Origin of the sequence: Endozoicomonas arenosclerae (genome assembly GCF_001562015.1) — a bacterium.
GTDB lineage: Bacteria > Pseudomonadota > Gammaproteobacteria > Pseudomonadales > Endozoicomonadaceae > Endozoicomonas_A > Endozoicomonas_A arenosclerae.
Genome location: NZ_LASA01000051.1, coordinates 57,672 through 259,222 on the forward strand (window position 1 = coordinate 57,672; position 201,551 = coordinate 259,222).

The 201,551-nt window shown below is 48.1% G+C and carries 150 protein-coding genes, 4 tRNA genes, 4 pseudogenes and 1 riboswitch (1 of these 159 only partly in view); of the genes and pseudogenes, 88 read left to right on the top strand and 70 right to left on the bottom strand.

Annotation, left to right across the window (positions count from 1 at the left end; genetic code table 11):
* Positions 1–228, top strand: the final stretch of a protein-coding gene (locus tag WG89_RS03465; RefSeq protein WP_062261297.1) for a hypothetical protein. It extends 1,179 nt beyond the left edge of the window; only the last 228 of its 1,407 coding nucleotides appear in the window; the start codon falls outside the window, past its left edge; its stop codon occupies positions 226–228.
* A 124-nt stretch (positions 229–352) separates the two neighbouring features.
* Entirely contained in the window at positions 353–1,282 is a 930-nt protein-coding gene (locus WG89_RS03470; protein WP_062261300.1) for an SdiA-regulated domain-containing protein, read from the top strand.
* On the opposite strand, the gene WG89_RS03475 is transcribed toward WG89_RS03470, so the two are convergent.
* From WG89_RS03475 to WG89_RS03485, 3 genes are read right to left on the bottom strand one after another with little or no spacing between them, the layout of a single operon-like run.
* A complete protein-coding gene (locus WG89_RS03475) occupies positions 1,274–2,110 on the bottom strand; it encodes a VOC family protein (protein ID WP_153301410.1) in 837 nt (278 codons plus the stop codon). The two genes, WG89_RS03470 and WG89_RS03475, sit on opposite strands and share 9 nt — an antisense overlap.
* A gap of 29 nt (positions 2,111–2,139) precedes the next feature.
* A complete protein-coding gene (locus WG89_RS03480) occupies positions 2,140–2,949 on the bottom strand; it encodes an aldo/keto reductase (protein ID WP_062261305.1) in 810 nt (269 codons plus the stop codon).
* Positions 2,942–4,159 carry an NAD(P)/FAD-dependent oxidoreductase gene (locus WG89_RS03485; RefSeq protein WP_062261308.1) on the bottom strand — a complete coding sequence of 406 codons (1,218 nt, stop codon included), beginning with the start codon at positions 4,157–4,159 and terminating at the stop codon, positions 2,942–2,944. Before WG89_RS03485 ends, WG89_RS03480 begins: the two co-directional genes overlap by 8 nt.
* Before the next feature lie 159 nt (positions 4,160–4,318).
* On the opposite strand from WG89_RS03485, the gene WG89_RS03490 reads away from it, so the two are divergent.
* The 7 genes from WG89_RS03490 (at position 4,319) to rsuA (ending at position 12,992) form a co-directional block, all read left to right on the top strand.
* Complete coding sequence (locus tag WG89_RS03490) at positions 4,319–8,182, top strand: SidE phosphodiesterase domain-containing protein (protein WP_062261312.1); 3,864 nt, start codon at positions 4,319–4,321, stop codon at positions 8,180–8,182.
* 107 nt (positions 8,183–8,289) lie between these two features.
* On the top strand, positions 8,290–8,991 hold the full coding sequence (pxpB, locus tag WG89_RS03495) for a 5-oxoprolinase subunit PxpB (protein WP_062261314.1): 702 nt from the start codon (positions 8,290–8,292) through the stop codon (positions 8,989–8,991).
* Positions 8,988–9,977 (top strand): 5-oxoprolinase subunit C family protein, encoded by a 990-nt coding sequence (locus WG89_RS03500; protein WP_062261317.1) that lies wholly within the window; start codon positions 8,988–8,990, stop codon positions 9,975–9,977. Before pxpB ends, WG89_RS03500 begins: the two co-directional genes overlap by 4 nt.
* Entirely contained in the window at positions 9,964–10,743 is a 780-nt protein-coding gene (locus tag WG89_RS03505) for a LamB/YcsF family protein (RefSeq protein ID WP_062261320.1), read from the top strand. The genes WG89_RS03500 and WG89_RS03505 overlap by 14 nt, the downstream gene beginning before the upstream one ends.
* A complete protein-coding gene (locus WG89_RS03510; protein WP_062261323.1) occupies positions 10,743–11,435 on the top strand; it encodes a Dph6-related ATP pyrophosphatase in 693 nt (230 codons plus the stop codon). The genes WG89_RS03505 and WG89_RS03510 overlap by 1 nt, the downstream gene beginning before the upstream one ends.
* A 112-nt stretch (positions 11,436–11,547) precedes the next feature.
* Positions 11,548–12,294: a YccT family protein gene (locus WG89_RS03515; RefSeq protein WP_062261326.1), complete on the top strand. Its 747-nt coding sequence runs from the start codon at positions 11,548–11,550 to the stop codon at positions 12,292–12,294.
* Complete coding sequence (gene rsuA / locus WG89_RS03520; RefSeq protein WP_062261329.1) at positions 12,291–12,992, top strand: 16S rRNA pseudouridine(516) synthase RsuA; 702 nt, start codon at positions 12,291–12,293, stop codon at positions 12,990–12,992. The genes WG89_RS03515 and rsuA overlap by 4 nt, the downstream gene beginning before the upstream one ends.
* Here the strand turns inward: rsuA and WG89_RS03525 are convergent.
* The 14 genes from WG89_RS03525 to WG89_RS03590 all read right to left on the bottom strand — a co-directional run bounded on the left by WG89_RS03525 (position 12,989) and on the right by WG89_RS03590 (position 26,489).
* Positions 12,989–13,522 (bottom strand): DinB family protein, encoded by a 534-nt coding sequence (locus tag WG89_RS03525; protein ID WP_062261332.1) that lies wholly within the window; start codon positions 13,520–13,522, stop codon positions 12,989–12,991. The genes rsuA and WG89_RS03525 overlap by 4 nt on opposite strands.
* Positions 13,512–14,750 (bottom strand): hypothetical protein, encoded by a 1,239-nt coding sequence (locus WG89_RS03530; RefSeq protein WP_062261335.1) that lies wholly within the window; start codon positions 14,748–14,750, stop codon positions 13,512–13,514. Before WG89_RS03530 ends, WG89_RS03525 begins: the two co-directional genes overlap by 11 nt.
* A 16-nt stretch (positions 14,751–14,766) precedes the next feature.
* Entirely contained in the window at positions 14,767–15,675 is a 909-nt protein-coding gene (locus WG89_RS03535; protein ID WP_062261338.1) for a cyanophycin synthetase, read from the bottom strand.
* The gene (locus tag WG89_RS03540; RefSeq protein ID WP_079253633.1) at positions 15,672–16,526 is read right to left on the bottom strand and encodes a D-alanine--D-alanine ligase family protein; all 855 of its coding nucleotides are present in this window, start codon (positions 16,524–16,526) and stop codon (positions 15,672–15,674) included. Before WG89_RS03540 ends, WG89_RS03535 begins: the two co-directional genes overlap by 4 nt.
* Before the next feature lie 34 nt (positions 16,527–16,560).
* Positions 16,561–17,079 carry a hypothetical protein gene (locus tag WG89_RS03545; RefSeq protein WP_062261341.1) on the bottom strand — a complete coding sequence of 173 codons (519 nt, stop codon included), beginning with the start codon at positions 17,077–17,079 and terminating at the stop codon, positions 16,561–16,563.
* Positions 17,080–17,256: 177 nt separating this feature from the next.
* On the bottom strand, positions 17,257–17,727 hold the full coding sequence (locus WG89_RS03550) for a YHS domain-containing (seleno)protein (protein WP_062261344.1): 471 nt from the start codon (positions 17,725–17,727) through the stop codon (positions 17,257–17,259).
* Positions 17,728–17,899: 172 nt separating this feature from the next.
* Positions 17,900–18,844: a CNNM domain-containing protein gene (locus WG89_RS03555; protein WP_062261346.1), complete on the bottom strand. Its 945-nt coding sequence runs from the start codon at positions 18,842–18,844 to the stop codon at positions 17,900–17,902.
* A gap of 100 nt (positions 18,845–18,944) precedes the next feature.
* Positions 18,945–19,433 carry a hypothetical protein gene (locus tag WG89_RS03560; protein WP_172806697.1) on the bottom strand — a complete coding sequence of 163 codons (489 nt, stop codon included), beginning with the start codon at positions 19,431–19,433 and terminating at the stop codon, positions 18,945–18,947.
* A gap of 153 nt (positions 19,434–19,586) precedes the next feature.
* Positions 19,587–20,156, bottom strand: a complete 570-nt coding sequence (locus WG89_RS03565) for a cobalamin adenosyltransferase (protein WP_062261352.1) — start codon at positions 20,154–20,156, stop codon at positions 19,587–19,589.
* Between the two features lie 81 nt (positions 20,157–20,237).
* A complete protein-coding gene (locus tag WG89_RS03570) occupies positions 20,238–22,091 on the bottom strand; it encodes a TonB-dependent receptor domain-containing protein (protein ID WP_062261355.1) in 1,854 nt (617 codons plus the stop codon).
* Between the two features lie 4 nt (positions 22,092–22,095).
* On the bottom strand, positions 22,096–23,115 hold the full coding sequence (locus WG89_RS03575; RefSeq protein WP_172806698.1) for a cobalamin-binding protein: 1,020 nt from the start codon (positions 23,113–23,115) through the stop codon (positions 22,096–22,098).
* Between the two features lie 213 nt (positions 23,116–23,328).
* A riboswitch (cobalamin riboswitch) is annotated at positions 23,329–23,539 on the bottom strand.
* Between the two features lie 111 nt (positions 23,540–23,650).
* Positions 23,651–24,244, bottom strand: coding sequence for a cob(I)yrinic acid a,c-diamide adenosyltransferase (locus WG89_RS03580; RefSeq protein ID WP_062261361.1), 594 nt, complete (start codon positions 24,242–24,244; stop codon positions 23,651–23,653).
* On the bottom strand, positions 24,241–25,719 hold the full coding sequence (locus WG89_RS03585; protein WP_172806699.1) for a cobyric acid synthase: 1,479 nt from the start codon (positions 25,717–25,719) through the stop codon (positions 24,241–24,243). The genes WG89_RS03580 and WG89_RS03585 overlap by 4 nt, the downstream gene beginning before the upstream one ends.
* A 50-nt stretch (positions 25,720–25,769) precedes the next feature.
* Positions 25,770–26,489, bottom strand: a complete 720-nt coding sequence (locus tag WG89_RS03590; RefSeq protein ID WP_062261364.1) for a hypothetical protein — start codon at positions 26,487–26,489, stop codon at positions 25,770–25,772.
* 87 nt (positions 26,490–26,576) lie between these two features.
* On the opposite strand from WG89_RS03590, the gene waaA reads away from it, so the two are divergent.
* Positions 26,577–27,866: a lipid IV(A) 3-deoxy-D-manno-octulosonic acid transferase gene (waaA, locus tag WG89_RS03595; protein WP_062261367.1), complete on the top strand. Its 1,290-nt coding sequence runs from the start codon at positions 26,577–26,579 to the stop codon at positions 27,864–27,866.
* A gap of 81 nt (positions 27,867–27,947) precedes the next feature.
* On the opposite strand, the gene WG89_RS03600 is transcribed toward waaA, so the two are convergent.
* Complete coding sequence (locus WG89_RS03600) at positions 27,948–29,360, bottom strand: TolC family outer membrane protein (RefSeq protein ID WP_062261370.1); 1,413 nt, start codon at positions 29,358–29,360, stop codon at positions 27,948–27,950.
* Positions 29,361–29,601: 241 nt separating this feature from the next.
* Here WG89_RS03600 and WG89_RS03605 point away from each other — a divergent pair, with 241 nt between their 5' ends.
* The 4 genes from WG89_RS03605 to WG89_RS03620 all read left to right on the top strand — a co-directional run bounded on the left by WG89_RS03605 (position 29,602) and on the right by WG89_RS03620 (position 32,000).
* A complete protein-coding gene (locus WG89_RS03605) occupies positions 29,602–30,258 on the top strand; it encodes a cupin domain-containing protein (protein WP_062261372.1) in 657 nt (218 codons plus the stop codon).
* 55 nt (positions 30,259–30,313) lie between these two features.
* A complete protein-coding gene (locus tag WG89_RS03610) occupies positions 30,314–30,775 on the top strand; it encodes a DUF1249 domain-containing protein (RefSeq protein WP_062261374.1) in 462 nt (153 codons plus the stop codon).
* Between the two features lie 85 nt (positions 30,776–30,860).
* Positions 30,861–31,655, top strand: a complete 795-nt coding sequence (gene cpdA / locus WG89_RS03615; RefSeq protein WP_062261377.1) for a 3',5'-cyclic-AMP phosphodiesterase — start codon at positions 30,861–30,863, stop codon at positions 31,653–31,655.
* Between the two features lie 108 nt (positions 31,656–31,763).
* Positions 31,764–32,000: a hypothetical protein gene (locus WG89_RS03620; protein ID WP_062261380.1), complete on the top strand. Its 237-nt coding sequence runs from the start codon at positions 31,764–31,766 to the stop codon at positions 31,998–32,000.
* Between the two features lie 118 nt (positions 32,001–32,118).
* Here WG89_RS03620 and WG89_RS03625 read toward each other — a convergent pair whose 3' ends face one another.
* A complete protein-coding gene (locus tag WG89_RS03625) occupies positions 32,119–32,886 on the bottom strand; it encodes an alpha/beta fold hydrolase (protein WP_062261383.1) in 768 nt (255 codons plus the stop codon).
* A 253-nt stretch (positions 32,887–33,139) separates the two neighbouring features.
* Here WG89_RS03625 and WG89_RS03630 point away from each other — a divergent pair, with 253 nt between their 5' ends.
* From WG89_RS03630 to WG89_RS03650, 5 genes are all read left to right on the top strand, one after another.
* Positions 33,140–34,282 (top strand): M20 family metallopeptidase, encoded by a 1,143-nt coding sequence (locus WG89_RS03630; protein WP_062261717.1) that lies wholly within the window; start codon positions 33,140–33,142, stop codon positions 34,280–34,282.
* A 114-nt stretch (positions 34,283–34,396) separates the two neighbouring features.
* Complete coding sequence (locus WG89_RS03635) at positions 34,397–35,287, top strand: hypothetical protein (RefSeq protein ID WP_062261385.1); 891 nt, start codon at positions 34,397–34,399, stop codon at positions 35,285–35,287.
* A 696-nt stretch (positions 35,288–35,983) separates the two neighbouring features.
* The gene (locus WG89_RS03640) at positions 35,984–37,906 is read left to right on the top strand and encodes a PrkA family serine protein kinase (protein ID WP_062261388.1); all 1,923 of its coding nucleotides are present in this window, start codon (positions 35,984–35,986) and stop codon (positions 37,904–37,906) included.
* Between the two features lie 295 nt (positions 37,907–38,201).
* Complete coding sequence (locus WG89_RS03645; protein ID WP_062261391.1) at positions 38,202–39,485, top strand: YeaH/YhbH family protein; 1,284 nt, start codon at positions 38,202–38,204, stop codon at positions 39,483–39,485.
* Positions 39,486–39,510: 25 nt separating this feature from the next.
* On the top strand, positions 39,511–41,085 hold the full coding sequence (locus WG89_RS03650) for a SpoVR family protein (RefSeq protein ID WP_062261719.1): 1,575 nt from the start codon (positions 39,511–39,513) through the stop codon (positions 41,083–41,085).
* A gap of 7 nt (positions 41,086–41,092) precedes the next feature.
* Here WG89_RS03650 and WG89_RS03655 read toward each other — a convergent pair whose 3' ends face one another.
* Complete coding sequence (locus WG89_RS03655; protein WP_153301416.1) at positions 41,093–42,421, bottom strand: amino acid permease; 1,329 nt, start codon at positions 42,419–42,421, stop codon at positions 41,093–41,095.
* 529 nt (positions 42,422–42,950) lie between these two features.
* On the opposite strand from WG89_RS03655, the gene WG89_RS03660 reads away from it, so the two are divergent.
* From WG89_RS03660 to WG89_RS03670, 3 genes are all read left to right on the top strand, one after another.
* Entirely contained in the window at positions 42,951–44,102 is a 1,152-nt protein-coding gene (locus WG89_RS03660; RefSeq protein ID WP_153301417.1) for an FAD-dependent oxidoreductase, read from the top strand.
* A 68-nt stretch (positions 44,103–44,170) separates the two neighbouring features.
* A complete protein-coding gene (locus WG89_RS03665; protein WP_062261401.1) occupies positions 44,171–45,043 on the top strand; it encodes a sulfurtransferase in 873 nt (290 codons plus the stop codon).
* A gap of 283 nt (positions 45,044–45,326) precedes the next feature.
* Complete coding sequence (locus WG89_RS03670; protein ID WP_281177675.1) at positions 45,327–45,623, top strand: cold shock domain-containing protein; 297 nt, start codon at positions 45,327–45,329, stop codon at positions 45,621–45,623.
* A gap of 426 nt (positions 45,624–46,049) precedes the next feature.
* Here the strand turns inward: WG89_RS03670 and WG89_RS03675 are convergent, their stop codons facing one another.
* On the bottom strand, positions 46,050–47,702 hold the full coding sequence (locus tag WG89_RS03675) for a GMC family oxidoreductase (protein WP_062261403.1): 1,653 nt from the start codon (positions 47,700–47,702) through the stop codon (positions 46,050–46,052).
* Between the two features lie 210 nt (positions 47,703–47,912).
* Between WG89_RS03675 and WG89_RS03685 the strand changes: the two are divergent.
* A pseudogene (locus WG89_RS03685) lies at positions 47,913–49,295 on the top strand (APC family permease).
* A gap of 173 nt (positions 49,296–49,468) precedes the next feature.
* Positions 49,469–50,107: a DUF2726 domain-containing protein gene (locus WG89_RS03690; protein WP_062261412.1), complete on the top strand. Its 639-nt coding sequence runs from the start codon at positions 49,469–49,471 to the stop codon at positions 50,105–50,107.
* Between the two features lie 123 nt (positions 50,108–50,230).
* Here the strand turns inward: WG89_RS03690 and glgB (WG89_RS03695) are convergent, their stop codons facing one another.
* The 3 genes from glgB (WG89_RS03695) to WG89_RS03705 form a co-directional block, all read right to left on the bottom strand.
* The gene (glgB, locus tag WG89_RS03695; RefSeq protein WP_079253636.1) at positions 50,231–52,450 is read right to left on the bottom strand and encodes a 1,4-alpha-glucan branching protein GlgB; all 2,220 of its coding nucleotides are present in this window, start codon (positions 52,448–52,450) and stop codon (positions 50,231–50,233) included.
* Positions 52,451–52,540: 90 nt separating this feature from the next.
* Positions 52,541–54,178 carry a phosphoglucomutase (alpha-D-glucose-1,6-bisphosphate-dependent) gene (gene pgm / locus WG89_RS03700; RefSeq protein WP_062261418.1) on the bottom strand — a complete coding sequence of 546 codons (1,638 nt, stop codon included), beginning with the start codon at positions 54,176–54,178 and terminating at the stop codon, positions 52,541–52,543.
* A gap of 198 nt (positions 54,179–54,376) precedes the next feature.
* Positions 54,377–55,795 carry a hypothetical protein gene (locus WG89_RS03705; RefSeq protein WP_062261422.1) on the bottom strand — a complete coding sequence of 473 codons (1,419 nt, stop codon included), beginning with the start codon at positions 55,793–55,795 and terminating at the stop codon, positions 54,377–54,379.
* Positions 55,796–55,928: 133 nt separating this feature from the next.
* Between WG89_RS03705 and WG89_RS03710 the strand changes: the two genes are divergently transcribed.
* Positions 55,929–57,218: an MFS transporter gene (locus WG89_RS03710; RefSeq protein ID WP_172806701.1), complete on the top strand. Its 1,290-nt coding sequence runs from the start codon at positions 55,929–55,931 to the stop codon at positions 57,216–57,218.
* Between the two features lie 55 nt (positions 57,219–57,273).
* Positions 57,274–58,755, top strand: a complete 1,482-nt coding sequence (locus tag WG89_RS03715; protein ID WP_062261426.1) for a hypothetical protein — start codon at positions 57,274–57,276, stop codon at positions 58,753–58,755.
* Positions 58,756–58,782: 27 nt separating this feature from the next.
* Here WG89_RS03715 and WG89_RS03720 read toward each other — a convergent pair whose 3' ends face one another.
* From WG89_RS03720 to WG89_RS03740, 5 genes are all read right to left on the bottom strand, one after another.
* Complete coding sequence (locus WG89_RS03720; protein ID WP_062261429.1) at positions 58,783–60,084, bottom strand: DUF4785 domain-containing protein; 1,302 nt, start codon at positions 60,082–60,084, stop codon at positions 58,783–58,785.
* A 4-nt stretch (positions 60,085–60,088) separates the two neighbouring features.
* Positions 60,089–60,955: a lipase family protein gene (locus WG89_RS03725; RefSeq protein ID WP_062261432.1), complete on the bottom strand. Its 867-nt coding sequence runs from the start codon at positions 60,953–60,955 to the stop codon at positions 60,089–60,091.
* A 242-nt stretch (positions 60,956–61,197) separates the two neighbouring features.
* Positions 61,198–63,390, bottom strand: a complete 2,193-nt coding sequence (gene glgX / locus WG89_RS03730) for a glycogen debranching protein GlgX (RefSeq protein ID WP_062261435.1) — start codon at positions 63,388–63,390, stop codon at positions 61,198–61,200.
* Between the two features lie 62 nt (positions 63,391–63,452).
* A complete protein-coding gene (glgB, locus tag WG89_RS03735; protein WP_062261438.1) occupies positions 63,453–65,639 on the bottom strand; it encodes a 1,4-alpha-glucan branching protein GlgB in 2,187 nt (728 codons plus the stop codon).
* A gap of 126 nt (positions 65,640–65,765) precedes the next feature.
* A complete protein-coding gene (locus WG89_RS03740; protein WP_062261441.1) occupies positions 65,766–68,228 on the bottom strand; it encodes a glycogen/starch/alpha-glucan phosphorylase in 2,463 nt (820 codons plus the stop codon).
* A gap of 569 nt (positions 68,229–68,797) precedes the next feature.
* Here WG89_RS03740 and WG89_RS03745 point away from each other — a divergent pair.
* The 3 genes from WG89_RS03745 (at position 68,798) to WG89_RS03755 (ending at position 71,613) form a co-directional block, all read left to right on the top strand.
* Complete coding sequence (locus WG89_RS03745) at positions 68,798–69,724, top strand: hypothetical protein (protein WP_062261445.1); 927 nt, start codon at positions 68,798–68,800, stop codon at positions 69,722–69,724.
* A 157-nt stretch (positions 69,725–69,881) separates the two neighbouring features.
* A complete protein-coding gene (locus WG89_RS03750; protein ID WP_079253637.1) occupies positions 69,882–70,841 on the top strand; it encodes an ROK family protein in 960 nt (319 codons plus the stop codon).
* Between the two features lie 79 nt (positions 70,842–70,920).
* Positions 70,921–71,613, top strand: coding sequence for a hypothetical protein (locus WG89_RS03755; RefSeq protein WP_062261448.1), 693 nt, complete (start codon positions 70,921–70,923; stop codon positions 71,611–71,613).
* A 58-nt stretch (positions 71,614–71,671) separates the two neighbouring features.
* On the opposite strand, the gene WG89_RS03760 is transcribed toward WG89_RS03755, so the two are convergent.
* Both WG89_RS03760 and WG89_RS03765 read right to left on the bottom strand, forming a co-directional pair.
* Positions 71,672–73,840, bottom strand: a complete 2,169-nt coding sequence (locus WG89_RS03760; protein WP_062261451.1) for a glycoside hydrolase family 31 protein — start codon at positions 73,838–73,840, stop codon at positions 71,672–71,674.
* Positions 73,841–73,988: 148 nt separating this feature from the next.
* Positions 73,989–75,395 carry a carbohydrate porin gene (locus tag WG89_RS03765; protein WP_062261454.1) on the bottom strand — a complete coding sequence of 469 codons (1,407 nt, stop codon included), beginning with the start codon at positions 75,393–75,395 and terminating at the stop codon, positions 73,989–73,991.
* 308 nt (positions 75,396–75,703) lie between these two features.
* On the opposite strand from WG89_RS03765, the gene WG89_RS03770 reads away from it, so the two are divergent.
* The 8 genes from WG89_RS03770 to WG89_RS03805 all read left to right on the top strand — a co-directional run bounded on the left by WG89_RS03770 (position 75,704) and on the right by WG89_RS03805 (position 86,463).
* Entirely contained in the window at positions 75,704–76,714 is a 1,011-nt protein-coding gene (locus WG89_RS03770) for a LacI family DNA-binding transcriptional regulator (RefSeq protein WP_062261458.1), read from the top strand.
* Positions 76,715–76,820: 106 nt separating this feature from the next.
* Positions 76,821–78,005: a maltose/maltodextrin ABC transporter substrate-binding protein MalE gene (gene malE / locus WG89_RS03775; RefSeq protein WP_062261461.1), complete on the top strand. Its 1,185-nt coding sequence runs from the start codon at positions 76,821–76,823 to the stop codon at positions 78,003–78,005.
* Between the two features lie 592 nt (positions 78,006–78,597).
* Positions 78,598–79,782, top strand: a complete 1,185-nt coding sequence (malE, locus tag WG89_RS03780) for a maltose/maltodextrin ABC transporter substrate-binding protein MalE (RefSeq protein WP_062261464.1) — start codon at positions 78,598–78,600, stop codon at positions 79,780–79,782.
* A 74-nt stretch (positions 79,783–79,856) separates the two neighbouring features.
* Complete coding sequence (gene malF, locus WG89_RS03785) at positions 79,857–81,392, top strand: maltose ABC transporter permease MalF (protein ID WP_062261467.1); 1,536 nt, start codon at positions 79,857–79,859, stop codon at positions 81,390–81,392.
* A 3-nt stretch (positions 81,393–81,395) separates the two neighbouring features.
* Positions 81,396–82,286 (top strand): maltose ABC transporter permease MalG, encoded by an 891-nt coding sequence (malG, locus tag WG89_RS03790; protein WP_062261470.1) that lies wholly within the window; start codon positions 81,396–81,398, stop codon positions 82,284–82,286.
* Positions 82,287–82,327: 41 nt separating this feature from the next.
* Positions 82,328–83,458 carry an ABC transporter ATP-binding protein gene (locus tag WG89_RS03795; protein WP_062261473.1) on the top strand — a complete coding sequence of 377 codons (1,131 nt, stop codon included), beginning with the start codon at positions 82,328–82,330 and terminating at the stop codon, positions 83,456–83,458.
* Positions 83,459–83,615: 157 nt separating this feature from the next.
* On the top strand, positions 83,616–85,799 hold the full coding sequence (gene malQ, locus WG89_RS03800) for a 4-alpha-glucanotransferase (RefSeq protein WP_062261475.1): 2,184 nt from the start codon (positions 83,616–83,618) through the stop codon (positions 85,797–85,799).
* A 175-nt stretch (positions 85,800–85,974) separates the two neighbouring features.
* Positions 85,975–86,463, top strand: coding sequence for a hypothetical protein (locus WG89_RS03805; RefSeq protein WP_062261478.1), 489 nt, complete (start codon positions 85,975–85,977; stop codon positions 86,461–86,463).
* A 35-nt stretch (positions 86,464–86,498) separates the two neighbouring features.
* On the opposite strand, the gene WG89_RS03810 is transcribed toward WG89_RS03805, so the two are convergent.
* Positions 86,499–86,798, bottom strand: a complete 300-nt coding sequence (locus WG89_RS03810; RefSeq protein ID WP_062261732.1) for an ArsR/SmtB family transcription factor — start codon at positions 86,796–86,798, stop codon at positions 86,499–86,501.
* Between the two features lie 109 nt (positions 86,799–86,907).
* On the opposite strand from WG89_RS03810, the gene WG89_RS03815 reads away from it, so the two are divergent.
* Positions 86,908–87,828 (top strand): permease, encoded by a 921-nt coding sequence (locus tag WG89_RS03815; protein ID WP_062261481.1) that lies wholly within the window; start codon positions 86,908–86,910, stop codon positions 87,826–87,828.
* A 5-nt stretch (positions 87,829–87,833) separates the two neighbouring features.
* Here the strand turns inward: WG89_RS03815 and cfa are convergent, their stop codons facing one another.
* Positions 87,834–89,024 (bottom strand): cyclopropane fatty acyl phospholipid synthase, encoded by a 1,191-nt coding sequence (gene cfa / locus WG89_RS03820; RefSeq protein ID WP_079253638.1) that lies wholly within the window; start codon positions 89,022–89,024, stop codon positions 87,834–87,836.
* Between the two features lie 248 nt (positions 89,025–89,272).
* Between cfa and WG89_RS03825 the strand changes: the two genes are divergently transcribed.
* The 6 genes from WG89_RS03825 to malQ (WG89_RS03850) all read left to right on the top strand — a co-directional run bounded on the left by WG89_RS03825 (position 89,273) and on the right by malQ (WG89_RS03850) (position 98,226).
* Entirely contained in the window at positions 89,273–90,331 is a 1,059-nt protein-coding gene (locus tag WG89_RS03825) for a MalM family protein (RefSeq protein ID WP_062261484.1), read from the top strand.
* Positions 90,332–90,837: 506 nt separating this feature from the next.
* Positions 90,838–92,064 carry a maltose/maltodextrin ABC transporter substrate-binding protein MalE gene (gene malE / locus WG89_RS03830; RefSeq protein WP_062261487.1) on the top strand — a complete coding sequence of 409 codons (1,227 nt, stop codon included), beginning with the start codon at positions 90,838–90,840 and terminating at the stop codon, positions 92,062–92,064.
* A 239-nt stretch (positions 92,065–92,303) separates the two neighbouring features.
* On the top strand, positions 92,304–93,884 hold the full coding sequence (gene malF, locus WG89_RS03835) for a maltose ABC transporter permease MalF (RefSeq protein ID WP_245662866.1): 1,581 nt from the start codon (positions 92,304–92,306) through the stop codon (positions 93,882–93,884).
* Between the two features lie 6 nt (positions 93,885–93,890).
* Positions 93,891–94,778, top strand: a complete 888-nt coding sequence (gene malG, locus WG89_RS03840) for a maltose ABC transporter permease MalG (RefSeq protein WP_062261493.1) — start codon at positions 93,891–93,893, stop codon at positions 94,776–94,778.
* Between the two features lie 107 nt (positions 94,779–94,885).
* A complete protein-coding gene (locus tag WG89_RS03845) occupies positions 94,886–96,022 on the top strand; it encodes an ABC transporter ATP-binding protein (protein WP_062261496.1) in 1,137 nt (378 codons plus the stop codon).
* Between the two features lie 11 nt (positions 96,023–96,033).
* Positions 96,034–98,226, top strand: coding sequence for a 4-alpha-glucanotransferase (gene malQ / locus WG89_RS03850; protein WP_062261499.1), 2,193 nt, complete (start codon positions 96,034–96,036; stop codon positions 98,224–98,226).
* Positions 98,227–98,297: 71 nt separating this feature from the next.
* Here the strand turns inward: malQ (WG89_RS03850) and WG89_RS03855 are convergent, their stop codons facing one another.
* Complete coding sequence (locus WG89_RS03855) at positions 98,298–99,308, bottom strand: MalM family protein (RefSeq protein WP_172806702.1); 1,011 nt, start codon at positions 99,306–99,308, stop codon at positions 98,298–98,300.
* A gap of 492 nt (positions 99,309–99,800) precedes the next feature.
* Between WG89_RS03855 and lamB the strand changes: the two genes are divergently transcribed.
* On the top strand, positions 99,801–101,255 hold the full coding sequence (gene lamB / locus WG89_RS03860; protein WP_062261506.1) for a maltoporin LamB: 1,455 nt from the start codon (positions 99,801–99,803) through the stop codon (positions 101,253–101,255).
* A 179-nt stretch (positions 101,256–101,434) separates the two neighbouring features.
* Here the strand turns inward: lamB and glk are convergent, their stop codons facing one another.
* Positions 101,435–102,406 (bottom strand): glucokinase, encoded by a 972-nt coding sequence (glk, locus tag WG89_RS03865; RefSeq protein WP_172806703.1) that lies wholly within the window; start codon positions 102,404–102,406, stop codon positions 101,435–101,437.
* Between the two features lie 155 nt (positions 102,407–102,561).
* Here glk and tcdA point away from each other — a divergent pair, with 155 nt between their 5' ends.
* Both tcdA and WG89_RS03875 read left to right on the top strand, forming a co-directional pair.
* On the top strand, positions 102,562–103,371 hold the full coding sequence (gene tcdA / locus WG89_RS03870) for a tRNA cyclic N6-threonylcarbamoyladenosine(37) synthase TcdA (protein ID WP_062261512.1): 810 nt from the start codon (positions 102,562–102,564) through the stop codon (positions 103,369–103,371).
* 115 nt (positions 103,372–103,486) lie between these two features.
* Positions 103,487–104,422, top strand: coding sequence for a bile acid:sodium symporter family protein (locus WG89_RS03875; RefSeq protein ID WP_216638431.1), 936 nt, complete (start codon positions 103,487–103,489; stop codon positions 104,420–104,422).
* Here WG89_RS03875 and WG89_RS03880 read toward each other — a convergent pair.
* A complete protein-coding gene (locus tag WG89_RS03880; RefSeq protein ID WP_062261515.1) occupies positions 104,394–106,082 on the bottom strand; it encodes a SufS family cysteine desulfurase in 1,689 nt (562 codons plus the stop codon). The genes WG89_RS03875 and WG89_RS03880 overlap by 29 nt on opposite strands.
* Before the next feature lie 197 nt (positions 106,083–106,279).
* Between WG89_RS03880 and WG89_RS03885 the strand changes: the two genes are divergently transcribed.
* The 4 genes from WG89_RS03885 to ilvM all read left to right on the top strand — a co-directional run bounded on the left by WG89_RS03885 (position 106,280) and on the right by ilvM (position 110,083).
* Complete coding sequence (locus tag WG89_RS03885; protein WP_062261518.1) at positions 106,280–107,620, top strand: BamA/TamA family outer membrane protein; 1,341 nt, start codon at positions 106,280–106,282, stop codon at positions 107,618–107,620.
* Between the two features lie 336 nt (positions 107,621–107,956).
* Positions 107,957–108,169 (top strand): hypothetical protein, encoded by a 213-nt coding sequence (locus tag WG89_RS03890; protein WP_062261521.1) that lies wholly within the window; start codon positions 107,957–107,959, stop codon positions 108,167–108,169.
* Entirely contained in the window at positions 108,156–109,802 is a 1,647-nt protein-coding gene (gene ilvG, locus WG89_RS03895) for an acetolactate synthase 2 catalytic subunit (protein ID WP_062261524.1), read from the top strand. The genes WG89_RS03890 and ilvG overlap by 14 nt, the downstream gene beginning before the upstream one ends.
* Positions 109,799–110,083 carry an acetolactate synthase 2 small subunit gene (gene ilvM, locus WG89_RS03900; protein WP_062261527.1) on the top strand — a complete coding sequence of 95 codons (285 nt, stop codon included), beginning with the start codon at positions 109,799–109,801 and terminating at the stop codon, positions 110,081–110,083. Before ilvG ends, ilvM begins: the two co-directional genes overlap by 4 nt.
* A gap of 12 nt (positions 110,084–110,095) precedes the next feature.
* Here the strand turns inward: ilvM and WG89_RS03905 are convergent, their stop codons facing one another.
* Complete coding sequence (locus tag WG89_RS03905) at positions 110,096–111,061, bottom strand: LysR family transcriptional regulator (protein ID WP_062261530.1); 966 nt, start codon at positions 111,059–111,061, stop codon at positions 110,096–110,098.
* A 465-nt stretch (positions 111,062–111,526) separates the two neighbouring features.
* On the opposite strand from WG89_RS03905, the gene WG89_RS03910 reads away from it, so the two are divergent.
* Positions 111,527–111,985, top strand: a complete 459-nt coding sequence (locus tag WG89_RS03910; RefSeq protein WP_062261535.1) for a hypothetical protein — start codon at positions 111,527–111,529, stop codon at positions 111,983–111,985.
* 126 nt (positions 111,986–112,111) lie between these two features.
* On the opposite strand, the gene WG89_RS03915 is transcribed toward WG89_RS03910, so the two are convergent.
* From WG89_RS03915 to WG89_RS03930, 4 genes are all read right to left on the bottom strand, one after another.
* Positions 112,112–112,924 (bottom strand): PTS sugar transporter subunit IIA, encoded by an 813-nt coding sequence (locus WG89_RS03915; protein ID WP_062261541.1) that lies wholly within the window; start codon positions 112,922–112,924, stop codon positions 112,112–112,114.
* Between the two features lie 210 nt (positions 112,925–113,134).
* Positions 113,135–116,281 carry a hypothetical protein gene (locus tag WG89_RS03920; RefSeq protein ID WP_062261543.1) on the bottom strand — a complete coding sequence of 1,049 codons (3,147 nt, stop codon included), beginning with the start codon at positions 116,279–116,281 and terminating at the stop codon, positions 113,135–113,137.
* Positions 116,282–116,302: 21 nt separating this feature from the next.
* Entirely contained in the window at positions 116,303–119,416 is a 3,114-nt protein-coding gene (locus WG89_RS03925; protein ID WP_062261546.1) for a hypothetical protein, read from the bottom strand.
* 72 nt (positions 119,417–119,488) lie between these two features.
* The gene (locus WG89_RS03930; RefSeq protein ID WP_062261548.1) at positions 119,489–122,614 is read right to left on the bottom strand and encodes a hypothetical protein; all 3,126 of its coding nucleotides are present in this window, start codon (positions 122,612–122,614) and stop codon (positions 119,489–119,491) included.
* A gap of 166 nt (positions 122,615–122,780) precedes the next feature.
* Between WG89_RS03930 and WG89_RS03935 the strand changes: the two genes are divergently transcribed.
* From WG89_RS03935 to WG89_RS03950, 4 genes are all read left to right on the top strand, one after another.
* A complete protein-coding gene (locus WG89_RS03935; RefSeq protein WP_062261551.1) occupies positions 122,781–123,899 on the top strand; it encodes a helix-turn-helix domain-containing protein in 1,119 nt (372 codons plus the stop codon).
* Between the two features lie 128 nt (positions 123,900–124,027).
* Entirely contained in the window at positions 124,028–125,251 is a 1,224-nt protein-coding gene (locus WG89_RS03940) for a parallel beta-helix domain-containing protein (RefSeq protein ID WP_062261741.1), read from the top strand.
* A 271-nt stretch (positions 125,252–125,522) separates the two neighbouring features.
* Positions 125,523–126,662, top strand: coding sequence for an SO2930 family diheme c-type cytochrome (locus WG89_RS03945; protein WP_062261554.1), 1,140 nt, complete (start codon positions 125,523–125,525; stop codon positions 126,660–126,662).
* A 129-nt stretch (positions 126,663–126,791) separates the two neighbouring features.
* A complete protein-coding gene (locus WG89_RS03950; protein WP_062261557.1) occupies positions 126,792–128,807 on the top strand; it encodes a DUF1302 domain-containing protein in 2,016 nt (671 codons plus the stop codon).
* Positions 128,808–128,933: 126 nt separating this feature from the next.
* On the opposite strand, the gene WG89_RS03955 is transcribed toward WG89_RS03950, so the two are convergent.
* Both WG89_RS03955 and WG89_RS03960 read right to left on the bottom strand, forming a co-directional pair.
* Entirely contained in the window at positions 128,934–129,173 is a 240-nt protein-coding gene (locus tag WG89_RS03955) for a hypothetical protein (protein WP_062261560.1), read from the bottom strand.
* A 106-nt stretch (positions 129,174–129,279) separates the two neighbouring features.
* Positions 129,280–129,831: a hypothetical protein gene (locus tag WG89_RS03960; RefSeq protein ID WP_062261565.1), complete on the bottom strand. Its 552-nt coding sequence runs from the start codon at positions 129,829–129,831 to the stop codon at positions 129,280–129,282.
* Between the two features lie 301 nt (positions 129,832–130,132).
* On the opposite strand from WG89_RS03960, the gene WG89_RS03965 reads away from it, so the two are divergent.
* The 4 genes from WG89_RS03965 to WG89_RS03980 all read left to right on the top strand — a co-directional run bounded on the left by WG89_RS03965 (position 130,133) and on the right by WG89_RS03980 (position 135,424).
* Positions 130,133–130,690, top strand: a complete 558-nt coding sequence (locus tag WG89_RS03965) for a hypothetical protein (RefSeq protein WP_062261568.1) — start codon at positions 130,133–130,135, stop codon at positions 130,688–130,690.
* The gene (locus tag WG89_RS03970) at positions 130,690–131,655 is read left to right on the top strand and encodes a Csu type fimbrial protein (RefSeq protein WP_062261572.1); all 966 of its coding nucleotides are present in this window, start codon (positions 130,690–130,692) and stop codon (positions 131,653–131,655) included. The genes WG89_RS03965 and WG89_RS03970 overlap by 1 nt, the downstream gene beginning before the upstream one ends.
* Positions 131,656–131,808: 153 nt before the next feature.
* Positions 131,809–134,160 carry a TcfC E-set like domain-containing protein gene (locus WG89_RS03975; protein WP_172806704.1) on the top strand — a complete coding sequence of 784 codons (2,352 nt, stop codon included), beginning with the start codon at positions 131,809–131,811 and terminating at the stop codon, positions 134,158–134,160.
* A 295-nt stretch (positions 134,161–134,455) separates the two neighbouring features.
* The gene (locus tag WG89_RS03980; RefSeq protein ID WP_062261579.1) at positions 134,456–135,424 is read left to right on the top strand and encodes an IS110 family RNA-guided transposase; all 969 of its coding nucleotides are present in this window, start codon (positions 134,456–134,458) and stop codon (positions 135,422–135,424) included.
* A 131-nt stretch (positions 135,425–135,555) separates the two neighbouring features.
* Here the strand turns inward: WG89_RS03980 and WG89_RS03985 are convergent, their stop codons facing one another.
* The 3 genes from WG89_RS03985 to WG89_RS03995 form a co-directional block, all read right to left on the bottom strand.
* Positions 135,556–135,993 (bottom strand): hypothetical protein, encoded by a 438-nt coding sequence (locus WG89_RS03985; RefSeq protein ID WP_062261582.1) that lies wholly within the window; start codon positions 135,991–135,993, stop codon positions 135,556–135,558.
* Positions 135,994–136,234: 241 nt separating this feature from the next.
* The gene (locus WG89_RS03990) at positions 136,235–137,047 is read right to left on the bottom strand and encodes an NRDE family protein (RefSeq protein ID WP_062261587.1); all 813 of its coding nucleotides are present in this window, start codon (positions 137,045–137,047) and stop codon (positions 136,235–136,237) included.
* 154 nt (positions 137,048–137,201) lie between these two features.
* Complete coding sequence (locus WG89_RS03995) at positions 137,202–137,948, bottom strand: class I SAM-dependent methyltransferase (protein ID WP_062261590.1); 747 nt, start codon at positions 137,946–137,948, stop codon at positions 137,202–137,204.
* A 57-nt stretch (positions 137,949–138,005) separates the two neighbouring features.
* On the opposite strand from WG89_RS03995, the gene WG89_RS04000 reads away from it, so the two are divergent.
* Together WG89_RS04000 and WG89_RS04005 are read left to right on the top strand one after the other, a co-directional pair.
* Positions 138,006–138,806: a carbon-nitrogen hydrolase family protein gene (locus WG89_RS04000; RefSeq protein WP_062261593.1), complete on the top strand. Its 801-nt coding sequence runs from the start codon at positions 138,006–138,008 to the stop codon at positions 138,804–138,806.
* A gap of 52 nt (positions 138,807–138,858) precedes the next feature.
* A complete protein-coding gene (locus WG89_RS04005) occupies positions 138,859–140,499 on the top strand; it encodes a hypothetical protein (protein WP_062261596.1) in 1,641 nt (546 codons plus the stop codon).
* Positions 140,500–140,513: 14 nt separating this feature from the next.
* On the opposite strand, the gene ppk1 is transcribed toward WG89_RS04005, so the two are convergent.
* On the bottom strand, positions 140,514–142,688 hold the full coding sequence (gene ppk1, locus WG89_RS04010) for a polyphosphate kinase 1 (RefSeq protein ID WP_062261599.1): 2,175 nt from the start codon (positions 142,686–142,688) through the stop codon (positions 140,514–140,516).
* Positions 142,689–143,002: 314 nt separating this feature from the next.
* Positions 143,003–144,001, bottom strand: coding sequence for a porphobilinogen synthase (gene hemB / locus WG89_RS04015; protein ID WP_062261744.1), 999 nt, complete (start codon positions 143,999–144,001; stop codon positions 143,003–143,005).
* 236 nt (positions 144,002–144,237) lie between these two features.
* On the opposite strand from hemB, the gene WG89_RS32775 reads away from it, so the two are divergent.
* The 4 genes from WG89_RS32775 (at position 144,238) to WG89_RS04030 (ending at position 148,430) form a co-directional block, all read left to right on the top strand.
* Positions 144,238–144,906 (top strand): TVP38/TMEM64 family protein, encoded by a 669-nt coding sequence (locus WG89_RS32775; protein ID WP_342669244.1) that lies wholly within the window; start codon positions 144,238–144,240, stop codon positions 144,904–144,906.
* A gap of 6 nt (positions 144,907–144,912) precedes the next feature.
* Positions 144,913–146,391: a dihydrolipoyl dehydrogenase family protein gene (locus WG89_RS04020; protein ID WP_342669245.1), complete on the top strand. Its 1,479-nt coding sequence runs from the start codon at positions 144,913–144,915 to the stop codon at positions 146,389–146,391.
* 81 nt (positions 146,392–146,472) lie between these two features.
* Positions 146,473–148,062, top strand: a complete 1,590-nt coding sequence (locus WG89_RS04025) for a hypothetical protein (RefSeq protein WP_062261602.1) — start codon at positions 146,473–146,475, stop codon at positions 148,060–148,062.
* A gap of 8 nt (positions 148,063–148,070) precedes the next feature.
* Positions 148,071–148,430, top strand: coding sequence for a hypothetical protein (locus tag WG89_RS04030; RefSeq protein WP_062261605.1), 360 nt, complete (start codon positions 148,071–148,073; stop codon positions 148,428–148,430).
* On the opposite strand, the gene WG89_RS04035 is transcribed toward WG89_RS04030, so the two are convergent.
* The 9 genes and pseudogenes from WG89_RS04035 to dksA form a co-directional block, all read right to left on the bottom strand.
* Positions 148,427–149,005, bottom strand: a complete 579-nt coding sequence (locus WG89_RS04035; RefSeq protein WP_062261608.1) for a hypothetical protein — start codon at positions 149,003–149,005, stop codon at positions 148,427–148,429. The two genes, WG89_RS04030 and WG89_RS04035, sit on opposite strands and share 4 nt — an antisense overlap.
* Before the next feature lie 214 nt (positions 149,006–149,219).
* Positions 149,220–150,458, bottom strand: coding sequence for a sterol desaturase family protein (locus tag WG89_RS04040; protein WP_062261611.1), 1,239 nt, complete (start codon positions 150,456–150,458; stop codon positions 149,220–149,222).
* Positions 150,459–150,664: 206 nt separating this feature from the next.
* Positions 150,665–151,630 (bottom strand): annotated as a pseudogene (locus WG89_RS04045) (sigma-54 interaction domain-containing protein); the annotation flags it as partial.
* 144 nt (positions 151,631–151,774) lie between these two features.
* Positions 151,775–152,071, bottom strand: a pseudogene (locus WG89_RS32855) (response regulator); the annotation flags it as partial.
* On the bottom strand, positions 152,044–155,055 hold the full coding sequence (locus WG89_RS04050) for an ATP-binding protein (RefSeq protein WP_079253642.1): 3,012 nt from the start codon (positions 155,053–155,055) through the stop codon (positions 152,044–152,046). The gene WG89_RS04050 and the pseudogene WG89_RS32855, both read right to left, overlap by 28 nt.
* Entirely contained in the window at positions 155,045–155,221 is a 177-nt protein-coding gene (locus WG89_RS31070; protein WP_172806705.1) for a hypothetical protein, read from the bottom strand. The genes WG89_RS04050 and WG89_RS31070 overlap by 11 nt, the downstream gene beginning before the upstream one ends.
* 85 nt (positions 155,222–155,306) lie before the next feature.
* Entirely contained in the window at positions 155,307–156,068 is a 762-nt protein-coding gene (locus WG89_RS04055) for a hypothetical protein (protein ID WP_062261617.1), read from the bottom strand.
* Positions 156,069–156,152: 84 nt separating this feature from the next.
* Complete coding sequence (gene gluQRS, locus WG89_RS04060; RefSeq protein ID WP_062261747.1) at positions 156,153–157,070, bottom strand: tRNA glutamyl-Q(34) synthetase GluQRS; 918 nt, start codon at positions 157,068–157,070, stop codon at positions 156,153–156,155.
* 133 nt (positions 157,071–157,203) lie between these two features.
* On the bottom strand, positions 157,204–157,647 hold the full coding sequence (dksA, locus tag WG89_RS04065; protein ID WP_062261620.1) for an RNA polymerase-binding protein DksA: 444 nt from the start codon (positions 157,645–157,647) through the stop codon (positions 157,204–157,206).
* A gap of 413 nt (positions 157,648–158,060) precedes the next feature.
* On the opposite strand from dksA, the gene sfsA reads away from it, so the two are divergent.
* The 4 genes from sfsA (at position 158,061) to WG89_RS04085 (ending at position 163,265) form a co-directional block, all read left to right on the top strand.
* Positions 158,061–158,792 (top strand): DNA/RNA nuclease SfsA, encoded by a 732-nt coding sequence (sfsA, locus tag WG89_RS04070; protein ID WP_062261623.1) that lies wholly within the window; start codon positions 158,061–158,063, stop codon positions 158,790–158,792.
* A gap of 49 nt (positions 158,793–158,841) precedes the next feature.
* A complete protein-coding gene (locus WG89_RS04075; protein ID WP_062261626.1) occupies positions 158,842–161,022 on the top strand; it encodes a hypothetical protein in 2,181 nt (726 codons plus the stop codon).
* Between the two features lie 159 nt (positions 161,023–161,181).
* Positions 161,182–162,123: a Gfo/Idh/MocA family protein gene (locus tag WG89_RS04080; RefSeq protein ID WP_062261629.1), complete on the top strand. Its 942-nt coding sequence runs from the start codon at positions 161,182–161,184 to the stop codon at positions 162,121–162,123.
* A complete protein-coding gene (locus tag WG89_RS04085; protein ID WP_245662868.1) occupies positions 162,120–163,265 on the top strand; it encodes a DegT/DnrJ/EryC1/StrS family aminotransferase in 1,146 nt (381 codons plus the stop codon). Before WG89_RS04080 ends, WG89_RS04085 begins: the two co-directional genes overlap by 4 nt.
* Here WG89_RS04085 and WG89_RS04090 read toward each other — a convergent pair.
* Positions 163,238–164,272, bottom strand: coding sequence for a ChaN family lipoprotein (locus WG89_RS04090; protein WP_172806706.1), 1,035 nt, complete (start codon positions 164,270–164,272; stop codon positions 163,238–163,240). The genes WG89_RS04085 and WG89_RS04090 overlap by 28 nt on opposite strands.
* A 41-nt stretch (positions 164,273–164,313) precedes the next feature.
* On the opposite strand from WG89_RS04090, the gene WG89_RS04095 reads away from it, so the two are divergent.
* A complete protein-coding gene (locus WG89_RS04095; protein ID WP_062261635.1) occupies positions 164,314–165,525 on the top strand; it encodes an FAD-dependent oxidoreductase in 1,212 nt (403 codons plus the stop codon).
* 53 nt (positions 165,526–165,578) lie between these two features.
* Here the strand turns inward: WG89_RS04095 and WG89_RS04100 are convergent, their stop codons facing one another.
* The 4 genes from WG89_RS04100 to folD all read right to left on the bottom strand — a co-directional run bounded on the left by WG89_RS04100 (position 165,579) and on the right by folD (position 169,129).
* Positions 165,579–167,039: a hypothetical protein gene (locus tag WG89_RS04100; protein ID WP_062261639.1), complete on the bottom strand. Its 1,461-nt coding sequence runs from the start codon at positions 167,037–167,039 to the stop codon at positions 165,579–165,581.
* 50 nt (positions 167,040–167,089) lie between these two features.
* Positions 167,090–167,518, bottom strand: a complete 429-nt coding sequence (locus WG89_RS31640; protein WP_245662869.1) for an IS1595 family transposase — start codon at positions 167,516–167,518, stop codon at positions 167,090–167,092.
* Between the two features lie 23 nt (positions 167,519–167,541).
* The gene (locus WG89_RS31645) at positions 167,542–168,015 is read right to left on the bottom strand and encodes a transposase (protein ID WP_216638432.1); all 474 of its coding nucleotides are present in this window, start codon (positions 168,013–168,015) and stop codon (positions 167,542–167,544) included.
* 259 nt (positions 168,016–168,274) lie between these two features.
* Complete coding sequence (gene folD / locus WG89_RS04115) at positions 168,275–169,129, bottom strand: bifunctional methylenetetrahydrofolate dehydrogenase/methenyltetrahydrofolate cyclohydrolase FolD (RefSeq protein ID WP_062261642.1); 855 nt, start codon at positions 169,127–169,129, stop codon at positions 168,275–168,277.
* Between the two features lie 423 nt (positions 169,130–169,552).
* Between folD and WG89_RS04120 the strand changes: the two genes are divergently transcribed.
* The 10 genes and pseudogenes from WG89_RS04120 (at position 169,553) to WG89_RS04165 (ending at position 180,459) form a co-directional block, all read left to right on the top strand.
* Positions 169,553–169,629 (top strand) — tRNA-Pro (locus tag WG89_RS04120).
* A gap of 53 nt (positions 169,630–169,682) precedes the next feature.
* Positions 169,683–169,759: transfer RNA gene (locus WG89_RS04125), tRNA-Arg, on the top strand.
* Positions 169,760–169,794: 35 nt separating this feature from the next.
* A tRNA-His gene (locus WG89_RS04130) sits at positions 169,795–169,870 on the top strand.
* A 57-nt stretch (positions 169,871–169,927) separates the two neighbouring features.
* Positions 169,928–170,012, top strand: a tRNA-Leu gene (locus WG89_RS04135).
* A gap of 230 nt (positions 170,013–170,242) precedes the next feature.
* Entirely contained in the window at positions 170,243–171,583 is a 1,341-nt protein-coding gene (gene tig / locus WG89_RS04140) for a trigger factor (RefSeq protein ID WP_062261645.1), read from the top strand.
* 173 nt (positions 171,584–171,756) lie between these two features.
* Positions 171,757–172,395, top strand: a complete 639-nt coding sequence (clpP, locus tag WG89_RS04145) for an ATP-dependent Clp endopeptidase proteolytic subunit ClpP (protein ID WP_062261648.1) — start codon at positions 171,757–171,759, stop codon at positions 172,393–172,395.
* 284 nt (positions 172,396–172,679) lie between these two features.
* Positions 172,680–173,969: an ATP-dependent Clp protease ATP-binding subunit ClpX gene (gene clpX, locus WG89_RS04150; protein ID WP_062261651.1), complete on the top strand. Its 1,290-nt coding sequence runs from the start codon at positions 172,680–172,682 to the stop codon at positions 173,967–173,969.
* A gap of 905 nt (positions 173,970–174,874) precedes the next feature.
* Positions 174,875–177,286: an endopeptidase La gene (lon, locus tag WG89_RS04155; protein ID WP_062261654.1), complete on the top strand. Its 2,412-nt coding sequence runs from the start codon at positions 174,875–174,877 to the stop codon at positions 177,284–177,286.
* 670 nt (positions 177,287–177,956) lie between these two features.
* Positions 177,957–178,232 (top strand): annotated as a pseudogene (locus WG89_RS04160) (HU family DNA-binding protein); the annotation flags it as partial.
* Between the two features lie 319 nt (positions 178,233–178,551).
* Positions 178,552–180,459: a SurA N-terminal domain-containing protein gene (locus WG89_RS04165; RefSeq protein WP_079253643.1), complete on the top strand. Its 1,908-nt coding sequence runs from the start codon at positions 178,552–178,554 to the stop codon at positions 180,457–180,459.
* A gap of 172 nt (positions 180,460–180,631) precedes the next feature.
* Here the strand turns inward: WG89_RS04165 and WG89_RS04170 are convergent, their stop codons facing one another.
* The 5 genes from WG89_RS04170 to WG89_RS04190 form a co-directional block, all read right to left on the bottom strand.
* Entirely contained in the window at positions 180,632–183,745 is a 3,114-nt protein-coding gene (locus WG89_RS04170) for an ExeM/NucH family extracellular endonuclease (RefSeq protein WP_062261660.1), read from the bottom strand.
* A 226-nt stretch (positions 183,746–183,971) separates the two neighbouring features.
* Positions 183,972–185,543 (bottom strand): bifunctional UDP-sugar hydrolase/5'-nucleotidase UshA, encoded by a 1,572-nt coding sequence (gene ushA, locus WG89_RS04175; RefSeq protein WP_281177676.1) that lies wholly within the window; start codon positions 185,541–185,543, stop codon positions 183,972–183,974.
* 161 nt (positions 185,544–185,704) lie between these two features.
* Positions 185,705–186,985 carry an OprD family outer membrane porin gene (locus WG89_RS04180; protein ID WP_062261667.1) on the bottom strand — a complete coding sequence of 427 codons (1,281 nt, stop codon included), beginning with the start codon at positions 186,983–186,985 and terminating at the stop codon, positions 185,705–185,707.
* 397 nt (positions 186,986–187,382) lie between these two features.
* The gene (locus tag WG89_RS04185; protein WP_062261670.1) at positions 187,383–189,572 is read right to left on the bottom strand and encodes a hypothetical protein; all 2,190 of its coding nucleotides are present in this window, start codon (positions 189,570–189,572) and stop codon (positions 187,383–187,385) included.
* 175 nt (positions 189,573–189,747) lie between these two features.
* Positions 189,748–190,305, bottom strand: a complete 558-nt coding sequence (locus tag WG89_RS04190; RefSeq protein WP_062261673.1) for a hypothetical protein — start codon at positions 190,303–190,305, stop codon at positions 189,748–189,750.
* Between the two features lie 302 nt (positions 190,306–190,607).
* Here WG89_RS04190 and WG89_RS04195 point away from each other — a divergent pair, with 302 nt between their 5' ends.
* Positions 190,608–191,990 (top strand): mannose-1-phosphate guanylyltransferase/mannose-6-phosphate isomerase, encoded by a 1,383-nt coding sequence (locus WG89_RS04195; protein ID WP_062261676.1) that lies wholly within the window; start codon positions 190,608–190,610, stop codon positions 191,988–191,990.
* 89 nt (positions 191,991–192,079) lie between these two features.
* Here WG89_RS04195 and WG89_RS04200 read toward each other — a convergent pair whose 3' ends face one another.
* Positions 192,080–192,547 carry an Lrp/AsnC family transcriptional regulator gene (locus WG89_RS04200; RefSeq protein WP_062261679.1) on the bottom strand — a complete coding sequence of 156 codons (468 nt, stop codon included), beginning with the start codon at positions 192,545–192,547 and terminating at the stop codon, positions 192,080–192,082.
* Positions 192,548–193,009: 462 nt separating this feature from the next.
* On the opposite strand from WG89_RS04200, the gene hppD reads away from it, so the two are divergent.
* From hppD to WG89_RS04230, 6 genes are all read left to right on the top strand, one after another.
* Positions 193,010–194,098 carry a 4-hydroxyphenylpyruvate dioxygenase gene (gene hppD, locus WG89_RS04205; RefSeq protein WP_062261682.1) on the top strand — a complete coding sequence of 363 codons (1,089 nt, stop codon included), beginning with the start codon at positions 193,010–193,012 and terminating at the stop codon, positions 194,096–194,098.
* Between the two features lie 215 nt (positions 194,099–194,313).
* The gene (gene phhA / locus WG89_RS04210; protein ID WP_062261756.1) at positions 194,314–195,105 is read left to right on the top strand and encodes a phenylalanine 4-monooxygenase; all 792 of its coding nucleotides are present in this window, start codon (positions 194,314–194,316) and stop codon (positions 195,103–195,105) included.
* A gap of 108 nt (positions 195,106–195,213) precedes the next feature.
* Complete coding sequence (locus WG89_RS04215) at positions 195,214–196,578, top strand: YfiM family lipoprotein (RefSeq protein WP_062261686.1); 1,365 nt, start codon at positions 195,214–195,216, stop codon at positions 196,576–196,578.
* Between the two features lie 265 nt (positions 196,579–196,843).
* A complete protein-coding gene (locus tag WG89_RS04220; RefSeq protein ID WP_079253645.1) occupies positions 196,844–197,650 on the top strand; it encodes an alpha/beta fold hydrolase in 807 nt (268 codons plus the stop codon).
* Positions 197,640–198,488, top strand: coding sequence for an alpha/beta hydrolase (locus tag WG89_RS04225; protein WP_062261692.1), 849 nt, complete (start codon positions 197,640–197,642; stop codon positions 198,486–198,488). Before WG89_RS04220 ends, WG89_RS04225 begins: the two co-directional genes overlap by 11 nt.
* A gap of 183 nt (positions 198,489–198,671) precedes the next feature.
* Positions 198,672–199,520: a DUF4892 domain-containing protein gene (locus WG89_RS04230; RefSeq protein WP_062261694.1), complete on the top strand. Its 849-nt coding sequence runs from the start codon at positions 198,672–198,674 to the stop codon at positions 199,518–199,520.
* A 198-nt stretch (positions 199,521–199,718) separates the two neighbouring features.
* On the opposite strand, the gene WG89_RS04235 is transcribed toward WG89_RS04230, so the two are convergent.
* Together WG89_RS04235 and WG89_RS31650 are read right to left on the bottom strand one after the other, a co-directional pair.
* Complete coding sequence (locus WG89_RS04235; protein ID WP_245662870.1) at positions 199,719–201,050, bottom strand: MATE family efflux transporter; 1,332 nt, start codon at positions 201,048–201,050, stop codon at positions 199,719–199,721.
* Between the two features lie 312 nt (positions 201,051–201,362).
* The coding region (locus WG89_RS31650) for a hypothetical protein (protein ID WP_216638433.1) at positions 201,363–201,551 on the bottom strand (189 nt) is incomplete at its 5' end.

Sequence of the window (201,551 nt, forward strand, 5' to 3'; positions counted from 1 at the left end):
GACTCATTGCAAGGCTACTTGAATGACCTTCTGACTTATAGCAAGTCATCAGACTTAGTAAACCTTTTAGGTAAAGAGTTCTCTGCCCATAAAGACACAGGGTGGAGCTTTGGAGACTACGCATCCATGTGTCAGCATGCAGCTGAAGCCATTGTAAGTAACCCATCACTGACTCCTTCCGAGGCAATAGATGTGGCATATGGCAAGATGGGAACCTCTCATTCATAACCTCTTCCAAAGCCCATCTCTGATGGGCTGACATCCCTCTTTCACGAATCCTTCAACTTCCTTTCACCTTTCTTTCACAACCACCGCCTGATAATGGAAGTTCATACTTCCCGGAACAAACATCATGGTTGCTGCAAGCCTTCGGTCAGGATGGAAACAGACCAAGAACCATCCCCGATTTAAATGGGGAGCTATCGATTTCTCTGCAATAGCCGCCCTTGGCTCTGCTGGCTTGCTTTACTCCGGACAGCTGTTTTCCAGCCTGAAAGAGATACCAGAAAGCTCTCTCAAGCTGAATGATTACCAAACCGATATTGATGCTCTTGAAGTGTCCGGCGTCACTCACAATCTTTCAGGCATTACCTGGAATAGCCTCAGTCGAACTCTGTTTGCCGTTATTAACGGTCTGAACGAGATCGTTGAATTGACTCCAGAAGGAAAACTGATCAGAACCATTACACTGACGGGTTTCAAAGATGTGGAAGCCATTACCTGGACGGGTGGCAACCAGTTTCTGATCGTAGATGAGCGCAGACAGAGTGTTCACCAGATAAAGATTGATGAAAACACTCAGGACATTTTGTTTGAACAAACGCCTCAAATAACAGTCGGTATTCAGTCAGGAAAGAATAAGGGCTTTGAAGGCATTGCCTGGAACCCTGCTGAAAACCAGGCTTTTGTGGTCAAGGAGCGCGACCCGATGATGCTGTATGAAGTCAGAGGTTTCAGTCAGGAGGGTCTGGGGAATAACATCTCTATCCATACGACAGAAACAATTAATCGTGCACTGAGCCGTTCCAAGGATGACCTTTCAGGTTTGCACTATCACCAGCAAAGCGGCCACCTGCTGGTTTTAAGTGACGAAACACAACGCCTGACAGAGTTAACAAGTGAGGGTCAGGCGGTCAGCGAAATGGAACTCAGGGCTGACTTCCATAATCTTAAAGAGCCTATTCCTCAACCTGAAGGTATTACCATGGACGATGAGGGCAATATTTACATCGTCAGTGAACCCAACCTGTTCTATCGCTTTAGCAAAAGCCACTCAGGATAAATTCGAAGATCGAACCCGGAGAATGTAACCATCCGGGTCCTTCAGAGTAGATTCCTGTCCTTGAACTTCTGCTGCTTCACTTTGCAGTGTTAAACCCATAAATCCACTTTCAACGCGGGTGTGGTACCGGAAGCCTTCCTGTTGTTCCGTCCCATGGATATGCTGCAGCTCTAACAACGTATAGGGCCTCTGCCACAACCACTCTCTGATCTCTATGGCACCCACATCATCGGATACAGGCTGCTCTTCCATTCCGGAGAGAAAATAAAGCGTCATCTTTCGATCAGGAACTGCCTGCCTTGAAACAAGACGCAGACCCAGCTCTTCATAAAAAGCCAGACTCTGATCAATGTCCCGAGCCCTTAGTGTGGAGAGATTCAGACAAGCGGCATGCCAGACATCAGTCTTTAAAGACTCAGACAGTTTTGGCGTATTTTTCTTAAAAGTATGCTGAATGAGCTCAATACAATAACCATCAGGATCCTGAAGATGGCATAGAAAAGCGACATCGGGCACTTCAAAACAATCACCAATAGACGACACACCTACATCGATAAGATGCTTTCTGGTGTGTTGCAAATCAACCACAGAGATTGAAAACTTCCAATACCCTTCGGTGCGGCTGGGTTGTGGTGCTACCTTTGGTTTTTTACCCGGACAATAAACCAGCTCAAGAAAGGCACCCTGAGTTTCAGGGTAAGCCAGATAGCAGTGCTCAGTATCTCCAATCTGTTTACGAGACTGGAGACTCATGCCCAGCTTCTGACAATAGAAAGACAGAGATTGCTCAAGATTTGAGACCATCAAACAATGATGAGTGATTAGCACCCTGCCCTCCTTAAATCGCTCTGCCAGAGTCAAACACCCAACGTCTTGATGACCTTTGCACAGGTCTCAGCATTACTTTTCAGATGCTTGGGATTAATCGTACCAATTACTGCTGCAGAAGTTGCAGGGTGAGAAAAAACCAATTCCATACTCTTCTCAACCGGATCTTCCCCTTCAAGACAAGCATGGCCACTGGCCAAAGCTTTCTTGATCAGAATGCCCTTGCTGTTCTCAAGCGCAAAATCCAGAACCGGCTTTTCAGCCTGCTCTTTCAGGTTATACGTCACCATGGCAATATCAGACCGCTCAAGAGCCATAATGCCACCTTCTACGGTTTTGGTAGACATGCCGGAAGCCAGAATCTTGCCTTCTTTCTTGAGATCTTCCAGCACCTCCAGGCAGCCATACTGCTGAATAATATTGACGTCATCGCCACTGGAATGAACCAGAACCATTTCGATCCGATCAGTATTCAAACGTTTCAGGCTTCGTTCAATGCTAAAGCGAATATGCTCCGGGGTGAAATCAAAATGAGATTCGCCGTTTTCAAATTCTTCACCTACTTTACTGCAGATCACCCAGTCATCTCTCTGGCCTTTCAGCAGGGGACCCAGACGCACTTCACTGGTGCCATAGGCAGGCGCAGTATCCAGTAAATTAATGCCCAGAGACTTTGCCAGCTGCAAGAGTTCAAGCGCTTCACGATCATCCGGAATGGTGAATCCAGACGGGTATTTTACGCCCTGATCCCTGCCCAGTTTGACGGTACCAAAACCAATGGGTGAAACCCGGATGTCTGTTCCGGCAATTGTCCTTGTTTCCAGCCTGTAATCAGTCATGACAGTCGGTAAAAGCCTCGCTCCAGAAAGGTTGGCAGATCTCGGGGTGTTGAACATTTTCTGGCAAACCAAAACCTTTATTGCCAGAAGGCGACAGCTGTTCTTTATCCAGCACTTTCATCACTTCATCAGAAAGATTGGGTGCAAGTGCCAGCTTGGTTGGCCAGCTCACAATACCGTTCTCTGTTTCGTGAATAAAAGCCGCATCCGGCCTCAAGAGTTTGGTTTGCTTGGGCTCAGCCCTGTTTACAAACAATGTCGCCCATTGCGCATCATCAAGATTTACCCACGGCAGTAATGCCACCAGTTCTCTTCGGGCAACCCGAATCTGTTCTTCCGGCGTGCGCTCCATACCGTCCTCGGCAATCTCTCCACCCAGATACCAGACCCAATTCCCTTCACCATCAGGATGACTGGTGACCGTCATTCTCGGTACCGGCTTAGTACCGAGACAATGAGCAAACAGAGGCTCAGAATGGCGATGCCGAACCATAATCATATGCAATGGCCTTCTCTGCATAGCGGGCTCGGAAATTCCCCAGAGCTTCATCAAATCTTCAGTACCTTCGCCTGCCGTTGTGACAAACTTTTTGGCCCTGATCTGCAGGGTTTCTCCACCTACCTGATGCTCGATATAATCAATCTTCTTGCCGTCGGTCACAATGCGGGTGTTCTCTGCCCAGTCGACCTTGAGAATACGGCTCTCCAGTCCTTTCACCAGGGCCTTGATAACAGTACGGATATCCAGCACCACCTCATTCAACTGATAGACCTTGCCCCGAAAGCCTTCATGGCGAAAAATACCGGGAAAATCATCAGCTTTCTTCAGCTGCTCGACACGACCACGCAGTGCCTTACTGGCAAAAAAGGTAGTGAGCCGGGAACCTACATCTCCGGGAGACCAGAGATACTGGGACTGAGATAGAATATCCGCATCCGAAAGATCAACCTCATCCTCGCCCTTCAGGGCCTTGCGCCAGCGGTCGGGCATACCGGCAATGCATTCTGCGGCTTTGGTGAGGGTGCCTGTCAGAGTGTATTTAGTACCACCGTGAACAATCCCTTGGGACTTGATGGTCTGACCACCGCCAAGGGTAGCGTTTTCCAGAAGAAGGGCCTTATAGCCTTGCTGATTGAGGGTATTGAACAGCCAGAGACCGGCAATGCCTCCGCCAATCACGACAACATCTGTTTCTATGGTCTGGGTCATATAGAGTGGATCAGAGAGTAAGACAGGGAAAAGAATCCCTGCAGTATACGCCTCCTACCCGCCAGACACCAATACCGCCTGTGGCCCTTGAACTTTCGTACCTTTTGACTGTCCAAATCCTATGACCTGACAGCTGATTTTTGCTTGGGAATCAAGGATATGGATTCGGTAGGAAGAAGGGACACAAGCTCACCAGACTTATCTTCTGCAAAAAATACACATCCACCGGATGTGCCAGTGGACAGTTGTGTCCAGACTGAACCAAAAACCCCACTGCATCATTTCTCAGTTTCACCCGTTGAACCCGCAGCGAAGCTGTTAACGCCAACTCCCAAGCTCCTGAATGCAGACTTTTATGACGACTGTCAGGCTCTGGTTGATCGCTATCTGCACACGCCTCAAATAGAAAACCCAGTCAGTTGTGGAGAGATCCCCAGACCTATTCATGGGGCCCAGCACCTCTCCCGTTCAGCCTGCTGGATTCCGGTACTACTGGCCTGGAGGCAGAAAGCCGGTGATCCCGAGGCTCTCAAGTTGCCAAGAGAGGCTGTTCCCTGGTTGATGAAAGCCGCATTGCTCCATGATTCAGGCCGGGAAGGAGAGAACAAGGATTTACCCGTTTGGGAAGAAAAGAGTGCCATGAATCTGGAAAACCATCTTTTGGCTTCAGGATGCCCGCCAGAATTTGCCGCGCAGCTGAGTAATGCCATCGTCAACAAAAACCGCACAGAGGAAACGGGTAAAGCACGAGACAACCTCTTCGAAAAGCTACTCCATGATGCAGACTGTCTGGAAATAATCCGTTGCCGGTCAGAGTTCGACATTGGCTATCTGGATATTTATCAGGAATTCAAAAGTGATTTCGGAACATTAGACAACATTGTTCAGTTAGCTGATCAGGTTCGTTCACTCATCAGGCATCAGCATGATCTGGGTTTCAACTCAAGCATTATTCTCGCCCGTTCCAGCGATTCAAAAAGAGTACTCAAAACAGAGGTCTCCCAGTGTAAGGACACATTAGGAAAGTACCCCTTTGAATACGCAGAGAATGCCTTACTCTGTCAGGTTTTATGTCTGAAAAAACTGTGTCCTGACCTCTATCAAATGCTGGTCGAAGGTCTTGGTGAAACACCTGAAATAGCGCCCGGTGACTTGAAAGTTCGATACTACTCTAAAGCAATAAAAACACCGCTTCCCAATCAGATACACGACCCTCAGAGTAAGAAGGTATTCTCTGTTACTGACAACCTCTCTCCAGAAGCAGGCGCACACAGACTCTTGATGAATCAAATGGCCAGATCAATGGGCTTTGAAACTCCGGACTGCAAGCTCTATGTGCACAGCCCTTTTGAATGCAGCGTTTTAGAAGAATCTATAGATACGCTTGAGAACCCTAACTTTGATTGTATGCCTGAAGACATAAAAGCCCGTCTGTTTCTGATGGCTTCAATACTGGGTATATGGAACATCACTGAAGCGTGCAAAGTATTGAATGGAAAACTGTTCATTTATGATTTTTCAACAGCAGGTCTTTACGCCAATGGCGAGGCAAAGGTTGATAGCCAGTTCACATCCACTCCTTTCGAGCTGGAATGGTTTCGCCACCCTACTTTAGTGATTGACACTTTTCCTCAGTGCACTCCTGATATGCTGGCTCACTTCAGGAAAAACAAAGAGTTATTTCAAAGCCTCTCGGACAAATTCATTGCAGAACAGGCAGATCTATTGTCCAACCTCATCATCGGGGAACTGGAACAATGGATAGAACGGCTCGGGCCATTAAAATCCATCGATAGGAGACGACTCTACAGGACAATCAGTGAGCGTATTGCTTTTATTCAGCGTCGCTTTCCACCCTGCATTGCAGCCAAACCCAACCCCGAAACTGCTCGACTGAGAGTCACCTCTGCTTCACAGAGAGCCATTGAAGCCTCGGGAATCAGTGGCCACTGTCTGCCAGCAGCACCTGGAGACATACGTAATGGTGAACTTCGCCTTTACACCCTGCTGAATCAACATAACCAGCCTGTCACTGAAGCCTGGGTAAAACTCAGTCCAACAGCTTGCCGTCGTCTATCAGACCATCTTGGCCTCGCCACACCTTGGCATAGGCGAATTGAGATTCTGGATTTTTACATCAACCTGGCTTTCCAGAAAGACCACCAGACAGGCGTGCTTAGATCAATGGTGATGGATGACTACTGGCAACAGACTATTGATCAGTTACTAAGCCAGTGCGAGGAATGGCTGGAAGAAATTAATCATGAACACACTCGTTACCCTGATGATAACGTCACACAGCAGACTGAAGCGGCCATTGTTAACGCCAAAAAGTTGCTTCTGGAACTGAAAAGCAGGAAGGAAGGTGAAGACCTGTTTCTTGATCAAACCGTTCAATTTCCGGAATGGAAGCCTGAAGCAGGTTTCCCATCCCGAGTGTCTACTGTTGATGAAACTGGTCTTCAAAGAGATGAATTATATAGGCTTAAATACCACAACTCTGGAAGAGCCTGGGAAACCGGGAGAACGAAAAGCATAAATCCGCCTGAAAGCATGGATCAGGGTAAAAAACCGGTTCACTATGTTCAGCTGCCAAGATACGAATGGTTACCTGAAGAAGAAAAATGTATTGAGGCCAGACTGTTTGCTGACAACCTGCCAGACGATCGAAGTTTTACCGGCACCTTGCACTTGAGAGTTGAGGGGACGGGTAAGGATGTCAGCCAGACACTGGTGAATCACCTTCAAACTTTGGGCCTCAACATTCGACAGTGCAGTCTGGAAGATGCTCAGAAACAGTATGAAATGTCACTTAAAAGCTGCTTATCTCCAAATTCGTTAAAGTCACCTGCACCGCAATGGTTTCATTACTGCCATCTTTTAAATGGAAGACCTGTTTACTATCGGCCCAGAATGCCAATCGATCAAAAAATAGCGGACCGGGGTCACATTACCCTCCATGTATTCAATAACACTTTTGCCCGAGGCTATAAGTGTCAAACGGATGAAGATCGTCAAAAACTGATCACTGAAACCCGCGGGGTTTTGACTAATATCTTGCACAGTGGTCAGTCTATTGACTCCTATGTAGAACGAATCCGAAAAGGTTTATCAACCGATTCATCTTTCTGGCGTGCAAAAGAAATAAAAAGTGGAGGGGCAGCCCGCTCTTTTTCCGTATCAACAGACACTCGTGAAAAATTTAAGAAAAGCGTATATACCCAACTAAAGCCACTAAATCGTCGAAGGCTGGATGCAGTGACCTATAGCACATGCCGATTGGGACGAAGTAAACCCGAGTTCGTTCAGTTGTTTAAAGTGCTACCGGAACAGTTTACAGACGGTACAACCCTATATCTGGACAATGAAACATTTTTTGATGATATCTGCCTTGAAGAAACTCAGCCAGCTCATATCCCTGAGGAGATCAGTGTATCTGCAAAAAGAACTCTTAATGAAGATACTCTAAGATGGCCTGATGGACAGGACTTCAGAATAGGTCCACCTGAAGAGACCAACGAACAGGAATTCCTGCGAATAACCAACTCACTTCAATCTGACCTCCCCTTTCCTGAGTCAGTTATATCTGTGATCCTTGCTGCGGGTCCTCATCAATATGAAAAGCTTTGCCTGCAAAACCCGGACTTAAAAAAAGGTGTTGTGCAAAACCTGAATGGCATTATTTTTACTCCCGGTTCAACAATCAGGGGCTTCAGCTTTCAGAATGCTTCATTACAGAAAACCGTATTCAAGGGCGTCCAGTTCTCCAGCTGCAAGTTTGACAGCATAGATCTCAGAGATTGTGACCTTACTGATGCCGAGTTTGACGGTTGCCATGCAGCGGGGACACTCGTTTATCCTTACCAGCTTCTGGCAAGTAGACATTACATGGACAGGAAATCAGATTGTCAGGAATGGGTCAACCTGATGGAGGTATGGAAGCTGAGCACTGAGATATCACCAGAACAATTTAAAGAAATTAATGAAAACGATGGCCTGAAAGATCTTATCAGTTTCTCATAGCCTGCAAGCAGTCGGGCTATGAACCTTCACTTCCAACCCCATACTCTCGATTTCAATACCATTGCATGTGTTAGAATCCAACGAGACTTCAGGAATACGACAAGAATATGAATCATCCCTGCCAGTGCAGTCCCCTGGGTGACTCAGCCCTGCTGCTAAGTTTTGGAAATCAGATCAGTCCACAGATCAACCAGAAGGTTCATGCTGCCGCTGAACGTTTAAGACAAGCCAGATTAGATTCCGTCATAGAGCTGGTGCCCGCCTATACAACATTGACCGTTTATTATGATCCTTGTCGGATAACGTCTGGCCAGCCTTACGAAATGATAAAAGAACAAGTCCTGAACCGTTTGCAAAATCTCGAATCAAAGAAAGTGGGCACAGGCAAACTGATTGAAATCCCTACCTGCTACGACAAAGAATTCGCTCCCGATCTTGAACAGGTTGCAAAACATTGTCAGTTAAGCCCTGAAGAAGTGATTGGGCTTCACACCTCTGCAACCTACGACGTTTACTTCCTGGGTTTTGCTCCCGGATTCCCCTTTCTTGGGGGGATGAATAAAAAGCTGGCCACTCCCAGGCTGGAAAATCCTCGTCAGAAAATACCTGCTGGATCTGTCGGAATCGCCGGAGAACAGACTGGCGTCTACCCCCTGGCAACACCCGGCGGCTGGCAACTGATTGGCCATACACCTATCTCACTGGTGGATTTTGAGAAAGAGTCCCCCACACTGCTTAAGCCCGGAGACAAAATCCGGTTCAAAGCTATTTCCCGCTCAGAACATCAGGAAATGGAGACTTTGAGATGAGCCTGACCCTTTTAGAACCAGGCATGTTGACCAGTGTCCAGGACTTAGGGCGATTCGGATTTAGAAACCTTGGTTTTTCAACCAATGGCGCCATGGACACACTGGCCGCTAAAACAGCCAACCTGATATTGGATAATCCAGAGAGTGCCCCGGTACTTGAATACACTCTGACGGGGCCAACGTTGAAGTTCCATGAGCCTGCAGCTATCTGCCTGACAGGAGGTAATCCCGTTGCCACTCTCGATAATCAGCCTGTCGATTCTCACACTGTTATTTCCATTCAGTCGGGACAGATACTGAAAATTGGAAGTCTTCGCTCAGGATGCCGTGGTTATCTGGCCATTAAGGGCGGATTTCAGCTTCGTGAAACTCTGGGAAGCTGCAGCACTTACCTGAGAGCAGGAATTGGTGGCTTGGAAGGTCGTGCTCTAAAGGAAAATGATCAGCTCAAGTTCACACCCATGTCATCACAAGAAAGTCTAAAACATGAAGTGTCTTTAGGGCTTGAGTTCACACATTATCTGGAAGAACCCAAGTCCACTCTGCCAGTTCGCTTTGTCCGTGGTCCACAGTTTTCCTGGTTCTCCAAACAGGGACTGGAAACGTTTCTCAACCAGCCTTATTCCGTTCGCCCTGACTCTGATCGAATGGGCTATCGATTGTCGGGTGAGAAAATAGTCAGCCAGCACTCTGAAAGTCTGATCACTGAGGGTGCAACGTCCGGAGCCATTCAAATCCCTCCCGACGGGCAACCCATCATCCTGATGAGTGACTGTCAGCCAACAGGTGGTTACCCGAAGATGGGTAATATTATTTCCGTTGACCTGCCCAGAGTCGCCCAGTTAAAGCCTTCAGATACGCTGATTTTTCAGGAAGTGAGTATTGAAGAAGCACAGCAGGAACTGATAGAACAGAGATTCAGCCTTAATCGTCTGTCCATTGCCGCAAAACATTACTGGAAGCGCATCCAAGATGAATACCAATAAAGCTCTGACACTGGATCTTAACTGCGATATGGGTGAAAGCTTTGGCCAGTATGCCATGGGAAACGATGCCGGGATCATGCCCCATATCAGCTCTGCCAATATTGCCTGCGGATTTCATGCCGGTGATCCCGATACAATGGCCAAGACTGTAAAACTGGCACTTGAACATGATGTTGCAGTCGGCGCACACCCAGGCCTCCCTGATCTGACAGGTTTTGGCCGAAGAAATATGAGCATTACTCCGGCAGAAGCCTACAACATGACCCTGTATCAAACAGGTTCGCTTAATGCTTTTGTAAAGGCAGAAGGCGGTAAGCTTCATCATGTAAAACCTCATGGTGCCCTGTACAATATGGCCGCCCGTGATTCTGATCTCGCCAAAGCCATCGCTGAAGCCGTTTATCAATTTAATCCCGAATTGATCCTCTACGGATTAGCTGGCAGTTGCCTTATATCTGAGGCGAAGGCTATTGGCTTGCAAACCGCCAGTGAAGTATTTGCTGATAGAAGTTATCAGAACAGCGGCCAGTTAACGCCCAGGAATCAACCTGGAGCTATGATCGAAGACAAACAGAAGTCTCTGAATCAAATCAGCGATATGGTGCTTCATAGTCAGGTCGTATCTCTGGATGGCCAGACCATACCTATTCAGGCAGATACCTTGTGTATTCATGGCGACGGCCCATGGGCTCTGGACTTTGTCAGAGGCTGCGAGCGGTTTCTTCAGGCACAGGGCATCACCATTCAAACTATTCAGGCGCAGTAATGAATATTTCCCCCCAGGCATCATTGCCTTCAGCAGGGTCTCTATTTGCTTCTTCATGGAGTGGCGGCAAGGACGGCTGCTTTGCTCGTTGGGTTTCCAGTCAGAGCGGCGCAAAACCGGCCTGTCTGCTCACCATGCTCAAAGAGGGTGAACAACGAACCAGCGCTCATGGACTCCATCAGGATGTTTTGCAGGCTCAGACAGATTGTCTGGGAACCCCCATTATTTTCGGATCAGCCGGTTTTGGAGGCTACGAGCAGGGATTAAAGAAAGCACTGGCCACCGCAATAGAACAGTATTCCGTCAGCCACCTGGCATTTGGCGATATTGATCTGGATGCCCACAAAGACTGGTACGATCGGATTCTGGCAGAGACCGACATTCAAACCTGCTATCCACTCTGGCATTACGACCGTAAACAGCTTCTGAAAGATATGTTCTCCGTCGGACAGGAAACCATGATCGTCAGCGTCAAGAATGAATCCCTCGATGAAGGTTTTCTGGGCCAAATCCTGACACCGTCTTTAGCGGATGAAATTGAAGCCAAAGGCATTTGTCCTACCGGTGAAGAAGGTGATTTCCACACTCTCGTCATCAACGGTCCGGACTTCAAACAGCCTTTATCTGTTAAGAAAGCCGATATCTGGCAGGATGACTGGGGTCACTCTGTCCTTGACCTATCTCTCGCTTGAGTTGACCTGCAAGTTAGGACGGCATGGAAGCCCCTTGCTTTTACCCCCTGAGTCCGGCATGTTGTGCGTCTTCTCTTACCCTCATTTATATAAGTTGTAAAAGGGAACCTCTATGCGCTTTTCCATGAAGAACCATCGCTCATGGCTGAATAGACTCCTGGTGGCTACCCTCAGCCTGTTCATGGTTATGTCTGCTTCTGCAACAGAGACCAAGACCAAAGAAGCCACTTTGAAACTGCCTGTGAAATCCCAGCTGCTGGTTCTGGATGGTGTCAATGCCAAGGAGCTCGACATCAAGCCTGAGGCGAACAAGCCTTTTCCTCTCTCTGATGAGCGTCACCAGATTGTCTTCCAACTGTCTGATGTTGTCAGTGATGGAGGAGATCGGAATCGTTTCACTTCCAAACCTTTTATCCTGACGTTTCACCCTGTCACAGGTGAGCGCTACACCATCGACGCACCCAAGTTGAAGACCATGCGTCAGGCTGAGTCCATCAACAACAACCCCACCAGCAAAATCACGCTGATGAATGCCAAGGGCGAAGCCGTTCCCTTTGAATTTGCCATTCTGCCTACCAAGGGGATTCAGTTTGGCCGAAACTATGCGGCGGACGTCCAAAAGTTTAACCGTACAGACAGCCCGGCAGCTGCCAGCGAATTTTCCGGCATGGGTGTTTTTGCAGAAATGAACAACGGTTTTGCCAATGCCAAACAGGATGAAGGCATCTATGGTTCAGCAGCCAATAAAAGCTCTGACGCCAATATGAGTGCCAGCATGCTGCGCTACTGGTTTGAAAAAGCCGACCCAGAAACCCGAAAGGCCTTCGCAACCTGGGCCCAGGAACAAGTTGGCCTGTGAGACTCGATAAATTTATTTGTGAAAGTACCGAGCTGACCCGTTCAGAAGCCAAAAGACTTCTGAAAACCGGGTCGGTGAGTGTCGACGGCAGCATCGTTAAAAGCCCAGCCCAAAAGATCTCTGTTGACTCAGAAGTTCTAGTGGATGGAGAGCCCCTCTCCCTGGTTGGGTTTCGTTACATTATGCTCAACAAACCAGCGGATACGATTTGCACAACACTCTTGGGAACAAGAGCTGAAATGTATCCATCGGTCATTGAGCTGCTGGACGTAATCAAATCAGACCGCTTGAGGATTGCCGGTCGACTGGATGTTGATACCACTGGGCTGGTATTGATCACCGATGACGGTCAGTGGTCCCACAGAATCACTTCGCCTGGAAAAGAGTGCAGTAAACGCTACCGAGTTGAACTGGCTTCCCCACTGGATCAGTCTGCAGCAGAACAGTTTGCGCAAGGCATTCAGCTTCAAGGGGAGAAAAAGCTGACTCGCCCTGCCCAACTTGAGTTTGTTTCTGAACAGGAAGTACTGCTGACCATTCATGAAGGCAAGTACCACCAGGTAAAGCGAATGTTTGCCGCCCTGGGCAACCATGTGACAGCCCTTCATCGGGAACAGATTGGCGATATCAAACTCGACCCGGAGCTGGAAGCCGGTGAATGGCGTTACCTCACGGATGAAGAGATGAAATCTGTTTAGGAAGCCACCACCTGCCCTCTAGTAAAACTGGAAGTGGCAGGAGCCATACCCACGGAAGGGTCAATCTTGTTACCCGCAACTTTTGCAATGGTTGCCATCAGAGCCAGGTGATGGGTCAGATGGCTACTGGCAAAAATCAATTCTCTGGCAAGGCAGGAAGTCAGTCTTACACTGCTGCTTTGTGACAGTAAAACCTCAGTTTTCAACTCGGTTTCAGTGGCCAGACCTTCTGCCTTTAATCCACTTAACCATTGCTGCAACTCTTTCAGCTCTGCCAGCCCGGCATTCTTCTCATGCTCCAGCAACAAACCTCTGCGTCTCAGGTCATAATCCACCACACCTGCTTCTGCTGGAGAACGAATGGCCTGATAAAGATCCAGAACATGACGCAAGTGCTGACCTATCGTGCTTTGAAAAAGTTCTGAATCCCTGAAGCGGTAATCATCCGCACTCAAACCGGAAACAAAACCAATCATCTGTTCAACAGCTTCCTGATTGCCCTGGAGTATCAACTGAAAATCAGTATGCATGGTAAGAATCCCCTTTTCTTTCAATCTCTATAACGTTTTTATTAGAAAAATATTTTTCTTCGGTCTGCCAGCAATAACGGAAATAGGCTAAAGCCAGAATGGATGAAACTAAATAAACCGCTTGAAGCGACTCTAAAGGTGGTTGTCCTTCACTCACAAAATGAGTCATCAGCAAGGCCAGCGCACCAAAGAAAACAGCAACCCCCAGCTGTGAGCAGTAGCTCTTCAACAAAAGGTAAGCATGAGTAGTCGTTTTATCGGCACGATCGAAAAACACTTTGTTGAATGACAACCGGAATAAGCTGGTCAGGAAAGCGACAACCAGAATGAGCGCATATTGAAGCTGGGTTGATAGCGTGTCATCCACCAGCCCTCTCAATAACCAGCTGAAGGCATACAGAACAATGGCGACCCGTAGAAGCTTGATAGCCGCCATACGATCAATAAAAGTCTGAACCAGCTTGAACAGTGCGGCTACAGCAATGGCAAGCACCACCATTGTGCCCCCCAGCTTCAGCAAACTTTCCTGATTGATAAAATACAGTGACAGAGTCCAGAAATAACTCTCAAGAAACAAAAACAGACCGTCTACAAAAAAGATCCTGCGAGAACCAAAACCATCACGAAACTCAAGAGTTTTTGAAAAGCTGACCGCAGGAGCCTTAAAGGCAAGGTTGATCTCATCAGCCACCTTCTTTCGAAAAGTTTGAGCAATACCTGCCAGAGAAATCAGGGAGCTGAGAACGAGCAGTGTTGTGTAACTGGACTGCTCCAGTAAAAAAGCACCAGAGACAATACCCAGCTTCAGGAACACTGCCACCAGTATCTGAAAGTTGCCGAAATGTTGACCCGAATTACGATCATGACTGATCGATTTGAATAACAGCCGCTGAGCCATCCAGTAACAGCAGCCATAGACACCGTTCAGAATGGCTAATAGAACCAGACTGGTTGTGCCGCCACTGGTTTCCTGCTGGAAGAAAAACATGCCTGCCACCAGCACAACTTCTGTCATAAAAGAAGCCCTGACCATCCAGAGACTTCCCTTTCCAGATCTCAAATACTCCCAGGCCCACAGGGACATGAAGTAGGCAACACCTGACAGGGCAATAAATACTGCAATATCTTCCAGTGAGTAGCCTTGCTGCCATAGCAATGTCGGCAGGAAAAACGGCAGCAACCCGACCAGAAAAGCATGGAGTCCTGAGAAATGGAAAAAGTAACGCACAACGGACCTCCCAGTCTCAGAACACATCAGCCTGGGCGACCTGGAGCTTATCCAGATCTTCAAACACCCCGGAGATGTCTTCCTTCTGCCCATATCTTGGGAAGTCATGCATCTTCACAAAAGGTCGTGAATTCACTTCCAGAAGAATGCTTTTCTGATCCTTGAAACTGTGCTCAATACCTTTTTCCATAATGACATCAATGCCGAGAATGTTGGCATCAAAGGTATCCAGTACCTTTTCCATCAAGCGGATATTGTCACTGGCGACTTTGTTAACCGGAATGGTTTCAATCACCCCGCCTGGAGCCAGAGCAATCCGGTGGAAGAGTTTGACCTGTTCCTGATCTTTTGGAATCGAGTTCAGATCATAGCCCTGTTTGGCCAGAAACTTTCGGGTCTGCTCTCCCTTCTGCAGTGGATACATGCATTCCAGCAAGCCCATCTCTTCACGGATGGCATTCTCTCGACCAATCAGAGTACTGATCGAATCCTTGCCATTACCCTGAACAAACGGGGCGTATCTTTGAATGACCGATACTACTTTGCCATTGGCTACCAGCACTCGATAGTTCTTACCCTCCAGGTATTGCTCCACGACACTGGATGGCCACCAGATCTTGGCCAGTAACGCCGCTTTCCAGAGTTCCCGATAATTTCTGATAGGGAAATAGCTGCCTCTGGAGAAGCCACCGACATTCGGTTTTACCACCAGAGGAAAACCATGCTGCCTGGCAAAACGAATAGCATTCATAGGGTTGATGAAGATCTCGCCCTGGGCATGGGGAATATCGTTTTCGCTGAAAGCAGTCCTGGCCTGTGCCTTTGAACGACAGCTCTTGCGAACTTCCAGTGAGTTGTACTGGGTGCAGCCATTCATGAACTTCTGGCTGATGTAGCTGTAAACCGCTTTTTTAATGAATTTCACAGCACCATCTCCTCTTCTGCCTTGGCTGACAGCTTTTTAAAATTCAGTCGGTTCAGGAAAAACAGTTTCCTGAAAAAAATAGATTTCTGCTCCTGGGCTTTCGGAATTTCGTCCGTCACTTCAGCCAGCTGACGAGTCAGTTGCCCCATCAGCTTGAACTTTTTGAATGCGCCCAGATTCCGGCTTAACAGTGCCAGTGGCATCGGCAAAAACAGATTAACCTCGAAGATTTTGAAATCCCCCCGGGCGATAGCTTCAATGCTGTCAGCCCGAATGCCATACCGCGCCATTCGGAACTGTCCTGCCTGGCTCAAATGCAGACCAAGGTTCTCAGTCTGCTCCTTACTCAGTTCAGAAGTTTTATCCAGATAAAAGGTTTCGCTGTTGTAAATGCCATTCACAGGATGCGAGTCGTTACTGGTGTTTAACACTTGTGTTACGGATAAGGTTTTGAAACTCTTCGTGGATTCAAGAGAACGAATAACAAACACTTCAAATTCTCTTTTACCCTGCGCCCCCTCCTGAATCAGGTAAGGCACACTGTCTTGACTGCGACTCGCTCGTGCTGCCTCCAGCTGAATATCATTGTCAATTCGAATGACTCCAGCCGAGTTCTGCCCCCACTCAGGTTTCAGAAAAACCGGATAGTGCTCTGGCTTTATGCCATCGGTATCGAGACTCTGTTTTAAGCGCCAGCGTCTTGGAAGACTCTGATCCATATCCAGCTTTGAATAGAGACCTTTTGATTCATTGAAGTACTTGGCATTGAGTTGAAAGAACAGCCAGGGCTTCACTCTCAGTCTCACCGCATGCCAGATAAACCCCAGGACCAGCAACGAACGAATAATCATAATGACCACTTCCTGATGTAGTTGTCCTGAGGCGTTAAGCCGTGGCTCTCGCCAGCTTTTCTTCACGCAAAAGAGTGAAGTTTGCAAAAGCCATCATCAGACCCAGCACCAGAATCGAAGCCGCTGCGTAAAACAGTGAACCTCCATCACTTTGTCCCTGATGCAGTACTTCGATACCCAATGGCGTGGCCAGGTGAAAGAAAACAGCGCCGACCATGATGCCTGACGCAGCCAGTCCCCCGAGGGTGTGAATCAAGCTCTGACTCACTTTACTTTCACCGGTACCCAGCTTGTTTTTAATGAACAAAATGATGGGGAAGAACAGCAACAGACTAACGGTCAGCTCAGCCATTCCTACAGCAATGGCTCCGTAACTGCTGAACCATTCACCGATGGATACGCCTATTACGCCCTGCATCCACTGACCAATGGTGCCAAAAATATGTTGGGTATCCGGATGCCCGGTAAATTTGTAAGGCAGAGAGAAGAGAAAAACCTTGGCAATCCAGAGAATCGTTAACCAGCTGAAGATTTGTATAATTCGCTTTTTCATGAGACCGATCCATTTCAAAAAGACAAAAGAGTCCTGTGGTCAGTCACAAAGGAAGCTGACCTTGTTCTACCAGCTCAGGGCTGTATTGGGGTAAGTGAGCAAAGTGTCAGCTGACTGTTTTTATATCCTTGTTGACGCCTTTGCTCAGGGCTTGATAAAGGACAAGGCTTTCAGAGATTAATTAATCACTTTGGGCCAGTTCTGATCACCTTTCTCTATGAGATTGGTTTTGTCTTTAAGCCACTTGTTTTGAATGGATTCGTTGTAATTCAGGTAAAGCTTGCCATCTTCAATGGTCCATTGATGTGGATCTGCGCTGGCAGTATCACCCTGGGCAACGGCCCATGCGCAATAACCACCGTATTGAGGGGCATACTTTTCAGGGTTATCCAGAAACAGTTTTTTATGCTCGGCACTTTTGAAGTACCAGGTAGCGTCTTTGTATTCGGTAGTGAATTTGTCAGACCCTTTTACTGGTTTACCCTCTGTGAAGTAAGCCACCGGATCATAGCCACTGACGGCTTTATCGCTGAAGAAGCTGGTATAAACATCATCTTCAGCCATTGCCTGAAATGAGAAGAGAAGAGTCAGTGCCATTATCAGCCTGGCCCATACCGCAGTGATTGTTGATTTTCTTGGCGTGGTCATTTTTTGCCCCTCTGACATTCGAAAATGATTGTCCTTTGAATGGATATACGACAAGGAAAATTAAATGGTTTCAGAGAGGAGTAATAAAAATTAAATACAGGCGGACTGTCACTTAGTTTACATATCAGGATAAATGAGCGGCAATGGGTTGAATTGAGTGCAATGGCAGGCTTCAGGAAGCCTGCAAGATAGCCTGATAGACCTGCTTGGCTGTCACCATTCGAGTCTGTTCCGGGTTCTGGCCAGCCAGAAGTGCCACTGAAGCACGTGCTTTACCAAAAGCTTTAACCGCATCAAGAAGAGTATTACCCTCATCAAGAAAGATAACCTGACGAGCCAGATCTCCCACAGTCTTGTGAGAGTGTCCATTCACCAGACAACTGGTGATATGGCGGTACAAGACTATACCCACCACCTTTTCATCTTGCACCACCAGATAACGCTTGTAACTGTGTCTGCAGATAAATTCCTGAACGTCATCCACTTTTGAATCAGAAGACAACCAGACCATGGGGCCATCTTCCGTCGTCAGTGCCGCCAGGGTTTTCTGATTCATTTTCAGAGCCAGTTCAGCCATCTTACGCTCTTCTCGTTCAATCACCCCGGATTTGTTGAAGTGACGGATGATACCTTTCAGCTCGTCACGACTGGGCTCCTGAGCTTTCTCAATCCTGAATATTCTGGCCCAGATCAGAGTCATCTTAAGCAAGGGTCTTAATACAAAGCAGATAATTCGAACGAAACGGGCTGAATGATTGAGCACTGCCTCAGCCATCTGGACCGCAAAAAGCTTGGGGAGAATTTTGGCAAACACCAGCATGCAGTAGGTCAAAAGAGCTGTAAACACCGCCAGACCCGTATCATTGAAATGTCTGGCTGCAATAGCGCCGATCAAAGAACTGCCGGCGATACTGATCAGGGTGATCAACATCACCATGGAGGAAAGATGAGCCTCCTTGTTCTTGATGACATACTTAATGTCTGCCCGGTTGACAGGCTTGTTTCTAAGAATGGTGGCCAGCCTGAGATCATCGACATAAATAATGGCAGATTCAATAATCGAGAGAATAGCTGTAACAACAACAATCAGGCAGGCAACAGCAACAACCAGAAGCATCCTTGCTCCTCCATTTTTTCATTCGTGGGAATAATCCTTTATCGGTCACCTCATTAATAAGTTTATATGAAGATTTGATGACGAGAGACTGATTTCGCTGCTAGTAAAAGCCTTTTTTAACGAAGGCTACGTTCGAAATATACTTTTTCTTTTGCTCTGCACGTGACAAGGTCACTGTACCTATAAAGTGATCATTGTCGGGAGAAAAAGCCAACTCAATACGACCTGTTATCCCTTCAGGAATAGACTGACTACCCTGCCATTGATAGGTAAGGTAGCCATACTCTCCGCTTTTCTTGCAATTAGACAATTGTTTTTCCTGATCAAACTCAGGCTTAATCAGCACCAGATAAGTTTCGTTATTGATTTTATCGGTGATGGTCAGCATCGCAATGGTCGAGTCATCCTTATCGGTAATATCTAGAGAAAGATCCAGATAATCAGTCACTGCATTATCAAAACGACCTTCTTTATTCAAAGTACACTCAAAAGCTGCAAAACTGTTAGAGCTCAACATCAGAAAAACTAAAGCAAAAATCTTTGAAAAAAGGCGGGCAAAGGATAGAGAAAAAAGTCCCTTTCTCATCATGGTCTCCATTTTTTATTATTTTTTTAGAACCACTTTCCTATCCTAAAGCGAAATTTCCTACTTACACAACCTTTTTCGCAGGCAGACTGTTTTTAAAAATCTTCCATCACTCCCCTTTTAGCACTGCATAGTGACGAAAGATTTTTCGACCGCTCAAGACTGTCGTCTTAATTTCGAGGCAGGTTTAGACTTATAACTCTTGCTGACGTACTCCGGCTCCTTGATCCCCAGTCGTCCATTTATGACCACTGTTAACCTGAAAAACAGATTACAAAGCATGTTGGCAAAACGATGTAAAACATCAGGGACTTCTATTCCCTGAGCATCAACCAACACCATTGCCCGGATGGCTTTTTTACTGAGTGAACGGCAAGTATGAAGCAACTGAACCGGACGAGGACCTCGCGGCAGCACAAACCCTTTAATGCGTCCGGCAATCTCTTCCTGATAGCGATCAAAATGGCCTGCCAGCCACTCAATCTGTTCTTCAAAAATGGCCTGCTTGCCCCGAATAGATGCATTCAGATGAAAAATCTTGGGCTGAAGCTCACAGAGAAAATCGTAGATATCCTGAAATCGATCATCCCCTTCAAGCTCATAAATTGCACCACCCAGTGTCGTACAAAGTTCATCAGTAATAATCTCGTGATCACACAGGGGAGAATGTTCATAGATAAAGGGATAGCAAAGCTCCCGGATGTCTTTGGATTTCTTGAGTGTCATACTAACCACCTTATTAAAAAGGCTCTCACTCCAAAGGAGAGAGAGCCTGAGAACACACTACAAACATTAAGAGCTGAGAATTTACAGTTCAGGAGTCCAGGTCACGGTTACAAAAGCGCCCAACGGCTCACCTCGATAACCATTCACGGACTGATAATCTTTTTCCAGTAAATTCACAACTTTCAGGCCGGTCTTCAGCTCTGGAGTAAATTGATAACTCAAGCGTAAATCAACGGTTCCAAAACCTGATACCTCTGTATCGTTAGATGCATCAGCATAGGACTTACCTTGAGCTCGGAAGGTAGCACCCAGACCAATTTTACCGAACTTCTTATCAAAATCCGTTGTGAAGAGCTGTTTGGCTCGATAGATCAGAACCTTACCCTTATTCACACCTGAACGATTTTCAGGATCAAGCAAAGACAAGCTGGAATTGATATCCCAGCCAATGGCTTGTGTCTGCAGAGTAAACTCAACACCACGAATTCTGGCATCTTCAATATTTACAGGCATGCTTACTTTACTATCGTAAGCAATCATATCGTCCATTGTGTTTTGATAAATTGTGGCGGACCAATCGACAATATCGACTGAACCCTTTAAGCCCGCTTCAATATTCTCGGACGTCTCAGGCTTAAGGTTTGGATTGCTACTACCTGGATAATAGAGATCCCCCAGTGTAGGTGCTCTGAAAGCAGTACCGTAGGAAGTTATAAAACGCAGATTATCAGTCAGATCCATACCAAAAGAGGCACTGCCTGTCGTTTTATATCCATATGCTTCGTTTTTGTCTTTTCTCAATGACAATTGAAGATCTTTTCCATCAAAAGAGGAAGAGTTTTGAACAAACACCCCAGCGTTATATCTAGAGTCCTCATTGTACTCTCTGTTGCCATCATAGGTTTCGTTGGAGTAATCAATACCCGCTGTTAGCAACTGAGACTCATGCCATGCGATATCATTCTTCCAGCTGCTGGAATAGCGTTTGGTTTCGCTCCAGTAGCTATCCGTTGTCTCACCTGTTGACTGATTTTCGCTCTTTCCCTGAGTAAGCTCTTCTGCATAACCCACTTCAAGACGCGAGCTCCAGATATCATTGACAGCCAGATCTGCGAACGTACTGACATTGGTAATACGGAACAGATTAAAAGGCTGCGTAGCATCGGATGGGAATGAAGGGCTGTTGTCGTATTCGGACTTACCCTCAGAGTGAGAAAAAGCCAACCCTATTTCGAGGTCATCAGAGAACCGATTAGAAAGGCTGCCAAAAACTGACTTATTTCTATAGGCGTCATTATCATCACCATTTTCCTTTGGAATAGTGAAGTTATAACCACCCGTCTCATAAACGTTAGCACCGAGGTTGTAACGCAAACCATCTGACCGTCCGTTAAGAGTAAGCCCATACTCGCCTGTATTTCGACTACCACCACCTACTTTTACTTTCAGGTGTGGCTTCCCTTCACCTCTACGCGAGAAAATCTGAATAACACCACCAACAGCATCGGCACCATATAAGCTGGAACGTGGGCCTCGAACAATCTCAATACGCTCAATATCTTCCGGGTCCAGATACTGGAGCGGAGGAACACCTGAGCTGGCAGAGTTTATCTTCATACCATCCAGCAAGACTAAGGTCTGAGCTGTTTTCGTACCTCTGAGATAGATACCCGGAAGACTTCCTGCACCACCACTGGCTGCAACCTGCATACCTGGAGTCTTACTCAGAAGCTCAGTCACACTCGTAGCCTGACTGCGCTCAATATCTTCACGGGTAATCACAGTAACTGCAGCCAGGGCTTCATCAACGGACTGCGCTGTTCTGGAAGCCGTGACAACCACTTTGTCCAGCTTGGTGACTTCTTCACTGGCCTGAAGTGTTCCAGCCAGACCTGCTGTTGCCAAGGCAACAGCAACGCGTAGTGTACGAGACATGGGATTATTCCTTATGTGTGATATCCGGAGCATTTTTTGCACTTTTGGCATTCGAAGCCTTGGCTAAGCTTTCTTTTCTGACGCTCTCAAGTTGTTGGCAAAGGGTTTCAGCGGCATCCAGAGCTCGGGGGGTCGGCCTCGATATCTGGTTACCGGAGACGGTAAAAAGATGGTGGTTCTTGACTGCCTGAAGATTGCTCCATTTGGCCCAGCGCTCTTCGATGGTTTTGCCGTCTTTGAGATTATTGGAACTGACAATGACCTGGGGATTTCTGCCCAGCAGAGACTCCATGCTGACTTTAGGCACCCGTATTGTGGAATCAGCATAAATATTCTGACCACCACACAACTCGATCACCTGTCCTATAATCTGGTTTCTGCTGATACTCATCAGCGGCTTGTTCCAGATTTCATAAAAGACAGTGACTGGCTTTTTCGCATGGTATTGCTTTTTTAGGGTCTCATAGCGAGCCAGCATTTCTTCAGCCTGCTGATTGGCGTGAGAAGCTGTGCCGAACAGCTTGCCAAGACGCCTGATTGCAGATGCGATATCAGGAAAGGTCAAAGGGTCAATATAGAACAGCTTGATACCCAACGACTCCAGTCGTGAAGTCACTTTAGGGCTGTTCCCTCCCCCCCATGCCACGATCATATCGGGCTTCATCGCTGCAATAGCTTCAACACTGATATTGGGAAAGCCACCTATTCGGGGAACACTGGAAACAGCAGGCGGGTAATCGCTGTGTTCATCAACAGCAATAACATGCTTACCAGCACCTGCAGCATAGACAAGCTCAGTAGCCCCTGGGGCAAGACTGATAATTTTTTTGACAGGCTCAGAAACACAAACATCTCTGCTGCGATCGTCTTTGACACAGATTTCTGATGCCTGAAGAAAAGAGGCATGAGCAAACAATAGAAAAACAACTACCCATAAAACAGGCAGAAAATAACGCAGTAGTTTTCCTTCAGATTCGAGCTTTTTCAGGCAACAGAGAAAACTCCTCACCTTTGGTGAAGACACGCCATGCGCTTGAATTGTTTGCTGTAGATGCCTCATGAAATCCCTGAGATCTGTTTTCTCAAGGCGGCAGACGGCAGACCGGAGACCATGCTCCAGCCGATGGATAGCTTGATGTCTTCTCACTTTAAGAAGCCATCTGTATCCAGGGAAGATATGAATTTTCCCAACCGCCAGGTGACCCGCCTGGTTTCGGAGTCTGCTTTGTCAGACTCCCTGGTTGCTTTACTTAAGGCAGGTCTCCTGGCTCCGGGATCTACACGCTTTTCCACCTTCCCGGATTATGGGAGTGTTAACTCCTGATCCAGTGGTACCGGGCGTCTGGGGTGCAGACGCCTCGAAAAAGCATTACTCCGTCACAGTTGCGGGCACAGCCGGGTTTAAAACCCTGTTCCCTATCGCTTGCACATTAAAAGTAGTGACTGTTGCAAGCGATCCACAACCTCTGACTATTGTCAGTAAACTGTGGAACCTTCGTAAAGGTCGGGCATGTTACCCGAACTCTCGTATTAATTCATCCCTGTTACGAAAAACGAAATTACTCGTCCAGCTTTGTTTTGGGAGAAGCCTGCCATAGTACTTCACCCTCATTTTGTCTGGCGCAGTGTCTGGACAATACATACATCACATCAGAAAGCCTGTTCAAAAAAGTCATCAATGGTGCATTGATCTCGACACCTGTCTCGCGTAATCGAATTACAGCTCTTTCTGCCCGGCGAGAAACTGTTCTGACCATATGGCAATGACAGGCTGTGGTTCCTCCTCCCGGGAGAGTGAAGTTTTTTAAAGGAGGAAGATCTTCATTCAACTCATCTATCAGTTGCTCTAAAACCGTCGTATGCTCTTTCTGTATGAGCTGATACCCAGGCATTGCCAGTTCACCGCCCACATCGAAAAGCCTGTGCTGGATGTCACTGACCCGACGCAACTGATCTTCTGTCAAATCATCAGAGTGATTCAACACATTCAGCAGCATGCCCATCCAGGTATTGAGCTCATCCACGGAACCAATGGCTTCAATCCGCTCGTCGCATTTAGACAACACTTCACCACTGCCAATGCGAGTGGTTCCCTTGTCGCCGGTGCGGGTATAAATTTTGGTCAGGCGATAGCCTTTGCGTTCTTCTGTCATAGTGAACCCATTAATTTTTCCAGATCTATATTCTGCTCAACCGCATCAGCCATTCTATTGATGCCCTCTTCCCTGAGGCTTTCATAGTCCACTGCGGCCAGTTGCTTTAGTCCTGCCCAGGTCAAAATGGCATTACAGGCTTCCGTTGTTTCAAAAATGCCATGAAGGTAGGTACCAAAAATCTGACTGTCTTCTGATAAAACCCCATCCACATCCTGATCCAGATGAATCAAAGGGTTTTCCAGAGCTTTCCCCCGGGTGATCCCCGCATGGATCTCGTATCCTGTTACTTGAACCGTTTCCAACTCAGGTAGAGCCAGTGTTCCTGACACCTGCTTCAACTGTTTCTGTGGACCCATTGTGGTTTCCAGATCAAGCAACCCCAAACCTTCTGAACTGCCAGCCTCTCCTTCAATTCCCTGAGGATCATGCACTGCATGCCCAAGCATTTGGTAGCCACCGCAAATACCCATCAGCTTGCCGCCATAACGCAAGTGTTTCAGGATATCCTTGTCCCAATGATTTTCCCGAAGGAAGGCCAGATCTGTCCTGGTATTTTTTGTACCGGGAATAATGATCAAATCCACAGAAGGAATCGACTCACCTTTGCCGACAAAGTGGATCTTCACATCAGGTCTTAATCTAAGAGGGTCAAAATCAGTGTGATTGCTGGTCCGGGTCAGAATGGGAACCGCTATCTCCAAAACATCTGAAGCGTCCTCGTTCACCTGCTGTGACTCAATGGCGTCTTCAGCTTCAAGATGCAGTCCGTGGAGATAAGGTAAAACACCCAGAACCGGCTTGCCGGTTTTCTTCTCCAACCACTCCAGTCCAGACTCAAGTAACTTAATATCGCCTCTGAAACGGTTGATTACAAAGCCTGCCACCCGCTTTTGTTCCGACTCGGACAATAGCGCCAAAGTGCCATAAAGATGGGCAAAAACACCGCCCTTATCAATGTCAGCAACAATGATCACGGGGCAGTCAGCAGCTTCCGCAAACCCCATATTGGCAATGTCACGATCACGGAGGTTAATCTCGGCAGGACTGCCCGCACCTTCGACAAGAACATACTGATATTGTTCAGCCAATCTTTGCCATGACTGGAGAACGGACTCCAGCAGCTCTGGCTTGTAGTCATGATAGGTCTGGGCGTTCATCTCTCCAATGGAGCGACCATTCACTATAACTTGTGCACCGATATCCGAGTTCGGCTTCAACAAAACCGGATTCATATCGGTATGAGGCTTAAGACCAGCAGCCAGTGCCTGCAATGCCTGGGCACGGCCAATTTCCCCTCCATCCTCGGTTACAGCACTGTTTAACGCCATATTCTGGGGTTTGAAGGGTGCAACAGACATACCTCTTCTGCTTAAAGCACGACAAAGTCCCGTAACCAGGGCACTTTTACCGGCATCGCTGGTTGTTCCCTGCACCATCAGCGTTCTCAGCCCCGGAGCGGTTGGAGGATTCATGAAATAGTCTCTGGTTGTTCTCAGTAAAGGTGGCAGGAGTTTGATAGTGTTCAGTGGATGGATGCAAGCGCTTTATTGATTTCAGCCATCGTTTCAGGAGCTGACTGCCGTGGCATCTGGCACCACTGCTCAAAAGCAATCTGGTCATCAAACCCCTGATAGGCCATTTCAGACATGACGGCACGGGCTGATGTGAGCATCATCATTTGATTAGGATTGATATCTCTTTGCTCCATCATGGCTTCAAAACAATCCCTGAGCGAGGCATCCAGTTTGTTCAGGCTGCTTCCAGGCTTTCGTAGCGCTTTCTGGAAATAAACCAAAAACTGAGGCTCCTTAGGCGCTTCCCGAATATAATGTCCGACCTGATTGGCAAAGTCTTCCAATGAATTGACTTTACCCTGTAAAGCCAACCGTTTCCCCACCTGCTTCCTCAAGCGATAAATAGCCTGTATGAACTCATCAGGTTTATCTTTCAGGCTCGCAGTCACTGCCAACTGCAAGTAATGCTGACAGCGGCGATCCATAGTACGCTTCTTTCTTTCCAAAAGACCAAAAGTCTTATAGAACCCGGGTTTGGCTCGATTGATTTTACTGGTTATCCGGCGCAAAACCCGGCTTTGTTTCAATCTCTGCGAAAGCGATCTTCTTCGGGTTCGAACCACCTGTGCCTTCTCAAGCTTCCGTCCACGAAACCAGGCCAGTGACGCAGACCGGCCGATAGTGACAAGTTTTTGATAGATTTGGCCAGGCCTGATTTTTAATGCCATGCAGATTCAATCCATAAATCTCTTTCGGGTCAGGTTCTATCTGTTAACATAGCTGATACTGCAACTCGCAACGAATCCAGCCCTAGCATGAGTCGAACCCTATATTCATTGTTACTTTATCTGGCGATACCTGCTGTACTGATCAAGCTGGTTCTGCGAGCAAGAAAATCCCCTGCTTACGGTCACCGCTGGGGTGAACGCTTTGGCTTTATTAAAGAGTTACCCACAGACAAACCTGTCATCTGGATCCACTCTGTCTCCGTAGGTGAGACCATTGCCAGCGCCCCCATGGTCAAGCAGCTGATGGAGCAATATCCGGATCACCGCTTCGTGATCACTACCATGACGCCTACCGGCTCAGAACGTGTCCAGAAAATTTATGGTGATCAGGTATTCCATGTTTATTGCCCATACGACTTACCCGATGTACAGAACCGCTTTTTAAAGAGGATTCATCCAAAGCTTGCCCTAATGATGGAAACTGAGCTCTGGCCCAACACTATTGCCGCTTGCAAAGCCAAAAATATTCCTGTTGTTATCGTCAACGCCAGACTGTCTGAGAAGTCTGCCCGTGGTTATGCAAAGCTGGGATCCCTGACCCGAAACATGATGAAAAACATTCATCGGGTCGCCTGTCAGAATGACACTGATGGTGAGAGATTCAAAGAACTGGGCCTTCCCGCTGAAAACCTGGATGTAACAGGCAGCGTGAAGTTCGACCTGGATGTGGATGACGAAATCACCAAAAGTGCAGCCCTGCTCAGGGATTCATGGGAATCCGGGTTGGGTCGTAAAGCCAGAATCCTGATTGCAGCCAGCACTCACGACGGTGAAGACCAGCCCGTACTGGATGCCTTTAAGCAAGTTCGGAAGCAGTTCTCTGACGCCCTGTTACTTCTGGTGCCTAGACACCCGGAACGTTTTAACAGCACATTTGAATTGGCTCAAGGTCAGGGGTTCAACACAATCAGACACAGTCAGGCGACAGAAACCTCTCCTGAAACCCAGGTGATCATAGGCGACACCATGGGCGAGCTGATGAAGCTCTATGCCGCTTCAGACATCGCCTTTGTCGGAGGTAGCCTGATTGAGAATGGTGGTCATAACATGCTGGAGCCAGCCGCACTGGGCATACCCGTGTTATCAGGCCCCAGTGTTTATAACTTCACGGATATCAGCCAGCAACTGGAAGACGCCGGTGGAATGAAGACTATTCATAACTCAGAAGAACTGGTTGAAATCGTTGCAGAACTCATGGCAAGTGACACTGCTCGTAAGAAAATGGGCAGCCAGGCCCAGGCCTTTGTAGAAGGCAATAAAGGTGCTTTGCAGAAACTGGTAAAACTGGTGACAGGGACGATTGACAGTCTGAAATAAATAGTTTTCTCAGCCTAATCAAAGAAAGTGATGGATAAAAAAATAGCGCTGAAGTCAGCGCTATTTTTTGGAGGCTATCGATCAGTCTGCACGACACTGAGCAGGAATCGACATCTCTTCAGAAGAAACAATCCAGCCGTTCAGCTCTGACAGATCTTCAGGGCTCAGAGTACCGGCAGTTTGCTTCAGCTTCAGAGTGTTCACAATGAAGTCGTAACGAGCATTCAGGTAGTCACGCTGGGCAGCGAAGAGTGTCTTCTGGGCATCCAGAACATCAGTAATGTTCCGTGTACCAACTTCATAACCACTCTGGGTAGCTTTCAGAGCACTTTCAGAAGAAACGATCCCCTGACAGCGAGCTTCTACACGAGAGACGTCAGAATTAACCGTACGGAACAGGTTACGGGTTCCGGAGTTAATTTCACGCAGCGCCTTGTCGTAGTTCTGTTGGACAGACTCCATCTGGTAAGTGGCCTGACGAACCTGAGAACTGGTTCCTCCACCTGCAAACAGTGGCAGAGTGAACTTCACACCGACTACAGTCTGATCACCATCACCGGTCATGCTCACTGGCAACCCTGTTTCAGGATTTGTAGTTGGCGTTCTTGCAGAGTCTGCATTACTTGAGCTGTAGTTATAACTGGCAAAAGCGTCAACCGTTGGCGCGTGACCCGACTTTTTGACCTTGATGTTACTTTCAGCTGCTTTCAGGCTTTCTCTGGCAGCTTCAAGCTGAAGGTTGCTCTTGAGCGCATTGTTTACCCACTGGTCAGAATTAGCAGGCGTTGGGGCGCTGACAGGCATGGTTTTCTTCAGTTTGCCAATGTCCTGAATATCCATGTCGGTAATGGTTCTGAGTGCTTCATAAGACACAGACAGATTATTCTCACCTTCAATACGGGTAACCCGGGCAGAGTCGTATCGAGCCCTGGCTTCCAGCACATCAGTTTCAGCTATTAGGCCTACATTGTAACGTTCACGAGCCTGATCCAGCTGCTGCTTAACGGCTTTCTCTTCCGCAATGGAAGTAATCAGGCTGTCTTCTGCTCTCAGAACATTGAAGTACGCTTCAGACACTCTGAGAATCAGGTTTTGCTGCTCAAAACCAAAAGTGGCTTCCGCCTGGGAGCTCTGGAATTTAGCAGAGTCATAACCAAACCAGCTCGCCATATTGAACAGAGGCTGATTAAGAGACGCTCCCCAGGTATTGGAGTTGTAGCTGTCCTTAAGATCACCACCCGTAGTTTCAGACTTGGTCTTGTTGTACTGGGTACCCCCGGTCAGGGACAGGTTGGGCAACAACAGGGCACGAGCCTGAGAACTGCCTTCCTGAGTGACCATCATATCTGCACGGGCAGCGGCCAGCTGGGCATCATTCTTCAGCGCCAGATTATAAACATCCAGCAGATTGTATTCAGTTTCTGCTGCATGGGCAGACAGTATTGAGCCGGCCAGGGCTGCCAGCAAAAAGCCTTTACGATAAGTTCGTGGCATATCTCCAGTTCCTTGAAAAATGGGCCCGAAAGCCGAACAATGATGTGGGTTAACCTGCTGTAACTCAAGCGCAACCGGGTGAATTTACACTAGTTTACCTGTCGTCAAAAGCAATAAACCGCCATCGCTACAATTTTATTTTGCTTCTTAAGCATCGGTTCCATTGCCTCTGTGGCAGAATGCACAAGCTATTGCCACTCAATAGAGAACCAGAGACTTTTAATAAGACGGGTACTTTTTCATGTTGAACATGAATCTTCAAGAGTCGATTATTATTCAGACCTCTAAACAGACATGGCAACCCAGCCCTGCCAGCCAGGTGTTGCGAAAGCCTCTGGCCCGGGAAGAAAAAGAATCGGGACATGCCACCAGTATCGTTCAGTATGCTGTGGGAGCAAAATTCCCTGAACATCCGCACCCGGCCGGCGAAGAAATTCTGGTACTCTCAGGCACTTTCTCCGATGAAACCGGCGACTTCCATCAGGGCAGTTATATCAGAAACCCTCCTGGTACTCGTCACTCCCCCTTCAGCAAAGAAGGCTGCATCATTTTTGTGAAGCTTTGCCAGTTTGACCCAGCGGATACAAAAACAGTCCGAGTCGATACTCTGGAAGTACTGGCCAACGAGCCTGATGATCAAATAAAAGAAATACCTCTCCATCAGTTTCAGGATGAGAAGACTTCTATCGTAAGGATCCCGGCTGGCCAGACGTTAACTCTTAATGAAAGACCGGGTGGACTGGAGCTGCTGGTCATCTCAGGTCGGCTGGACACAGCCTCTGAGGAATGGTCAGAGGGCACATGGATACGAACACCCGAATGGCAATTTGAGCTCACTGCAGTGGCAGAAGAGACCTGTATTCTGGTTAAATCGGGGCACTTGCATCAGAGCCTTTAGATACTCCCTGAGCAGGCCGGAATTGTTTAAGTTCTAACCAGGGAGGTCATACACTATGATTGAAGTTATGGACACTTATTCTGATAAAGCACGCTACAAAGCTGACCTGATCAAGCAACAAAGCCTGTGTGAGAGAAATTTCCACAAACTCATGCACCTGCTTCCGGATCTGGATAACAGCGACCACTTTGTGCTCTCTTTTCATTTTGCTGGCCGGGAAGGTCGGGCACTGTTTCAGGTGCTGGAAAGGGCTCCTTTTACAACGGTGCTCCAGGTAGATCTGGATGCAGCCTGGGGGGAGTGGCTGAAGCTGCCCGAGTTCAGAATCCGCATTTATCTGGATGTCAGAATGGCCGAGATTATCAGCGTGAATAAAGATCGTCACTTCAAGGCTATCTATCCCTACCCTAATGAGAAAATGCTGCTGCCTGATGAAAAAGAGCAGCTCAATCAACTGTTCAGCGAGTGGTTAAACTTTTGTTTAAGCCACGGGGTCAGTCAAAACGTCGTTGTTTGAGCGATAAAACGTGCGAAGTTTCACTGTTTTATTCCTATCTCCCTGATAAAATTATCCAAAGCCTTCGCTGCATCAGTAACGAATTATGAGCCAGCTTATGAACGGAACACGCATCATTCAGCTAACAGATACTCATCTGTTCGGCTCTCATGATGGCAGACTGATGGGAGCAGATACCAATCAAAGCTTTCAGGCCGTCTGGGAAAGGATTCAGTCTTCTACTTTTAATCCTGAAGCCATATTGGTGACAGGCGATCTGACCCAGGATGACAGCCTGGAGTCTTATCAGTGGCTGAAGAGCCTTCTGGATACCAGCAACGCACCTTATCTGTGGACCTGTGGTAATCACGATGACGCCAGGCTGATGCGTCAGGTTAACCCTGAGGCTATGGTTCATCACATGGATCTGGGAAACTGGCAAGTTGTTATGCTGAATTCCCAGATTCCAGGTCAGATTCCTGGCTTTTTATCCAGCAAAGAGCTGGCGCTATTGGAACACAGCCTGACCAGTAATCCAGAAAAGTATACCCTGGTGGCATTCCACCACCCGGCCTACTCCATCGAGAGTCAGTGGCTGGACAATATCAGCCTGAAGAATGCTGCCCAGTTTATGGAGCTGATTCAGTCCTATCCGAACGTGCGGGTAGTCCTTAATGGCCATATTCATCAGGAAAGAGATCAGCTCGTCGAGGATGTACGGTTTCTCTCTACCCCTTCTACCTGTGTGCAGTTCAAGCCCAAATGCGATGATTTCATGCTGGATGACCGCTGGCCTGGCTATAGAGAGCTTGAGCTGATGCCTGATGGCACTGTGAATACTCGAGTTATCAGGCTGGAAGGTTACTCTCTGGAGCTTGATCTCGCAGCAAACGGCTATTGATACCCCGCTTCATATCAGCATTTTTTATTAAAACCCTGGCCACTTTTTTCTAGATTGAAAGATAGGAGCAGTAAAAAAGGAAGTAAGGATATGTCCAGGGTAAGGTCAATGCAGTACGATGACCAGGATGAAATCTTCTGGGATTCTGGCCAGGAATACAGGAAGAAACAAACCGCCAAGGAACGCTGCAAGCAACGAAGAAACAAGTCAATTCGCCAGGGAATCAATGATTATTGGGACAAAAAATCATTACGTCAAAATCTCGCCGATTCCTATGATGACTTCGATGATGATAAGGACTCCAGTCAATGGGATGACATCGAAGGTCAGCAGCCTCGACATTGAAATTGACTCACAAAAAAAGCCGCTAATCACAGCGGCTTTTTTATTTACACGGATGTAATGTATCCCAGAAATGCAGGAGCAATTTCTGGGATTTCTATAAGATGAACTCAGACTGTATTCAAACCTCGAGAAACCTCATAAGCGTTCGAGCCACCAGCTCCGGCTTTTCCGCATGGAGCCAATGACCCGTGTCAGCAATTTCTCTTAGAGTTGCTTTGGGAAAATGCTTGAGCACTTCTTCCCGGTGCTCGGACAGAATGTAATCGGAGTTACCGCCTTTCAGAAACAGGACATCCCCATCAAAAGACCCATCTACAGAATGCCCGGCAAGGATATTCAGATAATGATGGTGAATGGCATCCAGATTCATTCTCCAGCTGTAGCTGCCCTCATCATTGCGGTAGAGGTTCTTCAACAAAAAGGATCGAACAGCCAGCTCATCAACATGTTGACGCAGGGCATGGTCTGCATCTGCCCGCTTCTGCATATTGCCCAGGTCAACGGCAAACAGGCCAGCAAAAACATCGTCATGGCGTCTGACCTTGTAATGAACCGGGGCAATATCCATGACCACTAGCTTTTCCACACGCTCGGGATAAGCCAGAGCCGCTTCCATCACCACCTTGCCACCCATAGAATGTCCCAGCAGGTGTGCCTTCTCAATCTGTTGATCGTCAAGATACTCAATAATGTCTGCAGCCATAACGGCATAGTCCATTGCATCGTCATGAGGAGATCGGCCATGGTTTCTTACATCCAGACCATGCACCCGGAACTTCTCGGCCAACTGCCGATTAATGGCGCCCAGGTTTTCCTGCGATCCGAACAGACCATGCACACTGATCAGGTGCTCGCCTTCCCCCTGCTGTCTGGCATACAACTTCATGAGTTTCTCTATCTCTCCCGTCACCTGTAACCGGTTCTGATAACCGCCGGTTCATATTGTTAACATCTGAGTAATTTTACTGACTCGACCTGTAATTATCAGGATATTTTTGCCCGGCTTCAAAACCTATTATTAAGAAGTTAACGAAACAGAATACCTATGCAGGCTGTCATTTTTATCCCGCCAGTCTGCTGACATCAGGACACTCAACGCCTGGTGCTTAAACACGTTTCTGCCTATGAGGCCACAAGCCATGTCTACACAAACTTTCAGCCTTGATGCTTACCTGGAAGAACTGAAACCACTGATCAATATTGACTGTGGAACCAATACTCCCGCTGGCGTAGCCGCCATTGCTGACATCATGACCGGCAAATACGAATCACTGGGCTGGCATGTTACAAGACACGCCTTCGGGGAAGAAGTCGGTCCTGGCCTTCAGGTGACCAACAAACCCGATGCGCAAGAGTATGACATCATGCTGGTGGGTCACATGGATACTGTGTTTCCAGAAGGAACTGTATCAGAATGGTCTTTCACACGGGATACGGAAAAAGCCTATGGCCCCGGTGTAGCGGATATGAAATCCGGTCTGCTGAACATTTTCCTGACCCTGAAAAACATGCCTGCTGACGCTCTGGATCGCCTGAGCATCTGTGTCTGTATGAATCCGGATGAAGAAACAGGCTCCACTTACTCTTCCGATTGGATCAAGAGCGTAGCCCTTAAGAGCCGTTGCGTTCTGGTGGCTGAAGCTGCCCGAGTTGATGGTTCTCTGGTTAAAGCCAGGAAAGGTCTGGGTGTGTACGAAATTGAATTCCACGGCAAAGCCGCTCACGCAGGTAATGAACCTCAAAAAGGTATTTCTGCCATAACCGAGTTTGCCCAATGGGTGACCCGCCTGAATCAGGAAACCAACTTCGAAACCGGCACAACCCTTAACTTCGGTACTATTCAAGGCGGAACCACCAGCAACGTAGTGCCTGATTTTGCCAAAGCAGTCCTCGACATCCGTTTCTGGAATAACGACGACTATGACGGCATTGAAAAGCTGGTCAATGAAATGGCCGAAGCACCTTTCCTGGAAGGTATGCAGATCAAACTGAACCGCATTGCTCACAAGCCGGCTTTCACCCCCACCGAAAAAAGTGAAAAGCTAATGGCCCTGATCGAGGAAAGCGGTCAGCAAATGGATCTGCCCATTACCTGGACAGCAGCAGGTGGTGGCTCTGATGCAAACTACACAGGCGCACTGGGTGTCCCAACTGTTGATGGCCTGGGTCCTATTGGTGCAGGCATGCACAGCCGTAATGAATTCCTTGTACTGGATTCAATCGAACCTCGTCTGCAACTGCTGCGCAACGTGATCATCAACCTGGCTGAAAAGCCACTCTGATGATGACAGGTCAGGAAAGTGCCCTGCTTTCCTGACCCTACCTTATCTGGCCTTTTCGTCCTTCCAACTGCTAATCTGAATCGTATAACTTTTTTCTCTGGTAAGGACGCCAATATGAAAGGGCCTCAATGGATCTTCGGCCTGTTGATCTCTGCTTTCTCCATAACCGCCTGGTCTGCCCCTGTTCCTCCATTAAAACCTGAACTGCCTTCTGAGCAGGTTATACCCGACGAAGAGGGATGGTGGGGTACCGGTTTTCTGGTAGGCACCCTTTCATCAAAGGGCTGGGAAAGTGGCTTTATCTGGGAATCCGGTGAACTTGAGATACAGGCAGGTGATGGCGCTTATACAAAGAAGCTCTACCCTGCTGAGACTTACGACGTTTCCATACAGCCTGAATATCGATACCTGTGGGATCAGTTAAAAGTCTCCAGTAAACCGGTAGTGATCAAATACAAATACCCCTTCTGGTACAACTCCATGGCCACTAACAGTCGTTACCGGGCCATCGAAGTCAGACCTGTTGAGAGCAGTTTTTCGAAAACCCCCTCTTTCACGCAATTTCCAAACGGAATTGAATCAAAGCCGGTCATCGAGAACTCAAGAGTATTCGGCCAATGGCAAACCTTTGGCCTGATTCTCCATGTGGCACGCTGGGGACAAGTTGTCATGGATCACAAATGCACTGTTTATCTGCACCTGGGCGGCACAACCCGAATTTCAAAAACAGAACAAGTCTACAGACCCGCTCTGGAATACAATGTTTTTCAGAACGACTACGAAGTCAGGACTGTACTCACCTACGAAACTTACGAGATTGAAGTTCCGAACATAGTGCAACTGTTCACATACAACGAAGCCATCTGTCGCTATGCAGAAGATGCAGCCATAGCCCAGTCAGAAGTTTATGTTGAGTACACCGGCTTGAGAACTCAGGCCGATACAGAAACGTATTCAATTTTGCATGGCATCCAGGTTGAAGATCCCTATGACGAGGATGATTGAGAGGCTACTAATTCCACATTGCTTCTTAAAAATGGATGCCCGAATAAAAAAATAAGAATTGTCGTATATTGGATTTACCACCTAAAGTGCTATCAGGGATAATTTGAAACTATTCACTCTTTCAAAGTCCCATCAGTAAAGAAGTCAGTATTCTGAAATTTATTAACAAAGACATAGAAAATCAAAAATTAAAAATTCTCGAAGTGAAAATGGTCGTTCTGAAATTCTTAAGTTTTATCGAAACTTTAATAATGACCAAAAATGAAATTACACCGCTCTATTAAATTGGCCTCAAATTTTAATATCACCACATCCCCGCTGTGTTTTAGCCTGAATTGTTATTCATGGGATATGAGTGATTACAGAACAACATCACCTCAACGTTCAAAAATTTTCACTGGTGACTAACAGCAATCCCCTTTAAGATGGGTAGATTAACCCTTCCGAAAATTTCTTTTTTTCCTTTTATATCAACAAGTTAAGCACATCTCGTCGTATACGAAAAAGTCCCAAAAGCAGTAGACATTTATACGGATAATCTCTATAACGTTAATTGTGATCAACACAAACAGAGCACCTGAACCTGGCAAGTATTAATTCGGTGTCGTGTGATTCGCAGTAACAATACAGTGCCCAGATAAACAAAAATATTAGTACGCCTATGATCATGGAGGTCATGGCGAGGGGGAGCCTGATATGTCTATATTTTCTCATTACCAGGAAAGGTACGAATCTACTCAACAAGAGGAGATGAGCCTTCAGGAGTACCTGGATCTTTGCAAGACCGACCCTGGTGCCTATGCCAATGCGGCAGAGAGAATGCTGTCGGCCATTGGCGAACCAGAAATCGTTGATACATCACGAGATCCGCGACTGAGTCGCATCTTTTCCAATAAGCTGATCAAGCGTTATCCTGCGTTTGAAGAATTCTATGGCATGGAAGAAGCGATCGAACAGATTGTTTCTTATTTCAAACATGCCGCCCAGGGTCTGGAAGAAAAGAAACAGATTCTGTATTTGCTGGGTCCGGTAGGGGGTGGTAAATCCTCTCTGGCTGAGCGTCTTAAAGCCCTGATGGAACATATGCCTTTCTATGCCATCAAGGGATCACCGGTTTTTGAATCGCCACTGGGACTTTTCAACCCGGAAGAAGACGGCAAGATTCTGACCGAAGAATATAAAATTCCAGGTCGTTACCTGAAATACATCATGTCTCCCTGGGCAGTTAAACGACTGCACGAGTTTGGTGGCGACATTTCCAAATTCCGCGTAGTTAAAGTTTACCCAAGCCGCCTGAATCAGGTAGCTATTGCCAAAACCGAGCCAGGTGATGAAAACAACCAGGACATCTCCAGTCTGGTAGGTAAGGTAGACATTCGTCAGCTGGAAGAATTCTCCCAGGACGATCCGGATGCCTACAGCTTCTCTGGTGCACTCTGCCGTGCCAACCAGGGTGTGATGGAATTTGTAGAGATGTTCAAAGCGCCAGTGAAGGTACTGCACCCACTGCTGACCGCTACCCAGGAAGGTAACTACAACTCTACCGAAGGTATGGGCGCGATTCCTTTTGAAGGTATCCTGCTGGCTCACTCCAACGAATCCGAGTGGCAGACCTTCCGTAACAACAAAACCAACGAAGCCTTCATTGACCGTGTCAACATCGTTAAGGTGCCTTACTGCACACGTATCAATGAAGAAGTGGGCATTTACGAAAAACTGCTGGAGCACAGCTCTCTGAAAAATGCGCCATGCGCACCTGATACTCTGAAAATGCTGGCCCAGTTCTCCGTTCTGTCCCGTATCAAGGAGCCAGATAATTCTTCTATATTCTCCAAGATGCGTGTTTACAACGGTGAGAACCTGAAAGACACCGATCCAAACGCCAAGCCTCTGCAGGAATACAAAGATGCAGCCGGAGTTGACGAAGGTATGGACGGCCTTTCTACCCGTTTCGCGTTCAAGATTCTGTCCAAGGTCTTCAACTTCGACTCCACGGAAGTAGCGGCCAACCCGGTACACCTGATGTACGTTCTGGAACAGCAGATTGAACAGCAGCAGTTCCCTGACGAAGTGACCGATCGTTACATGCGCTTCATCAAGGAATACCTGACGCCTAAGTATGTTGAGTTCCTGGGCAAGGAAATTCAGACCGCGTATCTGGAGTCTTACTCCGATTACGGTCAGAACATCTTTGACCGTTACATCACTTACGCTGACTTCTGGATTCAGGATCAGGAATTCCGTGATCCGGATACCGGCCACATTCTGGACCGTGGTGCCCTGAATGATGAGCTGGAGAAAATCGAGAAGCCAGCAGGCATCGCTAACCCGAAAGACTTCCGTAACGAAGTGGTTAACTTTGTACTGCGTGCCCGTGCCAACCACGAAGGTAAAAACCCAAGCTGGTTGAGCTACGAGAAAATGCGTGCAGTGATCGAGAAGAAGATGTTCTCCAACACTGAAGATCTGCTGCCTGTGATTTCCTTCAATGCCAAGGGATCCAACGAAGATCAGCGCAAACACGCAGACTTTGTGAAGCGTATGGTGGAATACGGCTACACCGAGAAACAGGTTCGCCTGCTCTCTGAGTGGTACATCCGGGTTCGCAAGTCACAATAATCTCTGAACCGGTCTGTCTGCTGCTGAAACAGTGGCAGACAGAACTCCAGACAGAGACCTCATATCAGCCGCGCCTTCGGGCGCTTCTGCGTCTTGCAAACCTGACATCAACCATAGAAGTCATCGCCACTGTCTGGAAATACTTCCAACCTGGCAACTCTATGGCATAGCACAGCCCTGAGCTGACAATGAAAATACAGCCTTGAGCCAAAATTGCAGCTCCTCCTTAAAAAGGTGTTGTAAAGAAAATGGAGAGCTGTATTTCTTAGCTAACAGTACCTAAGGAGAGCGTCCTATGAGCATAATAATTGACCGACGCCTCAATGCGAAAAAGAAAAGCACGGTCAACCGGCAGCGTTTCCTGAGGCGCTATAAAGGTCTGGTAAAAGAAGCAGTCCAAGATGCTGTTGATCAACGTTCCATTACCGACGTTGATAGCGGCAGTGATATCAGTATTCCCAAGAAAGACCTGTCTGAGCCGGTTTTTCATCACGGTCAGGGTGGCCGTGTGGAGCAGGTTCATCCAGGCAATAAAGAATTCACGACAGGTGACAGATTCCAGCGCCCCGAAGGCGGTGGTGGTCAAGGCAGCGGTGAAGGCGAAGCCAGCAACAGCGGCTCCGGCGAAGATGATTTTATCTTCTCTATTAACCGTGAAGAGTTTCTCGAGTATCTGTTCGAAGATCTTGAGCTGCCCAACCTGCTTCGCAAAGAGTTGAAAGACTCCACCGACTTTAAACTTAAGCGCGCCGGTTACACTTCTGCCGGTGCTCCGGATCGACTGAACGTTGTGCGCTCACTGAAAGCAGCACACGCCCGTCGTATTGCTCTTTCCGGTAAAGATCGAAAAGAAATCCGTGCCCTGAAGCGTCAGCTGCGGGAAATGGAAGTAAGTCCTGAAACTAACGACGAAGCACTGAAAAAAGAAATTCAGGATCAAATCTCAACCCTGAACAAAAAGCTCAAGCGCTTGCCGTTCATTGATGACTTTGATCTGAAATTCAACAACCTGGTGAAAGTACCACAGCCTTCCAGCAAGGCCGTGATGTTCTGTGTCATGGATGTTTCCGGTTCCATGACCCGTGAAATCAAGGATATTGCCAAGCGCTTCTTCCTGTTGCTTTACCTGTTCCTGGAACGCAACTACGAGAAGATCGAAGTGGTATTCATCCGTCACCACAGTGAAGCTCGCGAATGTAATGAGCATGATTTCTTCTATGCCCGCGAGACCGGTGGCACCGTAGTGTCTTCAGCACTAACCCTGACAGACGACATCATCACAGAACGCTACTCACCGAATGAGTGGAACATTTATGTAGCCCAGGCTTCAGACGGTGATAACTGGGAAGCAGACTCTGCCAAGTGCCGCAACATTATTGTCGATAAGTTGCTGCCACTGACTCAGTACTACTCCTATGTAGAAATCACAGATCGACACCATCAGAACCTGTGGCATGAATACAAAATGATTGAAAAGGCTCACGCCGGTCATTTTGCCATGCAACAGATTCGCAATGCGGGTGAGATCTATCCGGTTTTCCGCAAACTCTTCGAAAAGAAGGAGGGTCAAAATGCCTGATATGGAACGCCATGAGCAGGAATCAATGCCTTCTCCGGAGTCGCAGTTCAAACCGGCAGCTGACGCAGAAAAGCCAGCTCGCCGTGCAGAGCCAATCTCCAAAGGTTCTGAGTGGACCTTTGAACTGCTGGAAGAATACGACAGAGAGCTGGCAAAGCTGGCCGAACGCTTCAAGCTGGATACTTACCCTAACCAGATCGAAGTGATCAGCTCCGAACAAATGCTGGATGCCTACGCTTCTGTAGGTATGCCACTGATGTACAACCACTGGAGCTTTGGTAAGCAGTTTTTAAGCAACCAGCAAAGCTATCAGCGTGGTCAAATGGGTCTGGCTTATGAGATTGTGATCAACTCCAATCCCTGCATCGCTTACCTGATGGAAGAAAACACCATGCCCATGCAGGCGCTGGTTATTGCCCACGCCTGCTACGGTCACAACTCTTTCTTCAAGGGCAACTATCTGTTCCAGCAGTGGACGGATGCAGACTCCATTATTGACTATCTTCTGTTTGCCAAGAACTACATTGCCCAATGCGAAGAAAAGTACGGTGTGGATGCGGTAGAAGAATTACTGGATGCCTGCCACGCACTGATGAATCAGGGTGTGAACCGTTATGAACGTCCACGACCCATCTCTGCAGAAGAAGAGAAAGCGCGGGCCAAGGAACGTGAAGAGTATATTCAGCGTAACCTGAACGATCTCTGGCGCACCATTCCTCTGCGTGAAGAAAATGAGGTTCAACAAGCCGAGCGTTACCCAAGAGACCCGGAAGAAAACGTTCTCTACTTTATTGAAAAGAACGCACCTCTGCTGGACACCTGGCAGCGTGAACTGATCCGGATTGTGCGTAAGATTGCCCAGTACTTCTATCCTCAGCGTCAGACACAGGTCATGAACGAAGGTTGGGCGACCTTCTGGCACTACCACCTGATGCAGGAGATGTACAACGAAGGTCACATTACGGAAGGCTTCATCATGGAGTTCCTGCATTCGCACTCCAATGTCGTATTCCAGCCTGACTTTGATGATCCTCGTTATAGCGGCATCAATCCATACGCTCTGGGCTTTGCCATGTTCCAGGATATTCGCCGTATCTGCGAAAACCCGACGGAAGAAGATCGTCGCTGGTTCCCGGATCTGGCTGGATCAGACTGGCTGGAAGCCGTGCACTTTGCCATGAAGAACTTCAAGGACGAGAGTTTCATTATGCAGTACCTCTCACCCAAGGTGATGAGAGACCTGAAACTGTTCTGCATTGACGACGACGAAGGCAACCCTTTCCTGGAAGTGAGTGCTATTCATGACGACTCAGGGTACCGGAAGGTCAGGGAATCCCTGTCTGCTCAATACAATCTGGGCAACCGTGAGCCGAACATTCAGGTATACAGCGTGAACACTCGCGGTGACCGTTCACTGACTCTGCGTCATTTTATGCACCAGGGTCGCCCCATGGAGTCAGAAAGCACCCGCGAAATCATCAAACATATCCACAGACTGTGGGGCTTTGATGTTCACATGGAATCCGTAGATGAGTGGGGTGGAGTGAAAACCATTTACGGACTGCCCAAGCAGGAAGTGGAAGACACCGAAGCGGCCTGACCCTCTTTTATTTGTAATAACCATGAGCCGGATCCTCCAGGGGATCCGGCTTTTTATTGCCCCGATGCTGGAACCAGTAGACGGCGCCACCAAGAATGATCAGTGCTGTCCCATAAAACAGTACGGAGTATCCTGCCCCGTTAATGCCCAGAAGACAGTAACAGGCTGATAGCAGAATGATCACTAACCAGGTTGGCGAGATTCCCTGAGACTTTCGCCTTTGAATTTGAAAGCAGGACAAACAGGCACATAAATAAGCCAGCAGCATGATATAAACCGCTATCAGAACAATAAACTCAAAATGCTTCTGTACCGTAGGCTCCACCGTTAACAGAACCAGAGCTGACATCAGAATGGCTGTTATGAGAAGCCCCTGCCAGGGAGAACCATACCGGTTAAGGATGCCAAAACGTTGAGGTAACAGACCATCTGCAGAAGCAGCCCTGGCCACCTGCGAATGCATAAGAATCCAGCCATTAAGACTGCCAAAACAAGCTATGACCGCCATAGCACTGACCATTTCACCTGCCCAGTCCCCCAGCAGATATCGGGCTGTAACAGAAAAGGGGGCAGCACTGCTTTGTAGCACCTCGTTGGGCACAATACCCATCATGGCAGTGGTACTGAGTATGTAAAACAAGGCGGCCAGCAATGTGCCCAACAGTGTTGCAAACGGTACATCTCTTCGGGGATTTTTAGCATGACTGGAAAGATTGCAAGCTGACTCCAGACCTATGAATGACCATAGAGTCAGCGTTACCGATTCAGACAATACCTGACGATTCGGCTGGTCTGTGACATTAAATGATTGCGTGATGTTTTCAAGATCAAACAGGGACCAACCTAGAAAGCTGACAAGTAGAACAGGCACCAGCATGCAGGACGCCGTCACTACCTGAAACTGCCCGATAATACGGATATCGGTCATATTCAGCAGGCTCAGACCCCAGACCACAGAGATAGCAGCCAGTGAGGCCATCCACTGATCAGTCAAAACAGGAAAAAAATAACTCAGGTAACCCACACCACTGAGGGCAACGGCTATGTTTCCAATCCAGATGGCCACCCAGTACCCATACACCACCTGTGAGCCCACGTATCGACCCAGACCAGCACGGGTGAAAGCATAAAGTCCTGAACCTGGCTTACAGTCGGCACCCAGACGGACAAAAACCAGAGAAAGCATAACGGAACCAATAACCGTAACAATCCAGCCCAGTAAAGTGATCGATCCATAACTGGCCAGAGATGACGGCAGCAGAAAGATGCCCGCTCCCATCATATTGCCTGTTACCAGCATGGTCAGAGGTAACAGGGACAGTTTTCCAGATACCAAAGGCAAATCCTCTGTCAAACAACACGGCCAACATGAAAATAAATTTATTTTTATTTCTGGGCAGCTTTTTTATGCCTTCCGTTAGCTGGATATCTATTCCTGAAAACTGCAAGTTTAATCGAGCTATAAAGTCATCACAGTTTAGACTATGAGGCGTTCTAAAATGATTCATGTGTTAGCATGATGCCTCCTTACTCTTTTCAGACCATTGTGTAGCAAGGATTAGCAAATAATAAAAAATTGATCACCCTTCATATAAAGTTCACAGAAAAATAGTTCAAACGTTTGTGTTTTTATTAAAGGGAATAAGTTTTTCTTGAAGAAACAAAACACTACTGTGGTTAGAAATTAAGATAAAATCTTCTATAGACTTACCTCATTAATAGAGAGTGTTTTTTATGGAGAAAGAGTCCTCAGGCAGTGAAGAAGCTCCAGAAAAATCAATAGAAAGTACCAGTCAACATTATCAGGCTGACCAGAAAGCGGCTTCCCCCGTTAATGAGATACAGCCTTGAGCGGTAAAAAAGCAATGAGCAATCATAAACAGCCCACAGTCATTCTGGCAGGTGGCGGCCATACTCACGCTTTGTTTCTGAAAAAGCTACAGAAGGAACCCTCGCCTTCCGCTCACTTCATACTGGTTTCAGCAAGTCGCTATACGCCCTACTCAGGTATGCTACCTCGCGTGATCTCTGGTCACTACACTGCTGAGCAGTCCCATATTGATCTTGAATCTCTGGCAATGGCCTCAAACTGCACTTTTCTCAAGGCCACTATTGCAGGACTGGATCCAGATGCAAATGAACTGATTCTTGAAAATGGCGACCGTCTTCAGTACGACATCCTTTCCATCAATACAGGGTCCACCCAAAGCCGGGTCATTGACGCCCTGGATTGCATCAGCATAAAACCCATCAGACCTTTTCTTACCTGGTTGTCTCATCCACTTCCCAAACAAATCCAGCAAAGCGAGGCATTCAATCTGGTCATTATCGGAGCCGGGGCAGCCGGTGTAGAAGTCGCTCTGGCACTCCATAAGCGTTTCAAAAACCTGGATCAACTCAACATTCACATTGTCACGGCCAGAGGCGTGCTTGCTGGCCATCCCCTTGAAGTCCAGCAAATGATGTCAGAGGAAATTCAGAAGAAAAACATCCAGATACACAATCATTTTCGGGTGGCCGGTGTTAAAGGCAAGGTTCTGACCAGTGACCAGAATGAGACCCTGCACTACGATGCCCTGATTCTTGCTACTCCTGCCGCCCCGGCGGGATGGCCAGCAGAGAGTCAGATAGCGACCAACCCACAGGGCTTTATCCAGATCAACCCACAACTGCAATCCATTAGCCACCAAAATATTTTTGCTTGCGGAGACATTGCAGAACTTGCCCACTCCAAACTTGCCAAGTCCGGTGTCTATGCCGTCAGACAAGCACCCGCGCTCCATAAAAACATATGCCAGATGCTGGCAGAAAAACCTCTGGAGCCCTTCCGCCCCCAGAGTCATTTCCTCTCTCTGCTAAGCTGTGCTGACGGTTGCGCAATTGCATCTAGAGGCTGGTTCAGAGCCAGAGGGCGTTTAGTATGGCTGTGGAAAGACTGGATCGATCGACGTTTTATGGCGCAATTCCCTTTGCCAGAACCTGGTTCAATGAAAATCAACGACCCGGATCAAAATTAAAAACAGTCAGACTTCCTTTTATTAGAAGGATTATTCTGGCTTCTCTATTATTACTGTTGTCTGTTGTGATGTCAGATTCAGCTTATTCCGATTCGCTGGTCAGCAGTGAGTCGCTGGACAAGAAGCTCAAACAGCCTGAAAACCTTCTGATACTGGATGTTCGTCCCAGATTCAGCTATTTGCTCGGTCACATACCGGGTGCTCACAATGTCTGGCGTCCTGCCTTTCAGGCCGACGAAAGCGATTACCCTTTTTCAAGCATGAGAGCCAGTAAGGAAAAAATGGTTGCGCTATTAAGTCGACTGGGTGCCACTTCAGACACTGAAATCATTCTCTACGACGATCAACAGGGTATGGACGCTGCCCGGCTCTGGTGGCTTCTCAAACTTTATGGTCATGACCAGGTTTCTATTCTGAACGGAGGCCTGACAGTCTGGGAAGATCAGAAAAGGGCCACCAGCCTGAAGCCTCCGAAAATGCCTGAACGATCCAAATACATCTTTCGTGGTACGGAGCACCCTCAATGGCTTGCAGAGCTGAGTCAGGTTAAGTCAATAAAGGATGAGAAAAACGCCATTCTCATTGATGTCAGAAGCTTTGATGAATACACCGGAAAAACCAGAAAATCAGGAGCCCACCGTCGCGGAAGAATTCCGGAGAGCCTCTGGTTTGAATATAACCAGACTGTCAATAAAAACGGTTTTCTCGATAAAGAGCAATTAAGACAAATGTTTCTCAAAGAGGGAATCACACCTGAAAAAGCGATAACCGTTTATTGTCAGTCAGGCGTACGTTCAGCACATACTTTTTTCGTACTATCTGAAATCCTTGGATACAAAAATATAAAAAACTACGACGGTTCATGGATTGAATGGTCCTGGAGAAAAGAGTTACCAACAGTTAAAGGCAGTCCGAAAAAAACGGATAAATCTCTCAATTAATGAGCAGAAAATTTAATTCCTGAAAAAAGTCCCCAGTTAACTAATCCCTATTACCAAAATAGGCTGTTATCTCGCGCCAAGATGGTCTTATAATAGGTTTAGCTCTATATGGAAATGTAGGCTGTACTATTGTCTTGAGAATTTTCAAGCCGAGAAGACATCACCAAGAAAGAGCTCTGTGACATGGACGACACAGAATAAAAAATGTGACTAAAAATAAAACAACAAGGGTTGCAGTTTCCCGGCAGTTCCTTCAATGTAAATAATGTAGGAATCGCGCTGTATGGAAGCGACCAAGAAGGAAATGGAAGCTATGCTGGAAGGTACAGTGAAGTGGTTTAACAATCCCAAGGGATATGGGTTCATCCAAGCCCAGGAAGCCACTGAAAATCAAGACGTACTCATACATTACTCCGTCATTGAAATGGAAGGCTTTAAAACCCTAAAAGCCGGACAGCTTGTGCAATTTGAAATTGGCCAGGGACCCAAGGGGCTTATAGCCACCCGTGTCATTCCTGGTGGTGGAGAAGGCGCAGGCCAGAGCTCACAGGCCAGTAAGGAAGAAATTCTTCCAGCCTGATTGTTGCAATCAGTATCGCGTTTGTCTGGATCGAAGAATGCCGCCTCAATCTGTGTTTACAGTAAGCGGCATATCTTCGGAAGGCTTTACGAGACTGATTTGAGAGCCGCTTTTCGCTATGGGAATAAGCCCCTTTAAAGGGACACGCTGGTTTTCACAGTCTTTTTTGAGGCTGTATAAAACATGCACACCTTGTTAAAAGTGTTTTCTCACTTCTCTCAATCAGAGCCCGGCTTAAACTGTGGCTTTCGTAAATGACGTGTATTGGCTGAATACCGCTATCTCAATGGCCAGTCTGGCGGATTAAATCATTGGGGCAGGAAATGCTGCATTTTGATAAGTGCCACCCGTGTCACTCATCAAAATGCATTGTTTCTTCCTGTATGCAACATGCTCGCTGCATACAGGAATAATGATTTGAATCTGTCAGACTGCCATCTCCTCCTGTTGATGGCTACTCACTGAACTTCTTTCACTGATTAGATCATCCAGAATCATATCCGCAGCTTTCTCTCCAATCATAATGGCGGGCGCATTGGTATTGCCGCTGATCACAGTAGGCATCACTGAAGCATCGACCACTCTCAAACCTTCAACCCCTCTCACCCTTAATCTTGAGTCGACTACAGCACTGTCATCATTGCCCATCTTGCAGGTACCGACAGGATGATAAATATGATTGGCATTCTCCCGGGAATACGACTCCAGCTCCTCATCTGTCAGAACTTCAGCACCGGGAAGATATTCCTCTCCGGCAAACCGGGAAAGTTCCGGCGAACGAATAATCTCCCTGACTCGTCTAATGCCTCGTACAAGACAGTCCATATCTGATTGCTTTTCAAGCAAATTGAGCTCTATAGCTGGGGAATCTGCAGGAGAAGAGCTATTCAAAGATACACGCCCACGGCTTTCTGGTCTTAGTACACAGACATGGATGCTGAATCCATACTGAAAGTTGCGCGACAATTTACGACCATGATCTTCCATGGCAGCCGGGATGAAATGAAGTTGAAGATCTGGCGTTTTCATTTCAGGACTGGACTTTATGAAGCCACCGGACTCAGCGAGACTACTGGCCAGGAAACCTTCCCGTTTGTGAATGTATCGGGCCACATCCCGAACGCATCGGGCCAGCCCCAACGGTCGACCCAAAGCAACAGATGACGATGTTTTATCTTCTACCACCACCAGGACATCAGGATGTTCCTGAAGGTTCTCACCCACACCGGACAATGAATGCAGACACTCAATGCCATGGGGTTCCAGCTTCTCGCGGCTACCAATGCCCGAGAGCATTAAAATCTGGGGAGAACCAAATGTGCCCGCCGACAAAACCACTTCTTTTCGGGCAAAGAGTTTTCTTCGGGTTACTCCCCGAACCACTTCAACCCCTACTGCCTTCTTTCCATCCAGAATCACCCTGGCTGTTTGACTGTTCGTCATAACCATCAAATTGGGTCTTGTCATCACAGGGTGGAGATAAGCGGCTGCGCTACTGCAACGTCGTCCTTCTTTCTGGGTAACCTGGTACCAACCGACCCCTTCCTGGTCGGGGCCATTGAAATCGTTATTGTTTTTTTCGCCGGCTTCAACAGCTCCCTGAATAAAAGCAGCACTCAGTTTTTGCCGGCTCCGTGGATCAGCAACATTCAGGGGACCGTTCACGCCATGGAAATCACAGGCTCCTCGTTCCTGATGTTGTGCCTTTTTGAAATAGGGAAGCACCTCGTCAAAAGACCAGCCTTCATTTCCCATCTCAGCCCAACGATCATAATCCTGCTTCTGCCCCCTCACATAGAGCATGGCATTGATGGAACTGCTGCCACCTAAGGTTTTTCCCCTGGGACAATAAATATCACGATCGTTCATGGTGGACTGCGACCGGGCGTCCAGTTTCCAGTTATAGCTACCGTGCTGCATGGTGACGACTGCTCCAGCTGGCGTATAAACAAAGGCGGACTTGTCACTCCCTCCAGCCTCTAACAGACAGACTTGATGATCCGGATTCTCAGACAGGCGGTTGGCCAGAACACAGCCTGCAGAGCCACCTCCCACTATGATGTAGTCGAACTCTGTCATATAAAACTCTTTTTATTATTTTAATTTTTGCAGCTCATGACTGCTTATGTCAGGTACGGATAAACTCTCTTAAGGGATCAGGCAATGACCCATCCAAGTGTTCTCCAACTCTTCTGATACCAGAGTATGATCCATTTGGGTAGTCTGATTGGCACACCTTTTTATCCTTTCCTATCCTTATCCGAGCCTGATCTGAGTGGAGCTTTACATTTGCAGCAACGCCTCGGCCCCCTGCACCTTACCCTGTTTACAGTCTGTGCCATTACCACTTTGGATACCCTGACAGCAGTGGCTGCCATTGGCCCCTCGGCCCTTTTCTGGTGGCCAGTGATTCTGGTTGGGTTTGTGCTGCCCTATGGTCTGGTGACCTCTGAGCTGGCCACGGCCTGGCCGGAAGACGGCGGTATCTCTTACTGGATAAGGAGAGCATTTGGCCAAAGCTGGGGCGTCAGAGCCTGTTAAATCTATTGGCTGTCCAACAGCCCCTTATGGATGTCTTCTCTTTACATTCTTTCTGCCGGGGTACTGGTTTCTCTGGTATTTCCGGGAAGTGGCCACTGGCTGGTTGCTCTGATCAGCATAATAATGATCTGGCTAACGGTATTGACCACCAACCGCAGGCTTCACATCTGTAAATGGGTACCCAGTCTGGGATCGGTCATCAAGGTCTTCATTGTCATCACTATGGCTCTTCTTTCCTGGCAGATTTATCAGAAAAGTGGTTCTGCCAATGAACTCTCGTTCCAAAGCATTGTCCCGTTTCCAGAGACATTGAACAGCAGTGTTAAATTCCTGCCCGCCATGGTGTTTAACCTGCTGGGATTTGAATTGATGTCCGGACTGTCACGGGATACGGCCAACCCACAACGGGACTTGCCCATCGCTATTTTCTGGTCAGCCATCATCATTTCCGTGTTCTATCTACTGGGCTCACTGGCCATGCTGGTGGCTATTCCCGCTTCGGATGTGAAACTGACGGGAGGCATGGTTGAACTCTTCCAGATACTGCTTGGAGACAATCAGCTGGCCACTGCTCTGCTGTATATCATTATGTCTCTGGTCATTCTGACTTTACTGGCAGACGGTGTGTCCTGGAGTCTTGGAGCCTGCCGTATGGCAAGAGCTGCAGCCGAGAAAGGAGAGTTTCCGGCACTATTAGCCCATAGTAATGGCAACAATGCGCCCGCAGGGGCCACCGTTCTCTCCGGTTGTCTGGCAACCATTATCGTTGTCACTTACGCGCTGATGACCACGTCCAGTGACGAACTCTTCTGGGAAGTCTTTTCCTTCAGTGTGCTGTTTATGCTGATGCCCTACATTCTCTTGTTTTTGGCTTTTCTGAAGTTGAGATCTTCTGCCGCCATTCACCCGAGACCATTCAAGGTGGCAGGTCCCCATTGGCTCCTGTATCTCATCTGCGGACTGGGTATTACCTTTGTTCTCTGGGCGATGAGTATTCTTTTGATGCCCAATGGCAATCTGAGTGATCTGCTTAGACCTACAGGACTGATCACGCTGACAGGCTCAACAGTGATGATACTGGTTATTGAAAGTCTGCTGAGAAGCCAGCTTCAGCCGAGAACAATGCCATGACAATAATTTTCACTGGCAGACTGTTACAACTGTGTCACAATACGCGCCCAGTGAAGCTAAAAGTAAAAGCCCGGCTCGGGTCTAAACTTAAAAAAACAATGTCTGACACTCGTCAGACCATTGGAAAGATTGAAAAGAGCTGGCTTTTCGAAGAACAAGTATAAGGTGGAGCAGTGAGTCTGGATCATCCTCTGATAATTCCCATAGCAGCGGCAATACTGACAGTGGTTCTGGCCCTGGCTATCTGGTTCCGGTTGAGAAGCCAGAGTATTGAGTGCCGTGACCCGCTGTTTTCACCTGAGTACCGGGCTTTTCTGGGTCAGCTTGATATGGCCGTGCGGAGCCACCTCAGTGTTTTTCCAAGAATGCCTGTGACTGAAGTACTTCAGGGTTCCGGCCATCTCAGTAAATTCAAAAACCACTGTTTTGATTTTGTGATCTGCCACCGCCGGGAAATGGATGTTCTCTGTGTGATTCAACTGGATCTGCCCGGCAGAAAAGGTCCCGGTAATGATCAGCTCAGGGAGCTGTGCCATAAAGCCGGTGTTTCTATCCTGGAATACGATAGAAAACCTTATCGCGATGTACCCAGCTTGAAAAAAGAGGTCTTCGCAGCTTGCGGTATTAATGAATTAGAGCCACCCGCTCAACTTCAGGACAACACCCAGAGCAAAGCAGAAAATTCAGACTCTGAATGCCCAAAATGCCATTCAACCATGAAACTGACCCATATAAAAAAGGGTCAGCATGCTGGCAGAGATTGCTGGATCTGTAACAGCTACCCTGACTGCAAAGGAGCCCGGCTGGTTTGAATCAACACCCGCTCGGGCTGAGCCTGTCGAAGCCCAATACCACCACCCTTCGACAAGCTCAGGATGAACGGTATCCGCGTGTAAATTGGGCAGTTATTTCGAGACAAATCCATAGGAGCTGTCTTACTCTTCAGGCTTAAGAATAACGGCCGCAAGAGGAGGCAGGTCAACCTTAATACTCTGGGCAAAGCCATGATGAGCTTCATTTAATGAGCTAATGCCCCTGCCCGGAGATACACCACTGCCACCCAACTCTTTGGCATCCGTGTTCAGCAGGACTTTATATTTCCCTTTAACAGGTACACCCAACAGGTATTCATGTCGAACTGCCGGTGTCATGTTTAACACGGTGATAACAGGTCTTTGCTCCTTATCAAATCGAGCATAGGCCAGAACACTCTGATCCTGATCGTCTGAAACCAACCACTGGAAACCCGCTTCTGAACAATCCAGCTCGTACAATTCAGTCTGGGTCTGATACAGCTTGTTCAGCTTTCGAGTCAACTTCTGAATGCCTGCGTTCAACGAATCAGAGTCATCAATCAACGGCCAATCCAGTGACTTGTGATGATTCCATTCATTCCAGGTACCAAACTCTCCGCCCATAAACAGCAGTTTTTTACCGGGGTGGGTGAACATGAAGGTGAGATAAGTACGCAGGTTGGCAAACTTTTGCCATTCATCACCCGGCATGCGAGTCAGCAGGGTTCCTTTGCCGTAAACCACTTCATCATGGGACAGTGAAAGCACAAAGTTCTCACTCCATGCATACACAGTGCTGAATGTGATCTTGCCATGATGATGCTTGCGGTGAACCGTCTCTTCTTTCATGTACTCCAGAGAGTCATGCATCCACCCCATATTCCACTTGTAGCCAAAGCCCAGTCCATTGTCGTGCACAGGTCTGGAAACACCAGGAAAACTGGTCGACTCTTCTGCAATGGTCATGGCCGTCGGGAAGCGTTGGTAAATGGTCTCGTTCAGTCTTCTCAGGAAAGCAATGGCTTCAAGGTTTTCATTCCCGCCATGAACATTTGGCTCCCACTCACCTTCATTCCTTGAGTAATCCAGATAGAGCATGGAAGCAACAGCATCGACTCGAAGCCCATCAATATGAAATTCATCCAGCCAATAAAGAGCACTGCTGATCAGGAAATCCTGAACCCAGGGACGCCCAAAGTCGTAGATGCAGGTTTTCCAGTCCGGGTGCCAGCCTCTTTTCGGGTCCGGGTGTTCGTAAATCGAAGTACCATCAAACTTCGCCAGACCATGTTCGTCGTTCGGGAAATGGGCTGGCACCCAGTCCAGAATCACCCCAATGCCGGCCTGGTGGCATCGATCAACAAAATATTTGAAATCATCCGGGCTGCCATAACGACTGGTAGGTGCAAACATACCGATGGTCTGATAACCCCAGGACTCATAGAGTGGATGCTCTGAAACAGGCATCAGTTCTATGTGAGTGAACCCCATTTTTTTGACATAGGGAATCAGCTTTTTCGCCAACGTCTTATAATCCAGAGGTTCATTGTCAGAAGTTCTCTGCCACGACCCCGGATGGACTTCATACACTGACATTGGCTTGTCGTATAACTGGCCCCTCGATTCCAACCAGCTTTCATCCTTCCAGCGGTATGTTTTTTCATCATGGACTATGGAAGCCAGCCCCGGCCATTGCTCAGCATAACGACCAAAGGGATCCGCTTTCAGTGGCAAACTATTGCCCCGGGCATCATGAATTTCATACTTGTAAAGAGTCCCCTCATCCAGCTCAGGTACAAACAAGCGCCAGATGCCATCATCGGCACTGGCCATAGGATGGATGCGTCCATCCCACTGATTGAAGTCTCCTACCAGACTGACAGACCGTGCATTGGGAGCATAAACCCTGAACAACACGCCACGGACATGCCGACGAGTATTAAAACTGTGCTGCAGGAGGTGTGCCCCCTGATGACGGTAGAGAGCATCATAATCCATGCCCTCTTCTCTCATTACATATTCACCAAACTGATAGGGATCAAAAATCCTATGAGACTGACCACCCTCTGTAAAAACAGTAAGCTGATAATTAAAACGTTTTCTACGACGAGGAAAGGATAACTCAAATAGACCTGAGCCGGCCTTGACCATGGAACCCAATAACTTGCCCGAAGGGTACTCGGAAACATCGATCCGAAGAGCATCAGGACGCCAGGCTCTGAGTATCAGCCCCCTGCCAGCAGGATTATCCTGTAAACCCAGAAAACTAAAGGGAATAGCACAATGCGCATGCAGCAGTTCCTGCTCACGATCATACTCAAACCCCGACATAACAGACGATGGTTGAACAGCGATGGTCATAAGTATCAGATTTTAGATTTATAAAGCAGATGATTTCTCCCTTTCCCATACAACAGAGAAAGGGAGTTCCGGAAAGATCAGATAAGGCTTTTAGCCAGCAGCAAACACCTCTGAAACCATTGCTTTGGCTTCTTCCTGAATTTGCTTGAGATGATCAATACCCACAAAGCTTTCAGTATAGATTTTATAGACAGCTTCCGTGCCAGAAGGTCTTGCGGCAAACCAGCCTTTTTCAGTCACGACCTTCAGACCACCGATAGCAGCACCATTGGCTGGTGCATGGGTCAATTTAGCCGTTATGGGATCACCCGCCAGAGTATCGGCTTTGACCATAGAAGGGTTCATACCTGACAGAACTTTCTTCTGTTCATCAGAAGCGGTTGCCTGCAGTCGTTCATAGACAGGAGAACCATACTTCTCTGTCAGCTCCTGATAGTGTTCACCAGGATCTTTGCCCGTCACCGCAGTAATTTCAGCGGCCAGCAGAGCCAGAATAAAGCCATCCTTATCGGTGCACCAGGTTGATCCGTCTCGACGCAGGAAGGCAGCACCCGCACTTTCTTCGCCGCCAAAAGCCAGTTCGCCAGAAGCCAGCCCGTCGACAAACCATTTGAAGCCCACCGGCACCTCAGCCACTTCTCTGCCCAAACCTTTGGCAACATGATCAATCATGGCGCTGGAGACAAGAGTCTTGCCAATCCTGGCGTTGGCGGGCCAATCCGTACGATGGCTGTATAGATAATTGATCGCTACCGCCAGATAGTGATTGGGATTCAATAGTCCATGCTTGCGGGTCACAATACCGTGGCGATCAAAATCAGGGTCGTTACCAAAAGCAATATCGTACCGGTCTTTCAGTTCGATCAGTCCGGCCATGGCATAGGCAGAAGAACAATCCATACGAATCTTGCCGTCTTTATCGACGTGCATGAATGAGAAAGTAGGGTCTACTTTTTTACTGACCAGCTCTATGTCCAGGCCATAACGCTTGGCTATAGGTTCCCAGTAGTGCAGGCCAGAACCACCCAAGGGATCAACACCGATCTTGATACCAGCCTTGCGAATGGCTTCCATATCGATGACATTTTCCAGATCATCCACATAGGGTGTGATGTAGTCATATTCAGTGATAAACCCTGAAGCCAGCGCTTCATTAAACGACAACTGTTTAACACCTTCCAGACCTTGAGCAATTAACTGGTTGGCCCTGTCCTGAACCCAATTAGTCACATCGGTACCCGCCGGACCACCATGGGGAGGGTTGTACTTAAAGCCGCCATCCTCCGGGGGATTATGAGACGGTGTAATAACCACGCCATCCGCCAGTTCCTGATGATCCCGGTTATAGCAAACAATGGCATGGGAAATGACAGGCGTCGGAGTATATCCCCGGCCTTCCTGAATACGAGTATGCACCCCATTGGCAGCCAGCACCTGAACCGCGCTGATCAATGCTGGTTCAGAAAGGGCATGGGTATCCATGCCAACAAACATAGGGCCGGTAATCCCGTTTTCCTGACGGTATTCACAAATGGCCTGGGTCACGGCAACGATATGAGCTTCGTTGAATGTTGCTTTGAAAGAGGTGCCTCTATGCCCGGATGTACCAAATTGAACGCGCTGGGAAGGATTGGAGGGGTCGGGCTGAATGGCGTAATAATCACTAACCAGACGGGGAATATTGGTCAGCATGTCATCTGTTGCAACTTTACCGGCTTGAGGGTGCATGGGTAATTCCTGAATAAATAACACTGAAGCGATATGCAATAATCGCTCCAGATCAGAATACTGTAGGCTTACGTTAACCGTCCTGATATACGATCACAGTATCGGAATACCACTATTATACTCTGCTGACGAATGGCCAGAAATGCCTTATCGCTGTTTCCACTCCCTTCTTAACAATGAAAAGCTTTACAGAGGTGATCAATCGTAAAGATCATCGTCGTCATCGTCCCCCACAGGAGTCTGCTTCTCTTCTTCCTGCTCTGGCCAGGGAGGCCTTTCGTTTTTCTCCCAGGCTTCATTAACCTTCTTTAACCAATCCGCTTTCGTCTCTTTTGATAACAATGAAAATTTGGAGCTCAGGTTTAGACCAGTGTCGTACTGATCTTTCCTTTTTTCAGCCTCTTCCAGTGCAACTCTGCAGCGGATATCCACAGGTTCATAATCACTGGAAACTTGCCTGACTAATTGTTCATCCGTCACATGCTTTTCCAGCAACTCTCTCAAAAAAACCACTATCGGTTTCTGGTAGAACACTTTCAAGTAGTAGCAACAGCTTTCCAGACTGCTGAAACTATCTTTTTTGTAGGGTACTTTTTCAGCGGTTTTTCGAGCATTTTCTACAGCTTTTATTAACAATGGCCAGATTTTATCGACCAATGTTTTCAGACCGCACTGGTAAGAAAAACTTCCAACATCCTTTCGATCCGCGAATCTGCTGCACTCAGCCCCCAAGGCATCGAAGTATTCACCAAGGTATACTTTCGCGAGTAAATCACTGCACAAAAGTCTGGCTATTTTGCCTCGACACTGGTCAAGGAACGCCGGTTTTACCTCGGATTTTTCTGCCCAGAACAACAACACCAGAAGCTCAACAGCTGATTCCAGCTCTCCCATTCTTTGTTCAAAAAAAGCTTCCACATTAAAGTCAGAATCTTGTTCATCAGGTATATCCAACTCTCTCTCCAGCTGCTGGACAGTGCGACACCTGACTGGGCAATAGTGCACTTCAAACAGCCACTCTCTGACTTGAGATTTAACAGACTGAACCTGGATATAGTTGAGTGCATTTTCAGAAGGAATGTCCTGCTGAATGGTCTCGCAAGCCCCTAGATACTGGTAGAAGCTCCGTTCAATGGCCTGCTTCATTTGCAACTCATCCTCTGTAAATTCATAGAGGCTCTGTTGATCCATAGTTCTTAAAAAGTGCAAACTGGCAGCTCTGTTCATAGCTTCCCTGAGAACGGGGGCAGCATCTTCCTCACCCTCATCCACATATCGATGATAGGCCTCTACCAAGCACTTATTATTCAATGCTTCGATCACCTCAAGACTATCGACTGAGCTTGTTTTCATCTTCTCTTCAATATCAGGAAATTCAGCATCAAGAGCATGGGAAAAATCATAAGGGTTGGAGCTTTGGATGAACCTGCTTCTTACAGATGCATCAACCTTGCTTAACGAATCAATAAGCTGGGGAGTTGTCAGATGCGAAGGAATCGTCTTCAGGGTTCTGGATGCAAAAGTCAGAGGCCCTGCTTTTTTAATCCTGGGCTGATCCTGTTTCACCAGACAGCCTGGTAACGGCTGATTTTGAACAGCCTGAGAACGTGATTCCATACAGAGCCTCCTGCTCATTCGTTATACTTCTTAGTTCCATCTAAATTGGACGGCCAAGAGCTGATTTAGTTCCTTCATTCCAGCCCACATGAACTACCCTTTCGATCGAAATCAAGACTTTGGCAGAGCTCGAATGCAGACCCAGCCAGCAGAACCGATCAATATCAAGCTGATCTCCATTGTCAGCCTCGGCAGCGCCCTGGAAGTCTATGACTTCATGATTTATGCCCTGATGACCCCCTACATCAGCAAACTCTTCTTTCCGACCCATGAATTAAATGAAAGCCTGATGCTGACCTTTGCCACCTTTGCCATCGGCTACGTATCCAGACCACTGGGAGGGATTTTGTTCGGACATCAGGGCGACCGGAAAGGCCGAAAAAAACCTTTCACCTTTACCATCCTTCTCATGGCGCTCTCCACCCTGCTGATTGGCTTTTTGCCCACTTATCAACAAATCGGTTACCTGGCTCCCGCTTTATTAATGGCACTGAGACTGATTCAGGGGATTTCCATGGGTGGGGAAACAGGTGGAGCACTGACCTATATCAGTGAACACTTTCCGGACAAAATCGGCATCGCTAATGCTTCAGTAATATCAGGAATGTGCTCTGGACTATTGCTGGGATACTGCGTCCACAGCTTGCTGATGATTTTTCTTGGTTATGACGGTCTGATGGCAGACGGCTGGAGAATAGCATTCTGGCTTGGAGCCCTACTGGGCATTATTGGCTATGTCATACGCCGCCGTTTCCAGGAAACACTGCTTTTTCAAAAAATGCTGGCCTCTCAAAGAATTTCCAGTGTGCCTTTGTTATCTGTATTGAGGCACCATAAACGTCAGGTGATTTGTGGTGCTTTGGCCATTATTACCCACAGCACCACCATTATACTCCTGCAGGTTTTTCTTCCTTCCTGGCTACAGCTCCATCATGAAGAAACCGCGACTTCGCTGCACTCCACAGTACTGGCTGCATTCATTGTTCTCGCTGTGCTGGTGTTTGGCCTGCTCTATGATCGAAGCCACCCTAAAACCATGCTGAAAGCAGCAGCTGCCTGCCACCTGTTTGCGGGACTTCCCTGGTACTGGCTGGTGATCAACCAGCCCTCTCTGAATGCCCTGACGCTTCCTATATTCTCCCTGCTGGTTGGCTTAATGGCGGCTACGCAGATCCCCATTGTTTCCGAACTGTTTCCCACCAGAGTGCGCTACACGGGCATAGCTCTGAGCTATAACCTCGGATTTATAGCCGGAGGGGTTACGCCATTACTTTCTACCTGGCTGATTGATATTTCAGGAAAAACCTGGATGCCCGGTATCCTGCTTACGCTGGGAGGGCTTGCCTCTATTGCAGTGCTCACTCTTTATAGTCAGTCGTCAACTCAAGGTCAGGCCAGTACCAATATGACGGCCACCGAATAAGCCTTTCCAGAATGGCTATTCTTACTTTAACAGTCAGAGTCACGGATGACCCGCCATGTCAGGAGATATCACAGGCCCTGCCGGACATCAGAGCCACCACTTACCCGAGTCTCAACCTCAGGAGTCGGGAAAAGCCACTGAATCCAGCCATCAGTACAGAAAAGTATCCCCTCTGGAAGCCAAACCTACGGATGGTCTGCACTCATCCAGTATGAGTCCACAAGCCAATGCTTCCCGAGGGAAAAAGAAAAGTGATGTCTCTGGGCTGAAAGTCATCATCCAAAAGGCAGACAGTGTTGGCGAGCTGGCAAGACTGAAGGGGAAGATCACCAGCCTGAAGCCGGAGCGTCAGGCAGCTCTGTCAGAATCCTACTCACACAAAATGGAACAGCTGATCTCCTCAGAGCTGAGTGAAGCCCAATCCCCCTCAGAGCTATTAAGCCTGTCCAATGCAATCAGCGATCACCTTTCCAACCCCAGGGCAAGAAGACGACTGCATCAGTCTTTATTTACCGATCATCTCAGAGGTCAGAAAGAGTCTTTGATAAACCAGTGCAATGATCCTGACCAGAGAGCTGACCTGGAACAGTTACTGGAATCTCTACTCGAAAAGTCGACCTTGAAAGCCCATCACAAAGAGATTGAAAGCTTACTGGAACACCTGGCAGACCTTCCTGATATTCAGGATGATACGATGGATGAAGTCTATCGGGTGTATCAACAGCAAGTGGAGCAGGAGCACGCTGAAGATACACTTGAAATGACAGAGCCAGAGCATTCCCCCTCATATAATATGGCTCGTATCCAAATGCAGAATCAGGCTACATATCCGTTTACTCACACTCTGGAGCACCTGAAAGAACTCACCTATCCAGATCCATTCTGTCGCAGTGCCCTCAAGTTTATGGAGCAGTGCTCGGCAAAAGCATCGGACAGCAACCCCGATGATCTCAATCTCTCTTTGTTAAGAGACCTCCAGAAATGGATCGATACGGTTGTAGAAAATCCAAAAGCTCATTCTAATCTCCAGGCCAAACTGCTGGATGCCTCGGTGGAAATATTGGATAACCAATTAGTCCATACACGCAAAGCAGGTGCAAAACTGGACGTTAGAGATCAGTTTGAAAAAATCCTGCAAGACTCAACCTTACCTCTGGATGAAACACTTCCTATCTACCAGGATGCATGCCAGCTGGTTAGCCAGCACTCTGGCAAACCAGCTCCATCATGGCATCAGGAATTCACTGAGCTGCAAAGTGGCCATGGAAGTCTATTGACGTTTGCCTCTCTGCTGGATTCCGCTTCCAATGGAACTGAACAGCAAGATCTGCTGACAGCATTTGTTGAAGATAAAATGTCTTCTTACAACCAGCTACAGGCTGTCCGGGCAGAAATAGAAGAAAGAGATGAGCCAGATTCGATAATTGACTTGTCAGAACTTTGGGGGCTGGCTGACAGGGAAACAGAACACCTTAAAGCATTGAATGGCTGGACTCTGGAGCAAATACAGCAATGTGAGCAATGGTTGAATGCCTGACGGACTGACCCGTCAGGCATGTACATTTCAGATTTCCGCCTGACGGTGAAGAACCCCTAACTGGCTCTGATCTATAAGCTCAAAAGACTTCAAAGCAAAAGGCGCTTTCAAACCGCTTTTCTCAAGAATCTTCTGATCCAGCTTCAAGGCCACCTGCTGCAAACCCGGAGTTAACCAGTAGGCGGAGTGACTTCTCATAATGGAACGCATCTCTCCATTCTCATCCGTTCCAAAAAGTGTTCCTCTCAATTCATAACGACCTTCAGAGGTTACGTTGATCATACTGTCCGCCAGCTTATCGCCATCCATAACCAGCTGAATGTCTTCAAGATGGGCAGTGGGGGTCGCAACAGAGAAAGCAATTTTCCCACTCCGTCTTAGCTGATTGTTTCCTTCAGCAGCGTAAGCATCGATGTACAGCTCATGCAATTCTCCAGGTCGAGTACTGCCAAACCCTGAAGGCATATCAATCTGCCATTGTCCCTTCTTGCCAGCTGAAAGCTTAACCGAGCGGGTTTCACCATCCGGGCTAACGACATAGGCCAGATAATCTGCGCCAGATACTGTTCGATTCCGATCTTTCATCTGAGCCCCAAATGTAATGGCTTCACCGGATAACAGGGATAGCCTGGGGGCCGACATATGGAGTTTTTTCTGGCTGCCCTTCTCTTTGATATTAATCAGGTACTGATCAGAGTCCCGAAGGCTCTGACGCGATCTCATTTTGAAACGCCCTGTCCCTATTGAAGCATTGAGCTTCATAGCACCTGAACGTTGAAAAATAGTGTCTGATGCCAATTGGGCTTCATTAATCATATTCTGTTTGGCCGCCCGCATAGGCTGGACTTCACCCTCTCTGAAAATCTCCAGCTGATCTGGGTTAATGGCATTGGCACGACGACTGTTTTGCGCTCTCGAAACGGACGACAGACCCGGCTGCTTGCCCATTAAACCTGGCTGAAGAGAGGGCAAGCCCGTCTGATTCCCCCCCAAACTCTGTCCTGAGTCAGGCAATGTTAAGGAAGAAAACCTCACCAGAGGCTCTGGAGCAGTGATATCCAGATCCACCCCTCTCTTGAGTTCAGCTCCCGAAGCTTGAAACCAGTACTCGTTACTTTCCAAGGCTACAGCTGCTGTTTGATGATTACGCCAAACCTCACCGGTTTCAGCAAAACTGATATGAATAGGCTGATGTTCACGGGTTATGCTGGGAGCATCCCTGTGCTGCATGGGCACCGACATACTGTTCACTTCAAACTCGTCTGCGGTCAGGCTTCCCACGCTCATTAAGCTGATAGAGATCAGGCCTGCAATCATTGTTTTTTTCATGAGATTACCCCTGAATTTCGCTGCGCAGAATAGTGTCGAGCCTGAAGCAATTACGTCTGCTCTGATGATGGCTCAGTGGTTCTTTTCCTTTTGTACGACTCTTATCGTAGAAAAGAACGGAACCTGCGCCGGCCTGGGAAGTGCACTCCAGAAACCCATCTGAACAGTTATCCAGCCAGTTTTGGGTTGTTTCCAAAGAGACTTGATACTGGTAGCCACCGCAGTAGCTGTCGCTGTCCCAGATGGCTGAATCAACGTCGCTGCCAATCACTGCCTCAAAGGGCTTTGGCAAAGAAGGCCGGCCTTGAGTACCGTAGAGAAGTTGAGTGTTATAGTTTGCCATCCAGCTGACTTGTTGCTGTTTAACCGCATCGGAGCCGTAGCCCAGAATCCAGCCAAGTGTCTGCTCAAAAACATTACCCTGATTGACAGCATCTGCCAGAGGAGTGCCAAGACTGGATGGTGCCAGGGCAATGACCCTGCCAAGAGAATTGATAATACCGGGGTAACGGGCATCGTATGTGGGGTTGGACATGATCCAGCGAATCACATTCCCACCATTGGAGTGAGTAATGGCCACCAGATTGGTAATGCCCTGCTGATTGATAAAATCCGTTAATTGCCCAGCCAGACAGCCTGCGGCGTCCTGATGCCACATGAACTGATCAAAGTCGCAGTTAACCACCACAAACTTGCTGCTGTCAGGCAACCCTTGTCGTACTGAGTTTACAAAATCGCCTGTCCAGTAATCGTCGTAAGCATTGGTCTGTTTTCCCGTTCCATGGATAAAGGCCACGCCCTTGGATGCCATAGCACCCGTAGCAAACAGCCAGAGACTGAGCGCCATTAAGGTCAGATATTTTTTCATCATATTATTTTTATTGTTTGATTATTTTCAGGTGCAGGTCATTCACAGTAAAAACAAACAACTGTTTGAAAGGCCTTTTTGTATAGTATCTGACCAAGATTAATACTCGATACCCTGAAATGCACCAAAATAGTGAATGTATGACATTTGTCAAAAAACGGGCATCTGACAGATGCACAGATACCCGGTTTTGAGATAGGCATTATTCAGTCGCACGCCTTAGGAGCGATACCCGAATGACTTTGTCAGAAATGCTCTTCAATGACCGCAAGTGTATTCGCTGGCAGCTCATACCAGCCACGTGTCAGCAAAGCTTCTCTTGAAAAAGACGACTCAGCACTGGTATCCAGCAAGCGAGTCCACCACCTGTCCCTGGTTGTAGCAGAACCATGACTCGATGCAGTCTGTGGCAAGGATACTTTTCTGGCCTGCTCTTCATTATTTATCAAAATATACAGACACTGACCATCAGTACCCGAGGATTCTGAAGTCAGTTTCAGGCAAAGACAGCCACCCCCCAACTCTCCTAACTGGGCCTCAGTCAAAACACTGCCATCAGGGTCATACCAGGTGATTCCGTTTCGCCCTCCGGAACCTCCCAGCAAAGGATGTGTCTGACGAAGGGCAATCAGCTGTTGCACAAAGGATTGCAACAAAGCTCCATCACCACTGCTGTCTTGCATCCAGTTCCAGTCCTGCCAGGATAAAGGCGCATCCTGACAATAGGCATTATTATTGCCCAGCTGACTGTTACCAAACTCATCTCCCGCTAACAACATGGGCGTTCCACGGGACAGCATCAGTGTGGCCAGCATATTTTTTCTGGCTCTCAACCTTCGGGAAAGCACTACCCTTTCATCCGTCTCTCCTTCCACCCCATAGTTTCTCGAGAAATTGTGCTGATCACCATCCCGGTTATCTTCGCCATTGGCATGATTACGGCGCTCTTCATAGGAGCACAAATCATGCAGAGTAAAACCATCATGGCTGCACAGATAATTTATACTGGCTAATGGACGACGATTACCGAATACATCTTCAGAGCCGGAGATTCTCCAACCCATCTCAGCAAGACGACCCTCATCACCTCGCCAGTAAGCTCGGGTTCCATCCCTGAAACGGTCACTCCATTCCTGCCACTCACCTGGGAAACCGGAAAGTCGATAGCCTTCGGGGCCAATATCCCAAGGCTCGGCAATCAGTTTAGTTCGGCAAAGCACTGGGTCTTGATGAACGGCTCGGAAAAAAGCGCTGTCATACTGGAAGTCTCGATGCTGTCGAGCCAGAGTTGGGGCAAGGTCAAAACGGAAACCATCAATCTGGTACTCTTCTGCCCAGAGGCGAAGTGTGTCCATAGTGAGCTTGAGCGTTTGTGGACTGTCAAAATTAAGAGTATTGCCACACCCTGTGTAATTGACCGCAGACAAACGTCCGTTGTGATTATCCATCAGGTAATAATCACTTTCTGCCAGTCCGCGCATACTGAGACTTGGACCACCATGACCTGACTCACAGGTATGGTTGTAAACAACATCCATGATGACTTCAATACCGGCTCTGTGCAGCTCGCGCACCATTGTCTTCATTTCAGTGACAGGGTCTTTAATAGCCAGGGAAGGTTCAGGTGCCATCATGCAGAGAGGGTTGTAACCCCAATAGTTTCTGAGCCCCATCTTTTCCAGACGCTCTTCATTCACCATGGAAGTGACGGGCAACAGTTCTACCGCTGTTATTCCCAGCTCCTTAAGATACTTGATGACGCCAGGGTGGCAGAGTCCCAGATAAGTGCCCCTGAGTTCTTCAGGAACATCGGGATGCTGCTGGGTAAACCCCTTTACATGCAGTTCATAAACAATGCTGTCTGTACGGGAGATGCCAGGTTTTTTGACCGACTGCCAATCAAAAGTGTGTTCCCTGACCACGCTGCGAGGCATAAAGCCAGCACTGTCCTGCTCGCTTTTGAGCCATTGCTCAGCACTGTCTGCAGAAGAAAAATTCTTAACTTTGTAGGCGCCGTCCTCAGCCTGCGGTAACCATTGATAATCAAACAGTTCAGAAGACCACTGAACACGGCCTCTGACTTCCCGGGAATAGGGATCCATCAGAAGTTTGTGTGAATTAAACCTGGGAGAAATGGAGGGAGACCAGGCGCCATCCGCACGGAAACCATAAAGTTGCCCTGCTCCTATACCCTTGACCAGCAGATGCCAGACACCGAGGTCAGAAGGCAGCATTTCCAGCCGCTGCTCTTCATCGTTTTCATTAAAGAGGCATAAATAAAGCTGACTGGCGCCAGGTGCATAAACCGCAAAATTGACCCCTATCGCCTTCTCACTGGCTGTAGGTACGTTATCAGCTATTGGTAGAAAGTCTTCATTGACCTGTGTTGCCCCTTGCAGCTCAGGGCACCCCGCAGAAACAGAAATATCAGTGATCACGTTACTTCTCTTGGCTCATGGCGATAAATTCGCACACGGCTGTTATTAGCTCATGGCTGTTGTCATATTGCGCATGAATCCGGAACCAGAAACAGTGTCGCCAGAGGAGGCAGAGTCACCACCAGCGAGTAGTCATAACCATGGGTATGGTAATGCTCGGTATAAAGGGCTTTACTATTGGCTACACCACTGCCACCGTAACTCTGTCCGTCCGAATTCAGTATTTCTTTCCAGATTCCCTCGATGGGTACGCCAATCCTGTAATCTTGTCTCACTTCCGGTGTCATATTGGCGACCACCATAACAGGAGAGCCTGAAAAGCTTTTCCGTATAAATACAAACACACTCTGTTGCTGGTCATCTGCCACCACCCAGGCAAAGCCATTGTGGTCATAGTCTGACTTGTACAAAGCGGGATATGTTTTATACAGATGATTTAAATCTTTCACCAGCTGGCTAAGCCCCTGGCTGTAATGATTTTTATTGAGTAATTCCCAATCCAGCTGACCGTCATGATCCCATTCCCGGGGACTGCCTATTTCAGACCCCATAAACAGCAACTTCTTGCCTGGATGGCCGAACATAAAGCCAAAATATGCCCGGAGGTTTGCATACTTGCGCCACTCATCTCCTGGCATCTTGCCCAGTAAACTCCCTTTGCCATGCACGACTTCATCATGCGACAGCGCCAGAATAAAATGTTCACTGTAGCGGTAGGTCATGCTCTGCATCATTTCCCAATGATGATGAGCACGATGTATCGGATCGTGGGACATATAATCCAATGTGTCATGCATCCAGCCCATGTTCCATTTGTAGCCAAAACCCAATCCTCCGTCATAGGTGGGCATGGACACTTTTGGCCAACTGGTGGACTCTTCTGCAATAGAAACCTGATCAGGGTAATGAAGATAAAGCGTTTCATTCAACTCTTTCAGAAACTGCACCGCTTCGATGTGCTCTGTTCCTCCCAGACGATTAGGCTCCCACTCGCCTTCACTTCGGGAATAATCCAGATAAAGCATCGACGCCACTGCATCCACACGGACCCCATCCAGATGAAAGCGATCCAGCCAGTACATGGCATTACTGATCAGAAACTCTTTGACCTCAGGATTTCCATAATCATAGATATGGGTTTGCCAGTCCGGATGCCAACCCCGTTTTGGATCTGCATATTCATACAGAGCCGTACCATCAAAACGACCAAGACCATGGGGGTCGGAAGGAAAGTGGGCAGGAACCCAATCGAGAATGACACCAATACCTGCCTGATGACAGGTATCAATAAAGGCCTTGAACTCATCAGGGTTACCAAAACGACTGGTTGGCGCAAACATACCCACCGGCTGGTAGCCCCATGATCCGGTAAAGGGATGCTCCATGGGCGGCATCAGTTCAATGTGCGTGAAGCCCATTTCTACCACATAGGGAATCAACTGCTCAGCCAGCGTTTTATAAGTCAGATTCTTGCCCTGCTCCTTGCGCCAGGAGCCCAGATGCACCTCATAAATACTGACCGGTCTGTCGAGACAGGCATGGTGCTTCCAGCGATTGTCTTCCCACTCATAATCCAGATGGTCATAAACAATGGAAGCATTTCCCGGTGGCTGTTCAGCGTAATAGCCATAGGGATCAGCCTTATGAGGCAGCAAGTCGCCCTGCTGGCTGCGAATCTCATACTTATAAAGATCACCCGCCTTGACGCCGGGGATAAACAAGCGCCAGATGCCGTCATCCGAGCTGGCCATGGGGTGAATCCTGCCGTCCCAACCATTAAAGCTGCCTACGATGCTGACACTTCGTGCATTCGGGGCATAGACCCTGAAAATAACCCCTTCAATAGTCACCTTGGGTTGCGGATTCAAGGAAACCAGATGCGCGCCCATATAGCGGTAGTTGCGATAAGGTTCCCGGTGAACATGGCTCAGCGTATAGGATTGAAACTGGTAAGGATCAATCAAAGTATACGACTGATGATCTTTATTCGTGACAACCAGTTGATAGAGAAAAATGGAGCAACACTCAGGCAGTATCAGTTCAAACAACCCTGGTGCCACCTGAACCATTTCACCTATCGCTTCTCCAGAAGTAAAAGCGATAACACTGACAGCACTGGCGTCTGGCCTCCAGACTCTGAGCAGAAGACCACCACCCTCAGAACGCTCATGAAAACCCAGGAGTTGGAAGGGCATGGCACAACGGCTATCCAGTAGATGACCGATCAGCGGTTCGACAGAATTAGGCATACAGGGAACGGCTTCTGGTTACTCAGTCTGAGGAAGTATAGGAGCCTGTTCGAAATTCGAAAGGCTCCAAGCAGGAATCCGCTGGAAGCTTGAGCATCTATAAATAGACACTCACTTTTACTTCTGTCAGGCCATATTCCAGATAGTCTTACCGTAATCCTGAATGGAACGGTCGGATGAGAACTTGCCCATGGAGGCTGAATTTATGATCGCCATCTTCCACCAGAGCTCCGGCTTCTTCCAGGTTTCAACAATTCGCTCGTGGGCATCGCTGTATGCCTGATAATCTGCCAGGGTCAGAAAGTAATCCCCCTGATCCAGTAAGGATTCAACCAGGGGTCTGAATGCCTCCGGTTCTTCCGGGCAAAGATCACCGGAATCCAGCCAGTCGATGACACTGCGCAGCTCTTCAGAGCTGTTGTAAATATCCCTTGAGTTATAGCCGCGGTGACGGAGCTCTGATACCTGCTCAACCGTTAACCCGAAGATGAAAATATTATCGTCACCTACCTCTTCAGCTATCTCAACGTTGGCTCCGTCCAGAGTCCCTACTGTCAGGGCACCGTTCAGGGCAAACTTCATGTTACCTGTACCGGAGGCTTCAAAACCTGCAGTAGAAATCTGTTCAGACACATCTGCAGCCGGAATAATTTTCTCTGCCAGGCTGACACGATAGTTTGGCAGGAACACTACTTTCAGCTTGTCTTTGACACGACGATCATTATTCACGCGCTCTGCTACACGGTTAATGGCATGAATAATGGTTTTTGCCACTTTATATCCGGGAGCCGCTTTGGCACCAAAAATAAACACACGTTGAGGAACATCCAGATCAGGATTGTCCAGCAGCCTGCGGTACAGAGCCATAATGTGCAGTAAATTCATCTGCTGACGTTTGTACTCATGAAGACGTTTGATCTGCACATCAAAAATGGCATCAGGACTGACGTCTACATCACACAGCTCTTTAATGACGGCCGCCAGATGCTTTTTGTTGTCATGTTTGATGGCAGCAAAACGTTTCTGGAAAGCAGGATCATCCGCATACGCTTTCATGGCATCCAGCTTATAGAGATCTTTGCGCCAATCGCCTTCAATGGTTTCATCAATCAGTGCCGCCAGTTCCGGGTTACAGTAATCCAGCCAGCGTCTGGGCGTTACACCGTTGGTGACATTGACAATTTTTTCAGGCCACATCTGATGGAACTCAGGGAACAGCTTTTCCTGAACCAGCCTTGAGTGCAAAGCCGCCACACCATTGACTTTATGGCTACCCACAACAGACAGAAACGCCATGCGAACCATCTGATCATCCCCTGGACGATCCGGTTCTTCGATAATGGACAGTCGACGTTTCATATTGTCATCACCTGGCCATTGGGCTTCCACCTCGGAATGCAGGAAGTGATAGTTGATCATATGAATGATCTGCATATGACGAGGCAGAACCTTGGTAATCAGACCTTGAGGCCATTTTTCCAATGCTTCCGGCAAGAGTGTATGGTTGGTATAGGCAAACACTTCTCGAGTAATTTCAAGTGCTCTGGAGAAAACAAAATCTTCTTCATCCATGAGAATGCGCATGAATTCAGCCACGGCAATTGCCGGGTGCGTGTCATTCAACTGAATGGCCACTTTCTCAGCAATCTTGTCCAGACTTTCTTCATTTTCGCGCTTGTAGCGGTGTATCAAATCAGCCAGCGAACAGGCTACAAAGAAATATTGCTGGATCAGACGCAACTCTTTGCCCGCAGGATGGTTGTCGTTGGGATAAAGGACCTGACTGATATTCTCGGCACTGATTTCCTGGGAACGGGAGTCCTGATAGCGGCCGGCATCAAAACTGTTCAGATCAAATCCGTGAGCTGCCCGGCTCTCCCAGAGACGTAACGTGTTAACTGTCTCGGTCCCATAACCGGTTACCGGCACATCCCATGGCATACCCAAAACTTCCTGAGTATCTTCCCAGACTGCTTTACCGGCATGCTCTCTTACCCGACCATAAAGCTTGATATGCTGCTTGCGCTTGGATCTTTCAATCCCCCAGGGGAAACTGTCCTCACGCCAGCCGTCAGGGGTTTCAACCTGTTTGCCACCGGCAAAGCTTTGACGGAAGAGACCAAAGCGATAGTTAATGCCATAACCCATAGCCGGCATATCCAGCGTGGTCATGGAGTCCATGAAGCAGGCTGCCAGACGCCCCAGGCCACCGTTGCCCAAAGACGGGTCGGATTCATGCTCAAGAACATCCACCAGCGGCATGCCCAGATTGGCCATAGCCTCTTCAGTCTGCTTGAAAATACCCAGATTATGGAGGTTGTTACCCAGCAAACGGCCAACCAGGAACTCCAGAGACAGGTAGTAAATACGGCGGGCTTTGCCTTCTCGCTCTTTATTGCGAGTCGCGCGGATACGTTGCAGATCAATCTCACGGACAACCAGACTCAGTGCTTCCCAATACTCAGCAGGGCCAGCTTCATCGAACTCAACACCAAGAGATTGATGAAGATGCCGAACAATACCCTGAGCAATATCTTCACTGTCCAGAACGGGCATTACATCGTTTAGCCCTGCCTTGTTTGCGCTCATGTTTTTCCACCTGCAAAATTTACCATGAAAAATTCTTCGCCCATCAGAGGCAAAAAATTATTTCAGCCGCTCATGGCTGTCAGGCACCCTAGTGGTACCTTGTGATAGTGTCGCCATGACAGGAGCTTGCCACTCGATGGTTCAACCTGATTGACACACCCTGCCTATGAGGGTTTTCAGAAGGTCTCCGACAAGTCGGCGTATTCCGTTCATGGCTGTTCGTTAACCCAACGGGATGGCATGACCTGAGGATAATTATACTTCTGATTTCCGGTCACTCCGGATTAGTTGCAAATTATTCTTGGTTGCTTGCGGTATGGAAAGCGATTGCCGCCTGTAAACGATTCCAACATTTACACGACAGTATAATTTTAAGTAATTAATTCCTGATCACAGCAGGAGTTATTCGGGATGACCGACAAACCCATGTGCCTCATAGCGCAGAATCAAACAGCAGTTCACAGCCATTCACATTTTTCATTTCTCAGGGCAGTGTTATAGTTCTTTTTACCCCGTCGACTTAGCTCAAACAGTACCCTCCATCTAGCAGAAACACTGCAAGGTGTAACATGCAATTTCGTTCAATTTATCTGGCTCTCGTTTTATGTTGCACAGCAGCGCCTTTAACAGCAGGCATCCACCTCATTTCGTTCGATGGCAATAGACTGCCTTTCACTGACAGGCCATTGGTGATAGGCACCTGGACGGGCAACAAAAATCTGTTCAGGGATTACGATATGAAAGCGGATGAGTTCCAAATTGGTTTCATTGATTATTCTGCTATCAACCCAGAGTATCTTTTCAGCTCTCATATGACGGGCGAAGAGACACTTTCAATCAGTCGATCCCAGCGATTTCTGGCTACATTGAGGTCCTCCGCCAGCAGTATCGACTTCAATGGCAGAGTCATCATTGCCGCTCATGGAGGAGGTACCGATAGACCCACTATCGGTTTTGCCCATGGTCGCGGTGGCAATGAAAGTACGCCTATTTCTGAAGATGCCCGGGACGTTGCCACCACGCTTCAAACCTTCTTCCGTGAATACAACATTCCGGTTAAACGGATAGACCTGGCCATATGCGGGGATAAAAAAGGTGAAGAGATGACAGAAGCCTTCTTTGATGTGCTCAAGGAAGACTTCCCTGACCTTTCTATCGTTGGCTTTAAAACACCGGTTGATGAAACAGAATATACCGATTTTGAAGGCGATGAAGAAAACGCCTTTGTCCGAAGGGTTTATATCGAGATTCCCATGGGGGACAAGTCCTACTCCATTCCAGCTTCCGACTTTTATACCAGGGGAAAGCTCCCTCATTTTGAGGGCAGTAAAGACGTTATTCTTATCAAGACTCAGGGAACTCCAGATCCCATTCCTGAAACCAGAGCGGTCGATCTTGAGGATACAGGAGGCTCTGATAGTAGCAGTGACAGCGACTTTGAGATTCTTGAAGAACCTGAAAGTTTTCAGAGCAAGAAAAAGTGCACAGTCCAATAAAGGCTTGTCTGAAATTAATTTTCTTGTTGAGACCCTATCAAAACCCGTTCGGGCTGAGCCTGTCGAAGCCCAACACCACGACCCTTCGACAAGCTCAGGGTGAACGGAATCCGTGTAAAAATAGGGAACTTATTTTGAGACAAATCCTAAGCAGTAAATGAGTCAGCCTTCCTGTATTCTCAAAGAGCAGCTTCAAAAGCAGGTGAGGGAAATTTTCGTGCGATTTGGTCTTGATGTCGGTGGAACCAAAACTGAAATTGTTGTGCTGTCTGACTCCGGTGACATGATTCACCGTGAACGTCGGCCCACTCCTGATAATTACCCTGATTTCCTGAACAGCATTCAGTCACTGATCAGTGAAACCGAGGTTCATTATAGTCAGGCCAGTAATATCGGACTCTGTCTGCCAGGAGCAGTGAGTCCGGATACCGGCCGAATGAAAAATGCCAACACCCTGTATCTGAATAACCAGACAGTGGCCGAAGATCTTGAACAGCGCCTTGGTAGAAGTGTGAAACTGGCCAACGACGCTGACTCTTTTACCCTGTCGGAAGCCACTGATGGCGCAGCAGCAGGTGCCAGAAGCTGCTTTGGCGTTATTATCGGAACCGGATGTGGCGGAGGATTAGTCTATAACGGTCAATTAATCCAGGGCCCAAATGCTATTGCTGGAGAGTGGGGACACAATGTCCTCCCCTATTATCATGAAGATCGGGATGGTCCAGAGCAGCCTTGCTATTGCGGACGTAAAAACTGTATCGAAACCTTTACATCCGGTACGGGCATGGCAAAACGTTTCAGAGAAAAGCATGGCTTGAGCCTTAACGAAATCCCTGATGCCCAATCTGTCATGGCAAAGGTTGAACAGGGCGACTCTGAAGCCATAAGTCATTACGACCATTATGTCGATACACTGGCTCGCTCACTGGCTTCTGTGATCAATATCTTTGACCCTGAAGTGATTGTACTGGGGGGAGGCATGTCGAACATTCAAACACTCTACAAAGATCTACCGGCCGTGGTGTCTCAATACGTTTTCTCGGATCAATTAAATACCCGAATCGTTCAGGCAAAACACGGAGACTCTTCTGGAGTGAGGGGTGCTGCCTGGCTGTAGATATTTATCCAGACGTGAAAGGCTGAGAAAATTAAACCGTACTAATATTTATTTTTCACTCTTGAATAAGAGAAGGAAAATGAAGAAGTGTTTTGTACTGCTATTTTCCAGTCTTTTGCCCTCTCTGACTCTCGCAGCCACCATTCAATCGCCTCTGTCAAAAGTTGCCGGTGAATACCTGAACCTTTTACAAAATGAAGAGAACCTGACTCTCCTCGATCAGGCTTCAATCCCCAACGCAGATAATGAGACTCTTGTACAGCTCTGCCTGTCCGACAACTCTCTGGGACTAATCTCTACGGCTACGAACGCTTGTCTGCTGTCCAACGGACGAACCAGGCAGAGTCATGAGTTTATGCCTTTATTGCCAGACGTAAAATCAACTCAACTTTTCTACGAGGCATTGCTTCAACTATCCGATAAAAGTGTTGAGTGGCAATGGTATAAAAACAGCGGGAAGCTCTGCTACCGTTCAAATGACTCTGTGATAACCGATATCTGTCTGATTCCGGGATCTCGACATCAGGATTTTGCCGGAAGCCGTGACACTCGTCAGATCATAGAGATGAATACCACCAATGGGACTGAGACCGATATGGGCAACGGCACAATCCTGTGCTGTGAACCAAACCCTAATGCTGACGACTCTTCTTTCCCTGTGGTACCTACTGTAGTTACTACAGTACTAGGAGGACTTCTATTTGTGGGGATCGTCATAGTTACAACGGCGATCGGTATCATTATTCACAAAACCCGGAACCTGACACACTGATCATTTGAATAGGAAACTCAACATCAGTGTGCCGGATAACATCACGTCTTCTATCAACTTACAGAAGGACGCTTTTCTCAACGACAGAACCATTCTGCTGATAAATCTTGAAGTTGATGGTACTCCAGGGCACTTGCCCCCTGGTCACCTCTGCAGTGGCGATCAGTTCGCCATCAACTCGATTCACAGCTAACAACAAACTGTCGTAAATACCCTTCTGCCAGTCCTGACTGATGCCATCGTCGTAGATCAATTCGTAGCAGGCTCCCTGATCGAGATTCACCAGTACTTCCAGAATTTCAGGCTGTCGCTCATCGACCCAGGAAGTGGCTTCGGTCAGTGGCAGCATACAACCTTTCCGGATGAATACTGGCATCTCTTCGAGAGGCAGCTCCAGAAAGTGATCGCCTTTCTTCAGTATTTGAGCATCGGTTGCATCATGATGGCGGACTTTCCAGAGCAACATATCCTCTGGCAGGAATACATAACGGCCTCTGGCATTTTGCTCATAAACCGGGGCATTCATTAGAGAGCTGCCTACTAGCAACTGATCTTCCACTTTTCTGGAGCGATCATCGTCGTACTCGAAAGCCAGTGGGTAAAATAATGCATCCCCTGTATCCACTGCTTTCATGTATTCAGAGTACAAATAAGGAATCATCCGGTAGCGCAGCTTAATGTGCTCCCTCATGATCGACATGGAGTGTGAATCAAAGGCAAAAGGCTCCTGATCTCGAGTCCCCATGGCCGCATGATTGCGCATCAAGGGTGAGAAAACTCCCAGCTGAGTCCAGCGCACAACCAGCTCAGCACTGGCATTGGCGCCAAACCCGCCAATATCTGAACCGGAATAGAGGAACCCACAGAAATTAGCCCCGGGCAATATCTGCATGTTCAGCTTCAAGTGCTCCCACCAGCTGTGATTGTCACCAAACCAGATTCCCCCATAACGATGAGCACCAACACTGGAAGCACGGGAAAACATCAGGAATCGTTTATCGGGATCGATCTGTTCAAACCCTTCATAGGCTGCACGGGTCATGTTGGTGCCGTATAGATTATGAACCTGCTCATGATTGACACGAACACCTGGCTCAGGCTCATGGTAGAAGCTGCGGTAATCTTCCCGGCTATTGGCCATGTTCAAAATACTGTCTTTCAGACCAAAGAATTCATAGATACCAATATTCTTGTCTCTGGCTGCTGACACGGTATCAATGGCCTTGGATAACCCAGCAGGCGAGTAAAACAGAGCCGGCTCGTTCATATCATTCCAGAAACCTTCGATGCCCAGATCCGTCAGAGTTTTATATTGATGCCCCCACCACTGACGGGTTTCAGGTTTCAGAAAATCAGGAAAAGCACACAACCCGGGCCAGACAGCAGCACGGAATAATTCGCCCTGCTCATCTTTACAGAAATAGCCTTTTTCCAGACCTTCCTCATAAACATCGTAGCCCTCTTCAATTCTTACCCCGGCATCAATAATCGGGATCAGTCGTATACCTTGGGCTCGCTTATCCTGCACCCAACTCTCAAAGCGGGGAAACTTATGCTCATCGATGGAGAAATCCTTGAAGTCCACCATGTAATCAATATCCATGTAGACGGTGTCACAAGGAATATCGTTGTCACGAAAGCCTGCCACAATCTCATCGATTCGCTGGGCATCAGGGTAAGACCAGCGGCACTGCTGATAACCAAAGCCCCAGCGGGGTGGCACATAGGGTTTACCTATGAGTTTTCTGAAGTCACGAACTATGGCTTTTTTATCGTTGGCAGTGAACTCATAAAGATCGACATCCAAAGAGGGAATGCGAATTTCCAGCAGGTCCGGCTGGGTATAGCCAATGTCAAAAAACATCTCGCCGGGATAATCGATAAACAGGCCAAAAGTATCCTCACCATCCACAATCAGAAAAGGGTGCGATCCATACAGCGACTCTTTTTCCGGTGTATGGCTGGGATCATCCGAGCACCAAGTGCTGAAACGGCGACCGCGTTTATTCAGACCGCCCATACTCTGCCCCATACCAAAGACCTGATCAGCGGGCTTCAGCTCCCTGCTAAGAATCAGTGCATTGTCTCTTTCTTCGACCGAAAAGGAGACCGGCTGGCCTGGTCCTGTCCGATCGGTAGTTGCGACCACCGCCTCTGTATTGAAGGGTTGGCCAGAACGGAAGCAATGCACCGAATCTGTATACGACAAAGTATTGGAAAACGGCATGATTAATACCCGGATTGATGAAGGGTGAGAAGATGATGGTCTAGCCAGGAGTTCAGGTCGAGAATGGAAACGCTGTAAACGATTACACGCATATAAAAAAGCCGACGCAAAGCGCCGGCAATAAGGAGTCACACAAGAGTCGACAGGTTTAGAACCAGATTTCAGCCTCTACACCAAACTGGAACACACCTTTTTCGTTATCAAAGTCAGCTCCCCAACCGTCTTTGGCATCCTTATACAGGTAAGTCACGAAAGGCTTGATCTGTGGACGACCAAAGTAGTCTGCATTAACAGTGATCACGCCCGCTATTTCTGCGGTGTAGTAATCGGTGGTGGTAGTTTCAGCAGACCAGTTAGACTTGTCGTAACCGTAAGAAGCTGTAAATTCCCAACGGAAGTTGTCGTTTACACGACGAGTTGGACGTACAGCTACCAGCAGACGATCAACGGTTTCAGCATCCTTCACAGGAATCGCATCGCTTTCGGTCAGGCCCCAGATGTTTTTACCGTGCAGGTAAGTGACTTCAGAAGCCATCTGCCACTGTGGGTTGATGTTCAGGACACCATAAGAAGTAAAGAACAGGGTTCTGGCGTCTTCATTGTCGGCAGCACCGCCACCTGCCTGACCGGACCAGGCACCAAAGTTAACACCACGGTTTGCTGCCATGCCGGTACCATAAGCCAGAGCCGTAGTAGACCAGCCATCCAGACCATAGTAATCGCGGTTATAGGTAATAGCGGTGCCTACGCCATTGGTCGCAGCATTGTCACCGTAGGCTTTTTCAAACTTGCCCTTGTTGCCCTGCAGCATGATTTTCAGGTCATAGTCAAAGCTACCACCCAGTGCTTCATGGCCGTAGCTGTAGAAGTCGATGGAGTGCATGGTGGCACGATCACCCACTTTCTCTTCGATGTTGTCCTTGTTGTCCTTTTCACCCGGATCAACAGAGACTACAGCAACACCGGATTGACCCTGCTCATAACCAAAACCCACACCGGAGGATTGCTTCCAGAATTCACCGGACAGCAGACCCGCTTGACGGTTCAGATAACGACGACCAGCCCAGACATGGGCATCTTCCGGCAGATAGGACAGACCACCAATTTTCATGAAAGCTTCTTTCACTTCAAACCGGCCATCATCCTGGGTGTTTTCACTGCCCGGTGAGGAATAGAAAGCAGACTCACCGTTACCGTACTCGGCACGAATACCCAGCTCAGACCAAACACCGTTCTGGAATTCAGTCATCTTGCCAATAACAAACTCCACCTGATTGGCGTTACGGCCAGTTGTTCCCGCTGTCGCATAATCTGGCTTGCCAAACTCGGAATCGGTAGAAACACCGTTGTCGGTAATTCGCCAGCCGGTTCTGACATAACCGTTGACAGTCCAGCCATCGGTCAGAATGTCAGTAGGATTGGCTACGACCTCTTCAATAACTTCTTCTGTTGTTGTCTTTTCTTCAACGGCGTCTGCCGCAAAACCCTGAGATGCAAAAATAGCCGCCGAAACGGCACCTGCCATAGGCAGTACTTTAAAGAAGCGATGAGTCACTGCTTCTTTCCCCCTGATGAATGTGTGTCAGCTGCAAACCTGCATGTGATCTTTTGATGAGCTTGTTTTGTTCTGTACCCAGCCCAGATCTTTTACAAGTTAATTATTCGTGAAAAACGCGTAACCAAGGTTCGCAGCTGAAGACACCTTCAGGCAATCTGAAAAGGTTTTGAGAAAAATACCTACCTAAATACGAACAAGACGACAAGAGCCACTCATTGACCGAGATCAAAAAAACACACTGAACTTCACATTCTTTTCCAGTATTACGTTATTATTGCCGCCCGTTTAGGTTGAAAGCGTGTCACATGGGAAGAAAAAAATCAGAAGGACAGGCAACTATTCTACAGGTTGCTGCACAGGCAGAGCTTTCTATCGCAACGGTCAGCCGGGTACTAAACGGCGGCAAGTACGTCTCGGAAGCAACACGCACAAAAGTGCTGGAGGCCGCAAAGATCCTGAACTACCAGCCAAATTACATGGCCCGGCAACTGCATGGTCAGGAAGACTTCTCCATAGGCGTTCTGCTGGGTCTGGATCTTGGCACCATTTCACCCTTTGCCTTGAAAGTGTATGAAGTTCTGAAAATTTTCCTTCAGGAAAAAGGTTACAGAGCCAAGCGCGTCAAATTTGACGACAACGGCGAGCTGGAAACCCGGACCAAGGCCTATATCACCATCGGTGTCCATGACAGTGACAGTCGCCTGAAAGCCCTGGAAACAATCGACGCACCTATTATTCATGTTGGTGAACCGAAAGAGGATCGTTACTGGATTGCCTCCAATGATGAGCAGGGTGGTTATCTGGCTACTCAGCACCTCCTGAACAACGGTTGTCGTACTATTTATTATGTCTGTCTGGATGCCAGCCACAAGGTTTCCCAGCTTCGCAGGGAAGGCTACCGAAAGGCCATGCTGGATGCGGGTTTGATACCTGCCGAAGTGATTGAAGTATCCAACAGCACCCAGCTTCCTGCATTAGACAGCTATCGCAGAGTTCGCTCATTGCTGGAGTCTGGCCTCAGGCCCGATGGTTTTGTCGCCTTCTCCGATATTGTCGCCACCGGGATCTGTACGGCCCTGGCAGACACCGGCAAAAGAGTGCCCGAAGACATCCAGGTGGTGGGTTATGACGGTATTGATAATGACCGGTATGAATCACTGACCTCTGTTTGCCAGGACATTGAAGGCCTTGCCCGAAAAACAACAGACCTCACGATTGACGCCATTCGCAACGAGCCAGCTCGTGGTGCTAATCTGGATGTCCTGATCAAACAGGGCAATACCACGAAAGCTGCCAGCCAGAGTGAAACGGCCTGACTGTGGAAAGGTTTCCACATTGATTCAAGTCACAAATCCTCACAGACAATTCTGAAAGTATTCATCTCGGGCTAAGCCAAACGTCTGAATACTTCAGGATTCTTCAATGATCAAAAAAACAGTAAACGTCCTTCTCGCCTCTACACTGAGCATGGCTGTATTCAGCTCAACCGCACAAGCCTTTTCTGAAGATGAGATCGTCATCTGGGTTGGAGCCGACAAAGCCTTCAAAGGTGTCGAACAGGTCGGCAAACTCTTTGAAGAAGAGATGGGGATCCGGGTTAAAGTTGAAACACCCGAAAACCTGCCTGATCGATTTCCACAGGCTGCGTCAACAGGACAGGGACCCGATATTGTCATGTGGGCTCACGACCGGTATGGCGAGTGGGTCGCATCCGGCCTTCTGGCAGAAGTGAAGCCATCAAAGTCTTTTCATGAGGGTGTAGAAGAACTTGGCTGGCAGGCCACACAGGTGAACGGCAAAAACTATGGTTACCCGGTAGCTATGGAAGCTATCAGCCTGATCTACAACAAAGACATTATTAAAGAACCACCAGCTTCTTTTGAAGCCATGTTCGAAATGGACAAAGACCTGAGTAAAAAAGGATTGACCACCATTCTCTGGGATCAGGGTAACCCTTACTTCAGTACCCCTATGCTGCTATCCAACAATGGCTATGTCTTTAAAGAAACCAGCACGGGTTATGACACAGCCAATGTTGGAATAAACAGTGACAACGCTCGTAAGGCTGCCGACGTTTTTTCAAAGCTTATTGAAAAAGACGTAATGCCCAGAGGGGCTGACTACGGGGTGATGGACTCTACCTTCAATAAAGGTAAAGCCGCCATGATGATCACCGGTCCATGGGCCTGGTCAAACCTGGACAAGTCCGGAATCAACTACGGTGTTGCGCCACTGCCCTCTGTTAATGGCAGCCCGGCTCGAGCCATTGTCGGTGTCTGGGGCGCAGCCATTAACAACGCCACTCCAAACAAGGCTCTGGCCAAGGAGTTTCTTGAGAACTATCTGCTGACTGATGCAGGCCTCAAAACCATGAATAAAGATGTTTCGCTGGGAGCAGTAGCGGACAAATCATTCATGGCAGAACTGAAGTCTGATCCCCGCATTGCCACCACTTATGAGAATGCCAGAAATGGATTGCTAATGCCGAATGTTCCCGAAATGCTCAAGTTCTGGACTGCTATGGACATCGCCTTCAGAAACATTTCAAGCGGTCGTGAGTCTGTAGATGTGGCCCTGAGTAATGCCGAGAAAAGCATTCTGAACTAAAGCCATTTAAGCGCCCTATTAATCTTAAAGCCCTTACCACAGGGCTTTTTCCTTTCTCTTTCCAGCCCCATAAAATTACGACTCAAAGTAATACATCGGTTATCAGTGAGTCACTAAGAAGCCCTGAAATCTGACTTCCTGTAAAATAACGCTTGATGAATCGGAACCTCCAAATACCTCCCACTAACCATCAGAAAAGTCTGCCCACTATATAAAGCGTTGTTTCCTGAGCAGGGATTCATAAAGTTTCTTAAAATTATATTTTATTCTTTAATATCAATATATTAGGATATCACTCTGATCCATAAAGTGGATTCACCCCCTGTTTTTATATCCCTGTTTCATGTTCTTACCGGCTATGAAACCTTTTCATAAATCAAAAGAAACCACCCCTTTCTATTGGAAACGTTTACACATTGATTCCAGTCACAGATAACAACAGCATAGCCGTGTAACTATTAGCCTCACCGCAGATATCGCTGAGCCGACACACGTTTTTCCATATTTTTTTCTCATCATTTTTCAATGATTGGATGTGTCTGTTTGCGCCGCCGAAAGCTGCCCCATACAAAATTCAGTCAGGAGACTACAAATGGTTAAGAAGGCACTTGCTGCTGCACTGGCCTCTACAATGGCTTTGACGCTTACAACAGGCACTGCTCAGGCATTTTCAGACGATGAACTGACGGTCTGGATTGGTGGTGATAAAGCCTACAAAGGTGTTCGTGAGATTGGTAAGAAGTTCGAAGAAGAGATGGGCATAAAGGTCAAGGTGGAAATTCCTGAGAACCTGACTGACCGCTTCCAGCAAGCTGCCGCTACCGGACAGGGTCCAGATATTCTGATGTGGGCCCATGATCGTTACGGCGAATGGGCTTCCTCCGGTCTGCTGTCTGAGATCAAACCTTCTCCTGACTTCAAGGCCGGTGTTGTTGACCTGGGCTGGCAAGCCACAAGTGTGAACGGCAAGATCTACGGCTACCCCATTGCCATGGAAGCCATTGGCCTGATTTATAACAAAGACCTGGTTAAAGAAGCTCCCAAAACCTTCGAAGAAATGTTTGCCCTGGACAAGCAGCTGGGCAAGAAAGGCGTCGATACCATCATGTGGGATCAGGTTCAGCCCTACTTCACCACCCCAATGCTGGCCTCAAACGGTGGCTATGTGTTCAAGGAAACCAGCATGGGTTATGACGTTAAAAACGTAGGTGTGAACAATGAAGGTGCCAAGAAAGGCGCCAAGATGTTCTCTGACCTGATCGAAAAAGACGTTCTGCCACGTGGCGTTGATTACGGAGTCATGGACTCTTCCTTCAACAGAGGCAAGGTCGCCATGATGATCACTGGCCCATGGGCCTGGTCCAATCTGGACAAGAGCGGCATTAATTATGGTGTAGCGCCACTGCCGTCTGTTGACGGAAGTCCATCCAGAGCTTTTGTCGGAGTCTGGGGTGCCACCATCAGTAACGCTTCTCCTAACAAGGCTCTGGCTAAAGAGTTCCTGGAAAGCTATCTGCTGACTGTTGATGGTCTGAAGACCATGAACAAGGACACTGCCCTGGGTGCTGTAGCGAATAAAGCCTTCATGGAAGAGCTCAAGTCTGACCCTCGCATTGCTGCTACTTACGAGAATGCCCTGAATGGTCTGTTGATGCCGAATGTCCCTGAAATGGGCAAGTTCTGGTCTGCTATGGAAGCCGCTCTCACCAACATCTCTACCGGTCGTGAACAGGTTGATGCTGCTTTGGATAACGCTGCCAAGCGAATCCTCAACTAATCGACCCCAGACATAAACGGCACTGATTCCTGAAAGGCAAGCAGTGCCGTTTGCTGACACCCGGAGAGAGACCAATGAAAAAACCTGGGGCTGCTGGCGCAGTATTATCCGGCAAGGGGTTGAAATGGGCGCTGGTAGCGCTCATTGATCTGGCCCTGCTCTATGTAGTGACTTTGATGTATGCCCAGGGAGAAATCGCTTTTGCCCTGGTTATTCTGCTGCTGGGAGGAATAGGCACCTGGGTGTTTACCTCTGAGAAAGCCTACAACTTCCGTTATGTATACCCAAGCCTTCTGGGTGTAATCCTTTTTGTTGTTTTCCCATTGATCTATACGGTCAATGTCGCTTTTACCAATTACAGTTCTTCAAACCTGCTGACCTTCGAGCGGGTCAAACAGATTCATCTGGCCAAGCGATACCAGAGTGGTGACGATAAATATACGCTTGCACTTTACCAGTCCGGTGAGAATTACCAGCTTCAGTTAACTGATAAAGATGACAACACCCGTGCTTTTGTCACTGAAGGGTTTGCCAAAAGCAAAGAAAAGCTTCGTATCAATGCCAGCCAGGACATTCAACCTGCAGGTGACAAGCTGGCTATGCGCAATGTCATTAAAATGCGCACCTCACTAAAGAAATTAACCGTAGTTCTGCCAGACAACCGTGAACTGGTCATGACCAGCCTGCGCGAGTTTGGAGCAATGGCCCCCTTATTTACTGAGGGTGAAGAGGGGTCCTTGATCAATAACCAAACGGGCAGTGTTGCCAAGCCTGACTTTGAAACAGGTTATTACCTGGATGAAAACGGCAAGACAATGACGCCGGGCTTCACCATTTACATTGGCTGGGACAACTTCACCAAAGTCCTGACCGACCCGGGAATTCAGGGTCCTTTCCTGAAGATCTTCACCTGGACGCTTATTTTTGCTGCCCTGACCGTTGTTTTCACTCTTGTTGTCGGCCTGCTCCTGGCCTGTCTGGTTCAATGGGAGCCACTTAAGGAAAGCGGTATCTATCGTGTTCTGCTGATTCTTCCCTATGCCGTTCCCGCCTTTATCTCGATTCTTATTTTCCGTGGGCTGTTTAACCAGAACTTCGGTGAAATCAACATGGTTCTGGAAGCCCTGTTCGGAATCTCTCCGGAATGGTTTACCAATGAGTATCTGGCTAAAAGCATGATCCTGATGGTCAACACCTGGCTGGGCTACCCCTACATGATGATTCTTTGCATGGGCCTGCTCAAAGCGATTCCGGAAGACCTGTATGAAGCATCAGCGATAGACGGCGCGGGACCGATTCAGAACCTGATGAACATCACTTTACCCATGATCATCAAGCCCCTGACGCCTCTGCTGATTGCCAGCTTTGCCTTCAACTTCAACAACTTTGTCCTGATCAACCTACTGACCGGTGGTCTGCCCAATATGATTGGAGCAACGACCCCAGCCGGTGCAACCGACATTCTGGTGAGTTACACCTTCAGAATCGCCTTTGGCCAGTACGGACAAGACTACGGTCTTGCATCGGCCATCGCAGCCCTGATATTCCTGGTCGTTGGAGCCATCGCCTGGGCCAACCTGAAAGCCACCCGAAGCGTGCAGGAGCAATAAACAATGGCAATGGTTCAACCCCGAAATCTGAAGTATCGAGTGTGGGCAGCCCGCCTGTTCATGATCCTGTTCATCTGCATCATCATGTTCCCGTTTCTGATGATCATTTCGGTGTCCTTCCGCTCAGGTAACTTTGCCACTGGCAGCCTGATCCCGGATAACCCGAGTCTGGAACACTGGGCTATGGCCTTTGGCATTCCCTGGGAAAACGCCGATGGCTCCATTACTCAACCCACCTTCCCGGTACTGATCTGGTTGTGGAACTCGATCAAAATCAGTGTGCTGACATCAGGATTTATTCTTCTGCTGTCTACTACCGGTGCTTATGCATTTGCCCGCCTGAAGTTCCGCTTCAAGCAGAGCATGCTGACCAGCATGATGATTCTGCAAATGTTCCCGGCCGTACTGGCCCTGGTGGCCTTCCATACCATTTTTGACAAGCTGGGTAATTTCATTCCCTGGCTGGGACTCAACACCCACGGTGCATTGATTGTCGCCTACCTGGGCGGGGTCACCATGAATATCTGGCTGATCAAGGGTTACTTCGAAAGCATTGATAATGCCCTTGAGGAGTCAGCTGCCATAGATGGTGCGACCCCCTGGCAGGCATTCCGACATATCCTGCTGCCTTTGTCTGTCCCTATTCTGGCGGTGGTATTCATTCTCGCTTTCATTGGCGTGATCGGCGAATACCCTGTGGCTTCAGTCCTGCTGCAGGACATGGATAAATTGACACTGGCCGTTGGCTCAAAACAATTCCTGAACCCCCAGAACTATTTATGGGGTGACTTTGCGGCTGCCGCTGTACTGACAGGCTTGCCCATCACATTGATCTTCCTGCTGGCCCAGCGCTATCTGGTAAGTGGCCTGACCTCAGGCGGTGTTAAAGGTTAATTGGATTATCTGGATTAGTGCCCATAACGGGAGAAAAGATTATGGCTGAAGTAAAACTGGTTAACCTCGACAAAAGTTACGATGGCGGAAAAAGCTACGTTCTGAGGAATATCAATCTCGATATAAACGACGGTGAGTTCGTTGCTTTCGTAGGCCCTTCCGGATGCGGAAAGTCGACACTGTTACGAATGATCTGTGGCCTGGAAGACATCACCTCTGGCGATCTGAGCATTGAACAGGAGCGAGTCAATGACATGCCACCCAATGAACGTCGGGTCGGCATGGTGTTCCAGTCTTATGCGCTCTACCCTCACATGACGGTCAGAGAAAACATGGCCTTTGGCCTGAAACTTTCCAAAATTGACAAGAAAGTTATTAATGAGCGAGTAGAAGAAGCCGCTCGAACTTTACAGCTTGAACCCCTGCTGGACAGAAAGCCCAAAGCCATGTCCGGAGGCCAGAGACAGCGTGTAGCTATTGGTCGCTCCATTGTTCAGGAGCCCAGGGTGTTCCTGTTTGATGAGCCTCTATCGAATCTGGACGTTTCACTCAGGGTTCAAATGCGCCAGGAGTTAGCAAGACTCCACAGCCGACTGAAAACTACTGCAATTTATGTTACCCACGATCAGGTGGAAGCCATGACTCTGGCAGACAAGATTGTGGTACTGAGTCCTCTTGCAGAGGGCTCTGAAAGTAACCTGGAGCAGGTAGGTGCTCCCCTGGAGTTGTTCCATCACCCTAAAAACCTGTTTGTTGCCGGGTTTATCGGTTCTCCAAAAATGAATTTTTTCAGAGGTGAGATTGTTGCAACTGGTTCTGAAACTACTCAGGTAAAGCTGGAAACCGGAGAAATGATTCAGACATACAATGACACCTCTTATGCAGCTATTGGCGATAAAGTCACTCTGGGTATTCGTCCTCAGGATGTACTAACCAATGCAGAAGAGAACAATGTCACTGGTACCATTAATGCGCTGGAAAGACTGGGTACTGAAACCTTTGTTTATCTCAATCACCCAGCCATCGTAGAAGCCTTCACCGTTCGGATAGAAGACCATCGACGTCGTGAAGAAGGTGAGTCATTCAAAGTGGGGCTGCCCGCTGAAAGTTGCCACCTGTTTGGTGCTAATGGGCAGGCATTCCAAAGAACCAGAGCTCCCCAGTTTGATTAAAGGCTGACGGGATGGAAGCTTCTCCCACTCAAGAGAACTTCCATCAAACCGTCAGTAACAACTGCTGAAAAACAAATTTGCCGTCATTTTTCATTTCAAATCCTTTTTGAAGTGGCGGCATCCCTTTAGCCGGACAAAACTATTTTTTACGGTTTGAATGATGTTAAAACCCGAATTGATTAATCAATTGGCAGAACTGGCCGGTATGCCAGGCACCTACCATGACTGGGCTGGTGAGCCTGTTTCCATTGCCCTGGAAAACAAGGCCCCCATGCTGGAAGCCCTTGGCTTTGATATGAGCAGCGAAAAGACCGTTCAGTATGAAATTGAACAGCTGATTGAGAAGCCCTGGCAAGATGCACTGCCAGAAGTGGTCGTACTGCACGATGACAAACCTTATGAAATACCGCTTAATTTAAAGAAAAAACAATTAAAGGAATCCATTGTTGTCCATCTGCTTCTGGAGAGCGGAGAGGAACAAAACATTGAGGTAAAACTGTCTGCACTGGAAGTTGTTGAACGCCATTCTGCAGGTAAGTCTGAAACCCTGCGATTCAATCTGCCTCTGCCTCAGGATTTACCTCTGGGCTACCACCGTCTTCAATTGAATGATAAAGGTTTCAAAGCTGACAGCTCCCTGATCATTGCACCGGCGACCTGTTATGAACCCGAATCACTGCTGAACGGTGAAAAAATCTGGGGCTCAGGCGTTCAGCTGTATTCTGTCCGCTCTGAAAGAAACTGGGGTATGGGCGATTTCACCGACCTCAAAACATTGACTACTGAGCTGGGTCAGAACGGTGCCCATTTTGTCGGGCTCAACCCGATCCATGCCCTGTATCAGGATAACCCCCTGCATTGCTCTCCCTACAGCCCTTCCAGCCGTTTGTATGGCAATGTTCTGTACCTCGATCCTCTGGTCGTGCCTGAGTTTGAAGAGTGCAAAGAAGCCCAGCAAAGATTCTCGGATGATACTTTTCAGCAAAGACTGACGGAGTCCAGAGCCTGTGATTACGTTGATTACGAGAAAACAGCCAGTCTGAAATTTGAAATTCTAGACCAGCTCTATGAATACTTCAGAGAGCAGCACCTGTCATCCAACAGCGACCGAGCCAAAACGTTCGAAGCTTATTGTGCTCGACATGGAGAACCTCTTCAGCGTTTTGCAGTATTCAATGCACTTTATGAGCATTTCAGAAAGCAGGATCTGATGAACTGGGGATGGCCTTGCTGGCCAGAAGCCTATCAAGATCCTGATAGTAAAGAAGTGGCTGAATTTGCCAAGGCAAACGAAGAACGCATTACCTATTTCAAATACCTTCAATGGCTGGCTGAAGAACAATTTGCCCAGGCTCAGCAATCTGCAAAAGAGGCTGGCATGATGGTAGGCGTTTATCGTGACCTGGCTGTGGGTGCTGATCGCGGAGGGGCTGACGTATGGTCTGATCGTCGTCTGTTCTGTCTGGAAGCCAGCACCGGTGCTCCACCTGATGGTCTCGGTCCTCAGGGTCAAAACTGGGGACTGCCACCCTTTAACCCTGCAGCCCTTCAGGAAAGGCGCTACCAGCCGTTTATCGACATGATTCGCAATAATATGCGGGACTGTGGAGCCCTTCGTATTGACCATGCCATGGGTCTGTTCCGCCTGTGGTGGTGCCCCAACGGTAAAGGCGCTGCAGAAGGGGCTTATATCCATTATCCATTGCAGGACCTTCTGGGCATTATAAAGCTGGAAAGCCGGAGGAATGAATGCCTGGTCTTTGGTGAAGATCTGGGAACTGTTCCACAGGAAATTACTGACAGTCTGCCACCTGCCCGCTTTTATTCCAGCGTGATGGGCATCTTCATGCAGGAAGGTGACAGCTATGTACTACCAGAACAGTTCAAACAGAAAGCCCTGGCCACACTGGTTTGCCACGATACGCCTACTCTGGCTGGATGGTGGGCAGGAAAGGATATCGGCCTGGCAGAGTCTCTGGGTATTTTCACCCCTGAACGGGCGGAAGATGAGCGCGCGGGTCGTAAGGGCACTCGCCAGGCAGTCATCAACCTGCTTGGAGCCATTAATGAGCTGCCATCTGATACCTGGGACCAGATCCCTGAACAGTTCACACGCCAGCTGATGGAACGATTCAGTTATTATCTGACGCGATCCGGCTCACAGATTGCCGGGATTCAACTGGAAGACTGTATGATGATCGATACGCCGGTAAATATTCCCGGCACCAGTACAGAGTACCCGAACTGGCGTCGTCGTCTGACAGAGAATCTGGAAAGTTTCTTTAGCCGCGAAGAGAACAAGGCTTTCTTCCATAACCTGACGCAATGTCGTAAAGCCTGATCAGTTCACAATCATGCAGGTGCAGGATGCAATTTCCTGTMCCTGCCATAAAGCTGCAGCTCTTCATTAATTTTTCTGCTCTTAGCTACTACAACTTAGTAATACCCACCTAAACTAGAAAAGCCTTTCTTTAAATACGACAACTTAACATTACCAAGACACTCTGGGGTTTGATATGAAGCCACGGTGCAGACTGAGCCACTCTATTTTTCTGACTCTTTTGATACTGAGCGCCGTTCAACAACTCCAGGCCTCTCCAGATAGTCCCATTACTTCTCAGGAACAAAAAGTTGTCGAAACCGTTTCAGAGCGAATCATCCGGCATGCTCAGTCAACTCTGGAGGCTACTTTTACCGGTGCAAAGCATGGTGCCACAGTCGGAGGCGCCCTCGGAGTTACACTTCCAGCCTCAATGGGAGTGCTTCATGGAATAAATGAAGGCCCCTCTGATGTGGCCAGGGAGGCAACAGCCTATGGGGTCATCACTGCTCTTACCTGTTGTGTTTTTATCACTTTGGGAACGGGTGTAGGGGGTGGTATCGGTATGGCTTACGGCGTCATTCAAGCGATCACTGAAGAGGGTATGCGATACATCCCGGTACAGATTCTTGGAAATCCGCTTCCCACTCAACTCGATGAACTTCACACTACTGACGAATTATGAGTTCACTTTCGACTCTGATTCTACGGTGTGAAATCTCATGGCTGTTTTTCTTCATCCAGACAGCACTCATCCTGCAAAAAACCGATCACCGATTCCAACTGTTCGAACTCAGCCACGCAATACAAGGTTCTTCCCTCTCTGCGTTGAGTCAGAAGACCCGCAGATGCCAAGCTGGAGATATGATGAGAGAGGGTTGAGCCCGGCACGGCTAAATGCTCCTGCAACTGACCCACTGCAATCCCCTGAAAACCGGCACGAACTACTTTCTGAAAAATCGCCAGTCGAGTTGGATGCCCCAATTCTTTCAAGGCTTTCGCCACTGCTTCTATTTCCACCAGTGTCATCCTCAACAAATCCAATAATTCGATATTACTAGAAATATATTGACCCAGCCAATTATAAATCTTATATTTCGATTATTCTGGAAATATAGAGGCATCTATTATGTTTGATACATCACTGATCGAGAACCAGGCTCTGGCAGACACTCTGGGCATGTTCTTTTTTCTGGCTGCGGAACTGACAGTACTGTTTCTGGCCATCAGCTATCTGGTGGGGCTGCTGCAGTCCTTCATTCCCCCTGAAAAAATCAGGGACCTTCTGAGCAGCAGAAATGGAAAAGGTTATGTACTGGCTGCTTTTCTCGGTGCCATTACCCCTTTCTGCTCCTGTTCAACCATTCCATTTTTGAAAGGACTACTAAGGGCACAAGCTGGTTTCGGCACCATGATGGTTTTTCTCTTTGCCAGTCCTTTGCTTAACCCCATTATCATTGGCTTGTTTGCCGTCACCTTCGGCTTGCAGGTGACTCTATTTTATTTCGCCATGGCTATGGGGGTATCGGTTATTGCCGGATTCACACTGGAAAAACTTGGCTTTGAACAGTATGTGAAAGCAGACGCCTATCTGGCACCTGCCTCCAGCTGCCAAAGTGGCTGCAGTGGCCAGCCAAAGCCTTCTATCTGGAAGTCCGTCTGGCAATCAACCTGGAAAGATTTCAAAAAAGTGTTGCCTTATCTGATAGGAGGTATTGCTCTGGGTTCCGCCATATATGGCTTTATGCCCACCGAGTTTGTTGCCCAGGTAGCCAGTGACAGCAATCCTTTAGCTATTCCGGTAGCTGCGGTGATCGGCATTCCACTTTATATCCGTGCGGAAGCCGTGATCCCCCTGAGTTCTGCGCTGGCCGCCAAGGGAATGGGACTGGGCGCCGTAATGGCACTGATCATTGGCAGCGCTGGCGCCAGCCTCACTGAAGTCATTTTGCTCAAGTCTCTGTTCAAAAACAAAATGATTGTCGCCTTTCTGGTGGTCATACTCACCATGGCGGTTGGGTCCGGGTTTCTTTATCAAGCCATTTTCTGACAACACTATCTTGGAGCATCGTATCGGTCAGAAGCCCCTTCGGGGCTCAGAACCAGTTGCCAGAGCTGCAGGGCTCTGGCACGGAAGGCTCCGGCACATTGCAGCAAATAGTATCGCCACATCCGATAGAAAGCTTCATCATACTGCTTATCCGCATATGTCTTTATCAGCTCCGGCCAGCATTGAACAAAGTTTTCATGCCAGGCCATCAGAGTTTTGTCATAGTCCGGCCCCAGGTTTTGCCAGTCCTCCATTACCCAGAAGCCTTCCATCGCATGAGTCATCTGTGTCTGGGACGGAATCTTGCCGTTGGGAAAAATATACTTTTGGATCCAGGGGTCGGTATCGCAGCTAGTGATGTTTGTGCCAATGGTGTGCAGTAGAAACAGTCCGTCTTTGTTCAACAACCTGAGTGCCTGTTTCATGTAAGTTCGATAATTTTTCAACCCGACATGCTCAAACATGCCTACTGAAACCAGTCGATCAAACTTACCCACAAGGGTGCGGTAATCCTGCAGCAGAATGTTAACGGGTAAGCCATCGCACCTTGCCTGTGCTAACAACTGTTGTTCTTTAGAAATGGTCAGCCCTGTTACTTCAACCCCATAATTCTTAGCAGCGTATTTTGCCAGACCACCCCAGCCACAGCCTATATCCAGAAGAGTCTGACCCGGTTCAAGCTGGAGTTTGCGACAGATCAGATCCAGCTTGTTTTCCTGAGCTTCTGCCAATGTCTGTGCATCTTTCCAATAACCACAGCTGTATTGCATATGAGGATCCAGCATACGCTCAAACAGCTCATTACCTGTGTCATAATGCTTTTCTCCTACCTGAAATGCCCGGGCTTTAGATTGCTGATTCAGAACATGACTGACAATCCAGTTCAGAATGTGCTGACCCGTCGTAATCGACTCGTGGTTTTGTTCTTTCAGCAATATTCGAAAAAACATCTCATCCAGAGCCTGACAGTCCCACCAATGTTCCATGTAGCTCTCACCCAAACCAAGAGAGCGCTCTTTTCTGACCCGTGAGACCAGCTTGGGGTTATGAACCCTGATATCCCAGGGTCGGCTCCCGTTGAGCTGAACGTCAGCTTTTTTTAGCCAGGCTTCAATAATGCCCACCTTGTGGGCAGGCTGGGCAAGGGAGTTTTCAAGAGTTTCATCTGAGGATGATGAGCCGATGTCCACAGGCATGATTTTAACCTCGGAATGACCGGAGATAAGCTCTATGAAAAAAAGCAGTTAATTTGATCCTCGGCAAGTCTTCTTCACTGTAATCGTTTACATAATGGCAAAATGATTCATTCTACCCGGACGAAGGTAAAATCAAATAATCCGCTATGAGCATAAGCCGCTATTAACTCTATCGTGATTCGATTAAACGGCTGTTCTCAGATAAACGTCATATAGAAGACGAATAGAAATTATAAATCGGAGCCATAATGAAGCGCCTGACCCTGATGCTGGCCGTAGCTGTATTAAGCGGCTGTGCAACTCAAAATAATGATCTGGCCATGGCTACTCCCCAGGTCGTTGAACAAAAATCGCTGAAGTCACTGAATGAAGTTTCTTATGCCAACATTCAGGTCTATGAAAAAGCCATTCGAATTGAGCGCCAGATCTCTTCGGAAACCGACCAGGTTTCCATAAATGGACTGAGCACACCTGTAGCAGGATGGAAGTTGCCAGATTATGGCGTTTATCGATTCAAGCTGGAAAGTCTGGTACAGCGGACTGATTTTGGCACCAAAGCAGAAGCTTTTATGCCGGAAGTCTGGCTGTTGGATAAAAACTTCTCACCGATTCAGAAGCTATCCATAGAACGAATGGTTTATTCCGATCAGAGCATGCTGTCCAGAGAAGCTCTTGTTCAGGAATTTATCATCGATAACCGAAAAGAACGGAAGTCTCCGCCTGTCTACCTGGCTCTGCTGACAACGGAAGAAGCACAAAAGTACTCCGTCAAAGTAGCCAACTTTGATGAAGAGTACGCAAGAATTCGCGCTCGTACCGCTCCTCCCACCCCGGATGTTTTTGCTGTTGCAGCCAATAGTGGAACACTCAGACTGGAAGTGACGCCTCTAATCAGTCATTCCCGCTTGAAGACGGTGAAAAAAGCCCAGCGTCCTGACTATGTTCCAGCCACTCCCGAGCTGGCCAAACCCAAAGTAGCAACAAACACCTTATCCGTTTCTGCCGATTACCTGACCGAAGTTAAATCGGCTATTGAAGCTGCAGATATCCAAACGGCCTTGGCTCTGAGAGAAAATGCGCGCCAGCTTCATGCACTGTTGCAAAAGCAATTCTCGCAATCCTACGGACAACCTTCCGAGAGCATTAAGTTACCTGGCAAACCTCAAAGCCTGTCTCCTGAAAAGACTCTGAATCTAGAATTTGAGCGGCAACTGGCTTTGGAAATGAAGAGGGAAGACGCTCAGGCTGCATTGGCCATCATTGACAAGGCGGGCGCACTGTCGAGAGATATTGACGAGCTTTTCTAAATAATTTCAGCCTGCTGATAACCGGCCCAAAATCATGTATTGAGTATTCCGGGCCGGTTCAACATCTCCCTTATTAATTCTAAAAACTATTAAAAATATATCCTTTTAATTAAAAGCCCTTAGTCGTTTATATGTTTTTATCTTTAATTCATATTAACTTTTATTTTTAGAACATTATGTGAAAAAGGCTCTCTTGATAAAATTTGTTCTTCACATCATCATCGCCTCTCTATTCTACCGCTATTATTGAATGAATTATTTCAGCTCTGCTGAAGCAATAGCAGACTGAGCATTTATCTTTCATTTCAGGCTGTCATAAGACATATCAGCCTGAAAAGTGTGAAACTTCATACACGACCGTACCGCTAAGGGAAAAAGCATATCTAATACTCAACGGAAAGAACGTCATACCCGGTTGCGAATGAAGTGTGTCTCACTGAAAGCGTCTGGAGAGCCTTCCTGATGCCTTCACCTGAACAGCCAAATTGATCGGGAGCCGTTGACTGATGATCAAAATACTGGGTACTCCACTTGGCAATACCGTAGCCGCTGCTGCAATTACTCTCGGCGCTGCCTTCAGCCCGTTCAGTGCCTACTCCTTTCAGGATGACGAACTGGTAATCTGGGTAGGCGGCGACAAGGCTTACAATGGCATCCGTGAAATAGGTAAGGAGTTTGAAGAAGACACGGGGATCAAGGTCAAGGTCGAGATTCCGGAAAACATTACCGATCGTTTTCAACAGGCTGCCGCCTCAGGCAGTGGTCCCGACATCCTGTTCTGGGCTCACGACCGATACGGTGAATGGGTTAAAAGCGGATTGTTGTCTCCTGTAAACCCCACTCCTAATTTCAAGAACAAGATTGATAATCTGGGATGGGAAGCTATGACAGTCAACGGTAAAACCTATGGTTATCCTATTTCCATGGAAGCCATCAGTCTTATTTACAACAAGGATATTCTGCCTGCCCCTCCCAGTTCGTTTGAAGAAATGTTCCCACTCAAAGATAAACTGGCTAAACGCAAGGAAGGCAAAGTGACCACCATTATGTGGGACCAGATCCAACCCTACTTCACCATGCCCATGCTTGCTGCAGACGGGGGCTACGTCTTCAAGAAAACCCCCACTGGCTATGATGTCAAAGACACTGGTGTCAATAATGCCGGAGCCATGGCCGGGGCAAAAATGCTGACTGAACTGATTGATAAAGGTGTATTGCCCAGAGGCGTTGATTACGGCGTCATGGAATCCAGCTTCAATAACGGTAAATCAGCCATGATGATTACCGGTCCCTGGGCCTGGTCAAACCTGGACAAGAGCAAGATCAACGGTAAAAAACTGAATTACGGTGTAGCCGCTCTACCCAGCATCAACGGCCAGCGCTCCAAAGCCTTTGTGGGTGTCTGGGGGGCAACACTGAACAGCGCCAGTCCCAACAAATCCCTGTCCAAAGAGTTTCTTGAGAACTACCTGCTGACAGACGACGGTCTTCGTACTATGAACAGCGATGTTCCGCTGGGTGCTGTAGCTAACAAAAGCTACATGAAAGAGCTGGAAAAAGACCCTCGCATCAAAGCTACTTATGACAACGCCGTTCATGGTTTGCTGATGCCCAACGTACCTGAAATGGGCAAGTTCTGGTCTGCCATGGAGTCTGCTCTCCTGAACATCACATCAGGCAGACAGGACTACAAGAGCGCGCTTAATGACGCAGCCAAACGGATTGTCAACTAGGCTGTCTACCGGGAAAAATAATTTCTCGCTCATGGCTGTTTAATATTGAAAGCACAGCCATTTCAGAACATGCAGTCCACTCATCGAGATGGAATGCATGTTCTGTCCGAGGCTCTACTTCTGACTCACCCAGACTAATATCTGGCTTTCTGCACGCTGTCAGTCGTACTCCTCTTTATCTATCGCAACAAAAAACAACCATCGATGTACTTTGAGCTTTGCTCATCACATCAGTAAGTATGAGCAGCACCTGCCCCGGAGGCATACCTATGGAGGCTGATCAGAAAGCCCAAAGCCCAATGACCTGGCTGGTTTGGGGAATTATTGGCCTGATTGATCTGATATTGCTCTACGGCGTGACTTTGATGTACGCCCAGGAAGAGATAGCCTTTGCCCTGATCATCCTTTTGATTGTCTGTACCGGAACCTGGGTGTTCATCAGCAACAAGGGGTACAACTACCGGTATGTTTTCCCTGCCCTTCTGGGTGTCTCTATTTTTATAGTTTTCCCCCTTATCTATACGGTTAATGTCGCTTTTACCAATTACAGCTCCAGTAATTTGTTGCCGCTGGAACGGGTTAAACTGCTTCATTTGCGAAAAACCTATAAGACGGATGGCGAGTCCTACAACTTCAAGGTCTATCAGCAAGACTCCGATTACAGAATACTGTTTATCAGCAACAAGGAAGCTGACAAACACCTGGTCAGTCAGCCCTTCAACGAAACGACTATTCCTTCCCCATTGAAAACCGACTTTTCGCCAGACTTGCCTGAAGGAGAAGAGCTGCCTTTTCGCGACACCATCAAGCTTCGTCAAACACTGAAAAAGCTGGCGATTGAACTGCCCGACAGCTCTGAACTGTCGATGACCAGCCTTAGAAAGTTCGGCCCCATGTCAAAAATCTATCGGGATATTGGTCACGACACACTGGAAGACGTCAGAAACGGAAACCAGCTCAAACCCAACTATGAAACCGGCTTTTACATTGAAGTCCCTGAAGGGCAACCCGATTCAGCAGGAAAGCAGACAGGGCCTGGATTTGTCGTTTATAACGGTTGGGACAATTTCGTCCGCGTGATCAATGACCCGGGCATTCAGGGACCTTTCCTGCAAATATTCACCTGGACCATTGTGTTTGCCGGTCTATCGGTATTCTTCACTCTGGTTGTGGGATTACTGATGGCCTGCCTGGTTCAGTGGGAGCCGCTGAAGGGGAATGGTGTCTACAGACTGTTGCTGATCCTCCCCTACGCAGTACCGGCCTTCATCTCCATTCTGATTTTCAGGGGGTTGTTTAATCAGAACTTTGGGGAGATCAACATGTTGTTGAACCTGCTGTTCGGAGTTCAGCCAGAATGGTTCAGCAATGAGTTCCTGGCAAAAACCATGGTGGTTATCGTCAACACCTGGCTGGGTTACCCCTACATGATGATTCTTGCCATCGGCTTGTTAAAGTCGATTCCGGATGACCTTTACGAGGCTTCAGCCATCGACGGTGCTTCTCCTATCCAGAACTTTTTCAGCATCACCCTGCCAATGATCATCAAACCTCTGACGCCCCTCTTAATTGCCAGCTTTGCCTTCAACTTCAACAATCTGGTGCTGATTGCCCTGTTGACCGACGGTGCACCCAACATCATTGGTGCAAGCACACCGGCCGGTGCAACCGACATACTGGTCAGCTACACCTTCCGTATCGCCTTTGGTCAGTATGGACAGGATTACGGACTGGCTTCAGCGATTGCGACCTTTATTTTCATAATGGTGGGTGTCATTGCCTGGGTGAACCTGAAAGCCACCAAACGGGTACTGGAGTGAACGACTATGATGGTACAGCCTAGAAACCTGAAATACCGGGTCTGGACAGCCAGGATCTTCATGATCCTGTTCCTCTGCCTGATCATGTTTCCCTTTCTGATGATCATCTCGGTATCGTTTCGTTCCGGTAATTTTGCCACCGGCGACCTGATACCTAGTAACCCCAGTCTGGAACACTGGTATCTTGCGTTTGGTATTCCCTGGGAAAATGCCGACGGTTCCATGACCCAGCCACCTTTTCCTGTTCTGTTGTGGCTTTGGAATTCCATCAAGGTGGCTTTTATTTCCACCGTTTTAATCCTGCTGCTGTCCACGACCGGCGCCTACGCCTTTGCCAGGCTGAGATTTCGTTTTAAGGAATCCATGCTGACAGCCATGATGATTCTGCAAATGTTCCCCGCCGTTCTGGCCCTGGTGGCTATCTATTCCCTGTTCGACCAGATTGGTAGCTATGTCCCCTGGTTGGGGCTGGACAGCCTGGGCTCGGTAACTGTCGCCTATCTGGGTGGTCTTGCACTGCATATCTGGCTGATCAAAGGCTATTTCGAAACGATCGACCTGTCTCTGGAAGAAGCGGCCGCCATCGACGGTGCTACATCCTGGCAGGCATTCCGATATGTATTGCTGCCCCTTTCGACGCCCATACTGGCTGTTGTGTTCATCCTGGCATTTATCACCAGCATTGCCGAATACCCGGTAGCGTCTGTACTTCTGCAAAGTATGGATAACCTGACACTGGCGGTGGGCTCAAGACAATACCTGAATCCACAGAACTATCTCTGGGGAGACTTTGCTGCGGCAGCTGTTCTATCGGGCCTGCCTATCTCCATTATTTTCCTGTTGTGCCAACGCTGGATTGTCGGCGGTCTGACATCAGGTGGAGTGAAAGGGTAGTCACATACCCAGCCGGAACCTGTCGAACAAAAGTTTAAGTTCTACAGGCTCCTAGAACCCGTTACGGCAAATGATCGCAAGACTGCGAATGAAAAACGGAAAACCCTATGGCTGAAGTTAAGCTTGTCAATGTTTCCAAAAGCTACGACCAGGGAAAGACCTGGACACTGAAGAATATCAACCTGAACATTGCAGAGGGTGAGTTTATCGCTTTTATCGGTCCTTCTGGTTGCGGTAAATCGACTCTGCTTCGTATGGTCTGTGGTCTGGAGGACATCACGGAAGGTGAGCTGTCCATTGCCGGAGAGCTGATCAACGACTGGCCTCCCAATGAGCGCCGAGTGGGCATGGTGTTTCAGTCCTACGCTCTCTACCCGCACATGTCTGTTGCTGAAAACATGGCTTTTGGTCTCAAGCTGGCCAAAGCCGATAAATCTCTGATAAACAGCCGTGTTGAAGAAGCAGCCCGTATTCTCCAGCTGGAAGCATTACTGGAAAGAAAACCAAAAGCCATGTCAGGAGGCCAACGACAAAGGGTGGCTATTGGTCGCTCCATTGTACAGCAGCCAAGGGTTTTCCTGTTTGATGAGCCCCTTTCCAATCTGGATGTAGCGCTTCGGGTTCAGATGCGACAGGAAATAGCCAGACTGCACAATCGCCTGGAAACCACCTCTATCTATGTCACCCATGATCAGGTGGAGGCCATGACCCTGGCAGACCATATTGTGGTTCTCAGCCCTCTGGCTCTCGATGCTGAAAGTAACCTGGAGCAAGTCGGTAAACCTCTGGAGCTTTACCACCATCCAGCAAACCTGTTTGTAGCCGGCTTTATCGGTTCTCCAAAAATGAATTTCTTTGATGGTTTTATTGAAGAAACCGGCAATAACGAAACCCGGGTCAAGCTAACAACAGGAGAAATTCTGACCGCCAATGTTGACAGCCAATCAGCCAACAAAGGCGACAGAGTTGTACTGGGTATCCGACCTGAAGATGCACTGGCAGAAACAGATAACGGCAATGCCGTTGAAGGTAAAGTCGAAACACTTGAACGCCTTGGAGCCGAGTCCTACATCTACATGAGCCACGATACCATTCGTGAGAACTTTATTGTGCGGGTTGAAGACTCTCGTAAACGGGAAGTGAACAGCAAAATGAAGATTGAGCTCCCGATCCAGCTTTGTCACCTGTTCAACGCAGAAGGAAAAGCTTTTCATCGTACCCAGGCTCCAGCCTACGACTTATAAGAGAAACCGTTATGTCTGATCCTAAACTGATTGAACTGTTGGCTGGGCACTGTGGCATATCAGGAGAGTACGATGACTGGGCCGGCAACCCTGTTAATGTTCCAACAGAATACAAATTACCAATTCTCAGAGCCTTGGGGCTCGAAGTTGATTCAGATGAAGCCATTCAGCATGCTATAAACGACAACGAGCAGCAAAGGTGGCAACAGCTAATCTCACCTGTTTATGTCTTTACCCGAGGACAGCCCTGCCTTATCAGTCTGCATGTGGATGAACGACAGATGGGCAACCTGTTCAAGGCTGAAATAACGCTGGAAACAGGCAGTCAGCATCTTCTGACCTTGAACACTGGAGACATGACGGCAGAAACCAGCAGGACACTTGACGACACAACTTACCACCACCTGATGTTCAAACTGCCAGACGACTTGCCACTGGGCTACCACAAGCTCTCTCTGCAAAGTAACAATACGAGAGGTCAATCACTGATTATCATTGCTCCCGACACCTGCTATGAACCCGAAAAACTGAACAAAGGGAACAGGATCTGGGGCAGTGCTATTCAGCTTTATACCCTGAGAACTGATCAGGACTGGGGCATGGGAGATTTCTCAAGCCTTCGGCTACTGGCCGCTCAACTGGCTGAACAGGGTGCAGATATTGTTGGCCTCAATCCGATTCATGCCCTCTACCCAGCCAACCCGCTTCACTGCAGCCCCTACAGTCCTTCCAGCAGAACATATATCAACCCCATGTACATTGATGTTATGGCTGTCGCTGATTTTGATGACTGTGAAGAAGCCAGGAAGCGTTTTGAGGATCCAGAGTTCAAGCAGCAGTTAAATCAGGCAAGAAAGGAAGAGTACGTTGATTACAGTCTGGTAGCCTGGTTGAAGTTTGGCTTTTTGAATACACTCTTTGAGCACTTCTATGAACAGCATATAACATCTGAAAGTCCTCGCGGCGTTGCCTTTCTTAACTTCTGCAAAAACAAGGGACCTGGTCTCGCAAGACATGCTCTCTATGAAACCATTTATGAGCACTACAAAGGCCTGGACATCAACAACTGGGGCTGGCCATGCTGGGAATCCCTGTTTCAGGACCCGGAGTCCAATGCGGTAAAAGAGTTTGCCAGTCATAACCAGAAGAGAATCCAGTACTATATGTATCTGCAATGGTTGGCTGAAGACCAGCTGGCCAAGGCTCAGGAGGCGGCTATTGAAGCCGGCATGCTGGTCGGAATTTACCGAGACCTTGCCGTAGGTGTGGACAGTGGCAGCTCCGATGTCTGGAGCAACCGTTCACTCTATTGTCTTGACGCAGGCGTGGGTGCACCTCCCGATGGTGTCGCCCCTCAGGGACAGAACTGGGGACTCCCTCCTTTTAACCCTCAGATACTCAGAGATCAGCAGTATCAGCCATTTATTGAAATGGTTCAGGCCAACATGAGTCATTGCGGGGCTCTGAGAATTGATCATGTGATGGGCTTGCTGAGACTCTGGTGGTGCCCAAAGGGAAAAACTGCAGACTTTGGTGCTTATGTTTATTACCCCCTGGATGATTTTCTGGGCATCATTAAACTGGAAAGCCACCGTCGTCAGTGCCTGGTCTTTGGTGAAGACCTGGGAACCGTTCCACCTGAAATTGAAGCAGCTTTGCCTCCTGCCCTTTTCTACTCAAACGAGGTTGCGTTATTTGAGTGTCTTGGTGATCATTTCACCCCACCCGAAGAATACAAACCTATGGCCCTGACCTGTATCAGCAACCACGATATTCCCCCACTGAAAGCCTGGTGGAACTGTGTCGACCTTGATCTGCGTCTGCAGCTGGGCATCTATGATCACAACAGGGCACAACAAGAGAAAGATGCCAGACATCAGGAGAAGCTCGCCTTGCTCAAAACACTCACCAGCATTGGAGAACACCCTGAAGGCATGAACCCTGACGATATCTCAACCATGGGCTACTCAAGGGAACTCATGGAAAAGACTCACTACTACCTGGCAAAAACCGCTTCCAAAATCACCGTACTGCAACTGGAGGAAGTGTTACAGATTGAGTCTCCGGTGAATATTCCGGGTACCAGTGAAGAATATCCAAATTGGCGTCGGAAGCTGACAGATACTTTGGAGAATATATTCAGTGACTCCGTTAACAAATCATTTTTTAACAATTTGGGCGTGATTCGAAGAGACGCTGTATAAAGAGCTCTCTCGTCTTTGGTTGAGATGCATTGAACCCGGTAAAAAATTGGATTCAATGCATCTATCCATGTTTACTTATTAAACAACTGATCCACTTCTTCCTGAACGCCTTTTATCTGATCCACAGCTTGCAATGCTGCAGCGCCCTGACCAGCCTTCAATTGATCCGCTACTTGCATTTGATAGTGATACAACACTTTGCCAGCATAGCCATCTTTACCGTCCGGTGCTTTGGGCATATCGAGCTTTTCTACTGGCTTACCGTATTGACTGACAAAGTAGCCTTCCGTTGCTCGAACAATATTTCTCAGCTCAGATCTTGCATCCAGAGCTTGTGAAATACTCCCTGATTTCAGCCCTGAGTTAACGGCATTGACATAGTGTTGCCGAACCTCTTTGGAAAAACTGTCTTCAACAGCTGTGGGCAACCCTTTTGGCAAAGCTACTGCAGAAGCCGCTACAGGCATAGGAACAACTTCCGACGTGTAAACGTCAGAACTTTTGATAGTGATGCCAAGATGACCCTGGTTTCCATGTAAGGCAACCGGATCTGGTACAGGCGGGGCCACAACACCGTAGGCTTTGGCATACTCCTTAGCTTCATTGACCAAGGTTGTTGTTTCCTGCCTCGATTTATCAGTGGTGTAGATCAACATACAGGTTGCTCGATCAGCAGAATGGATTCGATTGTCGATTACGAAACGCGCTTCAACACCTTCCCCGGTAGTGAAACCTGGCTTTCGATATTTGACCTGGCTTGCCGGAACACGACCCACAATACTGCCTTTTCTATCCAGAAGGACCACTTCCGGATAAAACAGCTCTTCTTTATTACCTGCTTTGACAACGTAGCTGTCAATTATGACTTTATGGACACCTGTCTCCGGTATTTTGAAAGCCAGAAATGGAGTTTCTCCCGAAGGCTGCTTTAAGCGTGAAGTAAACTCATTCACTACAACTCTGGCTCTGTCTTTCCCTGCGGGAAACTTAAGTGGCTGACACTTAATTGCCGCCATTGAATCATAGAGTTTGCCTTCACTTTCCGTCTGTTCCGGCCTTTCATCCTGAAATGTGTCAGGCAAATTTAAATAAGAGCAACCTGACAGATACAGACAAGGCAACAAAAAGCCAATTCGCTTGAAAGAAGATCTCGTTATGGAAGGAATAAAAGCAGCCATTCCGTTATACGATCCGTTTAACCTCCAGAACCTCTCCCATCTATTCATAAAAAATACACCTTTATTCACCAACAAGAGAAAAAATGCAGCAATGCATCACTTAACGTAACAAGTGCTATAGCTCATGCAGTCCAGAGCCTGTAAGACAACATAGTCTGAAAATCCACTTTGAGATCAAAAAAACCATGCGCCATAAGTCAAATTCCTCATGGATTTTTTGCTGATTATTAATCTGTGGTCTAGATTTTTGTACGGGTATACCGATGCACTTCAAGGAATCACCGAAAGGAACATCAAACTACAAATGTGCCTAATCGTTAGCCCACTTCACCGGAATGTTACCTGCCAACCGTAACCTCTGGTTTATACGACGTTCACCACACAAGGTAGATCACAATGATTCAGCAACAGAGAGCTCTGTCTGCTCTGAGTCGCAGTATTGGAGCTATTTCTCTGGCTTCCCTGACTACGATGGCTTTAGCTGTTGAAGGCGTAGGAGTCGACTTTCATGGCTACGCCCGTTCAGGCATAGGCAGAGCCGCTAAAGGTGGAGACCAGGCTTGCTTTAAAGCAGCTGGTGCACCAGCCAAATATCGTTTAGGTAATGAGTGCGAAACATACACTGAGCTGAAACTTGGTGCTGAATTAGCAGATGATAATGACACCTCTTTCAGACTTGAAACCAATGTTGCATATAAAGTATTCCAAAATAACGACTGGGAAATGCCAGGGCAGGGAAACAACTACTTTGGTAACAATGAATTTGCTCTTCGAGAAGTGAATATGCAGGCAAGAAATATCTTTCAGGCATTGCCAGGAAGTATGCTCTGGGCAGGAAAGCGCTTCTACCAGAGGCATGATGTGCATATGAACGACTGGTACTACTGGGATGTCTCAGGTCCTGGTGCAGGCATTGAAGACATCAATCTAAATTTTGCCAACCTGGACATAGCCTGGCTCAGAAATACTCCTACAGTCGGGTATTATGACAAGACAGATCCATCCAACCCTTTAAAAAAGGAAGTTGAGGTAGAGACTGACATCATCGACATTCGATTGAATGAAATCAAACTGTTGGACAACCTCAGCCTTGAACTGGGCTTAGATTACGGTAAAGGAAACCCACCAGATAAAGCGAGCTTTAAAAAGTCAGTTGATAAAGACGGCTGGATGCTGACAGGTGAGTTAACCTGGGCAGTTCTAGGAGGCTTTAACAAGTTCGCACTTCAATATGCCACAGATGCTATGACTGGTCCTGGAGTAGGCTCTACAGGTCGTTTCATAAACAGTGCAGAATGGTTCAAGGGCAATAAGTTATATCGCATATTGGATCATGGTTCTTTCTCCTTAACCGATCGACTGGATATTATGTACGTTGCAGCCTGGACACAGGTAGATTACGACAAAAAAGCACAAAACCTTGATCCCGGATTACCCAGCAAAAAAACCTGGATGACAGCAGGAGTCAGGCCTATCTGGAAATGGACTGAACTCACAAGTACTGCTGTAGAGCTAGGATGGGATAAAGTAGAGAATGCCTATTATTCTTCTACAAACATTGGAGGCCAACATCACTTTGATAGCCAATTGGTGAAGTTCACAGTTGCTCAGCAATTCCATCCAAAGTTTGGTGCTTTTGTAAGACCCGTTATAAGAGTATTTGCGACTTATGCAGACTGGAAAGCCATCGACAATCCATTATGCAAAAAATCTGAAGGTCTCGAGAAAGAATGCAGTGCGCTTGGTCTTGAGTACTTCGATACAGGTACCTCTGCAGAACAAATCATGAGAACCTTCGGCAAAGACTCCAGTGGCTGGACATACGGTGTTCAATTTGAAGCCTGGTGGTAATAGTAATATTACAGGTTAATAACTTTAAGGGCGGTTCTTATACCGCCCTTTCTCACGACTGATTATTTTTTAAACAATTTCTCGGAGTTTTTGGTTTTCCTGAAGCCTGAGCAGTCGCCCAAAGGTTAATCCCAGACTTATCCACAACCTTTGGGGATACTTTTAAAAGACACCTGACTTCAGTAATTGCCTGAACAATTCAGATATGCTGCAGCGCCTGTTAAGCCCGGATGCTCAGACAGAATCAGTGAGGTAGGTATACCTGACATATAATCTTTCATCTTATCCCTTCTCTCAAAAGCTTTTCTGAAAGTCCCTTTTGCAAACAGCTTTTTGACGCGTGGGATGATACCGCCAGCGATATAGACACCGCCTCTTGCACCAAGAGTCAGTGCTGCATTACCCGCCGTATTGCCCAGTATCTCAAAGAAATGATCCAGCACTTCATAGGCCAGAGAATCATGTTCCTCCAATGCCTGGCCTGTAATATCTGCCGCCTGAAGTCTATCCATCCGACCATCCAGACTGGAGTGGGCTTCATAAAGTAATTCCAACCCTGAGCCTGAAAGGATTCGCTCAACGCCTAACAAACCTCCCACCTCTTTTCTCATGAATCGCCAGACGCTGATATCTCTTTCAGAAGTAGGAGCAAAATCGACATTGCCACCTTCGCCAGGTAAAGCTTTCCAGCCCATAGGGGTTTCAATTAATCCACAAACCCCCAGGCCGGTACCCGGACCAATGACCAGCTTGACGGCATCGGGATCCATCTCAAGCTCTGGTCCAATAGACAGAAGCTCTTCACTGGGCAGATGGGGAACAGCCAGAGCCTGAGCAGCAAAATCGTTGATCAGCTCCATCACTTCCAGATTGAAGTCTTCCTTGAACTGTTTCTGATCAATCTTCCAGTGACTGTTGGTAAATCGTACTTTGCCATCCAGAACCGGACCGGCAACCGCCAGACAAGCCCTGGCAATAGTTTCCACGCCCTGACTCTTCAGATAGACCCGAACGGCCTCTTCAAGGTCGGGGTAATCAATACTCGACATTCTCTGAATGCCTTCCAGTTTCAGGCTGTCAGGATTTACCAGGGCAAAGCGGGCATTGGTACCACCAATATCACCCACCAGAGATCGCAATGCTGTAGTCATCAGAAACACCCAAGCTATGAGGAAACCAACAGGTTTCATGACAAGTGCGGATGTCAGTATTATAATCCCGCGCCCAGCATCCTGACCTGGAAATAGCTATTCTGTTCCAGGCCGTCAGAGAACGTTTTTTACAATAGAGCATCCGGACACCCTCTATGACAGTTGCTTCAGAAAACTTAGCCAATGGCTATGATGCCCGATTTGGAGGAAGCCGCAGGCTCTATGGCAGCGATGCGGTCGATAAACTGAAACAATCCCATGTCTGTGTCATTGGTATCGGTGGAGTAGGTTCCTGGGCTGCTGAGGCTCTGGCGAGAACCGGTGTTGGAACCATCACCCTGATTGACCTGGATGATGTCTGTGTCACCAACATCAACCGTCAGCTACACGCCACAACCGAGACTATTGGTCAATCCAAATGTGAAGTTATGGCAAGCCGAATTCGGGCTATTAACCCTGAATGTCAGTGCAACGTCATTGAAGATTTTATTACGACAGACAACCTTTCAGAGCTGATCAATCAGGACTTTGATTATGTGCTGGATGCTATCGACAGTTTCAGGGTCAAGGCAGCCCTGATCAATCACTGTAAAAGAAACAAGATTCCAATCATCACAACGGGTGGTGCCGGTGGTCAGATGGATCCCACCCAGATCCAAATCACTGACCTCACCAAAACCTGGCACGATCCCCTGGCACGCAAAGTCAGAAGTCACTTACGCGACTTCCATGGCTTCACAAAAAACAGTAAACGGAAGTTTGGGGTAGACTGTGTATTCTCGTCAGAACAGGCCGTTTATCCACAACCTGACGGAACCGTTTGCCAACAGAAACCCTCCGACCTGGGTTCAACCAAAATGGATTGTGCCAGCGGTTTTGGAGCTGCTACGGTGGTGACTGCAACCTTTGGCTTTGTTGCGGTCTCACGTATCATTAAAAAACTTACAGAAAAGAAAGCACAGTAAAGTCAGTCTGTTCAAACAGATCCTTTTTACTCTATCTCCAGATATTGGGGTTCATTTACTTTCGCCCTATCGTCTGGAGATTATTAATAACAAAGCACTGAAAAATAATCACGTCATGCTGTTAACTACGATTACACGACTGTTCCCCTTGTGGGCTGTCCTCTTTTCAGCTCTTGCCTATTCCTTCCCTGGTGGATTTGACCATTTGGGTTATCTGATTGCTCCCGGCCTCAGCCTGATCATGTTGTTTATGGGCCTGACACTGTCCTGGGAAGATTTTGCTCAAATTCGTAACCGCCTCCCTGCCTTAACAGCAGGCGTTTTTCTCCAATTTGGCATTATGCCCTTTGCAGGATTACTGATTGCTCAGCTTCTTGAACTTCCGGTAGACCTTACGGTCGGTATGATTCTGGCGGGCAGTGTAGCGGGTGGAACAGCTTCCAATGTTCTCTGTTATCTGGCAAAAGGCGATGTAGCGCTTTCTATATCCATGACTGCTGCATCAACATTGATTGGCGCTTTTGCCACACCTTTTTTGATCAGCTTTCTGGCTCACCAATATATTGAAGTAGACCCTTGGGATCTGATGTGGGGACTGGCCAAGATCGTGCTTTTCCCGGTAGCACTGGGTGTATTGATCAATCATTTCTGCCATGGATTTGTGAAGAAGTTGAATCCCGTATTCCCACTTTGCTCCATGGCCACCATTATCCTGGTGATCGCAGTGGTTGTGGCTTCCAATGCTCAGGCACTCCCGGAAATTGGACTCATCACCATTCTGGCTGTAGCGCTGCATAACTGCACAGGTCTAAGCCTGGGGTATCTAGTTGCTCACTTGCTGGGCTTTGACAAGAAAACCTGCAAAACAGTAGCTATTGAAGTAGGTATGCAGAACTCTGGCCTGGCTGTGGTATTAGCCACCAAGTTTTTCACCCCTGGCGCAGCTCTGCCAGCTACCTTCTTCAGTATCTGGCACAACATTACCGGCTCTGCTCTTGCTACCTGGTGGGCAAGGAATGCTTCTACCCAAACCGGTGAGCAAGAGACCTGATCTCTTCGATGATTGCCCTGAGTCCGTTCCCTCGTGACGGACTCAAATGATTATAAAGATCCAGCTTTTCAAACCAGCCATCGACATCAAAACGACTGATGTCATTCGGTTTACGGCCATTGAATACCGATAGCACTATGGCAATCAGCCCCCTGATGACTCGTGCATCGGAATCCACTGCAAAATATAGCGTCATGGTCTGCTCATCATAAAAGTGATGCAGCCAGACCGTACTTTCACAACCATGTAGTCGCGACTCTTCCGTCTTCATAGCATCAGGCAGTGACGGCAGTGTTTTTCCAAGCAGCATGATATGACGGTATTTATCCTGCCAGCTTCGAGCCGCAGTAATCTGCTGAAAAATCCGTTCTTGTGAAAACGCATCGTCATGCTCACCTTGAAGCTGGTTGAAGAATTCAGACTGGCTTTCAACCGCTCCCTCCTCAGGTAAAGATGCAAACTCACCTTTGACAATACTGGTCAGTGCATTAAGAAAGGCATCCACATCTTCAAGAGTGTTATAGACAGAAAAAGACGCTCTTACTGTACCAGCCAGACCCAGATGCTCCATCAAAGGCATGGTGCAATGATGACCTGTGCGAACCGCAATACCCTGCTGATCCAATAGCAGCCCGATATCCTGATTGTGCAGTCCATCCACCACAAACGAAACGACAGATACCTTCTGTTCTGCCTCGCCCACCAGTTTGACTCCCGGAATTTTCTTCAGGCCTTCTTCTGCTCTCTCTCTTAATTCAGCTTCATGCTCAGCCACCTGATTCATATCAAGAGCTCTCACAAACCGAATAGCTTCCCTGAGCCCTATGACACCAGAAACATTGGGTGTACCCGCTTCAAATTTAAACGGTAACTCATTAAACGTGGTACCACTGAAGCTGACCTGTCGAATCATCTCCCCACCAGACTGCCAGGGAGGCATAGCTTCCAGCAGTGCTTTTCGACCGTATAAAACCCCAATACCAGTCGGACCAAAGACTTTATGGCCTGAGAACACATAGAAATCGCAGTTCAGCTTTTGCACGTCTACAGACGTATGAGCGACCGCTTGAGCACCATCCACCAGAACGACTGCTCCTTTAGCCTTGGCTTCAAGAATCAGCGTCTCAATTGGATTAATGGTGCCAATGGCATTGGAAACATGAGCAATAGATAGAATACGGGTCTTATTCGTCAACAATTCACGAAAACTGTTTAGATCCAACTCGCCTTTGTCAGTGACATTAATCACCTTGATGACGGCTCCTATCCGCTGGGCTACCAACTGCCATGGAACAATATTGGCGTGATGCTCCATGGCGGAGAGCAAAATTTCGTCACCCGGCTGCAGCTGGCTTTGCCCCCAGCTTTGAGCCACCAGGTTCAAAGCTTCTGTCGCCCCCCGAGTCCAGATGATTTCATCCGAACTAGCAGCATTCAGGAAATGTCTGACTTCTTCCCTTGCCTCTTCAAAGGCGTGGGTTGAACGAGCACTGAGGTAATGAGAAGCCCGGTGCACATTGGCGTTAGCTTCCCGGTAGAAACGGTCAATGGCCTCAATCACCGGGAAAGGCTTCTGGGTGGTAGCTGCATTATCCAGATACACCAGGGGCTGACCATGAGCGTGTTGCTCCAGAATGGGGAACTGCTTTTTCAGGTTCATAAGACCTTATCCTGATCCGATGCGGGCATTTTACTGAGAACAGACGGGAGATAAAGACCAGGCGGAAAACACTCTCGCCAAATAAGTCGATCAACTTACTTCAATATATGGCGGTCAATAGGAATAACCTCTTATACCAGAACGGGCGAACCAATTAGAAAATAGCGAGTTATTCAAGAATCTGCTGAACACACATAATGCTGAATAATGCCCATAGCGGACAACAAATAGCTTGCACCTTGCCTGAGCACACAAAACCCGCTAGCAGAATAGCTTTCACTCTGAAAAGCACTGCTGCTTCCCTGCTACTGGCAGCAAGTGCTCAAAATGCTATTGCAGCTTCTGAGCCTGCAGCCAAGGAGCATGATGTTGCCGGGGTGCCTTTCCTGTTCAGCTCTGAAGACTGGGGAACCGCTTTTGGTGGTGCCGGTATTATCAAGGGTATTGGACAACCACAGGCATCCCTGTTCGGTACTGCTATTGCCTCCAGTAACGGCTCAGCCCTGATTTATACCGGCCTGCATAACGTCATCATTCCAGGTCTGGACCAGATGCTGGTGAGCGTTAACGCTCTCTATGGCGACTACAAACAATCCAGTTATTATCTGCCAGGCAATCCAGAATTTGGTGCTGAACAACCCGGCAGCAACGACTCCAGCAAAGAGAACTTTGTCACTACCAGCAGTGTTGAACAACGATACGCAGCCCGCTTTAAATACATCCTCCCTATTGCTGAAGGTCGAAACGGCGCACTGGCCAGCCTGAAACAGGATGCTCTGGGCAACGCTGCTGCAGGTAAAGAATGGAACCCTCTGACCTCTGGTATCAGCTCTTTCGAGGTTCAACCATTCTACGAGAGCCAGGAGCTGGAAGAGTTTTCACCCGACTCTGCAGACCGGGCAGCAGGCATCAAGTTTATTCTGGACTACGACAACCGCAACTCCAGCCAACTGCCTACCCGCGGCAGTCAGACCACCTTCACTTACACCAAAGACTGGGGAAGTGAAAACCGGGCAGACTGGGCGACCTGGGAGTTTGAATTCAGTAAATTCATCAATCTGGGTAGTAATGAATACCTTGATCAACAGGTCATTGCCTTCAATGCCTGGATCGCTGACACCCCAACATGGAATGACACGACTAACGTCAATGGTGTAGAAGAGTACAAGCGTCCTCCTTCTTTTGCCGGTGTATCTCTGGGGGGTTGGGACAAGCTGAGAGGCTACAACACCGACCGTTTCTATGGACGCTCTGCGGTCTCCTACAGCTTGGAATTCAGAGCCATTCCTCACTGGCAGCCTCTGGAAGATCTGCCCATCATCGGGCCTTTGTACGACATCCCCTGGTGGCAATGGACCCTGTTTATTGATGCCGGTCGAGTAGCCGATGACTTTGACCTGGGCGAGTTGCACAGCGATATGAAATACAGTGTGGGTGGAGGTATTCGCTTCAAGGTTGAAGGTGTTACGGTTCGAACTGAAATCGCCAGCAGCAAAGAAGATAACCAGCTTCGTATCTTTATAAACCAGCCCTTCTGATTCACTCGCCAGTAAGAAATATTCTTCTTACTGGCCCCTTCTTTTTACTGTCCCCTGAAATATATTTTCTGGCACATGCTGGCTCCGTGTGTTATATCTAAAAATACATCGAACAACCGAATTTGTATTTGTCTGTCATGAAACTTAACCCCATCAGCAACATTATTATGCTACTAGTCGTGGTGATTAACATCTCCGCGCGGGGGTCTGTTGGCTGACAGATCAGAGTTTCCAGGAAACCCCCGCACCGAAAGGTCCGGGGGTTTTTTCATATTTGGGGTCTGAAAAACCCCGGGAGCAAACCCATACATTGCTCCCAACAGTGAGGATAGAACCATGCTAAACGTCAACAACAAACTGATTATTGCCGTTCTAAGTCTGATTATTGTCGCCGTCATCAGCCTGCCTGCTTTGCTGCTGGTTATCCTCCCTGTTGCTGTTTTCTTCTCTCTGCAGCAGTGGTTTGAACTGAGCAATCGTAAGCCTGTACGTATCAAGGCTGAAGTTCATACTGGCCAGGAGAGAGGACCGTCCCATGAACGGCGCTAACGCACTTGTAAAGAATCTCTCCCAACGTGGCATTCGTCATGTGTTTGGTTATCCCGGCGGCACAATCATGCCAGTGTATGATGCCCTGCTTGAATCCGGTGTTGAGCATCTGCTTTGTCGCCATGAACAGGGGGCGGCCTTCGCAGCCATAGGTTATGCCAGAGCCAGTGGAAAAACCGGGGTTTGCATAGCGACCTCAGGCCCAGGTGCGACCAATCTGATTACGGCTTTATCCGATGCCATGCTGGACTCCATCCCGCTGGTAGCCATCACAGGTCAGGTGCCTACTGCGATGATGGGAACAGACGCTTTCCAGGAAATCGATATTCTGGGTATGACTCTGGGCTGTACCAAGCACAGTTTCCTGGTGACTGATCCTGACGATATTTGCGACACTCTCAACAAAGCTTTCATCCTGGCTCAGTCCGGCCGCCCAGGCCCCGTTCTGGTAGATCTTCCCAAAGATATTCAAATGTCTGAAGCTCATTATGCGCCACCCCTTGATGTGATCGAGGAGAGAGCGGCAGACAGTTTCGACAAGATTGATACCGCCATCTCGTTGCTCCAGAAAAGCAACAAACCCGTTGCCTACGTAGGTGGCGGTGTAGGTATGGCTAATGCTGTTGAGGAACTCCGTGAGTTTTTATCCCAAACCGGAATCCCCAGTGTTTGCACACTGAAAGGTATTGGAGCTGTCCGCCCTGACGACCATGGCTACCTGGGCATGTTAGGTATGCATGGAACCCGGGCGGCCAATCTGGCGGTCCAGGAATGCGATCTGCTGATTGCCATTGGCGCCCGTTTTGATGATCGGGTGACAGGCAAACTCGAAGGCTTCGCACCCAACGCCAAAGTCATCCATATGGATATAGACCCTGCAGAGTTTGGCAAGCGCCGCCTTGCCGATGTCAGCTTGAGCGGTTGTCTGAAAAAAAATCTCAGCAGTCTGAACATCACCCTGGAGAAAGAAGACTGGATGCATCACTGCAAGACCAGTCGAGCTTCCAGCCAGTGGTGCTATGACAAGCCAGGGGAAGATATTTTTGCGCCACTGCTTCTGAAACAGTTATCAGAAGCCACCAGCGAAAACTCCGTTATCAGCTGTGATGTAGGTCAGCATCAAATGTGGGTAGCTCAACATATGAGTTTTTATCACCCCAGCAATCATCTCTCCAGTGCCGGACTGGGCACTATGGGCTTTGGTCTGCCCGCAGCTATTGGCGCGGCTATCTCAAGACCGGAAGATGATGTCATCCTGGTTTCCGGTGATGGTTCTTTCATGATGAATGTTCAGGAACTGGCTTCCATCAAACGCAAACAGCTGCCTGTAAAAATTGTTTTGCTCGATAACCAGCGACTGGGCATGGTGAAGCAATGGCAGGAGCTCTTCTTTGACCAGCGTTACAGCGAAACAGATCTTTCAGATAACCCGGACTTTGTCACCTTGGCCAAAGCCTTTGGTATTGAAGGCAGAATGATTACCGAAAGACATGAAGTGCTCCCGGCTCTGGACGAAATGCTCCAGGCTCCCGGTGCATGGATTCTTCATGTCTGCATTGATGAGCGAGAAAACGTATGGCCCCTGGTGCCCCCCGGTGCCGCTAACCACGAAATGATGGAGGTAAGCGCATGAACACTTCCCAGCAAGCAGCCAAAAGTAACTACTCACTGACCATTCAGTGTCATAAGAAACCCGAAGTGATGGAGCGACTGCTGAGAGTGGTCAGACACCGTGGGTTTGACCTTGAAAGCTTCTCCATGCGCAGCTCTGATTGTGGCAAGATGGTGTCGGCCGACATCGATGTCTGCAGTGAACGTCCTATAGAGATGCTCACCAGCCAGATAGAAACACTGTATGATGTTCTCCAGGTTCATCAGCCTATGGCGACTCTTCGACAGGAGAGCATCATCTGAAAGGCAGGAGTATCAAGAATCAGGTTGAGGAGCTTCCTCTTCCTGATCACCCTCAGGTTCACTGACAAACATATCCAGCTCTTTACTCTGAATATGTTCCAGCAATTCATCCCTGACGAACTCCCTCATCCATCGGTGGGCACGATTTAACTCCCAGTATTCAGGCCAGACAATATTAAAGCTCACCGGAGGAATACTCTTTGGACACTCCCGGATGACATAGCCTGAAAGATCAGCCATAAACATCGACAACGACTCCGGCGCCAGAAATACACAGTCTGTCCCCTTGATCAGAGCAAGGCTGACAGAGAGACTGGGAGACCAGGTTTTGACCTGAACCGTTTGCAGAAAGTTATTGATCTCCCCCTGCTGGTGCAGATTCATATTGTCGCGCTGAACCACAAAGGAGAAAGCGCTCAGGGCTTCCTCGGAAAAAGCCTCATGGGCCAGTGGATGATTCTCACAAAGAATCAGGCACATTCTATCTTTCATCAGGGAGAAACTGGACAGCCCTTCATCCTGAATACCCATATAGCCAATAGACAGATCGAGCTTACCTGTGGCCACATCAACCGCCGGATTAATGGCCTGCAGCTCAAACGTCAGCCCTGGAGCTACAGCCCAGATCTTCTGCAACACCTCGGGCAGTATTCTCTCCAGCACCATATGACCGGAAGCGATCCTGAAGTGGCGCTGGGTAGTGGCTATATCAAACTGCTGATTCTCGAAGATGCTGCTGGCCTCAGACACCACACGATTCACATCTTCATGCAATGACATAGCCTTCTCTGACAGAAAGATACGATTGCCTTTTCTGACCAGAATCGGGTCATTTAACGCTTCCCTCAACTGGGCCAGAGTCCGGCTCATGGCAGACTGGGTCACACACATCATCTGTGCTGCTTTGGAAACACTCTGTGTATCCAGCAGGGCTTTCAGGCCAGGCAGCAGGTTTAGATTCAGTCTGGAAAGATTCATAAATGGCTAATGCCTATAGCGACTACAAAAACGACAACAAAACATTTTGCGCCTACCTTACCCACAAAAACGATCATTCGAAATGTTTTTCATGGTGAGTAGCGCTGAGGGAAACCAAGAGTAAGGAAGTATGGCTAAACAGCCCCGCATTTTGAATAAAATCTTTCAATTTGAAAGCTCATTCAGAATAAAAATAATAACAAAAGCCTGCAGGGGAAGGGGCTCGTTATTGCAGCCAGCGTATCATCCGAAATACGACAAAGTATAAATACTTATTTAAACTTTCATTTGATTCGTAATCAGGTACACTGGAGATGTGCGCTCGTTTACAGGTTCTGTCCAGCCGTCCGGAAACCATAGCGGGTTGTGTGATTTACGGCCCGGCTGTCTCCGGGAGATTGTCTGAGCTTTCTCCCAAGACAGATCTGTTGACAGGCATTACTGAAAGCGCAGTAAGGAGGGTCCATGAACCATAACAAGTACAAAGAACTGCAGGATCTGGTTGACAACTACCTGGACTCGGGATTATCAGCCAGGGAGTACGTTGAAGCCTGTGTCGACGCAGGTGATATCAGCGCTGCAGAAGCCCTGAAACTGCTGTCTGTTCTTAGGGAAGCCCAGTCAGTTACATTCAAGCTGGCCGAAGTTGCGGACTATGAGCATCCCGGCCTTCAAATGACGCTCATGCGCAAGGGAGAGGAGTATGAAAACGACGATCCTCTCTTCAATATTACCTTTGATGAAAGCCTCGATCCTGACAGGGAGGAAGTGATCGACCTATTACAGAACTTTGCCAAGGAACTGGCCGTGCTGGCCACCCGGGGTGAACTGAATGAAGCCGAAGCAGTGGACTCCATTGATGAGAGCCCTGAAGAATGGCTTGATCACCCTAACATCATGCCAGCGAGCGAAACCCGTCACTAAACCCGAATAACGAACAACATTTCATCTCTCAGTTGGATGAAATCAGAAAAGCCAATCGAATTTATGCTGCCCAGCATAAGATTCAGATGAGTTAGCCAAAGCGCCCAACCAAGGGCGCTTGCTTTTTTAGATCGAAGTCAGCTCTTCATCCATCAGTTGTTCGAGTCGTTTTAATGCTGCACTGGCATGCAAACCAGAAAGCCTGATCCCCAGCGTTTCACCACACACCAGCTCAAGCCCAAGCAGTTTCACCAGACTGCGGCCATTGACATAGTCGCCGTTCTTACTGACATTTCGGACATCAACACGGGTGTCATAATCTGTAAGAGCAGAAATAAACGCGCTGCCACACCGGGCATGCAAACCATTGGTATTTCGGATCACATACTCTCTGGTTACTTCTTTGACCTTGCTGCCCGTCCGGCTAACCCATCCGCGTTCACAGGTTTCTCTTCTGGACTGTTTCATGTAGCCATTCTGCCACTCCTTCTGGCTCCCCAGCCCGGGTAGAAGCTTGCCCTCGAGTGCATCGACAATTTTGCCAGCCTCACGGGTTCGAGCCAGATAGCTGCAGAGTGGACGATTATCGAGGACCCGGGTAAGACCACTTAGAATCTTGAGATGCTCATTGCATTGGGCCGCAATGCCAAAAGCCAGAAACACCTGCTGATCCACGCCCCACTCCACACCTTCGGGAAACTGGATCACAACGACCCCGGTTTTCTTGATGGCATGGCGACTTTCAGGCATCCCATGGGGGATAGCAATGCCATGATCCAGAAAGGTAGAAGCGAGCGTCTCACGGGTGTGTATACCGGGGAGATATTCAGCAGAAACCAGCCCTGTTTCGATCATTTTGTTGCCAGCTAACTGCAAGGCTTCCTGCTTGCTTCTGGCCTCCTGCTGTAAAAAAATCTGTGTTTTTTCGAGTTTTAACATCAGTAAACAAACCGCGCTAAATCGTTTCAGCCAACCCAATATAGCCAAAACGTAAGAGTGCCTTTATAACCACTTATCCTTCAGGTCAGCTTTTTTATCATTGGAGTACAACAAAGGTAGACCGAGCTGGCACAGAAATCACATATCCAGGCGCCAAACTTGATTGATAGGGAATAATCCGATGGGTGAGTCCTGCCCAATAATGCTGTTTCAAACAGTCTCATTTCTGACGAAGTGCAGTCCTGACCGTCCTTCAACTTGACTGGTATCAATCCCTAACTGCCCTTTGGTCATTGCACGCTTTAACCAGTAATTGGCCAGCCATGTGCCCAGTAGGGGGACTCTCGCACCACGCACTTGAATGGAAGGTTGACTGAATTGAACAACATCTTCTTTCAGGGGGCTCTGAACTGACAAAGACAGGTCAGAGCCCACCAGCCAACCCAGCAGGAATGGCAGTTTTCCAAGCACCTTGAGAGTAGGTGCCTTAACAGCAAAACTGACTTCCAGTCTGTCATCTTTCACCGCTGTTTTAACCTGGCTCACTCCCTGACAATGGCTTAACTGAGCCACTCGAATCTCTTTCTTCGAGAGCGCCGGTTTTTCTCCCGCTTCCTGTCGTTTCTTGAACACAAGCTTCTTGTGTCCGCCCTTACCTTCTGATCTGGAATCACTCTGAACCCTGGTACTAGAAGAAGGGGATACTGGAGTTTCCTTCTGTACTTGAGGAGACTCAGACCGGATGTCTTCCTGCTCATTGACTCTGGGGGTAATTTCAACCTCACCGGGCAAAGAAGAAGGTATAACACCTGTAGCAAGACCTTTCTGTACAATGGCGGGAGAAAGCGTCTCAGAATCACTTTGAAGCGAAGGAAGCACTTCATTATCTACTTCCAAAGAATCAGAAACAGTTAGAGGCAGAGGATCTAAAGCACTGTTCTCCAGACTATTCCGTTCGCCTTCCTCATCATCAACACGCACTTCATCAGGGGTCCTATTACTGGTTGGAATGACAGGCTCGAGTGGCTCCTGCATGACAAAAGGTTCGGGAGATGTTGAGACTGAAAGCTCTCCGACTGAGTCTTTGACAGGGGAATCCACAAAGGTCACAGGGTTCGTGAAAGGTTCCTCAACTCTGGCTGTCACTGTATCCAACAATGGATCAGACACCTCCAGCATTTCAGGCTCCATGACGGTTACAGAATCCTCTTCGTCCGGCTCTCCCAGCAAGCCCAGACAAAGCAGGTTCATTATCTGGCCGGATGACTGCGGGTTCATACCCATTTCCTTGCGGAACAGCTGATCCAGCTCAGTGACCTTCAGCTCCTGTCCCATAAGACGAGAGACAGCAAGAACCATCAGCTCTTTGTCTTTAATCGAGCGATCTCCAGCTTCAATACGAATATCGCCCTCTGCCAGACAAGCCACACTGCCCACATCAACAGAGAAATAACTGGCCACATCAACAGGATCATGGGCTCCATGCCGGCTGTAATGCTCAGAAGTACAATCTTGATATTTCTTCCACAACAACTCCAGAGTCTTAAACTCCAGAGGGAAGTCCAACAGCAATATCTCGTGAACAATAGCCCCCATCGGAGGGCTGACTTTCAGAGAGACATCTTTAAGGCTGGTTGGAAACTCTTCGCGGGTATCAGACACTTCATTAACCAGTCCCAGGTTAAGCGACACATCAGGCACTTTGATTTCCAGAACACCCTCTTCATCCAGACTAAACCCTGAAAGCTGCAGAGAAGCAGAAGACAACTCGGCATGGGCCGTATCAGTAAAGTCGATACGTTGCTCACTGAATGCCATTGATGCTGAAGCTGGCTGGCCTGAAAGCTGCCCTCTGACGACACCTCTTAGTGTATGAAACAACTTCAGGGCATTTTGATAAGACTGAACTGATTTTCCAGCATTGGACGCTCTATAAAGCATGGCTGCAGTATGCTTTTCCTGCTTCGATAACTCATTTTCTCTCTCTTTAAGCAAGGTTTGAGTGCGATCCAGATTTTGCCGGTAATCTGTCAGCATCACCTGACATTCTTTTTTTCCCTCGCCTTCCTGCATCCTTGGAAGATCTTCTTCCAGCATTTTTACGGTTTTCTCTCTCAGCTGACACAGAGCCGCCATACCTTTGGCTTTGACAGTGAAGCCATCTTCCCGCTCTCTGGATTTCTTGAGGCTCTCAGCGCCCTGCTCTTTTTTCCAGGTCGTCACAACCGGAGATAGCAATCGAATTACAGCCTCCCCCATCGCCTCAGAAAACAGGTCTGATGTCACACTGCCTTCCTCAGTTTCCAAACCATCAACTGAGAATTGAATGACATCTCCCAAATGTTTTTCAGCATCAAGTCCGGATGTTTCTGCATAGAGGGCATCAAATGCCTCAGACACTTTTTTGTACGCCCCGAAAATCTCTGTTTTTCCACAGGTCAATAACTTGTTCAGAGGTTCTGCCAACGGTTCTCCAATTCGGACTCGGCATCCACCTTTCATTTTAATTGGGCCAACAGCTTTACCTTCGCCCAGCGAGAAGCAGTTGGCCGATACTTCCGGAATTTCCAGCTCAAGATGTCCATCCTCAAAACAGAAGCGACCGACATTAACCACCAGATTTTTAGCCTGAAAATCATAACGGTCAGGGTCAGCCACTTTTACATCACCCAAACGCATCTCAAACACCTTGCCCTGATGCTTCCCTTTCTTGTTTTTATTGAAAACATCTTTCAGCACCATAAGAGCTTGAATACCGGTGGAAATATTCTCCTCAAGCACTTTCATACTGAGGGACTGCTTGCTCTTGCTGGCAGCCAAAGCCTGTTCATAGGATCGGACTTGTTCCGCCGACCTTGTCAAATAAGCTCTTTTGAGAACTAATTGTTCGCGAGTCCTTTGTTGTTCCCTCACCAGATCGCTGTATTCTTCCATCTGCTCAGGAGTCAGTGCTTCCATACTCTTACGTAAGTTTTGCAGTGCCTTGTCAGTGCGTTTCAGAGAGGCCTCAAACTCTTTGACGTCTAGCTTGATCTGTTTCTGATTATCATGTTCCTCAGAAATTAAGTCGCGGATCTCCTTTTGACTGGCACCAGCCACCGATGAAATTGCAGAGCTGAAAAAAGAGATAAAGCTGGACGACAGCGAACTGAGTGCCCGGGTCAACAGACCAGGTTTAACGGGGACAGTCTCAATACCCCTTTCTGCAAGAGATCGGAAGGGTTTATGTTCTGAACGAGACAACACCTGCTTTCGGGTGGCCTCTTCCTTACGAACCCCTTGAGCTTCTTTAGGTAAGTCAGAAGATGGAGATAGTTGTGGGGGCTTCCTGCCCGTTCCTTCACTCCCTACATTCATTTTGCTTTTCCCAAATTTTCCTTAGACTTGAGAAGGTTCTACAAACTGCAAACTCAATGCTTTCTGTTCTGGTCTGATATCCAGTTCCAGAGTCAGTGGCCTTTTCTTCAGCTGACGCTGTAACCAATAATTAGCCAGCAAGCTTCGCCACCCAAGAAAACCGGACTTTTTCACAGCTACTCTGGGTTTGCCGAGCTCCAGAACACCACCCTCAGTATCACTGGAAACAGCCAGAGAGGTCTTTTCGCCTCCCAGCAACCAGCGAATAAAGAAATTAACTTTGCCGAACAGCTTCCCTACATCCGTTGCCATATCAAAACTGACGACAGGTTCCCCGGACTCCTCATCATCTACCACAGGATTCTCAACCCCTTCACAATGCTGAAGCTCAGGCAGGGTAATCTGGTGCAGTACAGGAGCCTCTTGCAATTCGTCAATGACAGGACTTTGTGAAATGGAATCTTCCAGGCTGTCCTGACGAACCGGAGTAAACGTCACAGGTCCTGTTGATCCTATGGATAGAACCGCTTCATTTTCATCAATACTGATGCTCTCAGAAGAACGAGGGACAACAGCTTCAATAACGGGTTCTTCAGGAAGCACCTCAATGGCTGAAGTCATCTCATCCGGCTCATTTAATTCATCCAGTTGCTCAACACTAATGGGAGACACAGGAGTGACTGGCTCAATCTTATCTTCCAGATTCTCCAGTGGTGACTCAGGAGACAATAAATCAGGAGAGTGAATCGCCGTATCATTTCGTTCCAGATGAGCTTCCTCTTCAACGACAATGGTCAGACTTTCTGGCCTTTCAGGGATCACAGGCTCTGGATCAACGTCTACCTTTTCTTCTACACGTTCCTGAGGTTCTACTTCCAACTGTTCAGAACTGACAGACAATTGGGAAGTAAGCCTTTGCCCTGCCGTCAACTCCTCCTCGTCAGCTACCATCATGGGGATTACAGGGTCTGGAACAGGCAAAGGCTCTGGCTCTGAACCCAGCAACCCCAATGAGAGCACATTCAATACTTTCGAGGCATGCTCGCCCCGGAGACCCAGTTCTTTTTCCAGAACCGATTCCAGCTTTTGAGGGGACATTGGACTGGCCAGCAAATCTGACATTTTCTCAGCCAGCTGAATTCGGTCAGACCGGAGTCTGGCATCACACTCCACGGCCGACCCTCCTCCCGTGAATGAAACGTTGCCGATACTGATATCCACATGCTCACCGATCGCTTTCGGGCTTAATCCACCAGTTCCCGGGTCTCTGTAAGCTGATGTCTGCTGGGTAAATGACCGGATAAGGCGTTCGACTTTTTCAACGTCAATGGGGAAGCGGGTGTTCAACGCTCCCAGAATCAGTGGAGCAATGGTTGGATGGATATGGATTTTTACATCCCTGAAACCGACAGGCACAGACTCTTCTTTTTGACTGGCACTATTGTGTAAGGCTACCTGTGACTCCAGCTGCGGAATGATGATATCAACAGAGCCATCTTCATTCGCGGTCAGTTCCTGAAGGTTCATCTTCAGGTTATATAATCGAAGGTGGCCTGCTCCCGTGATATCTACCTGTTGCTCAGGCATGGTGATTTCCAGGGGTCTCTGCTGCACATGGCCCAGAAGCCTGGCTCTTAAACCGAAAAACATTTGCAGCATATTCTGATAATTGTTCAGGGCCTGTCTGGCCGGGGCGGATCGTCCTTCCAGCGATTGTATAGATTTTTCCCTGGCTGCCAGATGGCTCTGATTGAGAACATGCTTTCCATGAGCATTCCTTATCAGCTGCTGAGTTCGCTCAAGCTGCTCTTTTAATTCTTTCTTTCCCTCAGGATCAACCAGTTTAGGCTGCATAGCCTGAAGTTCACTCTCCATTTTTCTCAGGGCAACCAGCTTTGCCTGATAACAGTCACACTGATTCCGGTCTAACCCTGCCAGTGATCGCGCCAACTCTAGCTCATTCTTATTCTTGGCATTCTGCCATCCAGTCAGCATGGGGTTGAGCAATGTCGCCATGGCTGATGCGACAGGATGTGTTAAAACACTGTGCTCTCTTTGGCCATCCAGCTGATCAAAGTGACGGATATCCACTTTGATCGCATCACTGAAAAGCTGTTCACTGTCCGGTTTGGCAATCTGTTCGCTAAATTGAGTAAATACCTTGGAAAAAGCTCCCATCTTTTCGGTGACTTTCAGTTTTCCACAGGTCAGTATTTCCTTCAGAGGTTCACTCAGTGGAGGTGAGATAACAACACGACCACCCACAGAGAGCTGCATTCGCTGGCCAGTTCCTTTAATCCAGCCTTGAATAGCGGGAATATTGAGCGTTAGAACAGGGCCCGGAGATTCACTGAATTCATCAATGTAAATCTTCATGTCTTCAATGGACAAGGTAGGGGCTCCGGGCTCTGAATAGATCAGATTACCCGCCGAAATCTCGTAGGTTTTTTTGCCTGACTTATCCGATTTTTTCTTTTCAAAAACGCTCCTCAAGCCCAACAGTATTCTTAATCCGGGCTCAAGATTATCCGATGTCATTTTAGCGGAGAGTTCTACCTGATCGGGCTGCCCTTTGATTTCTGCAGCTTTTCTACGAATCTTGGCTTTTTTATTCGCAATCTTTGCGTTCTTTTCTGCAATTTCCTCCTCACTGTCCGCTACGGCCCTGAGGGTCAAGGTATATATTTTGACATCGTGGGCGGTCATGGTAGCTGGATCTCTTTCTGTCTGATCAAGCTCTCTCTGATACTTTTGGGCTAACTGTCGTGCTTTAGCCACTTCTCCTTCAAGCCCGGCGATCTCACCTTTAAGGACTTCAATGGATTCCTGTAACTGTTTGACATGAGCGTCAGCAGCATTCTGGATAGAACCTCTTACAAAAGCCATGACCGGTTTTTTCAGAAAACCTACCAGTCCAGCCAGCCAGCTCCCCACCGAGGTAATCTTCCTCATTGGCAAGGGAACAAAAGCATCCTGTCTCCCTCCTTCCGCCACATGCCTCTGAACCTGAGTGCTTTTCTTGCTGCTGACCTTTCTTTGATTATGCAACGCACTACTACTGGGCTGAGTCTGAGAAACAGACCCGGCTGGAGTATTACCTGATCTTCCGGATCGTCCGCTGCCACTGGTTTCCATTAGCTTTCCCTGATGAATAAACGCAATTTACCCTTTATAAATATCCGCACTTATCCAGAGAGCTTGATAGCTTCAGGCAGGGCTAATCAGAGGCCTGTGAGCAAGGCTCAAACGCTTCTGTTGTTCGACATGGTCCAGTTCCAGCTGATACTGAAGCTTCCTGAGCCTTCGATTGAGCACAAAAGTCGCCAACCAGACGGCCGGGTTGTATGAAGTCTGTTTCTTTAACTGGATAGCAGGTGACTGCAATTGTAGCCCCGAGCTTTTTCGGTCAATGGGCAGAACCACCTGGACAGCCACCTCTTCCTTGCCAAAGAAAAGACTCATCCACCAGGACAGCTTTTTCATCAAGCCCTGTGGCGCAATGCGCATTTCAAAATCAGCGGTTCTTTTACCATTTTCAGCCCGAAACTTTGGATTAAACACCCCCAAACACTCCTTCAGGTCTTTAAACTTCAAACCCTCTTGAGGCTGCTCTGAAGGTGGCTGAACAACTGGCTTGGATAAGGCCTTCTTAACCGGTGCTTCCACCGTTTCTGGTACTTCGACCTCTATTGCACGCTCCGTTAATGAGTTTTCTTTGGGCGCCGTCAACCTATCTGCTTTCAGCGCCTGCACTGTCGAATCGATTTCTGGAACAGAGTCTCTGTTCTCCAACTCAGGTATAGGTGGTGTTGAAGGAACGACTGAGTCGGTTATCTGAGAGTTCACCGTTGTTGACTGAAGCTGTTCAGGCGCAGAAACCGAAGAACCCAATACTTCCTGCGGGAGCGAATCCGGGTTGGAATCGGGGGAATCCACGGATGCTATCTCTGGTGATTCAGGCTCTGGAACAGTTGAAGGTACTGCCGTTTTCAGAAGAACCTCATTCTCTGGAAGCTCTGGAGTTAATGAGACAGAATGATGTTCTACCAGTGAATCCAGAGGCGTAGAACTGATATAACCCTCATCAGGTGCCCCTTCAGCAGCTTCATCCACCGGTTCTTCCAGTGAAGATAACAGCACCATGTTTTCCAGCTTTTCTGGCGCAAAAACAACCGATTCGGCAAACACTCCTTCCTCACTGAGCTTCCAGATTTTTTGCTGGGTTTCCCGGGTCAAGCCAACCGACTCAAGAGCTTTCGCCATTGACTTTGCATCAATGTCGGTGGAGAGAAGATCTCCGGTTTTCTTAACAAATTCCTGCCTGCGCTCCTGATAATGGCTGCCTCTTTCTCCGGAGAAAGTGACTTCCCCATTTTGGGTCAGACAAGAGACCTTCCCCAGATCAACCTCTGCGTAATCAGAGGTTTTAGGCCCACCATCGGACCGTTTTCTATCCATTTCCTTATAAATGGGCAGAACCACCTCTTCCACCGCTTTGGAATCCAGTGGAAACTTGAGTTGCAGTAATTCTTTGGCCAGAACCCCATAAGGGGGGTGAATCTTGATTGAGGCTCCCCTAAGGATGACAGGAACCGATCGCTTTTCTCCTGTTGCTTCGTTCTGCAAGGTAATATGACTGGCCATCTCCGGAATGTTCAGTTCGACCACACCGCCTTCACTGAAGGAAAAGTCTGACAGGTTGATCTTCAGCTGGCTCAATTCAACCGAGGACGCCCCCGACACAGGGATCATCATTCTTGGGATATCAAGATGGGTTTGTGAATCTGCGCTATTGGCATTGGCCACCGTCACCAGTCCATAGACCAGATCAATCATCCCCCGACTCATCTCAAGTGACGCCTGAATATCCTTGAGTCGTTTCTTTTGAACTTTTCTGGATTGTCTGCTGAAGGTTAACTGACGGCCCTTTGCCTCTCTGTCTTCAGTTAATGCCTCCAACTCTCTGGAAGCTTTATTACCAATGCGTTTACATCGATCTCTTGAGTCGCCTTCAGGCAGGCTTTTTATATCTTCCAGAAAACGATCAACATCCTCTTTCAGCTCTTGTTCCTGCCTGACAAGATTTTCATGGGCCAATTTCAATTCTCTGTGATTCCGACGCCCTTCCAGCTCCAGAGAACTGGGAGGAAGTTCCTGACTCCCCCCCATAACCGGTATCATCAAATCAAGTAGCGAGTGAGCAAACGGAGCTTCCTGCAGTGGTAGAGACTGCCCATCTCTCTCTAACTGAAGACCCTTGATAGACACCTCGGCAACATCACTGAGCCTGGATTCCGGTGGATCTTTGAACATGCCCTTGAAAACAGGCTTTAATTCTTTGCCCAGGTTATAAATATGCTTGGGCATAGTGAGTGTTGAGCTGGTCATGGCTTTCAGAAAATGATCACTGGCGGGGCGCCTCAACTTGATACTGATGCCACCTGACAAAGTCATTGGCTCAACTTCACCATTCTCTCCAAAAGAAGATAAATCTGCTCTGATATCAGCAATATCCAGCGTTAGCTCACCGGTAGGGGACATGTAGCATTGCTCAATAAACACGCTAATATTCTGTGCATTAAGTTCAGCACCGGAAGGTGTTTTGGTAGAGACATCGCCCAGATTAAGTTGATAAACCTTTCCCTTCGGCAGACCCTGCTTGGACTCTTTGAATACTTTTTGCAGGCCCACCAGCAGTCTCAGTCCAGGATTCATGTTCTTTTCCATGGACTGCATGCCTTCTTTCATCTCTCGCTTGATCGCCTCATCACTGGCTTTCAGGAAAGGATCCATCTCGCCGACCATGCGAAAGCTGTGCTCCAGTGTGCTCAACTCCTCTCTCAATTCAAAAAGTCTTTTATGGAGTTCTGAAAATCGATGCTGCTGATCCGGTTTTAAACGGGATAGCTTTCGCCTCATACTATTCAGTTCAGCCCTGATTGAACTCATCTCAGCTTGATAGGCCTTCAGCCTTTTGGTGTTCTCCTTAACAAACTGTTTGTCTTTCTTTAATTTATTATCAAACTCGTTGCCACTGGCACCGGCTCCTGCTTTGACCAGCACCATTACGGCCTTTGAAAGTCCACTCAGGATACTCCCCCAGAGGCCACCCTTAACCTCCTCAATGACTACATCCCGTTTATGAATAGGTATATAGGGAGGGTGCTGACCTGCAGTATCTTCCAGCGGCACACCAGTAGACGGGTGAATGGCAACATCCCGGGGCCCCATTCTGGCAGAGGCGGCTTGATCCAGAGGAGGTTTCACAGGGATTTGGACTGCTGTTGTCCTTTTTGGCCCCATACCCGGAATGTTTGAGCCGCCAGTCGCCATAAGAATGTCCTGTGTCTATATCTGATTTCTATATCCGCACTTTGCAGCCGACCTTGAAGCAGGCAGAATAGAAGAGGCGGGTTGAAAGACCGACACGACAAAATAATAAATAGCCTGTAACCGCCTTATAAAAGGTGCCATCAGGCAAAGAAAAAGTTGTAGCAAGATGCCTGACTATCACATTGCAGCAAATTTCTTCAGCCTTTCTCTGGCGATAATGTGCCTGATTCTGGTCTGGCCCCATGCCAGACGTAATCAGACCGCCTTCTGTTTTGCATTACTGCAGCTCTGCCTGATTGGGCATCTCCTGACACCTTACCTGGCAGGACATTCTGACAGTCATTTTCTACAGTGGCTCAGCACTTCCTTGAGAACCGCCTTGCCTGCCACCTTCTGGCTGGTTTGCAATTTATCCTTTGACGACAACTTCAGGCTCAACCGCCGCACGCTGGTGATTCCTGCTCTGGTTGTGATACCGCCTACCCTGAGCACACTGATCAGTTACCTATTTGGTTTCAGCTATAGCTCTACCACACAGTGGCTGACTACCAATCTGCCTCAATGGCTCGAATTCCTGTTGATCGCTCATGCACTCACAACCGCTGTGCGCAGCATGAGAGATGATCTTGTTGAAGCCAGGCGGGAGATCAGGGTCTGGATGCTCAGCAGCGTCGGATTCTTCATTGCGCTCGTGGTCGTCATGGAGCAGTTCTTTGGAGGTGGACCTGCCTCGTTCGTCATTGCCCAACCGATCCTGCTGTCACTGTTTTTGATGATTTTTTATGGCCGGCTCTTCCAGTTCCGGGAAGGCGTTCTATTTCCACATTCAATAGAACAGAAAGAGTCTGAAACTTCCCTCTCTCAGGAAGTCACTGCCCCTGTTCAGGAAGATCCCATGGTAGCTCCCTTAAGAACCATCATGGAGGAACAGCACTTTTACAGAACAGAAGGCATAACGATCAGCGACCTGGCAGAAGAACTCCACACACAGGAGTACCGGTTAAGGAAACTGATCAATCAGCAGCTGGGCTATCGCAACTTCAATGACTTTCTCAATGGTTATCGAATACACGAAGCCTGTCAGCGATTATCCAAACCGGAAGAGTCGTCCATTCCTGTTCTGACCATTGCCCTTGATACCGGCTTTCGATCCCTCAGTGCATTTAATCGTGCCTTCAAAGAGAGAACCGGAATCACGCCCACCCAGTATCGCAAGCAAAAACCGGAAGTTCCGCCTCAGCCCTTGAAGAATCAGGTTCTTACTGAAACTGAAATGGCTGACTGATTTCGAAATACAACAAAATTTGTTGGTAAAAAAGCAGCTTTAAGCGTTCAATCAGGTTTCAATACAGACTCCATGAAAGCGCTCTTCAAGATGAGCGCCCCATAACTATAAGAAGAATGGATTACCTGATGATTCACAAAATCCTTCCCATAGGACTCACATTGCTCTTGCTGACCGGTTGCGGTCAGGAAGCCAGTGTAGAAACCAGCGCTGCCGATGAAACATTCCGCAAAGATCTGCAGGCCAAGCTGATCAGAGCCAAGCCCGGAGATGTAATTGAAATTCCTGCAGGCACCTATCAGATTGATCGGAGCCTGAGCCTGAATGTCGATGGCATCACTATCCGTGGTGAAGGCATGGACAAAACCATTCTCAACTTCAAGGGTCAGAAAGCCGGTGCTGAAGGCCTGCTGGTCACAGCCAACGATTTCACCATTGAAGACCTGGCCTTAGAAGACACCAAGGGCGACGCCCTCAAGGTAAATAAAGGCAAGAACATTATCATTCGCCGTGTACGGGCTGAGTGGACAAATGGTCCAGACACCAAAAACGGTGCCTACGGATTCTATCCAGTTCAAACCGAAAACACGTTGATTGAAGAATCAGTAGCTATCGGTGCTTCTGATTCAGGTCTTTATGTGGGTCAGTCTCGAAATGTTGTGGTACGCAACAACCGCGTTGAATACAACGTGGCAGGCATTGAAATCGAAAACACCATCGGGGCTGATGTCTACGGCAACGTCGCCACCAACAACACCGGCGGCATCCTGATCTTCAACATGCCTTATCTGCAGCAACCCGGACACTCTACCCGCGTATACAACAACAAGGTATTTGAAAATAACATCGACAACTTCGCACCTGAAGGCGGTGCCGTAGCGGCTGTACCTGCAGGTTCAGGTATCCTGATTAACTCGAATGACAATGTTGAAATCTTCGAGAACGAAATCAGTGATAACAAAACGGCCAATATCATTATCAGCAGCCTGTTCAGTGCCGGCTATGAAGAAGAGTACAAAGTAGACGACACTTTTGACCCTTACCCTGAAGGTATTTATGTCTACAACAACACCTTTAAAGGAGGGGGTGACAGCCCCGATCGCCTCGAGCTGAAAACTCTGAAAATAGCCATGTTTGGTTTCACCGGAAGCCTGCCCGATATTTTATGGGACGGTATCGTCAATGGTGAGTCCAAGCGGGAAGCACCGGTGCTGTGTGTAGACAACGGTGACTCTGTGGTTGTAAATGTTGACGCTGGCAATGACTTCACCAACGTCACTACGGATATGAAGGCTCACCAGTGTGAACTGCCCAAACTGGCCGCTATAGACCTGACTCATCTGGAAGGATAAAAACCTGAGTGATTAAGCGGCAGAATCTATCTAGTACAGCTAAGCGCTAAACCCGATACCGTTCGCACTGAGCCTGTCGAAGTGCATTACCAGCATCCTTCGACACGCTCAGGATGAACGGAGTATGTCTGAGCATTAACGCTTAGCTGCACTAGCCACTCAGTCTCCATGAGCTGAAAACACAGCTCGTCCTGAAACCAAAATATCTGCCAGGCCATATCCGCGCAGTATTTTAATAAAAAGATAATAATATTTTTCAGGGAACCAAGTTATGAAAGCAGTCTCCAGGATTATTGCTGTAGGGTTGTTGGCCCTGGGTTTGACCGGCTGTTCTGAGCAGCCACCTCTTCTAAAAACGACAGGTGATGATTACCCGGAAAAGCTCAGTGAGTGGCGAATCCATGACATCAGCAAAACGGCCTTGAAGTTGAATAATGGTGTTTTGCCCTATGATCTCAATACCCCCCTGTTTACCGACTATGCCAGTAAGCTACGAACTGTCTGGGTACCTGAAGGTAAACAAGCCACTATGGTGAACGGAGACATTGAATATCCGGTAGGCACCATTATCACCAAGACCTTTTATTACCCCGTGGATGATCAAGGTAACAGAATGAAGGTCAACGCCAGCGAAGGCAGTGCAGTACTTTTCACTGAAGGGAATGGCTTACCACTGGACAAGGTTCACCTCATTGAAACCCGGCTTCTGGTCCATCAGGAAAACGGCTGGATGGCTCTGCCCTATGTCTGGAATGAGCAACAGACCGAGGCTTCGCTGGAATGGGCCGGAGAGAGCAAACCTCTGGAGCTGGTTCATAAAGATGGCAGTACCGAGAAATTCACCTACATGGTTCCTGACGCCAACCAGTGCAGTGGTTGCCATGCTCCCGAGTCGTACAGCAAAGCTATTGAACCTCTTGGCCCTAGAGTCCGTCACCTTAACAGAGATTTTGCTTATGCTTCCGGATCGGCCAATCAGTTGGCTCATTGGGAACAACAAGGCATTCTGGCTAGCGTAGGTGATCCCACCTTATTACCAGCCAATGCTCTATGGCCTCATGGGCGGGAAGGCGAATCACTGGACAAAAGAGCCCGAAGCTATCTGGACGCAAACTGCAGCCATTGCCATAACCCAAAAGGACCAGGCAATACCAGCGGCTTGTTTCTTAATATGGACACGCCTTCTGATACACGACTGGGACTCTGTAAAAGGCCCATTGCGGCAGGTCGTGGTAGCGGTGGATTTGTGGTTGATATTAAACCCGGCAATGCTGATGAATCTATTTTGACTTACCGAATGCAGAGTAAAGATCCCGGTGAAATGATGCCGGAACTCGGCAGGGCGTTGGTACACGGGGAAGGTCTGGAAATAGTACGACAATGGATAAACGCAATGGAGCCAGAATGTTGAAAAAACAGACAAAAAGCTGATAAAAAACTTGAAACGGCCGTTTGAATAGGTAAAGATACCTACGCCGACACAATAACAATAAAAACACGACCATTTAAAAAAATAATAATAATGGCAAGGACAACAAACATGACGGACGAATCTTCCGTAGTGGCTCGCACACCTGTGCGAGCTCTACAGCTCGCCCCTGCAGCTGCCGGCTTTCTGTTGACCGGATCTCTACTCCTGACCCCTGCACACGCTTATGAATTTGATCTCGCTGACGGCGAAGTTAAGGGTACCCTTAATACCACCATCAGTATCGGGACCAAATACGACATGGAGGGGTATGAAACCCCGGATTCCAATGAACAGCTAGAAAACGACGGCGACCGTTCATTTGACGGTGGTTTTGTCAGCAAAGCCCTGAAACTCACTTCAGAACTGGAACTGAAAAAAGACAACTACGGGATGTTTGTCCGTGGTACAGCTTACTACGACCATGTTCTGATGAATGGTGACAACAAATGGGCAGACAACAATGCCGATGATGTTGCCAAAGGGCTCTATGACGAAACCGGCACTTTCCCGGGCTGGAGTGATGAAGTCAAGGATAATCAGGGTAAAGGAGCCAAGCTCCAGAGCGCTTACGTATTTGCTGACTGGGAGTTTGATAGCGGACAGAAGCTCAGCCTGAAACTGGGTAACCAGGTTCATAACTGGGGCGAAACCGTTTTCTACGGCGGAGGTCTTATGGATCTCAACGCCTATGATATGGCTCTGGCGACTCTACCGGGATCAGATGGTGACCTTAAGCTGGCTCAGGGCATGGTAATGGCTGATCTTGCCTTTAATGATCAGGTCTCCCTGTCAGCTTTTGCTCAATATGATTGGGAAGGCTCAATTCTACCTGGTCGAGGTACTTTTGGATCAGAGGAAGATATCTTTGTACCCGGTTCCGACGATGCTCACTATACCCTGTCAACATTCAAGCTGGATACAAATACCCTCGCAGCTCTTCAACCTGCTGGACTGACTTCCAGCCAGACAGAGATTCTAAATGCTCTCGGTGTTAACTACAGCTCTGACTTTGTAAAAGTTGCAGACGTTAGTGGCAGCCAGGATGCCAAAAACAGCGGTCAGTGGGGCGTCAAGCTGAACTTCAAGCCTGACTTCCTTAAGGATACTGAGTTTGCTCTCTATTACGCTAACTACCACTCCAGCTTGCCATTTATTCAATCCAAGGCAAGCAGTCAGGCAGTAGTAGATGGCGCTACAAGAATCGGTATTGATAATGCCACTGATGGTCCGATCAAGGACTATCTGGATGCAATTTATACTGCAACACTGGCTCAGACCGGAGGCAACACAGCTGCTGCAACCGCAGCCAGAACACAGATTCAGGGGGCTCTCACAGGCTTATATATGCTTTCCAACGGAGGCTATGCCCAAGTCGTTTACCCTGAAGATATCCGCCTTTGGGGAGCAAGCTTCAATACCAAGGTATTTGGTTACACACAGATCAAGGGTGAACTGACTTATCGTGAGAATGCTCCCATTTGGGTTGATCACCCAGAGGATCTTTTGACCAAAGCCATTGAAGGAACGGCTAACATTGGCGCAGGTCAGGACTACTCTGGTTCACAGGCCGATCCATCGACCATGAACACCCCGAATCAGTGGAACGATAACTTTGTTCGTAAGCCTATGTGGGATGCATCTTTAGCTGTCATCCAACCATTTGGTGCTGTTCTGGGAACCGATCTAATGTATGTAGTCGGTGAAGCTGCGTTTCAACAGGTTTCTGGCCTGGACGATTACGATCGTTATATAGCCAAAGGCGCTGAAGATTGGGCCGGTGATGATCCTGAAAAAGACGCCGATGATCGTCTTGATCGCTTCAGTTGGGGTTATAACCTGATGCTGGGTGCTAACTGGAATGATGTCATGATGCCAGGCTTGAACCTGGAAAGCACTATCCGCTATACCCATGATGTCAGCGGTAACTCTCACTTCACAGGTCGTTTTGAAGAAGGTGAAAAGAAGCTGAATCTGGGTCTGACCGGCAAGTATGACCAGTTTGTTGCCAAACTCTCTTTGCAGGGTGATGCAGACAACGTTCTGCGTAAAGGTACTTTCATCGGCTCATTGGGTTATACCTTCTAACTCGCCAATCAATCCCGAAAGCTGCTCAAACACTTTTCGGGATACGATAGACATAAAAACGCCCGTAGAGGATTCACTCTACGGGCGTTTTTTATTCTGGCGAGGCCTTTTGAGCCTTAACCGGAATCAGGCGTTTGGATCAATGATCACATGGGCGCCTTTCTCTGAAGCCATGTCACGGCAAGCTTTGTAGTCTGCTTCGCTGGTGATATAGAACTGGGGAGAAATCCCGGGAGCTCTACCAGATTGCTCGACATACACTGGGGTCAGTGGTTTGCACATGGGCTTGTGACTTTCTTCTTTCTCGCTGGCCAGGGCACTGCCGGAGAGCACCGCAGCCACAAGAGATACGACCAGTACTTTCATCTCAACGCATTCCTGTGATTGATAGGAGCAGGAGTTATCGGCGATGCATTCTGGAAATGAAGGCCATCCCGTCGCTGGCAGTATAGACAGCGACGAGAGGATTAAATCAGTGGGTAAATGGCAGGTCGGTGAGAAGATAACGTGTGTCGGCACTGCGGGATGCCAGTCGATTCACAGTCTCTTCATCCAGAAAAGAATTAAGACAGGTGCCTGTTACATTAAAGCCAGATCGACGACACCAGCTGGAAATAGCTTCATCCGCCTCTATCCCACTGCTTACTGAACGAGCTGCCATAGACATAGCTGTACTCAAATAGATGGCCGAGTGGGCATTTTGTGCAGGCACATAAGCCAGCAGATAAAGCTGGTTTTTGGCAATAGCTTTCTGAGCCCAGCCGGGCAGCAAGGACACATCTTCCATCCAGCTCCCCTTTACCCGATGAAAGTCGATATAACGCAGCTTATGGCGCCATCGCATCTGCTCCAGCTGTTCAGGCCAGGTTCCACGAATTCCTGAGTAAGGTGATTTAATTGAACTGCCTACGGATAAAGCAAATTTTGTAATGGCCAGTTTGAAGTGCAACAAGTGTTGTTCAAGAGCAGAGAAACCAAACTCATGATGATTGGCAGGAAAATCCTTTCTCTTGATTTTATTCATTGAATCAGCCTCTTTGTTATTGTTGTTTTTATTCTTGAATTACGGCTGCCTTCTTATTTTTACTGTTTTTACCTAAAAGATGCAAAGTCCTACATACATTTTTCTGTACCCCCCCTAATAAACGACAAATATCATTCAATAATAATGAGCATTCAAAAACGAAATCTTGATTTCGTTAATCACTTATTCTTAATTACCTTATGCATGTATATATTCTCTCGCCCAATCAGGCATTCGAATACCCACCATAAATAAATCACATGCCTTAACTATCATCCGTAAAGTAGATAGAAATAGATACATGAAAATCACTCTAAAAAATGTTCTGTTAACAGCAGGGGCTCTTTCATTCAGCAGCTTCACACTGTCCGCTACGGATGGTCGCCTGGGCCAGGAATCGAGTGCAGTGGTAGATGTCAACCTATCGGTCAGTCCGGTTGTCAGAATCTGGGGACTTGAGGACTTTTCATTCACAACACCGGCAAACATGCAAAATGACCTTCAGGAAGAGAAAGCTTTCTGTATCTACTCCAATACACGTTCAGGCGATTACAAACTGGTAGCTTCTGTTCATGGCAAAAAAGACTTTGAACTGACAAACCAGCAGTCCGCTCCAGGCAATAAAGATAGCATTCCCTACTCCATTGGTTTCAAGGGTGCTGATGATGAATACAGAGACCTTTATATTGGCGAACACTATGGCAGTAATGTTGGAGCCAAAAATCCTTCCCCTACCCTGGAATGTGATACAGGTATCGCCAATGCCAATCTGAAAGTATTGATCCCCGCTGATAATTACATTCAAGCCAAAGAAGGCGAATACAACCAGACAGTCACTTTGACGGTTACTCCTAATTAATGAAAGGGAAGTTCATCCTGATGTTCACCCTGATGGGGTGGCTGACCAATGCTATGGCAGCCTCTTCATCAGGACATCATGTCCAGGCTTTTCTTGGACAGTTTTCCCAGAAAAGACTGTATCTGAATCGCGGTAATGCCTGGCAGAGCCAGAGTCGCTTTTGTGCATGGCGCTTTCCCGATAATCCAAATCAGCGTTATTACTACACGCAGATTACCTGCGCTGCTGGCAGTGAAGGGAACTGCAGTAACAACTATCAATTTCAGCTTAAGCCAGTAACCGGTAACGGACAGGCTATACCTGCGGATGTTTATTACAAGCCCAGCGCTAAAGCCTCCTGGCAGAAGGTGGAATACCACAGAATGATTCCTAACGATCAGTCGCAATCCCGCAGCTGCTCTCATGCCTGGAATCAAAAGTCTATCAAGGTGGAGATACCATTGAATGCCATCGATAGACAGGCCATCAAACCGGGCCGATATCATCTGGGTTTGAGCGTGCAAATGAGACCTTGGGAAAATCCATCTGACATTATTCAAAATAAAAGAGTTGATGTATTCATGAACGTCAGAGAGCAGATCAAAATCTCTGGCATGAAGGATATCAACTTCCGCTGGACCCCGGGTCAGAACCAGGCCATTAAATCAGATAACAGACATTGTGTTTTTGTAAGAGGCGGAGGCCTGTACCGGGTCGCTATTGATTCCCAGAATGATTCAACCCGTTTTTATCTTTCAGGCAGCGGTGAAAAAATCCCTTATCAACTGGGTTACAAGAATGGTAATCGCCGGGCTGAATGGATTAATCGACCGGGACAACTTAACAGGCTATTCCAGGGCAGTCACATACAGGACTGTTCGGGCCATGGCTTCAACGCCAATTTGATTTTCAAATCAAACATTCCTTCTAAGACTCTGTCTGGCAACTACTCAGACAGAATCACCATAACGGTACAGGCGCAGTAAGAGCTTTATTAAACCCTGATGCTTTATCTGTTTATTTTTAAGAACAATCACACCCTATGGTTGTTATTATCCCGTATACTAAAAGACTCGTTCTTTCTTCAAATGCTTTTGGGGTTGGCAAGCTATCTTGTTTTCCTTCCAACTGTTTATTCAATGGATGATGTGCCAGCAGGGTTTGAAACACTTTCTGCCCCTCAAACAACATCTGTCGATATCTATTACGGAAACCGGTTTCTGACGTCAGTATTGGCTACTTACACTCCAGATTCTATAACACTCTCACAGGCAGAAAGAATCAGTAGCCTGATTCCCAGGGTAAATAATAAAACGCTTATTACTGAATTACTGTCTCATGAACACCCCTTGAATTCTGACAGAGTCTGTGAGTTTGAACGTTCAAAAAACTGCGGCTATATCAACCCTGAAAGCGTGGGCTTGATCTTTGACGAAAACCGGTTTCGGGTTGATCTGTTTATACATCCAGATTATCTGGATACCCGCCCCGCCAAAAAGAACAAATATTTACCTGCCTCAGAGTCTGAACTCTCTCTGATGCAAAACTTCAGCTCAAACTTTTCGGGTTATGACGCCAGTACAAACTTTAATAACAGTCCTCAGACAAACTATACCCTGTACAGTCAGAGCCTGATTTCCAAAGGTGAAAACAGTTTTCAACTGAGTTGGGATTATTCCAGAGAGAATCGAATGAGTGTCAGCCGACTGCACTTTAACCGGAACTTTCAAGGCCGAGAGTTTCAGGCAGGTTTGCTCAACACCTCAGGATTTGGTCAAACCTTCAGCCCCTCTCACAGTATCTGGGGTGCTCGCTGGACCTCTTCATACGATACACGTTTGGACAGGGAGCTGACTCAAGGCTCCCCGCTGGATATCTTTCTGCCTTCACGAAGCAGAGTTGAAATCCTGAAAGACGGCCGACTCCTGAGCAGTGCCCTGATGGAAGCAGGTAGCCAACAAATCGATACCTCAAGTTTCCCGGCCGGAGCTTATAATCTGGAGATTCGCATTTACAGCGAGACTGGTTCCCTGATTCGTGAAGAGACACGATTTTTTGCTCGACAATCTCGTCTGCCCCCTGCCGGTGAACTTGAGTTTTTCATTGAGGCTGGACAAGCTACCCGCGTCGATCATGAAGGTGCTTTGCCCGAAACATTTAATACACTGCTTGCCAGAGCGGGAGTTAACCGCCGAGTTACAGATAATCTCGCAGCTTCAATTGCAACCACCCAATCTACGGATCAGGGACTGATTGAAGGCAGTCTCTATTATCTTGGAAAGGGTTATGATCTTTCGGGTTCTGTAATGTATTCCGATGACAATCATTACGGGGTCAATCTTGGCAGTCAGGTACAGTGGAAGAGTCTTTCAGTCTATGCCAACTATATGCGACTGTGGAGTGATACCCCGGAGTTACCCGGAGATCAGTTCTATCTGTTGCCAGAAGCATTTTCCCAGGCCAGTGTCAGCGCCAACTATCTTATTGGACAGGCTATGATCTCCTACCGGTTAACACAGCTGGAACGAGCCGACAGAAAGGAAAACATCAATACCCTCAGCTACAGTCAGCCTCTCTTTAAAAGCAACGACTACTCTGCTTCCATAAAGCTGGAATATAGCTTGGGTGAATACAGCAATATGATGCTGGCGAGCATAGAGCTGCGGAGAGATCAGGGGAACTGGAGCTTTGACGCTACTCCAGAGTTGCTTTATGTGGAGAACGAAGAGTCCCAATCGAATCAGACTCAGCTGAAGCTAAATGCAAACTATGATAAGCAACTTGAAAATAGCCCTGATTCAGTTTCAGTAAACCTTCTGGCCGAGCAAAACGGGTCTGACTCTGTCATTGGAGCAGGTGCTCGATACAGTTCCAGCTACGGTCAAGCCAGTGCTGATATCAACCATTATGATGGTCAGCAAGCCCGATCCACCAGCTATGTAGCGAATGCCTCTACCGGTTTTCTGACGAATGGAGAAACCTTTGCTTTTATTGGCGGAACGCCTTCTGAAAGTGCCATAGCCATAGAAGTCGAAGGTTCATCATCTGAAGATGTTTTTGATGTCATGGTGGATGGTCAGAATCACGGCACCATCAGAGGTGGGAAGATGTCAGCCATCAGCCTGCCCGCCTATGCCCAGTACAAAGTGGCTCTAAAACCCGCCAGTGAGTACAGCTATGACATCGATGAACGTGACCAGATAGTCGCTCTGTACCCGGGCAATGTGGAGAGCCTTCACTATGAAGCCAGGAAGTATCTGACTCTGTTCGGCCGCATCAAAAGCCCTGACGGCTCTGTTATGAAGAATGCTGTGATTAATGGAGGAGCAACACGGGGCAGCAGTAATGAATATGGCTTGTTCCAGGTGCAAGTCGAAAAAGATGACACAGAATTGACCTTCTTTAATGCTGAAGGCAACTGCACACTGTTACTGGATCCTGAAGAACTGGACAAACCTTATATCAACATGGGTGAAGCAACTTGTAGCTAGTGAAACTAACGCTAAACCCCATACCGTTCGCACTGAGCCTGTCGAAGTGCATTACCCGTATCCTTCGACAAGCTTGTATGTTTAACCTGTCTCTAATTATTTGTATAAAGTTAGAGGCGGGGGTGAGGGGCATCGACTGCTTACTGCCTTTCGGACAGACTGACTGAGAAATCCCCACCCACAAGCATGAGCGACGATTAGGAGCACTCCTACCTTACGGTAGACAATTTTTGCAAGCTAACGCCAGCTTGTGGTCACCCCCCCCCCGTATGAAGATTAGATCTAGGTGACCGTTATGGAAACAATACTTAACTTCATTGGTATTGATGTGTCTTCTCAATGGTTAGACATTTGTAGTCAGGATGGTTCTTTCAAACGTATTGCTAATTCACCCACAGAGATCACGGAGTGGGTTCTCTCTCTGCCCCAGTCAACAGCCCTGGCTATGGAAGCAACGGGCTGTTACCACCAGCTACTGGCCTCTATTGCGTTCGAAAGAGTCCACGAAGTCTATGTGCTCAACCCCAGAGATGTACATTACTACGCCAAAGGKATTGGGCGCCGTCAAAAAAATGATAAAACAGATGCTGAAATCATACGGCGCTATTTGTGCAATGAATATGAGCACCTCAGACCCTGGGAGCCTGCTACAAGCAATCAGACACTCATCAGAGTACTGACTACCCACCGTGCAACGGTAGTCAGGCATAAGCAGGCTATTTCAATGACATGCAAAGATTTACCCATTGAGCTGGATGCCCTCAATGAGGCTTTGATGGCTCTGAAAAAGCTCATTGATGAACTGGAAAGAACCCTTGTCGCTGCTATGAAAAACGAAAGTACAGAGCAGCAGAAAAGTTTTAAGGCCATAAAGAGCATCCCTGGATTTGGAGAATTAAGTGCTGCTTTTTTTGCCAATGAAATAGCCGGGGGGAATTTCAAGACAGTCGATCAATTCATAGCATTCCTTGGCCTCGATCTGCGATACAAGGATTCGGGCAAAAAGCACGGGCGTAGAAAGCTGAGTAAGCAGGGTTTAAGCGAAGGGCGCCGTTTGCTTTACAATGTGGCCATGGCAGCCAGTCGTGGGGCATTTAAAGCGATGTATGAGCACTATGCATCAAGAATGACTTGTACCCAGGCTTTGGTAGCCGTGATGCGCAAGCTGATACGTATAGCATTCAGCGTATGGCGTAGCCAAAAGACATTCGATATGGCTCAATATCATTCCCCCATTATGCAAAAAGCTATGCTGTCTGATTAAAGACCTAAGGCTCTTGCAGTGGAGAGTTTCTCACCGATGAGGCTCTAATTTCTTATGTAATTACTAAAAGCAGGTTGACAAGAAACATAGAGCCTCAGTGCGAACGGTAAGGGGTATAACACTTGGGTGAACTAGGATTCTTTCTCTGAGGTGTCGGCTTTTTTGCCATAGACAATCACATTGGATGAGTGATCAATGGGAGCCTGAATATAAAGAACAATCTTTTTGATGGAACGGTAATGGTCAGGAATCGGGAAATCTCTGGTTTCCAACCCGGCCATGATCTTCTTTTGAATGCTCAGGTTAATTACGTGCCCGTCACTCAGGTGCACTTTGGCAGAGCGAATCTTCAAGTTGCCACGGGTTATATGAAACTTCAGAGATTTGAAGGGGACATTCTTGGCTTCAGAAATTACTCTGACGGTCACTGTGTCATCAGTCGGGATGATCTGTTTTTCACCTATTCTCTGCCAGTCACCTTCAGAAGCAGCCTGAAGGGTCATTGAGAATAAAAGTACCAGGCCTGCCAGGAAGGCTTGATAAAACCGGACTGGTGTTTGTAATCGCATCTTATACTCCTTACTTCTCATCACGCATTGGGTGCGGAACATGCACAGTAGGGAGGCCATGAAAGACAGTGTCTTTTAGCCTCCTGTAAAGGAATAGAGACAAATCAATTGTGATAAAGCCTAGAGCCTAGCTGGTTTTAGTCATTCTGTTATTTTTTTTAAGCAGACCACCGTTCTGTATGCACCGATCAGAAGCTATATAGACACCCTTTCAATTCACAAGAAATGAAAGGGGCCGAGTTCAGGGTTGCTTGGAGTGGTTTACAGGATTGATGGATGAGTGCCACTGAACGGGAAACTTCATTGAGAACTGGAATTTTTGGCCGTCCTCACCCTTGGGCTGATACATCTGTTCTGTCCAGCTCAATCTTCCCTGCCGGTCGAGAATAAGAACACTGGTGTTACGAGTGCCATAGTTTTCGCTGGCGATAAAACAGCTGGATAAAAACTTTTCCCGCTCCTGACCCACACCGGTTTCCGGCAACTGATCATCAGGGGCTTTGGTGCCATTATGCATCATGGCGATCAAATCATCCGGCTCAGGCTTTTGATGCTGTTCCAGATGCTGCTCCAGGCCCTGACGCACTCTTTCCAGCTTGGGCCAGGGCGTGTTCAGAAGATGGTTGCTCAGGGCATGGAAACCTGGTTTAAGAGAGACAACACTGCCCATCCGATTGGAGTAGTAATACAAACCGCTTGCATCACCAACCAGCAGGTTGAAGCCAGAATACTGATCGGCAGCACTGTGAATCTGGCTCAGGTATTCCTTGGGTGAAAGCTCACTGCTCAGAAAGTCACTGACCAGTGCTCCTCTAGAAAGTACACCGGGTCGAATAGGAAACTCCCTGAAATTAGTGACAGCAGCAATACGGCCTTTGCGGCTCAATGCCAGCCAGCTGCCGCCTGCTTCCAGATCTCGGCCACCGAGAATCTCAGGATTGTCTTCCCAGAAGTGGACCGTTTTAGCCGGTCGCTCATAAAACTCATCGCGGTTGGCCACCAGAATCAGTGGGTATTGGGCATCCGGTTGCCAGGACAGGGAAATCAGACACATAGCTGGGAATCATCTCTTTTTTATCTGCACTGCTTATCTCTTATAAGCAGTCTGGAGCTGAAAATGTCGCTTGGCGAACACTGAAAATATCTACAGTTACACAATAGCGACGCTCTTTTATAAAAAGATATACGGTGCTTTAGCTCATTCTGATTCAAATGTTATCACATCCATTATCGGGTTTTCTGGCGACCACTAAAATCCGTTCCTGCACTGTTTTGATCTCACCCTTCTTGTCTTGTTGATCAATCAATCGCTGAAGCGTTCTGCTGTCTTTTACTGGGTCGAAGTTTCTGACGATGGGCACTTGCTCCAAAAAGTATTTCAGTGCTTCAGGGCTGTACCAGGTTCGCCATCGCCCAATACGAATGGAAAAGCAGTCTGTGAGCTGACGAATTCGGTTGTAGCGCTGGATGTAGACTGAGTGATCAATAAGGTTAAGGCTTTGTCCTCGCCAGCCGTCTTCATCCCGGCCAAAGGCTTGCTTGATGCTGGCCTGATCTCTTTCTGTCGAGGTTTCCAGAAGGTAGTAGCCTCCAGGCTTAAGAACTCGGAACACTTCTTCTTCAACGGCATTTGGCGCCATGATCGCGGTGACGAAATCAAAGCTTTCATTTGGAAACGGAATACTCGATGACCGCCCTTTCAGCAGACCTACATGTTTAAAGCTGGACTTCAGAATATTTTCCTGAGCTTTGGCGAGCATGGAGTCATTGATTTCCAGTCCGGTCAGGGAGTTGACGTGTTTCGCTAAAGGAAGCCACTTAAACAGGCTGCCGCAGCCTAAATCCAGACAGTGAAAGTCTGGTTGGCAGATGCCCTTTATTTCTTCTTGTATGTTCCAGGGTCTGGGCTCCTGCCTGCCGCGAATCAGTTGGGATTCATAGTCGGTAAATGCCATTTCGTTTCATTTCTTATTAAACTGGAGAAGTTAATCTATAGCAGAGGGGGAAAGACAATGAGTAAAACGATAACCGCTGCTGTGGTCCAGATGTGTTCTGGGCCGGATGTTCAGGCCAATTTGAAACAGGCTGATGACCTTTTGTCTGGCGTGGATATATCTCCTGAACTGATTGTTCTGCCGGAATGTTTTGCCCAGATGGGTGGGGATATTCCCGTTCTGGGTAAAAACAACAGTGTTGTTAGAAACTGGATGTCTCGAGTGGCTCGACAGTCAAAAGCCTGGCTGGTGGGAGGCTCCATTCCCTGTGTGGTCAATGAAGGAGAAAACAGTCGGGCTTCCTGTTTTGTATATGACCCTGAAGGCCTTGAAGTGAGCCGTTATGACAAGATTCATCTGTTTAATGCGGATGTTTCTGATGGCACAAATCGGTACCGGGAGTCTGACGATTACTCTGCCGGTTCGGACCTTGAAGTGATTGATATGGATTTCGCCAGAACCGGACTATCCATTTGCTACGATGTTCGTTTTCCTGAACTTTACCGAAAGCTCCGATCGGAAGGGGCTGAAATCTATACGGTGCCTTCAGCTTTTACCAAAGTGACCGGTCAGGCACATTGGGAACCTTTGCTACGAGCCAGAGCCATTGAAAATCAATGTTATATTTTGGCGGCCAATCAGGGGGGGATTCACCCTAATCAGAGGGAAACCTGGGGGCACAGCATGATTATTTCTCCCTGGGGAGAGGTTCTGGCAGAAGCCGGTGAAGATCCCTGCGTGCTGATGGCTGAACTGGATATAAAGGCACTGAGGGAAATCAGGCAACAAATGCCCTGTTTTGACCATCGGGTGCTGTGATTGCTGTATTTCTATACTTTCAGTATTCAAGAGTAAATGACAGGACGTCATCATGCCTTCTCAAGGAATCAATCCCGGTCAGAATATGTTTCGTTCCGACAGTACTTTGACGAATTCAACCGATTCGGAGTGGGGTATTGATCCTGATGATGAACTGAGAATTTCTGCCGGGAAATCACTGGAGCTCAACAAAAAGGTGGGTGCCTTCAGGGCAAGAACGGTTAAAGAAGTAGAAAGTAAGCAGAAGCACTTTAAGCCTCCCGAGTCATCCAAAGATGGGCCGGTTAATAATCAGCGCTTGAAGTATGTCTGGCTAAGAGGCGTAGGCAAGTTGATGGGGCTGTTCGGCAAAGAGACAGCGGTCTACCAAAAGCCATTAAAAGACATCGCCTACCCAAAGCCCAAGCCGGAGCCCCTTGAGAATCCCGATGAGGTTCAGGTAGATATTTTTACACCGGATAAGAATCTCGCTAATTATCTGACGGGCTCCGATCCAGTCTTTGTTAGACCTGAAAGTGATCGTCCACTTTTCAATGCCAGTGAACCCATTCCTGAAGATGTCAGACAATCCGATAGCCGGGCAACTTGTTACCTGTTAAGTGCTCTGGCTTCCTATGCGGCTTCACCTGTTGGCAAGCAATTGCTGTTGAATAATATCCACCCTTTAAAGCCGGGCTATGCTCTGGTCAGGTTTCATGACCCGGGTCTGGAGCAGGCCATTCAGGTGATGGTGAAAACGGATCGTCTGGTGGACGAGCAGGGGACGGATTTATATTCCTTTGATAATGAAAGTCAGGCAGGCTGGGTCGGTACTGTTGAAAAAGCTTTCCATGCCTTTCGCACTTCTATGAAAGAGCGTATTGAAAGTTTTAGCAGGGTTGCCAAGAGTGACAAGGATCGTGAGGCTGAAATCCACTTTAACGCGCTTTTAGAGGATTTGATTGATAAAGGTGAAGATCATACGACTCTGGATCACTCTCATATCTTTAAAGCCATTCGCTTTCTGCCACCTATGCCTGAGGGCAAAGTACCTAAAGGTTTGACTCAGGATTTCCACTCTCCGGTCCTGTTCAATCAGGATGACCTCTCAGACAAGCAAAGCCTGGAACTACTGAAAGCGAATGTTGAAAATGGTGTGCCGATGATTCTTGGCACTCGCAGTGGTGTTGTTGGAATGGCCAATGCTATTCAATCGGGTACTCCTACTGATCATGCTGTTGCGGTATTGGGACCGGCAACCGCTATGGCGAATGGGAAGCCTGTTGAAGGCTTGCTGATTTATGATACCTATGGTGATTCGCTGGATGGTGGCAGTCAGGTGGATCATTTTTCCCCCACTCTGAAACCCGTAAGGCAGGACAGTGGTATTGGGTCAATGCCTTCGGACAGTCCCGCTCTTGCTTCAGAGTTTGAAGCTGCCTTTGAGTGGGTCGACCTTCCCGATATGCCTTCTCCTGAGTCAGACCCGGAGCTGGACGGGTTTGATGTAGTGGGTCTGGACGATCTGCTGGAAACAGATGAAGTGGAAAATGATTTTGGTTTTGAAAAAGTGGAAGGCTCTGGAGATAAGCAGTTATTAACCAAAGCATCCGGAAGGGCCGTTCGATTCTTTCCTTACAGTGATCTGCACAAGTACTTCTCAAGAGGTGCAACGGCAGTAGGAGGATTCAGGCCAAAGCAAGCTTCAGCCTGAACAATAAAGCCCGATCAGTGAGCGTAATTCGCCAGTGTTTCCAGCAATCTTCTCTGGGCATTTCTACGACGCTGGCCTCTTGATGGTTTGTTCTGGAGGTAGTGACCATCACTTTGCAGTTGCCAGCTTCTGGTGTTGTCTGAAACGTACAGTTCCAGCTCTTTCTTCACCCGAGCTGATAGCTTGGGTTCCTCTATCGGGAAGCAGGTCTCAACACGCATATCCAGATTACGCACCATGCCATCCGCACTGGAACAGTAAACGCGGAAATCTCCTTCGTTTTCAAAGTAGAAGACCCGGGTATGCTCCAGAAAACGGCCAACAATAGAACGTACCTGAATATTATCAGATAAGCCCGGAATACCAGGACGCAGACAGCAGATGCCACGAATGATCAGCTGGACCTCAACGCCTGCCTGAGAAGCGCGGTAAAGCGCCTTGATCAGGTGGCTTTCAGTCAGTGAGTTCACTTTAATAATGACGCGGGCAGGCTTGCCTTCTTTGGCATTAGCGGCTTCCTGATTGATCAGTTCGATCAGGCTTTTCTTCAGCGTGAATGGGGCATGGAACAGTTTGCGAACACGTACCGCTTTACCCATGCCGGTCAACTGCTGGAAGATTTTTCGAACATCATTGGTGATGTCCTTATCGCAGGTCAGCAAGCTGTAGTCGGTATACAGTCGGGCGTTTCCGGCGTGGTAGTTTCCAGTACCCAGATGCGCATAGCGTTGGATCTTCTTGCCCTCGCGACGAACAATCAGAATCATCTTCGCATGGGTTTTATAAGCCACGACGCCATAAACAATAACGGCACCGGCTTCCTGAAGTCTTCTGGCCAGAGCCATGTTTTCTTCTTCGTCAAAACGGGCACGAATTTCTACGATAACGGTGACTTCTTTACCCTTTCTGGCAGCTTCTACCAGAGCATCGACCATTTCTGAGCGGGCACCGGTTCGATACAGGGTTTGTCGGATGGCCAGAACATTGGGATCTTTGGCGGCCTGGCGCAACATATCCACAACCGGCGTGAACGACTCGAAGGGGTGATGCAAAAGGATATCGGACTTGCGAATAGCGTCCAGTACATTGACTGAACGGTTGCTTCGGGTCTGAAGAGCCTTTGGGTAGCCGGGTGTAAAGCTTGGGAACGTCAGATGGTCAAACTCAGGCGCTTCCTCGTTACAGACAGACATCATGCGGGTCAGGTTGACCGGACCGTTTACACGGTAGAGTTCATCGTCTGTCAGGCCAAACTCTTTCAGCAGGAAATCAACCAGTGGCTGGGGGCAGTTATCCACAACTTCCAGACGCACCGCTTCACCGTAACGACGGGAGAGCAATTCACCCTGCAGGGCTTTGGCCAGATCTTCTACTTCATCTTCAAGGTCCAGGTCACTGTTTCGGGTCAGTCGAAACTGGTAACAGCCCTTGATGGTCATGCCCGGGAAAAGATCCTGCATGTGCAAGTGGATGATAGACGACAGGAATACATAATTTTTGCCGCCCTTATCACAGACATCATCAGGCAGCAGAACTACCCGAGGAAGGGATCTTGGTGCAGGAATGATTGCCATACCGGTTTCGCGGCCAAAAGCATCCTTACCTTCCATCGCCACGATAAAGCAGAGGAGCTTGTTGGCCAGTCTTGGGAACGGGTGAGCAGGGTCCAGTCCAATAGGGCTGATGATCGGCATCACTTCGTTGTAGAAAAAACGTTTAATCCAGGCTCTTTGTTTATCGTTCAACTGGTTGCGACGAATAAACCGGATGCCCTGCTTGGCCAATCTGGGCAGCAGCTTATCGTTCAGGACTTCATACTGAAGCTGAACATTTTCCTTAGCCTGGTTGCTGATCTCTTTCAGTACGGCCTGGGGACCCAGTCCATCCAGACCTACCTGTTCACGGGCAAACTCAATCTGCTGCATCAGGCCGGCCACACGGATTTCAAAAAACTCATCCATGTTAGAGCTGTAAATCAGCAAAAATCGGAGACGCTCTATCAGAGGATGATCGTCATTCAGTGCCTGTTCCAGTACGCGACGATTGAACTGCAGGTGGCTCAGCTCCCTGTTGATGTAGTATTCCGGGTTGCTGAGGTCGGTAATGCGTGGAGCAGGGGCTGCTGGCACCAGGCTCTCTTTTGCGGTGTTCTGGGATTCGGGGAGTTCCCGGTCTTGTGAATTATCCATGGGACCTCTTACTACATCGGTAATGGCGACAGTAGCCGGATTAACTGTGGATTGTTGTTGTACCGCGATTGTACGATGTTTTGCTGGCTGAGTTGAGTAACAAACCATCAGAACTTATGAAATTGCCAGTGGTATCAACGCCTCGCACCGAAGCGGCTGAAAAATGTTGATACCCAATCGCTGGCTCGAAGTATTTAACAAAGCGATATGACAGTCTTATGACAATCAAGCACAGTTCATGCCAGAGCTTCCAGATACGCTCTTCATTGGATTGTACCTGGAGCCTTGAGTTCCCTGGAATGACCGTAATCCCGTTATTGTTTCAGCAAACGGGCTGCTTCCTTTGCATAGTAAGTCAGAATGGCATCGGCTCCGGCACGTTTAAAGCAGAGCAGAGACTCCATCATGATCGCATTGCGGTCCAGCCAGCCGTTGGCAATAGCCGCCTGATGCATGGCGTATTCACCGCTGACCTGATAAACAAAAGTGGGTGCCTTGAACTCATCTTTTGCTCTTCTAACCACATCCAGATAGGGCATGCCGGGCTTCACCATAATCATGTCCGCGCCTTCATTCAGGTCAGCGGCTATCTCATGCAGTGCCTCATCAATGTTGGCCACATCCATCTGGAAGTTATGTTTGTTGCTCTTGCCAAGGTTGCCAGCAGAGCCCACAGCATCGCGAAATGGGCCATAGTAGCTGGAGGCATATTTAGCGGAGTAAGCCAGAATACGGGTATTCAGGTGGCCAGTTTCTTCCAGCCGGGTACGAATAGCAGCAATTCTGCCGTCCATCATGTCCGAAGGAGCCACAATGTCTGCTCCGGCTTCAGCATGAGACAGAGCCTGCTTGACGAGCACATCCACTGTTGGGTCGTTCACAACGTAGCCAGTTTCATCAATCAGGCCGTCCAACCCGTGGCTTGTGAAAGGGTCCAGCGCTACATCAGTAATAATGCCCAGCTCGGGCAGCTTTTGCTTTAGCTCACGAACCGCTCGCTGCACCAGACCTTCCGGATTCCAGGCTTCTGCTGCATCGTCTGATTTTTTTTCGGCAGGAGTGACCGGGAACAGGGCAATGGCCGGAATACCCAGCTCCAGAAGCTCTTCACCTTCGCGAATCAGTTCATCGACCGTCATCCGCTCAATGCCGGGCATGGAAGGGATGGCTTCCCGGTGGTTCTGACCTTCCAGAATGAATACGGGGTAGATCAGGTCATCCGGACTGAGGCGATTTTCACGCATCAGGCGACGGGAGAAATCATCAAAACGCATCCGTCTTGGACGGCTGGTTGGAAAAGGTCGCTGGATCATGTTCGTACTCGTATAGCTATTGTCTTTCATCCGTTAGTGCCAGTACTAGCCTGACCTGAAGGGAGATTCTACTCCATAGGTGGGAATGTCCCGTTCATGACGTTTGAAACCAAATGAGTGTGGCTAACGTAAAGTCTGACAGGCATTATACGAAAAAGACTCGATTTAAGCAGTCTATGGATTCTCCCCGAAAAGCCGTTAAACAGTTCGGGAGATTTCAGGCTAAGGGCAAATTTATGAATAAAAGCAAAGTCATCCTGTTATTGGCCATTGTCGCAGCCATAGCGGCCTTCTTTATGCTGGATGCACAGCAATACCTTACTCGCGAATATTTTCAGTCGCTCTACAGTGATAATCCGGTACTGACCGTAGGCGTATTCTTTGCCATCTATGTGGCGGTGACGAGTCTGTCTCTGCCAGGTGCTGCTTTGCTGACTCTGGTGGGCGGAGCCATATTCGGACTGACCACAGGACTGATCGTGATCTCCTTTGCCAGCACGATTGGCGCCACACTGGCTTTCCTGATTTCCAGAACCCTGTTGCGTGAATGGGTTCAAAACAAGTTTGGCAACTACCTTGAGACCATCAATAACGGGGTTGAGAAAGATGGACTGTTCTATCTGCTGACTCTGAGATTGATTCCTGCTGTCCCATTCTTCGTGATTAACCTGGTGATGGGCCTGACTCCCATGAAAGCCAGAACCTTCTACTGGGTCAGCCAGCTGGGCATGCTGCCCGGTACTGCTGTTTATGTGAATGCAGGGGCTCAGTTAGGGCAGGTTCAGGAATTGTCCGTCAGTGGCATTCTGACACCCGGACTGATTGGTTCTTTCGTATTGCTGGGGATCTTTCCCTGGTTGGCCCGTAAAGGGATTGCTCTGGTCAAAAAGAATAAAGGGGAGTAATAAGTCATGTTTGGTAATTCCGGTGTTTACAAGGGCTTCAGGAAACCCCGCAAGTTTGATAACAATCTGACGGTGATTGGAGCAGGTTCAGCAGGTCTGGTGAGCAGCTACATTGCTGCTGCGGTGAAAGCAAAAGTTACTCTGATCGAAAAGCACAGAATGGGTGGCGACTGCCTGAATACAGGCTGTGTTCCCAGCAAAGCACTGATTCGTTCGGCGAAAATGGCTCACTATATGAAGCGTGCCAATGAGTTCGGGTTGGAAAATGCCCAGGCGGATGTGAATTTCTCAGCGGTGATGGAGCGGGTTCAGTCTGTGATTAAACAGGTGGAGCCTCATGATTCGGTAGAGCGTTATACCGGTCTGGGCGTGAACTGTGTCACCGGCGCTGCCAAGCTTGTCAGTCCCTGGGAAATTGAAGTGGATGGCAAACGGATTTCCAGCCGCAATATCATCATTGCCAGCGGTGGCAGACCTTTTGTGCCACCGTTACCGGGTGTTGAACAGATCACTCATTACACGTCTGACACCATCTGGGACATTCGGGAGAAACCTGAAAAACTGCTGGTGATTGGTGGAGGCCCTATCGGTTGTGAATTAACCCAGGCTTTCACGCGTCTTGATGTGAATGTTATCCAGCTGGATCATGGACCTCGTTTGCTGCATCGGGAAGACCCGGATGTTTCCGTAGAGGTGATGAGCCAATTCCGTAAAGACGGCGTTGATTTGAGGCTAGGGCATGAAACCCGCTCATTTCATAAAGACGGTAACAGACAGTGGCTGGTGGCCGAGCATGAAGGGCAAAAGGTTGAAATAGATTTTGATGCAGTTCTGTTTGCCACTGGACGTAAAGCCAATACCGGAAGCCTTGGACTTGAAACGCTAGGTATTGAAACCACTGATCGTGGAACCATCGCCGTCAACGAACACCTGCAGACAAGATTCCCTAACATCTATGCCTGCGGTGACGTGGCAGGTCCTTACCAGTTCACCCATGCTGCGGCTCATCAGGCCTGGTATGCCTCTGTAAACGCGCTATTTGGACGCTTCAAGAAATTCAAAGTCGACTATTCCGTCATGCCCTGGTGCACCTTTACTGATCCTGAAGTGGCCAGAGTGGGGCTTAATGAAACAGAAGCCAAGGAACAAGGTATTCCCTATGAAGTGACCCGTTATGGCATTGATGATCTGGACAGGGCCATTGCTGATGAAGAAGCCAGAGGGTTTATCAAAGTTCTGACCAAGCCGGGCAGCGATAAAATTCTGGGTTGTACCATTGTCGGTTATCACGCTGGCGAGCTGATTACAGAATACATCACAGCGATGAAGCACGGTCTTGGCATGAACAAGATTCTGGGCACCATTCATATCTATCCAACACTCAGTGAGTCCAACAAGTACGCTGCCGGTGAGTGGAAGCGAGCTCACGCTCCAGAAGGCTTGTTAAAGTGGGTTAAAAAGTACCACGACTGGATGAGAAGCTAGTCTATCCAGCCCCTGACTGTACTAGATTTATGGTAAAGGGCCTCTTGATGGAGGCCTGCTTACAGGGAAGTCAGGAGCAAGATGCCCCAACCCAGCATTTCACAATCAGGGATTTATCCTACCCTCCCCAAAACCACAGGAACGGATTCAGCCCCTGTTACTCCGCAGAAGGCTGAAAATCCCGGCCGCCTTAATCGTGACTCTTTAACCACTGTTGATCCAAAAGTCAGCCTGAATAATGGCAGCCTCGAACCTTCCAGTCTCTCTGGCAGTAGCTTGTCTGATCATGACATCCAGGTGGTTTCGCCCGAAGATGTTGAGAAAAAACTGCCCTCTGAACCTTCCCGTGAAGAACAGCTTTTTTCCAAAGCCAGTGATATCCGGGAAAGGGTTTCTCTGGCAGGCTCCAGAGCAAGACCTCGAGTAGATAGAAGCAGCAAAGACGCCCTGGCATCTGCTTTGAAGGATGCTAATTCATCATTGAAGGAAGCTAAAAAGCTTCAATCTGAAGCTCACAGTCTGGCCAAGCAGGGTGTGCTAGAGGAAAACCTGTTGGATTCGGGTCTTGGTGGTAAGAGAATGACTACGGCTGAAAGACATGCCAGCTGGGCCGCCAGCGAAGCAGATCATCTGGTCAGTACCCGTAAGCAGGAAGTGAAAGATCTGGAGCAGGCTCAAAAAGACCTGAAAACAGAGAAAAAGAAGGCTGCAAAGGCTGATAAGAGAGCCCAGCAGGCGTTACATAGTTTGCAAAAAGATGCTTCGTCTCTGGGTAGGTCGGTACCCAAGATTTGCAGTAAAGTTGTTGCAGCTAAAGATCAGTCCAGCAAAAGGTTGGGAGAAGAACTCAAATCTCTGGAAAGGGCGTTGAAGAAAGCCAATGCTCTGGCAACCCATGGTGAAAAGCTACTGGTCAAAGCTGATGAAAAACAAATGAAGCACGGGATTGATGCAACATCTGTAAGAACTGTTGTTCAGCATCATGTTTCAGAAGCCAAAACGGAAGCGGCTCGACTGGAAGTTGAAGTGGCCTCATTGAAGAAAAAAGTGAAATCAGCCCGCAAATCTGAAAAAGAAAGCAGGCACGCGCAGAGAGAAATCGATAAAAGTATTAAGCAGCAGGAAAGAACTGAGAGACAATCCGTAGGGAAAAAGTCGAAACCATCGGAAAAAACAAACGTTAGAGATGAGACTCAGCCAAAGGATGTAAAGCCAAAAGATGAAGAAAAGCAGCCTGAAGCTTCCCAGCCTCCTGTGAAAAAAACCAAAGCCACTAAGAAGGGGCGTGCAAAGCCAAAAGGATTACCAGCGCTTGACCCTAGTAAGACCCAGATGAGGGCTTTTCTCAAAGGAGTAACGCCGAACAAAGGTATGAGTGCCCGGGCGCTGGAAAAATCCATAGACGATGTGCGCAGGCCTAATGATTACCGACAGACATTGGCTGATATAGGCGCTTCAGGTCTGGATGTGAATGAAAAACTCAGGCTCAGGTCCAATCTGAGTGCTGCCATGCTGGGAGCTATGAGAGATCCTGAACAGTTCAAGTATTTCGACAAGCCTTTCATTGAACATATTATGTTTGGCAATAGTATGGTTGAGATCCAGAAGCAATATCCTGAGTCGGTGAAAAAAGATATTGAGAGAACCGAAAAAGAGACAAGGAGGAGTTAAGAGTATTCATGGAATCTGACCATCTGGAGCAACTCCAACAGAGAGTCACTGAGGCAGAAGCCTTTGAAGCTTCGATTCTGAGAAACCTGGAAGAAACCCAGCATCGGGTGGGTGAGTGCTCTGAGAGGCTGACCCGTTTGAATGGCCAGATGGCCATGCTGGAATCCAGTCAGGAAGCGGATCAAGAGCTGGCGAAGAAAATGGATTTACTTAAAACTCAGCTGGATGACGCTGAAGATGCTTATCGCGAACAGACTTCCCAAGAGTCCAGGCTACAGAAGATGGAGCTGGACGCCATCCATCATCTCAAGGTGGCCAGAAATGAGCTGAAGATTGCCCAACTCAAGTCTGGCTCTCAAAGTGATTAAAGATCCTCTTTAGTATTCCTTTCCGGAGGAGGTGTCAGTGGTAGCTCATTGGTTATGGTAATGGCTTCATCACTGCAATCCCAGGTCCATGCTTTATGACCACTGAGCTGAACATGGGCTTCCATGAGCAAACCTTTTGTGAAGTTGAACTCCCTGATAATCCAGCCAGGGTTACCCCCTGAATCATCCCCATGAGTGATCCTGAGATTTTCTGAACGAACGACATAGGTAGGGTAATGATGGTCATTAAAGGTCATTCTGATGACATGAGAGTTATTCAGACTGGTGGCTACATCTTTGATATGGCCCTGTTCCTGAGATGAGAGGGTTTTTGCAGGGAGTTTATTTTCCGTGGCAGTACCGCTAGCCGGATTGGCTGAATCCAGCCTCATCAGGCATTTGCCAAGATCAACCGTACCATACAAACCAATACCTTGATTAAAAACGGCTTCAACAGCGGTACTGGCATTGTCGGCATAATCCGCATATGTGGATGGGCTGAGAGTAAAAATCAGGCCTGAAAGTGCAATAAGGGATGGCCTACGGCACAAGCCTTTTAGATGAGGGGACTTCATGATGAATTACTCAATGAGGGGTTCGACAGGTTGCGAATGCAACAAGGAAACTATAGGCAGTGTTCAGCTATCTTCCATTGAGTTAATAGCTTGATCTGTTATGAAACGGGCTGGGTTTAGCTATAAGTGAATATTTTTTCTTATTTGTATCAGGTGTTGGTCTTTTCAGTAGAACAGCCCCAAGTGTCTTCGGACTGTTCTATGACGAGCACTATCAGGATTCTATGGCGGCAGTGCCTGATTCATGTTTGTCGGAAAACACGCGAAGACAGGCTAGAGAGGCTGCCGTAATCACTATTAGTCCTACCCAGACTATTGAAGCTACTGGTAATAATGCTGCTGTTCCTGCCAGAGCGATGCCTGTGATGCCAAAACGGAGACATTCCAGTTTCATGGCCTGATCCGGCTTTTCCATAACAGTACCGTTCAAGACAAGGTTTATACCCAGCACAGTAATCCACAGAGCATCAAACCAGGTGGGCGTAGTATGGTAAACAGCCATCAGTCCCGTCGTAGCGATAATCAGGATGAAGAACTGTACGCCTACATAGATCTGTCGGGAGCGTGAGAGCGTTGGGTCGTAATTCTGGTAGCCATGGATGTCCGGCATTTTCATAGGCGCTGCGACATCAGCGGGTCGATACCCTGTTTTTTTGAACCAGAGAGTGAATTTGTCTTTCCAGCTTTTCGTGGCCCTGGCGTCCTTCCACATATCACTGTACAAGTGCAGATTAGCCCAGAAAGGGTTCCAGCTTCTCAGTGGTTTCAAAGTGCCGTATCGAATGGATTCATAATTCTCGTCTTCTTCCTGGAACGTCCCGAAAATCCTGTCCCAGATAATGAAAACGCCTCCGTAGTTCTTATCCAGATATTTACGGTTCTTAGCGTGATGTACCCGATGGTTGGAGGGGGTGACAAAAAAATTCTCGTACCATCCCAGTTTTTTAATATGACGGGTATGAACCCAGAACTGGTAGAGCAGGTTGATCAGTCCAACGGTGAAAAAGACCAGTGGAGGAATACCCGCCACCGCCATGGGAATATAAAACAGCCAACCTAATAAAAATTTTGAACTCGACTGTCTCAGAGCCGTGGTCAGGTTGTATTCCTCACTTTGATGGTGAACGGCATGGGCAGCCCAGAGGATATTGATTTCATGACCCATGCGATGAGTCCAGTAGTAGCAGAAGTCATAGAAGACAAAAGCGACGATCCAGACCCATAGCTCTGAGCTGTCAAATTTAATCGGGGCGAGGAGTGAGAATATTCCGGTGTAGATCGCAATCTCAACAATCTTGGAGATGATGCCGCTGGTGATACTCATCATACCGGCACTGAGGCTGTTGATGGCGTCGTTCAGACGGTAGTAGTCTTTTTTCCTGATAATGGTTGCCACTACTTCCATGACAATCATCACCAGAAAGATCGGGATGGCGTAAACGATTATATCCACAGGTGCAGTCCATTCGCAGCGAAACGCTGCTTATTGTTATTTTTTTATCATGAAACATTTTCTCTCCCGGAGGAGAAAAAAGGTTTCTTTCGCTCATGGCTGTTTTCTTTTTCCTGGAGGTTTTACTCCGGAAAATAATGTCGGTGCACCTGCTGTTTTATCACAATGCCTGAAAGATTGCCTAATCAGGCGACTTAATGCTCCACTTATGCGGAGGCTTTCTTTCGGGGGATGCCCAGTCTCTGCCGGCGTTCCCAAAGGGTCTTACGACTGATTCCCAACTTCTGGGCCAGTTCGGTTTCTGTCATCTGGTCCTGATGCTCCAGTACAAAGCGCTGGAAGTAATCTTCCAGTGACAGGCCATCCTGGGTTTCAACTACGTTATCACTGCCTGCACTGCTGGCATCCGCTCTGAACAAAGTGGATTTGACCTGCACATCCAGATCCAGAGTTTCCGGTGTGATGATGTCGTCGTCGCAGAGAATAACCGCCCGCTCAATGGCGTGTTCCAGTTCACGAACGTTACCCGGCCACTGGTGCTGACAAATCGCTGCCATAGCTTCCGGAGAGTAGGAATAGACTTCCAGCTCCATCTTGTTGCAGACCTTTTCCAGCAGCTTTTCTGCCAGCATCAGAACGTCATTGCCCCGCTCCCTCAGAGCCGGGATTCTCAGTTCAACGACTTTGAGACGGTAATAAAGATCTTCCCGGAATTCCCCGCTGGCAGACAATTGACGCAGGTTTCTGTGGGTAGCTGCTATGAGTCGTACATCCACTTTCTGGGATTGCACAGAGCCTACTCGACGGATTTCTCCTTCCTGCAATACCCGCAGCAGGCGAGCCTGAGCCTCAAGAGGCAGTTCGCCAATTTCATCAAGGAAAAGTGTGCCGCCATTGGCGGCTTCAATCAGACCGGTTCTGGCCGCATTGGCTCCGGTAAATGAACCTTTTTCGTGACCAAAGAGTTCGGATTCAATCAGAGTTTCAGGGATCGCGGCACAGTTAACAGAAATCATCGGACCGTTAGAGCGGCGACTGTTTTCATGGATCGCCCTGGCGACCAGTTCCTTACCGGTACCGGACTCACCCTGAATCAGGACTGTGGCACCCGTTGGCGCTACTTTGCGGATGCGTTTGAACAGCAGCTTCATGGCATCACACTGTCCCAAAATGCCGCTGTAGCCAGAGTCGGCGTCACAGACTACTTCTTCTGTAGATTTATCCGGCGTGGCTGGCTTGCGAGCCATAATGGCAGCCACACGCTCCAGCATTTCAGAGTGATCAAAGGGCTTGGCGATGTAATCCACCGCGCCCATTTTCATGGTGCTGACGGCAGAGTTCAGGCTGGCATAACTGGTCATGATCAGGACCGGAATGCCTTCAGCCAGATTGATCATCTCGGTGCCGGGAGAGCCGGGCAGGCGCAAGTCACTGATGATCAGATCAAAATCTTTCAGAGTGTATGACAACTCAGCTTCATGAACAGAACCTGCTTCGCTGACGGTGTATTCGTTTCTTTCCAACAGCCTTCTCAGTGAAGCACGAATAATCTCTTCGTCCTCAACAATGAGAATATTGCCCTGGTTCATACGGTTTCCCCCTCCTGCTCCCATGAGTCATGGGGCTGATAAGTCATATAACCATGCTGCTGCCTGATGCTCTGCGGCTCATGACGCGGCAGGGAAATTTCAAAGCGTGTACCTTTTTCCAGATTTTTATCGGTTGGGCTGATGACCTTGATGGTACCAAAGTGTTCTTCAATGATATTCCAGGTCAATGCCAGGCCAAGGCCTGTTCCTTTGCCGGCCTCTTTGGTGGTGAAGAAGGGTTCAAACAGACGCTCCTGAATGCTGACAGGAATGCCGTGACCCTGATCTTCTACTTCGACCTTGACGGTATGGACAGAAGCTGACGTTCTGATCGTGATAGTGCTCTTCTCATCAGAAGCATCCACTGCGTTGTTCAGCAGGTTAATAAACACTTGCTGCAGTTTCTGTTGATCACCCGTCACTTTGTGTTCTGGATCACACAAGTTAAGAAAACTGATATTGCTGCTCTTTCGTCCAAGTTGCAACAGGCTGATGGATTCCTGCACGCTGGTGAAGAGATCTACAGCCTCATGGCTGCTTTTTTCCGAGCGATTTTTACCGTTATGGGAATAACTCATCAGCATCTGGACAATTCTGGAAACCCGTTTGGTCTGTTCCAGAACCTGCCCCGCCACTTCCCGGGTATCGGCTTCTTCAGAAAGGGCTTTCAGCTCCTGGGCAAGACAGTCGATGGCGGTAACCGGGTTGCCTATTTCATGGGCGACACCTGCCGCCAGCTGTCCAATAGACGCCAGTCGCTCACTGTGGAATAGCTGATCTTCAAGCATCTGGTTCTCTGTGTAGTCTTCCAGAAGCATAACCTTGTTCCCACTGGTACCGGACACCGGCGCTTCAATATTGGCCTTATGAAGATTAAAGAAGCGTGTCTGTCCGTTAATTTCTATACCGTGTTTGGGCAGATGTTTACTGTCTATCTGGGCAAAATTGCTGAGTATTTTATTCCAGGGCTCTGCAATCCGGTTGAGAGGGCTGCCCAGAACATCGGCAGCCGGAATCTCGGTGAGTTGACCCATAGCCTGGTTCCAGAGCATGATTTCTCCTGCTGCATCCACTGAACATAAAGCCATGGGCAGGTTGTTCAGGGTGTCTCGATGGTACCGTCTCAGATCATCCAGTTCTCCGGCCAGCCCGCTCAATCGACTGTGGTAGGCTTCCAGCCGGGATTCCATAAAATGAATATCCTGGGCGACATAACCCTTGTTTTCATCCCAGGGTAGAAAGGTATCTACAATGTCGTGTGCTACGGTAGGACCCATCAACCCCGAGAGGTTCTTTTCGATCCGTTCCCTTAAACGACGCAGGGCATGGGGGCGGCTTTCATCTTCCCGCATGTTCAGATCGCTCAGTGCCCGGGAGACTTCTTTATGGGCAACCAGACCTCCCAGGGGTTTGCTCAGCATTTCATGAAAGTCATGGGCAGATTTGGCTTCAGGCACCTTCTGCTCATTGCGACTGTTGCTTTCTACCTCACAGGCACTGGCTGCAGAGCGCTCTTCCGAGGACATGCTGGTGAAACTGGAGACCAGATAAATCAGCACAGCATTGGCCGTCAGTGACGTCATGCCAAGCCAGTGCCATTGTTGATAAAGATAGTTCGAAACTTTCGCCATTGCGGCACTGTATAGGCTGAAGTCGACCATCTGTGGCAGCATCATGGTGAAGAACCAGATAGCCGTGCCGACGATCAGGCCTGAAATAAAGCCTTTGTGATTCGCTTTGGGCCAATAGAGAACACAAAGCGCACCCGGCAGCAGCTGTAAGGCTCCTACGTATGCGATGACACCCAGGTTGTAGAGTGCGTGCTGGGCTTCAAGCATACGGTAAAAGCCGTAAGATCCCACAATCAGAGCCAGAATAATGAACCGCTTGAACCAGGTCAGCCAGCGATAAATATTGACCTCTACCTGAATATGCGGCGGATAGTAAGGCAGCACGATGTGATTCATGATCATGGAGGACAGGGCCAGCGTGGTAACAATGGTCAGGCCACTGGCTGCAGCCAGACCTCCAATATAGGCAACAATGGTCAGCCATGGCATATCCAGAGCCTGACCGATAAACAGCGGGAAGTAATCAGCTGCAACTGGACTGTCCAGTTTAATGCCCGCCCAGAGAATCAAAAGTGTTGGCAGGCTGAGTACCAGCAGGAACAGGGGTAATGCCCAGCTGGCGATATGCAGAGATCGGCTGCTGCGATTCTCTGCAAAGGTCATGTGAAACATATGAGGCATGACAATGGCTGAAGCAAAAAACATCAGTAACATGCTGCGCCAGGGGCCATCTTCCAGAGGGGTTTGCATCTGGGTCAGTGTGTCCTGATTGGTTGCAAGCCAGCTTTCTACACCATCAAGACCATTGAACACTTCAAAAAGGATGACCAGACCCAGAGTCATCATCACCAGTAACTTGACCAGAGACTCAATGGCAATCGCCATGACCAGCCCCTGATGTTGATCACGGGTCGATAAATGTCGGGTTCCGAACAGGGCTGCAAAGAGCGTCACCATGATGCAAAAGACAATAGCGAGCCGTTCCGGAGAATATTCCTTGCTGATAAGGTGAATACTGTCGGATACCGCTTGAATCTGTAGTGACAACAAGGGCATGGTCGCTGTCAGCATCAATAAGGTAGCGAGGGTACCGGCTACCGGACTTCGAAACCGGAAGGCAAATAAGTCGGCCAGTGAGCTGAGCTGATAGGTTCGAGTAATTCTTAAAATAGGGTGGAGCAGCACCGGGGCTAAAAGAAAGGCCCCACTCACACCAAAGTAAAAAGCCAGAAAGACATAACCGTGTTCACTGGCAATCCCCAGACTGCCAAAGTAAGCCCAGCTTGAAGCATAAACACCAAGAGACAGAACATAAACGGCGGGATGCTGGGTAATTTTCTTGGGAATCAGACCTTTCTCGGTCACCCAGGCGCAAAGAAAGAGAGCCAGTAAGTATACGACGCTGACCAGTAGGAGTTCTTCGAGTTCAAAACTCATCCGACTTCCCCCTGGGCTGCAGCAGGAAGCCTGCAAGAATTACGATAAACCAGAGAATCCAGGGTTGATACCAGCTATCGCCGGTCGTAATCCACCATCCCATGATGGCGGGAGAAAAAAGATAAATGCTGATGACCAGGAGCAGAACCAGACGATAGATGTACATGAAACTTCAGTACGAGTTTGATATCGGACTGTCCATGTTAACCAGTGTTGCGATAAACCGCAAAGAGGCTGAGTATTGTTAGCTATTAAACACTCGGTGGATTGTAAGTCACCCAGTAAACCATATTGCCCGGGCAATCTTCGCCCAGCACGTCGTTCATTAATTCATTGGCTTTCAGGTCGCCCATTTTCTTGAGCCAGGCGGTGTCATCCAGCTTTTCTTCCAGGAACCAGCTGGGCAGGGCGTTGATGCGTTTATCGTAATAAGCCAGAGGGAATTTCAGATCTCTTGGCAGTCGGGTTCGCTTGATGCTCAAAGCTGCGTCGCACCGAACCACCAGGCTTTCTGCCACTTGTCTTCTTTTGCGGACATAGTTGCCCGCTTCCCTGCGATACTTGTCTTCGTAGGGACCCATCAATTCTTCGTAGCGATTTTCAATGCAGTGGTCATAGGCCCGACTGACTTCGTCGTTTTGGTAACCCATGATCTTGCAGGCTTCTTTGACTCGCTCACGGAACTCCCGGCTGATTTGCAGATACCAGGGAGCATGAGGTCCAAGAATATCCTGGGCTTCCTGGTTGGCTACAAAAAACAGGTTTTCATCCGGGGTAAAGCAGAGGGCAGCATCTTGGGAATTGACGGCATCAATTTTGGTGAGATCGGGTTCTTTACCGACGGCGCTTTCCCTTTCAAATCGGGCTTTCTGGCAGAACTCTGAGTCAGTGATGTCGACGGCAGCTCCCGGCATGGGAGTGATTTCCTGAGGGGTAATCGCCAGTGTATGGGGAATAAAAAGTAATGTGGCAGCAGGCAGCCACCGACGCACAACCTTGTTGATAACGGACATATCCACTCCCTGGAACACATCTTTCTCGACAATGGTAGAGGCTAATTCAGCCTCTTATTGCTTTATATATAACACTCCCTTCCTTCAGGATAAAGTCGCCAGCGGAACGGAAGGTTGTTTTGCGACTTTTTCTATCTGCCAGTGTTCGATACCCCAGCTTAGAATATCGGTCACATTGCATCCGTTCAGTCCAGAGTCCGGGTTCTGTCCTAAGGCTTCCAACGCCTTGATCAGCAAAGGTTCTGGCTGATCCAGCGGGATTTCCGGTGCGTGATTTTGTTTGCTCAGTTTGTCGCCATTTTCAAGGGTGATCACCGGCACATGAGCGTAGACAGGAGAATCTGTTTCCAGCAATGACAAAAGATAAATTTGCCAGGGGGTAGCACTCAACAGGTCGTACCCTCTGACAACATGGGTTATTCCCTGGAAGGCATCATCCGCACACACCGCCAGCTGATAGGCAAACAGACCGTCTTTGCGTTGAATAATAAAGTCTCCCAGATCAGGCAGGGCAGACTGGATAGTACCCTGGATTAGATCCTGAAACTCGATGAGGGTTTCCGGGCATCTGACTCTCAGTGAATGAGGTGCCTGGGTGTTGTCTACTTTGTCTCTGCAAATGCCTGGGTACACCCCACCATAACCCTGCAGTTCTTTTCGAGTGCAGGTGCAGGGGTATACAAAGCCTCGGCTTTGCAGATCACGGATAATCTGTTGATAGGCGTCATGACGCTGGCTTTGATAAAGCACTGAGTCATCCCAGTGCAAACCGTAAGTTTCCAGCGACTTCAGAATAAGGTCTGCCGCGCCAGATTGTTCTCTGGGTGGGTCAATGTCTTCCATGCGAACCAGCCAGGTGCCGTTTTGGGAACGGGCATCAAGATAGCTGGCCAAAGCCGCTACCAGTGAGCCAAAGTGCAGAGGACCTGAAGGTGAAGGGGCAAAGCGTCCAATATAGGAGCGCTTTTGATTGGCTATGGTTTTTTCTTTCGCTGCGGACATTTCTATGGTCATAACGCCATAAACAGAAAAGTGATTGATCGCCCGGAGGACAACAAAAGCTCATAGAACAAAAACAGCAAAGCCGCGGATATTGAATACGCGGCTCTGGTAAGAAGTCAGCAATAGCAGGGTATTATTGACCCAGCTGCTTCTCCTTGATTTCAGCCAGGGTTTTGCAGTCGATGCAAAGAGTGGCTGTAGGACGAGCTTCCAGACGGCGGACGCCAATTTCGACACCGCAGGAATCGCAGAAACCGTAGTCCTCTTCCTCAATACGAGTCAGGGTCTTGTCGATTTTTCTGATCAGTTTGCGTTCACGGTCGCGAGTACGCAGCTCCAGGCTGAACTCTTCTTCCTGACTGGCTCGGTCAGCCGGGTCAGGGAAGTTGGCTGCTTCATCCTGCATATGGTTTACGGTGCGATCCACTTCTTCCATCAACTCCTGCTTCCATTGCTTGAGGATGTTGGTGAAATGATCGACCTGTTTGTCATTCATGTACTCTTCGCCTTCTTTCTCCACATACGGAGTGAAAGAACGAAGCAAATTACCTTGATCGGCTTTTTTCTGTGCTGACATGATTACAGCCTCATCACCTTCTCATTAAATAGCCCGACATACTGCTTACCAGGCTTTCCATCCGAATGCCGGACAAATCCGGCTTCCCTGAAAGCTGAGGTCAACACTACGGGTTGCCAGTATACATAACACAATCTGGCCCCTATGCCTCTTGCCTTCCTCACAGAAGCGGTGAAACTACCAAAACCTATGGCAATGCGCCATAAAAAATTGCTTCTGCCGTTGTCGACAAGTGATCACCCACTCATCACATAGTAATCACAAATACGTCATGAGCGAAAGAAACAATTTTTTCGTCACCCTCGAGGGGATGAAAAAATTTTTATTCTTAAACGGTGTTCGGGGAAACCGTCAACTGGCTATCATAGAATGCAATTTTAGAATATCAACGTCTGATTTAATGAAATATTAGTATGAATTTTGAAAAAGATCTTCAGTCTGCCCGCCTGATTCGACGCTACAAAAGATTCATGGCTGACGTTGAGCTGGAAGATGGCAGTACCATCACATTGCATTGTCCGAATACCGGCTCCATGAAAAATTGCCTCTATCCTGGCAGGAAAGTCTGGTATCTCGACTCTGGAAATCCCAAGCGAAAATATCCCTGCACCTGGGAGCTGGCTGAAATTCCCGTGATGTTTGGATCAGAGGAAAAAATCACTCTGGCGGGGCTGAACACCGGTCGTGCGAATAAACTGGTAGAGGAAGCGTTGCTGCAGAAACAGATCCCGGAACTTGTTAGCTACGATAACGTTCGAAGGGAAGTCCCTTACGGTGAAGAAAAAAGCCGTATCGACTTTTTGCTGGAGCAGGATGGCCTGCCGGATTGTTATGTTGAAGTGAAAAGTGTCACACTGGCGGTAGGTGATGGTCTGGGACTGTTTCCGGATTCCGTGACCACCAGGGGAACCAAACATTTACGTGAGCTGATGACCATGGTTGAGTCTGGTAAAAGAGCGGTGTTGCTGTTCTGTGCTCAGCATACCGGCATTGATCGGGTGGCACCGGCTCATGAAATTGATCCCAAGTATGGGCAAGCCATCAAAGAGGCCGCTGCAGCAGGCGTAGAGATTTTGGCTCTGGGCGCTGAGATATCCACAGAAGAGATTACACTGACCCGTACCTTGCCGGTTCTGGATATCTAAAAACCATACTGCCGATAAATACTGAGGAAAACAGCAGTCAGGACGAACAATGAAACCTGATGAGCTTCTGGGTAAGGATACCTGGTCGGCCCTGCAGGCAGGAGCAGAACTGTCTGGAGTGTCTGACCGACAATTCAAAACACGCAAATCCGGCTGGTTACGCTGGCTGCTCAGAATAGTCAGCCCACTGAGCTGGTTTGGCTCAGGGGCCGGGCAGAAAAGTGCGGTCAAACTGATTCATCTTCGTGTGGTTAAGCAGTGCAAGGATGAACGTCTTGCCTCTCTGAAAATGGCGGCTGCCGGCATGGTGCGTATTAAGTCTGTTGCTCTGGGGGGCGAGCTCGTGACTGTCCCATCCAGAACATTGGACCGAAAATGCGTAACCCGGTTCTTAGATTTAAAAGATGCCCCCGCAGAATTGATTCAGAAGATCCCTGATCTAACTACCCGAAACACACTCCGAAAACTCTATTTTCCTGACATTCTGGCCAGCGACCTGGAAAAGCTGAGTCAAATTAAGAAGGTTGCGAGCTCTGACCCGGAAACGAACATTCGCAAGCCTCTGAAAAAATTGTTGGGAGAGTCACTGTACAAGGCTCTTGAAAGCCAGGCGGTGGAGCCTGAGTTGAGCCAATGTGTAGCCAGAATCAAAAGCTCTGGACCGTTCCCCATTAATTCACACCAAGCGGTTCAGCAGAGTCTGGATCAGCTCCTGGTCAGAGTGCACTTGGCTCGACATGGGAAGTTATCCGTTGAAGAGTTGAATTTCTCGTTACAACATTTACTGACGACGCTGAAACGCTATCCATCTGTTCGTTCCGGTATTGCCAGCGGCTTTCTTGGTCAAACTGGTAATGGCGCAACATTCCTGGAAATGGTGAAAGCGTTCAGAAATCCCGGTGTCCAGTTAAAGCCCGTCGAACTCCCCCAGACAGAAAGAGTGCGGCAATTATCCAAAGACAGTTACCGGCCTGAACTGGAAGAGCCCGAGCAATCGCCAGGCCTTCAGAATCTGGGTAACAAGTGTTATTACAACTCTATGATCAAGTTGTTGTCTCATCAGTTTTCTATGGCTGATCTGGAAGCCATGGATAGCAGACCAAGACCTTTGGCTAAGGAAGAGCGGAAGGATAGCGCAGGCTTGCTGAAGCAAAGGCAGGAGCTTTATACCTCCCTGATTACCCTGCTGCGATCGATCAAATTGTGTCGAGCCGGTTTTGTCACTGTCAGTGAGGTGAATGAAATCAATAGGCAGTTTATTCAGCAACTGGGTCGATGCCGGGAGGATCGACTGATCAGCCCCCTATTTTCCGGGGCTACCCAGGAAGATGCACATGAATTTACGCAGGTGGTGAATAAGATTCTCACACCTATGGTTAACCCCAGACTGTCTTATAGCAGTCAGCTGAGAAAAACACTGACATTGGACGGTAAGCATTATGAGGGGGTTGTTGGGAAGAGAAGGGAGAATGTCATTTTTGCAGAAGTGCAGGAAGGGGGGAACGCCCATTTTCGTGAATGTCTGAAGCTGGAGCCTGAAGAACGAAGCTATTTTTGGGAGCCGGGAGACGAGAAAGATGTGGGGCTGAAAGCAGAAGAGATTCTGGCTGATCAGAAAAAAAATGCCAGACAGATGAGTGACAGGCTTCAAGCATTCAAGGTCGAAGTGACTAGAGGGTACGATCCTGATTTTGCTGCTGAAGTGCAGAATATGACATTTAATGCTGAAACCGGCTATTTCGAGCGCAGTCAGACACTGGATGCAGACGGAAAACCCAAAAAGGTGATTCTACCTCCCTGGGTTAAAACCACTTTTGAGCCTGTTTACGAGGCATCGGGGCGATACATGGAAACTGTGATGATGATGCCCAAAATATTCAAACACGGAGGCCAGGGTGGAAGAAAGCTGGCTCGTGAAGGAAAAGCTTTTTTTGAAAGTTGCCTTGAAGGTGTAGAGGTTCCCTTAACAACAAAAGGTCGTCGCAGCCATACCATGAATATGGAAGTGGCCGGTATCAGTTGTCATCAAGGGGGCTGGTATGGTGGTCACTACGTCTACATTGAGAAGACGCCCCGGGGCTGGATGCTTCACAATGATTCTCAGGTCAAAATGATTGGGGATAATCAGGCACTGAAAAGCTATCTGGGTAACAGCTTTACCCCTTATGTTTACCACCTCAAAAAAACAGGGCGGACTGTTCAGTCTGTTACTCACTCTCTCAGAAGATAAAGGTTGTTCACTTTGTTCTCTCCAATGGCTGTTCAGTCAAGACACAAAATAGCGTCTATCTTATAAGCCGAAACGATTTTGAAAGTGTGGGATCGGGTATTCAGAAACCTGAGCCTGCACTTATGAATATGACTTATTAAAACGCTATGGAACCTTTCAATGCTCAGAACCGCAGTAGTCGGGACCGGATATCTGGGGAAATTTCACGCTCATAAATACGCCATGCTGCCGGAGTGCCAGCTGGTAGGTGTGGCTGATATTAATGAAGACAGTGGTCGTTTTGTTGCAAACGAATGTGGCACCGAGTTTTTTCCAGACTATCAACAGCTGGTAGGCAGGGTGGATGCCGTCAGTGTTGCCGTGCCCACGATTCTTCATCACAAGATTTCAAAAGATTTTCTTTCAGCAGGTGTGCATGTTCTGGTTGAAAAGCCCATTACCACCAATCTGGATGAGGCTTATGAACTGGTTCAGATAGCTCGGGAGCAGGAGCTTATTTTACAGGTGGGCTGCCTTGAACGTTTCAACGAAGCCTTGTCAGGTGTAGGGCCCTTGTTGAATGAGCCTCGGTTTATCGAGTCCCATAGGCTTGCGGGGTTCAAACCGCGTTCTATGGACATAAACGTGGTCATGGATCTTATGATTCATGATCTGGATATCATTCTCAGTCTGGTCAACAAACCCTTGATTGATGTGGTAGCCAACGGCACATCGGTACTCTCTGATTTTGTGGATATTGCCCAGGCCCGACTGACCTTCAGCGGCGGTTGTGTTGCGAACATTACTGCCAGCAGGATTAGTCAGAAAAGCAAAAGAAAAATGCATATCTTTCAGGAAAAGTCATGCATCTGCATTGATTTTCAGTCTTTGAACATGTCGCACTTCTATAAAGGAGATGGGGAAATGTTTCCAGGCATTCCCAATATTGAATGCGACGAGCTCAGCTATAAAGACAGCGATTCCCTGCGTCGGGAGATAGAAGATTTTCTCCATTGTGTACGGCACTCAAAAGCGCCCAGAGTCAGTGGTGAAGACGGGCACAGGGCATTGGAGCTGGCTACCCGTATTTCCAATATTATTGATGAGGGGGGAATCCAGTGAGTCTTGAAAACATGATTCCCATGGTGGACACACTGGCATGGCACAAGCCTATTCAGAAGGAGCTGAAACAAGCGGCTACTCGTGTACTGGACTCGGGTCGCTACATATTGGGTGAAGAAGTGGCAGGGTTTGAGCAGGATGTGGCTCACTATCTACAGGCAAAGGAAACAGTCAGTTGTGCCAATGGCACTGATGCGCTTGTTCTGGCTCTGTCTGCTGCTGGGCTGGGACCGGGCGATGAGGTGATCACCACACCTTTTACTTTTTTTGCTACCGCCGAGGCTATTGTACGTGTTGGCGCTACGCCAGTATTTGTTGATATAGAGCCTGAAAGTTTCAACATCGATCCGGCTCGAGTTCAGGCTGCTGTAACGCGTAAAACCCGAGCTGTTCTCGCTGTTCATATGTTTGGGATGCCGGCTCGTATTCAGGAAATTCAGGCGCTGTGTAAGGATCATTCCCTGTGGTTGATAGAAGACTGTGCCCAGTCATTTGGCGCTTGTGTCAACGGACAGATGACCGGCACCTTTGGTGATTTTGGCTGTTTCAGTTTCTTCCCAAGCAAGAATCTGGGGGGATTCGGTGATGGTGGATTAGTCACCGCTCAGAGCGGTGCCATGGCGGAACAGTTAAAGGTTTTGAGAAATCATGGCAGCCGGGTTCAGTACCAGCATGAGTATGTAGGTTACAACAGCAGGCTGGATGAGATGCAGGCTGCTCTGCTTCGTGTGAAGCTGAAACACATTGAGCACTACAACAAAGAGAGAAGAAAGCTGGCTGAATGCTATCGGACTCATTTGCAGGGGGTGGAGGTGTTATTACCTTCTGGCATGGAGCATGTTTATCATCAGTTCACGATTCTTGTGGATCAGCGGGATAATCTGAAAGCGCATTTGGCGAATCAGGGCATAGCCTCTGCGGTTTACTATCCGTTATCACTGCATCAGCAGCCCGTCTTTAAAGATCTAAAGATTACACAGGATCTCTTTGTGGCTGAACAGACTGCCCGACGCTGCCTTTCCCTGCCCATCTTTCCTGGTATGAAAGAGGCGCAGGTCAAGCATGTGGCAAAGGCTGTGTCGGGCTTTTTTGCTGAAGCTTCTGAAAGTCCTGGTTACTGGTTTTCGGAAGCTGCTTCCTGAGCCCCCGGTGCCAGAAGGGGTGAGTTAACCGGTTTTTTTATCCAGATATAGTCGTAATGTTTGTCCATTTTCATCATGGTACTTATCAGCTGCTCTCTGTCCTCCATGGATGAGATCATCAAGACTGAATGGACTCGGGCTCCAGGCTGGGACTTTACAACATAAGGCACAACACCCAGATCTTTGCGGGCATGGAAAGCCCGGGTAACCAGAATGGTCTTCTGTTTCAGAGCCATGAGCATGCGAGCCATAAAGTAATCCTGCAGTTGTTGGGCAGCCATAAGGTAGTTGCCCGTTGCTGGATTCTTTTTCTCTTCAGAAGGGTGTGAAACGTTTAAAATCTTTTTCAGTTCATGGGTTCTGTCTGGATCCAGAACACCACTGACTTCATGGTTCAGCCATTCCTGGGCGGCAGGGTCTTTTAATGAAGTAATGCGGTCTCTGGGAATGGCTGCCGCTACCAGCGGAATATCCGTTTCTTCAACCCATTCAATAATAGGTTTATAGCCACTGATAAGGTGGGGAGCCTGCTTTTCCAGTTGTTCCAGGTAAGTGCTTTCTTCTGAATTGAGTTTGGGCTGCAACACATCCAGTGCCACCACCTGAAGCCATTGTTTGTCGTTGAGTTCCTGCAGTAATCTCAGAAACTCGTGATTGAGCTGTGGGCTCAACTGCATTTCTCCCACCACAATGTAATCGGAGTCCGTCAGACGTGAGACCATGGCAGACTCTTCCACCCATTTGTCCTGCCGGGTGTCCCAGATGGAAAGCCCTTGTTCAGGTGCCTTGGGGGCAGTGACGCAGCCTGTAAGCATCAGGCTTAGCCCAATGGCTGTAAGGGTCAGAAGGATGTTTCGACTCATCATGAAGGCAGTAGGCTCTTTTACTTTTGAATGACTCAGGGTTTCTGCAAAACAGCACCGACAGGCCAGTTTGCTCCTTTCTATAAAGTAGTCGATGACTGGCAGCCAACAATGCAATCTATGCCAGATTGACGGCCAAGACATCAGGTCTATGCTCAGTGCTCCTCGCTCAGAGAGACAGAACATTGAAACACTGGTACCTGGTGATATTGGCTATGACGATTTTCGGTTCTCAAGTTAGCCACTCGGCATCGTTCTATGAACAGCTCCAGGCTGTAGAGTTGGCAGATGCACACGTTGATGCTCTGGGGCAGGTAGAAGCCTCGGGTGATATTGATCGCAAGGTGGTTTGCCTGCGTCCCATGCGCAAAGGTTTACCAAACATTAGTGCCGAAGAGGTGGGAGAACAGGTACGGGTTCATCTTTATGGACATGGTGGCAGTGGTTGGACCTTGCTTTGGGGCAGTGTAGATAAGGCTGTGCAGCTTTTTAAAGAGAAGGCTGTGGCGCATAAGTTCAATGAGCTGGTGCCTATTACGATTGTGGGTGCAGGGTGCATGGGCAAAGCAACAGCCTTATCGCTTTACCATGAGGGCTATCGGAATATTCGAATTATTGCTGAGCGTGATGATAGCATCGCTTCATTGAACTCTACGGGCTATCTGGCCATGGTGTCATTGGCTACTGAGAATGAGTCAGAGAAGAAGCAGGCTGAGCAGCTGGCTATTGATACGCTCAAGGGCTATCAAATGGTGGATAAGGGGACGCATCCTTTCATTAATGAGGGCGTTCACCTTATTGATGTCTACAGTGGTCTGGGTAAAGAAGGAGAAGACGGTCCTCTTGAGACCTATACCGGTATAGAACCCTATGCCGAGGCTGGTTTGTTACCTAAGCCACAAGACGGTGTGGTGAAGTTCTCCACCGGGGTCAGTTATCCGATGCGAAAATTTCAAACCTACTTCATGGACACTCGGGTGTTGATGAAAGCGTTTGATCGAGAGCTTAAGGCCAGAAATATCCCTGTCATTCATGAGACAGTAGGCAGTCTGGAAGACATAAAAACTTATGTTGTGTTTAACTGCTCCGGACTTGGGGCCGCCAAGTTAAACAATGATGATAAAGTCTATCCAAACATGGGGCTTTTGCTGGAGCTGGCACATCAGCCATTGAAGAAACTCGATTACATCATCTACACACGTTACCAGCCACCGGGCACTGCCAAGCGAGTGGGCCCTATGGATAAAGCAGATATCTATTTTATGCCCAGAAGTGGCGGGTTACTGGGCGCTACTTTCGTTGATCATAATGACGGCTCGGACAAAGCTCTGAACGAAAAGCTGTTCACCCGAATTTTGAGAGAAAATAAACAGTTCTTTGGTTATCCGCTGGATTAATGGGATAGCACGGATGCAGTCAGGGTTGAACCCGACTGCATCTATCAGAACAGCTACTCCTCGATTCTGAATTCGATCAGAAAGACTTTCTTTTCCGCAGGGTCGCTACTGTTATAGGGCATGGCCGTCAGGCTCATGATCATGGAATCTTCGTCATCTTCAGAGGGTTTCACCCAGTCGACGCTATAGGTGCTGTATCCGTCAGCCATATGGTTGATGAGTAACTGTTCTGCGACCTCGACGGGCGTCATAAATTTGGACCATGTTTCTCCTGTTGGGTTGAAAGCCAGTTTCAGATAGCTGTATCCGACCGAGCCATAAGTGATGTAGGCCATCTTTTTGTTGTCGGATATACCTACTTTTTTAAAGCTCATTTCATTGTGATCAATATCAGGCAATGGCAGCCAGCAATTGTCAGGGTGTTCCGCAAAGGGTGCATCAAAGTCCAGCAGGTACAGGCAGGTGCCACCACCACTGGAATAGCCCATCAGATATTTTCCAAGATTGGCGTTGATGCCCATATAGAACTGGTCGGTTGTTTTCAGTGCCGGTACCTGAGAGCAGCCTTTACCATCATCATTCAAATCGCAGAGGGTTGTTTTGTGGGACTCATAAGGTTCTTTGATCAGAGTAAAGGGGACACTCAAGGCTGAAGCCTGCCACTTTTCTGATTCCTTTCTGAGCTTGCAAACAGAGCATCCAGTGGCTTCTCCTATCAGTACCATTTTCTTAAACGGGTCCATGACGTAGTAGCTGCCGCCCCAGATGGGATCAACGCTTTCGACAATAGGCCATTCCTTGGGCTCAACACCTTCCTTCATCTGCAAAATATGGTAGTAAGTGGTGTAGTTGTATTCTCCTTTCCCGGCTTCACTACTGAAGGCATAGTGGCTGCCTTTGAGGAAGAAGTCTGTGCTGGGGTGGCTGGTTTTTGCTGGCAGGGGGCGGTTGTCTTCAAGGTTCAGGACATTATTCTTGAAGGTCACGGTCGCGGGCTCAAACTGGCATCTGCCCTGAAACATCAATTTTTCATTGATTGGAAAGCCACCATTGATTTGATAACTGTCTGCCCCGTGAAAATTGATGTTGTAGGGGTAAAAGTATGTACCGTTGCCATTAAATCCGGTGTAGTTCAAAGCTGTTTGAAAACCTGCCGTCAAATCAAGCAGCGTGAGCTGGTGAGTTTTATTGGAGGGCTGATCGACCCAGGAATTGACGAACATTTGTGAGTTGGATAAAGGGTAGGTAAGGGTTGGGTTGAAGTCATCCAGAACAAAGCAATCTGTACTGATATCGACTTCCGGATAATTAAGAAAGTAACTCCCTTTTCTAATGCCTGCCTGGACAGGGGCTATCCGGTAGAGAACACTGTCCAGTTTGTCGTTGGTTTGCCAGCTACCCCACTTATTCGGTGTAAGGGGAGCTTTTGTGGGGCCGGCAATACAGTGGGTTGAGACCAAGGCAGTAAAGGCTGCACCAAAGCCCAACAATCCAAGGTGCTGCATGATTTTCATAACAAACTCCTGAATCCTAAAAATAAAGGCTCTTAATGGATTCCGGGGAGTTATCCAAACAACACTCCCAGAAGACCGGTTAGAGCTGCTTTCCCGCGCTTCTTGATATTGTGCAGGCACTCGAAGAAACCCAAATACAGCGGTAACTTCTCTTGTGATATACCCCGATGAGGACGCAACCAGGAACGCAACAGCGACCAGAACCCCTCCATTGTATTCACATGAATCTCATGAAAACCGTCGCCGTCCTCMTCTCGTGCATATTCACCGGCTCCATGGCAGACAGATTTATGGCCATAACCCCATTCTGCCAGTTCGTTGTAAATCGCGTATTCATCCGTGTACACCAGAGTGCCTGGCTCTATAGTAGCTCTGATCAGTGGCTTGATGGTTGCCCGTTTAACATTGGCAAGCATACGGATCACTACCTGGCCACCTCGCTGAATCATACCAAAGATGGGTGGTTTCTCTTTTTCCAAGGTTCCTCGGCCACGAGCAGCTCTCAGTCTGTTTCTTCGTCCTTTTCGACGTTTTTTTTCACAGCCTCTGGATGACCTTTGTGGCCAGCCACCACATAAACCTCATCACATTCTACCTCACCACTGAGGACTACCTCAGGGCGCTTATCGTATACGGACTGCCTGAGTTGCCGAGTCATTTTTTGTACGTCACTTACGTTCAAATCGAGCTCACGGGCGATCTGCTGATTCGAAAGATTGAGTGACATCAGGTGCAGACAGCTTACCCACACTTTCAAAGGCTTATGGTGTCCTGAAAAAACAGAAAGTGTCAGGTCATCAAAACGACGCTGACATTCTTTACAAGAATATCTCTGTCTGTCAGGCTGTGAATCGTCCTTGCCTTGGCGGGTTATGTCTGAGCTGGCACAGTGTGGGCATTTCACCCCGTCAGGCCAGCGAATCTGGCGTATCTGTTCAAAGCACTTGGCGTTGTCGAGGAGGTCATAAAGTTTCATGACACTTTTGTACAAGAAAACGTCTTCTATTCATAGTCAAATAACTCGTCCTCAACCAGCTCCCCAGAATCCATTAAGAGCCTTTTATCTATTGCTGCTGACTATAGAGACAGGAATGGATAACAGAGCTCTCTTCCTATATTGGATTCTGGAGATTGCGGCTTGTGAAGTCGGAGTCTGAAGGGGCAGGGGAGAGTTGTTGTATGGAGAGAAGGTGAAAAGCTCCGGCCTGTTCTCGGAGCTTTTCAGATAGGGGTGATTAGTCGTGCAGGTGCTCTGCCGCGTACAGTGTGTTTTCCAGAAGGGTGGCAACGGTCATGGGGCCGACACCGCCTGGAACCGGAGTGATCCAGCTGGCTTTTTGTTGGGCGGTTTCAAATTCAATATCGCCTACCAGTCGACCGTCGTCCATACGGTTGATGCCGATATCAATCACGATAGCGCCTTCCTTAACCCATTCACCTTTAACCAGTCCTGGCTTGCCAACCGCAACCACAAGAATCTCTGCTTCGCCCACGACTTTGTCCAGATCGTGTGTAAAGCGGTGAGCGGTAGTAGTGGTGCAGCCGGCCAGCAGTAATTCCATGGTCATGGGGCGACCGACGATGTTAGATGCACCAACAATTACTGCATTCTTACCACGAATGGCTTCGCCGGTGCTTTCCAGAAGGGTCATGACCCCTTTTGGGGTGCAGGGGCGCAGCATGGGGATGCGTTGAACCAGTCGACCGATATTGTAGGGATGGAAGCCGTCTACATCTTTATCAGGGCGAATGCGCTCAATAACCAGGTCGCAATTAATGTGCTCAGGCAGTGGAAGTTGTACGAGTATGCCATCTATGGCCGGATCTTCGTTCAGTTGATCAATAAGACTTAATAAGTCTGCTTCGCTGGTGGAAGCAGGCAGGTCATGAGAGACAGAATGGAAGCCAACACGCTCACAGTCACTTCTCTTTTTGCCTACGTATACCTGGGAGGCCGGGTCATCACCCAGCAATATAACAGCAAGACCCGGTACCCTGAGCCCCTGTTCAATCCGTTGTTTAACACGTTCAGCAATGGAATCTTTCAGTTTTGCGGCAATCGCCTTGCCATCAATGATTCTAGCGGTCATGGTTTTTGGTGGATGCCTGTTAAGCGGACGAGTTCCTCATTTTATCATGGAAGTGGTTCATTGTTCATGAATTGAATAGTCCGTTGCTATTAATATGCAGTGAATGAATAGGGTTAAGATGTTGTGAGTCGATAGTGCTTATTCATGGAGTGACGGACTGGCTTATAAGGAGTGTACGTTTAATAAGTCATATATAAGGTTGAGTCCGTAAAAATGAGTCTTTCTAGGCTAGTCAGCCTGGTACTCCTGTGTTAGATTAGTCGCCGTTCGAGGTGAGGCGGATCTCAAGTCCGGCAGGTCATTGGTTACTCAAACGAGTGAATCAAAACGACGTTGACGAGACACCCGGTTCTGGGTAATATTCGCCGCGCTGCAACGAGCAGCACAATGAACTGACAAGTTGTTGAATTGTCATTCATTATTCGGGGTATAGCGCAGTCTGGTAGCGCGCCTGCTTTGGGAGCAGGATGTCGGGAGTTCGAATCTCTCTACCCCGACCATTTCAATCACTGGTTAAAATGTTGTAACGTTTAACTGAGTGATGACTCATGATGCGCCCGTAGCTCAGTTGGATAGAGCATCCGCCTTCTAAGCGGATGGTCGCAGGTTCGAATCCTGCCGGGCGCGCCATAATTAATTGGCTTTGTTGAAGTCGGTTAGTGCTGGTGGGCGTAGCTCAGTTGGTAGAGCCCCGGATTGTGATTCCGGTGGTCGTGGGTTCGAACCCCATCGTCCACCCCAGTTTGAAAAATGGCTTTGGCCTGATAAGAGTTGAGCAGCATCAGTAAAGTGCTGTAAGCGGATGTGGTGGAATTGGTAGACACGCTGGTTTTAGGTACCAGTGCCGCAAGGCGTGAGAGTTCGAGTCTCTCCATCCGCACCAGTAAACGATACGGGGATAAGCTTGCTTATCCCCGTTTTTGTATTGGAAAAACAACCTGGGGAAATCGTGCAGGTTTTCTGCCACTAGTCCGCAGTCCCAGCTTGCTGGTGAGGCGTGAGAGGGGCGGGTAGTCTGTTTGTGTGATTAAGGTGCAACCTATAAGTACTTTTGCTAGTCTATGCGCCTTTGTTCCATACGTACGGCAACTCAGGTTTTATTGAGGAACGCAAATGCAAGTCTCCGTAGAAACGACTTCCGGTCTGGAGCGTCGCCTGACAATTACAATCCCTGCTGACAAGATCGATGGGGAAATCAACAAGCGACTGCAAGATCTGTCTCGTCGTGTTCGCCTGGATGGTTTCCGTCCTGGCAAGGTACCTATGAAGGTCGTTAAGCGTCGTTATGGCCTGGGTGCTCGTCAGGAAGTACTGGGTGAACAGATGCAGCAGGCATTTGTAGAAGCTGTAACCCAGGAAAACCTGAATCCTGCAGGTGCCCCTCGCGTTGAGCCTAAGGGCGACGAAGAAGGCAAGGATTTCGAATTCGTAGCGATCTTTGAAGTTTACCCGGAAATCGAAGTGGGTGACTTCGCAGGTGTTGAAATTGATCGTCCAGTAGCAGAAGTTTCTGATGCTGATATTGACGAAATGGTTGAAACTCTGCGTACACAAAGCAAGACCTTTGAAGATGTTGAGCGTGCTGCTGAACAGGGTGACCAGATCGTATTTGATTACGTAGGCACCAAAGGCGGTGAAGAGTTTGCCGGTGGTAAAGCTGAAAACTCTACTCTGGAACTGGGCTCTGGCCGCATGATTCCAGGCTTCGAAGACGGTCTGGTAGGTGTGTCTGCCGGTGAAGAGAAGACTCTGGAACTGACCTTCCCTGAAGACTACCACTCAGAAGAACTGAAAGGTCAGGCTGTTGAGTTTGCCTGCAAGGTTCACCAGGTTCAGGCCGCTACTCTGCCAGAACTGAATGATGAGTTCTTCGAGCGTTTCGGCGTGACTGAAGGCGGCGAAGAAGCTTTCCGTACTGAAGTTCGCAAGAACATGGAACGCGAACTGCGCCAGGCCATCAAAGGCAAGGTGAAGAACCAGGTTATGGACGGTCTGCTGACTAGCCATGAAATCGAAGTGCCTTCTCCTCTGGTGGCTCAGGAAATCGACCGCATGCGTGAGCAGGCTGTACAGCAGTTTGGTGGTGCTCAGGGTGGTTTCGATCCTAAGCAGCTGCCTGCTGAACTGTTCGAAAAAGACGCCAAGAAGCGTGTAGCTCTGGGTCTGCTGGTAGGTGAAATCGTCAAGCAGCGTGAAATCAAGGTTGATGACGATCGCGTACGCACCATGATTGAAGAAATGGCCTCTGCTTACCAGGAGCCTCAGCAGGTTGTAGACTGGTACTACAGCAACGAAGAGCAACTGTCTCAGGTTAAGTATGTTGTTCTGGAAGAGCAGGTAGTGGATACTGTTCTGGAAGCAGCCAAGGTTTCTGAAAGCGAATGCAGCTATCAGGAAGCGATCAAGCCGGCTGCTCCTGAAGAAGCGGAAGCTTCTGAAGAAGAACAGGCCTGAGGTTAGAGCGTCGTCTAAGGTTTTGGCGCGCGCTGCCGTATAAACGCCTTGTGCGCGTTGATAATGTTCGTCACCATAGAGTGATGCATTATTCAGGTTAAACCATGACACGTTACGCGACCCGCCCTATGCGGGTCGTTCCTCTTCGACTTGGCAAGGAGTTAAGACAGGACATGTCCAGACTGATCGAAACGCAATCCGTGGCAATCACCAATTCCGGCCTGGTACCTATTGTCGTTGAGCAGTCCGCCAGAGGTGAGCGTTCCTACGACATCTACTCACGTCTGCTCAAGGAAAGAGTGATATTCCTGGTGGGTCAGGTTGAGGATCACATGGCCAATCTGGTCGTGGCTCAGCTGTTGTTCCTTGAATCAGAGAATCCTGACAAGGATATCCATCTTTATATCAACTCTCCGGGTGGCTCTGTAACAGCGGGTATGTCAATTTATGACACCATGCAGTTCATCAAGCCCGATGTTTCTACCATGTGTATTGGTCAAGCCTGCAGCATGGGCTCACTGCTTCTGACAGCGGGCGCTAAAGGCAAGCGATACGCACTGCCACATTCCAGAGTGATGATTCATCAGCCGCTGGGTGGTTTCCAGGGACAGGCGTCCGATATCGCCATTCACGCCCAGGAAATTATCACCATTAAAGAGCGTCTGAACCAGGTGCTGGCCCATCATAGCGGGCAGCCCATGGAAGTGGTCGAGAAAGATACTGACCGTGATAATTTCATGAGTGCTGAGCAGGCAATGGAATATGGCCTGATTGACAAGGTACTGAGCAGTCGTATCCCGACTGACAAGTGACCCAAGTCTGAAATACCATCTGGCAGAAATCTATTAGAATAGATGAAGGCTGTCAGGTGGTGCTTTCATGGAGCAGTCTGCGTATACCGGTAAACCCATAGGCCGGACTGTGACGGAATACACTGAATCCATGACTGTTTCTGCCTGATGTACGAAAAACAGGTCTGATTGGCTTACGGTTGACTGTTTTTCTGCAATTTCTCCTGTTTGACACTTGAAAATACGCCCCAATGCCTGCATCTTGTTTTTTATGACAGGTGTTGTTCCTACAACAGGGTAATCGAATGACCGACGAAACTAGCGGCAAGGGTGAAGATAACGGCAAGTTGCTGTACTGCTCTTTCTGCGGAAAAAGTCAGCATGAGGTTCGCAAGCTCATTGCCGGCCCTTCCGTATTTATTTGCGATGAATGTGTTGACCTGTGCAACGACATTATTCGTGAAGAGATTCAGGACAGTGAAACCGAGACTTCATCCGACAAGTTGCCGACACCCCGGGAAATCAAGGATATTCTCGACGAATACGTGATCGGTCAACCGCGCGCTAAGAAAGTGTTGTCGGTGGCTGTATACAACCACTACAAGCGTCTGCGTTACGGTGACAAGAAAAAAGATGACGTAGAGCTGGGTAAGAGTAACATCATGCTGCTCGGACCTACCGGTAGTGGTAAGACACTGTTGGCCGAGACGCTGGCAAGATTGTTGAATGTTCCTTTCACTATTGCTGATGCCACCACTCTGACCGAAGCCGGTTATGTGGGTGAAGATGTTGAAAACATCATTCAGAAGCTGCTTCAGAAGTGTGATTACGATGTAGAAAAGGCCCAGGTGGGTATTGTCTACATTGACGAGATTGACAAGATCTCCAGAAAATCAGACAACCCTTCCATTACCCGTGATGTGTCCGGTGAAGGGGTTCAGCAGGCTCTGCTGAAACTGATTGAAGGAACGGTAGCTTCTGTACCTCCTCAGGGTGGTCGTAAGCATCCTCAGCAGGAATTCCTGCAGGTTGATACTTCCAATATCCTGTTTATCTGTGGCGGAGCTTTTGCTGGCCTGGACAAGGTGATCAGGGATCGTACTGATAAAGGTGGTATTGGTTTCTCTGCTGAAGTGAAGAGTAAAGACGACAAGAAAGATCTGAGCGAAACCTTTAAAGAGGTAGAGCCGGAAGATCTGGTGAAGTTCGGTCTGATTCCGGAATTTATTGGTCGTCTGCCCGTTATCGCTACATTGGAAGAGCTGGATGAAGAAGCGCTGGTGCGCATTCTGACCGAGCCTAAGAATGCCCTGACCAAGCAGTACGCAAAATTGTTTGAGATGGAAGACGTAGACGTAGATTTCCGTGAAGATGCTTTGCGTGCGGTAGCCAAGAAGGCTATGGAGCGTAAGACCGGTGCACGTGGTTTGCGATCTATTCTTGAAGGTGTTCTGCTGGATTCCATGTACGACATTCCTTCTGAAGAAACGGTGTCCAAAGTGGTCATTGATTCTTCTGTGATTGAAGGTAAGTCGGATCCACTGTTGATCTACGAGAACACAGAAGCTCAGAAGGCTGTGCCTGATAACGGCTAAAGCTCGTTCTGATGTTCTGAAAAAAAGCCCTGCTCATTGCAGGGCTTTTTGCTATTGGCTTTCTGGATTTTTAAGCCGGGCGTGATTCTGGTGTTATTTCACAGTGGTCTTTCCCATGCTCTTCGATAACCTTTCGGAGAGAGCGGTTTTTGTTTCTGGTTTTAGTTGGCTATAAATCGGATCTGCAATGTCAGGAATAAAGCCTCTTACCTTATTTTTTCTTGCATGAAGATCTATTGTCCGGTTGTCATCCGTATAAAACAGCATGTCCGTTACCTCGAGAGATGGATTGATTACTCGTTAATGAATCTTCAACAACTGTCGTTCTTTAGGTAAGCCTGATTGTTATGAAGGCGAGCGGGGCTGAATGTTTTCTCAGTGCTGAAGTTCGTTTTTAGTACTCTAATACCATCAAAAATCTGAATGGGTGATATAAGTCAGTTTGCAGGTATGCAGTGAGTTGCAATGGGTATTCGTTCAGTCAGTGTTCATCATCAGTGACTAAGTGCTAATGCTAGTGAATACTCCGTTCATCCTGAGCTTGCCGTAGGGTGCTGGTAATGAGCTTCGACGGAAAGGCATGAGGTTTAGCGCTTAGCTTAAATGGCACTAATGTTTATTAAATATTGAATGAAACAGAATGCAGACCGAGAAGAGGGTGTTGTTTGGATTTTGATTGAGAAAAAATGACTGATCGGAAGGAAGATGTAAGGTGGGATGTCTGATTCATACCAATCTACCATAGTTTGAAGCGATAAACACTATTGTAATTTCCGCAAAAAAAAAGCATCTTAAGCCTTAAGGAAAGCCGCTTTTTTCACAGGAAAACGGGCGGGCTTGAGCCGTTCCGGAGCTTTATAATACCGGAGTCATGTATGTCTAAACGCCGTAAAGGGGACTGAGTCATGGATAACAACGATACTTTGCATCTGTCAGAGCCCTTTGAGCTGCCATTGCTTCCGTTAAGGGATGTGGTGGTGTACCCGCACATGGTGATCCCACTGTTTGTTGGGCGTGACAAATCGATCCAGGCGCTGGATCTTGCTATGGAACAGAATAAAAAGATTCTTCTGGTGGCCCAGAAGAATGCCCAGGTGGATGATCCTGCTGTGGATGATCTGTTTGAGGTGGGTACACTGGCCAGCATCCTGCAGCTGTTAAAACTGCCAGACGGTACCGTTAAGGTGCTGGTAGAAGGTGAAAGTCGAGTCAACATTAATCGTCTTGATGAGCAGACCGATTATGTGATGGCCGAAGTGCAGGAGCTTGTTGAGCCTGAAGTGGGTGAGCGCGAATCTGAGGTTCTGACCCGTTCGCTGATGTCCCAGTTTGAACAGTATGTTCAGTTGAGCAAGAAAGTGCCTTCTGAAGTACTGTCTTCACTCACCGGTATCAATGTGCCATCTAAATTGGTCGATACCGTAGCTGCCCACATGCCCATGAAGATCGAAGACAAGCAAAAAGTGCTTGAGGTCGAAGATCTGGGTGAAAGGCTCGAATACCTGATTGGTATCATGCAGGGCGAACTTGATTTTCTTCAGGTTGAGAAGAAAATCCGCGGTCGCGTTAAAAAGCAGATGGAGCGCAGCCAGCGCGAGTACTATCTGAACGAACAAATGAAGGCGATCCAGAAAGAATTGGGTGATATGGATGAAACACCCAATGAGCTGGATGAGCTGAAGCAGAAGATTGATGATGCCGGGATGCCTGCCGAGGCGAAAGAGAAGGCCATGGCAGAGCTGAACAAGCTCAAGATGATGTCACCCATGTCGGCAGAAGCGACAGTGGTTCGTGGCTACATCGACTGGATGATCGGAGTACCCTGGAAGAAGCGCAGCAAAGTCCGTCATGACATGAAGCGTGCCCAGGATATTCTTGAAGAAGAACACTATGGTCTGGAAGAGGTTAAAGAGCGGATTCTTGAATACCTTGCCGTGCAAAAGCGTGTACGCAAGATCAAGGGCCCTGTGCTCTGCCTGGTAGGACCTCCAGGTGTAGGTAAAACCTCTCTGGGTGAATCCATTGCCCGTGCAACAAATCGTAAGTTTGTGCGTATGGCTCTGGGTGGTGTTCGGGATGAAGCTGAAATCCGGGGGCATAGAAGAACCTACATCGGTTCCATGCCGGGCAAGCTGATCCAGAAAATGGCCAAGTCCGAAGTGCGTAACCCGCTCTTCCTGCTGGATGAGATTGACAAGATGGGTTCTGACATGAGGGGTGATCCATCCTCCGCTCTGCTGGAGGTGCTGGATCCTGAGCAGAATAACTCATTCAATGACCACTACCTTGAAGTGGACTATGACCTGTCAGATGTTATGTTTGTCTGCACGTCCAACTCCATGGATATTCCAGCACCTCTGCTGGATCGTATGGAAGTGATCAGGATTCCGGGTTACACCGAAGATGAGAAGGTGAATATTGCTCAGCGTTATCTGGTTACCAAGCAGATCAAGAACAGTGGTCTGAAAGCTAAAGAGCTGGCCTTCGAAGAAGACGCCATTCGTGATGTGATTCGCTACTACACCCGTGAAGCCGGTGTACGTGGACTGGAAAGGGAAATTGCCAAGATCTGCCGTAAAGCGGTGAAAGACGAAGCACTTTCCGCTGAAGAACGTCATGACAAGGTGACACCTGAGTCTCTTGAGTACTTCCTGGGTGTTCGCAAGTTTAGCTTTGGGAAGGCTGAAGATCAGGATCAGGTTGGTCAGGTTACCGGGTTGGCCTGGACGCAAGTGGGCGGTGAATTGCTGACTATTGAATCCATGGCTGTGCCTGGTAAAGGGCAGATCACCAAGACAGGTTCTCTGGGTGATGTGATGCAGGAATCCATTCAGGCTGCTCTGACGGTGGTTAGAAGCAGGGCTCAGACACTGGGCATCCCTGAAGACTTCCATCAGAAGAACGATCTGCACATCCACGTACCTGAAGGTGCTACACCAAAAGACGGTCCAAGTGCAGGTATTGGTATGTGCACCGCGCTGGTGTCTGTGCTGACTGATATCCCGGTAAGAGCTGATGTGGCAATGACCGGTGAGATCACCCTGAGAGGTCAGGTGTTGGCCATTGGTGGTTTAAAAGAGAAACTGCTGGCCGCGCATCGTGGTGGTATCAAGACCGTGGTAATACCGGAAGAGAACCGACGCGATCTGAAGGAGATCCCTGAGAACATTAAGGAAGATCTGGAGATTGTTCCGGTGAAGTGGATTGACGAGGTGTTGGAAATTGCCTTGCAATACATGCCAACGGCCAATGAAGGTCCGGTTAAGGGCGTTAAAGCCAAGACGGAAGAGCAGGGCAGAGCGATCAAAACCCATTGATCGGACTCTGATAAATGTCTCTGGAGGCCAGCACTTGTGTGCTGGCCTTTTTTGTTTCTGGTTAACTCTTTTTTACTCTTCCTGCAGTGGTCAGTGATGCTGTAATGAGATAGGGGCAATCCTCTGCTTTTCCGGATACTGAACTCGGATTTTGTCGGCCTGGGTCGTAGTTTCTGAGTGCTTTCGTCCTTATTTGAGCAGAAATTGTTAAATAGTGCGGAGGTGCAGTATTGACGGGCGTTTCCGTTGTTGACAGTTCCCACTGGCCATTGGTATAAACAGCGACTACTTCTACTATGTAGGTTCTGGAATGGTTCTGGAGCCTCGGTGTTTGTACATATCGGAACTAACCGCGTTATTCATTTAATTCTGTTTGTATTCTTGCCCTGTTCCAATTTACAGGGTGGGGTTTTCAACAGTTTTTCGAGGGTTTCGCGGCCGTTTTGTAATAAACAGGGAACTGCTGTTAACTGTTTGACTGGTACACGTGATCAGATTAAGTAGAAAACAGCAGAAATTAACGGGTGACCTGCGCTATTGCTTGAGTTTTCAGCTAAAATCACGCAGCATAGCAAAGCGCCCGTTGGGTCTGGTATCTGGGGCAGTACGCCTGTCTTCAGTACCAACTAGCTATTTTTGGCTATAAAAGCATCGTACAAAGAAGGGGAATAGAGTGAACAAGTCCGAGCTGATTGAAGCAATTGCGGCATCTGCTGACCTTCCCAAGGCTGCCGCTGGTCGTGCCCTGGACGCCATGATTAACTCTGTCACCACTGCACTGAAAGATGGTGAGCAGGTTGTCCTGGTTGGCTTTGGAACATTCGCTGTGAAAGAGCGTGCGGCTCGTACTGGCCGTAACCCTCAAACCGGTGAGCCTATTGAGATTGCCGCTGCCAAGATTCCTAGCTTCAAGGCTGGTAAAGCTCTCAAGGACGCGGTTAACTAATCACGCGCCTGGGATGAAGTCCTGAGACTTCAGAAAACCACAAAGGAACTGTGGCAAGAATCTGCAGTTGTTCTCATCAAAGACTGTCAATTTTTTGCTGCTTTCCGAAAAGGCGCATCTTGTGATGCGCTTTTTTTGTTGGTAGGACCTGAAGCTAACGCGGTCATCTACATAGCTGCAGGTGACAGGTCTTATCTACTGCACCTGATGCTTTTTTCTCGATCAGAGGGGAAGGCTGAGTTACAGACACAAGGCCCGAACATCAGGTTCGTGTCTCTATGAATATAAAGCTAAAGCGAGCCCGGAACCTGAGGTTAGTATGCTCCAATCAATGAGGGATAAGGCAAAGAGCTGGGTAACATTTATTGTTGTCGGCATCATTGCTTTCATGATGGCGATCACCGGTCTGGAAACACTGGCGCCAAATCCTAATAATCCTAATGTCGCTACCGTTAACGGCGAAGATATCACCCGTGCCCAGTTGACCCAGTCACTGGAGCAGCAAAGAAGAATGCTGATTCAGCAGATGGGTGATCAGTTTGACCCATCCCTGATTGATGAAAACCTGCTGAAAGAATCGGTTCTCCAGTCCCTGATTGATCGCACTCTGCTGCTGCAGGAAGCCAAAGACGGTGGCATGGGTTTGGGTCAGAAAGAACTGGACGCCATGATCATCAGCATGCCTGAGTTCCAGCAGGACGGTAAGTTCAACCAGGATCGTTTCATGATGATGGTCCGCAGCTTTGGTATGTCTCCTGCCCAGTTCCGTGTACTGCTAAGTGACGAAACTGTTCTGGCACAGATTCAGGCGGGTGTTGCCGGTACTGAGTTCGTCACCCAGTCTGAAATCAACAGATTAACTGCTCTGGAAAACCAGAAACGTGACATCGCCTGGTTAACTCTGGACGTTGCCAAGATCCGTGAGAGTATCGAGCCTACTGAAGATCAGATCAAAGCCTACTATGAAGCCCATGGCGATCAGTACATGACCCCGGAGCAGGTAGAAATCAGCTTTGTGGAAATGGATAAGGCTTCCTTGGTCAATGGTCTGGATGTGGATGAGCAGGACGTCAAAGATGAGTACCAGCGTCGTCTTCAGGACATTGAAGAGAATGCAGCTGATACCCAGACAGTGTCTACTATCCTGATCCAGACTGGCGAACAGCGCTCAATAGAAGAAGCTCGCAAGATTGCCAGCGAAGTAGAAGCCAGGCTGAAGGCTGGTGAAGACTTTGCCAAGCTGGCTGAAGAGTACTCTGATGATCCTGTAACTGCCTCTAAAGGGGGTGATATGGGTGTTGTTCAGCCTGGTATCTTCGGTGACGACTTTGACGACACTGTAGCCAGCCTGGAAGCTGGTCAGGTATCTGCGCCTGTAGAAACTGACTTTGGTATGCAGATCATCAAGGTAACTTCCCGTGAAAAACCGGTTATCCCTTCTTTTGACGATCTGAAAGCCGAAATCGAGAAAGATCTGAAGAATCAGGAAGTTGAGACCGCTTATCTGGATAAAACCCGTCAGCTGGCGGATATCAGTTTTGAAGCATCTGATCTGGCTCAGCCAGCAGAGCAGCTTGGACTGACCATTCAGGACGCAGGTCCATTCACTCGTCAGGGGGGTACTACTGAAGTTACTTCCAACTCTAAAGTCATTGCTGCCGCATTCGGTGATGATGTACTGGAACTGGGTGCCAACAGTGAGCTGATTGAACTGAGCCCTGAGAAGGCCATGGTTCTGAGAGTCAAGAAGCATCTCAAGCCTGAGCTGCGTCCTCTGGATGATGTGAAAGACAGTATTGTTCAGGCTATCAAAATTGAAGAAGCCCGTGATCAGCTGGTCAGTAAGGCAGAAGCCATCCAGTCCAAACTCGCCGCCGGTGAAGCCGCTGAGAAAGTAGCTGAATCAGAAGGTCTGAAGTGGACTGAGAGCAAAGCGATTGCCAGAAGGCAGCAGGGTGTTCCTCAGCAGCTGCTGACAGAATCCTTCAAAATGCCTCATCCTGAGTCCGGAAAAGCGACTTACGCTTCTTCTGAACTGAGTAATGGTGACATTGCTGTGATCGCATTGACCAAGGTTATTGAAGGTCAGCCTAGCAAGTCTGACGCTGCTCGTGATCGTATGATGGCCAACTACATTGCCAATGGTAATGGACGTAATCTGTTTACTGAGTACGTTAAGAGCCTGAAAGAGACCGCCAAGGTCAAGATCACTAAAGAAGAAGAGTAAGAAGGCAGGTTAATTCCTGCTGATTTACTCAAACAAAAACCCGGCATTTGCCGGGTTTTTTTATGGTGGGTTTGTCAATTTAATCGTTAACTGAAGCATTATTCATTGCAGCAGCTGTCCTACAGCGAACGGGGAGAACTCAACATGTCATTTGAGCCTCCCTTTGAACTACTTAGCCCCGAATGATTTCTCTTCTGGATTCTCTGACGGCAGGCTTTGTGTAGCTCTTGATCTCTCTGATCAGCACACGGGCTTCCTTACGCTTCATATCCAGTTCAAGCACTTCAACCAGTACTTTTGGCAATGACTTGTAAGGGTTGTTCAGCACCGCTTCAACCAGAGTATCGCTGTCCATATCCAGTACTTTTGACAGTTCAACGGCTGTTGCAGCTCGGGTTACATCACGACGCTTAAGATCCAGTTTTGCACGACGAAGGTCATAGGCATCCATAGCCAGAAGTGTTTCAAGGCTGTGTTTTTTCTGCAGGGCCAGTGACCAGGCGGTGGAAACACTGTCAAGATAAAGCACTTCATCGGCGTCAATGGTTTCAATGGCTGACAGTTTCAGCAGATCATCGCTGGCGGTAAGCAAGCCTGTCTGATCTTCGTTCTCTGTTGAGAATTCAGGGTAGGCCACTCCCCACTGTGCCAGGATATCACTGTTGTAATCCTGCATCTCCAGTGACACTTTGGCGTCAGAAAGGTCGTTGACACTGACGGTTTGAGTCTCGGAAAGGCTGTAGTCCAGAGTCAGGAGGATCGGGTCATGATCCGATGAACTGAAGACATTGTCAGACTTCTCAAGACTACCAGAGTACCTGCGGCTGTATTCAAAGAGACTGTTCTCCACTGAGTTGATATGCCAGTCAGTGACAGCGGACAGTTTTGCAGTGATAGAGCCAGAACCCAGTACATGGTCAAGGCTGCCCAGCTCTCCATCAAAGCTGTAAGAGAAAGCTTCAGTACCCTGTTTGAACTCAGCCAGGTTGATATAACCATAACCCATGTCCAGTTCACGTCCCTGATCACCGTCCAGAGGCTTTTCGCCAATAAAGGTGTATGGGGCGGTGACCAGTTTACGACCTTCGCCCTGATAGTCGGTCAGCAGTCGTACAGGGTCTTCCTTGCCATAGGCGTTCAAATCACCCATCACCAGAACGTCACCCGCCGTATTGCTGCGCATATAGTCGCCCAATACTTCGGCTGCAGACAGTCTGAACTCATTACAGCTGCCTTGAAGGTCGTCTTCGTAACCGTCGACTCTTTTGGCGTTGCGCTCATCAATACGACCGCTGCTGGTTAAAGGCACAGGCTGTTGATATTCAACGAAATCGTTAAAGCACTGTGAACCTTTGGATTTCAGATGGTTAACAACAACGGTAAGGTCGCGTTGCTGGCCGTCTTCAAGGGAAACATTAAAGGTTTGCACCAGTGCGTTACGCTGTCCTTTGAACAGGTCCTTGGTGATTTCCTCTCCACCCTGAAGGGCCAGGAATTTCGCCTTCTGAATAGGCATTTCAATGATATTAGATTGACCGTCCAGGCTGACTTTGGCAGGGCGGTAGAGCAGGCCAACAGTAATGGCGTCCGTACCAATGACTTTACCGTCAGGTGACTGTACGAACTGATAGTGATCATCAGCATTAGCCAGCTCTGCGTTCAAACCATTGATCAGGTTCTGGATAGCTGATGCCGAACCGAAGCCATTATTCTCGATTTCCATCAGACCAATGATGTCGGCATCCATAGCCACCATTGCGTTGATGATTTTGGTGCGCTGCTTGTCGAAGTCGGCTTCGTTATTGCCGGCACCACGGTTTTGACCCAACGGATTACTGTCACCACCGACTCCTGAATTGAAGTAGTTCAGAACATTAAAGCTGGCGATGGTCAGGTCTCTGTTTGCGGGCAGTTCAGGCTGGTCGGTACGATCCGTGAAGTCATGCTGGAAGTCAGCCGCTACCAGGTTTTCATCGGTAGCGGGGATAAGGCGGTATTCGCTATAACTGAACCCGATAACACCTTCAAGATTATCGACCTTGTCACCAATGCGGATATAGCCGTCTTCTGCATTGAAACCACTGAAATACGGCAGGTCACCATTAGCAGGCTTCTGATCAGTTTCAACAAACAAGTGGCCTTTGCTGTTTTGTGCAGCCAACTGCTTGGCTTCGTCGCTCAGTGCAGGGTGTTTCTGGGTAGGCTTGTAGAGTGGCGCAGAAAGGGACAGAACCATATTGTTTCTGAAACTGTCGTAGTCGAAGCCAAAGTTACGGGTGACTACCAGGTCGGAATTCGTTGTAGTCACCAGCATGCCTTCATAAGCTTCCAGCTGCTCTTCCAGAGGCAGTTCTGGATCAAGCTGCAAATAAGCCGGCGATACCTGAGGATTTTCATCCAGAATCTGATAATTTGTTTCAGACAGGGAAACCTGAGTCTGGTTAAAGAACTCTTTTACCTGGCCCTGCAGACAAACTGTGGCGCCTTCACGGATATCGGTAGCAGGAGCACTGCCTGTGTAGACAAAGATACCGTCAGAGGTCAGATCATTGTCATCACCTTCTGCATCCTGGATAAAGAACCCTTTGTAGAGAGATTCTACCCGTTTGGTGATAACCCCTTTAACGGTTACGATATCACCTGAGAAGCTGCCTTCAGGAACCAGTGGGCTGCTGTCGCCTTCTCCTTGAATGGCATAAACCGGTGTCATATCACCTTCGCAGACCCAGGCTGGAGGGGGAGGGGTTCCTCCACCATCAACCGGTGCTTTGCCAAGGCCTTCAATCGTGTTTTTTGCCAGTACATCCCAGTCGTCTTCCTGGTAGCTGCTGCTGGCATTGAGGGCACTGGATTTTCTGGCCAGAGTCTTGTCTTTGCCAAAATCTTTGTCGCCAAAAACGCCGATCTGATCAACTGTGTTACCCGCAGTTGTCTGCAGTTCAACAGGATCATCACCATTAAAGTTTGTGACAGATCCATTGAGTAGCTGGGCCTTGGCTTTCATGGCATCACTGGAGCTGCTATGAGCGATAACATAAGTGCTGCCATCAGGCAGGCTGCCAGAAAGGGCTAATGTGCTTTTGGATGAGGCATTGCCGTTGGTAAATTTCACCAGCTGGTAATTGGAAAGATCTACCGTTGAGCCGGTGTTGTTGAACAACTCAATGGCTTTCTCGTAGCCGCTGCCTTCAACGTATTCGGAAATAATTAAATCGGCCTGGGCTGAAACAGGCATAGCAACGCCTGCTGCAATAGCCAGCGCGAGAGGGGTCAGGTTATTTTTCACAGTATTTCACTCATTTTTTATTGTGAAAAACATTTTTTTGCCCGTTGTTATTGGAATGGACTCAAAAATATTTTCCGGTGTTCATTTTTTGTGGTCATAACTGCCTGGTTTTTTGACCATACATCCTGAAAATGACAGTTATGTAACTACTGCTTTTTATGAAAGGAATGTGCGCTTGCAAATACTGCGAACTGCAAGCGCTGGGTTTCAGATCAATAATATTGAATTACTGACGTACAACGCCTTGCGGCTTGAAATTGGCTACTTTCAGAGGAGAGTTGTTTTCAACATATTCCTTGAGTACATCAGCGTCGAGGAATCCTGTATCAACAAAGCCGGCTTTGTTGCTCAGTTTGGGGTACTTGTCACCGCCACCGGCAGAGAAGCTGAGAATGGCCATTTTGTAGGTTTTCCCGGTGTCGATTTTGTCACCTGATACTTTGACATCGCTGACCTTGCCGTCGTTGATCATCATCTCAATGCCGGAAAAGTGTGCGAATGCGCCACTGTTGGTGGGCTTGGCCGCCACTACAGCCAGATAATCCAGAACTTCCTGTCCGTTCATTTCAACGGTGGTCAGAGTGTTGCCGAATGGCAAAACAGTCAGAACGTCTTTGTAGGTGATTTCACCTTCGTCGATGCTGGCACGGATACCGCCGCCGTTCATGACAGCAAAGTCTGCACCGGTTTTTGCCATGAAGGCTTCGGTCAGAAGTGTGCCCAGGTTAGTCGGTTCGAAGCGAACTTCCTTGCGCTCGCCCATCAGACGTTGATCAACAGTCCCTACTTTTTCCTGAACCAGCTTGGCGCCTTTTTCCTGATAGGGCGTCAGCATTTCCAGCATGGCTGGGTCCTGGGCCAGTTTTACTTCAGCGTTTTTCGGGTTAACGGCAATCAGTTTGTAGTCAACCAGGTTTAGTTCACCATTTTTGAACTCGAAGTCTGCACGACCTACAAATTTGCCCCATTCCTGGGCCTGTACGATGTAGGTACCGTTTTGCTGGTCAGGCTTGAACAGAGGGTCTTGAGAGTGGCCGCCGACGATCAGGTCAATACCATCAACATTTCTGGCCAGAGTAACGTCACCCGGCGCATTAACACCATAATTGGCATCAACATAGTGGCCCATATGGGTTGAGGCGATGATGACATCGGCCTTTTTTTCCAGTTCTGGTACCAGCTTGGCTGCTACTTTTACTGGCTCTTCAAACGTCAGACCGGCAACATTTTCAGGGCTGGTTTGTTTAGGAGTATCGGTAGTCGTCAGGCCCATGATGGCAACGCGCAGGCCGTTGACTTCTATGATGGTGTAAGGTTTGAAAAGCGTTTTGCCACTTTTCTCATCTATGATATTGGCAGACAGGAAGGGGAACTTGGCCAGTTCCTGTTGCATATCAAGAATAGCGCGGGGGTTATCAAATTCGTGGTTACCGACGGCCATGGCATCATAACCGAGCAGGTTCATACCCATAAAGTCAGGAACAGCGTCCTGAAGATCGGACTCAGGAACACCGGTATTGATGTCACCGCCTGACAGAAGCAGGACATTGCCGCCATTGGCGCGTACTTCATCACGGATCTGGTTAACCAGAGTCATCCGTGCAGCCATTCCGTAGCGTCCTTTACGGTCCTGCCAGAATCGACCATGGTGGTCATTGGTATGGAGAACGGTGAGTTTGTAAGTTTTATCTTGCTGGTAGCTGACTTGGGGCTTGGTCTCCATCAGAGAGCAGCCACTGATGGAAAGGGCCAGAGCTGTTGCGGTAAACAGTTTTAGGCCGTGTCGCATTAATTGCATAAGGGCATCCTTGTTTGACTGATTTCATTGTTATGAAATGCCGTCCCTGTCAAGGTTGGAGCATGCAGACTCAGACGACACTTACAGCCAATTTCTTGTTATTGGAGCCATCTCTCCTGTAGGAGAAATGGCTCACACACTGAATGAGCGTGGGTTTACAATCAGAACTTGTAGTCCAGGTAAACACGCAGCTGGTTTTCGTCACTCTCACCGGGTACGTCGTCGTGGGTGTAGACAGCGTAACGAACACGAGTGCTCAGTCCCTTAACATTCTGGAATTTGTACTTCAGATCGATGCCGTGTTCGGTTTCAGAAGCGTCGCCACCACCGACTACGTCGATGCCTGAGCCATGACGGAATTTGTAGTCAATGGTCAGACCCTTGAATCCGGCGTCAGCAAAGTTGTAACCAAAGCCCAGGGCGATGACTTTCTCACCATCCCAGTAGAACTCTTCAACCAGACCTGAGTTGGTCCAGGTGTTCCATGCGCCGTAGGAGTAACGACCAAAGTCATAGTAATGACGACCGGTCTTTTCGCTGCCATCGTACATGTAGGAGTCAGCTTGCGTGTAACCCAGCCCAGCACGGACATAGGCAGCACCGAAGGAGTACTTGGCATTGAAATCGAAGGTTTGAGCCTTGTCGCCAAAGCCGTTACCACCCCAGCCACCACGTCCGCTCCAGAGGTCACCGTTTTCCTGAGAAATACGGTAGTTACCTTCCAGTGTCAGGCCGTTGCCGTCAGCCATTTTGGTGTGGTGTTTAACGATGAACTGGTGGCCTTTGAGGTAGTCTTTGGCGAAACCATTCATGTACTTCAGGCTGAAGTTATCGATCTTGTAGTTGGCTTCCATACCCAGAATGGAGTCAATACGCTTGCCTTCGTAGGTTTCCATCTGCTTCATGCCAGCAGTGTCCCTTGGCAGAACAGCATTAACCCAGGCAACACCTACATTCAGACCGCTGAAGTTAAAGTCGGCATCAATACCCTGCCAGGAGCTTGGAATAGAGCGAGAACCAGAACCTGAAATCAGGCCGGTGTAGATGCGGGTACGTCCAGCTTTGAAAGAAGCACCCATATCCTTGTCACCGAACTTGCCTTTCAGGTAAGCCTGGCCCAGTTTACTCATGCCTTTCTTGCTGCCGTAGATCAGCAGGTTCTTAGGGTCTTTGGTGTTGCCGTCGTCAATGGCGTCTGCGCCGTAGTATGAAGCGTCAAAACCAAACATGTCGAAAGCATAACCCGACTTCAGGTTGATAACGGCACTGGCAGTCCATGCACCAGCGTCGCCTTTTCCGTCTTTCTTGTCTGCGTCGATATAAACAGTTCTCAATTTTCCGCCGATCGTGGCGTCTTCATAAAGAGAACTGAAATCTGCGTGTGCTGTTGTTGCAGTGATAGCTGCAGTAATAGCCAAACAAAGTGTACTCTTCCGGTACATTGTAACTCCCTGGGTGTTGTGTTTATTGTCTTTATTTTCCGGTCAGTCATCTCATAGCAAATTTAATGCCGATAGAGAGCCCCTTGTGACCAGATCCGTGTCAGTGAATCATGCTGCTTTTTGAGCAGTTATGATCGGGTTTGGGATTCTAGTACCAGTTTAAATAATTTGCATCATAAATTTATAAGCAATTTGACTTAGTAGTCAGATTTTTTTAATGGTTTTGGTGATCAAAGCTAAGGGCGGTATTGATTCCGGTTTTTTTAAACGACAGATGTTTTTTTTTAGAAAAGACAGGGCGAAAACTAATCACTTTGATTAATTAATGTGAGTAACCTCTAATTGAAAGTGTCGTATGGTTGCTAAGAAGAAAAGATTGGAGAAGTAAAAAAATAAATCAATTTTGATAGGGGCATTCGATCGGTATTAATTGACCACTTTCTTCTGTGTACCAGTCGATTTTGCCATCTTTGGTTGCCAGTTTTACGGTCACTTCTGGTTCCGTTGCACTCACAATGCCACGTTTTAGGGCATCCATGGAAACTATGGATCTTCCATTGATCTGATAGGTCTCCAATCCTATAACGCCCGCACCGCGAGCCCCGAATAAATAAGATGGCTTGCTGGCATTGGTTGTATAGTCAATGGCCAGATTGCCATCAGGAAGATGAGTTACGGTTACCAGATGGTTGTCATCAGGGTCCTTGCCCATGGGGGTTAGTAGAAAGGGAGTGACTTTTCGTAATCGATAGGCTTCGAGTTTCGTCTGGTAGGCAGCAAAGCTTTGAGTGAGGAGTTTCGACAATGCAGTAGCAGCCCGTCTGTTTCCAAGAAACCGCATCAGCTGTGTGCTTTCCATAGTATGGAGACCATGTTCGAAATGCCTGTCTTTTCTTTTTTTTCTACTTCCAGGGGCTACTCTGAAATCAAAGTCAGTACGGGGGCGGTCTTTTTCAAACTGAGCCAGCATCTCATCCGATTCATTAATACTCCTTAAAATGGTCTGCCACTCTTTACGCATCTGGTCTTTGATATTCAGGGACTCTGGAGTCAAAGGTGTTTGTGTATTGAGCCCGTATTGAAGGGTCTTGGGGAGTCTCTTTGCTGCTTCTTCCGCTATATGCTCGACCCATTGTTCTGAAGGCCCCTTGATCATTTCCCGAACTTCTTGAGAAACCGTAGTGAGTTGGCAGGCTTCGTTCATTTCCTCTACAAGAATAAACAGGCGAGAGATGCTGGCGTCGTAGGCAAAATCATTTGTCCTGTCATTAACCTTGCTAAGAAGTGCCGGTAGTTCTGAGACTTTAAATTTTCTTAAATCCTTATCAGTTTCGTTGAAGCGTTCGACTCTCTTAACAATCAGGTCCATGTTTTGGTGAAATGTTTGTTGCCAGGGAGAGTCCTGTATTTGATCCGGCGGATTGGGGGATATCAGGTGTTGGGAAACCAGTGAGAAAAGCTGGCTGAACATGGGGAGTTCCCCAGGCATTTGAATCATTAGCGCCATTACATAATGATTAAGCCTCTCTTCAGTTAATTGCTTCTGTTGAATATCGGATATAAGGGCAGAAGCCGTTATCTCTGTATTTTCATCCAGAGTAGCTGCTGACAATAAAGACAGACATTCCTGAAGAACGGGTCCAATTGGATTTGCAGTCTCAGTGCTTGCCAATCGCTGCTGAAGACTGATGTTTGATTGAAGAGCGCTAACACACATTTGCAATGACTGATCTAACCCTTCGTAATATTGAATGGCGGGATCGATGGTTAATGCCAGTAATCGATCAAGATGGTCAACCTCTAGAGGCTCTTGCAACTGGCTTTTGGCCGGCTCTTCGACAAATTCTGAAAGTGAGAGGCAAAATGCTTCCAGCTTCTTTAGTGTCATGAAGCCTGACTGCTCCGAAGCAAGTTTCTGGACAGGTCGGGATTTAAGAGTCCGCTCCATCGCCCAAAAGTGTTCTGCAGTTAACTCTACAGGGAGCAATGTATAGCTATCGGGGCTGTTTTTGCGAATAAATCCCAGCCGGGTTAAATCATCATTAGAAAAAAGAGGCGCTTCATCGACTCTGGCAGGGTATACACAATGGAAAATATAGTTTTGGTTTAAAGTGCGCCCATCCTCAATCCAGGCTCGACCAAATTCTATGGGATCTGTGCAAGTCAGGTAACGATCCAATAGAAATAATTGTTGGTCATTGAGCTTTGTGGCAAAGAACCCTGCCGGTTTGAGAGCATTGGTTTGTCCAGTGGCCATGCCCAACTCTGTCATCAAAAAGGCAACTTTGCTGCGGAACTGGTCTTTGCTTTCATAGAAATCAGAATAATGTTGTTCCAGTGATTCTACGAATTGATCCAGTGGCTGCTGTTTCAGTCTTTTGTTTCTCAATTGCAGCAATTCTTCGCCGCCCCCTTTGGCAGATATTTGCCATTGAGCCAGCGTTTTTGCTGAAAAAGGTTGTCCGTGAGGTAGAGCCGTGTGAGCAGGCTGAGCTTTAACTTTGTGGCCCTGCCATAAACCTGAGATACGACCAAGCCCGCTGGATAGCGAGTGATAGACGGAGCTGAATATCCTGGGTATTCGCATGCCTGACCGATCTTCCTTGATAAGAGGTATGCAATTCTGAGTTAGATATCTTTATTGCAACTCATATATAAAAAACTAGAGATAATTGAGTGAGTTAGCCAGTTTGAGAGCATCTTTCAATGGAATCCTGCCAGGATGCTCCCAAACCGATATGATAAAGAATGCCTTTCAGGGCCTAATCTTCCAGTTCAAGCATCCAGTCGCCAGTCATCCAGAACTCGTCGAGGTCCAGTGACATGACCGGGCGGTCTCCCTGGTCAAACAGTGCTTTTGCATCTTCAAAGGCTTCAATGCAATCTTCCTCCAGAACAGGGCCGATCAGTTCTGGACGATTCTCATTGTCTTTACCGGCGCGATCCAGAATTTCTGCAGCTTCAAAGCCAAAGGGGCAACCCCAGAGTTCTTTTAGACGCTGTTTTGAAGCACCGTAGGCTATTTTGGCAATATTGATATCATGCATTTTGCACCAGAGTATGGTCGACATGGCCGAGCATTCAGGCTCAGCATTGGTCAGCAGAATCAGCTCCTGATCTTTGCGGACATGATAGTTTTGGGTCAGTGCATGCAATGCCAGTCCCTCTGCGCTGAACAAAGGACTTATATGGCGGGCATGAGCGGCGGTGACCAGAATCTGACCACAGGGGTCGAGAATGCAGCAGGCATAGGGGGCGACCGGGTTAGCATTGATGCCAAGCTCAATCAGCTCACCCATCATCTCTTCATACTCTTGCATGACCGTTCTCCGGGCTGAGTAAAAACAGGCAAATGTTATGGCCTATAAGCTAGTCATAAACCGCAGTAAACGTTAGAAATTATTTTTCTTTTGTACTGTCTGCCGAATTAATCAGTCGTTGGTTTCAAAAATTGAAGCATTTTTGAACAAAGAGTTGTCTGGCCTTTTGTTTGAGATGTCTGTCTCAGTGTGGAGTTCAGTCATTTGTATTATATGAAGTTCCATGGTTGCCCATTCACGGGTAAGATGCGTTCTCAGGGAATACAAAGAATGATAAGCCCGCAGTATAAGGTGAAGAACGAATGATACCGGTTATTCTTTCAGGGGGCAGTGGCACACGCTTGTGGCCTTTAAGCCGGAAAGACCATCCTAAACAGTTTCTGAAGTTACTCTCGGATCACTCCCTGATCCAGGAAACCCTGCTTCGTCTGAAAGGGTTGAGCAAGCAGAAGCCTATCGTGATATGTCACGAATCCCACCGTTTCAAGGTGTTGGAACATAGCCGTCAGATTAATCAGCCACTGGAAGCTATTTTTCTTGAACCTATGGCCAGAAATACGGCACCTGCCCTGGCTTTGGTGGCGCTGCAGAGAGTCGCACTGGGGCAGAATGAACCTTTATTGGTATTACCTGCTGACCACCGTATTCTGGATGTGAAAGCTTTTCAGGACGCTTTGAAAGTTGCTGAGCTACATGCACTGACCGGGGCGCTGGTGGCTCTGGGGGTTGAAGCAGAAGAACCTCATACCGGTTATGGCTATATCAAGCGGGGCGGGAAAAAGTGTAACGCTTATCGTATAGACAGTTTTCGCGAGAAGCCTGATCTGGCAACGGCCAAGTCGTATGTAGAATCCGGAGACTATTACTGGAACAGCGGCATCTTTATGTTTCAGCCTGAAGCCTATCTGGATGAGCTGCAAAGGAATGAACCGGGTATTGTTGTCGCATGTCATAAGGCATTAGCCAGTCTTCACGAAGACCTGCAATTTCTTCGAATCAATGAACAGGCTTATGGCAGTAGCCCTTCCAACTCCATTGATTATGCGGTGATGGAACATACCCGAAAAGGGGTGGTCGTACCGGTATCCTGTGGCTGGTCAGATATCGGTAGCTGGACCTCATTACAGGCATGTTCCGAAGCTGATGAACAGGGAAATGTCATCAAAGGGAAGGCCATTGTCGAGCAATGCAGTAATAGTTACATTCGCTCCGGGCACAGAACCGTAGCTGCTGTGGGGCTTGAGAATGTAGTGATTGTTGACAGTCATGATGCGGTGATGGTGGCTTCAGCAGATCATGTACAGGATGTAGGCAAGCTGGCCAAACAGTTCCAAAGCCCTTCGAGCGTCAAGCTACCTCAACAGGAAGAAGAAGTCTTTCGCCCCTGGGGTCACTATAAAAATCTGTCTGTGGAAGACAATTACTGCGTGAGGAAGCTGAGCATTTTGCCCGGCGCTTCCTTATCAGAACACAGTCATAACCTGAGATCCGAGAGTTGGGTGGTCCTCCAGGGGCAGGCAAGAGTTCGAGTTGAAGGTCAGGTACATGATCTGGGACCGGGTGAATCCATTAATATCAAGAGCAAGCTGAAACACAGGCTGGAGAATGTGGGCGAGGGTCCCTTGGAAATTATTGAAACCCAGACAGGGCTGGCCATTTCTGAAGAGGATATTGATCGAATATAGGAATCGGTATACCCGAAAGTGCAGCGGCCCGAGGCTTAATGCTTTTAAAACAGGTGCTGCTGCAATTTTGTTGCATCGCTGACAGCCCTTTATAAGGGCAGGGCTGTGGTGGATTTTACTGAGGCCAGGGCCAGAGCGGTTTTAACATGGCTGACGCCCGGCAGGGTAAGCAGCTCTTTCATAATAAACTCATTTAATGCCTGACTGTTGGGTGCCATGACTTTCAGCAGGTAATCGCCCTCACCCGTAATAGCGTGGCACTCCAGTATCTGATCCATATGAAGGATTGAGGTTTGAAAACTTTCCGCTGAGTTTTTGCCGTGCTTGGCCAGAGTTACCGTCACAAAGGCTGACACATCCAGGCCCAGGGCCTGGGGGTTCAGCTGAGCTACCTGTTTTCTGATATACCCCAGCTTCTTCAGGCGGCTAATGCGCCTGGAGCATTGAGAACTGGACAGATTCACCCGCTGAGCGAGGTCTGCCAGAGAGACACCGTCTTCCTTCTGCAGGCTATCCAGAAGACTTACGTCGTACTTATCCAAAGATTCAGCCATCATGAACACGGTCCTGATATGCAAGCAATTTGCATAATCCTGTTTTATTACTTTTTATGTCGCAACCATTTTGCATGACCACCCTTCTATACTCTATTTATCCAGTGGATGCAGCTATTACAATATTTTGCCGTTGCCAGACGGGCTCCACGGATATGCCTCTCCCTGAATCCAAATTTGATAAAACTCAGGGCAGGGAGCCTGGCAGACTCAAGGCTATTTCGGCCTGAAATCCAGAAAGAGCGGCCAGTTTTTCCGTTGAATTTATTTAAATAGAGGACTATTCGCATAAATCCAACGAAAAAACTGACTCGCTCTACTAGATTTCATGCTCGAAAGCTTAAGTCTGACAGGCTCCGGATAATTCTAATAAATTGCTGATGCGCCAGGGTTGGCCGATAGACAGCATAGCGGACTTCACAGGGAATGTTAGCCCGGATTCATTCATTACATTGAGGGTAATTCATGAAAGGTATTGGCCATTCTGCACAGGTATCTGACATCAATCCAATGGGCACAGACGGTTTTGAGTTTGTAGAGTTTGCCTCTTCAGAACCCGCTGCACTCCATGAGTTCTTTTCCAGTCTTGGGTTCAAGGCTGCTGCACACCATAAAAGCCGTGACCTGACACTCTACAAACAGGGAGATATACACTTTCTGGTGAATGGCGATGCCAACAGTTTTGGTCGAACCTTTCACAATGAACACGGTCCCTGTGCCTGTTCATTTGGTATTCGTGTTGCTGATGCAGCCTATGCTCTGGATCGTGCCCTGAGTCTGGGGGCTAAGCAGGGCGTATCTGAATATTCTGTCGATGGGCATGAGATTCCCTGCATTGTCGGTATTGGTGGAGCTCTGGTTTACCTGATTGATCGTTATGGGCCTGCAGGCACAATGTATGACGATGATTTTGAGTTTGCTGAAGAGACGGGTGGCTCTGTAGAAGTCGGTCTGGAAGTGCTGGATCACCTTACCCACAACGTTGCCCGGGGCAATATGGACAAGTGGGCTGGCTTTTATGAAACCCTGTTCAATTTCCGCGAAATTCGTTATTTCGATATCGAAGGCAAACTGACAGGTCTGAAATCCCGAGCCATGACCAGCCCCTGTGGTAAAGTCAAAATCCCCATCAATGAATCCTCCGATGATAAAAGCCAGATTGAAGAATATCTGGAACAGTATAAGGGGGAGGGCATTCAGCACATTGCCCTGACTGCCAGTGACATCTACGAGGCGGTGGATAAAATGAGGGGGCTTGGCGTTAAATTCATGACGCCTCCGCCGGCGACTTACTATGAGATGTTGCACGAACGTCTGCCTTGGCATGGTGAAGACGTTGATGCCTTGAAAACAAGGGCTATTCTGATGGACGGTGCTCCTACTTCAGATGGCGGTCTGTTGCTGCAGATTTTTACAGAAACAGCCATTGGCCCGATTTTCTTTGAAATCATTCAGAGAAAGGGCGACGAAGGCTTTGGTGAAGGTAATTTCAAAGCTCTGTTTGAAAGTATGGAGCGGGATCAGATTCGCAGGGGTGTCTTGCAGGACCAATAATAATTCTGATATTCATCAGGTAGGGGGGATGGTTTCCCCTATCTGGATGATGGGTCAATCAGGGCATTAAAAGTGCCCATGATGGATTGTGGTGAAATCAATATTTTTCACAGAGTGAGTCGCTAATGGGGCTTACGTAGATGCAAGAGCACCTGAACCATGAGAATGCTTGCAGAACCTGTGAGGGCATTTTCATAGTCAAAAGGAATTTCAGTTTGAAGAAACCGACCAGTTATGTTGCCAGAAAGCCCGATGAAAATGGCTTTATTGACTATCCCCCACAAGAGCATGAAACCTGGCGAATACTTTATGAGCGTCAGTTAGAGGCTATTGATGGGAGAGCCTGCCCTGAGTTTCTGGAAGGTCTGGATATACTGGGCCTGTCTGCCGAAGAGATCCCCCAGCTGAATGATATTAACGAAAAACTGAAAAAGGCCACTGGCTGGTCAGTAGCCCGGGTGCCGGCACTGATCTCTTTTGATCGTTTTTTTGAACTGTTGGCCAACCGTCAGTTCCCTGTAGCTACCTTTATTCGTACCCGTGAAGAGCTTGATTATCTCCAGGAGCCGGACATATTTCATGAGATTTTTGGGCACTGTCCATTGTTGACGAATCCTGATTTTGCTCGTCTGACCGAGATATATGGTCAGTTGGGGCTGGTGGCTTCCAAAGAAGAGAGGGTATACCTTGCACGGCTTTACTGGATGACAGTGGAGTTTGGCTTGGTTCACACTGATGACGGACTGCGTATCTATGGCGGGGGTATTCTCTCCAGCTTCAAAGAGACGGTCTATTCTCTGGAAAGCCCTGAGCCTGAGCGTCAGGGATTTGATGTGATTACAGCTCTGAGAACCCCGTATCGCATTGATATTCTTCAGCCTGTGTACTTTATTATCCAATCATTGTCTGAATTGCATAGCCTGACAGAGATGGATTTGATGGCAAAAGTCCATGAGGCCATGAAACTGGGTATGCTTGAACCCAGGTTTCCTCCCAAAACAGCCTGATTTCATACGGCAATACAGGGAAGTGTTGCTGTTACATTGATCTGATCCCTCATTCGATAAAACATTCAAGTTTTCTGGTCGATATACCCGTTAACCAGGTTTATGGTCATGATCATGGGCAAACGGATCAGAAAACTCCCTTCATTTCGCTCCTTTCGGTGGCAGGTGCCTTCAACTTCGCGGATCTTTATTCTGTTTAATGTCTTCCTGGTAACGGTAATCGGTGGGCTGTCTGTTGTGCTGGCTCTGGCTGTTTCCAGTGAACCGGATATCCGTTATTCCGGTGGGGGTGGAAAAGATTCATATGCCCATGCAGAAGAGTGGATGTCCCATATTCGTGATGCTTTTGAACAGGATCAGTTAAATCGGTTGAGTATTGAGCCTTCCGATATCAGGGATCTGGCTTTTTACCTGGCTAATCGAGTTCGGGTTTCAGGCAAGAAAGCCATTGCCATTACCGGTATTGAATCTCAACTGAGGGAGAAGGCTGTTGTTATCAGGGCGTCCCTGCGATCGCCATTGATTGAGAAGGTTTACCTGAATATGACTATGACAGTGTCTGAGCATGAAGATTTGCCAGAGCTGGATTCAGTCAAAATAGGAAAGGTGTCTTTCCCAGGCTGGTTATTGAGATTTTCATTCAAGAATATGTTGCTGCCTCTTCTCCCTGATGAGCAGGCAAAATTCTGGAAAACACTAACCGGTTCTGTGAAGGCTTTTGACATTACTCCCAGGCGAATCACTCTGGTTTATCGTTCAGGAAAAGAGCTCAGGCAACAATTGAAAGCCAGCGCCATGAGCTTGATGCTGGGTTCTCCCGAAGAGAAGGAAGCGATTCAACTCTACCTTGATGTGCTTGCTGCAGCAGCGGTCCAGCAGCAGGGGAGTGATCTTCAATTGTCCAGACTACTCCATACGTTGGTGGGATTAGCCAGAGCCAGAAGTTCTGAAGGGGGGAGTGCGGTTAAAGAGAATGAGCGCATGTTGAGAGCGCTGGCTATTCAATTGGCTGATCCGTCTACACGAGTCTTTCTTGCTCCGGGTATGAAACCCTATCCACTGTCACGCCCGATTTTGCTTCGCGGACGTAAAGACTTGTCGCAACATTTTATGGTCAGTGCTGCACTGGCGCTGACACTGGATGAAGAGTCTGCTTTGAACATTGGTGTCAGTAAAGAAAGAAGTGATGCCAGGGCAGGGGGGAGCGGCTTCAGCTTTCCTGATCTGGTGGCGGATCTGGCAGGCATCCGGTTCGCCGTGATTGCTACAGAGGATGAAGCCAGAGCGCGATGGCTGCAGGACTTTATCTTACAAAATAAGGGCGAGCATATCTTTATGCCAGAGGTAAGCTGGCTTCCCCAAGGCCTGACCACATCGGCTTATGAGGATTTGATCAGGCATCCTTTATACCCCGCCATGCTGGATCGTATTCTCAGAAGAATTAACAGCCTGCCATTGAATCAGGATGGATAAGATAAACTGATTAATAATATCCAATCATATATGCCGTTAATCCCTTCTTTTACATTTGCTTTACTTTCTACTTCCTGATAGTTTTCGGGCACTTAATTCAGTTGGATTGGGTAGACTTTTATCCTGATTTTTGAGTCTTGGGATTGATAACAGATACCCGTTCAGGTGAGTGGCTTAAACATTGTTTCCATATACGATGTTTAGAGTATTTTCACAGTCATTAGACGTGGCATGATGTGTCCGTCATTCGTCGCAAAGCATTAAAATGATGAGCAAGGATTCGATACATTTTTGCCATGCCAATGGATTTCCTGCACCTGTCTATCGTCGATTTCTGACCTCGCTGGAGGAAAGCTTCCGGATTCAGTATCTGGAATGCCACGGTCATAACCCAAGGTACCCTGTCAGTAATCACTGGTCTGAGCTGGTGGATGAACTGATTGAGCAGCTTGAGCGTCGATATGACGAGCCTGTGATAGGTCTGGGTCACTCATTTGGTGGTGTCATCACCTGGTTTGCTTCACGTCTAAGACCTGATCTCTATAAAGCTGTGTTATTACTTGATGCACCCTTAATGACGCCTTTAGACAGTAGTGTTTTGCGTGTGGCCAAGAAGTTCGGCGTTATGGATCGAATTACGCCATCGGGCCGAGCTGCAGAACGAAAGTCTGAATGGAACAATAGACAGGAAGCGTTGGATTATTTCCGTACCAAATCACTGTTCAGTGACTTTGATGAGCGTTGTCTGGAAGATTATGTCGACCTGGGTCTGCATCACCATTCCGATGGTCTGAAGCTTAAGTTTGATCCTGCTGTTGAATCCGCTATTTTTGCCAGCTCACCGGATCGTTTTCCAAAAGCGGAAAAAAAACGGGTACCTGCTGCCATGCTTTATGGCGAAAACAGTGACATATTGTCACGCAGAAGAGTGTTCGTGCATCGCTATCTGACGGGGCTCGAAATGAAGAGTACGGCTGGAGGCCACTTGTTTCCACTGGAGTTCCCGGAAGTGGCGGCAAGCAGTGTCCAGGCGATGATAGAGAGGCTGACTGGAGAGAGTTATGGAGCCTAGGGATATCGAAATTAATATTGGGCGGATGAGCTTCTCTGGTCAGGAATGGGGTGATCCCGACGGCCGTCCTGTTATAGCCCTTCATGGCTGGCTGGATAATGCTGCCAGCTTTGGGCCATTGGCTCCTTTTCTGCAAGGGATTCGATTGATCGCTATTGATCAGGCAGGTCATGGGCGCTCCTCTCATCGTCCGGCAGAGATGGATTACGCTATCTGGAATTATGTCGAGGATCTGGTTGAAGTCGTCGATACCCTGGAGCTTGAGACTTTCAGCCTGATGGGACATTCCATGGGCGCTATTGTTTCAGTGATGGCTTCTGCCATTCTGGAGGACAGGGTCGAAAAGGCTATTTTACTGGATGGTCTTTACCCAATGCCACGTAAACCAGAAGAAGCCCCTAATGCTCTGGCGGCTTATATTCAGGAACGTAAATCATTCCGCAGGGGTAAACCTGTAAACCGTTATCGCTCTCTGGAGCATGCCGTGCGAGTACGATGTCTGGGACAATTTCCTGTTACTCGAGACTCTTCGGCGTTATTGGTTGAACGCGCACTGTTTCAGGATGGCGATGCCTGGACATGGCGTACTGATCCTCGTCTTAACCTGCCATCACCGACTCGATTTACTCAAGATCAGGCCCTGGCCTTTGCTGAAAAGATGACCTGTGATGCGCATATGCTCTATGCAAAGGAAGGTTATGTGGATGCATTGATAGAGCCACATCGAAAGCGTCTGGCTCATATAAAATTCTACCCTATGCCTGGATCTCACCATTTCCACATGGATGGCGAAACAGAAGCGGTAGCCCGAATTGTCAATGAAGTGATGAATGACTGACTTTTATTGGCTAGTCTAATGGCTCATGTTAGGCTGGAGGCTATTGGAATACTCAGTTTCATGACCTCAACAGCCAACCGAAAGTACCGCTGGAAAACCATTAAGTAGCCAGAAGCCAAGAAAAAACAAAAGCTTCATGCTATGAGCGGCGGTACTTTTCAGTAAGGAGTGAAAAAGCACCGTATGACTCGTTTTCATTCTTTCTATCGACGGACCTTATCATTGTTTGTGACAGGCGCTTTTCTGTTCCCTGTCAGCGCATTCTCTGACGATATCGCTCCTTTTCCCAATGCCGTCCTTGATATGGAGCTTCATCAGCAGGTCACCAGCTATCCCGTCATCAGCAGCTCCATGAAAAAAGTGAACGGTGTCGTGATGGCCGATTCAGAACAGTGGCTCGACGGGGCTCTGGATCGAAAGCTCTATCTCTTGCCCAGTGGCAAGAGCAGTGATGAAGCTTACCGGTTTTTTACCCGACAGTTTAAGCAATTGGGTGTGGAGCCAGTGTTTAGTTGTGAGCGATTCAGTTGTGGTGCCAGTAACTTTTGGGCGAACAATATTTTTGATATAGCTCGACTGTATGGACTGGATAAAGAACAGGCCTATTATCTGGGTCAAAAAGAGACAAATGGCAAGATTACCTACTACCTGACTTATACCGTGAAAAGAGGTAATCGCAGGGAATATGCACTGGTGGATATTTTTACTGTGGGGAAAGCCAGGGGAGCACGGAGTAATCAGGTAGCCATGGATGATATACCGGTAAATACATCAGACCTGGAACGCTCTGAAGCTTACAAGGTTTTACTGAAAACGCTTAAAAACCAGGCTCAACCGTTGCTGATTACTGTTGAGTCAGCCTCTGCCAGAAATACTTCGGAAGTGGACCGTCTCAGTGAACGTCTGAATGCGTCGCAAAATCTACTCCAATCACGGCTGAATGACGATGGTATTGATTCTCAGCAGTTTCGTATCCAGACCATCATAGGTGACCTGAAGTCAGCAAGTCTGCATTGGCAGGTGCTTCAATAGTAAACGACATTTGATTGCCATTGGTCGGCTTTTTAGCCAGTTAGGTAGTGCATTCAAGCGTTAATACCAATACATACTCCGTTCATTCTGAGCTTGTCAAAGGATGCAGGTAATGCACTTCGACGTGCTCAGTGCGAACGTTATGGGGTTTAGCGCTTAGCTGTATGGCTGCTTAACTCTCATCTCTCAACTTCCCACTTAAACAACAATCCTTTCCCATTTCCGGGTCTGCCAAACCAGTACAAAGGCCAGAGAGCTGATGAGTCGCTGTAAAGCCTGGACAAGCCAAATAGCGGTAAGTCCCAGACCCAGTACGGGGCCAACCAGCCAGCAAAGGGGTAAAAGAATAAGCCATTGACCAGCCGCTCTTATGCCCAGAACAGTTCTATTGGCTCCGGCTCCGAGCAGGGCTTGAGTGAATACCAGTGAGGCAGCATCAAGAAAGATACTCATTCCGGTTAACTGCAGAGGGATCTTGCCCATTTCCACCAGACTTTCCTGATGCAGAAACAGTCCCAGTAAAAACTCAGGGGCAAACAGTAAGGGGAGGCTTAAAAACAACAGTACACTGGCGGCAACCAAGACGATATCCCAACCCCAGCGCCAGGCTTTGTCCGGTTTGCCTGCTCCCAGACTTTGGCTGACCAGAGTATTGGCAGCCATTCCCATGCCAATACCGGGCAATATTAAAAGCAGGGAGATATTCATCAGAACATGAGCGATGGCCAGTTCACTGGTACCCATCTGGGCGATGATCGCAAACAGCATCATAAAGCCAAAAGAGAAGAGCATTTGTTGCAGCGAGTCTGGAACCGCCAGTCGAATCAATCGAACGGTCTGTTTGAAGTCACGCTTCAACAGAAATCTGAAATCCATAAAACCATGTTCCCGCGCAGTACTCAGCAGGCTGAACAGATTCAGAACAGCGGCAAGATACATAGCCAGGAACGTCCCCAGTGCGGCACCTGCCACTCCCATAGCAGGCAGAGGTCCTATGCCATAAATCAGACAAAAGCTGACCGCAGCATTAAAAATATGCGAAACAACCAGGATGCGCAGAAAGCCTGAAGGTCTGCCAGTGCCGTTCCAGTAGCCTCTGAAAGACAGGCAGAGAGCCGCAGCGGCCAGTGACATGACCCGAATTCTGAAATAAGTAACGGCTGTATCATGTACCAGCTCACCTTGATTAAAAATTTGCAAGATCCAGGGAGCCAGGAGCATTAAAAGTAAGCTAACGGGAAGAGCAAAGAACAGAGCAATGATAATGCCATGATTGACAGGTGTCGCACAAAGTCGGCTGTTTCCAGCACCGAAACGTCTGGCTACCTGGGCCTGGACACCCGCGGAGAGGCCGGCAACCAGTGAAAGAGCAACAAAGTTGGCATAGCTGGCTGCACCCACAGCGGCCAGGGCTTCTTTTCCAAGAGGCCCGACAAGTGCAGCATCGACAAGGTTGAGGAGGCTTTGAGACAGCATCGCGATGATGATGGGAGTGCCCAATTTCAGTATGGTGGTAACGCGCTGTTTCAAGAAAACCTCAGATTATTTAGACCCTTCACTTAAATTGTATTCGTTTATAAGCATCGGTGTCACCTGTCATCAGAAGATGCATCTTTTCTCTGTATTGTATTAATACCTATCCTGTTTCGGAAATGTGCATTCCAAATGGACGGTTGGTAAGGAAAATATCAACTACGCTTTATTCGTCCCTATGCTGATTCGAGATAGTTTTGGAATTCCTTATTCATATTCTATTTCTAGTTGGCATAGACATTTTCTGTCTCCGTCTCTTTTGCTGAGAGCTATTTCAAAAATAATAAGTGTTTCCCATATAAGTCGAATTTATGAACCTTTATTAAAAATCAGATTCAGGGTATTGGTTAGGATGAGTCGTTTAGTTCTAAAGAGTCTTTTCTGTCTACCGTTATGGGTGATGTCATGTGTTGTTAGTGGTGCACCTATGGATGCAACACCTGCATTTTCTTCAGGGGAATCATCTAATCCTCCTCTGGAAACAACATCGTCATATTC

Coding starts and splice junctions, on each gene's coding strand:
- WG89_RS03470 (WP_062261300.1), top strand. CDS start 353: ATGGTTGCTGCAAGCCTTCGGTCAGGATGGAAACAGACCAAGAACCAT.
- WG89_RS03480 (WP_062261305.1), bottom strand. CDS start 2,949: ATGACTGATTACAGGCTGGAAACAAGGACAATTGCCGGAACAGACATC.
- WG89_RS03485 (WP_062261308.1), bottom strand. CDS start 4,159: ATGACCCAGACCATAGAAACAGATGTTGTCGTGATTGGCGGAGGCATT.
- WG89_RS03490 (WP_062261312.1), top strand. CDS start 4,319: ATGGATTCGGTAGGAAGAAGGGACACAAGCTCACCAGACTTATCTTCT.
- pxpB (WP_062261314.1), top strand. CDS start 8,290: ATGAATCATCCCTGCCAGTGCAGTCCCCTGGGTGACTCAGCCCTGCTG.
- WG89_RS03500 (WP_062261317.1), top strand. CDS start 8,988: ATGAGCCTGACCCTTTTAGAACCAGGCATGTTGACCAGTGTCCAGGAC.
- WG89_RS03505 (WP_062261320.1), top strand. CDS start 9,964: ATGAATACCAATAAAGCTCTGACACTGGATCTTAACTGCGATATGGGT.
- WG89_RS03510 (WP_062261323.1), top strand. CDS start 10,743: ATGAATATTTCCCCCCAGGCATCATTGCCTTCAGCAGGGTCTCTATTT.
- WG89_RS03515 (WP_062261326.1), top strand. CDS start 11,548: ATGCGCTTTTCCATGAAGAACCATCGCTCATGGCTGAATAGACTCCTG.
- WG89_RS03525 (WP_062261332.1), bottom strand. CDS start 13,522: ATGCATACTGATTTTCAGTTGATACTCCAGGGCAATCAGGAAGCTGTT.
- WG89_RS03540 (WP_079253633.1), bottom strand. CDS start 16,526: ATGATTATTCGTTCGTTGCTGGTCCTGGGGTTTATCTGGCATGCGGTG.
- WG89_RS03545 (WP_062261341.1), bottom strand. CDS start 17,079: ATGAAAAAGCGAATTATACAAATCTTCAGCTGGTTAACGATTCTCTGG.
- WG89_RS03550 (WP_062261344.1), bottom strand. CDS start 17,727: ATGACCACGCCAAGAAAATCAACAATCACTGCGGTATGGGCCAGGCTG.
- WG89_RS03555 (WP_062261346.1), bottom strand. CDS start 18,844: ATGCTTCTGGTTGTTGCTGTTGCCTGCCTGATTGTTGTTGTTACAGCT.
- WG89_RS03560 (WP_172806697.1), bottom strand. CDS start 19,433: ATGATGAGAAAGGGACTTTTTTCTCTATCCTTTGCCCGCCTTTTTTCA.
- WG89_RS03565 (WP_062261352.1), bottom strand. CDS start 20,156: ATGACACTCAAGAAATCCAAAGACATCCGGGAGCTTTGCTATCCCTTT.
- WG89_RS03570 (WP_062261355.1), bottom strand. CDS start 22,091: ATGTCTCGTACACTACGCGTTGCTGTTGCCTTGGCAACAGCAGGTCTG.
- WG89_RS03580 (WP_062261361.1), bottom strand. CDS start 24,244: ATGACAGAAGAACGCAAAGGCTATCGCCTGACCAAAATTTATACCCGC.
- WG89_RS03585 (WP_172806699.1), bottom strand. CDS start 25,719: ATGAATCCTCCAACCGCTCCGGGGCTGAGAACGCTGATGGTGCAGGGA.
- WG89_RS03590 (WP_062261364.1), bottom strand. CDS start 26,489: ATGGCATTAAAAATCAGGCCTGGCCAAATCTATCAAAAACTTGTCACT.
- waaA (WP_062261367.1), top strand. CDS start 26,577: ATGAGTCGAACCCTATATTCATTGTTACTTTATCTGGCGATACCTGCT.
- WG89_RS03600 (WP_062261370.1), bottom strand. CDS start 29,360: ATGCCACGAACTTATCGTAAAGGCTTTTTGCTGGCAGCCCTGGCCGGC.
- WG89_RS03605 (WP_062261372.1), top strand. CDS start 29,602: ATGTTGAACATGAATCTTCAAGAGTCGATTATTATTCAGACCTCTAAA.
- WG89_RS03610 (WP_062261374.1), top strand. CDS start 30,314: ATGATTGAAGTTATGGACACTTATTCTGATAAAGCACGCTACAAAGCT.
- cpdA (WP_062261377.1), top strand. CDS start 30,861: ATGAGCCAGCTTATGAACGGAACACGCATCATTCAGCTAACAGATACT.
- WG89_RS03620 (WP_062261380.1), top strand. CDS start 31,764: ATGCAGTACGATGACCAGGATGAAATCTTCTGGGATTCTGGCCAGGAA.
- WG89_RS03625 (WP_062261383.1), bottom strand. CDS start 32,886: ATGAAGTTGTATGCCAGACAGCAGGGGGAAGGCGAGCACCTGATCAGT.
- WG89_RS03630 (WP_062261717.1), top strand. CDS start 33,140: ATGTCTACACAAACTTTCAGCCTTGATGCTTACCTGGAAGAACTGAAA.
- WG89_RS03635 (WP_062261385.1), top strand. CDS start 34,397: ATGAAAGGGCCTCAATGGATCTTCGGCCTGTTGATCTCTGCTTTCTCC.
- WG89_RS03640 (WP_062261388.1), top strand. CDS start 35,984: ATGTCTATATTTTCTCATTACCAGGAAAGGTACGAATCTACTCAACAA.
- WG89_RS03645 (WP_062261391.1), top strand. CDS start 38,202: ATGAGCATAATAATTGACCGACGCCTCAATGCGAAAAAGAAAAGCACG.
- WG89_RS03650 (WP_062261719.1), top strand. CDS start 39,511: ATGCCTTCTCCGGAGTCGCAGTTCAAACCGGCAGCTGACGCAGAAAAG.
- WG89_RS03660 (WP_153301417.1), top strand. CDS start 42,951: ATGAGCAATCATAAACAGCCCACAGTCATTCTGGCAGGTGGCGGCCAT.
- WG89_RS03665 (WP_062261401.1), top strand. CDS start 44,171: ATGTCAGATTCAGCTTATTCCGATTCGCTGGTCAGCAGTGAGTCGCTG.
- WG89_RS03670 (WP_281177675.1), top strand. CDS start 45,327: ATGGAAGCGACCAAGAAGGAAATGGAAGCTATGCTGGAAGGTACAGTG.
- WG89_RS03675 (WP_062261403.1), bottom strand. CDS start 47,702: ATGACAGAGTTCGACTACATCATAGTGGGAGGTGGCTCTGCAGGCTGT.
- glgB (WP_079253636.1), bottom strand. CDS start 52,450: ATGACCATCGCTGTTCAACCATCGTCTGTTATGTCGGGGTTTGAGTAT.
- pgm (WP_062261418.1), bottom strand. CDS start 54,178: ATGCACCCTCAAGCCGGTAAAGTTGCAACAGATGACATGCTGACCAAT.
- WG89_RS03705 (WP_062261422.1), bottom strand. CDS start 55,795: ATGGAATCACGTTCTCAGGCTGTTCAAAATCAGCCGTTACCAGGCTGT.
- WG89_RS03710 (WP_172806701.1), top strand. CDS start 55,929: ATGCAGACCCAGCCAGCAGAACCGATCAATATCAAGCTGATCTCCATT.
- WG89_RS03715 (WP_062261426.1), top strand. CDS start 57,274: ATGTCAGGAGATATCACAGGCCCTGCCGGACATCAGAGCCACCACTTA.
- WG89_RS03720 (WP_062261429.1), bottom strand. CDS start 60,084: ATGAAAAAAACAATGATTGCAGGCCTGATCTCTATCAGCTTAATGAGC.
- WG89_RS03725 (WP_062261432.1), bottom strand. CDS start 60,955: ATGATGAAAAAATATCTGACCTTAATGGCGCTCAGTCTCTGGCTGTTT.
- glgB (WP_062261438.1), bottom strand. CDS start 65,639: ATGCCTAATTCTGTCGAACCGCTGATCGGTCATCTACTGGATAGCCGT.
- WG89_RS03740 (WP_062261441.1), bottom strand. CDS start 68,228: ATGAGCGCAAACAAGGCAGGGCTAAACGATGTAATGCCCGTTCTGGAC.
- WG89_RS03745 (WP_062261445.1), top strand. CDS start 68,798: ATGCAATTTCGTTCAATTTATCTGGCTCTCGTTTTATGTTGCACAGCA.
- WG89_RS03750 (WP_079253637.1), top strand. CDS start 69,882: ATGAGTCAGCCTTCCTGTATTCTCAAAGAGCAGCTTCAAAAGCAGGTG.
- WG89_RS03755 (WP_062261448.1), top strand. CDS start 70,921: ATGAAGAAGTGTTTTGTACTGCTATTTTCCAGTCTTTTGCCCTCTCTG.
- WG89_RS03760 (WP_062261451.1), bottom strand. CDS start 73,840: ATGCCGTTTTCCAATACTTTGTCGTATACAGATTCGGTGCATTGCTTC.
- WG89_RS03770 (WP_062261458.1), top strand. CDS start 75,704: ATGGGAAGAAAAAAATCAGAAGGACAGGCAACTATTCTACAGGTTGCT.
- malE (WP_062261461.1), top strand. CDS start 76,821: ATGATCAAAAAAACAGTAAACGTCCTTCTCGCCTCTACACTGAGCATG.
- malE (WP_062261464.1), top strand. CDS start 78,598: ATGGTTAAGAAGGCACTTGCTGCTGCACTGGCCTCTACAATGGCTTTG.
- malF (WP_062261467.1), top strand. CDS start 79,857: ATGAAAAAACCTGGGGCTGCTGGCGCAGTATTATCCGGCAAGGGGTTG.
- malG (WP_062261470.1), top strand. CDS start 81,396: ATGGCAATGGTTCAACCCCGAAATCTGAAGTATCGAGTGTGGGCAGCC.
- WG89_RS03795 (WP_062261473.1), top strand. CDS start 82,328: ATGGCTGAAGTAAAACTGGTTAACCTCGACAAAAGTTACGATGGCGGA.
- malQ (WP_062261475.1), top strand. CDS start 83,616: ATGATGTTAAAACCCGAATTGATTAATCAATTGGCAGAACTGGCCGGT.
- WG89_RS03805 (WP_062261478.1), top strand. CDS start 85,975: ATGAAGCCACGGTGCAGACTGAGCCACTCTATTTTTCTGACTCTTTTG.
- WG89_RS03815 (WP_062261481.1), top strand. CDS start 86,908: ATGTTTGATACATCACTGATCGAGAACCAGGCTCTGGCAGACACTCTG.
- cfa (WP_079253638.1), bottom strand. CDS start 89,024: ATGCCTGTGGACATCGGCTCATCATCCTCAGATGAAACTCTTGAAAAC.
- WG89_RS03825 (WP_062261484.1), top strand. CDS start 89,273: ATGAAGCGCCTGACCCTGATGCTGGCCGTAGCTGTATTAAGCGGCTGT.
- malE (WP_062261487.1), top strand. CDS start 90,838: ATGATCAAAATACTGGGTACTCCACTTGGCAATACCGTAGCCGCTGCT.
- malF (WP_245662866.1), top strand. CDS start 92,304: ATGAGCAGCACCTGCCCCGGAGGCATACCTATGGAGGCTGATCAGAAA.
- malG (WP_062261493.1), top strand. CDS start 93,891: ATGATGGTACAGCCTAGAAACCTGAAATACCGGGTCTGGACAGCCAGG.
- WG89_RS03845 (WP_062261496.1), top strand. CDS start 94,886: ATGGCTGAAGTTAAGCTTGTCAATGTTTCCAAAAGCTACGACCAGGGA.
- malQ (WP_062261499.1), top strand. CDS start 96,034: ATGTCTGATCCTAAACTGATTGAACTGTTGGCTGGGCACTGTGGCATA.
- lamB (WP_062261506.1), top strand. CDS start 99,801: ATGATTCAGCAACAGAGAGCTCTGTCTGCTCTGAGTCGCAGTATTGGA.
- glk (WP_172806703.1), bottom strand. CDS start 102,406: ATGACTACAGCATTGCGATCTCTGGTGGGTGATATTGGTGGTACCAAT.
- tcdA (WP_062261512.1), top strand. CDS start 102,562: ATGACAGTTGCTTCAGAAAACTTAGCCAATGGCTATGATGCCCGATTT.
- WG89_RS03875 (WP_216638431.1), top strand. CDS start 103,487: ATGCTGTTAACTACGATTACACGACTGTTCCCCTTGTGGGCTGTCCTC.
- WG89_RS03880 (WP_062261515.1), bottom strand. CDS start 106,082: ATGAACCTGAAAAAGCAGTTCCCCATTCTGGAGCAACACGCTCATGGT.
- WG89_RS03885 (WP_062261518.1), top strand. CDS start 106,280: ATGCTGAATAATGCCCATAGCGGACAACAAATAGCTTGCACCTTGCCT.
- WG89_RS03890 (WP_062261521.1), top strand. CDS start 107,957: ATGCTAAACGTCAACAACAAACTGATTATTGCCGTTCTAAGTCTGATT.
- ilvG (WP_062261524.1), top strand. CDS start 108,156: ATGAACGGCGCTAACGCACTTGTAAAGAATCTCTCCCAACGTGGCATT.
- ilvM (WP_062261527.1), top strand. CDS start 109,799: ATGAACACTTCCCAGCAAGCAGCCAAAAGTAACTACTCACTGACCATT.
- WG89_RS03905 (WP_062261530.1), bottom strand. CDS start 111,061: ATGAATCTTTCCAGACTGAATCTAAACCTGCTGCCTGGCCTGAAAGCC.
- WG89_RS03910 (WP_062261535.1), top strand. CDS start 111,527: ATGAACCATAACAAGTACAAAGAACTGCAGGATCTGGTTGACAACTAC.
- WG89_RS03915 (WP_062261541.1), bottom strand. CDS start 112,924: ATGTTAAAACTCGAAAAAACACAGATTTTTTTACAGCAGGAGGCCAGA.
- WG89_RS03920 (WP_062261543.1), bottom strand. CDS start 116,281: ATGAATGTAGGGAGTGAAGGAACGGGCAGGAAGCCCCCACAACTATCT.
- WG89_RS03925 (WP_062261546.1), bottom strand. CDS start 119,416: ATGGAAACCAGTGGCAGCGGACGATCCGGAAGATCAGGTAATACTCCA.
- WG89_RS03930 (WP_062261548.1), bottom strand. CDS start 122,614: ATGGCGACTGGCGGCTCAAACATTCCGGGTATGGGGCCAAAAAGGACA.
- WG89_RS03935 (WP_062261551.1), top strand. CDS start 122,781: ATGCCTGACTATCACATTGCAGCAAATTTCTTCAGCCTTTCTCTGGCG.
- WG89_RS03940 (WP_062261741.1), top strand. CDS start 124,028: ATGATTCACAAAATCCTTCCCATAGGACTCACATTGCTCTTGCTGACC.
- WG89_RS03945 (WP_062261554.1), top strand. CDS start 125,523: ATGAAAGCAGTCTCCAGGATTATTGCTGTAGGGTTGTTGGCCCTGGGT.
- WG89_RS03950 (WP_062261557.1), top strand. CDS start 126,792: ATGACGGACGAATCTTCCGTAGTGGCTCGCACACCTGTGCGAGCTCTA.
- WG89_RS03955 (WP_062261560.1), bottom strand. CDS start 129,173: ATGAAAGTACTGGTCGTATCTCTTGTGGCTGCGGTGCTCTCCGGCAGT.
- WG89_RS03960 (WP_062261565.1), bottom strand. CDS start 129,831: ATGAATAAAATCAAGAGAAAGGATTTTCCTGCCAATCATCATGAGTTT.
- WG89_RS03965 (WP_062261568.1), top strand. CDS start 130,133: ATGAAAATCACTCTAAAAAATGTTCTGTTAACAGCAGGGGCTCTTTCA.
- WG89_RS03970 (WP_062261572.1), top strand. CDS start 130,690: ATGAAAGGGAAGTTCATCCTGATGTTCACCCTGATGGGGTGGCTGACC.
- WG89_RS03975 (WP_172806704.1), top strand. CDS start 131,809: ATGGATGATGTGCCAGCAGGGTTTGAAACACTTTCTGCCCCTCAAACA.
- WG89_RS03985 (WP_062261582.1), bottom strand. CDS start 135,993: ATGCGATTACAAACACCAGTCCGGTTTTATCAAGCCTTCCTGGCAGGC.
- WG89_RS03990 (WP_062261587.1), bottom strand. CDS start 137,047: ATGTGTCTGATTTCCCTGTCCTGGCAACCGGATGCCCAATACCCACTG.
- WG89_RS03995 (WP_062261590.1), bottom strand. CDS start 137,948: ATGGCATTTACCGACTATGAATCCCAACTGATTCGCGGCAGGCAGGAG.
- WG89_RS04000 (WP_062261593.1), top strand. CDS start 138,006: ATGAGTAAAACGATAACCGCTGCTGTGGTCCAGATGTGTTCTGGGCCG.
- WG89_RS04005 (WP_062261596.1), top strand. CDS start 138,859: ATGCCTTCTCAAGGAATCAATCCCGGTCAGAATATGTTTCGTTCCGAC.
- ppk1 (WP_062261599.1), bottom strand. CDS start 142,688: ATGGATAATTCACAAGACCGGGAACTCCCCGAATCCCAGAACACCGCA.
- hemB (WP_062261744.1), bottom strand. CDS start 144,001: ATGATCCAGCGACCTTTTCCAACCAGCCGTCCAAGACGGATGCGTTTT.
- WG89_RS32775 (WP_342669244.1), top strand. CDS start 144,238: ATGAATAAAAGCAAAGTCATCCTGTTATTGGCCATTGTCGCAGCCATA.
- WG89_RS04020 (WP_342669245.1), top strand. CDS start 144,913: ATGTTTGGTAATTCCGGTGTTTACAAGGGCTTCAGGAAACCCCGCAAG.
- WG89_RS04025 (WP_062261602.1), top strand. CDS start 146,473: ATGCCCCAACCCAGCATTTCACAATCAGGGATTTATCCTACCCTCCCC.
- WG89_RS04030 (WP_062261605.1), top strand. CDS start 148,071: ATGGAATCTGACCATCTGGAGCAACTCCAACAGAGAGTCACTGAGGCA.
- WG89_RS04035 (WP_062261608.1), bottom strand. CDS start 149,005: ATGAAGTCCCCTCATCTAAAAGGCTTGTGCCGTAGGCCATCCCTTATT.
- WG89_RS04050 (WP_079253642.1), bottom strand. CDS start 155,055: ATGAGTTTTGAACTCGAAGAACTCCTACTGGTCAGCGTCGTATACTTA.
- WG89_RS31070 (WP_172806705.1), bottom strand. CDS start 155,221: ATGTACATCTATCGTCTGGTTCTGCTCCTGGTCATCAGCATTTATCTT.
- WG89_RS04055 (WP_062261617.1), bottom strand. CDS start 156,068: ATGTCCGTTATCAACAAGGTTGTGCGTCGGTGGCTGCCTGCTGCCACA.
- gluQRS (WP_062261747.1), bottom strand. CDS start 157,070: ATGTCCGCAGCGAAAGAAAAAACCATAGCCAATCAAAAGCGCTCCTAT.
- dksA (WP_062261620.1), bottom strand. CDS start 157,647: ATGTCAGCACAGAAAAAAGCCGATCAAGGTAATTTGCTTCGTTCTTTC.
- sfsA (WP_062261623.1), top strand. CDS start 158,061: ATGAATTTTGAAAAAGATCTTCAGTCTGCCCGCCTGATTCGACGCTAC.
- WG89_RS04075 (WP_062261626.1), top strand. CDS start 158,842: ATGAAACCTGATGAGCTTCTGGGTAAGGATACCTGGTCGGCCCTGCAG.
- WG89_RS04080 (WP_062261629.1), top strand. CDS start 161,182: ATGCTCAGAACCGCAGTAGTCGGGACCGGATATCTGGGGAAATTTCAC.
- WG89_RS04090 (WP_172806706.1), bottom strand. CDS start 164,272: ATGTCTTGGCCGTCAATCTGGCATAGATTGCATTGTTGGCTGCCAGTC.
- WG89_RS04100 (WP_062261639.1), bottom strand. CDS start 167,039: ATGAAAATCATGCAGCACCTTGGATTGTTGGGCTTTGGTGCAGCCTTT.
- WG89_RS31645 (WP_216638432.1), bottom strand. CDS start 168,015: ATGAAACTTTATGACCTCCTCGACAACGCCAAGTGCTTTGAACAGATA.
- folD (WP_062261642.1), bottom strand. CDS start 169,129: ATGACCGCTAGAATCATTGATGGCAAGGCGATTGCCGCAAAACTGAAA.
- tig (WP_062261645.1), top strand. CDS start 170,243: ATGCAAGTCTCCGTAGAAACGACTTCCGGTCTGGAGCGTCGCCTGACA.
- clpP (WP_062261648.1), top strand. CDS start 171,757: ATGTCCAGACTGATCGAAACGCAATCCGTGGCAATCACCAATTCCGGC.
- clpX (WP_062261651.1), top strand. CDS start 172,680: ATGACCGACGAAACTAGCGGCAAGGGTGAAGATAACGGCAAGTTGCTG.
- lon (WP_062261654.1), top strand. CDS start 174,875: ATGGATAACAACGATACTTTGCATCTGTCAGAGCCCTTTGAGCTGCCA.
- WG89_RS04165 (WP_079253643.1), top strand. CDS start 178,552: ATGCTCCAATCAATGAGGGATAAGGCAAAGAGCTGGGTAACATTTATT.
- ushA (WP_281177676.1), bottom strand. CDS start 185,543: ATGCAATTAATGCGACACGGCCTAAAACTGTTTACCGCAACAGCTCTG.
- WG89_RS04180 (WP_062261667.1), bottom strand. CDS start 186,985: ATGTACCGGAAGAGTACACTTTGTTTGGCTATTACTGCAGCTATCACT.
- WG89_RS04185 (WP_062261670.1), bottom strand. CDS start 189,572: ATGCGAATACCCAGGATATTCAGCTCCGTCTATCACTCGCTATCCAGC.
- WG89_RS04190 (WP_062261673.1), bottom strand. CDS start 190,305: ATGCAAGAGTATGAAGAGATGATGGGTGAGCTGATTGAGCTTGGCATC.
- WG89_RS04195 (WP_062261676.1), top strand. CDS start 190,608: ATGATACCGGTTATTCTTTCAGGGGGCAGTGGCACACGCTTGTGGCCT.
- WG89_RS04200 (WP_062261679.1), bottom strand. CDS start 192,547: ATGATGGCTGAATCTTTGGATAAGTACGACGTAAGTCTTCTGGATAGC.
- hppD (WP_062261682.1), top strand. CDS start 193,010: ATGAAAGGTATTGGCCATTCTGCACAGGTATCTGACATCAATCCAATG.
- WG89_RS04215 (WP_062261686.1), top strand. CDS start 195,214: ATGATCATGGGCAAACGGATCAGAAAACTCCCTTCATTTCGCTCCTTT.
- WG89_RS04220 (WP_079253645.1), top strand. CDS start 196,844: ATGATGAGCAAGGATTCGATACATTTTTGCCATGCCAATGGATTTCCT.
- WG89_RS04225 (WP_062261692.1), top strand. CDS start 197,640: ATGGAGCCTAGGGATATCGAAATTAATATTGGGCGGATGAGCTTCTCT.
- WG89_RS04230 (WP_062261694.1), top strand. CDS start 198,672: ATGACTCGTTTTCATTCTTTCTATCGACGGACCTTATCATTGTTTGTG.